Here is a 230,686-nt window from a genome sequence, read left to right as displayed (position 1 = left end):
GGTAGTGTTTCCTTGGACAAGCGCTTCTTCTTTGCCGTAAACCATCTCCCCTAGCTTCTCATTCATCAAATGTTTGAAAACATCATTAGTAAAAGTCAAAACCTCACCACGCGAGCGAAAATTTTCTTTTAAGCGAATAAGTTGATTAGGATTTTGAGCTTCATTATAAGTTTTATATTTTTCTAAAAACAAGCCCGGATCAGCCAGACGAAAGCCATAAATTGACTGTTTAATATCACCTACCATAAATAGATTATATCCGTTAGAAAGTAACTCCAACATCCGTTCTTGTGTATGGCTTGTATCTTGATACTCATCAATCATAATTTCGTTATAGTGCTCGCGTAAATTTTCTCGAATATCTGGATTTTCTTCCAAAATTTCAATCGCAAAATGAGCAATATCCGAGTATTCGAAAGCATTTTCGAGACGTTTTCGCTCTAAGTAAGTCTTATAAAACTGAATAACAAATTTCTGTAAGTTTTTTGCAACTTCTAAAGCTTGATTTTGATATTTTTCAATCACTTGTCCATGTTTAACTTTATTGACAAATTGACGAATTTCTCCTGGTTTACTTTTAGAACCTACTAGTTCTTGCTTTTGAGCTGAAAATTCTTTTTTCAATGCTGAAATCGTTTCGTCTTTTGATGAACCTACACGGATATCCGTATCTAATGTCAAAAAAAGTTCAGAGAAACTTGTAAAATTTTTCGTGCTTAGTGCTTCTAAAAGCTCTTTTTTATTATCTAAGATAATATTTGCCTTATCTCGACCTGCTCCTTTTTTAGCAATAACATCATTAGTTAGAGAACGCTCTAGAAGTTCAAAAAAATCCAATAAATTTTCTTTACCGTTTTCTGTAAAACTTGGTGATAAATCACTCAAGGAGCGATAAGTTTCAAAACCTTTCAAGAACTGATTTTCTAACCATTTTAACGGATTTTCTGTCGCCGATGCAAATCTGTAAACACTGTACACTACATCTTGAAACCCTGAAATGTTGCGATCTTTAGAGAAGTTCTTAATCAACTGCTCAAATGATTTTTTATCGATGTTTACTTCTTCTGAATTAGACAAATATTCTTCAACTAAAGTCTCAAATACTTCCTGCTTAATCAAATCACTTTCGGTTTGATCCGCTAAAATTCGAAAATTTGGATCAATATTGACACGGTTAAAATGCATTTTGGTAAGTTTTTGAGTAAAACTGTCCATTGTTCCGATGTCTGCATTTGACAAATTCTGTAAAGCAAGTGTCAATTTATAACGCTCTTCGTTGTCAAAACTGTTTTTTCTAGCCTTTTTCAAATCTCTTTCTAGACGCATTCGCAGCTCACTCGCTGCTTTTTTTGTAAAGGTTGAGATGAAAAGCCGATCAATTTCAACTCCTTTTTTTACCTTCTCAACAATTCTCTGCGCCATGACAAAGGTTTTTCCTGATCCTGCACTGGCGGAAACTAAAATATTTTTCCCAGAACTATAAATTGCCTCTTCTTGTTCTGGTGTTAGTTTGATTTCACTCATCTCCCTTATCCCCTTTTAGTTCTGCTAAAATTTCTGCATGTGATTTTTGACCGATTTCACGGCTGTAGTCGTTCATGTGTACATTTGCTTCAAAACGACAAATTGATTTTAGTGGACAATAGCGACAGCCTTTTACATTTCCTGATTTATCAATCCCATCGGAGCGCTTCATGACCGGATTGATGGCAATTTTTCCCGATTTTAGTCGCTCGCCTGCTGAGCGATAATGATGGGCGTTCATCTGTAAAAGTGCTTCAAATTCATCTTCGGCATAAATATCGTTTTTCTTGACGGCAATGCTATCAATTGATTTAATTTCATCAACTGCCTCTGACAAAAGCAAACCTTCATAGCGCATCGATTGATTTAAAAGATTTGAAATTTCTGAAAGTTGGTTGATTTCACTTAAATTGATTGGTTGATTTTTGAATTGTAAATAGAGCGCACCCCATATTTTTTGTTGGGGAAAAGCCTGTTTGAGAACGTCCAGATAAGTCAAAAATTGCAAACTTAATCCGTCATAAGCGTCTTGTAATTTAAAAGCATGAGCACTAGACTTGTAATCAACTGCTCCTAAGCGCTCAGAAACAAGCTGATCAACTCGGTCAATTTGGCCTCGTAAGTAGATATCATCTACTGAAAAATTTCCTAGCTCACTTTGAGGAAGTCCAAAACTACTTTCCGTCAATAAAGTTTTTATTTTATTGGTGGAAACTGTTTTTTTCAACATAATTGCTGTTTGTTTAACAATTTCTTCAAGATTACTCCAAGTGAAGCGAGCTGTTGCATCTTGAGTGAAATAGCGAGCATAGTTTTTGTCAACCTCGTGTAAAACATCTGTCAACTTTTTATCAAAGTTTTCTGCTGATATTTCTGGTGCTTGCATGATTTTTTCAAAGACTTCATGGAAGAAATTTCCAACAATTTTTGAGTTAATATCAATGTTTTCAAAAGTTTCAAGGCCTAAGGTATTTTCTAAGAAATATTGATATTCGCAGTTATAAAAACGCTCAAAACTGCTGACAGAGGCATAGATTTTATCTTCATAAACGTGCTTTAAAGTTTCTTTAGAAAGCCCAACCGTTTCAATATCTTTATCCAAATCCATAAGGATTTTTTGAAAATCTGGGTTATTTTTGACAAGTAAACGAAAAAGACTAGACCAAAAAGTACGCTTGTCCTCATCTTCAGACTCGTTTTCTGCAAGTTCTCGTTCAATTTTTCCAATCATAGAAATGACCGCACGACTATTTCCAACGTGTTCTAAACTTTCTTGAGCATTCGCGCTGCGAACTTTTTTGAGAATTTTTTCATCAGAATGACTGGTAAAAAGTTGGAAAATTGGTGAAAGTTCGCCTTGTTCATTTCCCATAATCTGTGGCATAGATAAGACTAATGATTTTGTTGCAGAATTGATGAGTGAAAGGACTGTAAACATATTTTTATGATAGTTGACAACATTGAGCTGCTCAATAAATTGATGTTCAGAAGTTTTTTCATTGATTTCTAACCGCTCAGCATCTGACAAAAGTGTTGAATTCTTTTTGATACGTGGAAAATTGGTTTGACTCAATCCAATGGCGTAAATATATTGATTAGTTTGAGGTTCGACGAGTTCGTAGTCTTTAACATTTACGACGTCAACATTCGCTGGAATTTGACGATATTTTGCTGCTTTCATTCCTGCTAATAGAATGTCCAAAAATTCAAGAACTTTCATTTTTTCGTCCGAAAATACTGACGTAAATTCTGTCAACACCGATAGAAGCATTTTCCAAACTTGTTCATGTTGGTCAGCAATTTTATGGTTTCCTTCTTGCTCCGCTTCTGAAAAATAACGATTCATATTCGTCATTATATTTCCATTTTCAAGAAGAATTTTTAAATCAGAAACCCATTTTTTTCCTGTTTTTTGTACATTTTTGGTTAAGAATTCTTGTAAAGGGGAGTTGTTTCCTAATAAATTTTCCCGCAAATTATTTACAGAATCAAGCTGTGAAAACTCCTCTTCAATAAAAGTTTCAGTAAATTTTTTTCGACCTGATATTTTAAATCTTTGCACATAATATTCAAAGTAATCAATAGTTTCATCAGCAAAGTTTACATCAGTGTAAACCTTACTTTTCAATAAATTCACCACATCATCTGTGCGATAGTTACTTTTTTTTATTGCGTAGACACTCTCAAAAAAGACGATTAATGGATGCTGACTCATTGCCTCTTCTTGGGCGTAGAAAAATGGAATTTCATAAAGATTGAAGATTTCTTTCAAAGTAATCTCATATGCTTTAGTATCACCAACTAACACTGTGAAATCTTTAAAGTGAACTCCTTGGCTGATTTTTTGTCGAATTTCTTTGGCTACTCGTTCAATCTCAGCGGTTTGATTCTCCGCTTCCCATATTTGAAAATTTTTTTCCTCATGGTCTTCTAGTTTTATTGGCTGATCACTCAATACAAAACGTGTATCTTGATCAATCAATTGTGTCAACTTGTTGTAAACTTCGTTGACAAACCCGTCAGTGAATTTTACAATTTTTGCACCAAATTTTTCTTTAAATCTTGCAATCATCTGCGCAGCATTAGCATAAATGCTTTCTGATAAGCCCGTCAGTGAATTTTCGTCAGCGTAAGTTCCAATAACTAGGCGTCCCACACGCTTTTGCACAACTGAAATGAACAATTCTTCCTCTGCTGAAAAACGCGTATAACCATCAATAATGATAACCGCCTCTTTGAGCTGCTCATCAAATTCTCCTTGCTCAACTCGTGTTGTAAAATCACCGAACTCTGAAAAATTTGCATAGTCAGCAGATAGATATTCTTCAAATCTTGAAAATATCTTTTTTAATTCTTGATTTTTAGGGTTATTTGGTAAATCTTCTGCGCTCAAATTGGCAGTCAACAATTCTGCTCGCAGTTGAATCAACATTTCTAAAAATCCCGCAGAATTTTGTTGGGCAAAATAAAGAGGGAGTTCTTCTTTGGAAAAACTTCTCAAAATCCGACGAAAAAGCATAGCAAGTCCGACAGAGCCCAACTCAACCTTTTCTGTTGCTTTTTCTCTCTTGTCAAAATAATAGGGGAGCTGTTTGAACCTTGTCACAAGCAAGTCAAAAACAGCCGTGTCCTGACCGGCACCAATCCGTTCTAAAATTTCTTTTTCCTTTTCAAAAGACATTGATGAAGGAACAATATAATAGATTTTTCGCTTCGCAGCAAGTTCTTCCAGCACAATCTCTAAAAGTCCTGCTGTCAAATCTTGTGTGATTTCAGTATATAAAATTTCCATAAAAAATAGACCTAACTTTCGTTAAGTCCATTATATCAAAATCTTATTTTTTAGTTCATTAGTAAATTCGTCAGTAAAATCTCTCACTGACCAACTTTTCGTCAGTAATTTCTCAATTTGTACGTACTGGCGTAATCAATTGCACAAAGCCAATTTCTTCATTACGAGGTTGCAAAGTAAAAGGACGCACATTAGAAATAAAGCGCACGCGCACTTCAGGCGCTTTGATTACTTTTAAAGCATCAATCAAATACTCAGGGTTGAAACTAATTGATAAATCACTACCTTCTTTTGACAAAGCTGTCAATTCTTCATGAACAGAACCAACCTCTGGTGAATTAGCTGTTGTTACCACAGAATCACCAGAAACAGTCAATTTAACCGTTCCGTTCGTTGTCATCACGGTCAAGAGGCGTGCACGATCCATTGTATGACGCAACTCTGCAGCATCAAAAACTAGATCCAAAGTATAATCTGTTTCTTTAGGAATCAACCGATTGGTATCAGGGTAAGCTCCTTCAATCAAGCGGCTATAATAACTAATTGTTTCATTTTGGAACAACATTTGGCTTCCGCTAATGAAAATTTCAATTTCTTGTTCGTCATTAGTGAAAACATTTTTAAAACTATTGATTGATTTGCTTGGCAAAATCACATCAAATTTCAAGTCTGTCGGATTTTCTAATGCAAGCAAGCGTTGGCTCATTCGATGTGAGTCCGTTGCAACAGCTTTTAATTCACCTGTTGCCAAAGTTTCCAAATGAACCCCTGTAAAAATCGGACGATTTTCCTGAGTACTTACCGCAAAGACAGTCTCTGTAAAAATTTCCTTGAGTGCCTTAACTTTCATTTTTAAAGAAGCGCCTTGCGAAATTTCTTGCAAGTGCGGATACATTTCAGAATCCAAACCTTTCAAAGTAATTTCAGACTTGCCAGAAGTCAAAAGCACTTGTTTTTGTTCTTTTTCAATAAATTCCAAAGTGACCTCTGGTAATTGGCTAACAACATTCTCAAAGAATCCAGCTTCCAATAAGACAGAACCAGTGCCAGAAATAAGCATGCTCGCATCTTTATTATCAGCAGGTAAAAAGTTCTTTATTGAAATTTGACCATTTGAACCAATTAAAGTAATTCCTTTTTCTTCAACTTCAATTTTTAGCTTTGTCAAAGCAGGAATAGTCACTTTTGTTCCAATAGCTTGTTTTGTAATTCTTAAAGCATTTTGAAAAGCATTTTTATTAATTGAAAATTTAATCATGAGTCTCCTTTATTATTTCTTTTTATAAATATAATAGTAATAGTAGTAGGTCCTGTGGATAATCTGCATAAGACAAATCAACCCAGAAACACAAGGTTTTTCCCTGTGGATAATTAAAGAATAAAGCTTTTATAAGTCCTGTACTTTTCCACAAGTTTAAAATTTACGTTTAATGCTATCAATGTCTTTTTGGACATCCATATCATTTTTCATTTTATCTGAAATTTGTCTGTAAGCATACATCACGGTTGTATGATCACGACCTCCAAAGGCATTTCCAATTGCAGGCAAACTTGTCCCTAAGAGTTCCCGGACGAGATACATTGCAATTTGTCGTGGGAAGGCAATTTCCTTAGGACGTTTAGGTCCCACCAAGTCAGAAAATGAAATGTGATAATAGTTTGCTACTTCATCTTGAATTTTTTTAATGGTCAAGTTAGATAAAGACTGTTGCACCGCATTTTTCAAAGAACGTAAAGCTTGACTGGCTGTTTCAATATCGACTACTGCAATTCCATTAGCACGAGCAACAAATTCAACTCGATTTAAAGCCCCTTCGAGCTCACGGACGTTAGAATCAATTTGCCCAGCAATATAAGAGAGGGTTTCACTTGGAAATTCTAAGTTACTTGACTCAGATTTTATCAAAAGAATGGCCATCCGTGTTTCATAGTCAGGAGCTGTAATATCAGTGGTTAAGCCCCAAGAGAAACGTGAAACCAGCCGATCTTCCAGATTATTCAATTCCTGCGGGATACGGTCAGAAGTCAAAACAATCTGTGAACCTTTGTCATAGAGCGCGTTGAAGGTATTGAAAAACTCATTTTTAGTTCCTTCTTTATCACTAAAAAATTGAACATCATCCAATAGAAGCAAATCCAAATTTCGATAAGTGTTTTCGAAATTCTCCATCTGGTTTTTACGGGTTGCATTGACGTAGTCATTAACAAAGTTTTCAGATGAGACATATTTGATTCGCGCTGTTGGATTATCCGTCAAAATTTGATTACCAATCGCGTGCATCAAGTGAGTTTTACCTAAACCGGCGCCACCATAGATAAACAAAGGATTGTAGGTATCACCAGGTTTATCAGCTACCGCAATCGCAGCAGCTAAAGTCCAACGGTTACCAGGACCTTGCACAAAATTTTCGAAATTATATTTTTCGTTAAGACCGCTCACTAAAGGAGAAGCAGCTTTATTTTTAGTAACGGGTTCTTCAGTTGGTGCTTGATTATTCAAACGTCGAAGCTCAAGTTCTGTTAATTCATCATTAGCGTAAAGCTCATAATCAACCAACCGTCCAAAAACCTCAAATCCCGCTGTTGTAATTAAATCAGATTGTTTCTTCCAATAATCTTTTTTCATTCCACTGTCAAGCAAGATATTAGCAGTGTCTTGTTCGACGGACATCAATTGAGCGGGTTCAATAAAAAAATCATAAGCTTGTTTGCCAATACTCTGTTTGGCGAGTTCTGTTACCCGAGCCCAAAATTTTTGATTTTCATTAAGGGATGCCATGTTACTCCTTTGCTTTTAGTTTGTTGATAACTCATTATATCATTTCAACTCATATTTTTCCACAGTCTGTTAAAATTACATAAAGAAAGTTTTCCACCGCTTTAAAAAGTTACTAACATTTCTGTGGAAAGTGTGAACAATTATATTTATCCACAAGAATCAACGAGGTAAAACAGGTGATTTCGAGCTTATCCACAACAAAGAAAAACGAAGAAAAATGGCAAAAAATCCTGTGGATAAAAAATAATTGGTGAAAAAAGCATCACAGCTTTTAGACAGAATTTTCAAGGATTGTGAACAATAAATAAAAATTAAAATTAAAAAGCTAAACACCGCCGAATGGATTACTAGATTTTTTTTGAAAAATTATTAGTTTCTACTATATAAATGCGAGAATAAAAGTATTTTTTGATTGAAATAGTTTTTTCATATCATTAGTAAAAAAGAAAATAAGGTTATATAATGAAAGAACAAAAAGTGAGGTAAACAAATAGGAGTTGAAAGGACAACTAATATGAGAAAACCTTTGGCGCAACAGAGACTCCATTTGTCTAATGTAAGAAAAACCTCACATCCACCATCCTGCTTTATTTTTATGATGTCAAATTAAAAATAAAGATTAGGAGACTTAAAATATGGAAAACGATGAAATTTTTGTAAAACTATTTGAAGAAGTAAAACCAATCATTTTTAAGCAAATGAAGCAGCTTCGTGTAAGTGCTTGGGAATATGAAGATTATTTTCAAGAAGGAATGATTACCCTATATGAGTTGCTTCAAAAATTGGAGAATCTCGAAAAAATTCATTTAAAGTTCAAGGTTCAATATCATCAGCGCCTAATTGATGAAATCCGTCATTCCCGTGCTAAAAAAAGAGGATTTGATCGCTTTGAGGGCTTGGATATTTATGAATGCTCAGATTGGATTGCCTCTACAGAGGAAACACCTGAAGGGGAACTAGTCTTCAATCACCTACTTAGTGAAGTATATGAGAAACTTACTCCTCATTACCAGGAACTTTTACTTCGTCAAATGCGCGGAGAGGAACTTACACGCATGGAACGCTATCGTTTGAGAGAAAAAATCAAGAGTATCTTATTTGATGATGAAGACTAAAAGGAAATAGAAAAGCTTTTCCCTTGTTTTGGGAAAAGTTTTTTTATACCTCCTAAATAGTATGATAACTGAGTCATGGTAAGGAAGAAAAGGGATACAGGCGAGGTTAAAAAGCGAACAAAACTAAAAAAAAGTGAGAAGGAATACAGTTAATCCTTGACAAAGGGAGGGGGGTTTGATAGAATATAATAGTTGTCGCAAGAGACGAGGGTCTTGAAGCGAGCTAGACCATTGAAAACTGAATAAAGAAGAATGACTCATGTGATGTCGAAAGACATCAAAAAATCTGTCAATCAATAATGAAAGACAAGCCAGTCACATTAGTGTGACTTAAATACTTTATTTGAGAGTTTGATCCTGGCTCAGGACGAACGCTGGCGGCGTGCCTAATACATGCAAGTTGAGCGATGCGGTTTGGTGCTTGCACTAAACCAAAGAGCAGCGAACGGGTGAGTAACGCGTGGGAAATCTGCCTTTGAGCGGGGGACAACATTTGGAAACGAATGCTAATACCGCATAACAGCTAGGGACACATGTTCTAAGCTTGAAAGAAACAATTGTTTCACTCAAAGATGATCCCGCGTTGTATTAGCTAGTTGGTGAGGTAAAGGCTCACCAAGGCGATGATACATAGCCGACCTGAGAGGGTGATCGGCCACATTGGGACTGAGACACGGCCCAAACTCCTACGGGAGGCAGCAGTAGGGAATCTTCGGCAATGGACGAAAGTCTGACCGAGCAACGCCGCGTGAGTGAAGAAGGTTTTCGGATCGTAAAACTCTGTTGTGAGAGAAGAACGACGAGGAGAGTGGAAAGCTCCTCGTGTGACGGTATCTCACCAGAAAGGGACGGCTAACTACGTGCCAGCAGCCGCGGTAATACGTAGGTCCCGAGCGTTGTCCGGATTTATTGGGCGTAAAGCGAGCGCAGGTGGTTTATTAAGTCTGGTGTAAAAGGCAGTGGCTCAACCATTGTATGCATTGGAAACTGGTAGACTTGAGTGCAGGAGAGGAGAGTGGAATTCCATGTGTAGCGGTGAAATGCGTAGATATATGGAGGAACACCGGTGGCGAAAGCGGCTCTCTGGCCTGTAACTGACACTGAGGCTCGAAAGCGTGGGGAGCAAACAGGATTAGATACCCTGGTAGTCCACGCCGTAAACGATGAGTGCTAGATGTAGGGAGCTATAAGTTCTCTGTATCGCAGCTAACGCAATAAGCACTCCGCCTGGGGAGTACGACCGCAAGGTTGAAACTCAAAGGAATTGACGGGGGCCCGCACAAGCGGTGGAGCATGTGGTTTAATTCGAAGCAACGCGAAGAACCTTACCAGGTCTTGACATACTCGTGCTATTCCTAGAGATAGGAAGTTCCTTCGGGACACGGGATACAGGTGGTGCATGGTTGTCGTCAGCTCGTGTCGTGAGATGTTGGGTTAAGTCCCGCAACGAGCGCAACCCCTATTGTTAGTTGCCATCATTAAGTTGGGCACTCTAACGAGACTGCCGGTGATAAACCGGAGGAAGGTGGGGATGACGTCAAATCATCATGCCCCTTATGACCTGGGCTACACACGTGCTACAATGGATGGTACAACGAGTCGCGAGACAGTGATGTTTAGCTAATCTCTTAAAACCATTCTCAGTTCGGATTGTAGGCTGCAACTCGCCTACATGAAGTCGGAATCGCTAGTAATCGCGGATCAGCACGCCGCGGTGAATACGTTCCCGGGCCTTGTACACACCGCCCGTCACACCACGGGAGTTGGGAGTACCCGAAGTTGGTTGCCTAACCGCAAGGAGGGCGCTACCTAAGGTAAGACCGATGACTGGGGTGAAGTCGTAACAAGGTAGCCGTATCGGAAGGTGCGGCTGGATCACCTCCTTTCTAAGGAATATATACAAAGACGTGAGCATTCAACTTTATTCAGTTTTGAGGGGTTTAGTAGAAAACCTATACAAGAATCAATTTCTTGATTGTGGGGCCTTAGCTCAGCTGGGAGAGCGCCTGCTTTGCACGCAGGAGGTCAGCGGTTCGATCCCGCTAGGCTCCATTGTCAGACAAGACGTTAAAATCACTTGAACATTGAAAACTAAATAACAATATCTAATAACGATAAAATAAACCAAAAGCTGTGAATTTTAAAGAATTTACAAACTTATACTTGAAAAAAGATGATTAAATTCATCATGGCAAAGTTAATAAGGGCGCACGGTGGATGCCTTGGCACTAAGAGCCGAAGAAGGACGTGACTAACGACGATATTCGAGGGGGAGCAGTAAGTACGCATTGATCCCTCGGTCTCCGAATGGGGAAACCCAGCTGCTACTAGCAGTTATCCGTAAGTGAATACATAGCTTACGTGAAGGTAACGCAGAGAACTGAAACATCTAAGTACCTGCAGGAAGAGAAAGTAAAAACGATTTCGTAAGTAGCGGCGAGCGAACGCGAAGAAGGGCAAACCAAGAAGCTTGCTTCTTGGGGTTGTAGGACTGCAACGTGGACTTAAGCATTATAGTCGAATAACCTGGGAAGGTTAATCAAAGAGGGTAATAATCCCGTAGACGAAATAGCGCTTATACCTAGCAGTATCCTGAGTAGGGCTGGACACGCGAAATCCAGTTTGAATCCGGGAGGACCATCTCCCAACCCTAAATACTCCTTAGTGACCGATAGTGAACCAGTACCGTGAGGGAAAGGTGAAAAGAACCCCGTGAGGGGAGTGAAATAGCACCTGAAACCGTGTGCCTACAAGAAGTTCGAGCCCGTTAATGGGTGAGAGCGTGCCTTTTGTAGAATGAACCGGCGAGTTATGTTATGATGCGAGGTTAAGTTGAAGAGACGGAGCCGTAGCGAAAGCGAGTCTGAATAGGGCGCTTTAGTATCATGATGTAGACCCGAAACCTAGTGACCTATCCATGAGCAGGGTGAAGGTGTGGTAAGACACACTGGAGGCCCGAACCAGGACACGTTGAAAAGTGTTTGGATGACTTGTGGATAGCGGAGAAATTCCAAACGAACTGGGAGATAGCTGGTTCTCTCCGAAATAGCTTTAGGGCTAGCGTCGAAATGTAAGTGTATTGGAGGTAGAGCACTGTTTGGGTGAGGGGTCCATCTCGGATTACCAATCTCAGATAAACTCCGAATGCTAATACACATGTTCGGCAGTCAGACTGCGAGTGCTAAGATCCGTAGTCGAAAGGGAAACAGCCCAGACCAACAGCTAAGGTCCCAAAATATATGTTAAGTGGAAAAGGATGTGGGGTTGCACAGACAACTAGGATGTTAGCTCAGAAGCAGCTATCATTCAAAGAGTGCGTAATAGCTCACTAGTCGAGTGACCCTGCGCCGAAAATGTACCGGGGCTAAACATATTACCGAAGCTTTGGATTGATTTTAAATCAATGGTAGGAGAGCGTTCTTAACCGCGATGAAGGTATACCGTGAGGAGTGCTGGAGCGTTAAGAAGTGAGAATGCCGGTATGAGTAGCGCAAGATAAGTGAGAATCTTATCCACCGTAAGACTAAGGTTTCCAGGGGAAGGCTCGTCCGCCCTGGGTTAGTCGGGACCTAAGGCGAGGCCGAAAGGCGTAGTCGATGGACAACTGGTTGATATTCCAGTACTAGATATGATCGTGATGGAGGGACGCAGTAGGCTAACGGATGCCAGTTAATGGATTCTGGTCTAAGCAGTGAGGTGTGAGATGTGTCAAATGCATGTTTCTCTAACATTGAGCTGTGATGGGGAAGCAACTACGGTTGCGAACTCCGTGATGTCACACTGCCAAGAAAAGCTTCTAGCGTAAAGTCATATCTACCCGTACCGCAAACCGACACAGGTAGTCGAGGCGAGTAGCCTCAGGTGATCGAGAGAACTCTCGTTAAGGAACTCGGCAAAATAGCCCCGTAACTTCGGGAGAAGGGGTGCTGGTGTAACAGCCAGCCGCAGTGAATAGGCCCAAGCAACTGTTTATCAAAAACACAGCTCTCTGCTAAACCGCAAGGTGATGTATAGGGGGTGACGCCTGCCCGGTGCTGGAAGGTTAAGAGGAGGTGTTAGCGTAAGCGAAGCACTGAATTGAAGCCCCAGTAAACGGCGGCCGTAACTATAACGGTCCTAAGGTAGCGAAATTCCTTGTCGGGTAAGTTCCGACCCGCACGAAAGGCGTAATGATTTGGGCACTGTCTCAACGAGAGACTCGGTGAAATTTTAGTACCTGTGAAGATGCAGGTTACCCGCGACAGGACGGAAAGACCCCATGGAGCTTTACTGTAGTTTGATATTGAGTACCTGTAAGTCATGTACAGGATAGGTAGGAGCCATTGAAATCAGGACGCTAGTTTTGATTGAGGCGCTGTTGGGATACTACCCTTGACTTATGGTTACTCTAACCCGCTGGCATAATCGGCCAGGGAGACAGTGTCTGACGGACAGTTTGACTGGGGCGGTCGCCTCCTAAAGAGTAACGGAGGCGCTCAAAGGTTGGCTCAGATTGGTTGGAAATCAATCGTAGAGTGTAAAGGTAAAAGCCAGCTTGACTGCGAGAGCTACAACTCGAGCAGGTAGGAAACTAGGACTTAGTGATCCGGTGGTACCGCATGGAAGGGCCATCGCTCAACGGATAAAAGCTACCCTGGGGATAACAGGCTTATCTCCCCCAAGAGTTCACATCGACGGGGAGGTTTGGCACCTCGATGTCGGCTCGTCGCATCCTGGGGCTGTAGTCGGTCCCAAGGGTTGGGCTGTTCGCCCATTAAAGCGGCACGCGAGCTGGGTTCAGAACGTCGTGAGACAGTTCGGTCCCTATCCGTCGCGGGCGTAGGTAATTTGAGAGGATCTGTCCTTAGTACGAGAGGACCGGGATGGACTTACCGCTGGTGTACCAGTTGTCTCGCCAGAGGCACGGCTGGATAGCTATGTAGGGAAGGGATAAGCGCTGAAAGCATCTAAGTGCGAAGCCCACCTCAAGATGAGATTACCCATTCGTAAGAATTAAGAGCCCAGAGAGATGATCTGGTAGATAGGCTGGAAGTGGAAGCCCTGTGAGGGGTGTAGCGGACCAGTACTAATCGCTCGAGGACTTTACCAAAAGAGTCAAATATAAAAAGCTTAAGGTTAAGCGTTAGAAGAAGTGTTATTTAGTTTTGAATGTTCAAAGTAACATTTAAAGATTTGGTCATCATAGTGATGGAGATACACCTGTTCCCATGTCGAACACAGCAGTTAAGTCCATCTACGGCGGAAGTACTTGGGGGTTGCCCCCTGGGAGATAGGCTCGTGGCCAAGTTGAAATAAGTATGGTCCGTTGGTCAAGGGGTTAAGACACCGCCTTTTCACGGCGGTAACACGGGTTCGAATCCCGTACGGACTATATTATTAAAACTCGGGAAACCGGGTTTTATGTTATTGCGGATTAGCTCAGTTGGTAGTAGCGCATGACTGTTAATCATGATGTCGTCAGTTCGAGTCTGACATCCGCAGCTTTTTAGGGGACTAGAGGTCTCCTTTTTTGTTATAATTGATTTATATTTTTGACTTGAGGGATAGAATGCAAAAAAGATATACGACGTGGAATGAGTATCTGCGTAAAAATTTTGGTGAAAAGATTTTTAAAGTTCCAATTGATGCGGGCTTTGATTGTCCCAATCGGGATGGGACGGTGGCACATGGAGGCTGTACATTTTGCACGGTTTCTGGTTCTGGGGACATGATTTTGGAGCCAGAGGCGCCAATTGCAGATCAATTTGCTGCTGAAGTTGCGCAATTTCATAAGAAATGGCCTGGGGTTCAGAAGTATATTGTTTATTTCCAAAATTTTACTAATACACATGGCCCTGTGGAGCTGCTGCGTGAGCGTTTTGAGCAGGCGGTGAACCAGCCAGATGTGGTCGGAATTTCAATCGGGACGCGACCGGATTGTTTGCCGCCAGATGTGGTGGATTATTTGGCGGAATTGAATGAACGCATGGAGGTTTGGATTGATTTGGGCTTGCAGACGACTTTTGAGGAAACTTCGGATTTAATCAATCGCGCGCATGATTATCAGACTTATGTCGATGCAGTGAAGCGTCTGCGGGTTCATGGCATCAATGTTTGTACGCATTTAATTAATGGTCTGCCTGGGGAAACGCCAGAGATGATGTTGGAAAATGTAAGGCGTATGGTTTTGGACTCGGATATTCAAGGTGTGAAGTTACATTTGTTACATTTGATGAAACAGACACGTTTGCAGCGGGATTATCACGAGGGACGCTTGCAGTTGATGTCGCAGGAGAATTATGTGCAAGTGATCTGTGATCAGCTGGAGATGATTCCTAAAGAAATTGTAATCCATCGATTGACGGGTGATGCGCCACGGGACTTGATTATTGGTCCGATGTGGTCGCTGAAAAAATGGGAAGTTTTAAATGCGATTGATGCAGAAATGGAACGACGAGGTTCTATTCAAGGCTGTCGTGATGTCCGTCAAAGTGAAAGTGTTACTTTTTAAGTGAAATAAAGGCGGATTTTTATTCGTCTTTTTTGTTGGGTATTTTTGGTGTATAATAAGAAGAAAATGAATGAGAGTTGAACTTTATGAGAAATGCAAAAGAATTGGTTTTGGAGCGAGAAGAATTATTAAAAGCGCTTTTGACGAATTTTTCAACTCATTCTGATGTTTTGGGAACTTTTCTCGGCGGGTCTCTAGCAGCTGAAAATGCTGACGAATTTTCAGATATTGATTTGCGACTGGTACTTGCTGATGTTTGTCCTAAAAGTGAGTTTTTAAAGGAGCTGATAAATCTACCAGGTGTTTTATTTGTGGAAACCTTGGCGGAATCTTATGTGGTTTTGCATTTTGATTGCTTTGTTAAGGTGGACATTTTTGTTTATTATAAGCGAGAATTGGCTCCGTCTGTGTGGCTGAAAAAGATAAGAATTTTCAAAGATGATGGTTTTTTAGCGAGAATTTATGAGCAGTCAAAGCTTTTGATTTATCATTTGCATCAGGAAGAATTTAATTTTTTCTTAATGAAATTTTATGCATATTTGCATGAATTTTATCGGCGCAATCAGCGAGGGGAACGAAATTATCGGGATGAGTGTGGTATTTTTTTGAAAAATTGTTTGGTTGCTTTTTGGTACATGGAGCTGGGGGAACAGCCGAATGGTTTAGGGGATTGGTCAAAATATGAGGGAAAACGTTCCAAATTGACGACTTATCAGCAAAATTGGTTGAGAAAATATGACATTTTTACTGACGGAAATGTATTTTTACGAGAGATTTCACTGACGGTTTGGTTAGTGCTTCAAAAAATTAGTCAGCATTATCAATTAGAATTTGATGAAGAAAAATTTAAGAAAGTGGTGGAAAAAATCAAGTGTTGAAAGTTTTAGATATGGCACATTCTTTGTTGGCACAAGTGATTGAGCCGGGGGATGTTGTGGTGGATGCGACAATGGGGAATGGCTATGATACGCTGTTTTTAGCGAATTTGGCTGCGGAAGTTTTTGCTTTTGATGTGCAAGAGGCGGCACTGTCGGCCACGGAAAAAAGGGTGCTTGCAGCAGGGAAATCAGTGACGAAAATACTGACGGAAGCAGAGAATTTACTGACGCAATCTAATCAAGGTCTGACGGATTCAGAGAAAATGCTGACGGATTTGTCAGTGAAATTGATCTTGTCTGGACATGAAAATGTGGCAAAATTTGTGCAAAAACCGATCAAAGCGGCGATTTTTAATCTGGGTTATTTGCCAAAAGCAGATAAAAATGTGATCACTAAAGGGGAGACGACGCTGGCTGCCTTGACGGCATTGACCGAAAAACTGGTGATTGGCGGGCGAATTGCGATAATGATTTATTATGGGCATGAGGGGGGAGAAAGTGAGAAAAATGCGGTGTTAAGCTGGGTTTCTGCTTTAGCTCAAAAACAATGGAATGTTTTTTCTTTCGCTGCTTTAAATCAGATTCATCAGCCCCCTATTTTGGTGGTGCTGGAAAAACGGTGCTGAGCTGCTTGAAGCTTGTCATCTATTGTCCTCTTGATTTTTCCAAAAAATAGTGTAAAATAGAGAAATGCTTGCTTTTTGGCAAGATTAAAAAATAAAAGAGGGAGATAGTAGATATGCAAGGAGTTTTACTTGCGCTTGTTCCAATGTTTGCTTGGGGTTCAATCGGATTTGTAGCTAATAAATTCGGTGGAGATGCCAAACAACAAACGCTTGGAATGACATTAGGCGCTTTTGTTTTCGCACTTATCGTTTTCTTATTCCGGATGCCCCATTTGACTTGGCAGATTTTCTTGATTGGTTTTATCGGCGGCTTGATTTGGTCAGTGGGTCAATTTGGTCAATTTAATTCAATGAAGTATATGGGTGTTTCAGTGGCAAGTCCGCTTTCTTCAGGAACACAGCTCGTTCTTGGTGGTTTGATTGGTGTTTTTGCCTTTCATGAATGGACAAAACAAATCCAATTTATTCTTGGTTTCATTGCCATGATTATCTTGGTAGTCGGTTTCTATTTCTCATCAAAACGTGACCCTGAAAATACGGTTGTTGCTGGAAATTACAACTATGCTAAAGGCTTGACAGCATTGACTTACTCTACTTTGGGTTATGTGGCTTATGTCATTTTGTTCAATAATTTGTCAGCACTTTGGTTTAATATTCATTTTGATACATTGACGATTATCTTGCCGATGTCGGTCGGAATGATTGTTGGAGCGCTGGTTATGGGTCGCTTTCAAATCAAAATGGAAAAATATGTTTTCCAAAATATGCTGGTTGGTATCATGTGGGGAATTGGTAATATCTTCATGTTGATGGCGGCGAGTGCAGCTGGAAATGCGATTGCCTTCTCATTTTCACAGTTGGGTATCATTATTTCAACCATTGGTGGGATTCTCTTTCTTGGCGAAAAGAAAACCAAAAAAGAAATGGTTTATGTGCTTATCGGGATTGTTTTGTTCATTGTCGGTGCGATTTTGCTGGCGATTGTCAAATCAAAAGGTTAATAAAAAAACGCTGTCAGCTGACAGTGTTTTTTGTTAGAGAAAATGCTGACGGAATTGAATTTGGTCAGAGAAATCACTGACGCAACCCAATTTCACCAGAGAAAATACTGACGAAAATAAATTGACAAAAAAACTGACGGCAAAAAGTTTCCGTCAGCATTTTTCTTACAATTTTTCATTGACAAAAGTGACAAAGTGATTCCACATCACTTTGAGAGGATTGCTGCGCGCCACAGCACTCTTGGCGACGAGCGGGAAATGTTCGCCGCTGCATTGTGGCAGATAGCCAAGTTTATCTTTGACCGAGATAGATAATTCCACCAGTTTTTTGCCTTTGGCGACAGGTGCCTCGACAACACTTGATTTTTTATCACTAAATTTCAACTTTATCCCTTTGACATCCGCACTGCCATCACTGGCATAAGGAACAACGGGAGAAATTGTTTTTCCTGCTACCAGCTGAGTGGCGTTTGCTCGACCATCACGCACAGAAAGCTTAGGAAATTCAGGAAAAACATGATTTTTTTGAGCCAAAGTTGTCGTCCGCCAGTGGCCATAAACGTAGTTCATCAGCTGATTGGTCAATGTAAAAGGAGTAGAATTATCCGTTGCAGGATTTTCTGCTTCTAAAACAACGGTGATAATTCTAAAACCATTTTGTTGCGTCGTTCCAGCAAAACAGTCAATTTGAAAGCTCGTTGATCCTGTTTTCAGACCATCCACACCCTTACGTGAAGTCGCAAAACCATCCAACATCTGATTTGTATTGGTCAAAGTCATCTGCGACTTTCCTCCTTCATCAAAAGGAAGACTTGTTTTTTTCGTAATTTTTAAAATTTCAGGATAGTCTTTGAGCAAATGATAAGAAAGCACAGCGACGGCTTTAGCGCTCATCGTATTTGTCGCTGTTTGCGCTGATCCAGGATAAATATGACCATTTAAATCATCATTAGGCAAGCCCGAAGCATTAACCAAATGCGTGTCTGTAATTCCCCAAGCTTTCATTTGTGCCGTCATCATATCTACAAATTTTGGCTCAGAACCCGCAATTTTTTCAGCTAAAGCCACTGCCGCCGAATTTGCTGACGGAAGCAAAAGTGCGTTGACCAAATCTTTGACCGTGTATTTTTCTGTTTGCGCCAGTGGAATGTTGCTGGCATTAGAATTTTGCGTCAATTCATAAGCATAATCAGACAAGCCAACTTTGGTATCCCAAGTTAATTTTCCGTCAGCCACATTTTTATAAACCAAATAAGCCGTCAGCAATTTAGTAATTGAAGCAATAGCCGTACTCGAATCATCAGCATTTTGGGCATACAAAATCTTTCCGCTCGAAGCATCGATAGCAATGGAAGATTTTGCCGCCACTGAAAAATCAGCTGCCGCCGAAGTCGTATCCGCCTTTGCTGAAAATCCAGCAAACAAAGGCAAACTTATCAATAAAATACAAAAAACAATTCCAATTTTTTTCATGATTTGATTATACCAAAAAAAGCGCAAAAGCCCAAGGTAAGTGAAAAATTAAGAGGTAAAAAACCAACAAAAAAAGATTGACAAAAAAAAGAAAACATGATATTATATTAGACGGTACTTTTTACTTTGGACTCCCAGGAGAACTTGTATAAGTTGCTAAACTTCTTGTCAGAACTTGGCTTAAGCGACCATATACTGACTAAAAAATTGGCGATTCGCCATCCAATAAAAAGAAAGGAATGCTTTTGTATTTCTCATCGCTTCGCAGATAATGTGGAAAAATATAAAAAGCAGACAGTAAAATGCCTACAATTAACCAATTGGTACGCAAACCACGTCAAGCTCAAGTGTCTAAATCTAAGTCACCAGCTATGAACGTTGGCTACAACAGCCGTAAAAAAGTACAAACTAAACTTGCCAGCCCACAAAAACGTGGAGTAGCAACACGTGTTGGTACTATGACACCTAAAAAACCTAACTCAGCGCTCCGTAAATTCGCGCGTGTACGTCTTTCAAACCTTATGGAAGTAACAGCGTACATCCCAGGTATCGGACACAACCTCCAAGAACACAGTGTTGTACTTCTTCGTGGTGGACGTGTAAAAGACCTTCCAGGGGTACGTTACCATATCGTTCGTGGTGCACTTGATACAGCAGGTGTATCTGACCGTAAACAAAGCCGTTCTAAATACGGTGCTAAAAAACCAAAAGCTTAAGAAGGGAGATAAGTAAGAATGCGTAAAAATCGTGCCCCAAAACGTGAAGTTTTGGCAGATCCAATGTACAACTCAGTCGTAGTAACTCGTCTTATCAACCGCGTAATGCTTGATGGTAAACGCGGAGTTGCTGCTCAAATCGTTTACGGAGCCTTCAAACAACTTGAAGAAGCTACTGGAAACAACCCACTCGAAGTCTTCGAAACTGCTATGGAAAACATCATGCCAGTTCTTGAAGTTCGCGCTCGTCGTGTTGGTGGTTCTAACTATCAAGTCCCAGTTGAAGTTCGTCCAGAACGTCGTACAACTCTCGGACTTCGTTGGTTGGTAACAATCGCTCGTAACCGTGGTGAACACACTATGCAAGATCGTCTTGCAAAAGAAATCTTGGATGCAGCTAACAACACAGGTGCAGCAGTCAAAAAACGTGAAGACACTCACAAAATGGCTGAAGCTAACCGTGCGTTCGCTCACTTCCGCTGGTAAAATCCAATTTGCGTCGCAGCTTCTTCGTCAAGAGAACCCTCGCGTACCTCTGTACGCTTCGGAACCTCTTTCCTCGAATCTGCTTAGCAAATCGAATTTTACAATCGAAAAGATTGTAAATCATCAAATTGGTGATAAAAACGAACATTACCGGGCTTGGGCTCCTCGCCTGCTCGGTTTTGTTTTAATTTTTAAACAAAAATTTGGTACAATAAACTTAATGAGAAACTCTCATTATTAAAATCAAATAGGAGAACAACATGGCTCGCGAATTTTCACTTGCTAATACACGTAATATCGGTATCATGGCCCACGTCGATGCTGGTAAAACAACAACAACAGAACGTGTTCTTTATTACACTGGTAAAATCCACAAAATCGGTGAAACCCACGAAGGTGCTTCACAAATGGACTGGATGGAACAAGAACAAGAACGTGGTATCACAATCACTTCCGCTGCGACTACTGCGCAATGGAAAGGTAACCGCGTCAACATCATCGACACACCAGGTCACGTTGACTTCACAATCGAAGTACAACGTTCACTCCGCGTTCTTGATGGTGCTGTAACCGTTCTTGATGCTCAATCAGGTGTTGAACCTCAAACTGAAACAGTTTGGCGTCAAGCAACTGAATACGGTGTTCCACGTATCGTTTTTGCTAACAAAATGGACAAAATCGGTGCTGATTTCTACTACTCACTTTCTACATTGGGCGATCGTTTGGGTGCAAATGCACATCCAATCCAAATCCCAATCGGTGCTGAAGACGACTTCATCGGTATCATTGACTTGGTAACAATGAAATCTGAAATCTACACAAATGACCTTGGTACAGATATCAAAGAAACAGTTGTAGGATCAGACGAATTCAACGCTGAATTGGCATCATTGAACTTCAATGCTGAAGAATACACAGAATTAGCTAACGAATGGCGTGAAAAACTCATCGAAGCAATCGCTGATTTCGATGAAGATATCATGGAAAAATACTTCGCTGGTGAAGAAATTACAGAAGCTGAACTCAAAGCTGCTATCCGTAAAGCAACAATCAACGTTGATTTCTACCCAATGCTTGCTGGTTCTGCCTTCAAAAACAAAGGTGTTCAAATGATGCTTGATGCAGTCATCGACTACCTCCCAAGCCCACTTGATATCCCTGCAATCAAAGGTGTAAACCCAGATACAGACGAAGAAGACGACCGTCCAGCTTCAGACGAAGCACCATTTGCAGCGCTTGCCTTCAAGATCATGACTGACCCATTTGTTGGACGTCTTTCATTCTTCCGTGTTTACTCAGGAACACTTGATGCTGGTTCATACGTTTTGAATACTTCAAAAGGTAAACGTGAACGTATCGGACGTATTCTTCAAATGCACGCTAACACTCGTAAAGAAATCCAAACAGTTTACGCTGGGGATATCGCTGCTGCTGTTGGTTTGAAAAATACAACAACTGGTGACTCATTGACAGATGAAAAAGCTAAAATCATCCTTGAATCAATCGAAGTTCCAGAACCAGTTATCCAATTGATGGTTGAACCTAAGACTAAAGCTGACCAAGATAAAATGGGTGTTGCCCTTCAAAAATTGGCAGAAGAAGATCCAACTTTCCGTGTTGAAACTAACCCAGAAACTGGTGAAACAGTTATCTCTGGTATGGGAGAACTTCACTTGGATGTCCTCGTTGACCGTATGCGTCGTGAGTTCAAAGTTGAAGCTAACGTAGGTGCACCTCAAGTTGCTTACCGTGAAACATTCCGCGCTGGAACTTCAGCACGTGGATTCTTCAAACGTCAATCAGGTGGTAAAGGTCAATACGGTGACGTATGGATCGAATTCACACCAAACGAAGAAGGCGCTGGATTTGAATTTGAAAATGCTATCGTCGGTGGTGTCGTTCCTCGTGAATTCGTACCAGCCGTTGAAAAAGGTTTGGTAGAAACTATGGCTAACGGTGTCCTCGCTGGTTACCCAATGGTTGACATCAAAGCTAAACTTTACGATGGTTCATACCACGATGTCGATTCATCAGAAACAGCCTTCAAGGTTGCCGCATCTCTTGCAATGAAAGAAGCTGCTAAAACTGCTAAACCAGCTATCCTTGAACCAATGATGAAAGTTACAATCACTGTTCCTGAAGAAAACCTTGGAGATATCATGGGTCACGTGACTGCTCGTCGTGGTCAAGTTAACTCAATGGAAGCTCACGGTAAATCACAAATCGTTAATGCTTTCGTTCCACTTGCTGAAATGTTCGGTTACGCAACAACTCTCCGTTCATCTACACAAGGACGCGGTACCTTCATGATGGTATTTGACCACTATTCAGACGTACCTAAATCAGTACAAGAAGAAATTATCGCTAAAAACGGCCGTAACGCTGACTAAGCTTTAATTTTAACAAAATATTGAGCCTGTCATTATTGACAGGCTCTTTCAGTAATTTTTTTATCTCAAAAAATCTAGTAGTGTCATTATCATAAGATTACTAGTACTTGAAGGCGGGGGTTAATGTGGAGAATTTAGGACAAATTTTAACAGATAATTTTTTTGTAGTTGGTGTTTTGGTTGTGATTGTTCAGCTCATCATTTTGTTGATTGGCTATTTTATTATTGATAGTGTATGTGAATATCGTTTGGAGCATCCTTTTATCACTTTTATAATGTTATTTTTCTTTGGACTTGTAGGTTTTTTTGTGGAACTTCTTAGAAATTCTGCGGTGGATAATGCAAAGCGAATTGTTGATAGTCAAATACAAGATTTTTGATTTGTATGGAAAAGAAACCTCAAAAAGAAAATCCAATCATTTTGCTTAGTTTAATTTTAGGTCTGATTATTATTCTTTTGTTGATTGTGATTACTGCTTTTCCGACAATTCCAATAGTGGTCCAGAATAATCAAGGTGAGCCTTATCGTTCCAATTCCGCTACTCTTTCAATCAAAGATAAAAATTTAAATTCAAAAGTGGATTTGAGTAAGTGGTTGAGATCTTATGAGTTTTATGCTGCAAAAAGTTCTGACCATCAAATGAGCTTGGTTTTCAATAAAAATGGAAATGTTACTCAAACCCAAGATAAGACAGACGGACGGATTTTTAAAGGGCAGTCGAAGATTTCAAGCTCAAATCAGTTGGTGTTTACTTATGGGAGTGTTCAAAATACTGCAACTAGTCCCATAATAACTAAGAAAATTGCTCAAGTGAAAATCCATGTTGTCTGGGATTGTGGGGGGGAAATCAAGATTACTTTGGTTATCAGCTAGAAAATGGGCAGTTAGTTCTGACGGATAATATGATGCGTGCTGGTGGAGTTGACGAAGTATGGCTGGAAAAATCAGGCAGTTCAAAAATGAATTTAGAGGAAATTATATCTGGCGATTATTCGTCAATCAATGGTACTTGGCGAAATTCCCGGGGAGATTTATTAGTTTTTGATAATGGGAATTGCTCATCTAATGCTTGGAGTTGGTCTGGAAATTTAATAGTAGGTGGAAGCGTGCCTAAAATGTTTTATGACAATATTGCTTGGGCTTCGGGAAATCCAGCCCCTCAACCAGATGGCATTGGTTTCATGTTTGCTCCCGCAGGCATATCACCCCAAAATATTGGAGGAGTAGATAAGACGGACACTTCTAAAGATAGGATTGTCGTTGCGAATAACGGTGGACAAACGAATTTTGCTGTATCAGATTGTGCTTACTACAAGATAAAATAAATGCTGACGAAATTTTTCGTCAGCATTTTAGATTCATTTTATCTTGAATTAAAGAAGAATTAAGCAAGAGTCGTTATAATATATTTATTCCAATAAAATTTTTCATAAAGTTTACTCCTAATCAAAAAACAGCGGCTGGTTACCGCTGTTTTTTGCTGGTTATTTCAGAATAAAATGAACCCGTCTTGTTTCCCGTGAAACTTGAATGTTCGGAAATGCAGTGTTATAATGTAACTATCAAAAAAAGAACGGGTAAAGCAATGAAAAGAAACGAACGATTAGTTGATTTTACGAATTTTTTAATCAATCATCCCAATCAAATGTTAAATTTGAATGAATTGAGTAAACACTATGAAGTAGCGAAGTCATCCATTTCAGAAGATTTGGTTTTTATCAAGCGCGTTTTTGAACATCAAGGTGTTGGCTTAATTGAAACTTTTCCAGGAAGTCTTGGTGGGGTGCGCTTTACTCCTTATATTACAGATGAACGCTCGCGGGAGATGAGCGAAGAAATTGCTGAGCTACTGCGTGAGGAAAACCGAATTCTTCCCGGCGGATACATTTACCTTTCGGATATTCTTGGGACGCCGGTTAATCTTCGAAAAATTGGGCAAATCATTGCGCACGAATACCACGGAAAGCAGGTTGATGTGGTGATGACCATTGCCACCAAAGGAATTCCAATCGCTCAGTCCGTAGCAGAAATCCTTGATGTTCCCTTTGTTATTGTGCGTCGTGACCCAAAAGTAACGGAAGGCGCAACACTCAATGTTAACTATATGTCTGGATCAAGTTCACGCGTAGAAAACATGACCCTCTCTAAGCGCAGCCTTTCCATCGGTCAAAATGTACTGATCGTTGATGACTTCATGAAAGGTGCAGGCACAATAAACGGAATGAGAAGTCTTGTTCATGAATTTGATTGTTTCCTCGCAGGCGTTGCTGTGTTCCTTGAAGGGCCTTTCAAAGGTGAACGACTCGTTGATGAGTATAAATCTATCCTAAAAGTTGATCGTATTGATATTGCCAACCGCTCAATAGATGTTAAATTAGGAAATATTTTTGACGAAGAATAAAAAAATAAGAGAAAATACTGACGAAATCAATCCGTCAGTATTTTTTCTCATTTCATCCGTAAATTATTCAAGCAAACCAATTTTATTGAGTGGCCAAACCCTGACCTTTGCTTCTCCTACAATTGCTGAGCGATTAAACGTCCCCACTGCTCGGCTATCTTGAGAAACAACCCGATTATCTCCCATCAAATAATACTGACCTTTAGGGATAATAGCTGTGAAAGTTGGATTCCCTGTACTATCCGTAGTAAAAGCGCGTGTATTCTCTGCTAAACTGACGAAATAGTCGCGATTTTGTGAAGTAAGCTCATTTGTCAGTGGATAAGCACCATAAGTTTTAGCCAAGGTTTTATTAGAAAATTGATTTTGGAAATCTTTTAAATAAGCTTCAGGATAAACTTTATTATTGATTGTCAATTGATCATTGTTAAATTTAACAACATCACCAGGCATCCCGATAACACGTTTCACAATATCCTTTGTTCCCCCAGAGCCAGTCCCCTCTTTGGCAACAACAATATCAAATCGATTGATCTTAGAAATTTTGGTGATGATTAAACGCTCTTTATCAGCCAAAGTTGGATCCATTGAATGACCATCGACAATGACAAGTGACCAGACGAAAATACGAGAGAGAAGAACGGTAGCGATTACCAAGATGAATAATCCCCACTCTTTTAAAAATTTGAGCATATTGTTGACTTTCTATTTTTGAGCAATTTTGAGTGCTTTTTCAGTGTTCGCAAAGTGTAATTTAGCCAAAGAACGCAGCGCATCGACGCCATGAACTTTGATAATTTGTGAGGCGGTTTTATCCGATAAACTTCCGGCACCACTAGGTAAAATAAAACCAGATTCCTGAGAAAGCTTTTTGAGATTTTCTAAAAAGAGAAACCGAGAAATGATCGAACTCACTGCAACAGCTAAAAACTGATCCTCAGCCTTTGTCAGTAAAGTAACCTTGGATAGAGGATGATTTTTCTCCTTCATCACATATTTCTGATAATTAGCCTCAGTTGTAAAAGCATCAATGACTACATTATCTGGTAAAGCTACAAGTTGTTTTTCCAACAAAAAGATTGCCTGATTATGTAAAGCAACCTTTATACTAACCGCATTATAACCAGATTCAATGACTTCATTATACTTAGTGGGTTCAACTACCAAAGCGATATGTGGAATTTTTTCCATCAAGAGTGGCGCAATTTGACAAATTTTTTCATCCGTCAATTTTTTAGAATCAGCGACCCCAATATTTTTTAAAAAATCAAGATCTTTTTCATCGATGAAACTAGCAGTGACAATCAAACCACCGAAATAAGAACCATTTCCTACCTCGTCAGTTCCGATTAAATTAGTCTGCTGCTTAGGGACTTTCTGTGCAATATATCCAAAATCACTCGCCAGTTTTTCAGCATCGCTTCCTTGAAAAACCACTTTTCCAGAATGATAAACTGAAATAGAAGTTTTCCCTACTTTAGCAAAGAAAGAAATATAAGGATTCTTTGACGTAAGTTGATAGGAGCTGTATTTAGCACAGAGTTTTTTAAGTTCAGTGGCGTTTAATTTCAGGACAATATTCATAAGAATATTTTACCATAAAATATCCAATTCATATTTTTTACAAATCAATTACTTATACATACTCTATTATACCAGATATAAAACAAAATAGAGCTTTTTTTCCAAAAAAAATCTCATATGTTAGAAGATAGAGGTAAATACAATAATTAAAACTTCTCTTTTTCTGTCAAACGACCATCTTCCATCACATAAACACGGTCACAAAACTCCACTAAACGCAAATCATGAGTCACCATAATTGTCGCTTTATTTTTTTCCTTTGCCTCTTTAGCCAGTATTTTAACAACTTCATAAGCTTTTTCAGTATCAAGGCTCGCCGTTGGTTCATCAGCTAGAATAATAGTTGGATCATTATAAAGTGCTCGAACAATCGCTACCCGTTGTCGTTCACCACCAGATAGTTCATCAGGATACTTGTTAACTAAACCATCCACGCCAAGTTGTTCAAGTAGGGAATACTCAGTTCTAGAATGTTTTTTAGAAATTTTATCCACCAATTGCAATTGTTTTTTCACCGTCAAAAAAGGCACGAGATTAGAACTTTGCAAGATAAATCCAATCTCATCAAAACGTAATTTTGCGCGTTCTTTTTCCTTTTTTTCACTAAAAGACAGCCCATTGATTAATACCTCTCCATCAGATGGACTCTGCAGACCACCAACGATTGTCAATAAGGTGCTCTTTCCTGAGCCAGAAGGCCCAATAATTGCTACAAATTCACCGTTCTCTACAGAAAAATCAGTAGCTTTCAACGCTTCAATCGTTTCATCACCATCTTTAAAAAATTTTGATACTTGCTTTAATTCAATTGCTTTCATCATTCCCCCCTAACCAATCGCCTTCAAAGGATCAATCTTAACAATTGTTCCCACAGAGAATAAAGCTCCTACAATAGCTACAAAAATCATGGCTACTCCCATTGTCGTGAAAAATAATAAGTTATTTTGGAAAGGTACTGCCACAGGCAAGACCAGCGCAGAACCAAGAGTAGCTAAAAATCCAATCATTACACCAGTAAAAGCCAAAAGAAATGTTTGGGCAATGACTGAACGGGCAATATAAGTACTAGAAATCCCTTGGGCTTTCATCACACCAAAAATCGCAATTTTTTGCATTGTTAACACGTAAATGAAAATCCCAATCACTACGGCTGCAATAACTACAAGAAATCCAATCATAAAACCAAAAGTGAGAACCTGAGCATTATAACCAGGAAGTTTATTGATAAATTTTCCGATTGACAATTCTTGTAACCCTGCGACCTTCTCAGAAACCTTCCCTCTAACAACAATCGCATTAACAGAAGAAAGGGAGCCCTTTTGCTGGTTGGCCATCATCCCTCCATAGCGAATCATTTGAAAGGTATCCAAGGAGCCATAAAGCACAGGAGCTACACTGAATTTCGCCTTGGCTGTAAACCCGACAATCTTGAGTTTCTCATTATTGGTAGACAGCTTAAGTTGATCACCAATTTTATAACCGTATCGTTTTTTCAAACTCATATCAGCGACAACATCCCCTTGCTCAGAAAAAATTTTTCCCTCAACAATATTAGGCTTCAAAAATTGTTGTGCATCAATTCCAAAAAAACTCACATTTTGCTTATTGCTACTATCCTTAGCAGCATAAACAATTCCTGGAGTTTGCGCCAAAACAGCCTTATCTTTTGCTTTTACCTGATCAATCAAAGCTGGATCAATCGAAGACATTGAAAGTGTATTATTAGCTTTGGTTGATAAGAGAATTTCCGTTGCCTTCCACTTATCAACCGCCATTCTATTTTCTTGAGCCAGACCATAAGCCAGTCCAGATAAAAAGAACACGAGATAAGCAATTAGAAACATCACTCCAACCACCAATGCATACCTTAATTTTGAGTGTCGAATCTCATTGATTGCTAAAAACATTTTTTCTCCTCACAAAACATTCATTTCTTAAATTTAAAGATCTTTCTTTCCTACAAATGGGAAAAATTTTGAAGTTTTTCTAGCATAAACCTGAAAATCTTCGCGTTCACGATATTTTTTTTCCAGTAAAGGTACCCCAGAAACAAAGAGTAACAATAAAGTGATGACGAGCGGACTGAGTACTAGCCAAAAATCACCCCACTGCCCTAAACTAACTAAAAAGATACCCCACCAACAAGTTGCCTCACCAAAATAATTGGGATGTCTCGTCGTTGACCATAGACCAGAAGTTAATAATTTTCCCTTATTCATTGGATTTTTCTTGAACTTTTCAAGTTGCCAATCTCCGATAACTTCAAATACAAAACCAATTATCCAAACTAAAATTCCCCAAAATTGCCACCACGAAAAATTGACATTTCTCACTGCAAAACTATGACTAATTGGCAGAGCAATGATAAAGAGCAGAACTCCTTGTAAAAAGAAAACATTTAGAAAAGCTTTCAAATAGACGAATTTCGTCCCCCAGCGCTTCCTTAACTTAATATACCGATAATCCTCAGGTTTATTCCAATTTCTCCGTCCTAAATGCCACAGAAGCCGCAGCCCCCAGATTGAAACCAGACTCAAAATCACCAGCTGCTGCCAAGTGGCATGAAGTGTGCTCAAAAAGCCTACCCATGCCACAAGAACAAATCCGCCACCCCAAGCAATATCAACTAAAGCATATTTATTCCTAACCACTGAGATGATAAACCAAACGACAAAGTAAATCAATAAACTAATCGCTACAAATGTATAAATCATTTAGCTTTCTCCTCCTTTATTCCAGCAATGGCAACACTACCCATTCCAGCACTAATTGCAATTGCAGCTGAGCTATCAACGATATAACTCACTTTATTGACCCCAGAACCTAGTTCCTCGTACCACTGGTGCGCAGTATCAGGTACACAAACATGACCAATTGCAAGTGAATCAATTTGCTTTTGTTCAATAAGGCGCGTGATTTTCTTTCGAATCTTGGTCATACTCTGCCTTTGACTAAAAGCCAAACCGCTCAAACGTGCCTTTCCAGCCGCATCTAAACTCACAATAGGGTGCAAAGATAATTTTTGAGCAATTCTTCCTAAAAATTTTGGAATCCTACCAGAATTAGTCATCGCAGAGAGATCTGCTACTGCAACATAAATAAATGTGCGGTTAATAATTTTTTCAATCTCATAAACCAAACTTTCGAATGCGTATCCCCGCTCAATCAGTTGGATAGCTTGCTGAATAACTAAGCCTTGTCCTACCGAATTTAATCGAGAATCAATCACTCGAATCCATTCCGGCGAAAGATTTTTCTCTTGAATCCGCTGATTGATAAGTTGATAAGTTCCACTCAACTTGGAGGACACTGTGATGACAAGGACATATTCATACTTATTTTCCAAAAATGAAAGCAAGGCATCTACCGCTTGTATACTTGGTTGAGCAGTACTCATTTTTGTGTCTTGCACTAATTTTAATCCCATGGTGGCTGAATCAATCGTCAATTTATCCAAAAAATTCTTGTCACCAACCATAATATTCATTGGTAAAAGCTGTACCTGATGCTCCAATAAGAACTCAGCAGGCAAATCTGCCACAGAGTCAGTGATAAGGGCAATCGGTGATCGTCGATTTTTAGAAATCTCATATTGGAGTCGCATATCATCAACTTTCTGATAGATAATTGTCCCCTTATCTTCCAAAATTTGTAAAACCTGCTGGGGCTGGTTAGTATGGATGTGAATTTTAAGCTGTCGCTCGTTGCCCGCAATTACTAGCGAGTCCCCATGTTGGACCAAAAGCGCACGCACAAATTCTAAACCCTCTTGTAAATCCGTCACCATAAACTCCGAACAAAAGCGATAAAGGGGTTCTTTTGTTTCAAAATGCTCTGAGATGATAAATTCTGGTTGAAAGCTAGCAGGCTTTGAGAGCATTTCATGCTCCTCTGTTGAACAATAGGCCCTTGTCAAACCACTAATAAAATAATAAAACCCCTTAGCTCCAGAATCTACTAATCGATTTTTTTTGAGTACGCTAAGTTGAAATTGAGTGTCACTCAAAGCCTGCTGAGCCACAATTTCTGCCTCAATAAGTGCTTTAGAAAAAGACTCCTCTTGCTCGAAAGAATGAGCAAGGGACTCTGACCAAGCACTCATCACTGATAAAATCGTTCCTTCACGCGGTTCAAGAAGTGCAGCATAAGCTTTTTTCACAGCTTTGGGAAAAGATTGAATCAAACCTTTTGGTGAATCTTCACTTTGTGCATAATTATCTGCCACAGCGTTCAGATATTGGGCAAAAATTAAACCAGAATTACCTCGAGCGCCAACCAAAGAAGCAAAAGCTACTTGATCCAATAACTCCTTTACTGAATAATCTTTTGGAACAAGCTGATTGATGATGGACTGCATTAAAGCTGCTAGATTACTTCCTGTATCCCCATCAGCTACGGGGAAAACATTAATCCGATTTAATTCTTCTTTTTTGAGAATGACTTCATTTGCACCACCTAAAATACTGTAAAATAACTTTTGGCTTTCTATTTTCTGGCTCATTTGCCTCCACCTCCTAAAAAGTGAAGATTAATAAGGAAACCAAGCGCAGAAGTTGCACATGAAACAAAACTTCCCCACATCAAATCAATAATAGTCATCTGCAATGGCCAACCCTTCAAGGTAGATAAGTTAGTTAAATCATAAGTGGCATAACAAATTAGCCCAAATAAAGCACCAGCTAAAATAGCGTAAATCAAACTATTTTTATCAATAGCCACCAGCAAGACAAAGAAAACTAATCCAGCAGTATAAAGTAAATAAAAGACAATTGCTGGCAAAAGACGAACTTCACCCATTAGGTGTCCAATATAATGCTGGTATATCTTTTTAGAAACAACCAGCAACCAGAACAGATCAAAAACAAGAAAAATCGCAGCACTTAGTAGAAAAAGCTTAAAAAATTGAAGCATAATGTTCCCCTCTCTTTTGAAAAATGAATAAAGATAAATATAGAAGTCTTCTAATGTATGTTAAAGTGTATGTTAAAGACTACCCTTTAAAGAAAGTTTATCACACTTCAAACAAAAGTCCTAAGGGATTGCTTGAACGTAAGTAAGAGTGCATAAAATTAAACTAATAGCTCCATTTTATAAAAAACAAGATAAAATTCTCTATATCGTCAGATGATAAGAGAATAAAAGTCAAAAAAAGCTTGACAAAGCAAGGGTTAATGTGATATGATGATAAACGGTATTGTTTACCCCATTTTTGTGGCCCCGGAAACCCAAAAATAACTCGCAGGACTCTTACACCTGCCGTAAACAAATTCTAGTAAAAGGAAAATAACCAAAATGATGAAAACTACATTCATGGCTAACGCTCAAAACGTTGACCGTAAATGGTACGTCGTCGATGCAACTGATGTTCCTCTTGGACGTCTTTCTGCAGTTGTCGCAAGCGTACTCCGCGGAAAAAACAAACCAACATACACACCACACACTGATACAGGTGACTTCGTAATCGTCGTTAACGCTGAAAAAATCAAATTGACTGGTAAAAAAGCAACTGATAAAGTTTACTACTCACACTCACTTCACCCAGGTGGACTGAAATCAGTTACTGCTGGTGAACTCCGTGAAAAAAATGCTGTTCGTTTGATTGAAAAATCAGTAAAAGGTATGCTTCCACACAATACACTTGGACGTGCTCAAGGCATGAAACTTAAAGTATTTGTAGGTGCAGAACACACACACACAGCTCAAAAACCAGAAGTCCTTGACATCTCAGGTTTGATCTAATCAGGAAGGAACGAACATAATGGCACAAGTACAATATGCCGGCACAGGCCGTCGTAAAAATGCAGTAGCACGCGTACGTCTCGTACCTGGTACTGGTAAAATCACAGTTAACGGACGTGAAGTAGAAAGCTACATTCCACACGCAGATATGCGTCTTGTTATCAACCAACCATTTGCAGCTACACAAACAGAAGGTAGCTACGATACACTCGTAAACGTAAACGGTGGTGGTGTATCAGGTCAAGCAGGAGCTATCCGTCACGGTATCGCTCGTGCATTGCTCCAAGTAGACCCAGATTTCCGTGGTGCGTTGAAACGCGCTGGACTTCTTACACGTGACGCTCGTATGGTTGAACGTAAAAAAGCAGGTCTTAAGAAAGCACGTAAAGCTTCACAATTCTCAAAACGTTAATCAGAATTTCTCTGGTTCAACATTTACAAGTACTGTTGGGCGCATCTGGTGGAAATTGCATTGCAATATCAGCTGGATCAGGGCTTAAAAACAGATACTTTAATTTGATAAAGACTCAATAACGAAGCACCAACATTTTGTTGGTGCTTTTTTTGTGCCTACGAGCCAATAATTCTTGTGGTTGTCTTTTAAAATAACCTATAAACTTAATTATCACGTATTAACGTGATTTTTTGACATTTAAGGATAGGGCACTTTGTTGGTTCTCTTTTTCGTCAAGTGTCAAAAGTACTACATGAAAACATTTGGAACTTGGTGCCCTCCCTTTTTTTACCAGTATTTTTGCACTATTAAGTCTATTTATTCCAAATATTACGGAATGAAAATGTCAAAACAATGAAATAAAAATTAAAAATAGATAAAAAGTACACGCAATAACAAGGTTTAAAGCTGGTGGTAGAGTGATTCTTATAAAATGAGTTTTCTAATATTTGATTATTTTGTAATATATTTGATAAAAAGATATTGAATTACGTCATAAAAAATGTTAAAGTAACAAGTGTGAAAAACAAAAAACACGGGCGCTTAACATTTCGGAAAAGGGAACCCTTTTCCTTGTTACTAAGTAACAAGGAAAAGGGAACCCTTTTCCTTGTTACTAAGTAACAAGGAACATTAAATGAGTTGTTTTTTATCAGTGGAAGCGCTAAAAAATGGAGGAACCCAAATGAAAAAATTACTGCTCGTTGCAGCGTTGATTTTTCTCATAGCTCCACCCGCACGCGCACAAGCGGATACGTCAAGCTATGGTACGAAAGATAACGTAGGTTTTACTGGAGAATGGACAACACCGTCCTCAACCAATCCAGAAAGCAACAGGCCTACGCCTACGCCATCACCAGGTGGCAATCAAACCACCTTACCCAAAACGGGTGATGACACTTTAAGTGACGCCTTTGGTCTACTTTCTGGAGTAACTATACTTGGATTGGCTACAATTTTAGTTAAACGCCAAAGTCACTGATGACGCATATTTTTATTTTGTTTATGGTTCATCTACGAATGAATGATAATAAATATTTCCCAAAAAGGAGAACTAAATGAAATCACCACTTCTTAAATCATCAGCTTTGCTGACAGCACTACTTATCGCAGGTACTGGCGTTGCACAAGTCGCAAGCGCCGCTACTTCTGTCGACTATAGCTCTGATGCTCAAGTTACATTGACACCAGGCGATGGCACAAACCCAGTCGACCCAACAGACCCAACAAAACCTGTGGTACCAGAAAATCCAGATCCAAGTGTCCCTACAAATCCAGGTACAGGCGGAAGTTTGTCAATTGACTTTGCGTCATCTTTGGCTTTTGGTACTCAAAAGATTTCGGGACAAGCACAAACATTCTATGCTCATGCGCAAGCTTTGAGTGATGGTACTACACGTCCTGACTACGTCCAAGTTTCTGACTTGCGTGGTACAGCAGCTGGCTGGACTTTGACAGTTACAGAAGATGCAGCGGGATTTGTCGGAGCTTCTGGTGAAGCATTGACAGGCGCAACGCTTGGTTATACAGGCGCTTATACAGCAGGTTTGACAACAGCGCCATCATTCGTCCAAGCTTCTGGCGAATTAACACCAGGACAAGCGCAAAAAGTTATGGCAGCTAACGCTAACGAAGGTACAGGGACTTGGGTTCTCGGTGCTGGCGCTGGGGTAAGTGGTACAGATAACTCAACACTTGCAGCAAATAATGCTGCTTACCAAGAAAATGGTGGAGCAAAACTTGACTTGACAGCCGTATCAACAAAATCTCCAATCACATTGAAAGTTCCAGCTGGTGTAGGTGCAGTAGACACTTACAAGACAAACTTGACTTGGACGCTGAATGACACCCCTGCGAACTAAGGGTTCTTACTAAAAAAGGAGGCTTTCGTGAAAAAAACATTTTTGCTTAGCGTGCCTCTTTTCTTGATGATTCTGGGAGCAACTGTACAGACAGATGCGGACACAGTAGCCTATCAATCAGATGCTAAGATTGGCTTTACCGCCGGATCAGGAACAACTCCGCCTGTGGATCCCAATCAGCCCGATCCGACTGATCCAGTTAGTCCAGAAAATCCAGACGGGAGCAAGCCTGCTCCAGGTGGAAACGGAACCTTAACCATTGATTTTGCTTCAAGTTTTGATTTTGGCACGCACAGTATTTCGCATGATGATCAGACCTACCTTGCCAAAGCTCAGAAGTATTTCCAATCAAATACAGTAACACCAGATTATGTTCAAGTTACTGACTTACGTGGTACAGCAGCAGGATGGACGCTCAAAGTTATTGAAGAATCGCAATTTAAAGAACAGAGTTCAGGCCCTAACAAATATCCGGAACTCAAAGGTGCTTCAATCTCCTTGAAAAATCCAACACCTGCCTCAGATACTAATCAAAACGCACCAGCTACCCAAGAGGTTCTGAACCTCTTACCCAACACCGAGACAACCGTGGCACATGCTACGAGTGGACAAGGCGCGGGGACGTGGGTTATCCGCTGGGGCGACCAGTCAAGCCTACAAACACAAGATGGCACAACTTTCACACCTAATGTTACTTTGTTTGTTCCAGGTTCATCACCCAAGGACGCAGCAGCCTATACAACATCACTAAGGTGGCTCTTATCAGACCTACCTGCCAATAAGTAAACTTATAAAAAGTGTTACTAAGTAACACCAATGCACATGAAAAATAGTAAAAAAGGAAGTAACTCAATATGACTAAAACAACAGTAAAACTTGTTTCATTTGCCACGCTTGGACTTCTCGCTGCATCAGTTGCAGCTCCTCTCGCTCATGCTGATGAAACAGTTGATTATGGCTCAACAGCAAAAGTAGCCTTTGAAAAAGGGAACGGTCCGGTATCACCAGTTGACCCATCTAACCCAGAAACTCCAGTGACACCAGTTGACCCTAATGCTCCTGACGGTAAACCACAGCCAGGTACAGACGGTGACTTAACCATTGACTTTGCTTCAAGTTTTGACTTTGGAACACATGCTATCGCACAAGGCACTCAAACTTACTATGCTGCGTCTCAAAAGCTTAGTGATGGTACTGCGCGTGATAACTACGTCCAAGTAACTGACTTGCGTGGTACTGCAGAAGGTTGGTCACTGAATGTTAAGCTTGGTGCTTTCGCCGGTGCAGCAGGTACATTGCCTGGTTCAACTGTCAAACTTGATAATGGTGCAATCCAATCAGCTTCAGCTAATCCAGCTGATACGTCAGCAACTACTACAGTTCTTACACCAGGTGTTGTTTCTGGTACAATCCTTGGTGCAACGGCAGGTACAGGGACAGGTACTAACTTGCTCAACTTTGGTAGCAAAGACGGCGTGACAAATGACGATTCATCAGTTTCTATCACTGTTCCAAACGTTGCGGATAACGTAATGGCTGGTAGTTCAACTGCTGATTTGACTTGGACACTGGCGGATACACCAGCCAACTAATATCGGCTAAATTTAACTGGAGGTAATATGAAACAAAGAACAATTAAATACTTCTCATTATTGGCAACTATTACCCTCCTTCCCTTTGCCAATTTTGGCTCAGTTTATCAAGTCTTCACCAGTGGTAAGGTTACGCCAACAAGTCTGAAACAGGCAGCAAGTAAGATTTCCGCTTTACCTTCTGCGTTGGCAGATACTGCAACATCAACTGACACCACAACCCCAAGCACTTTTGCGGGAAAGTCGGTTAGTGCGCCAACAAGACCCAGCCTTCCAACGAAGGCTATAACAGACGCAAAGTCTAACTTTGGCTATCAAGCGAGCATCAGTGGATTGCCTAGTGTCACATCTGGGAGCGTCGCAGTGATTGCAGGCGGGAATACTGTCTTCAATGCTACAAGTGTTTCAGACGCTAATGTTCAAGCGGCACTGAAATATATCACTGGCAATGGTTCAAACGCAACAGACTATGTACTTTTCGTAGGAGGTAACGTCACACTATCAGCGACAACGACAGCAAATTCTGGTGCAGCAGGAAGTTTTTCGGGATTGGCGGGTCACGCTCAATCTCTGACGATTGTTTCTGCACCGACAGATAGTTTATCAAGTCCTGCAGGTAGTGCAGCGACAGGTGCCTCAACAATCACAACACCTACGAATGTCTACTTTGGAGTACCGACTGTTTTTCGTAACGTCACATTTGCAGCAGGAGGAGATAACTTCTATGCTCAAGGGAATGCTTTTGCAACGGTAGGTGGCTCATGGATAACAGGTGCTCCGAGTATCTATGGTGGCTCTGACACAGCTGACATCTCTGGTGATACCAATGTTTATATTGGTGCGACAGGAAACACAGCTGGATGGAATATCTATGGTGGAAACTCTACTAGTGGTACAATCTCAGGAAGTACTCACGTGACAGTTAAGCAAGCTTCGTCTACGATTGCAAGTATTTCTGGAGGAAGTGCAGCAGGGGCAACAATCAATGGTGATACCAACCTTGATATTAACGGTGACATCGCAGCACAAGTAACAAATATCTATGGTGCGGGTGTAGGTACATCTACCAAACCAGTTACTCTAAAAGGAAGTGCCATAACCTATATCAATTCGACCAACGGTAGTGCGCGTTATCAGCTTTACCAAGGCGGAGCTGTTTATGGCAATATTTCAGGCTCTATCTATAATACCTTCAAAGGTTCTGGTGGTTGGACAGGTTCGACAAGTAATATCAATGGTTCGACAGGCCCTGCATCAACTTATAATGGCGGAAGTTTTCAGGGGAATACTGGTACGCAAGGCGCTGGCAATGTCATCTCAAATAGCTATGATACTTCTGGTTTCACGACAGGTCAAGCGCTTTTTACAGGGAATCAAGCAGGAACGTCAGCTAGTTATAGCACGGCACAAAATACTTCAACAGCAGCAGGTGGCGTAACCTATGCTAATATTACGAACTATGTGAAATCGGCCTTCTCGACAGGCACTGCAGGCGCGGTCTATGGTATCGTTGGAGGAAATGGTCACGACTCAATGAAGATTTCTCCAAGTCAACAAGGCTTAGGGGCTTCGACAGATACGAACTATGGGCCGAATGCATCGACAGCGCAACAATGGGGACAGGTTGCTTCGAATACCGTGGTTGCTGCTGCACAACAAATTACTACAAACGCCATCTACGGTAACATCTATACTTGGTTACAATCAGGGGTTATGTCTACAACTTCTGGTGGTGGCGCAAATGACTGGGATGGCTACGCTTATGGTGCCAGCTCAAACGGTTACCTCCAAGGACAATCTGTTCTTGAAGCGGGAACTTCAAATAATGATAATTCTGTCGGTGGAGCTGGAGTGGTTTATTGTACTGCGATGACAGGCACAGCTGAAAGCACACTTGCTGCTAAAGGGACGGTAGCTTACGGAACTTCAGATGTTAACTCAGCTAATAGTTCTGGTTGGGATCTCTGGGGTGGTGGTGGTACGGTCTGGACTTACCGTTCTGCCTTCTTACAAAATGGGGATTCATATGTCGTCCACAACAATGATATGGCGCGTTGGACTTACGGGGGACAGTCAAATGGGAATCAAGTCGGAAACTCCTATAATATTTTGAATGGTGGAATCGTTGATACACTAGAAGGTGCTGGCTACACAGCAACAACAAAGTGGGGTTCAAGCTCTGCACAAGTCAATATGGGACAGGTAAACTGGTTCTTATCTGGCGGTTGCTGGGGTGATTTATACCAGACAGGTAATGCAGAAGTTAACGTTTATGACGGTTACATCAATGCAATTGCAGGAGGTAACTATGGGGCGGCAGGAATTGAGGTTATTTCAGGAAACTCGACGGTTAATGTCTACGGTGGAAACTTCTCAGGAAGTCCACGAACAGGAACGAAACAATTGTCGGGTGGCCCTTTCTATAATGGGAATTCTAAAATCCTTGGCAACACAACACTGAACCTTGACCTTACAGGGCCGACAGGAAGTACCTTCCAATTTCCATCTGGAAACACTGCGCTGTCAGCTACAACAGGATACGGAAATTCCTATGGCACTGTTGGGGCAGATAGCTCTAACGCTGTAAATCTTATCATTAAAGCCAACGCCACCACAGCGTCAAAACTGGCATCAGCTACGATTTATGGTGATGGTTCAGGACGTGCAACAGTTAATGCTGGAACGATTAATATCACGATTGATGCACCTGGTGCTAGGGTCGGTAATGTTTACGCGTCTAATCAAAGCATGATTTCCTCAAGCAAGATTACAAAAAATATCAATACAAAAATTGGTGAAGGTTCAACCATTGTGGGGGACGTTTATAACTCGGCTTCTGGTGATGATTATACCTCGGCAGTAGCGACCGCTTCGACCAATAAATCAACACTTACTCTGGGAGATGGCTCAGCTGCAGCTAACCAACCAATCACAATCACAGGTAGAGTCGCAAACTTTACGGATGCAACTGTTAATGCAGGGATTACTGCTATAGTTACTGGAGGTTTGCTCAATGGGGCAAAAGCTACAGCGGCTAATCATGCCGGAACTTATGCTAAGAGTGGCACGTTGACACTAAACGACAAATCAACGCTTGGCGTTACCTCAACAAATTCAGTAATCTCAGCTTCAAAACTGACCGTTAATGGAAATGTCAATATTACCTCACCCTACACTAATACAGTAGGTTTGATGAACTTTTCTGATTTGGTAATGAACGGACAGTTGACTTGGCTTCCAACGGGTACTCCGATTGCACCAACAAACAGTTATACTGGCGCATACTGGGGCACTCAAAAAGGTTATCCAGTTCTGACCCTTAACGGTGGCGATAGTACGACTTATTCTGGTGCTAAGTCTATTAGTAATATTAACCTTTTCAAGGGGATTGATGAAGTTAATAACTATGCTTTTTTAGGTGACTACACAACAAGTTCGCAATCATCACCAACTAATCCAACTTGGATTGCATACGTTGTACCAGGTAATATTCGAGAGTTTACGATTGATGATCCGGAAGCAACGATGGTTGGACAGTGGTGGCATAACTTAGCGAATGTTTCAAACGACGCGACGCCAGGGGTTGCCAGAAGTGCTTACTCTAATTTTGGGGCGGGCCAAGGTTCGGTTCCTGGCTCAGTACTAACAATAATGTATACTCAAAATTATCAACCAACCTTTACGACTGGAAATGCTAAAGCTTTTGGTTTTGATTGTGATGATACTTTTACAGGTGGTACCTACGTGAAATCTCGTGTGGTAACAAAATACGATGGTAGCGTGCAAGATAACTATCCTGAGTATTCGCCTGATTATGACTTTAGCACAGGGCAAACTTCTGGTGCTGTTCAGAAATTTGACACAAGTGACTACTTTACAGGCAGTAATAAAGATGGTTCTTACCCTTCTGGTGCTGTATCAGGCTCCTATCTGTTAACGACAATTACGGAAACTAGTGATGGTTGGGTATCTCAGGCATCCAACGTAATCATCCATGACTCTACTTACGAAAGTTTGACTGAAGAACAGCTTGATAAGTTAGTAGGTCTTAAAGGGACAGGTCTTGTGCCAACTCCGGTAGATGAAAATTACCAACCAGCGGTTGATGGTTCTCAAGATGGTTTATCTGATGGTGAGCAGTACAGAGCGATTCAACTTAACTGGGGAGGGGTTAAATCTACTTTGGTAGTTGTCCCAGATCATGCGAATATCGCAACTGATGGTCAAAACGCATTGGATGCTTATGATGCTGGCTTGACCTATGACCAAGCCAAGAACATGAAGAACGATACTAACACGGACGGAACAGGTATCAATCAGTACACTTATGCTTTGGCTATTGACTCAAGTGGTCAGACTTACACACCAAGTTTGACTAACCTGAGTACGTTAATTCCTGATTTGAACACGGTGATCACTGCGACACAATTCCCAGCGAACTATACCTTTACAGGAACAAGTGGAAATGGTCAAGTTTTGAAGATGGATGTCGCGCTCACAGTCCCTGCGGCAGGTTCGTTATCGTTTGTCAGCGCGCCAGAACTAATGGATTTTGGTACTTTAAAAATCAAAAATGGTAATTTGACCAAATTCTCAACCAATAGCAATAGTTCTGGAACAGGCTCGACCTTAGTTGTAGAAGATACCCGTTCTGGTAGTGAACGTACGGGTTGGAATGTGACGGCTTCGCTTGATAATGGGAGTTTGTCAAACGGTAGTAACAATTTAGGCAAAGACTTATACTTTAGTAAGGATGGTTCAAGCAGTGTAGCGTTGAACTCGCAGGCAGTAGTTATTGCCTCAAGCTCTGATTATAGCGAATACTCAAAGGATATCTCTCAAAGAGACCAAACCTACACATTGGATTCAAACTGGGGCGCAAGCTCTAAAAAAGGGGTATATCTCAATATCCCAACCAGCGACCAAATGGCTGGAAATTACAAAGGGACAGTGACTTGGACGTTAAATGATACTCCGGGTAACTAATCCTTTATTTTGGAAATCAAGTGAGCTTGCATCTCGCTTGATTTCCACGGTATTATTCTATATATTTGAGTTAGATTTAGTTTTATAATTTTTCTGAAATTGAGATTTTAGACGAAAACCTTATGACAAATAGGGTTTGCCTCTTTGAAAAAAGCAGTCGAACTCACATCTTGAGAAAGGAAAAAAGATGAAAAAATTTAGTAAATGGTTTGCTTTGGGAGTGGTCACGCTTGGCCTAATTGGCTTTGGAAAAACGACTTTTGCCAATGAATTTAATTTTAGTGTGGATCCCGCAATTCCAAGTAATCAGGTAGGAAAGTCTTCTTATTTTGATTTGCTTTTGAAACCAGGACAGACTCAGGATTTGACAGTGGTTTTGGGAAATTCAACGGATAAAACGGTCACGGTCGAGCAGTCTGTTGCTAGTGCGACAACGAACATCAATGGTGTTGTAGAATATTCGCCAAATGCCATTAAACCAGATACAACGTTAAAATATAATTTAGTAGACTATGTCAAGGCGCCAAAAGAGATTGTCTTAAAGCCCAAGTCAACTCAGGCAGTGACTGTGCAAGTGACAATGCCGAACGAGTCATTCTCTGGTGTGATTGCTGGTGGATTGACTTATGCGGAAAAAGATAGTGACTCTGCTAACTCTGCTAAAAACAAAGGCATCAGCATCAAAAATAAATATGCTTTTGTGGTAGGTCTTTTGATGCAACAAGGGGCAACAAAAGTGGCACCAGACTTGAAGTTGTTGAAAGTTGCACCTGGATTGGTTAATTATCGTAACGTTATCAACGTAGGCTTACAAAATCCAAAAGCAGGCTATCTCAATCAGATGTATGTCAACGCTGAGATTAAAGGTCTGACGAACAAATCCTTGGATTATAAAGTTAACAAAGAAAGTATGCAAATGGCGCCCAACTCTAACTTTAATTATCCGTTAGCGATTGGTGAAGGCAAGAAATTAGAGGCTGGGAAGTACCGTCTGACTATGACAGTTTATGGTCAAAAAGATGCGGAAAAGGGACAGTATTCGATGAAAGATAGTACTGGAGCTTTGCAGAAATTTGATTATCGTTGGCAATTTACACAAGACTTTACGATTACGGCAGCTAAAGCCAAAGCTTTGAATGCTAAGGATGTGACAATCAAGCACGAGAAAGTCTTCCCTTGGATGTTGGTTATTGGATTGTTAATTTTATTACTTGCTTTATTCTTGCTGTTCTTCATTTTGTGGAAACGTCGCAATACACGCGAATGTCCAGAATGTGAAGCAAAGGTATCTAAGAAAGATAAATTCTGCCAAAAATGTGGAGCAGAACTTCCAGATGATTTGTGGAAGAAGTAGGAAAATAGGTCAAAAGGTATTATAAGAAAGAATAGAAAGGGGTGTTTTGATTCTTTCTGCTATCTTATTAATATAAGGAACAGCAGCGCCTGATGGTGCTGCTTTTAGAATTTAGAATATTAATATTGGTACAAGCACATTGTACATTGCACAAGTAGTAAAATGGTTTGCTCCTGAATATTTTTTGGTGGTGTATCGCTTTTAATAAAGCGTATAAGGCGCACTATGACAGCAAAAAAAGGAAGAAGCTCAAAAAAATTGTAGAAATTCACATTTAATCCTTGACAAAGGGAGGGGGGTTTGATAGAATATAATAGTTGTCGCAAGAGACGAGGGTCTTGAAGCGAGCTAGACCATTGAAAACTGAATAAAGAAGAATGACTCATGTGATGTCGAAAGACATCAAAAAATCTGTCAATCAATAATGAAAGACAAGCCAGTCACATTAGTGTGACTTAAATACTTTATTTGAGAGTTTGATCCTGGCTCAGGACGAACGCTGGCGGCGTGCCTAATACATGCAAGTTGAGCGATGCGGTTTGGTGCTTGCACTAAACCAAAGAGCAGCGAACGGGTGAGTAACGCGTGGGAAATCTGCCTTTGAGCGGGGGACAACATTTGGAAACGAATGCTAATACCGCATAACAGCTAGGGACACATGTTCTAAGCTTGAAAGAAACAATTGTTTCACTCAAAGATGATCCCGCGTTGTATTAGCTAGTTGGTGAGGTAAAGGCTCACCAAGGCGATGATACATAGCCGACCTGAGAGGGTGATCGGCCACATTGGGACTGAGACACGGCCCAAACTCCTACGGGAGGCAGCAGTAGGGAATCTTCGGCAATGGACGAAAGTCTGACCGAGCAACGCCGCGTGAGTGAAGAAGGTTTTCGGATCGTAAAACTCTGTTGTGAGAGAAGAACGACGAGGAGAGTGGAAAGCTCCTCGTGTGACGGTATCTCACCAGAAAGGGACGGCTAACTACGTGCCAGCAGCCGCGGTAATACGTAGGTCCCGAGCGTTGTCCGGATTTATTGGGCGTAAAGCGAGCGCAGGTGGTTTATTAAGTCTGGTGTAAAAGGCAGTGGCTCAACCATTGTATGCATTGGAAACTGGTAGACTTGAGTGCAGGAGAGGAGAGTGGAATTCCATGTGTAGCGGTGAAATGCGTAGATATATGGAGGAACACCGGTGGCGAAAGCGGCTCTCTGGCCTGTAACTGACACTGAGGCTCGAAAGCGTGGGGAGCAAACAGGATTAGATACCCTGGTAGTCCACGCCGTAAACGATGAGTGCTAGATGTAGGGAGCTATAAGTTCTCTGTATCGCAGCTAACGCAATAAGCACTCCGCCTGGGGAGTACGACCGCAAGGTTGAAACTCAAAGGAATTGACGGGGGCCCGCACAAGCGGTGGAGCATGTGGTTTAATTCGAAGCAACGCGAAGAACCTTACCAGGTCTTGACATACTCGTGCTATTCCTAGAGATAGGAAGTTCCTTCGGGACACGGGATACAGGTGGTGCATGGTTGTCGTCAGCTCGTGTCGTGAGATGTTGGGTTAAGTCCCGCAACGAGCGCAACCCCTATTGTTAGTTGCCATCATTAAGTTGGGCACTCTAACGAGACTGCCGGTGATAAACCGGAGGAAGGTGGGGATGACGTCAAATCATCATGCCCCTTATGACCTGGGCTACACACGTGCTACAATGGATGGTACAACGAGTCGCGAGACAGTGATGTTTAGCTAATCTCTTAAAACCATTCTCAGTTCGGATTGTAGGCTGCAACTCGCCTACATGAAGTCGGAATCGCTAGTAATCGCGGATCAGCACGCCGCGGTGAATACGTTCCCGGGCCTTGTACACACCGCCCGTCACACCACGGGAGTTGGGAGTACCCGAAGTTGGTTGCCTAACCGCAAGGAGGGCGCTACCTAAGGTAAGACCGATGACTGGGGTGAAGTCGTAACAAGGTAGCCGTATCGGAAGGTGCGGCTGGATCACCTCCTTTCTAAGGAATATATACAAAGACGTGAGCATTCAACTTTATTCAGTTTTGAGGGGTTTAGTAGAAAACCTATACAAGAATCAATTTCTTGATTGTGGGGCCTTAGCTCAGCTGGGAGAGCGCCTGCTTTGCACGCAGGAGGTCAGCGGTTCGATCCCGCTAGGCTCCATTGTCAGACAAGACGTTAAAATCACTTGAACATTGAAAACTAAATAACAATATCTAATAACGATAAAATAAACCAAAAGCTGTGAATTTTAAAGAATTTACAAACTTATACTTGAAAAAAGATGATTAAATTCATCATGGCAAAGTTAATAAGGGCGCACGGTGGATGCCTTGGCACTAAGAGCCGAAGAAGGACGTGACTAACGACGATATTCGAGGGGGAGCAGTAAGTACGCATTGATCCCTCGGTCTCCGAATGGGGAAACCCAGCTGCTACTAGCAGTTATCCGTAAGTGAATACATAGCTTACGTGAAGGTAACGCAGAGAACTGAAACATCTAAGTACCTGCAGGAAGAGAAAGTAAAAACGATTTCGTAAGTAGCGGCGAGCGAACGCGAAGAAGGGCAAACCAAGAAGCTTGCTTCTTGGGGTTGTAGGACTGCAACGTGGACTTAAGCATTATAGTCGAATAACCTGGGAAGGTTAATCAAAGAGGGTAATAATCCCGTAGACGAAATAGCGCTTATACCTAGCAGTATCCTGAGTAGGGCTGGACACGCGAAATCCAGTTTGAATCCGGGAGGACCATCTCCCAACCCTAAATACTCCTTAGTGACCGATAGTGAACCAGTACCGTGAGGGAAAGGTGAAAAGAACCCCGTGAGGGGAGTGAAATAGCACCTGAAACCGTGTGCCTACAAGAAGTTCGAGCCCGTTAATGGGTGAGAGCGTGCCTTTTGTAGAATGAACCGGCGAGTTATGTTATGATGCGAGGTTAAGTTGAAGAGACGGAGCCGTAGCGAAAGCGAGTCTGAATAGGGCGCTTTAGTATCATGATGTAGACCCGAAACCTAGTGACCTATCCATGAGCAGGGTGAAGGTGTGGTAAGACACACTGGAGGCCCGAACCAGGACACGTTGAAAAGTGTTTGGATGACTTGTGGATAGCGGAGAAATTCCAAACGAACTGGGAGATAGCTGGTTCTCTCCGAAATAGCTTTAGGGCTAGCGTCGAAATGTAAGTGTATTGGAGGTAGAGCACTGTTTGGGTGAGGGGTCCATCTCGGATTACCAATCTCAGATAAACTCCGAATGCTAATACACATGTTCGGCAGTCAGACTGCGAGTGCTAAGATCCGTAGTCGAAAGGGAAACAGCCCAGACCAACAGCTAAGGTCCCAAAATATATGTTAAGTGGAAAAGGATGTGGGGTTGCACAGACAACTAGGATGTTAGCTCAGAAGCAGCTATCATTCAAAGAGTGCGTAATAGCTCACTAGTCGAGTGACCCTGCGCCGAAAATGTACCGGGGCTAAACATATTACCGAAGCTTTGGATTGATTTTAAATCAATGGTAGGAGAGCGTTCTTAACCGCGATGAAGGTATACCGTGAGGAGTGCTGGAGCGTTAAGAAGTGAGAATGCCGGTATGAGTAGCGCAAGATAAGTGAGAATCTTATCCACCGTAAGACTAAGGTTTCCAGGGGAAGGCTCGTCCGCCCTGGGTTAGTCGGGACCTAAGGCGAGGCCGAAAGGCGTAGTCGATGGACAACTGGTTGATATTCCAGTACTAGATATGATCGTGATGGAGGGACGCAGTAGGCTAACGGATGCCAGTTAATGGATTCTGGTCTAAGCAGTGAGGTGTGAGATGTGTCAAATGCATGTTTCTCTAACATTGAGCTGTGATGGGGAAGCAACTACGGTTGCGAACTCCGTGATGTCACACTGCCAAGAAAAGCTTCTAGCGTAAAGTCATATCTACCCGTACCGCAAACCGACACAGGTAGTCGAGGCGAGTAGCCTCAGGTGATCGAGAGAACTCTCGTTAAGGAACTCGGCAAAATAGCCCCGTAACTTCGGGAGAAGGGGTGCTGGTGTAACAGCCAGCCGCAGTGAATAGGCCCAAGCAACTGTTTATCAAAAACACAGCTCTCTGCTAAACCGCAAGGTGATGTATAGGGGGTGACGCCTGCCCGGTGCTGGAAGGTTAAGAGGAGGTGTTAGCGTAAGCGAAGCACTGAATTGAAGCCCCAGTAAACGGCGGCCGTAACTATAACGGTCCTAAGGTAGCGAAATTCCTTGTCGGGTAAGTTCCGACCCGCACGAAAGGCGTAATGATTTGGGCACTGTCTCAACGAGAGACTCGGTGAAATTTTAGTACCTGTGAAGATGCAGGTTACCCGCGACAGGACGGAAAGACCCCATGGAGCTTTACTGTAGTTTGATATTGAGTACCTGTAAGTCATGTACAGGATAGGTAGGAGCCATTGAAATCAGGACGCTAGTTTTGATTGAGGCGCTGTTGGGATACTACCCTTGACTTATGGTTACTCTAACCCGCTGGCATAATCGGCCAGGGAGACAGTGTCTGACGGACAGTTTGACTGGGGCGGTCGCCTCCTAAAGAGTAACGGAGGCGCTCAAAGGTTGGCTCAGATTGGTTGGAAATCAATCGTAGAGTGTAAAGGTAAAAGCCAGCTTGACTGCGAGAGCTACAACTCGAGCAGGTAGGAAACTAGGACTTAGTGATCCGGTGGTACCGCATGGAAGGGCCATCGCTCAACGGATAAAAGCTACCCTGGGGATAACAGGCTTATCTCCCCCAAGAGTTCACATCGACGGGGAGGTTTGGCACCTCGATGTCGGCTCGTCGCATCCTGGGGCTGTAGTCGGTCCCAAGGGTTGGGCTGTTCGCCCATTAAAGCGGCACGCGAGCTGGGTTCAGAACGTCGTGAGACAGTTCGGTCCCTATCCGTCGCGGGCGTAGGTAATTTGAGAGGATCTGTCCTTAGTACGAGAGGACCGGGATGGACTTACCGCTGGTGTACCAGTTGTCTCGCCAGAGGCACGGCTGGATAGCTATGTAGGGAAGGGATAAGCGCTGAAAGCATCTAAGTGCGAAGCCCACCTCAAGATGAGATTACCCATTCGTAAGAATTAAGAGCCCAGAGAGATGATCTGGTAGATAGGCTGGAAGTGGAAGCCCTGTGAGGGGTGTAGCGGACCAGTACTAATCGCTCGAGGACTTTACCAAAAGAGTCAAATATAAAAAGCTTAAGGTTAAGCGTTAGAAGAAGTGTTATTTAGTTTTGAATGTTCAAAGTAACATTTAAAGATTTGGTCATCATAGTGATGGAGATACACCTGTTCCCATGTCGAACACAGCAGTTAAGTCCATCTACGGTGGAAGTACTTGGGGGTTGCCCCCTGGGAGATAGGCTCGTGGCCAAGTTTATGGGAGTTTAGCTCAGCTGGGAGAGCATCTGCCTTACAAGCAGAGGGTCAGCGGTTCGATCCCGTTAACTCCCATAGGTTGTTTCAGCCTTTAAGTGAAAAAAAGCGTTGGAAGGGTAGCGAAGAGGCTAAACGCGGCGGACTGTAAATCCGCTCCTTCGGGTTCGGGGGTTCGAATCCCTCCCCTTCCATAAGTTGTACGGGCATCGTATAAAGGTAGTACAAAGGTCTCCAAAACCTTTAGTGTGGGTTCAATTCCTGCTGCCCGTGTTTTAAATTATGGCGGATGTGGTGAAGTGGTTAACACACCGGCTTGTGGCGCCGGCACTCGCGAGTTCGATCCTCGTCATCCGCCTATTTAATGGGGTATAGCCAAGCGGTAAGGCAAGGGACTTTGACTCCCTCATGCGTTGGTTCGAATCCAGCTACCCCAGTTGCTATGTTCGCCGAAGTGGCGGAATAGGCAGACGCGCCAGACTCAAAATCTGGTTCCTTCACGGGAGTGCCGGTTCGACCCCGGCCTTCGGCATAGTAAATAAAGCTAACTGCCTATAGTTAGCTTTTTTTGTTACTTGATAGTTATGGATCTGCTTGTCTATCTATCATTATTTTTGGGGGAAATTTTGTGTGATTCATAGGTTTGATTTGTAATGAAATGACGATATTAAAAAAACAATCAAAAATTATTTTTGATTGTTTTTTTTGTTTTATCCGATAAATTTTTTGCCTTGTTTATTAAGGATAAACTTAGTTGTTTCAATAGTTAATGTAGTCGCCAATGCTAAACCAATTGCAATGAGCCAATGGGTAATAGAGAGGGGGCTTACTTCCAAAACATTCATCAAGATTGGAATATTCATGAAAAGAATGGTGAGGCCAAGTGAAAGAAGGGTTGTACCAAAAATCATCTTGTTACTCGTTAATCCAACACGTAAGATAGATTGGTTGCTTCGGGCATTATATACGTTTATTGTAGAGGCAAGGGTCAAGGTAATGAAGGCCATAGTTTGACCTAGTTGGTGACTTGGAGTGAGGCCAGCAATTTCAACAAAGCGGCCAAGATAGAATCCTACAAGGGCAGTTATGATGAAAGCTGTTGAACAGATGGCGATACGCCAATTGACTCCGCGTGAGAAGAGACTTTCTTTGACTCCAACGGGATCTTGGTTCATGAGGTGACTGTCCGCTTTTTCGCGGGATAGTCCAAAACCGGGGATACCATCGGCCAAGACATTGATATAGAGTAACTGAATCCCTGTGAAGGGTAATCCCCAACCAATGATTGCCCCAATCAGCATTGTAAGAATTTCAGCGACATTAGCTGAGAGGAGGTAGTAAATTGTTTTCTTGATATTGGTGTAGACACGCCGTCCTTCGCGAATAGCAGCAACAATTGTGGCGAAGTTATCATCGGCTAAGACAATATCTGAGGCTGATTTTGCAACCTCTGTACCAGCGATTCCCATTGCAGTACCGACATCGGCGGCCCGTAAGCTGGGTGCATCATTAACACCGTCACCAGTCATGGCTACAATTTGTCCTTTGGCTTGCCAACTTTTTACAATACGTAGTTTGTCTTCAGGACTGACTCGAGCGTAGACAGATATTTTTTCTATATCTGCGCTGAGTTCGGCATCGGTCATGTTGGACAGGGTCAAACCGTCCACGACAAGATCGCCTTCCCGGAAGATGTCTATTTCTTTGGCAATGGCTTTGGCAGTTAGAGCATGGTCACCAGTAATCATGATGGGTTTGATCCCTGCGGTACGGGCTTCTTGGACGGCTGCTTTGGATTCTGCTCGTGGGGGGTCAATCATTCCAATCATACCTAGAAAGTTCAGGTTTTCTTCTAAATCAGAGAGTTTTGAGGGAATTTCATCAATAACCTTATAAGACAGAGAAAGTACTCGAAGGGCGTTATCAGCAAACTCATCATGGACTTGCTGGGCTTCGGCAAGGAGGGCTTCTTCGGGATCGGGTTGAAGGGCAGTTGTACCATCAATGTTGAGAATGTGCGGATGATGGGTGAGATGTTGGCTAGTTGGAGCTAGGCGGTCAAAGGCTCCTTTGGTTAACACCATGTAGCGTCCTTTGTACTGAGGATGGGCAATGACTACGGACATCTTTTTGCGCGAGCTATCAAAGGGAAACTCAGCTAGGCGCTTGGGCGCTTTTTCGGGGTGATAGAGATTATGGGTGATCAAGAAGCGGATAATGGCTGCTTCGGTGGGATCGCCGTGAACTTCCCATTCTCCATTTTTTAATTGAGCTGTGGCGTTTGAGGCATAGGCGAAGTTTTGCATAAGGGTAACTTCGTGGTCTGACAGGTGTCCGCCTGACCAGATGTCCTTACCTGAAAGCCAGAGCTTTTGAATGGTCATCTGGTTTTGAGTTAGTGTACCAGTCTTATCAGAGGCGATGACTGTGGCATTACCAAGAGTCTCAACGGCGGGTATATTTCGGATAATGGCTTGTTTTTGCGCCATGTTTTCGACACCGTAAATCAAACTTAACGTGACGATAACGGGAAGTGTTTCGGGAACAGCGGCAACTCCGAGGACGACTGCGGTCATCAGGTTATCAACAAGTGGAACGTTTCCATAGAGAAGATTGATGATGAAAATGAGCACACCTGCGCCAAAGGCAATGATTGCTAAACGTTTTGCGAGTTTATCAATACGTTTTTGGAGGGGTGTTTTCCCCTTGATCTGCTCGCCAATGAGGGTGGCAATTTGTCCCATTTGTGACTGATTGCCGACGGCAACGACGATACCACGAGCAGTTCCGTTCAGAACATTGGTTCCTGAGAAGACCATATTGAGTTGGTCTCCAAGAGGGACTTCAGTGGTGATTTCGAGATTGGCGTTTTTATCAATGGGTTCGGATTCTCCAGTTAGGGAAGATTCGTCAACCTGCAGAGAATTGCTACTGAGCAAGCGAATGTCTGCACCAATTTGGACACCCGCGGTGAGTTCTATGAAATCACCACAAACGAGTTCACGTGAGGCGATGGTTTGACGCTGGCCGTTTCGTATGACTGTTGAGGTGGGAGAGGAGAGTTTCTTGAGCGCAGAAAGAGCAGCTTCTGCTCGGCTTTCTTGCAGGGTAGAGACAATGACATTGATGATGACAATGAGAAGAACAACGATGGTTTTGGTGTAATTTCCATTGCCAATGAAGGCTAAATAGGTGGCGAGTACGGCAACAAGAAGGAGGATAATATTCATTATTTCCAAAAGGTGATGGAGAATTTTTTGGAAGAGGTTGGGCCCTTTTTGGGTGGAGAATTCGTTGTTACCATATTTTGTGCGATGGTTTTCGACTTGGTCGGGACTTAAGCCTTTTTCTAAGTCGAGTTCGTAGTGAGTTTCTAAGTTTTTGATATTTTCTGTTCTATAATTCATTTTCTGTCCTTTCTATGGGGGTATTATAATTTAATTATAATATATTTCTCATAAATATTAGAGTGATATGTAAATATTTTTGTGATAAAAAGTTGTATAAATCGCGGAAAATATGGTATTATGGATGGTATGGAAACTAAAACAGTAAGTGAGTTGGCAGAGCTTTTTGGGGTAACACGTCAGGCGATGAATAAACGTGTGAAATCGCTCGATGCTCAATTTGTCGAAAAAAACGAGAAAAATGTAACGGTGGTGAATTCGCAAGGCATTCATGAGTTGGAACATTTATATGGTAAAGTAGTGACGGCTAAGGCTGAGGTTTTGGAAGAGTCTGGCAAAAAGGGCGTTGAACTTGCGGTCAAAACTGAGGATGCTGCCTCAGCTGCTTATGAAATGATTGGTGCATTGATGAAGGACAAAAACGCTGAGATTGAGCGTTTAAACACTCAGCTTTTGTCTAAGGATCAGCAGTTAACGGTTAAAGATGAGCAAATTGCCCAAAAAGATGCGCAGATTAAAAAACAGCAAGAACTGATGGAAAAAGCGCTGACAGATCAAAACCAATTTTTTGTGGAGTTGCAAGAACAAATTAAAGCAACTGATGCTACAGAAACTAAAGGTTTTTGGGGTCGTTTATTCAATAAGAAGTAAAAAACTTACTGATCTCTTTATCAGTGAGTTTTTTTTGTAGAGATTTTACTGACGAAAAGGAGGTTCTCTAGAGAAAATACTGACGGATTTAAGGATAGAAGAAAAAATGCTGACGGAATGCTCTGGGCTTATAATATTAAACGCTTTCACGACTTTTATGCCTTCGTTGCTTTTGTAGAGCGCTTTCTAAGGGAGTTTATGTTTGCAAATTTTTAAAAAAGTGATAAAATAAAAGAGTAAGTTAAATTGTTAACTTAGTCAATTTAAAAGGCTCGCCTTTTATAAAATCTAATCCCTATAAGGAGGAAACTACTAATGGTAGTTAAAGTTGGTATTAACGGTTTCGGTCGTATCGGTCGTCTTGCTTTCCGTCGTATTCAAAATGTTGAAGGTGTTGAAGTTGTTGCAATTAACGACCTTACAGATCCAGCAATGCTTGCTCACTTGTTGAAATATGATTCAACTCAAGGTAAATTTGATGGTACAGTTGAAGTTAAAGATGGTGGTTTTGAAGTTAACGGTAAATTCGTTAAAGTAACTGCTGAAGCTAACCCAGCTAACATCAACTGGGCTGAAGTTGGTGCTGAAATCGTTCTTGAAGCAACTGGTTTCTTCGCAACTAAAGAAAAAGCTGAACAACACTTGCACGCTAACGGTGCTAAAAAAGTTGTTATCACTGCACCTGGTGGAAATGACGTTAAAACTGTTGTTTTCAACACTAACCACGACATCCTTGATGGTACAGAAACAGTAATTTCTGGTGCTTCATGTACTACAAACTGTCTTGCTCCAATGGCTGACGCTTTGAACAAATCATTCGGCGTTGAAGTTGGTACAATGACTACAATCCACAGCTACACTGGTGACCAAATGCTTCTTGATGGCCCACACCGTGGTGGAGACTTCCGTCGCGCTCGTGCTGCTGCTGAAAACATCGTTCCTAACTCAACTGGTGCTGCTAAAGCAATCGGTCTTGTTATCCCTGAATTGAACGGTAAACTTCAAGGTCATGCACAACGTGTACCATCACCAACAGGTTCATTGACTGAATTGGTTTCAATTCTTTCTAAATCAGTTACTGTTGACGAAGTAAATGCTGCTATGAAAGCTGCTGAAAACGAATCATTCGGTTACAACGCTGACCAAATCGTTTCACGCGACATCATCGGTGATTCACACGGTTCAATCTTCGACCCAACTCAAACTGAAGTTACAACAGTTGGCGACAAACAACTCGTTAAAACAGTTGCTTGGTATGATAACGAAATGTCATACACTGCACAACTTGTTCGTACTCTTGAATACTTCGCTAAAATCGCTAAATAAGCCATTGATTCTTACGGCTTGAGCTGTTTAGAAGCAAGGTTCGCGAGCGAACATCAAAAAACCGTCTTTTGACGGTTTTTTGTTAGTTTTATGGAGGAAAAATGGAAACACCAAAATGCATTCATTGTTCGAGTGAATATACTTATGAATTATCAGATACAACATTTGGTTGTTCGGAATGTGGCAATGAATTTACGGCAGATGAACTTGAAGCGGCTGGAAAATTTATTGTCCTTGATAGTCTCGGTAATCCGCTTGAAACGGGTGATGATGTGGTTATTGTGCAAGATTTACCAGTTAAGGGGATGCCAAAACCGATTAAACAAGGAACCAAGGTCAAAAATATTCGAATCAATCCAGATGGCAAAAATGAACATTTTATTGATTCAAAAATTACTGGATTTGGTGCGATTGGTCTGAAAGGATCTGTCGTTAAGAAAGCCTAAAGATTACCGCTGGATGTGATTTAATCACTTTGGCGGTTTTTTTGTGTAAATTCGTAAAACTTGCCTAAAGAGGATAAAAAAGTGGTGTTTTTACTGCGTTAGGTCGTCATCTGTGGAGGTTCGCTTGTAGGGTATGCTATAATGAAAGCATGAAACTTACAGATTCCGTCCAATTTTTGAAAGGAGTGGGGCCAAAATCCGTAGAAAATTTCCATAAATTGGGGATTTTTACAGTGCAGGATTTACTCCTTTATTTTCCATTTCGTTATGAAGATTTCGCTGGCCGATCGGTACTTGAATTACTTGATGGGGAGAAGGCAACGATCATCGGTAAGGTGGTTACCCCAGCAAATGTACAGTATTATGGATTCAAGCGTAATCGTCTTTCTTTTAAAATCAAACAAGATGAAGCTGTGGTCGCCGTCAGCTTTTTCAATCAGCCTTATTTGGCTGACAAGGTAGAAGTGGGTCAAGAGATTGCTGTTTATGGCAAATGGGAACGGGCTAAACAGCAACTTTTAGGGGTGAAGGTGGTTGGACAATTGGATCCGGCTGTCGATGCAACTTCTAGCGCACGTTTGGAGCCAGTTTATCATTTGACGGCTGGAATGAAGCAAAGTACCCTTGTTAAAGTGATTCAGCAAGTTTTTGATTCGGGACTTTTGGCAGAGTTGTCGGAAAATTTGCCAGAGTTTTTGCTGACGAAATATCGACTGATGGGCCGGCAAGAAGCAGTGCGGGCCATGCATTTTCCTGAGGACATGGCGGCACACAAACAGGCCTTACGCCGGGTGAAATTTGAAGAACTTTTCATGTTTCAACTTAAGCTTCAGGCATTGAAACATAAAGAAAAATCTGGTCGAGCTGGTCTACAAGTGGAGTTTGATGAGCGAGAAGTGGAAGATAAGATTTTTGAGTTGCCTTTTGAACTGACCGGAGCGCAAAAACGGGCTTTGGATGAAATTTTGGTGGATATGAAGTCGTCTTATCACATGAATCGTTTGCTCCAAGGGGATGTGGGTTCGGGGAAAACGGTGGTGGCTTCTTTAGCGATGTATGCTGCTTGTTTGGCTAATTTTCAGGCAGCAATCATGGTTCCTACTGAAATTTTAGCGAGGCAGCACTATGCCAACTTGCGGCAACTTTTTCCAGAGCTGAAGATTTCACTTTTGGTTTCTGGTTTGAAGGCGGCTCAACGGCGAGATATTTTGGCGGATTTGGCGAGTGGCCATACGCACATGGTGGTTGGGACGCACGCTTTGATTCAGGATGGGGTTGATTTTTATAATCTTGGTCTTGTGATTACGGATGAGCAGCACCGCTTTGGGGTCAATCAGCGGAAGATTTTGCGGGAAAAAGGGCAAAATCCAGATGTACTGATGATGACGGCGACACCGATTCCACGAACGCTTGCGATTACAGCTTTTGGCGATATGGATGTCTCTATTATTGATGAATTGCCGAAGGGACGTCAGCCCATCACGACGCGCTGGGTTAAACATGAACAGTTTTCCGAGGTATTGGCATGGATCAAAAAGGAATTGAGTCAGGGCGCTCAAGATGATTCAACACCACAGGTTTATTTTGTGTCGCCCTTAATCGAGGAATCGGAAGCGTTGGATCTAAAAAATGCGGAAGCACTTTATAGTGAATTGACGGATTATTTTGGTCTATTTGCTCAAATTGGTCTTTTGCATGGAAAGATGAAAAATGACGAAAAAGATCAAATTATGCAGGATTTCAAGGCGAAAAAACTGGATATTCTGGTCTCAACAACAGTTATTGAAGTTGGAGTCGATGTGCCCAATGCCACAATCATGGTTATTATGGATGCTGATCGCTTTGGCTTGTCCCAGTTGCATCAGTTGCGGGGCCGCGTGGGACGTGGAAGTAAGAAGTCCTATACCATTTTGGTGGCAAATCCTAAATCGGACAGTGGGAAGCAGCGGATGAAAATCATGTGTGAAACACAAAATGGTTTTGTTTTGGCTGAAGAAGATTTGAAGATGCGGGGTTCTGGTGAAATCTTTGGTGTTCGTCAATCAGGCTTACCAGAATTTATTGCGGCAGATTTGGTCAATGATTATAATATTTTGGAAGTGGCAAGACAAGAAGCCGTCGAAATTTTTAAGCACGCTGATGACTTTAAGGCACTGATTGCTCAGGTCAGTGTGGATGGTGGTTTTGATTGATTTTCAATCAGAGAAAATGCTGACGTAAGTTTAAATTTATTTCCGTCAGTAATTTCTCTTAGAAAAAAAGCGCTCGTTAGAACGCTTTTTATTTTCCAAGACAAAATTGTGAAAAAAGTTGGGTAATGAGCTCATCAGGAGCGGCTTCACCAGTGATTTCGCCCAGAAGTTGCCAACAGCGCGTGATGTCTACTTGGACTAAGTCGACAGGCAATCCTAATGCCAACGCATTGTTGGCTTCTTTGAGCGCCTCCAGTGCTTGTTCAACGAGGCCGATATGGCGAGCGTTGGAGAGGACGGTCGCATCTTTGGCTTCAATCTCGCCGGCAAAGAAGATACTATTGATTTTTTGCTCAACGGCTTCCAGATTTTCATTTTTCAGGGCTGAAATCCGAATGAAATCGCTCGAAAGTTGAGTGACATCAAGTTGTTCAGGGAGGTCTGTTTTATTGAGCAAGATGATGCGGTTGGAATTTTTGGAGAGTTCTAAAAGCTCCATATCTTTTGCTGTCAAGCCGTTAGAGGCATCGAGGACGAGAAGGACTAAATCAGCCTCAGCCAGTGCTTTTTTGGAACGCTCCACACCGATAGATTCAACCAAATCATCAGTTTCGCGAATACCGGCTGTATCAATCAATTCCAGAGGGACGCCACCGATATTGGCAAATTCAGTGATGGTGTCGCGCGTAGTACCCGCAATATCTGTGACAATCGCTTTTTCTTCTCGTAAAAGTTGGTTTAAAAGACTGGATTTTCCGACGTTTGGTCGTCCGATAATGGCTGTTTTCAAGCCTTCACGGAGAATTTTTCCTCTTTTGGCAGTGGCGAGCAAAGTTTCTAAAAGTTGCTCAAAATGGCTTGTTTTCTCTAACAACATCTGTGAAGTCATTGTTTCCACGTCATCGTATTCGGGATAGTCAATATTGACCTCAACTTGGGCTAAGCTCTCAAGGATTTCTTGACGGATGTTGTTAATCATGTGGGACAAGGAGCCATCAAGCTGTTTGACGGCAATGTGTGCGGCTTTGTCTGTTTTTGCCCGGATTAAATCCATGACAGATTCGGCTTGGGCCAAGTCAATACGGCCATTCAAAAAGGCCCGTTTAGTAAATTCACCAGGTTCGGCCAGACGTGCGCCAGAGCGCAACAAAAGTTGCAAGATTTCTTGCGTCACAGCAATCCCACCGTGGGTGTTAATCTCGACAATATCTTCGCGTGTAAACGTTTTGGGTGCGCGCATGACCGAAACCATGACCTCGTCAACCAAGCGTTCTGCTTCAAAAATGTGGCCATAATTGATGGTATGACTGGCAACTTTTGCCAAATCTTTTCCTTTAAAAACGCTTTGCGCAATTTTTAGCGCATCCGTTCCAGACAGGCGAACGATAGCAATAGCTCCTTCGCCAAGCGGCGTTGAAATCGCCGCGATTGTATCAAATTCTTGTGTTAAACTCATAAAGACTATTTTAACGCAAAAAGCTTGATTTTCCTAGTCGATACGCCTAAATTTATCAATTAAGTGCTGATTTTTTTCTGATAAGAGAAATTGCTGTACCAAAGGCAGGACATAAACGAAGTATCGTCGCTTTGTCAAATGAAATTTATTTGTAAAATTTACTATAAATAAAATTTATAGATACTATAAAAATTATATAATCGCAATATATTGTTTTTTCAGAATTATAGCAGTATAATGACTCTTGTAATGAATATCCATGGTCTTTCATTACTCTATCTATCAAAGAAAGAGGTGGCATTATGCTTAAAAAAGAAACCATGAAATCAAGTGTTGCCGGTTTAGTACTTGAAGGTTAAGGTTCGAGCGATATTAACATCACTCTAGGACAATTTAATGAAAGTCTGCTTTGCAGACTTTTTCTTTGAAAGTGAAGGAAAATTTATGGATATAAATAAAGTGAAGCCTAAAATGAAAAAAGCGTATCCTGTTGTGTTTATGAAGAAAAAGGTCTATGTTGGTGGATTTGGAGAAATCACAAAATATGATGATAGTGATGGAGCAATTAGTCGTCTGATAAAGTTGCTTGATGGGAGGTTAACGGTAGAGGAAATTGCAAAGCAAATCTCATTAGATTTTCCTCAATATTCTAAAAAAGATGTCAGAGAAGCCATTGATAGCATAAGTAAAGATGGTTTTATAGAAGATGTGAACTTAATTGGTTCAGATATTTTAACTCCTTATGAATTAGAAAGATATCATAGAAATATTAATTTCTTCTCTTCATTTTCAACACTATCAGATAATAAATTTTTAGCCCAAAAGAAAATATGCAACGCTAAAATTGGAATTATAGGTCTCGGAGGGCTGGGTTCTCATATTGTTTATGACCTAGCGGGGCTTGGATTTGGAACAATAAAGGCTGTAGAATTTGATAAGGTTGATATTTCTAATCTTAATCGACAAATTCTTTATAATTTTGAAGATATCGGTAAGAGTAAAGCAAAATTGGCACAAAAAAGGATTGCGGCATTTAATCCTGAGGTCAATTTTGAAGTTACAGAGAAAAAAATTGGAAGCGCTAGGGATATTGAAGAAGAATTTAAAGGATTTGATGCTCTTATTTTAGTCGCAGATCGCCCTAAAATGTTACTGGCAGGGTGGGTAAATGAAGCGATTCTAAAGCTAAATGTTCCTCTATTTTGTGCGGGACTTGAGGCGCAAAGGGCAATGCACTATACAATTATTCCTCATCAAACAGGTTGTATTGAATGTTGGAAAAATAGTGTGAAAGATGAAAATCCTGTTTCTTACGCTATTTTAGAAGAAAGACGACGCCTTGATTTAACTGGAGATAATACCGCCTTGGTACCACTTGTATCCACAATTACAGGATTTTTATGTGTGGAATTAGTTAAGTATATCACTGGAATTGGAGAATTAACAGCACTTGGAAAATTAAAATCGATTAACTTCAATACGATGGAAACAAGTATAGCTGAGACTTGGGGACTGGATAAAAACTGTAAGGTGTGTGGAGGTGGACATGGATAAAGCCTATTATTTTTTGCTTTCTGCTTTTGGGATTTCAGCAATTGGTAATTGGTTACAGCAAATCGCAGTCCCTGTAATCATTTTTAATAAAACAGGCTCCGCCTATCAAATGGCGACATTGTATGGTGTAACTTTTATTCCTTGGATTATTTTCACAATTTATGGTGGGGTTCTTGCAGATAAAATGAGAAAAACAAAAATTATTTATTGGGGATACTTTGCTTCACTCTTTTTTTCATTTTTTCTTATTTTTGAACTTAGCCAATCTCAAATCCATATGATTCTTGTTTATATGGCATCTTTTCTACTCTCATCCGTTGAACCTTTAACGCACCCCGCATTTAATAGTTTAATTCCTCAAGTTGTCGAGGAAAAGAAACTCTCCCAGGTTAATTCATGGATTGAAGGTGTTGATAATACACTAAGTTTAGTTGGGCCTATGATTGCAGGAACTTTAATCTTGATTGTGTCGCCTATCTACCTTTTATGGTTTAACGCACTTAGTTTTTTGTTGGCAGGTTTACTGGCACTCAGAATTCCAGATCAATCAGTTATTACTAAAAAATCAAACTCAATTTGGAAAGATATTTCAACAGGATTTTCAGCTGCTCGAAAAAATAAAGTGGTTTGGACAGGTTCTCTCCTCTTCTTGATTACAAATTTTGCAATTAATCTTTATCAAGCGAATCTTGCTTTTTTTGTTTTACACACCCTTCATGGAAGCTCAGCTACCTATGGTTTAATTATAAGTAGTATAGGGTTAGGAGCATTAGTGGGTGTGCTGATTGCACCAAGAGTTATTTCGCGCATTTCTGCTGGAAAAATTATTGCAAATGCCACTTTACTTGCAGGGTTGGCAACGATTGGCATTTATTTCACAACAAACTTTACTATTATTGCTACTTTTCTGGCTCTGACTGGAGTTTTTGGTAATTTGAATGTTGTCGCTTATTTTACCTTACGTCAAAGGGTAGTGGAAAAAAATTTATTAGGACGAGTTGTTAGTGTGACACGAACTATTTCATATGTTAGTATTCCAATCGGAGCATTTTTAGGAGGCTTTTTAGTTGAAAAAAATATTTCGCTTTTTGTGATTATTTTAATTGCAGGCTTGCTACGAGTTTTTGCGGGAATAATCGGCTACTGTTCGCCGCTAAATCGAGAACAACACGCTATTAAAAATAAATGATTTAGAAATTTATAATCTAATTAACTTTGATTAAGTGTTGATTTTTTTCTGACAAGAGGAATTACTGTACCAAAGGCAGGACATAAACGAAGTATCGTCGCTTTGTCAAATGTGTTATAATAGCTCTATGACTTATCAAGTAAAAATTATTTATCCTAAAGAAGAAGCTGCTGAAAATAACAAGCTGACTGAGCGCACATTTAATGAATTTATTGACGGACTTGAACTCGAAGAGGTGGTGAGCCAGTACGAACAACTGCTCACACGCGGATATTCGATTGGGGTCAATTTTGCGCCCCCTGCCCTTGATGACAAGGGTGCAGAGGCTGATCCTTTTGCGATTGCTGGACGTTTTGAGTTGGCGGGGATTCCTTATAAAGCAACCCTTAAACTTAAGGCTGCTGGAAATTATGAGGCCATGGTCAAAATTGCCAAACTCATTGAGCAACAAGGCTTTGATTATGACATTTCAGCGAAACTGCAAATTCGGGAAAATTCGTCAGTTGATTTTGAAAAAGAAGGTTCTTGGTTTGATGAAGATTACGCCAAATACACTGTTTTGCCCAAAGCAAGCAGTCAAGATATTGCTGATTTGCGTTCAATTTACGACCAACTGGTCGAAGAACATCAAAAAGTGACCATTACACTCAAAGCAAAAGTCAAAAAAGATGATGACGACACTTTTGCCAATCAACTTTCGGCTTATCCACCAGAAACTTTAGTGATTTTCAAACTGAGTGATGCTGATGTTTACGGTGAATGATAGAAAAAATGCTGACGTAAATTTTCGTCAGCATTTTTTCTGTTTTTAATCAATCCGTCAGTAAATTTTCTGCTTATCCAAAGAGAGAAAACAAAAGTGTAGAGCCAGCAGCGCCAGTTTCTAGCGCTTTGAGCGCTGAGCGGTTATTGTAGAGCTTGCTGTAAAAACTCTTCATTTCGGGAGACATTTTTAAGCCGACAGCAGCAAGCATAAGCTCGTTCAATAAATCATTGACTACTTTTGCCACACTGGTTTTTTGCTCCAGTGCTTTTTTGGCAGTTGTCAAGGCTGCACGCTCATCTTTGGTTGTTTCAGGATTTAAAATTAAGTTGATGAGTTGCTCGAGTAGTGCAGTTTCGCCAACATTGAAATTGGCTGCGCTTGGACTAAAAATTCCCATTGAAAATTCCTCTTTCATTTAATACTGAACTCATTATATCAGAAAGTTTTGTCAGATACTGCCTTAAAAATGAATGATGTATATCCAAAGAAAGTTGTTCCCGTAAAGCATTGTTTTCTTTGATTAAATCTGAAGTTTTCATAAATTTCTCCTTTACCAACCAGATAAATGAAAGAGCAGTGAGTTGAGGGTCATGCAGATGACAAACCAGATTAAATAGAAAAAGTAGCGCCATTTTCTTCTGATTTTTTGCGGGTGGCGGTTAAAAATTTGAGGATTAAAATAATTGATGGCAGCAATGCCTACACCAAAAATCCAGAAGGTCAAATATTGCCAGTCTTTTTGTGTGATTGTGAAGAAAATGCCAACGAGTAAGGCAATAAAAATAATGATCAGTTGGACTTTTTGTACCCTTTTTGATGTATCTTTGACCATAGTGAGGGCAAGTTCATTTGCAGAAAGGCCAAAATGAGAGTGTGCGGAAATCCCATTTTGTTGAGCTTGCCAGATTTCATTCAAAATTTTTCGAGGAAGCTTATCGTGTTGCAGTCCTCTCTTGGTATTGCCAAAGGTCGCTTGGCTGGCATAAGAGCCGAGAAATTCTTGGTAGTAGCTTTTGTTTTCAGGACTAAGGGCATTCAGGTGGAAGTTGTCTGATTGAAAGGCTGCTTTTCTTTCTTTGCGGTTTTGAGAAATTTTCATAAGATTCCTTTCTAGCAATGATTATTTTTTACCAATTAAAAGATAAAGTCCACCGATAAGGAGGAGGACGACTAGAATCTGAATCGCAAAAGTAGTATTTCTCCTTACTTTTTGCGATTTTTCAATCAATAATCGGCTAATCCAAATCCGAAGAAAGCTGTTTACAAATGTTCCTAAGATAACAAAAAGGACAAAGCTCCAATAATCGCTTGATTTGAGGTTGCTTCTGAAAAGGAGCAAGCTTATTAAGCTAAAGGCAATGAAATTCAGAAGTCCAGAGATAATTATTGTTTTCCAGATGTTTTTATTAGGTAATTCTTTAACCATTTGTTCAGCTAATTCTTTGGCACTTATCCCAAAGAATTTTTCGGCGTTCAAATTATTTTTTTGCGCTTCAATAATATCGGAATAGATAGTGAGCTCACGGTCGTCTTTACACAATTCATCTGCTTTTTGTGTTGAAAATCGGATAAAATCGGTCAAGTATTTCTGGTTATCTTTATTGAGTTGGGAAAAAATAGATTTGTTTTCTTGGTGTTCTCTGATTCCATTTTTCAATTCACGATAAACTTTCATTTGGAAACCTCCTTGATGAGATTTTGCATAGCTTGCGTCAATGCTTGCCAGTCCGCTAAAAAGGTTTTGAGTCGATTTTGACCGGCGGTTGTGATGGTAAAATATTTACGTTTGGGGCCTTCTTGTGATTTTCGCATCTCACCTTGGATCATTTTTTCACGTTCTAATTTTTGTAAAATCGGATAAATCGTTCCTGCGGCAATGGAGAGAAAACCTAACTGCTCTAACTTTTCAGTAATTTCATAACCGTAGGTTTCACTCTGCGAAATGACAAGCAAAAGAGCACCGTCAAGGGGTCCTTTGAGCAATTGTGGACTTATTTCAGTCATTTAAAATACTTACCTCTCCACTACTATATAATGTCAACTAGCTGTTGTGACAAATATAGCACTAATATTCCGCAATGTCAACTCCTAAAATTTTTTGATATAATGAAATCATGAGATTAGACAAATTTTTAGCGCAAGCAGGACTTGGCAGCCGCAGTGAAGTCAAGGTTTTACTGAAAAAAGGGCGCGTGACGGTGGCTGGAACAGTCCAGCGTGACGGTCGTTTTCAGGTCGACAAAAATTCACGCGAAGTCGCTTTTGATGGGGAAGTTTTGAGCTATCAAGAGTTTTATTATTACTTGCTCAACAAGCCACAGGGTGTGGTTTCGGCGACTAAAGATAATCTTTTTAAGACAGTAGTGCAGCTTTTGGAGGACAAAGATTTTCGCAGCGATATTTTTCCTGTTGGAAGATTGGACAAAAACACCGAAGGTTTGCTCATTTTGACCAATGATGGAGCGCTCGGTCATGATTTGACCCAGCCAAAAAAACACGTTGAAAAAGAATATTTTGCTAAAATTGACGGTCAAGTAACGGCGGAAATCATTCGCCAATTTGCTGCAGGTTTGACCCTGAAAAATGGCGAAAAAGCCCGCCCAGGTGAACTTTTTGTGGAAAAAAGTTATGAAAGTGACAGCCAATCAGGCTGGGTGAGTGAAATTCGCGTCATTATCCATGAAGGAAAATTTCATCAAGTCAAAAGAATGTTTGAAGCTGTCGAGATGTACGTGCTCTACCTCAAGCGCATTCGCATGGGGGAGCTTGCACTGGATGAAACGCTGGAACTAGGGGCTTATCGCCCCTTGCATTTGTCAGAAATCGAAATGTTGAAAAAGCAGTGAGTCATTGATCAAAAAAAATCCCTTCGGGGATTTTTTATTTAGAGAAATTACTGACGAAAATTCCGTCAGCAAATTCTCTCTTAATTTTCGCGGTTAATATTGACCCCAAGCACGGTCAAATGACCATTGGAAATCAATTTGATAATCAAATGTGCATAATTTTTCGCAGACATTTTTTTAGAAGAAGTGACCCACCAATCGAGTGTTCCCACCAAAATGGAACTGATGTAAGCAATCACAAAATCATTTGGCACAATCACATCTTTTTCACGCACTTCAAGCTTGGTAAAGAGCTCTGTGTAGCGCTCAGACAAGATTTCCAAAAACCGATCCAGCAAATTTTGGTCGTGCGCTCGGTCGGTAATCACCTGCGCCACCTCTGGATTTTCACGCACAAAATCGTAAAAACGCGTCAGCACTCCTTCAATTTCCTTGACATGAAGGTTGTTGCCATCCACCAAATTTTGAGCATCCAAAATGTCTGTAAAATTCGCCAAAAACTGGTCAATCAAACTGTCATAAAGATCCTGTTTGTCCGCATAATGCGCATAAAAAGTCGCCCGATTGATCATCGCCGAATCGGCAATTTCTTGAATGGAAATCTTTTCAAAATTTTTCTTGCGTAGAAGGGCGAAAAAAGCTTGATTGATTAACTTTTTCGTTCGTTTGACACGCAAATCATCGGTTTTAACCATAGCATTATTCTTTTCTAATCTTGTGAAACTTGCCTGTGGCGCTTTACCAAATTTTACAACAGGCCTTTAGTACTATTATAGACGAAAAAAAGACTAAAGTCATTTGCGAATGAAGTCAAAACTATTTGTCATTTGATGTCAAACAACTTTAACATAATCAACAGCTCTCGGAAAACTGTCGTTTATGTGACAACCACGCCTTTTTTGCTGGTTGAAAATATTTTCAGACATGATAAAATAAACATAAGATAAGATAAGCAACATCCTGTCAGAAAACATTTTGGCAAAGCACCAAGAGCTGATAAAATAGAAAAAGACAGCATCAACGAGCTTTCCCCAATTTTGGCGTCCAAAAGATAAATTTGCTGCTAAACAAACTGCAAATTTGCCGAAAAAAAGGGTCAAATTCGTCAAAAATATGTCACTTATCATTCCGCAATTTTCGTCAGCAGAGAAATTACTGACGAAAATCATTTCATACTTTCCGTCAGCAAATTCTCTTGCTCGAGCGGACACAGCAGATTTTTCTCACATAACTAGGAGACATCTATCATGCCAAATTTTACATATAAAGCCGGTATCGACGTCGGTTCGACCACGGTCAAACTCGTCGTTTTTGATACTGAAAGTCTATCAGAGAACCCTTCACTCTCCGCAGACGAGCAGTCACCCCAGCTCATTTTTTCTCGTTACGAGCGCCATTTTTCCGATGTCAAAGCCGCCACAATCAAAGTTTTAAAAGACTTCATTGAAGAACATGGTAATCTCCCCTTGGCGCTTGCCATTACAGGTTCAGGCGGTATGGGACTTGCTGAAGTCATTGGCGTTCCGTTCGTTCAAGAAGTGATTGCAAGTAGCATCACCATTGAAAAATTTATCCCCCAAACCGACGTTATGATTGAGCTGGGTGGCGAAGATGCCAAGATGACATTCTTTGACAATGGCACCCAAGAATTGCGCATGAACGGCACTTGTGCTGGCGGGACAGGGGCATTCATTGACCAAATGGCTGCCCTCCTCAAAGTTGATGCTAACGGAGTTAACGAACTGGCCAAAGGCTATGAAAAACTCTATCCCATCGCCTCACGTTGTGGCGTATTTGCTAAGACCGACGTTCAACCCTTGCTCAATGAAGGCGTCCGCCGTGAAGACATTGCAGCCAGTATCTTCCAAGCCGTAGTCAATCAAACCATTGCTGGACTGGCATCAGGCCGTAAAGTCAAAGGGAACATCGCTTTTCTTGGAGGCCCGCTCTTTTTCATGAGCGAACTGCGCAAACGTTTCATCGAAACGCTCAATCTCACGCCAGAGCAAGTCATTTTTCCTGAAAATCCACAACTTTTTGTCGCAATGGGTGCTGCTCTCTACGACGAAACCACCCAAAAAACAGCAGCCGAATTGATTCATAGTCTTGAAAATGACCATTCTGATAGCCTCATTCCGCAAGACACCATGGATAAACTCTTTGAAAATCAAGCTGAACTTGACGAATTTCGTGCTCGTCATGCCAAAGCCACCGCTCATTATAAAAATTTAGCCGAACACTCTGGCGCAGCTTTTTTAGGCATAGATGCAGGTTCAACAACCACAAAAATTGTCCTCATTGATGATGAAGGAAATATTCTTTACGACCACTATGGCTCCAACAACGGTGAACCACTGGAGTCAGTCATTACTGTCCTCAAAGACCTTTATGGTAAAATGCCCGCAGAAGTCTACATCGCTAAATCAACCGTGACAGGTTACGGCGAACACTTGATTAAAGCAGGACTTCATGTGGACTACGGTGAAGTAGAAACAATGGCGCACTACAAAGCCGCTGATTATTTCAACCCAGGAGTTGATTTTATCCTTGATATTGGTGGGCAAGATATGAAAGCCATGCGGATAAACGATGGTGCGCTTAGCTCGATTTCCCTTAACGAAGCTTGCTCGTCAGGTTGCGGCTCTTTTATCGAAACTTTTGCCAATTCGCTCAAGCACGATGTCCGTGATTTTGCCAGCAAAGCCTTGCTTGCTGAACATCCAGTCAATCTTGGCTCGCGTTGTACCGTTTTTATGAATTCAAAAGTCAAGCAAGTTCAAAAAGAAGGTGCCACAGTAGGTGATATTTCTGCTGGCCTGTCTTATTCGGTCATCAAAAACGCCCTCTACAAAGTCATCAAAGTCAAACGTCCCGAAGAATTAGGTGAAAAAATCGTCGTTCAAGGTGGAACGTTCTACAACGAAGCCGTTTTGCGTGCCTTTGAAAAAATTTCTGAACGCCAAGTTGTCCGTCCTTCCATCGCAGGACTCATGGGCGCTTACGGCTGTGCTTTGATTTCTTTGGATAATGAAGAAGTCGGCAAATCCTCAGAATTACTCACTCTTGATGAGCTTGAAAGCTTTCAAACACACAAAGAATTTATGGTCTGTGGACTTTGTGAAAACAACTGTAAAATGACCTTAACAGTTTTCAATGACGGGAGTAAATTTGTCACAGGAAATCGCTGTGAACGTGGTGCAGAAAAAGCAACCAAGGTAAAAATCGATCGCCAAGATAAGAAAATAAACCTTGTTGATTACAAATACAAAAAACTTTTCCGTTACCACAGCTTATCCAAGAAAAAACAAACACAGGGCGAAATTGGTATTCCACGCGTACTTAATATGTACGAAAATTATCCCCTTTGGCACACCATGTTTACCGACCTTGGTTTTCGTGTTGTACTCAGTCCTCGCTCAGACAAGGAACTCTTTGAAGGAGGCATTGAAACCATTCCTTCCGACACCGTTTGTTATCCAGCAAAAATGGCGCACGGACATATCATGGCGCTGATTAAACAAGAAGTGCCTAACATTTTCTATCCAGCAGTTCTCTATGAACAAGAAGAACAAAAAAATGCTCAAAATCATTATAATTGTCCAATCGTTCAATCTTATCCAGAAGTCATCAAAAATAATATTGACGAAATTCGTGAAGGGCAAGTCAACTATCTACACCCTTACCTCAACCTTGCCAATCGCACAAGCGTAGTCAATAATATCTATAAAGCGCTGAAAGAACAAGGCTTTGAATTTGACAAAGCGAAGGTGGAGCAAGCCATCAATCATGGATTTGAAGAATTGGAAGCTTTCAAAAATGACCTTCGTGAAAAAGCTGAAGACCTGCTGGTTAAGATCAACCTGAATAAAGAAAAAGCGATTGTTTTAGCTGGTCGCCCCTATCATTTGGATCCTGAGATTAATCATGGTATCGCTGATATCATCACTCAAGAAGGATTTCATGTCCTGACCGAAGACTCTATTTCGCATCTTGAAGAAGTCAACGGGCTGCGCGTTGTTAACCAATGGGTTTACCACTCTCGCCTTTATGCAGCTGCTCAAGTTGTTTGTAAAAATAAAAATCTTGAACTCGTTCAGCTCAACAGTTTTGGTTGTGGACTCGATGCGGTGACAACCGACCAGGTAGAAGAAGTCATGCGCGCGCATAACAAACTCTATACCGTCCTCAAAATCGATGAAGGAAGTAATATGGGAGCGGTTCGTATTCGTTTGCGCAGTTTAAAAGCAGCTGTTTTAGAACGCACTCGTCACAATATCGAAGCAACCGATGGGGCTGAAATCAAAGAAATTGCACCGCAAGCACCGATTTTTGACAGTAAGACGATGAAAAAACATACCCTCTTAATGCCAATGCTTAGTCCAATTCATCAAGAAGGCTTGCTTGACACTGCCTTTGCAGCCTCAGGCTATCATGTGGTTTGTTTACCCGAGACGCAAAGCTCAGTCAACAACGGTCTAAAATTTGTTAATAATGACTCTTGTTACCCAGCCATTATTACCATTGGTCAGCTCATTGAAGCCCTCCAATCTGGTGAATACGATGTCAATAACACCTCGGTTATGATGACCCAGACTGGTGGAGGTTGCCGGGCAACAAACTATATTCCTCTCTTGCGAAAAGCGTTGGTTGATGCTGGCTTCCCTCAAGTACCAGTCGTTTCACTCTCTATGGGTAATCAAGGAACGGAAAAAGGCTTTAAGTTCACCGTACCGCTCTTGACACGTTTTATGATTGCCGTGCTTTATGGCGATTTGTTCGAGCGCGTGGTTTATCGGACACGTCCTTACGAGGCAATTGAAGGTTCAGTCAATGCTTTACACGCCAAATGGCTAGAAAAAGCACAGCATAATGTTAAAACAGCCTCAATTTTTGAATTTAACCGAAACATGAAACAAATTATTCGTGAATTTGATCAAATTCCTCTATTGAAGATTCAAAAACCCCGTGTTGGAGTCGTCGGTGAAATCCTTGTGAAATACAGCAAAACAGCCAATAACGATATTGTGTCAATCATCGAAGAAGAAGGAGGCGAAGCGGTTGTCCTTGACTTGATTGGCTTTATGAACTACAGCCTCTACAATCAAATCTGGAAAACAGACGAATTAGAATTTGCTAAGAAAAATAAACTCATGGCCAAAACACTCTTAGGCATCATCAACATGATGGAAAAACCGATGGATAAGGCCCTGCGTGCTTCAGAACGATTTGATGGCATTGAGAGTATTTATGAAATTGCGGCAAATACTGAAGAAATCATCTCCGTGGGCAATCATACGGGAGAAGGGTGGTTTTTAACTGGGGAGATGATTGAGCTTTTGCAAAAGAAAGTGATGAATATTGTCTGCCTTCAACCTTTTGGCTGCTTGCCTAACCATATTGTAGGTAAGGGAATGCTTAAAGAGTTGCGTCGTCAATATCCAGGAGCTAATTTAGCACCTATTGATTACGATCCAGGAGTTTCTGCGGTCAACCAGCTTAACCGCATTCGTTTGATGATGGCAACGGCCAAGAAACGCCAAAATAAAGAACAAGAAAGTATCGAAATCCTCCCTATGGGTGCGCACGGATACTGATAGTGAAAATGAAAAATACTGACTCAACAGGTCAGTATTTTTTAATTACATTAATAGTAACAAATGTTATCAAAAATTGTTATCAAAATTTGGTATCAAAAATTGTTAGCGCAAGACGTTGAACTTTTGTTTAGAATAAGTGAGTAAGTTTTAAACATTGGACAACAAAGACTTGCTGCCAATATCAAAAAATCTCAATCAGAAAGGAATTTCAAGATGAAATTCGAATTTAAAGGACTCTCTTCATACGAAGAAGACTCAATGCCTAATTATGTAGGTGACGTAAAAATCCGCAGTGTCGTTCAAGACTTTGCTGATATGGATGAAGCTATTGAGTATGTTTCTCATCAACACGGCTTTGTTAAAACAGAGGACGGCAAATTTGCTTTTGAAGTAAGAAATATTTCAGCAGTTGGCTAAGTCGGCACGAGGTTTCTCTTGTGCCTTTTATACAGGAACAAAATTATGGAAAATAAATATTCAAGAATCTTAGTCGGAATGGACGGTTCAGCGGAATCTCTCAAAGCGTTTGATGAAGCTGTTAGAATTGCAAAACGCAATGATGCCGAACTTATTTTGGCAAATGTCATTGAGCAACGTTCATTTTTAGCGGTCAATACTTATGATACGTTGGCGGAAGAACGCCATGAAAAAGGGACAAAGATACTGCTTAAACAATTTGCTGAAGAAGCCAAAGTTGCAGGAGTAGCTAAAGTTCGCACAGTGCTAGAGTACGGTTCACCAAAAATTATGATGGCAACAAAAATTCCTAAAGAAGAAAAAATAGATTTGATTGTCGTAGGTGCCACAGGAATTAGTTATATTGAACGTGTTATCGTTGGGTCAGTTGCTTCTTATATTGTCACTCATGCCGCTTGCAACACGCTTATTGTCAGAAAATAGTTGCTTAGACTACAAAAAAACGGCCCAGAGTCGTTAATATAGAAATGGAAAGAATCATGAAAAAAGAAAGTATCTTTACCCCTACTTTCATCATCAACACACTTATTAGTTTTTTATTTTATATCGTATTTTATGTTTTAACTTCATCAATTGGGACTTATGCGCTTCAACAATTACATCAATCTACCGTTGTCAGCCTTTCTTTATCAAGTGTCTTTGTTATTGGGGCTTTGATTGGTCGAGTATGGACAGGGATTAATATCACTAAGCTTGGAATGAAAAAACTGCTTTATATTGGCGGCTTAATCTTTCTTATTTTGACTTTGGGTTATTATGTGACGACTAATATCCCTTTACTTTTTATTATTCGAATTATTCAAGGGGCAGGATTTGGGATTGGTGCAACAGCATCAGGAACTATTGCGGGTCACGTTGTCCCAGCTTCACGTCGTGGTGAAGGAATTGGTTACTACGCTTTATCTGTTACTCTTGCTGCTGCGGTTGGACCAGCGCTCTCAATCATGATTTATTCATCGTTTGGTTTTGGATCGCTTTTGGGATTAGCACTTATTTTATTGGTCTTGACTTTCGTGATGATTTTCTTTGTTCGTGTGAAAGAATTTTCAGCAGAAGAACGGGCAACTGCGCTGGCTCATCAGCCTAAAGGAATCGAACGCTACATCGAAAAATCAGCCCTTCCAATCTCAATCATTGCTTTTCTGGCGGGCTTTATCGACTCTGCTATCTTGACAGGAATGGGTTCATTCTCAACGGATCTTAATATTCCACTGGCTGGTTCACTTTTCTTCACAATGTATGCTATTTTTATCTTCCTTTCACGTCCGTTTACAGGTCGTTTGTTTGATACCAAAGGGGATAACTGGATTTTTAATCCAACATTTGTCTTCTTTGCTGTGGCGATGTTGCTTGTTGGGATTGCTGGCTTCTTCAACTCAGGAACTGGCTTTGTTGTTTTATTGATTGCTGGTGGTGCTTTTGGACTTGGCTATGGTGGCGTTGCTCCATTTGGGCAAGCTGTGGCTATTCGGGATTCAAGTAAAGACCGGATTGGTGTGGCGACTTCAACATTCTTTGGTTTCCTTGACCTTGGTGTTGGTGGCGGACCGATTGTTTTGGGAGCGATTATCCCAATGCTTGGTAAAGGAATGCTTGGTTTCCGTAACCTCTATCTTTATAGTGCTCCAGCGGTCATTGTTGTGTGGATTATTTATTACTTGATTCATGGGAAATATCAAAAAATGAGTACAAAAGTTTAAAAAAAATGGTATATCTGCTCAGAGGATGTTATAATGAAAGATAGCTTTCATCTTTATCATGAAGGCAAAGAAAATGAAATATAAATTTTAGTAAGTGATGAATTATAGCAAAATGAAAGAAATGGCAAACGCGAATATTGACTATTTGATAGAAATCCTTGAAAAAAATCATGTGAGTGTCGTAACGCGTAAGAAACATAGTTATATCATGTATCAAGGAATTGAATCTGAATATATCTATGTTCTTAAAGAGGGCGTTGCAAAGATTAGCAATATTTTGAGAGATGGCCGTGAGTTTAATATCGCTTATGTTGCAGAACCTGATTTTGTGTCGCTCCTAGAAGAAAAACAAAATGATGGGATTTCAGCCCTATTTAATGTCAGAATTGAAACAGATACGGCGAGTTTTTACAAAATTTCACGTAATGATTTTTGGACTTGGGTAAAAAATGATTTAAGTTTATTCAAGGTCGTCGATGATTTTTATAAGCGAAGATTAGCGCTCAATCTTGAAATTCTTCAAAAAATGACAATCAATGGGAAAAAGGGAGCGGTTTGCGCTTGTATTAACACACTGATTGACGATTTTGGTATTCGTAAAAAAGAAGGAATTTTAATTGATTTTCCAGTGACGAATGAAGATATAGCAGGTTTTTGTGGTATCTCAACTCGAAATAGTGTCAATCGGATTCTTCACGATTTGAAAGAAGAACAGGTGATTGATGTGGTGGACAATAAAATCATGGTTTATAATCCACAATACCTGGAAGATTACGTCAGTTAATCGTGGCAAAATAAAAAAAGGAGCAGTTTCATGCTCCTTTTTTACTTTCGTAATTCTCGTTTGAATGGCTTGCATTCTCTTAGCCAAAATCCTAAGGAATTTTGCTATAATAAGAGCAAGATTCACGCGAGGAGAAAAAATGGAAAATCTGAAAAAACAAGTTGGAATAAAAGCGGCTGAATTTGTGAAATCAGGAATGATTGTTGGCTTGGGAACGGGTTCAACGGCTGCTTTTTTTGTCGAAGAACTTGGGCGCAGGGTTCGTGAAGAAAAACTAGAAATTATTGGAGTGACAACTTCAAATGTGACCAGCGAGCAGGCTAAGGCTTTGGGAATTCCATTACGCTCGATTGACGAGGTAGACCATGTTGATTTGACTGTGGATGGAGCTGACGAAATTGACGCCCAGTTGAATGGGATTAAAGGGGGCGGTGCCGCATTACTGATGGAAAAAATTGTGGCGACCTATTCAAAAGATTATATCTGGATTGTTGATGAGAGTAAATTATCCGAAAAGCTTGGTTCTTTCATGGTGCCTGTGGAAGTGATTCCCTATGGAGCGGAACAAATTTTTCGTAAGTTTGAGGCGGCGGGATATGCTCCGACTTGGCGCCTGACGGATACCGCAGAGAAATTACTGACGGATATGCATCATTGGATTATTGACCTTCACATCAGTAAAATCTCTGAGCCAGAGGAACTTGCAAGAACGCTTGATTTGACCGTTGGTGTGGTCGAACATGGTCTTTTTAATAATATGGTAAAAAAAGTTATTGTTGCTGGTGCTGACGGAATCAAAATAATCGAAAAATAATTTCGTCAGTAAATTGGACAGAAAAAAAGCAGTCAGAAATACTGACGGCTTTAGGTAAGATCATTGTCAGTCCATTGATGATGATTTTTGCTTTTTCAACCATGCACGGAGGCCCCATTGATGTGAGCCGCGTTTGAGTTTAGCTAGGGCTTCATCGGGGCTGCACCAGAAGATATTATTGAAATCTTCCAAAGGAGCGGAGTCAAAGTGGACATCAGTGATTTCATAAATATAAGCAGGATTATAAAAATATTTATCCCGATGCGAGCTATAAAAGTATTCATCAGCCTGTCCCAAAAAATCACCAATTTGAGCAGTTGCTCCCAGCTCTTCAATGAGTTCACGTTTGAGGGCGACTTCATGATTTTCGCCAACTTCAATCTCACCACCAGGTAGCAAAAAAGCGCCGTTTGGTGCTTGTACCAAGCAAACCTCGGTCAAACTTTTTGCCACAATAGCATACACACCATATCTTGCTTGATAATTTTTTCCTTCGATTTTTTCACCAAAAACGGGAATATCAGTCATAAAAAAAGTTCCTCCTCATTTCGTCAGTAAAAAAGGAGCCAAAAAATCCACTGATACTGACGAAAATCGCTTACAAAAATTTCTTATCACTATTCTATCAAAATTCTGTCAAATTTGATAAAATAAGGTACGAGTACGAAGAGTTTATCACATGATTTATTGGAAAATTTCATATTTATAATGAATAAAGTAAGACTGCTCTTGTGATAAGTCAAAAGACTGCAGACACTTACTCATCGTCATTCTCAAGTTTCAGACCAGAGCTTGAAGCAGCATTACCGAAGGGAACAAGAACATTGAAAAAATTTAACTTAAGTAAACTGATTATTATCGCCCTTATTATCATTATCGCAGCGATGTCAGCAATTGTCATTTCAGCCAAAAATTTTAAATCAGATCGCGAGCCGTCAGCAATGACTCAAACAATTAATGACGGGACGGGCTTTGTTGACCGAGTACTTGCTGCTCCCATCCATTTTGTTCAAGACCGAGCAAATCAAGTTGGAAATTTACTGGCAACTTATAAACAAAATGCCAGCCTAAAAACACAACTTTCCCAATCCAAAGATGACGCCAATAAAGTCAAGGGACTTGAATCAGAAAATGCAGAGTTGAAAAAAGCGCTCAAACTTCAAGAAACACTGACGGATTATCAAACTGTCGCTGCCAATGTTATCACAAGGAATCCGACTTCTTGGAATGACACCTTAGTGATTGATCGTGGAAGTAATGATGGCTTAAAAACAGGCATGCTTGTCATGGCCAATGGTGGTGTTATTGGTCGAGTGACACAAGCTAATAAAAATAGCTCCAAAGTTTCATTATTAAGCTCTTCTAAAGGAATTGAAGATAAAATCCCTGTAAGATTAGGAAATGGAGATGCAGATGAAGCCACATACGGAATTCTTGCAGGCTATGATAGCCAACAAAAAGCTTATATCATTAGTCAGTTAACCACACAAGATAAATTTGCCAAAGGAAGTCAAGTCTTTACGAGTGGACTCGGAAGCGGAGAAAGTCCTCGTGATCTATTGATTGGTACAGTTCTTGGTGAAAAAGAAGATGAACAAGGTTTGAATCGCCAAATCTATGTGAAACCTGCCAGCAATCTTTATGACGTTCGTTTCGTTTTTGTTATCCAACGCATGATTGGGGGCAACTGATGAGCCGCTTTAGTTTCCAGTTTGCATCGCCGATTATTCTATTTGTTCTTCTTATATTAGATGGACAAATAACCCATATCTTGACCAGTTTTAGTGCAGGGATTTGGACACCGGTCAGTCATTTATTTTTAATTTTCCTTTTGTATAGCGTGACTCAACATCGACCAAGCTATATCTTGATTCTGGCTGCCTTTTTGGGCATCATTTATGATAGTTATTATCTAGGAATTTACGGAATCGCAACCTTATTGTTTCCGCTTATCGCCCTTTTCGTTTATAATATACAAAGTACTATATTTACAAATCGTTGGACCCGACTTTTCACAGTCATTATCATTGTAAGTGCTTTTGAAGTTTTCAGCGCGGCTATCACCGCAGCTTTCGGGTTTTCAAAACTTGATTTTGTTAATTTCGTGGTCTACCAATTAGCGCCAACACTTTTTCTTAATATTGTTCTTGCAGTCATCCTGCAATTTCCACTAGAAACTTTCTACAAGTTAAAGAAAAGTCACTAAAAAACACAAACGGAAACTGCATTGTAACAAAAGAGAAACAGTAAGCGCCATTAAGAATAGTATAATATAGTCATTCAACCGAACTCTATCAGGAGGAGAAGTAAAAATTATAGTTATGAAAAAAAGGATTATATCAGCAATCTTACTGTCAACAGTAGTATTAACTGCTGCAGCAGCTCCGGTATCAAACGTATTTGCAGATACTGACTCAGATATTGCAGCACAAGATGCGACGATTTCAAGCGCTCAATCAGCAAAGGCCCAAGCCCAAGCACAAGTTGATAGCTTGCAAGCAAAAGTTAACAGTTTACAACAAAAACAAGCGAGTACAAAAGCTGAAATCACTAAGATTGAAAATGAAGCTAAAGCACTCAATGCTCAAATTCAAGCATTGACAGAGAGCATTGCACAACGGACAAAAACCTTGGAAGCTCAAGCACGTAGCGCCCAAGTGAACAGTTCAGCAACAAACTATTTGGACGCAGTGGTCAACTCAAAATCTTTGACTGACGTTATTCAAAAAGTAACAGCTATCGCTACTGTTTCAAGCGCTAACAAACAAATGCTTGAACAACAAGAACAAGAGCAAAAAGAACTCAAACAAAAATCAGAAACGGTTAAAAAGAACTACAACCAGTTCGTAGCCCTCTCACAAAGTTTGAACTCACAAGCTCAAGAATTGACTTCACAACAAGCTGAACTTAAAGTAGCAACTTTGAACTATCAAGCAACAATTGCGACAGCTCAAGATAAGAAAGATTCATTGTTGGCGGAAAAAGCAGCAGCTCAAAAAGCAGCTCAAGAAGCAGCAGCGAAACAAGCAGCTTATGAAGCACAACAAAAGCAAGCTGCTCAAGCTCAAGCGGCATCAACAGCTGCGACCACTAAGGCAGTTGAACAAGCTACAAGCAGCTCAAGCTCAAGCAGCAACTCTTCTAGCTCAAGCTCAAACAGCAGTAGTTCATCAAGTTCAAGCAGCAATAGCTCATCAAGCTCAAATTCTAATTCTAATTCAAACAACAACAACAATAACAATACAACTGTTGTAACGCCTCCATCATCTGGTGGAAGCTCAGGAATCAATAGTACTCCTATCGGTAACCCTTATGCTGGTGGTGGATGTACAGACTACGTATGGCAACATTTTGCTGCCCAAGGTATCTATATCCGCAACATCATGCCTGGTAATGGTGGACAATGGGCTAGCAATGGACCTGCACAAGGAGTTCTCCACGTTGTAGGAGCTGCCCCTGGTGTTATTGCTTCAGGATTCTCTACTGACTTTGTTGGTTATGCTGGCTCACCATATGGTCACGTTGCTATCGTAACTGGTGTTAACTCTGATGGAACAATCAACGTCATCGAAGGCGGCTCTGGATTTGGATGGGGTCACACTCGTTCACACGTAAGTGCAGCTGGTGTTACTTTCTTGATGCCAAACTAGGCTACAATTTTCAAAATAAAAAATAGTGATTTGGTAAAGGGGACAATTTTTCCTTTTATCAAATCATTTTTTATTATTATGGTATAATAATAAGGAAAAATCATAAGGGGATACAATAAATGTGTGGAATTGTCGGCTTTATTGACCGAATGGAACAAACTGATAAATCAAAAACTTTGAAGGAAATGATGGATACTATTATTCACCGTGGACCAAGTAGTTCAGGTGAATTTGTAGATCAAGGTGCTGCGATTGGTTTTCGTCGTTTGAGTATCATTGACCTTGAAGGTGGCGATCAGCCCATTTTTAATGAAGATAAAACAAAACTGATTACTTTTAACGGTGAAATTTATAATTTCCGTGAATTGCGTGAAGATTTGTTGGCTAAAGGTCACGAATTTACAACGCACGCTGATACGGAAGTGCTTTTACATGGCTACGAAGAATATGGTGTTGAACTCCTGCAAAAACTACGTGGGATGTTTGCTTTCGTTATTTGGGATAGAGAAAAACAAGAACTGTTTGGTGCTCGTGACCATTTTGGCATCAAACCACTTTACTATGCTCAAATGAATGGGACTTTCATGTATGGCTCAGAAATTAAGAGCTTTTTGAAGCACCCCAATTTCAAAAAAGAGCTGAATAAGGAAGCGCTCAAACCTTACATGACTTTCCAATATTCAGCCTTGGATGAAACGTTCTTTAAAGGTGTTTTCCGCATTAAAGAAGGGCATTACTTTACCTACAAAGATGGCGTTTTAGACATTCAACCTTATTGGGATATGAAGGTGGATGAAAAAAATATTAGCTTAGATCAATCTATTGATTTGATTGACAAGACTGTTGTAGGCTCTGTTGAGGCTCATAAGTTTGCTGATGTGGAAGTCGGGGCATTTGTATCAAGTGGGGTGGACTCAAGCTACGTGGCTTCTACATTGCGTCCAGAACACACTTACTCGATTGGTTTTGGTCAAGGGACTTTCAATGAATCAAAACAAGCTAAACAATTGACAGACATGATTGGTTTGAATAATACTTCTCGTGAAATTCATGGGGATGAGGCCTTCAGACATTTTCCACAAATTCAATATTATTTGGATGAGCCAGATTCAAATCCATCTTGTGTCCCTTTGTTCTTCCTTGCAGAACTTGCAGCGCGTGATGTACGCGTGGTGATGTCTGGTGAAGGTGCAGATGAACTTTTTGCGGGCTATGAGTCATACGGATTCAGTACAAATTCTCGTGCTGTCCGGGTTCTTGCTGAAGGCTTGAAAAAATTACCTAAAGCCATGCGTTTTTCAATTGCTCGTGGGATTGAACATAAACATTTTAAAGGTCAAAAACATCTGTACGAATCTCTAGCGCCTGCGGAAGATTTCTTCATTGGACAAGCTAAAGTTTTTGATGAAGCTGAATCTGTTCAACTTTTAAAAGACGAATTCAAATCTGCACCAACAGTGAAAGAGATTGTTGGTAAAACTTATAAAAATGCCCCAGAAGGCTCTGAGTTGCGTAAAATGCAGTATCTTGATATGCACCAATGGATGCCGGGAGATATTTTGCTCAAAGCAGATAAGATGTCAATGGCTCACTCGCTGGAATTGCGTGTGCCACTCTTGGATATTGAGTTGATGCATACGGCGGAGCAAATTCCTTCAAAATATCTATTGAATGAACATAATACGAAATATGCTTTCCGTCAAGCTGCCCGTCGTCATTTGCCTGAAGAATGGTCAAACCGTAAAAAACTTGGCTTCCCAGTACCAATCAAAGATTGGTTGAGAGAAGAAAAGTATTATAAAGTAGTTCGTCAATTATTTGAACAAGAATTCGTGTCTGAGTTCTTTGAACAAGATAAAATCTTGAAAATGTTGGACGATAATTTTGCGGGCAAAAATGATGCCCGTCGCCACCTTTGGACCATTTATTCATTTTTGACGTGGTATGATGTTTACTTTATCCATAATGGCGAGAAACCTGCAGTAGTTAATTTTTAGAGGAGTTTTTTGTGTCTCACAATATAGAGTTTCAACCGATTTTACTAGGATCTGATATCAACGTTTATGGAATGGCGCGGTCATTTCATGAAGAATTTGGTGTCACTTCGATTGCTTTGAGTGCTTCTGAGTTGGCACCCACTAAATTTTCAAAAATTGTTGCTGTGCAAAGTCATCCGCATTTTGATCAAGAGGAAACTTTTATTAAAGTGTTGCGTGATTTTGCGGCGAGTCATCAAAATGATAAGACAAAATATCTTTTGGTTGCTTGTGGCGATGGCTATGCTTTGATGACTTCCAAACATCGGGAAGAATTATCTGAGTTTTTTGAAGTCCCATACATTGACTATTCACTTTACCGAAAATTAGAAAATAAACCTGATTTTTACGAGATTTGTGAACAGTATCATCTGCCTTATCCTAAAACAGTTTTGGTCACTCCTGAGTCAGAAATTGATGTTTTAGTTGATGGATTAACTTTTTCTTACCCAATGATTTTGAAACCAGGAAATTCAATTTCTTATTTGGAAGTGCAGTTTGAAGGGCAAAAGAAAGCTTTCACGATTGCGGACAGTGATGAAATGAAGCTCATGCTTCATCGTTGTTATGAAGCGGGTTACCCTGATGAGATGATTATTCAGGACTTTATCCCTGGTGGCGATGAAAATATGCGCGTGCTCAATGCTTATGTGGATAAAAATCACAAGGTGCGGATGATGTGTCTGGGACATCCTTTGCTGGAAGACCCAAGTCCTAAGTCTATTGGGAATTACGTGGCGATTTTGCCGGACTATAATGAAGCTGTTTATCAACAAATTCAAGATTTTTTGGAAAAGATTGAATATACTGGCTTTGCTAATTTTGACATGAAATATGACCCGCGTGATGGTTCTTATAAGCTATTTGAAATCAACTTGCGCCAAGGACGAAGCTCGTTTTATGTGACTTTGAACGGTTATAATCTGACACGTTATTTGGTGGCGGATCGTATCTTCAATGAACCTTTCACAGAGACAATTTATGGTAAAGGTTCAAAACTTTGGCTAGGTGTGCCAAAAAAAGTATTACTTAAATATGTTAACCCTGATTTTAAAGCTGAAATTCGTCGCTTTATCCGGACAGGTAATCATGGGACGACCTTATTTTACAGTAAGGATAACTCGCCTAAGCGTTATCTTTTGATGAAATATGCTTTTCATCGCTATATTGGGGCTTTTAAGGAATATTTTCGTAAATAATAAAAAATAAAAAGATGAGAAGAGGGAAGCCTGATGGAAAATTTCTTTACAATCTTGGGAGGAATGGGGACTCTTGCAACAGAGAGTTTTGTTCATACGTTAAATCGACGAACGGATGCTCATCGGGATCAGGATTATTTGAATTATATTGTCGTTAATCATGCGACGATTCCTGATCGGACGGAATTTATCAAGAATCCTTCTTTGGAAAATCCAGAAGAGAAGTTGATTGAGGATATTAAGATTCATAGCCAATTGGCTCCGGAATTCTTTGTGATTCCTTGTAATACGGCTCATTATTATTTTGAGGAGATGCAAAAGTCAACAAAGATTCCGATTTTGCATATGCCAAGAATTGCAGTGGAAGCAATTGGGGAGAATTTTCCAACGGCTAAGCGAATTGCTGTATTAGCAACTGAAGGAACGATTTTGACGGGTGTTTATCGTGAAGAATTGGAAGCTCAGGGCTATGAGGGGGTCATTCCTGATGAGGCATTGCAAGAAAAAGTGAATCGCTTGATTTATCAAGAGGTAAAAGAAAATAAAAACTTGAATTTTGAGCTTTATCATGAAATTTTGGCCGATGTAGCGTTGAAAATGGACTGTGAAGTAACAATTTTAGGGTGTACAGAGTTGTCAGTCTTGTATGAAACTTATGATTTGGCAGGGGAGTTTAATATTATTGATGCGCAGGCTGAAACGGTGCATCGTACCTTGTTGATGATGGGGAAAGAAGATTTACTAGATGAGCACAAATAAGAAAAAACGTTTAAAGAAAAAGTATAGTCTCATTCTTTTATTTATCGGTTTTCTTGCGGTTTTTATCGTATTAGAATTTGTTTTTAATCCTAAAAATGATGGGAATGATAAGACAACAATAGCTTCAAAAACTTTCACTAAGACGGATAATTCGGGAAAATGTGATTATGTTTTGATGAAAACGGGAAATATCAATCAGATAAAGATTGGGGCTTATCAGGCTTGTGAGACGGTTTCTCTTTATAATGCACTCGTTTACTTCGGGAAAACTCAGGGGCAATCTGCGGAGGATTTAATCAATGATTTGCCTTTAGTTGGCTGGGGTGGAGATCCGGATAGTGGTTATGCGGGAGATCCGTGGACGGCTAATGAGGATATTCCTGATGGTGGATTTCCTACGATTTGGCCGGAGGCATTGATGGCTTTTGCGCAATCTAAAGGGCTTACGGTTGCTAATCTTTCGGGGCAAAGTTTGGATGTGATTAAGGCGAGCGTCTTGAAGGAACATATCGTTGAGATGTGGGTCACAATTGATTTTGCAACGCCAGCTATTACTTATACGGATTATTATGGGCATGAGGTTGTAGCGAATACGCACGCGGTGCTTTTGGATGGCTATGATGTCAAGAAAAAAGAATTTCATGTGACAGATCCGATTAAGGGAAAATATTGGTTGGATGAAGCGACTGTGGGTGCGATTTATGGTTCTGTTGCAAAGTTTGAAATTTTAAAATAACGTTTCTGCCCCGTGTTCCTCTTAAGCTGTTATTCCCATTAAAATTTTTATTTCAGTAGAGACCGAAAAGCCGAAGAGCGTTCCATTTCTTCGGTTCTTTTTGTATATTCCTCGAATGGTCTCCATGCCCTTAATCGTGGTTGAGGCAGTCCGGAGACTTCGATAAAATTTATTGCGACGTTTGACTGGTCTATGATCTTGCTCAATTAAGTTATTGAGATATTTCACGGTTCGATGCTCTGTTTTGGTGTATAACCCATTTCTCTGTAACTTTCTAAATGCAGAGCCAATAGAGGGTGCTTTATCAGTTACGATGACTCTAGGTTGTCCAAACTGTTTATGGAGCCTTTTTAAGAAAGCATACGCCGCCTGCGTGTCTCGTTTCTTTCGTAACCAGATATCTAAGGTTAAACCGTCCGCATCAATTGCTCGATAGAGATAATGCCAACGACCTTTGATTTTAATATAGGTTTCATCCATTTTCCACGAATAGAAGGACTGTCTATTTTTCTTTTTCCAGAGATGATAGAGCACTTTACTGTATTCTTGAACCCAACGATAAATCGTAGTGTGACAAACATTTATTCCACGGTCATAAAGCAATTCCTGAACTTCACGATAGCTCAGATTGTAACGGAGGTAGTAACCTACTGCGACAATAATCACATCTTTTTGGAATTGTTTGCCCTTAAAATGATTCATTTGGAACCCCTCGCTCTCTTTTCCCTTCCATTTTATAATAAATCTAGAAAACTTGGAAACTTCGCAACAGAACCCGATTTATCAAGGGACAAATCAGTTTGCACTTGAGTTTTTAGGATGAAATTAGCACTCTTGTAAAAAGAGTGCTAATTTTTTTGCTAAAAGGGAAAAAACGTGGTAAAATAGTGCTATTGAAAAATTGATTGTGTAAAGGAAGTGAGGAATTTAGAAATGAATAATACTGAATATTATGAACGTCTGGGCGTTGACAAAAATGCGAGCCAAGATGAAATTAAAAAAGCCTATCGTAAAATGTCCAAAAAGTATCACCCTGATTTGAATAAGGATGCGGGGGCTGAGGATAAATATAAAGAGGTTCAAGAAGCTTACGAAACGCTATCTGATGAGCAAAAACGGGCGGCTTATGACCAATATGGCGAAGCTGGAGCCAATGGTGGCTTTGGCGGCGGCGGTTTCGGTGGGGGCAGTGGATTTTCTGGCTTCGGCGGAGCTGGTGGTTTTGGTGGCTTTGAGGATATTTTCTCAAGCTTCTTTGGCGGTGGTGGCGCACAGGTCAATCCGAATGCTCCACGGCAGGGGGATGATTTGCAATATCGCATCAATCTGAAGTTTGAAGAAGCTATTTTTGGTGTGGAAAAACAAGTGAAATACACTCGTGAAGAATTGTGTCACACTTGTGCGGGATCTGGTGCCAAGGCGGGTACTCATGCTGAAACTTGTCACAAATGTGGCGGCCGTGGCCAAATTAATATTGTCCGTGATACACCTTTGGGTCGGATGCAAACACAAGCGGTTTGTGATGTCTGCCAAGGAACTGGTAAAGAAATTAAGGAAAAATGTACAACTTGTCATGGATCTGGTCATGAAAAAGTGGCGCACACAGTTAAGGTGACAGTGCCTGCTGGTGTGGAAACTGGACAAAAAATGCGTCTGCAAGGTCAAGGTGATGCAGGGGTTAATGGTGGCCCTTACGGTGATTTGTATGTGGTCTTCCAAGTGGAAGCTTCGGATAAATTTGAGCGTGATGGCTCAGAAATTTACTACAAGATGCCGATGGACTTTGTGCAAGCGGCGCTTGGTGATGAAGTGGAAGTACCAACGGTACATGGCAATGTCAAACTGAAAATTCCTGCTGGTACGCAAACTGGGGCTAATTTCCGTTTGAAAGGTAAAGGAGCACCAAAATTGCGTGGTTCTGGCAATGGCGACCAATATGTTATCATCAATATTGTGACGCCTAAGAGCTTGAATACAGCGCAAAAAGAGGCTTTGCAAGCTTTCGCCAAGGCTAGCGGAATTGAAGTCGCTGGTTCAGGTAAAAAAGGATTCTTTGATAAATTCAAATAAGTAAAAAGTCGCTTTGGCGGCTTTTTTTGCTGACAATGTTGGTTACGTCAGCAAATTCTCTGAGCATTTTTGTTTGTCTGGGGCAAAATTGATTTACGTCAGTAAATTCTCCCAAGAGAAAATGCTGACGGAATGCTCTGCTGAGGTTTTAAGGAAAAAAACAGGTTTTTTGCTGATATTTTGGTATAATAAGGGCATGAAAATTGATAATTATAAGCCTGATTTTTTGGTAGAAGCTGTCTATCAATTACATCCACAGCGTTTGAAAGATTTAGGGATTCGTACGGTAATGGTGGATTTGGACAATACTTTGATTGCTTGGAATAATCCAGATGGCACGCCAGAACTTTTGGCTTGGCTTTCTGAGATGCGCGAAAATGGTTTAAAAGTGATTGTGGTATCTAATAATAAGCGGGAGCGTGTGGCACGCGCTGTGGAAAAGTTTGGTGTGGAGTACATCTGGCGCGCCCTGAAGCCTTTTTCTTGGGGCATCAAAAAAGCGCTCAAACGGTTTGATGAACGTCCTGAAAATGCAGTCATGGTCGGGGATCAGCTGATGACGGATGTTCGTGCGGCTCATCGTGCGGGTGTGCGCAGCATTTTGGTGAAGCCTTTGGTTGAATCCGATGCTTGGAGTACGCAAGTCAATCGTTGGCGTGAGCGGCGGGTGTGGAAAAAAATAATCGCACGTGATGGAGCCCCAATCTGGAAAAAAGGGCTGTAAAATCAACTAAGTCTCCATAGGAGGCTTTTTTTGTTAGAGAAAATGCTGACGGAATGTTAGCGCGGTTTACGTCAGTAAATTCTCCACTGTGGAAAAACTAATTCACAGCAAAATGCTTGAATTTATCGGGATCGTCCTGATTTTTTTGCAAAGTTTTCCACAAAACCAGCAGTCCTTTCCACAAATTTGTGGAAAACTGTGTAAAAGTCTGGGGAAAACTTAAGTGAAAATAAAAAAACTGACTCCAAAAGTCAGCTTTTCCATCTTATTTTTCGTAATAGCCTCGTTCGCGATACCACAAATCAGGCTGCCACGCCCATTTGCGACCGTCTTTGGCGAGTAAATCGAAGGCGGCATCAGGCCCCATAGTACGCGCAGCATAAGTTGGCAAAGGCGCATTGTCCTCATCCCAAGCGTTGCGAATCACGTCAATCAATTCCCACGCACGAGCGGCTTCTTCCCAGTGGGAGAAGTTTGTCCCGTCACCATTGAGAACATCAAGGAAAAGTTTCTCATAAGCTTCTGGAGAATTTCCTAAAAATTCGCTATCGTGGCGGAAACTTAGGCGCAAAGGCTCTAAGTGGAAACCTTGTCCTGCGGCTTTACCATTGACTGAAAGAGAGAAGCCTTCGGTCGGTTGAATGTAAATGGTCAGAACATTTTGAGCAGGCTCATCGTCGCAATTGCCAGCGAATAAATTTTCTGAATCTTGTTTAAACACAATGTTGATGCGCGTGCCCTTTTCCGTCATTCGTTTGCCAGAACGCACGTAAAAAGGGACGCCAGACCAGCGTTCGTTGTCAATCAAGAACTTTCCAGCAGCGAAAGTTTCTGTCCGACTATCTACCGCCACAGAATCTTCAGCCCGGTAAGCGGCGTAAGCTTCACCGTCAAAATTTCCAGCGACATATTGACCACGCACAAAATTTTCCAAGGCTTCTTCTGGAGAATATTGACGCATTGCCTTGAGTGCTTTGACTTTTTCAGTGACAATATGATTTTCGTCAAATTTTTCAGGTTTTTCCATGGCAATCAAACTTAGCACTTGCAGCACGTGGTTTTGAATCATGTCTTTCAAAGCACCAGAAGTTTCGTAGTAGCCACCCCGATCTTCTACGCCGATAAATTCAGCAAAGGTAATCTGCACATTATCAATATGTTGATTATTCCACAGCGATTCAAAAATTGGATTAGCAAAGCGCACGGCAGAAACAGCCTGAATCATTTCCTTACCTAAATAATGGTCAATTCGGAAAATTTGTTCTTCACTGAAGACCTTGGCCAAACTGTCATTGAGTGCTTTAGCACTGTCAAAGCTTGTCCCAAAAGGTTTCTCGATGACAATACGTTCGAAACCTTCGCCAGTTAAGATGTCTTGACTCTTAAGATGCTCAGCAATTGTTCCAAAAAATTGAGGGGCCATCGCCAAAAAGAAAACCTGATTTCCCGCAGTCTTATACTGCTGACGCAATTTTTCGCCCAAATTTTTCAAATTGATATAGTGCGAGCTGTCGCCCACATCGTGACTTTGATAATAAAAATGATTGGCAAAATCCTGCGCTTGCGTTTTTGAACTCATCAAATCTTTGATGGAATCAAAAACGACTTCCCGATAAAATTCATCTGTCCAGGGTCTTCTGGCAGTACCAATCACCGCAAAATTTTCAGCCAATTCGCCCTTTTTGAAAAGACGAAAAAGAGAAGGATAGAGCTTACGTTTTGCCAAATCACCAGTTGCTCCAAAAATGGTGAAAAGGACTTGTTTTTGTTCGGTCATTTATTTTTCCTGATTCTAAAAAATTTTGGAAGCAGAGAATTTACTGACGAAATGCTGACGATCTGCCAAAAAATTTTCGTCAGCAAATTCTCTAGCCGTTGGCGTTACTTTCATTGACATAATCATGAGCGTACTGCTCAATGTCAGCTTGAAGTTGAGCTTTCATCTCTTGAAATTCAGCTTCGCTATAATCACGCTCTGCAATTTTAGCATTATAAAAAGGAATCGCTAATTCACTACGCAGACGTTGTTCAAGTTCTTGTCTATTCATTTTTTTCCTCCGTAAAAATGCTTCGTAAATTTTTGTGAAACATCAATCTTTAGTAAAATTATATCATAAAATCCGGGCGGATAAAGAAGAGAACCTCCAAGACTTAATCAAAGGAGAGTGCAGCATTGAGCAGAATTTGGTAAAATAGAGGAAGATTGGAGAAATTATTATGTCTTTATTAGCTTTTACGCTCTCTATGTTGCTTTTGGGCTTCGTAGCAGGGACATTTGGCTCTATTTTGGGGCTTGGCGGTGGAATTATTATCACGCCGATTATTACGACCTTCTTTGGCGTTGACATCAAATATGCAATTGGCGCAAGTATTGTCGCTGTGATTGCGACAAGTTCGGGGGCTGCGATTTCTTATCTGAAAGACGATATGATTAACGTTCGTGCAGCCATGTTTTTGGAAATTTTCACGACCGTTGGAGGATTGATTGGCGCTGTGCTGGCTGGATTTTTTGACGGTACCGTTTTAAACGTCTTATTTGGCTGTCTCCTGATTTTCCAAGGCTACAATATGTGGAAAAAACTGCATAAAGGTGAGGAAGTCCTTCAGAATGCCCAGGCTGACAAAATCTCAGAAAAACTCAAGCTCAATTCGAGTTACTACGACAAACAGTTGAACAAAGAGATTCCCTATCAAGTCGAAAAAGTACCCGGTGGTGCAGCAATCATGCTCGGAGCGGGCGTTGCTTCAGGACTTTTGGGTATCGGCTCAGGAGCTTTCAAAGTTTTGGCCATGGATTCAATGATGAAAATGCCACTCAAAGCTTCCACAGCAACCTCAAACCTGATGATTGGCGTCACTGCAGCTGCCTCCGCCACGGTTTATTTTTTCAATGGCTACGTTAATCCCAGCTTAGCTGGCCCTCTTGCCATCGGAATCGTTGCTGGTGCTGCGGTTGGCTCAAAAATTATGCCCAAATTACCTGCTAAAACCATTCGAATCATCTTTATTCCTGTGATTTTGATTATGGCTATTCAAATGTTACTCAAAGGATTGGGGGTTTCGCTTTAAATGAAAAATAAAGAAATGACCAAAGAAGAACTGCTCCAAATTGAGCGAAATATCGGAAAAATTCTCCGCGTAGGTGTTTTTATCAGTGCCGTTGTCATTATTATCGGTATCCTTATGTTTGTTGTGAGCGGCCACTCTGGTTACCCAGAAGGCATCTGGCCGGACAAATTTAACGAAATTTTGACTGGTTTAGTCGAATTTAGAGCGTTAGCTTGGCTGATGGCTGGTCTCTTTTTACTCATTCTAACACCAGTCTTGCGGGTTGTTGCCTCGATCATTTCCTTTACTAAAGAAGGAGATAAACTTTATGTCATCATCACAAGCTTGGTACTCATCATCTTAATCATCGCCATGATTATCGGTCACGGTGGTGCATAAAAAAAGAACTGACGAATTGTCAGTTTTTTTATCACCTAAATCTCTAAATATTGAGAAAAAAACCAGAGGCAAAAGCCTACTTTGAAACTTGCAATTTTAGCATGAAACTGTTATCATAGAAAAAGATTAGCTAAGCACCATTAAAATTTTTGTTTGGCTGAGTGCAGCATGGGGAAGTGGTGGAATGGCAGACACGCATGCTTCAGGTGCATGTGCGAGAAATCGCGTGAGGGTTCAAATCCCTTCTTCCCCATAACGAATAAATAAAAGGGCGGTTGGCAGGTTGCTAGTCGTTTTTTGTATTTTTTAAAAGCAATGGAGAGATAATGACGAGATTAACAAAAGATGAATTACAAAAAATGATTGATGAAAATCCATTACAATCTTTATCAAGTATTGGCGAGGCAACAGGAAATTCTCGAGTTGCCATTGAAAAATTATTAAAAACCTATCAATTGGACGCTTACCGCAATCAAAAAATCAAACGATTACGGGGTGAAAAAGCTCGAAAGCGTCGAGATTACCAAAACTAATTTCTATCAGCAAGCGAGCTTTCCACTAAAATCACAAATTAAGGAGACAAAGATGTCTAAAATTGCATTTATCGGAACAGGGGTTATGGGTGCTGCTATGGCAGGACACTTGTTAGACGCAGGTCACGAATTGACCGTTTATAATCGTACAAAATCAAAAACTGACGCATTAGTTGCGCGTGGCGCAGTGTATGCTGAAACGCCACAAGCAGCGGCAACAGCGGCTGATTTTGTCATTACCATTGTCGGCTATCCCAAAGATGTCCGCGAAGTCTATTTTGGTGAGGTCGGCATCTTCCAAAATGACCTTTCTGGCAAAATATTGATCGATATGACGACGACAGAGCCAACATTGGCCAAAGAAATTTATGAAAAAGCTCAAAAAGTTGGTGCACAAGCGCTTGACGCCCCGGTATCTGGTGGGGATTTGGGAGCAAAAAATGGTACGCTGACTATTATGGTTGGTGGAGATGACGCTGCTTTCCAAAAAGCTCTCCCTTTATTTGAAAAAATGGGTAAAACCATTATGCTACAAGGTTCTGCTGGCTCCGGTCAACACACCAAAATGGCCAATCAAATCGGGATTGCAGGCACCATGACAGCAATGTCTGAGCTGATGGTCTATGCTGATAAAGCGGGACTCGATATGGAAAAAGTCCTCGTTACCCTTGGCGGAGGTGGCGCATCAACTTGGTCGCTGACGAACTATGCACCACGGATTTTGAAAGAAGATTATAGCCCAGGATTTTTCGTCAAGCACTTTATCAAAGATTTAGGAATTGCTCTTGCAGAAGCTGAAAAAATGGGATTAGAGTTGCCCGCAACAGCTGGTGCTAAAAAACTCTATGATCAACTTGCTGATAAGGGCTTTGAGAATGATGGCACCCAAGCACTTATTAAACTTTGGTGGCAAGACGGTGCGCGTCCTAAATAAAAAGAAGTAAAGAAAGTTACTGGTAACTCCATCAGTCATTTTCAATAATAAAAAACGTAGCCCTAGAGCTACGTTTTTTTATCTTATTGGATTTCAATTCGACGATTATTTTCGGATTGTACTGTTTTTGGCAGGTTGAGCGTCAAAACACCACCGTCATATTTAGCTGTAATATTATCGCGTTCAACATTTGGTAAGTGGTAAGAACGACTGTAAGAGCCATAGTAACGTTCGCTGTGAATGATTTCACCCGCATCGTTTTTTTCTTCGGTCGCTTGTTCTTGTTTACCTGAAACACTCAACATTCCATTTTCATATTCAATGTTGATATTTTCTTTTTTCAAACCAGGCAAATCAATTTTCACGCTGTAAGCCGTATCTGATTCGGAAACATCAGTTTTCATCGTCATTTGACGGTTAGAAGCAGGAAAATCAAAGCCATGTTTGAAGAGATTTCGACCGAAATGATTAAAGAAATCATCTCCAAAATCCATCAAGTTGTTTTGATTGTTCATCAAATCGTTTGACATTGTAATACCTCCTCTAATTTTAAGATGAGCCTGATTGCTTTAAACTTAGAAATTGAGAAAATTGTAGCTCCAAACAAAAAGTGAAGCTTTCAATTGACTTTGTTTCCTTGCTTTGAGGCGAACAAACTCAAATTATCTTTTGGGTTTTCTTATCTCAACCCTACATTATCTATTATAGTCAGTATTGGTCAGAGTGTCAAAAGAAAAGCTCAAAAAATTAGCACTCTGACTAAAAGAGTGCTAATTTGATTATGAGTTTCTAGAAAATTTGAAAGTTAGCTTGATTTTAGGGTCAACAGCCTTGAAAATCGTAGTATAATATTTTTGAGCTGCGCTATCTAGGGAAGAGGTATACTGTTTAAGATATCTTTCCTGTTTACTAGTCGACAAAGCCTTCGTTACAAGTGCACCAGTATCAATGTTTTGGGTTGAATAACTAAGGAGTTCACCACTCGAATCATAAAGATTGTAAGGGTGCTTTTTGTCTAACTTAGTACCGATAAAGGAGTACCTTGGAATTGTAATTTCATAGCTCGTTTTACCAGTGGATTTAATTTTTGCCGGTGAACTAATCCCTAACTTTGCTTCATAGTTTAAAATGATGATTGCCTTTTTTTCGGTCAGAGGGACTCCAATTTCGGTCCAAGGAATTTTTGTATTATTTTTTTGAGTTTCAACATTTTGAATACCAACAGCAAGAAAAACTGTTTCATCTTCTTGTTTGATGTATTTTACCGTAGAATATGAGGCATTTTGTGACTCATTTTTTGTTGTGGTGCGACCAACCCAATAGGCAGCGACACCACCCATAAAGATGAGGATGACAATCCAGAGGTAAACTCGCAAGGACAAAAATTTAAACAAGGGTAATTTTTTCATAGGATCTCCGTTTTACTTTCAAATGTTGGTTGCTAGACTTCATTTTATTTTCCTCATTCCTATAAATGCTATAATTCCAACGACTATAGCTAAAATAGGATTTAGGAATAAAAGTCCTATCATAATCAAAATTGCAATGATTAGCAAAATATTTTTCACATTAATTCTCCTAGAAAATAAATTTAGTAACAGATTTTATTGTAACCTAAACTATTTTTCTAGTCAAACGGGAGCTTGTGAACTACTGCAAAGGAACTTTATACGTATCAACCGTTTGAAAATCTCTTTGCAACTGTATAGCAACAGGGTCACTTGTATTTTCGAGTTCAAAAGGATAATAGCCAGAAATTGTGCCATTGGGATTGATATTATCTTGCAGGTGATTTTCAGGGGCGTCAAGTGACATCATGGCGAAGTCCAAATCGTTAGAGGTATTTGTTGAGAGTTGTTGAACGCGTGCTAATTGCTGAAAGAGAATTTGAGAAACTGCAGTGTCATCGCCCTTGTTAGTCAATGTGAAGTAGACGCAAAAAGCAGGTTTTCCATTGTAATCATTAGTGATTTCGGTTTTGTCAATTTTCAATATACCGTCATCACTTGTGAAGGTATGTGTCGAATCATCCCAGCCACTATCACTAGATAAGCTGTCTGTACCCGAATCATCATAATTTGTATCTCGTGATAAAAAATTAATAGATTGACAGATTTTTGCGAAATCAGACTGATAATTTTTGTAAGTATTGTTTGGCGTAGCTATCATAAAGCTTAGTAGACCTTCAGCGACATCGGCTACAACAAGTTCGCCTTGATAATCTTTCTCGTCCATTGTGAAAGAAATATTCCAAGCATAGTTATTATCAGAAGACTTGTTTTCACCTGTAGCCTTGAAGTTTTTAAAATCAGGGGTGGATTTCAAACCAGAAATATAGGCTTCACGTGAGCTTTGGTCCATAATAGTTTCATCAGTTTTTGCGAATCGAGTTAACATCATGCCTTCTTTTGGATAGAAGTATTTTACGGCGCTACCATCTTTTCCGTCTTTTTCTTTCCAAGAAGCTGGAACTTTAAAGTCTGTATTGTGTAAAGTATAATTTTTAGTCTTTTCCACGGCACTAGTCTTGTAAGAACTAGATTTCACAGTGTTTTTTGATGAAGTATTTCCGCAAGCGACAAGTAAACTTAGCGATAGCAGTGTTGTGCCAACTAGTAAAAATTTTTTCATTTTATTCTCCTTGAAATTGTTATTCAACTTTGCCATTCATGAGATAAATCCCGAGTACATCTGCAGCTTTACTTTTAACTTTAATCGTTACCGTATCGCCTTTTTGGATACCTTTAATATCAGTTTTACTGATGTAGAAAGCGATATCATCTCCTGCACGGACTGAGTAAAATCCAGAAGCAGCTGAAACATCAGTTACTTTAAAACGGACGGTTTTTCCTGTGAGGTTTTCGTTGTCATCTAGGGCTTTTTGAAAGGTCTCTACAGAAGGGTAATCGGTATGGTGGCTGAGAGCGGTCATGCTATACGCTAGGGGAACGGATAAAAACGAGATAATAAGAGCTAGAATCAACAGAGTTTTCCCACCTTGCTTATTTTTTGTTATAAAGATAATCGCTAGAAGAACACCGATTATCCCAAGTGGTAAAGAAAGGGCACGGATGCCGTCGAAAAAGCTGAGAATCATCGATGAGATACCGATTACTAAGCAAAGATAGTTCATATTGAGTTTTTTCATAAAATTTTCTCCAAATTTAATTTTGTATCTACTTTCATTATATTTTAAATCAAGGTTAAAATCAAGTTCAGGGCAACTGTTTAACTAAAAGGCAACTTTTCTTTGTTACTCTTAATAAAAAAGGAGTGAAAAAATGGGAATGGAGTATTTTGGCGATAAGCTGCGGGCTTTACGCATGGAAAAAAAGATGACTCAAAACGAGTTGGCGACTTTGTTGGGCGTGGTTGGTGCTTCGGTTTCTTCTTATGAGATCAGCCGAAAATATCCGTCTATTGAGATTTTGATTAAAATCTGTCAGATTTTTGATGTTTCTGCTGACTATTTGTTGGGTTTTTCGGATGATAAAGCTTTTAATACGGCGACTTTGACGGATGAACAACTTCAGATTGTCTTGCGCTTAGTTGGTGAATTTGAACAATTGAATGCTTTAAGAGAAAACACTGACGAATAGATAAATAAAAGAGAGAAAATGCTGACGTAATAGTCCCAGTTGATTGATAGGTTGCGTCAGCATTTTTTCTATATGGAAACCGCAAGTTTTACAACTCCTATGATGAAAGGAGCTTTCATCATGAAAAAATCTATTGACGTAAGTGGGCTTACAGTCTCACAAGTGGCACTGATTGAACAAATTATTGCGGCATTTAAAGAAAAGAAACAAGAAAAATGAAAAACAGGAATCTGAAACACTCAGGTTCCTTTTTGGTGCAAAGTGAATCTTGGACTGAAAAGTGATATAATATGAGCTAGAATATGCGAAAATGGGGACTCTTATGACCTATGATGAAACGGTTGAACAGCTTGTTAAAAAAATTGAAAGTCTAGATTATGTTCAAGATTTTCAAAAGGCGGAGTCAGCTTTGAGAGCTGAAAGTTCACTTTTTGAGGCTCAAGAGGAAATGAAGAAACTGCAAAAAGAGGCGGTTTTGTATCAAAAAATCGGGAAAATGGAAGCTTATAAAGCAACTTCCCAAGCGGCTCAAAAAATTGAAAAGCAGCTGAAGCAGCATCCGTTGGTAGAAAATTACGTCAGTAAATTAGAAAATGTGAATGATTTGATTCAGCATATTACTGGTGAAATTGAGCAAAAAGTAAATGCTTTGTTGGAAAGCAATAAATAAATTTACTGACGAATTTATTCGTCAGTAAAAATAAGGAAAAGAAGAGAGAAAAAATGGCTGAAAAAATATCACCGGGAATGCAACAGTATTTGGACATCAAAAAAGATTATCCAGATGCCTTCTTGCTCTTTCGGATGGGCGATTTTTATGAACTTTTCTATGAAGATGCGGTGAATGCAGCGCAGATTTTAGAGCTGACATTAACTTCGCGTAATAAAAATTCGGAACATCCTATTCCAATGGCGGGCGTGCCTCATCATGCGGCGGCAGACTATATTGATAAGTTAGTTGATTTGGGCTACAAGGTCGCCGTTGCTGAGCAAATGGAAGATCCTAAAAAAGCAGTCGGTATTGTCAAACGGGCGGTGACCCAAGTCATCACACCAGGAACAACGATTGATCATTCAAATTCAGTGGATAATAATTTCTTGGTAGCTATTGATTGTGCTAAAAATCAATTTACCCTGGCTTATATGGACTTGTCAACGGGTGAGTTTAGAGTGACTGAGTTGCCTGATTTTTCTGCGGTTGTAGGTGAGATTGCATCGCTTAAAGCGCGTGAAATCGTGGTCGGATTTGAGCTAGAGGAAAATCAAGCCAAGATTCTCGAAAAGCAGATGAATCTTTTGCTTTCTAAACAGTATGATTTTCCGGAAAATTTACTCATTGATTTGTCCGTACTGACAGGGCTTGAAAATCAAGTTGCTTCAAAATTGTTAGCCTATGTCAAGCGCACACAGATGCGAGATTTGAGTCATTTACAAGAAGTTGAGCATTATGAAATCAAAGATTTTTTGCAAATGGATTTTGCGACAAAATCCTCGCTCGAACTCACGACAAACAAGCGTGAAAATAAGAAACATGGGACGCTTTATTGGCTTTTAGATGCGACAAAGACAGCGATGGGCACGCGTATGCTGCGCTCTTGGATTGAGCGTCCACTCGTTTCTGCGCAGGCCATTGAAAAACGCATGACCATTGTGCAAATTTTCTTGGATCATTTCTTTGAACGCTCGGATTTGATTGAGGCTCTAAAAGGGGTTTATGACTTGGAACGTCTGGCTTCCCGAGTATCATTTGGCAAGGCTGTACCTGTTGATTTTTTGCAACTGGCGAATTCCTTGAGTAATGTACCTGCCATCAAAAATATTTTGGGACTCCTCGGCGATCAGCAGCTCTTAGATCTAGAAAAACGCTTGGATCATCTTCCAGAGCTTGCTCAACTTATCAATCAAGCCATTAGTGATACTGCATCGCGGACAATCACTGAGGGGGGCATTATCAAAGCTGGTTTTGATGAGCAGCTTGATAAATATCGTGAAGCTTTGCAAAATGGTGCGTCTTGGATTGCGAAATTAGAAGCAGACGAGAAAGCTAAAACAGGAATTTCTACACTGCGCATTGATTATAATCGCAAAGATGGTTATTTTTTCCATGTCACACAAAGTCAGCTAGAAAGCGTTCCAGACTATTTTTATCGTAAAGCAACTTTAAAAAATTCTGAACGTTTTGGCTCGAAAGAATTGACTGAAATCGAAGAAATTATGTTAGAAGCGCGTGAAAAATCAAGCTTGTTAGAATATGATTTGTTCATGACTGTTCGTGCACAGACAGAGCAGTATATTGCTCGTTTACAGGCGCTTGCAAAAACGATTGCGGAAATTGACTGCTTGCAAAGTTTGGCTGTGGTGGCTGAAAAATATGGCTATGTTCGGCCGAAGCTTACGGAAAATTCACGAAATGTGACAATTAAGCAAGGGCGTCATGCCGTGGTAGAAGCGGTAATGGGCGCTCAAGAATATGTTCCTAATGACATTGAATTACCAGAAGAGACAGACATTCAGCTGATTACAGGGCCGAATATGTCAGGTAAATCAACCTATATGCGCCAACTTGCCTTGACGGTCATCATGGCTCAGGTAGGCTCTTTCGTTCCAGCTCAGAGTGCTGGACTTCCTATTTTTGATGCGATTTTTACGCGTATTGGCGCGAGTGATAATTTGATTTCTGGTGAATCAACTTTTATGGTTGAAATGTCTGAGGCCAACCATGCCATCCAAAAAGCAACACGCCGAAGTTTGATTGTTTTCGATGAATTGGGCCGTGGTACGGCGACTTATGATGGGATGGCCCTTGCGCAAGCGATTGTTGAGTACGTCCATGAACGTATCGGGGCAAAAACACTTTTTGCAACGCATTACCATGAGTTGACGAATTTAGAGCAAGAATTAGAGGGTTTGACCAATGTTCATGTGGCCACACTTGAGCAAAATGGCAACGTGACCTTCTTACATAAGATTACACCAGGCCCAGCAGATAAGTCTTACGGGATTCATGTGGCCAAAATTGCTGGATTACCTGCGGATTTATTGGAACGGGCAGATTTGATTTTGCAGAAGTTGGAAAATAAACCAGTGCCTGCCAAGAAAACAGAAGCGCCAGAAGAGCAATTAAGTTTGTTTGATTTTGATGAAAATTACTCAGAAGTCATTGAATTACTCAAAGGGCAAAATGTCGATAATATGACGGCCAGAGAAGCTTTGAATTTCTTGTGGCAACTGAAAGATTTACTTTGAGGACAATTTTTTTGGTAATGATTTTGAATCTTTGAGTTGAATTGTTAAAATTAAAAGAGAAAAAACGCTATAATAATGAGAAAGAAGCCAAAAAACTTTGCTTGTGAGAGGTGAAGTTTCAAGTAAGAAGGAGGAATCCAATGGAAAAAGGAAATGATTTTCAAGAGCAGGAAGTGCCAAAAGAAACGCCAGCGACTGAGCCTACCACAGCACCTGAAACACCTGCGCCAGAACCGACTTTAGTTCCGGTGCCTGAAGCACCAGAGCAACCTGAGCCTAAACTTACTCCGGAAGTCCCAGAACCTCCGAAGATTCCAGAAATTCAGCCCAACCCCTTTCCAGAAGAGCCAGCGACTAAAAATCCTGATGTTGTTGAGCCATTGATTTTTGAGAAGGCTCCTTCTGAAGCAGAGGGAGAGGCTGCGCAGACTGGTGAGCCAAGGCTTGCCCCCCTTTCAAAAATGAGCTATGCGGATGCTCCTGAGCGGACAGTGGCTGAACATCAATCTGAGATTAAAACCAAATGGAATTGGGGAGCTTTCTCCTTTACTATGTGGTTCGGGATTGCACATCGTGCTTATCTGGGCTTATTGATCCTCTTGGGGTTGATTCCTTGGATTGGTTGGATTTTTGCGCTTGTTTGGATGATTATTTTCGGGTTAAACGGGGAAAAATGGGCTTTGGAAAACACGGCGAACCATTATCGAGATGAGGAAGAATTTCGAAAAATTATGGATGGCTGGAATCGTGCCGGCTTGATTGCTTTCATTGTGGGAATTGTTGCTTTTGTCTTGCTTGCATTTTTACTCGTTGCTTTCGTGATTTTTATGGTTAATTCAATTCATATGAGAGAAAATTATCTGAATTTCAATAATTTTTGATGAAAAGTAGAAAAGCGGGCAACCGCTTTTTATGCTATAATTAAAGGGAATTTCTAGGAGAAGAAAGCGAGGTTATTGTGGGGAAAATTATTGAATTAAACGAGGCGCTCGCTAATCAAATTGCTGCTGGAGAGGTGGTTGAGCGACCGGCTAGTGTGGTAAAAGAACTGGTTGAAAATGCGATTGATGCTGGAAGTCATAAAATTGTTGTTCGCATTGTTGATTCAGGTTTGAGTTTGATTGAAGTGACAGATGATGGCTCGGGGATAGAAAAAGAAGATGTGACGGTGGCATTGCGCCGGCACGCTACGAGCAAAATCAAATCTTCAGAAGATTTATTCCGGATTCGGACGTTAGGTTTTCGTGGAGAGGCCCTGCCTTCGATTGCTTCAGTGAGTGAATTGACCATTGAAACGAGTGTCGCGAAGGAAGAGTCAGGGACAAAATTGATAGCCAAAGGTGGAAAAATCACAAGTCTTGAACCTTTGGCAAAGCGATTGGGAACGAAGATCTCGGTAGCTAATCTTTTTTATAATACACCAGCCCGACTCAAGTACATCAAATCTTTACAGGCGGAGCTGTCGCACATCACGGATATTATCAATCGTCTGAGTCTGGCGCATCCTGAGATTTCTTTTACGCTCATCAATGAAGGGCGGACTTTTTTGCAAACGGCCGGCAATGGCGATTTGCGGCAGGTTATTGCGGCGATTTATGGGATTTCATCTGCGAAAAAGATGCGTGAGATTAAGGCTTTTGATTTGGACTTTGAAGTGAGTGGTTATGTGAGCCTGCCAGAATTGACGCGTGCAAACCGAAATTACATTACGCTTCTCATCAATGGGCGATTTATCAAAAATTTTGCGCTAAACCGAGCAATTCTGGAAGCTTATGGTAACCGGATTATGGTGGGACGTTTTCCGCTAGCGGTTATTTCGATCAAGATTGACCCTCATTTAGCAGATGTCAATGTTCATCCAACCAAGCAAGAAGTGCGCCTGTCAAAGGAAGCAGAATTGATGGCTTTGATTAGAAAAGCGGTGAACAGCACACTTTCAGAAGGTGTTTTGATTCCAGAAGCTTTGGAAAATTTGCAAGGAAGAAAGCAAGAAAAAGTGAAGGAGGCTGTTCAAACGGAACTACCGTTGCAGAATTTTCCTTTGTACTACGACAAGGTTCGTCAGGATTTCTTTGTCAATGAAGAGGTGCCAACAGGCAAAATGTCGCCACCGAGCCAGCCATCAGCGCCGAAAATACTGACGGATTCAGTGGACGGCAGAGAAAATGCTGACGTCATTCAAATCATCAGAGAAAATACTGACGCCAATGAAAATCACAGAAAAAATGCTGACGGAAAGTCCGATATGGTTTGCGCGAGCAATTTTTTTGGCCAGCTGGAATATTTAGCCCAGCTTCATGCGACTTATTTGCTGTGCCAAGCGCCAGATGGATTGTATCTGGTGGATCAACACGCCGCACAGGAGCGTGTCAACTACGAATATTGGAAGGACAAAATTGGTGAGGTCAGCATGGAGCAACAAATTTTGCTGGCGCCCTATCTTTTTACTCTGCCGAAAAATGATTTCTTGATTTTGGCTGAGAAGAAAGCACTGCTCCATGAAGCGGGCGTTTTTTTAGAAGAATATGGAGAAAATCAATTTATTCTGAGAGAACATCCCATTTGGTTAAAAGAAAATGAAATTGAGTCCTCAATCAATGAGATGATTGACATTATTCTCTCATCAAAAGAATTTTCTTTGAAGCAATATCGGCATGATTTGGCGGCAATGGTGGCTTGCAAATCTGCGATTAAGGCTAATCATCCCTTGGATGCGGAGTCTGCGAGAGCCTTGCTCAAAGAACTTGCGACCTGCGAAAATCCATACAGTTGTGCGCATGGACGACCAACGATTGTTCATTTTTCAGGCGAAGACATTCAGAAAATGTTCCGCAGAATCCAAGAAACTCATCGTTCCAAAGCGGCAACTTGGAAAAATTTTGATTAAAAAGCCAGAGAAAATGCTGACGCAATTGTCCAGCGCATAAAATTTCCAGAGAAAATGCTGACGTAATTATCCAGCACAAATTTAGAATAGAAAAGTAAAAAATGTTTGAATATCTTACTGGGAAATTGGTCAAAATTTCCCCAACCAATATCGTCCTTGATGTCGCAGGAATCGGCTATCTCATCAGCGTTGCCAACCCTTATGCGTGGTCAACTTTACTCAATAACGAAGCGAAAATTTTTGTTCACCAAGTGATTCGAGAAGACGCCCACACGCTCTATGGCTTTATTAACGAGGCTGAAAAAGCCTTATTCTTGCGTCTGATCAGCGTCTCAGGAATCGGCCCAAAATCAGCTTTGGCCATCATTGCGGCGGCTGACAATGAAGGCTTAATCACTGCTATTGACAACAATGACATCAAATATCTGACGAAATTTCCAGGCGTCGGCAAAAAAACGGCGATGCAAATGGTGCTTGACTTGGCAGGCAAATTCGATGCGGCTGGCACAGTCGGCATCTCGCTCTTGGATAACATGGCCCCTGCGGGAAATCTGGCATTGGAAGAAGCCCTAGAAGCCCTCCAAGCCTTAGGCTACAAAGCAACCGAATTAAAGAAAATCGAGAAAAAATTAGCCCAAGAAACAGGGTTGACCAGCGAGGCTTACATCAAAGCAGCCCTAAAACTCATGATGAAATAAACGTCAAAAAAGAGACCAAAAGAAAAAGCGGGAGACCGCTTTTTTATATTTCTGTCGTACCGTTGTAACTTTACGTAAAAAGTTGTATAATCTAAGAAAACTCAGCGAAAGGGATTTGCAATGATTAACCAATACTACGGATTGAAATTACAAGAGCTCTGTCGAGCTAAAGAGATCAAAACTATTGACATCATCAAAAATACAGGCGTTCCCAAGACTAGCCTCACCCGCTTTTTCAATGGTGAAGGCTACCTGACCCTTGATCAACTCGATACAGTTTTGGAGTATATCCACGTTGAACTTTCTGAGTATGACTACTACCTCAACGCATTTAAACATGGCTTTTATGAGATGTGCTTTGGCAAGATTGAGCAGGCAGCCATGGCAAACGACAGCCAAGCACTTCAAGAAATCCAAGAACAATGCGACGCGGCTGGTGAGCATTTCCTTGCACTTTGTGCCAAATCGCACTTCACCCAACTCACAGAAAAGGATATTTTTGAGCTGAGTGATTTTATCTTTGGAATTGAAATCTTTAGTTTTTATGAGCTGGTCATTCTCTCAGATACCATTCGCTACTTTTCACCAGCCATGATAAAAAGTGTCGTTCAAGACTTGAAACATCACCACAAAATCCTAGCCAATCGCTCCCGCTATCGCAGAATCATCTGCCAGATTGCCTGTCGTGGCGCTACTGCGTGCGTTCAGCAAGAAAGTCAAAAAGAAGCACTAGAGTGCCTAACGCTCGCCGAAAACTACTGCCATGAAAAAGACAGTTACTCCAGACTAATCTACCGCTTTGCAAAAGGTTATTACGACATCTATTATGGTCAAGGAGGAGAGCGCCGTGAAGGACTAGAAACTATGCGAAAAGTCATTGCGATTTTTGATTGGGAAGGCAGTAAAAATCTTGCTAGACGCTACCAAAAATTCTATGACAAATACATCACCAACCACGAATTTCCCCTATGGTTGAGCGATTTATTGAAAAAAGGTTCAAATTGAACCTTTTTTTTGACTTCTAAAAATCGGTGCTATAATAAAATTAAATCAAACAAAAAGAAACACGAGGTAGAACCAATGGAAAACCACGCAAGCTACTGAGCGCAGCAGGAAAAAATCAAAAAACGAAAGGAAATCTCAAAAATGAGAAGACAATCATCAGCCTAAGTCAGAACGCTTCTTTCTGACTTAGGAGAAAGAGGTATATCATGAAAACAACAAAATTAAATTTAAAAAATCAACTATTGTTAGCTGCCGCAGGAATTTCCTGCTTTGGACTTGCCGCATTAGCCAATCCACCAAAAGCCTCTGCAGTTGCACAGGGCTATGTTAATACACGTCATGTCAAAGCAGAGGCTCTGCATAATGGAGTCGGACCTAATTGGGATATTATCAGTAATTATTGGGATACTCCTCAATTGGCAAATGCTGGGTACACTCTTGTTTTCCTTAAAACAACTCAATCCAACGCGACACCATTATCCGTGATAATTTATGATTGGTACGTTCTTCGCTAAGAGTACAAAAAATATCAGAAAGGTAGAGTTCTTTAATGAAAAATTACTTCTTTGAATTAAAAAAATTCATCATTAACAAAAGAAATGCTTCGCTTTGTGTTGCTCTGACCTTTCTCTTGCTTTCGAGCTTATATTTCGTAAATTTTCAAGGCGGATATAAAAGAGAAAACCTTGTTAATCAAAAGATATCTATGGTAGAGCAGAGAATATCTTCTTCAAAGGAAGCGGAGAGCGCAAGTAAAAATCCAGACAAAGCTTATTACACAAGGGAAAATGAATTACTTCAAAACCAACTGAATGCCTTAAAGCAAAATAATGTAAATTCTTATTTCAACTACGTTTTAAAAATGAACAAGTTAGATTTGGCAAAACAAGAAAAAAATCCTGAGTTTCTTGGCGTAGAACTTTCAGAAATCTTAAAAACTGAAAATCAATACATTCAACTCGTCCAAAAAAGAAAAATAGACTTTGAAATTGAACCCGAAATACAGTTTTTTGCTTTCGGAAACTTCGTTGATTTTACTTTAAAGCAAAATCTCTTCACCAACCTTTACCTCATTGGTTTCATTCTCTTAGTCTCGACTAGCCTAGCTTACTTTTATGAAAATCGCGAGGATAATTATTTCCGCTTTGCAGCGATTTCTCCAGCGAAAAACGTTATCTCCAAAGTATTTTCCGCCGTGACGGCAGTCATGGTCTGGCTTATAGGTATTTCGGCTTTCAACATCATCGTCATCGGTATAAAAAACGGCTTTGGCTCTTGGCGCTACCCCTCTTATTTGGTTAATTATTGGGGGACAGACCAAACGAATACGACACCGACCAACATGGGCATTCCGGTAGGAGAAACTATCTTGATTTCGTTCTTCTACATCTTCATCATGTTAGTCTTTTTCGCCAGTATCGGTGCGTTCCTATCCGTTCTGCTCAAAAAGAGTATGGTGGTCATCGGGATTTTGTCGGTTTCAGTGGTTGGTTGGCTCATGGTCATCAACAACCCTAATCTCCAAAGCGTCAGAAAGTTTGTACCCATGAGTTATTTCAACCCCATTGAGCTTTTGTGTAAACCGAACTATCTCTTTGGCGCAAATTCTCTGTTGGTTGGAATAATTTATCTTGCGGGCTTAAGCATTCTATTTATGGCACTAGCTAGCTTGCTTTTAAGCAAGAGCAAAGTAAGGAGGATATAATGGTCTTAAAAGTGCAAAATATAAAATTACCCGATATTCCTCCCTTTGACTTTGAGCTGAAGGATAATGGACTTTATGGTCTTATTGGGCGAAATGGGATTGGAAAAAGTACCCTCTTTGGAGTACTGGCAGGAGGAGTGGGCAGTTCAACTGCACAAATCATTAGCGGTCGCGTGGCCTATCTCCCTGACGTTGAATCTTTTGATGAGAATCTGAAAATGAAAGACTATTTCAGCATTCTAACTCCCGTAGAACGCAAAAAAGCGCAAGAATTACTCACTACTTTCGGCGCAGACAAGTTCCAAAAGAAACGCATCGGACAATTTTCTCTCGGTATGAAAGAACTCTTTGCCACAATCCTCTCTTTTTCGATTGAGTGTGATGTCCTCATCATTGACGAGTTATTCAGTGGGCTTGATGTTTCCAAGAAAGCCTTAGTTTATAAAGAAATAGAAAAAGTAGCTCGGGAAAAAACCGTGCTTTTGACCTCACACAATCTCAAAGAAATTGAGCATTTTTGTGATAAAACTTACCTTTTGTCAGAAGGAGGTTTGAGTTTAGTCACAGATTTTGATGCCGCAGCTCAAGAAATTGGTTACATGGATATCTTTTTTTGAAAGGAGAAATTATGGTCGTTATTACCCCTGCCCCTCAACCCAAGAGCGATATTTTTAGAGAAGTCGAACAAATGCAAAAGGCTTTAAAAAATAATACCAGTAGCGCGTGGATTGATACCAACAAAGATTACAAAAAATTAAAAGAAAAAAAGAACAAAGCTCAGCAGAAAGATTGAGTTAAGGGTAAAAAAATAGAAAAGACTACTGGTCTTTTCTTTTGATTTTCTGTTATAATTAAACTTAAGATGAACGATATTTTAAATAAAGAGCCAATGGAAGAGGAATACAGCATTGAGAAATCACTGCGCCCACAATTTTTCAATCAATATATTGGCCAAGATAAAGTCAAAGAACAATTAGAAATTTTTATTAAAGCGGCAAAAATGCGTGAAGAAGTATTGGATCATGTTTTGCTTTTTGGGCCTCCGGGGCTTGGAAAAACGACGATGGCCTTCGTTATTGCCAACGAATTAGGGGTTCACATCAAACAAACCGCGGGGCCAGCTATTGAAAAGCCTGGTGATTTAGTGGCGATTTTGAATGAGCTTGAGCCGGGCGATGTGCTTTTTATTGATGAAATCCACCGTTTGCCGATGCAGGTTGAGGAAATCTTGTATAGTGCGATGGAGGATTTTTACATCGATATTATGCTGGGGGCTGGTGATGGGTCGCGCTCTGTGCATTTGGATCTGCCGCCGTTCACTTTGGTTGGGGCGACGACACGAGCAGGGATGTTGTCCAATCCTTTACGGGCGCGTTTTGGTATCTCTAGCCATATGGAATATTACAAAGAGCGAGATTTGGAGGAGATTGTCAATCGGACAGCGGATATTTTTGATGTGGAAGTGGTTGATGATGCGGCGCTAGAGATTGCTTTGCGCAGTCGGGGAACGCCTCGGATTGCCAACCGTCTGCTCAAGCGCGTGCGTGATTTTGCTCAAATCATGGGAGACGGCAGAGTGGACAAAGTCATCACGGACAAGGCTTTGACTATCCTTGATGTGGACAATGCTGGTTTGGATTATATTGACCAAAAAATCTTGAAAACGATGATTGAGATGTATCAAGGGGGCCTGTCGGTATTGGTACTTTGGCGGTTAATATTGCTGAAGATCGTGAGACGGTTGAAGATATGTATGAGCCTTATCTGATTCAAAAAGGTTTTTTGATTCGGACGAAACAAGGGCGTAAAGCAACACGTCAAGCCTATGAACATCTGGGCTATTCGTTTGATGAGGAATAATAGTTAAAGAAGAGCTATGATGTAGAGGCGACGATGAAAATAATCAATATCAATGGGCCGATAAATTCGGGCAAGACCACAATTTCCAAAATTATCGCTGAAAATTTACCTAATAGTTTATTTGTTGAGGTTGATGAGTTGACGACGGATGAAGAAAATGAACGTTATTTTCCGAATTTTGAAGCACGTATTGCGGAACGATTGCGTCGTTTATTTGAAAAGATTGAGACTGCACTTTCTGAGCAGCAAGTCGATTTCTTAATTTTCGCCTATCCGATGTATCCGCAGCTTTATTCTAAAATTACGGAGAGGATTTGTAAGCGGGCAAGTTTTTTCGTGATTACACTCTGCCCCCCCCTTGGAAGTTTGTTTGACGAACCGCGGGAATCGAGTGTTAGATGCTTGGGAACGCCAGCGGATTAGTGAGATGTATAAAGAGGGTGTGCCTACATTTGAAAAATCATTAGCGTTTGTGGATAATTCTGTAAAAACTAGTATAGAAACGGCGACAGAAATTTTAGATTTATTGATGAATAATAGTTAAAGAACGGCAAATGAGCCGTTTTTTTCTTATGTCGGAGGTGAAAACGTGAGGCTTTATGGATGAAACTTGCGTGGAAAAATTTTTATGGTGACCAGTAGAGGAGGCGCTCGGAATTATTGGATAAAATAAGGTATAATAGAAGCAATGGAATCTAAAGAATTTTATCTGTAGCTCAATTTGTGGGGGACAAGTGGGAAATAGGGTTTGGTGGTGCACAAGCTAGAGTGAGCCACCACGTTTTTTTGGATTAAATGTTCGGTATTTTCCGAACAATACAAATAGATGTGAGGAAATCTCACATTAACTCTTGACTTTGCTAAAAACAAGGTCTATAATAAAAAATATGGAGGCGAGATTTAGTGAAAGAACGTGAATTAAGACGCTCAATGGCAGTACTTCCGATTGGAACTGTCATGAAACTCACTGACCTAAGCGCTCGGCAGATTCGTTACTACGAGGAGCAAGAGCTGATTTTTCCAGAGCGAAACGACGGGAATCGTCGAATGTATTCGCTCAATGACATTGATGTCCTTTTCGATATTTTCGATTTGTTGCAAGAAGGCAATAATATTGCAGATATCAGGGAGATTTATGCCAAAAGGGATGCTAAAAAAGCTCAAACTCTTTCAATTAGTGAAGTGCATCATGCACTCGAACGTGAATTTGCTCAGCAAGGCCGTTTTGGAACTTCCAGCCCAACTCATTTTACCCAACCACGAATGTAAATCTGGTTTACACTTAGTGTCAAATAGGTTTACAGCGTGCATTTAACTAGGAGAGCAAAGTATGACAATTACAGCAGCGGACATTCGTCGTGACGTCAAAGAAAAAGACATCAAGTTCTTGCGTTTGATGTTCACAGACATTCTCGGAACTTTGAAAAATGTTGAAGTTCCAGCAACTGATGAACAATTGGACAAATTGTTTGAAAACAAAATGATGTTTGATGGTTCATCAATCGAAGGTTTTGTACGGATCAATGAATCAGATATGTACCTTTATCCAGATCTTGACACTTGGATTGTTTTTCCTTGGGGAGATGAGTATGGTAAAGTTGCAGGTGTGATTTGTGATGTTTACACGCCAGAAGGAGAACCGTTTGCCGGTGACCCACGTGGTGTCTTGAAACGTAATTTGAAAAAAATGGAACGTTTGGGTTATAAGAGCTTCAACCTTGGGCCAGAACCTGAATTTTTCCTTTTCAAACTCAATGAAAATGATGAACCAACGCTTGAAGTGAACGACAAAGGTGGCTATTTTGACCTTGCGCCTACTGACCTTGCGGGCAATACGCGTCGTGAAATTGTCAATGTTTTGACTGATCTTGGTTTTGAAGTGGAAGCTTCTCACCACGAAGTTGCTATTGGTCAACATGAAATTGACTTCAAATACGCTAATGCTTTGAAGGCTTGTGATAATATCCAAATTTTCAAACTTGTGGTTAAGACGATTGCTCGTAAGCATGGCTTGCACGCGACATTCATGGCGAAACCTGTTCACGGCATTAACGGTTCTGGAATGCACTGCAATATGTCACTTTTCACTGAAGATGGCAAAAATGCGTTTGCTGACCCAGCGGGTGATATGGGACTTTCTGATGTGGCACACAGCTTCATCGCTGGTTTGTTGAAACACGCGTATAACTTTACAGCGATTACAAATCCAACAGTAAACTCATACAAACGTTTGGTGCCTGGTTATGAAGCACCCGTTTACGTGGCTTGGGCTGGACGTAACCGTTCACCTTTGATTCGTGTACCTGCTTCACGTGGCTTGTCAACTCGTGTGGAACTTCGCGCCGTTGACCCAACTGCCAATCCATATCTTGCTTTAGCTGTCCTCTTGGCTGCTGGTCTTGATGGGGTGGAAAATAAATTGGAAGCGCCAGAAGCGATTGAGTCAAACATCTATGTGATGACTGAAGAAGAACGTAAAGCGCATGGTATCACTGATTTGCCTTCTACTTTGCACAATGCTGTGAAAGCTTTGCGTGAGGACAAGGTGGTAACTGAGGCACTTGGAGAACACGTTTTGGTTAACTTTGTCGAAGCTAAACGTATCGAGTGGGCAAGTTATGCACAATACGTTTCACAATGGGAAATTGATAACTATTTGGAACTTTACTAAGAAAATAGTGGAAATATAAAGAGAAAATGCTGACGCAAATTTACGTCAGCATTTTTTCTGGAATTTTACTTATTATTAATTAATTTCACTGATGGTCAAAACGTTGAAGGCTGATTTTCCGTCTTCGGAAAGGAGAAACCCTTTGTGTGCAGCAACGTAATCAATGGCAGATTCAAAGCTGTCAAATTCTTTGACGAGTGAAAAATCGCGGTTTGCACCAATATAATTGTTTTCAGTTTCCTCGTAGGCGGCAATTCCTTTGAATTTAAATTTCATAATGAGATTTCCTTTCATTTTGTTCTCTTTTCATTATAACAAAGCTAAAATATTTTATAAAATTAAATGATTCGGCAGTTGAGATTTCACAAAAATAACCAGATTTTTTGAAAAATTCACAAAGTCAGTGTAAACTGGAGATAGGACTTGACAAAAGGAGGCAAAATGGAACTTAATGATTGGAAAATTTCGCTGAAAAGTTTGAAATATGGTGAAATTGCGACGGTTGCAATGGTTGATCGTGGGGCTTATGCAGAGTCCGAGGAAGATGTGACAGATCAAGCGGTTGGTAGTGTGCCGGCTGGTTCAAAAAAAGGGGCCGAAATTCTAAAAAGTCTGGCAATGGCGGATAAAAAAGAAAATGAAGATTTGACGGTTGTGGATCGGATTGATATTGATGTGGCGCTTGAACAAGCCGATTTTGAGCGGTTCATTGATCAGCTCCAAGCCGAAAAGCATATCATTTTTGTCGAATGTTTGTATCTGGGGACGACGGAAATTAAAGGTTTTTTGAATACCTTGAAAAATCGAGATGTTTTGGGAACGAGCAAACTGATTTTGCTAGATTTGCCGCAATTAGAATACATGATGCTCAAAGATAGCCTTGCTGGTGTGGTTGATTTGTAGAGAAATTACTGACGGATTTTGCGTCAGAAGAGAAAATGCTGACGCAAAAGATAGGGGCTGTTCAATAGTCAGAGAAAATGCTGACGTAATGAAAAAAAGTTACTGACAAAAAATGCAGTAACTTTTTTTCATTTTTCTCGAGCTTCTTTTTGATAAAGGCGAGAATTTTTCATGATGTCTTTGTAAGTGTTAACGATGGTTTCTTGATAGGCGGGATTTTTCACATTTTGTCGCGCTTGGTTCAAAACGGTTTCTTCTCGGGAAGAATCAAGAATTGTGATTTGTTGGGCTTGTTTTGCTTGACCGATTTTTTGGACAATATTCATTCGTTCTTCCAGTAGACGAACGATTTCTTGATCGACTTGGTCAATTTCTTTGCGAAGTTCTGTAAGGTTCATGGTTTTTATTATATCAAAACTAATCGAAAAAATGCCTTTAAAAATGATATAATTATAATATCTTATTTTTGAGGAGAGCGCGATGACAAAAGAAGAGAAAATCGAAGCTTATGAAATGTTAAATTTACAACTTAAAGGACTATTGAGCGAGCAAAATTACACCATTTCTAACTTGGCAAATGCAAGTAGTTTGCTTTGGAATACCTTGCCAGAGCAGGTTTACACCGGCTTTTATCTTTACAACGGGGAAAAATTGATTCTAGGGCCGTTTCAAGGTTCAGTTTCGTGTGTGGAAATCATCATGGGCAAGGGTGTTTGTGGTGAATCTGCTGAAAAACGTGAAACTTTGATTGTAGAAAATGTCAAAGAGCATAAAAATTATATTTCTTGTGACGGTCGGGCCATGTCAGAAATTGTTGTGCCGCTCGTCAAAGACGGCAAACTCGTTGGTGTACTTGATTTGGACAGCTCAGAAATCGGTGCTTACGATGAAATTGACCAGAAATATCTGGAAGAATTTGCGGAAATTTTGTGCGAAATGACGGACTTTAAGTTCTTTGAAATTGGATAATGAGAAATTGAAAAAGTATTGGAGAAAAAATGAGCGAAATAATTAAAAATTTTATCAATGAAAAATTCACCAATCCAGTCGGACAAGCGGTTAATCCTGGAAATATCGGGGAGACGCATGAATTTGCCCGCCAATTAGGCAATTTTTTCTATCAGTTACATCGTTTGCAAACGACAGATGCACCAAAACCAAGTCTGGACAATGCTTTTGCTGGCTCGGATCTGATTGTTTTTGAAGCCGAAATCTTGGAGCTTTTGGCGCAATATAAACAACTTGTTCCAGCGGATTTGTTGGAAGAAAAATTTGAAAAAGCGGCGAAAACCAAGTGGGAAAAAGCACCAGTTTGGGTACTTGGAAATCTCGCTGCTCGTCAGTTGCTCGTTTCAGATGGAAAATTACAAGCGGTTGAAGGAACGCAAAATGCAGTCATTGGTGATCCCGCTTGTGACTTGGCGCTTGCTTGGATTCTTTTTGATGAAAAGGCCCGGAAAATCTTTTTTGCAGCGGCAGAAGCGGACGCCTCAACCATTGATCGGGCAAGATTTTTTGCCTTGCGGACTGCTTTGAAAAATTACCAATCTGCAGATATTGACGAATTGATTCAGTCGCGCGACGCTTCGACAGAGATTCTCAAAGATTTCAACTACACAGTGGCTCAGGATATGTATTAAATTTTCAGCAAAACGCACAGTGAAGAGCAAGTCAGGCCACGCGTGCTTTAGCCTCGTAGCTTACGATATCGAAAAATAAAATACCGCAGCCAAAGACTTGAAACAGCTGTCTTTTTGCACCGAAATATAGTGAAGGTTGCAAATCAGCAAGTATTCAAAAAAGAGAAAGAAAATATGGCATACCAAGCATTATATAGAAAATACCGCAGCCAAAGATTTGATGAAATGGTTGGGCAAGAGGTGGTAGCGACAACGTTGAAGAATGCGATTGTCAATCAGCAAATCTCACACGCCTATCTCTTTTCAGGCCCACGGGGGACAGGAAAAACCTCGGCAGCTAAAATATTTGCCAAAGCAATCAACTGCCCTAATCAAGTAGACGGAGAGCCGTGTAACAATTGTTTTATTTGTGATTCCATCACCAAGGGTAGCCTTGATGACGTGATTGAACTTGATGCAGCCTCCAATAATGGTGTTGATGAAATTCGCGAAATTCGTGATAAATCCACCTATGCCGCCAGTCAAGCGACCTATAAAGTCTACATCATCGACGAGGTGCATATGCTGAGTACGGGTGCTTTTAATGCGCTCTTGAAAACGCTCGAAGAACCCACAGAAAATGTTGTTTTTGTTCTCGCAACGACAGAGCTGCAAAAAATCCCAGCGACGATTATCTCGCGGGTGCAACGTTTTGCATTCAAATCAATCACGACGGCAGATATTCGAGGCTATTTAGCAAAAGTTTTAGCCGATGAACAGGTTGATTTTGAAGGAAAAGCCCTTGATGTAATCGCCAAGTCGGCTGAGGGGGGGATGCGCGATGCGCTCTCGCTTTTAGATCAAGCTCTCTCTTTTTCAGCAGGTCAATTGCAAGAAGAAGATGCCTTGTTGGTGACGGGGTCAATTGCGGCTGACGCCTTGGTGACTTATGTCCAAGCCCTTGCTGCACATGATGAAAACGAAGCTTTGCTTGAACTGGATAAAATTTTTGCTGAGGGTAAAAATATGCTTCGTTTCACGGAGGATTTACTGGCTTATTTCCGTGATTTGCTTTTGGATACAGCTACTTCGTTTGACCGCAATCAGATTTTTAAATGGATTGATATTGCCATTGAAAGTTTGAAAACAATCAAAGAAACGACGCAGACCAAAATTGCGGCAGATGTAATGACCATGCGCCTTGCACAGGAAGCTCCACTACAAGCTGCTCGTTCAGCAGAAATTCCAGCGCAATTGAGCGCAGAAATTGCGCAGTTGAAAGCAGAAATCGCCCAACTCAAAGCTCAAGTCACTTCAAATCAGTCGCAAACACTGACGCAACCAGAGAAAATGCTGACGCAAACTCCAAAAACGCTGACGAAAATTTCCGTCAGCAAAAAATCAGTGTTTAATAAAGATTTGATTTACAAAGCGCTTGCTGAAGCGACCAATGACGCTCGAAAAGCAGTCCTTAGTGCTTGGCCAGAGCTTGTCGCATCCGTCAGTAAACCTGCAGACCGCGCGCTGCTCAATAATACAGCACCAGTGGCTGCCTCAGAAAATTTTGTTGTCGTCACTTTCCCACACGAAAATCTGGCCAAAAGAGTCAGTGAAAATGCAGATTTGCAACTCTTTTGTGGCAATCTCCTCAGCTCTATTGTTGGCTTTAGCCCTGAAATCATTGCTTTGGCAGAGCCGGATTGGCAAGAGGTACGTAGTGAATATGTCACCAGCCTAAAAGCAGAAAAACCTCAAGAAGAGGAAAAACCAGCAGAAGCAGCTGATGAAAGTATCAATCTAGCCAAGGAACTCTTTGGAGAAAAAGTGATTGAAATAAACGATTAAAAACTCAAGATTAAAGTAATAAAAATGCAATTTTATGTTGCATTTTTATTTTTGGAGTGCTATAATAATCCCAGAAAAAGAAAACGCTAACTTGTCAGAAAAATCAGTCTATTGAGAAAGGTAGAGCAATCATGTTTAAATTCTCTCTCTTATTTCTTCTTATCGCTATTGTCAGCTTATTTTTCTTCTTTTTTGCGCTTTTCTTGCTGTTTAACATTCAAAAAAAGTTTGCTCCGCTTTATGATTACCTAGGCAAATTTGCCACTCGCTTTTTGGGTCTCTACCTCCTTGAAAGTAGCTTTATTCTCTTCAAAGGCGCTTTTTTCCATCTGGGAATCAGTCTTCTTGCGATTGCTTTTTGCTGCATTATGGCTTTCGGGGTCATTTGGTTTACTATGACTCCGCCAAATCGTAAGGATGGTAGCAGCTCCAGATGGAGGAGATATAACGGCCTGACAGGCACGTTTTTTGGTAAAATGTTTGGGGGATTCTGGGCATTCGCTGTTTTGTGGGGATTATTAGCAGGTTTTAATTAAGAAATATGGATTTTCATGAAAGGAAAACAACAAAATGAAAGCAAAATTAGGGGACACAATCGTTAATTACTGGCAAATTTCCACTGAGAAGCCCGAAAACGAACCTTGGGTTTTAGAAGCATTTGAACATGAACAACTCTCATGGAGTGGTAAGCTAGTCATGGAATTGGCCCAAAGAGTCAAGTTGCGCAAGGAGGGGATGGCAGCGAAGCCTAGCACGGTGACTTACGATGAGGACAAGACAAATGTCGAAAACCTCATCACAAATCCAGCGACATCTTGGCTCTTTCTTTATACGGCACCAGATAATTTTACTAAAGCCTATCCTTACAATATCTATCTCTTTGTCAACCAAGCTCGGGTACCAGCAGTAGGGCAAATTGGCGAATATCTTGTCCTTTCACCCCTAGGAGTTCTTGAGGTTTATTCGGAAAAGAAATTCAAACGTGATTTAAAAATCGAAAAATAAAAAAGCTGCTCAGAGAGCAGTTTTTTTATTTTATTTATTGTAAGTGCGATCCAAATCAACCTCTTCGAGTGGGATGAGTTTTGAATGTTTGACCAGTTTATAGCCAAAATACAAGATGAGAAAGAGTGGGACAGCGAGGTAAGTTGTGATAATGGCTGTCCAGTTCCAATGAGCGATAGTGCCATGGAAGTTTGTAGTACCATAACTTTGTCCAAGCATGATAAGGATTGACATAACGAGAGCAATGATTGGGCCAACTGGGAACCAACGTGCTTTGTACCCGAGTTCGTCAATGTGATGTCCCTGTTTGACAAAAGCACGACGGAAACGGAAGTGGGCGATGGCAATGCCGACCCAAGCAAGGAAACCAGAAAGTCCAGAAGCGGCAACGAGGTAGAGGTATACTTCAGGGCCAAAGAAACTTGTGATAAAGGCAGCCAGTCCGAGGATAGCCGTAACTAAAACAGCGGCCGTAGGAATACCATTTCCTTTATGCGTTTTACCAAAGACTTTTGGTGCGAAGCCTTCAAGAGAGAGGCTGTAAAGCATACGTGATGCAGAGTAGAGCCAAGAGTTACCTGCTGAGATAACAGAAGTTAAGATTACGGCGTTCATGACAGAGGCGGCAGCGGCAAGTCCTGCGTCACGGAAAACTAAAGTGAATGGAGAAACAGCGATGTTTTCAGTAGAAGCAGCGAGCAAGTTTGGATCTTTATACCAAATCAATGCACCGATGATGAAAATTGTTGCAAAGTAGAAGATGAGGATACGCCAGAAAACGGATTTGATGGCTTGGGGAACAGTTTTTTCTGGATTTTCAGCTTCACCAGCTGTCACACCAACGATTTCTGTTCCTTGGAAAGAAAATCCTGCAATCATGAGAACGGCAAGCATTCCACCTGCACCACCAACGAAACCATTGTTTCCGCCGGCTGAAAGGTTGTGAGCCACGTTAAGGTGTGGTTGGTGGAAGAAAATGCCAAGAATTGTAAGGACACCAATGGCAAGAAAGACAATGACGGTCACGACTTTAACAAGTGCCATCCAAAATTCCCATTCGCCATAAGCGCGGGCTGAGGTCAAGTTGATGGCAAGAATAAGAGTGAAGACAATTGCTGACCAGATCCAAGTAGGAACAGAAGGCAACCAGAATTTCATGACGACACCAACGGTGGCGATTTCGACGGCAACGGTAATGGCACAGTTGAACCAATAGTTCCACCCCATTGCAAAACCAAAGGCTTTGTCAACATAACGGCTAGCAAATGTGGCAAATGAGCCAGAGATTGGCAAGTAGCTTGCCATTTCACCAAGGGAAGTCATCAAGAAATAAACCATAATCCCAATCGCGGCGTAAGCGACGAGTGAACCAAATGGCCCTGCTTGTGAAATCGTTGCTCCAGAAGCAACGAACAGTCCTGTACCAATCGTCCCTCCAAGCGCAATCATTGAGAGATGGCGCTGTTTCAAGCTACGTTTAACTTGAGTATTTTCTGTTTGTGGAGAATTTTCCAATTTCTCACTCCTTAAATTTTATTCAACACCGATTGTTTCTTGAAAAATAATTCCGCAAAAAACAAAAAAAGCAATCTTATCAGTAGATTGCTAAACGCACGAAAAATTTAAGATTTTCCTGAACGAATAGCCCCCCGCATAGTATAATCCTTTGCGACAGTCTAGTGAGTCTTCCTCACTAGCCCAAGAATTTTGCTGAGCAACAAAACCCTTTCGGCAACCTCTCCTCCCCAAGTACGCGTCTGTGTTTTGCTCAAACTCAGCGTAGGTTCATATTGGTTGCGACCTCTATCGATGTGTTAATTGCAATTTTAGCGCAAAAATATAAAGATGTCAAGAATAAAAATGCAGATTTTCCTAATAATTCAGGCTTTTTTAGAGCTTTATTCGATGATTTTTTATGATATACTTATAAAAGAACGACAAAATATCAACAGGATGGTGTCATGGTTTTGATGCTTTTACTGGAAATTTCGAGGAGTAACTAATGGATTTTATTCGTGCAATTATTTTAGGTATCATTGAAGGAATTACAGAGTGGCTGCCGATTTCGTCAACGGGGCATTTGATTATCGCTGAAGAATTTATCAAGCTCAATCAATCGCAAGCTTTCAAGGATATGTTCAATGTGGTGATTCAGCTGGGGGCGATTTTGTCTGTGGTGGTGCTGTATTTCCACAAATTGAATCCTTTTAATAAGTTAAATCCAGCCAATAAACAAAAAACACCACGAGAAATTCAGTTAACTTGGCGCTTGTGGGTCAAGGTTTTGATTGCTTGTTTGCCTGCGGCAATCATTGGTTTGCCTTTGAATAATTGGTTGGAGGCACATTTTCAACAGTTTGTACCGGTAGCGGTAATGTTGATTATTTATGGGGTGGCTTTCATTGTCATCGAACGCAAATGGGTGCCAAATCACGAACTTTCAATTACGAATATTGATCGCTTGCCTTATAAAATGGCGCTGTATATTGGACTTTTCCAAGTCTTGTCGCTGATTCCTGGGACGTCACGGTCTGGAGCGACGATTGTTGGGGCGCTTTTGATTGGGGTAAGTCGGGCTGTTGCGGCTGAGTTTACTTTCTTCCTTGGAATTCCGATTATGTTTGGAGCGAGTTTCATCAAGCTGGTTCATTTCTTTAAAGATGGGAATGGTTTGAATTTTGGTCAGTTTGGGATTTTGCTTGTCGCTTTTGTGGTGGCCTTTCTCGTGTCCATGCTGGCTATTCGCTGGTTGATGGATTATGTCAAAAAACATGATTTTACTTTCTTTGGGAAATATCGGATTGTTCTGGGCGCGCTTTTGCTCGTCTATGCGGCAATCAAAGCGATTTTCTAAGCGTGAGATAAGAAAAAGTACTGACGAAAAGTTTGGTACTTTTTTCATTACAGAGAAAATGCTGACGGAAATTTTCGTCAGTAAATTCTCTTGCTAAAAATGAAAAAAAGTGATAGAATATAACTCTGTGGGAAAAACTCACAACTTACGCAGGGCTCGACCTGCGTCATTAGTCCAAAAGGAGGAAAAATCAATGACAAAATACGAAATTCTTTACATTATTCGTCCAAACATTGAAGAAGAAGCAAAAGCTGCCCTCGTTGAACGTTTCGATGCAATCTTGACTGACAACGGTGCTGTAAATCTTGAGTCTAAAGACTGGGAAAAACGTAAACTCGCTTACGAAATCAACGATTTCCGCGAAGGTTTGTACCACATCGCTACTTTTGAAGCTGAAACAACTTCAGAAGCTTTGAGCGAATTTGACCGTCTTGCTAAGATCAATCTTGACATTCTTCGTCACATGATCGTTAAAGTTGAAGCTTAATAGCTTTTAGGAGAAGTTCATTATGATAAACAATGTTGTGTTAGTGGGACGCATTACTCGCGATCCTGAACTTCGTTATACCCCTCAAAATCAAGCTGTCGCTACGTTTTCTTTGGCGGTTAACCGTCAATTTAAAAATGCGAACGGTGAGCGTGAGGCTGATTTCATTAACTGTGTGATTTGGCGCCAACAAGCTGAAAATTTGGCAAATTGGGCTAAAAAAGGAGCGTTGGTAGGAATTACTGGGCGTATTCAAACGCGGAACTATGAAAATCAACAAGGTCAACGTGTTTATGTGACTGAGGTTGTGGCTGAGAGTTTCCAAATGTTGGAAAGTCGGTCTGCTCGTGACGGTATGAGTGGTGGAGCAGCGACTGGTTCATATTCTGCACCAAGTCAATCTGCAAACAATTCACGTCCGCAGGCGAACACTAACGCAGCACCGAATAATTTTGGGCGTGATGCTGACCCATTTGGCAGCTCACCAATGGAAATTTCGGATGATGATCTTCCATTCTAATACGTACTTGTAATTGACCCTAAAGCGCCTAATTACAAGATGGCAAAATTCTTTGGAACTTTTGCCTAACGTCTTACTCGCTTTTTAAGAAAAGCAAAATTGGCTTTTCGACAAAGCGTCGTATCCTAGAAAACTTTAATTGATAGGACATCTAAAAAATAATATAAGGAGAAATAAAATGGCACAACAACGTCGTGGCGGCTTCAAACGCCGTAAAAAAGTTGACTTCATCGCTGCAAACAAAATCGAAGTCGTTGACTACAAAGACACTGAACTTTTGAAACGTTTCATCTCAGAACGTGGTAAAATCTTGCCACGTCGCGTGACTGGTACATCTGCTAAAAACCAACGTAAAGTGGTTAACGCAATCAAACGCGCGCGCGTAATGGCTTTGCTTCCATTCGTAGCTGAAGACCAAAACTAAAAACCACTAGTCGTTAGTGCTTCGGCGCTTACGGTAGGGTTCATAAGCGAATATAAAAAAACCGCCTAGGCGGTTTTTTCTTTTGCTCTATTCGTTGGTGAGCTGGTCTTGTTTTGCACGAGTTTGAGGGGTGGTTTTTTGTAGAGAAATTACTGACGCGTTTTTTTCAGTGGTAAGCGTAAGGGTTTGTTGATTTGTTGAGTCCGGAGCGATTCGTCAGTGAAAAAGATGTTTTTGTCAGTAAATTTATGTTAAAATGGACAGATGATTGGATTGATGATAGGAGCAATCGGTTTGATTTTGCTGATGTATGGCATTTTTGTCGAGCCGCATTTGATGAAAGTGCGTCGAGTCAAAATAACCGCTCAGCAAGGTCTGAAAATTGCTCATTTTACAGATACACATTTTACTTGGCACACGACTTATCGTCGTTTTAAAAAATTTGCCAAAAATATGACGCTAGAAAAGCCAGACATCATCGTGTTTTCTGGTGATTTGTTTGACAAGGTGGCTTGGGCGAAGGGAAAAAATTGGGAGAAATTACTGACGCAATTGTCAGCATTAGACGCTCCGCTGGGCAAGTTTGCGGTCGTGGGCAATCATGATTTTGACGAAGAAAAATCGGCAGCTTTTGTCGAAGAATTTTTGCAAAAAGCAGGCTTTGTCGTCTTGAAAAATAGCAGCGTTTTGCTGGAACTTCCTCAAGGCAAAATCACGCTTTCGGGCGTGGATGACTGGCGAGAAGGTCAGCCCAATTTTGAACTTGCACCCGAAGTATCAGATTTTTCAATCTTGTTGATCCATGAGCCGGACACCGTTTTGGACATGAAAACCGTCAGCAAATTTGATTTGATTTTATCTGGTCATAGTCATGGTGGTCAGATTCGTTTGGGTAATTGGCGCCTGCACAATAATGGTTCAAGCAGCGCTGACAAAGGCATTTATCAGCTCAATGAGCGGACGCGACTTTACGTGAATTGTGGCATTGGTCTGACCTTTTTGCCTATTCGTTTTGGCGTTCCACCAGAAATTGTTTATTATGACCTTTAAAAAAGTCCGTCAAAATTACTGACGGACTTTTTTTATTGACTTTTTTACTGACGAAAATTTACGTCAGCATTTTCTCTGGCAAAAATCACATTTCGCGTGCCGTCATGATTGTTTCGCGGCCCATATTGTCCACCGCCCGATAGGCACTTGGCCATTTTGGGTTGAAAGGATAATCAAAATCAACGACAATCTTTGTTGGACTATTACCTTGAGAAAATTGAATCGAGAGCAAGCCCTGAGCATTGATAAGATCAAAATTGATCACAGGCTCCAACAAAAATACCCCTTTGAGATGATAATCAATAATAAACCAAAAGGCATCAATGACCTCTCCGGGAATCGACGCTACCGTGTCAAAACTCGCATAACGTCGCCGTGTATTAGAAAAAGCCATAACATCACATCCTTTCTTTCATCAAATAAAGGTCAAGAAATTCGAGAATTGCGAATTACTTTTCGGATTTCGCTCAATGTTTCCTCCGAACCGTCTTTCATTTTCATGCCATACATCATGAACAAGGCATCCAATAAACTGATTTGTGAAACCGTTGAAGCCACCGCTTCGGGCCGGAAAGAAATTTCCTCTGAAATCGAAATAAGCGCCACATCAGCCGCCTTAGCCAAAGCCGAGCTGGCAAAAGAAGTAATCGCAATAATCGGAACATCACGACTTTTCAAAATTTCCACTAAACGCATGGTGTCCTTGTTATTTCCAGTGTGTGAAATCACAAACGCACAATCTTTGCTCGTCAATTTTGCTGCCTGCATCTGCTGAAAATGAAAATCTTGATGATAAACGCAGTGCAAAGGCATCCGTAAAAACTTGTGAAAAGCAATCAAGGCCACGGCATTTGAGCCGCCAAGCCCGAAAAATCCACAGGTTTGCGCCGCCAACAAAAGTTTCATGCTCTGATTGAGCTGTTTTTCACTGACGAGATTCAAAGTGGAGGACAGCGAAGAGATATTACCATTAAAATTTTTCGTCAAAATTTCTTTATAATTATCCGTCGGTGAAAGTTCGCTGAAAAATTCATCCGTTGCTCTGGCGTCCGTCGCATGAATCGCCAATTTCAGCTCTTGAAAAGAATTAAAACCAATCTTTTTAGAAAATCTGGAAATCGTTGCCGTCGAAACATGAATTTCTTGAGCAAACTCTTGAATTGAAAGCAAAGCTGCACTATCAATATTGGCAATCAAATAATCAGAAATGGCCTGATCTGATTTGCTAAGGTTATCATAGTAACTCCGAATACGGCTAATAAGCGTCCGCGCCATACCAAGCCTCCTTCTAATTTGATTACATTATACCACAAAAACGACCCTCCGCTTCGCACAATCCTTTAGAAATAAAACAAAAAACAAGAAAAAGATTTACAAAAAATATTATTGACAATTGAAAATAAATTACGTATAATAGAATTAACAAAAATGAAAACGATAACATAAAGGAGAAACCAATGAAATTTGGAATGATTGGCCTAGGAAAAATGGGCATGAATCTCGTAAAAAACGCTGTCGACCATGATATCGAAGTCGTTGCCTACGATGTCGATCAAACGGCCTTAGCTCGCGTCAAAAATTATTCCGAGAAGATTACAGCAGTAGATAATCTAGAGAAATTACTGACGGAATTAAATCCGTCAGCAAATTCTCTCGGCCAATCGAGAATAATCTGGGTCATGGTGCCAGCGGGTGAGCCAACAAATTCAATCATTGAAACACTCAGTGAAAAAATGTCAGCAGGAGACATTTTGATTGACGGAGGCAATTCCAATTACAAAGACAACCTCAAACAAAATGAGATATTAAAAGCCAAAGGCATCAAATTCTTTGATGCAGGCACATCGGGCGGCACATCAGGCGCTCGCCAAGGCGGAAATTTCATGATTGGTGGTGACGATGAGCCAGCATGGCAACTTATCGAACCTCTATTTCAAGCCATTTCTCAAGAAAATGGTTACCTCTACACAGGGCGACTCGGAAGTGGTCATTACTTGAAAATGATTCATAACGGCATTGAGTACGGCATGATGCAGGCCATCGCAGAAGGATTTGAAATTTTGGAACACTCCCCTTTTGACTATGACTATGAAGCCGTCGCAAAACTCTGGAATCATGGCTCCGTCATTCGCAGTTGGCTCATGGAACTCGCTGAAGCACAATTCGCCAAAGATCCAAAACTAGAGCAAATTTTAGGACGCGTCCAAGCTTCAGGCGAAGGAAAGTGGACGGTTGAAGAAAGTTTGGACTTAAATGTCCCTGCCCCTATCATTGCGCTCTCACTCATGATGCGCAATCGCTCTTTGCAAGACGACACGATGACAGGTAAAGTGGTCGCAGCTCTGCGCAATGGCTTTGGTGGACACGAAATAGAACACAAATAGATAATATTATAGAAGAAAAGGAGAAAAAATGGACTATTTGATTGGCGTTGATTTAGGAACAACGGCGACAAAAGCAGTATTGTTTGAAAAAAATGGCAAGATTATCGCAAGCAGTAGCCAAGCCTACCCCCTTTATCGTGATGCAAGTGGTATGGCAGAAGAAGCACTAGAAGATATCTTTGAAGCCGTCCTAAGCGCAATCCGGGAAGTTGCCATCATTATAGAAGAAAACGATGAACTTTTAGCTATTTCTTTTAGCACACAAATGCACTCGCTTATCGCTTTTGATGAGAACTGGCAGCCCCTCACACGCCTTATCACTTGGGCGGATACCCGCGCCGTCAAATACACCGAGCAGCTCAAAGCCTCGAAAGTGGGATCAGAAATCTACCGCCGCACAGGCACACCCCTTCATCCAATGGCCCCTCTCTCCAAACTCATCTGGTTAAAAAATGACCGCCCAGACATCTACGAAAAAGCAGCCCACTATCTAGAACTCAAAGGTTATATCTTTTATCGCCTGTTTGCTGTTAATAAGATTGATTTATCAACAGCGACAGGAACAGGAATTTTCAATATTTTTGATCTTCAGTGGGACAAAGCAGCACTGGAAATCACAGGAGTAACCCCTGAGCAACTCCCCCAAGTCGTTGAACCCTACGAAATTGAGCAAAATCTTTCCGAAGATTTCGCCAAGCAAATGGGAATCCAGAGAAAAACAAAATTCGTTTGGGGAGCAGCCGATGGGCCTCTGTCAAACCTAGGCGTCAACGCTATCGCTCCCGGCGTTGCCGCAATAACCATCGGGACGTCTGGCGCTATTCGAGTTGTCACCGACAAACCTAAAACAGATGAAAAAGGTCGCACCTTCACTTATGCTTTGGATAGAGAGCATTGGGTAGTAGGAGGGCCCGTTAACTCTGGCGGAGACGTTTTTCGTTGGGTTCGAGACCAGATTTTTGAAGGAGAAATGAGCTTTGAAGAAGTGACAGCACTCGCCACAAAAGTTTCAGCGGGAGCTGACGGGCTACTTTTTCATCCCTATCTTGGAGGAGAACGTGCTCCGATTTGGGACGCCAATGCTCGAGGGTCATTTTTTGGCCTAAATTATGGACACAATCGAAACCACATGGCTCGCAGTGTACTTGAAGGAATCGTCTTCAATCTCTACACAGTTGCTCTAAGCCTTGTTGAAGTTGTCGGTGATTTAAACATGATTCAAGCCACGGGAGGCTTTACAAGTTCCAAGCTCTGGACGCAGATTATGGCAGATATTTTTGAACAACCCATCAACGTTTCGGAAAGCCGAGAAGCAGGTTGTTTAGCCGCAGTAGTGATGGCTGAAAAAGCATTGGGCATGATCGACGACTTAGGAGAAATAAGCACAATGATTGGAAATAATCAAACCTATCTACCCAATCCAGAAAATGTTGCGCGCTATCGCGAACTAAGTCCGATTTTCATTCGCCTCTCGCATACCTTAGGCTTAGAATATGAAAATATCTCTGACTTCCAACGCCGATTTAAAGCCAATAAATAAATTTCCAAAAGGCTCAACGACAGCTTAAAAAATAACGTTGAGCTAAATTTAAAAATCAGAATGTAAGCGCAAGCATACAATCTGCTAGATGGTTTGAAAGGAAAAATAAATGCTTGATTTACTCGTCTTATTTGGCGGAGTCTTGATTCTTTTATTGATGATTATCAAATTTAAGATTAACACCTTTGTCTCATTAATTGTCGTTTCGGTTTTAATTGGTTTGGGCTTAGGAATGCCACTGGGGCAAATCCCTGTTTCTATTCAAAACGGAATAGGCAGCTCTTTAGGAGAGCTGGCCATCGTCTTTGGTTTTGGAGCGATGCTTGGCCGTCTAATTGCCGATGCTGGTGGCGCCTACCGGATTGCCAGAACATTGATTGACTATTTTGGGAAAAAGAGAATTCAATGGGCAATCATGGTTGCCAGCTTTATCATTGGGGTTGCTTTGTTCTTTGAAGTAGGAATGGTTTTGCTTATTCCCATCGTTTTCGCGGTAGCATTGGAAGCCTCAGTTCCTCTGATTTATCTCGGAATTCCAATGACTGCTGGCTTGTCCGTAACACATGGATTTTTACCACCTCACCCAGCACCTACGGCAATTGCAGGTGTTTTAGGGGCAAATCCAGGAACTGTCCTGCTTTACGGGATTGTTGCGGCTGTTCCTACCGTTATCATTGCAGGCCCTGTCTTTACAAAAATTGCTAAAAAATGGGTTCCTGAAGCTTTTGTTGTCAAAAGTAAGTTGTCTGCCTTCGGTGAAATTAAAAAATGGAAATTAGAAGAAACACCAGGTTTTGGAATTTCCATTTTGACAGCACTGATGCCGGTAATTTTGATGGCAATTAGTACAATATACTCCATTGTAACCAATGATGGTAAACCCTATACGGCCATTACAAGTAGTAGTATCAAAGCTGGTAAAGTTGTGACGATCACCAAATATCCGGAGCATTTAATCGAAAATATAATGATGTTCATAGGCAATCCAGTTTCAGCGATGATTCTCTCATTATTATTTGCTTTATTTACAATGGGATGGCTCCAACGCAAGGATCACTCTGAAATCGCCAACTCCATTGCAGATTCCATAAAATCAATTTCCATGCTTCTTTTAGTCATCGGAGGTGGCGCAGCGCTAAAACAAGTCCTTATTGACGGAGGGATATCCTCCCAAATTGCAAGTATGTTTAAAGATTCATCACTTTCACCATTGCTCCTTGCTTGGATAATCGCCGTTATTTTGAGAATTTCATTAGGATCAGCAACTGTTGCTGCATTGACCGCGGCAGGTTTAGTTCAGCCTATGCTTGCTACTGCATCTCCAAATACAGCAGCTCTAATGGTTCTCGCGATTGGAGCAGGATCAATTGCTGCTTCTCATGTCAACGGTGCAGGATTTTGGATGTTTAAAGAATACTTTGATTTAGATGTGAAACAAACATTGAAAACATGGACAGTCTTGGAAACAATTATCGCAGTAGTAGGTTTAGGAATGGTTATGTTGATGAATATCTGGATTCACTAAAAAACAAGTCAATTTTGACTTGTTTTTTTAATTTCACAAACTGAGTCAGGGTAAGGAAGAAAAGGGATACAGGAGCGGGTAAAAAGCGAACGAAACTAAAAAAAGTGAGAAGGAATACATTTAATCCTTGACAAAGGGAGGGGGGTTTGATAGAATATAATAGTTGTCGCAAGAGACGAGGGTCTTGAAGCGAGCTAGACCATTGAAAACTGAATAAAGAAGAATGACTCATGTGATGTCGAAAGACATCAAAAAATCTGTCAATCAATAATGAAAGACAAGCCAGTCACATTAGTGTGACTTAAATACTTTATTTGAGAGTTTGATCCTGGCTCAGGACGAACGCTGGCGGCGTGCCTAATACATGCAAGTTGAGCGATGCGGTTTGGTGCTTGCACTAAACCAAAGAGCAGCGAACGGGTGAGTAACGCGTGGGAAATCTGCCTTTGAGCGGGGACAACATTTGGAAACGAATGCTAATACCGCATAACAGCTAGGGACACATGTTCTAAGCTTGAAAGAAACAATTGTTTCACTCAAAGATGATCCCGCGTTGTATTAGCTAGTTGGTGAGGTAAAGGCTCACCAAGGCGATGATACATAGCCGACCTGAGAGGGTGATCGGCCACATTGGGACTGAGACACGGCCCAAACTCCTACGGGAGGCAGCAGTAGGGAATCTTCGGCAATGGACGAAAGTCTGACCGAGCAACGCCGCGTGAGTGAAGAAGGTTTTCGGATCGTAAAACTCTGTTGTGAGAGAAGAACGACGAGGAGAGTGGAAAGCTCCTCGTGTGACGGTATCTCACCAGAAAGGGACGGCTAACTACGTGCCAGCAGCCGCGGTAATACGTAGGTCCCGAGCGTTGTCCGGATTTATTGGGCGTAAAGCGAGCGCAGGTGGTTTATTAAGTCTGGTGTAAAAGGCAGTGGCTCAACCATTGTATGCATTGGAAACTGGTAGACTTGAGTGCAGGAGAGGAGAGTGGAATTCCATGTGTAGCGGTGAAATGCGTAGATATATGGAGGAACACCGGTGGCGAAAGCGGCTCTCTGGCCTGTAACTGACACTGAGGCTCGAAAGCGTGGGGAGCAAACAGGATTAGATACCCTGGTAGTCCACGCCGTAAACGATGAGTGCTAGATGTAGGGAGCTATAAGTTCTCTGTATCGCAGCTAACGCAATAAGCACTCCGCCTGGGGAGTACGACCGCAAGGTTGAAACTCAAAGGAATTGACGGGGGCCCGCACAAGCGGTGGAGCATGTGGTTTAATTCGAAGCAACGCGAAGAACCTTACCAGGTCTTGACATACTCGTGCTATTCCTAGAGATAGGAAGTTCCTTCGGGACACGGGATACAGGTGGTGCATGGTTGTCGTCAGCTCGTGTCGTGAGATGTTGGGTTAAGTCCCGCAACGAGCGCAACCCCTATTGTTAGTTGCCATCATTAAGTTGGGCACTCTAACGAGACTGCCGGTGATAAACCGGAGGAAGGTGGGGATGACGTCAAATCATCATGCCCCTTATGACCTGGGCTACACACGTGCTACAATGGATGGTACAACGAGTCGCGAGACAGTGATGTTTAGCTAATCTCTTAAAACCATTCTCAGTTCGGATTGTAGGCTGCAACTCGCCTACATGAAGTCGGAATCGCTAGTAATCGCGGATCAGCACGCCGCGGTGAATACGTTCCCGGGCCTTGTACACACCGCCCGTCACACCACGGGAGTTGGGAGTACCCGAAGTTGGTTGCCTAACCGCAAGGAGGGCGCTACCTAAGGTAAGACCGATGACTGGGGTGAAGTCGTAACAAGGTAGCCGTATCGGAAGGTGCGGCTGGATCACCTCCTTTCTAAGGAATATATACAAAGACGTGAGCATTCAACTTTATTCAGTTTTGAGGGGTTTAGTAGAAAACCTATACAAGAATCAATTTCTTGATTGTGGGGCCTTAGCTCAGCTGGGAGAGCGCCTGCTTTGCACGCAGGAGGTCAGCGGTTCGATCCCGCTAGGCTCCATTGTCAGACAAGACGTTAAAATCACTTGAACATTGAAAACTAAATAACAATATCTAATAACGATAAAATAAACCAAAAGCTGTGAATTTTAAAGAATTTACAAACTTATACTTGAAAAAAGATGATTAAATTCATCATGGCAAAGTTAATAAGGGCGCACGGTGGATGCCTTGGCACTAAGAGCCGAAGAAGGACGTGACTAACGACGATATTCGAGGGGGAGCAGTAAGTACGCATTGATCCCTCGGTCTCCGAATGGGGAAACCCAGCTGCTACTAGCAGTTATCCGTAAGTGAATACATAGCTTACGTGAAGGTAACGCAGAGAACTGAAACATCTAAGTACCTGCAGGAAGAGAAAGTAAAAACGATTTCGTAAGTAGCGGCGAGCGAACGCGAAGAAGGGCAAACCAAGAAGCTTGCTTCTTGGGGTTGTAGGACTGCAACGTGGACTTAAGCATTATAGTCGAATAACCTGGGAAGGTTAATCAAAGAGGGTAATAATCCCGTAGACGAAATAGCGCTTATACCTAGCAGTATCCTGAGTAGGGCTGGACACGCGAAATCCAGTTTGAATCCGGGAGGACCATCTCCCAACCCTAAATACTCCTTAGTGACCGATAGTGAACCAGTACCGTGAGGGAAAGGTGAAAAGAACCCCGTGAGGGGAGTGAAATAGCACCTGAAACCGTGTGCCTACAAGAAGTTCGAGCCCGTTAATGGGTGAGAGCGTGCCTTTTGTAGAATGAACCGGCGAGTTATGTTATGATGCGAGGTTAAGTTGAAGAGACGGAGCCGTAGCGAAAGCGAGTCTGAATAGGGCGCTTTAGTATCATGATGTAGACCCGAAACCTAGTGACCTATCCATGAGCAGGGTGAAGGTGTGGTAAGACACACTGGAGGCCCGAACCAGGACACGTTGAAAAGTGTTTGGATGACTTGTGGATAGCGGAGAAATTCCAAACGAACTGGGAGATAGCTGGTTCTCTCCGAAATAGCTTTAGGGCTAGCGTCGAAATGTAAGTGTATTGGAGGTAGAGCACTGTTTGGGTGAGGGGTCCATCTCGGATTACCAATCTCAGATAAACTCCGAATGCTAATACACATGTTCGGCAGTCAGACTGCGAGTGCTAAGATCCGTAGTCGAAAGGGAAACAGCCCAGACCAACAGCTAAGGTCCCAAAATATATGTTAAGTGGAAAAGGATGTGGGGTTGCACAGACAACTAGGATGTTAGCTCAGAAGCAGCTATCATTCAAAGAGTGCGTAATAGCTCACTAGTCGAGTGACCCTGCGCCGAAAATGTACCGGGGCTAAACATATTACCGAAGCTTTGGATTGATTTTAAATCAATGGTAGGAGAGCGTTCTTAACCGCGATGAAGGTATACCGTGAGGAGTGCTGGAGCGTTAAGAAGTGAGAATGCCGGTATGAGTAGCGCAAGATAAGTGAGAATCTTATCCACCGTAAGACTAAGGTTTCCAGGGGAAGGCTCGTCCGCCCTGGGTTAGTCGGGACCTAAGGCGAGGCCGAAAGGCGTAGTCGATGGACAACTGGTTGATATTCCAGTACTAGATATGATCGTGATGGAGGGACGCAGTAGGCTAACGGATGCCAGTTAATGGATTCTGGTCTAAGCAGTGAGGTGTGAGATGTGTCAAATGCATGTTTCTCTAACATTGAGCTGTGATGGGGAAGCAACTACGGTTGCGAACTCCGTGATGTCACACTGCCAAGAAAAGCTTCTAGCGTAAAGTCATATCTACCCGTACCGCAAACCGACACAGGTAGTCGAGGCGAGTAGCCTCAGGTGATCGAGAGAACTCTCGTTAAGGAACTCGGCAAAATAGCCCCGTAACTTCGGGAGAAGGGGTGCTGGTGTAACAGCCAGCCGCAGTGAATAGGCCCAAGCAACTGTTTATCAAAAACACAGCTCTCTGCTAAACCGCAAGGTGATGTATAGGGGGTGACGCCTGCCCGGTGCTGGAAGGTTAAGAGGAGGTGTTAGCGTAAGCGAAGCACTGAATTGAAGCCCCAGTAAACGGCGGCCGTAACTATAACGGTCCTAAGGTAGCGAAATTCCTTGTCGGGTAAGTTCCGACCCGCACGAAAGGCGTAATGATTTGGGCACTGTCTCAACGAGAGACTCGGTGAAATTTTAGTACCTGTGAAGATGCAGGTTACCCGCGACAGGACGGAAAGACCCCATGGAGCTTTACTGTAGTTTGATATTGAGTACCTGTAAGTCATGTACAGGATAGGTAGGAGCCATTGAAATCAGGACGCTAGTTTTGATTGAGGCGCTGTTGGGATACTACCCTTGACTTATGGTTACTCTAACCCGCTGGCATAATCGGCCAGGGAGACAGTGTCTGACGGACAGTTTGACTGGGGCGGTCGCCTCCTAAAGAGTAACGGAGGCGCTCAAAGGTTGGCTCAGATTGGTTGGAAATCAATCGTAGAGTGTAAAGGTAAAAGCCAGCTTGACTGCGAGAGCTACAACTCGAGCAGGTAGGAAACTAGGACTTAGTGATCCGGTGGTACCGCATGGAAGGGCCATCGCTCAACGGATAAAAGCTACCCTGGGGATAACAGGCTTATCTCCCCCAAGAGTTCACATCGACGGGGAGGTTTGGCACCTCGATGTCGGCTCGTCGCATCCTGGGGCTGTAGTCGGTCCCAAGGGTTGGGCTGTTCGCCCATTAAAGCGGCACGCGAGCTGGGTTCAGAACGTCGTGAGACAGTTCGGTCCCTATCCGTCGCGGGCGTAGGTAATTTGAGAGGATCTGTCCTTAGTACGAGAGGACCGGGATGGACTTACCGCTGGTGTACCAGTTGTCTCGCCAGAGGCACGGCTGGATAGCTATGTAGGGAAGGGATAAGCGCTGAAAGCATCTAAGTGCGAAGCCCACCTCAAGATGAGATTACCCATTCGTAAGAATTAAGAGCCCAGAGAGATGATCTGGTAGATAGGCTGGAAGTGGAAGCCCTGTGAGGGGTGTAGCGGACCAGTACTAATCGCTCGAGGACTTTACCAAAAGAGTCAAATATAAAAAGCTTAAGGTTAAGCGTTAGAAGAAGTGTTATTTAGTTTTGAATGTTCAAAGTAACATTTAAAGATTTGGTCATCATAGTGATGGAGATACACCTGTTCCCATGTCGAACACAGCAGTTAAGTCCATCTACGGCGGAAGTACTTGGGGGTTGCCCCCTGGGAGATAGGCTCGTGGCCAAGTTAAGTGAAGAAGCTAAGGCTTCTTTTTTTATTGCCTTCAAAAAACCCTAGCAGAGGGCTAGGGTTCAAATGTATAGTCGCGCAGTGCCGAATTGATGTCGTCGTAGTCGAATCCTTTTCTTGCAAGTGCTTGGGTGATTTTTTGTTTTCTTTCATATCCGTCGTAACTGCGGCTGTAGCGCTTGGCGACTTTGTCTAGCTCTGTATAGAGAAGTTCTGTTTCATTTTCTTCATCGGCAGTTAGGGCAAGAGAATCAAGGGAGATGCTACTGATTGAGTAGGAAAAACCTTTATTCATCAGGCTTTGGAGGATTTTTTGTTTGAGTTGATTGAGGGTGAGGCGATGAGCGGAGCTACGGACGAGTTTTTCTGCTAATTTGTAGGCCACTTCGATTTGTTCTTCTTCGTTATAAAATTCATCTAAGGCTTGGGTGATGAGGTTATTGTCAATGCCTTTAGTTAAAAGTTTTTGTTTAATTTGATAAGGTCCTGAACTTGCCATCGAAATTTTTCCTTGGATGAAATTTTCGGCATAGGATAAGTCATTGATGAGGTTATTTTCGATGAGTACGGCAATGATTTGCTCAATTTGTTCGGAAGGGATGTCGTGTTCTTGAAGGTATTTTTTGACTTCTGTGCTGGTGCGCATCTTGAATGAAATGTAGTAGAGGGCTAATGATTTTCCTTGAGCAAAGTGATCAAAAGTGGTGATTTCGGTAAGTTCTTCTTGGCTGAGGCTTTTGTCAACATTGAGAAAGAAATGAACGATGGTGTCTTCACAGACATAAATTTTTTCTTGTTCAAGGTCGCAAAGGTCAATTCGGTAGAGGCGTTTTAATTTTTTAATTGCTGTAATTTTTCCCATATCACTATTATATACGAAAAAATGACTGAATGGTCATGGCTTGCTTTATTTGCAAAAATTTATCTGTAAAATTAGAATGAGAGGGCTAAAAACGGCGGTTTTTATGGTATAATCAGAGAATGGTAAATTTAAAAATTGGACAAAAAATTCAAGTCGAAATTGAACGAATGGGGATCAATGGTGAGGGAATTGGCGTTATTTCAGGACGTTTGGTTTTCATTCCTTACGCACTCCCAGGCGAAGAAGTACTTGTAGAAATCACAGAAAATGCTCGTAATTTTAGTCGGGCTAAGCTTGTGAAAATTATTGAGAAATCACCTAATCGGGTGAAACCGCAGGATCGGGCTTATCATGAGATGAGTCAATCGCATATTATGCATTTGTCTTATCCGATGCAACTGGAGTTTAAGCGCGATGTTTTGCGTCAGGCTTTGGAAAAATATAAACCAGCGGGTTGGCAAAACTATGATTTGCGGGCGACTTTAGGGATGAAAAACACGCTCGGTTATCGGAATAAATTACAATTTCAAGTGCGTCGCTTGAATGATGGGACGGTGATTGCTGGACTTTATCAAGAAGGCACGCATCATTTGGTGAATTTGGAAAATTGTTTGGTGCAGGATCCAAAAACGCAAGAAATTATCAATTTTATTTGTCGTTTGATTGAAAAATTTGATCTCCCTGTTTATGATGAGCGCAAGATTGGTGGGATTCGTACGGTGATGGTACGTCGTTCTCAAAAAACGGGTGAGGTACAAATTATCTTTGTGTCGTCAACGCCGATTATTTTGGATGGACAGGTTTGGCCTGAACTGCGTGAAGAGGCATCAAAACGTCAGAAAAATTCGTTTGTAAAATTTGATAAATTGCTTTCAGCATTGACGGATCAATTTGAAGAAATTGTGACGGTTGCGGTCAATTTCCACCCACGAAAGAGCAGTGAAATTTATGGGGAACAGACGCAAATCTTGTTCAACGAAAAGGAAACCATCACGGAAGGTGTGCTGGATTATGAGTTTGAGCTTAGTCCACGTGCCTTTTATCAGCTGAACTGTGAGCAAGCGAGTGTGCTTTATGCTGAAGCTGTGAAGGCGCTGAGTCCTAAAAAAGATGATCGTGTGATTGATGCTTATTGTGGTGTGGGAACGATTGGTTTTGCCGTGGCTAAAAAAGTGAAATCGGTTCATGGGATGGATATTACGCCAGAATCAATTTTTGACGCGCGCGAAAATGCAAAACGCTTGGGACTGAAAAATTGTCATTATGAGATTGGTAAAGCTGAGCGGATTATTCCAAACTGGAACAAGTCTGGGCACCGAGCAACAGCGATGATTGTTGACCCGCCACGTACTGGTCTTGATGATGCACTGCTTGAAACCATCACGAAATATCCACCAGAAAAAATTGCTTATGTCAGCTGTAATGTATCGACTTTGGCTAAAGATTTGGTGGTTTTGGCGAATTATTACAAGGTGGAGTATATCCAATCTGTTGATATGTTCCCACATACAGCGCGGACGGAGGCTGTGGTTAAGCTGACGAAACGTGATGTGCCTTTACGTATTGTTAAATTTGAACATTTGGAAGAAGAACGTAAGGCGGAAAAACGTGCTGCGGCAACCAAAGGAAAAAATCGCGGTCGTGGTCGTCGTCAGCAAAAATATGGAAAATATTAAAAATTTGAATTCCGTCAGTGAATTTTCTGAGAGAAAATGCTGACGGAATTGATTTGAAGGAGAGAATTTACTGACGGAATTGATTTGAAGGAGAGAATTTACTGACGGATTTGTCAGTAAATTTTTAAACCCTTTTTAGGAGACAAAAAATGAAAAAATTTGTTGTGGAATCAGAATTTTGGGAGCTTTTCCCTGAAACGCAAATCGGAATTGTTCTTGCCAAAAATATTGACAACAGCATGGAATCATCTGCTGAAATCAAAAAATTACTGGATGAAGCCAATGATAATGCGGAACAGTTCTTGGATGCTGCGGTCTTTAGCGAGAATCCTGTGATTGCGGTTTGGCGCAAGGCTTATCAAAAATTTAAGACGAAAAAAGGCGCACGTAGCTCAATCGAAGCTTTGCTCAAACGGGTGGATAAAGGGCGCGCGGTTGGCTCTATTAACCCACTTGTTGACCTTTACAATAGCATCAGCTTGAACTACGGTTTGCCAGCTGGTGGTGAAGATATTGACACTTTTGTGGGCGACTTGCGCTTGACGAAAGCAGTTGGTGGGGAGTATTTCTTGGCTTTGGGCGATGAAGAAGCGGATAATGCTTTGCCTGGCGAAATTTGTTATTTGGACGATGAAGGTGCGGTTTGCCGTTCGTGGAACTGGCGTGATGGTCAACGGACGATGTTGACTGAGCAAACGAAAAATGCTTTCTTGATTATCGAATGTGTAGATCCAGAACGCATGGACACTTTGCAAGCAGCCACAGCAAAATTGGCTGAGTTGAGTGAAAAATATTTGGGTGGAACAGCAGAAGTTATTCTTGTGAACAAAGAAAATCCAGAAATGGTGCTGACGCAAGATTAAACAACGAGAGAAAATGCTGACGGAACTGAATTTCATCAGAAAAAATGCTGACGGAATGATTCAGGACTGTTCCAGTGTAAAATAAGTGCCGTCAGCTTTGCTGGCGGTTTTAATCATGAAGCTTTTTGTGATAAAATAGAATCAGCGATTCAAAGGAGTGAAAAATGATTTATTTGCGTAAGGCGGAGCCAAAGGATTTGGCTGAAATTATGAGAATTATTCAGCAAGCGCGGGCTTTTCTGGCTGCTGCCGGGAGTGATCAGTGGCAAGCTGCTTATCCAGCGACGGCGGATATTGAACGCGATTTTGCCAAAGCACAGGCTTATGTGCTTGTGGTTGATGGAAAAATCGGGGGCTATTGTGCGCTGGTTGTGGGCGAAGAGCCAGCTTACACTCGGATTCGCGAGGGAGCATGGACTAATGAAAACTTGGATTATGTGACGGTGCATCGGATTGCTTTGTCGGACGAATTTCGTGGGCAATCCTTGACTAAACAGCTTTTTTCAAATCTTTTTAGTCTGATGTATGCAGCTGGATATCGGGATTTTCGTGTGGACACGCACCCTGTAAACAAAGTCATGCAGCGCGTTTTTGAACGTGAAGGCTTTGTCAAACGCGGGCTGGTTCAGTTTGAAGGTGACCGCATTGCTTATCAGCTGGAGTTGCCATGAACAAGCAGGAACTGATTGATTTTTGCCTGTCACTCGGGGCGACTTTTGCTGATCAACCCTTTGTGAAAATGGAGAAAGCAAGGCCGACAACAGTCATCAGACATCTTAAAAATAAAAAATGTTTTGCTTACATTTCAGAGCGTTCAGGCGATTTGATTGTCGCGGTGAAGCAAAATCCGGAAGTTTCCGTAGAACTTCGAGAGTTTTTCAAGGACATCAGCCCTGCTTTTCATATGAACAAGGTGCATTGGAACGATCTGCGTTTGGGTGGTGACGTGGCTGATGAACAAATTTGCAAAATGATTGAAACCAGTTACGATTTAACACTAAAATAAAAGGAGAACCAATGAACTACGAACAAGAATTTTTGAAAGATTTTCAAGAATGGGTGAACCAACAAGTACAGATTTCCGAACTAGCCATGAAAGCTGCGGAAAAAATTGCTCATGAAGATGGAAAAAAAGAAGCCGCTGAAGCCGCAATTCGCTACGAAAGTCGCTTGGATGCTTATCATTTTCTCCAAGGAAAATTTGAAAATTACAAAAATGGAAAAAATTTCCATGAAATTCCAGATCTTGGAACAAAAACTTACTAAAAAAATCTAAAGGAGCTTCATATGAATTTAGAAAATATGGTTGGTAATCAAGTGCGAGTAATAGCTCTCGCTTAGATTGCCGCAGAGCCTTGTTTCTTTGCGGATGAAATATCACTTAAATTTCGGGCAGCGCCCGACGCAACTTAAAGGAATAAGAAAATGTTAAAACCACACGAATACAATCGCATCAAATACCTCACTTTTGACTTGGTGAATGTTTATCATTCTGTCAATGATAAATCCACAGTTAATGCGGTTTACGCCCAAGTCGCCAGCGAAATTTTACAGCTTGGAGAAAATGCTGACGGAAATTTTTCGTCAGTAAATCAGCTGCCAGACAATTCGTCAGTAAAATCGGCACTTGAAAACTATTTGAAAGCACTAGAAAATCCAAGTTTTTCCAGAGAGCAAGCAGAGAAAATGCTGATGGAATTAAAAAATTGGGTCGAACCCTTCCATTTGCCCACCGAAGCGCAGATGAAAAAAGCCTTCAAAAAAGTGAAAAAATTGAAACTGCCAGCACTGAGCCAATGGGACTTACGTGAGGTCACTTATTTGGCTTGGAACGAAGTTTCTAGCAACCGAAAATACATTTTGACCGCCGACGGTCGAGGATTTTACGGGACAATTTCTGGAAACATAAAAAATATTTGTGCCATTTGTCAAAAAACAAGCGTCGTGACTCAATTTTTAGCAACGACTAAGACAGGCGCAGACGGCACTTATACAAAGAACGGCACCTATATTTGCTTAGACTCAGACCTTTGCAATCAGCAGGTTCAGTCCGCACAAGGGCTCGATAAATTTTTGGAAATCATTAAAGAAAAATAAGCCCAAAAAGCCTTGTAAAAACCCTAAAAATCTGATAAAATGAAATAACTTGGCGAGGAGTAATAAAGCAAGATTTGAAGAGAGAGCGCGGCAGGTGAGAGCGCTCAGTCGAACTTTATGAAGGTTGCGTCATTTCAGGAGAAATTGCTGACGAAAAAATCCGTCAGTGATTTGGAATATAAAATGAGTGCCGTCAGTTGACGGAAATCAGGTGGTACCGTGCGGAAGCACCCTGGAGAATAATCAGGGTGCTTTTTTGCGCCCAAAGGAGAACAACGATGACAAACGAATTATCAACAAAATTCAACCCCACCGAAGTTGAAGCAGGACGCTACGAAAAATGGCTTGAAGCTGATGTTTTCAAACCTTCTGGAAATCCCGATGCAGAGCCTTATAGCATCGTTATTCCACCACCAAATGTGACAGGAAAACTCCACTTGGGTCATGCTTGGGATACAACTTTGCAAGACATCATCATCCGTCAAAAACGGATGCAAGGTTTTGATACGCTTTGGTTGCCAGGAATGGACCATGCGGGGATTGCCACTCAAGCAAAAGTTGCTGCCCGCCTTGCTGAAGATGGTATTTTACCACAAGACCTTGGACGTGAAAAATTCCTTGATAAAGTTTGGGAGTGGAAAGATGAATATGCCACAACAATCAAGGAACAATGGGGTAAAATGGGGATTTCAGTGGATTATTCTCGTGAACGTTTTACTCTCGATGAAGGGCTTAATAAAGCTGTTCGTAAGGTTTTTGTGTCCCTTTACAAAAAGGGCTGGATTTACCGTGGTGAAAAACTCATCAACTGGGATCCAAAAGCGATGACTGCTTTGTCAGACATTGAAGTCATTCACAAAGAAATTGATGGGGCTTTTTACCACATCACTTACCAAATTGAAGGAAGTGATGAGTTTGTTGAAATCGCCACAACACGTCCAGAAACTTTCCTTGGTGATACAGCTGTTATCGTCAATGAAAAAGATGAACGCTATAAACATTTAGTGGGCAAAAATGTTATCCTCCCAATCATTAATCGGGTCATTCCGATTTTGACAGACGACCATGCTGATATGGAAAAAGGAACTGGGGTTGTAAAAATTACACCTGCTCATGATCCTAATGACTTTGAAGTTGCGATGCGTCATGATTTGCCAATGATTAACATGATGAACAATGACGGAACCATCAATGAAAATGGTGGAAAATATGAAGGACTTGACCGTTTTGAAGCCCGCAAACAAATTGTTGCTGACCTCAAGGAATTGGGGCAGTTGGTTGATATAAAACCAGTCCGCCATGAAGTTGGGCACTCAGAGCGAACAGGAGTGGTTGTTGAACCACGTTTATCAACACAATGGTTCGTCAAAATGGACGAATTAGCTAAAAATGCAATTGCTAATCAAGCAACAGAAGATGCCGTAGAATTTTATCCGCCACGTTTCAATGATACGTTCATGCAATGGATGGAAAATGTTCATGATTGGGTTATTTCACGTCAACTTTGGTGGGGACATCAAATTCCAGCTTGGTATAACGAAGCGGGTGAAATGTATGTTGGTGAAGAAGCACCTGAGGGAGAAGGTTGGACACAAGATGCTGATGTACTTGATACTTGGTTTAGTTCAGCTTTGTGGCCATTTTCAACAATGGGTTGGCCAGATGAAAACTCAGCAGACTTCAAACGTTATTTCCCAACAAGTACCCTTGTCACAGGTTATGATATTATCTTCTTCTGGGTTTCACGCATGATTTTCCAATCTTTAGAATTCACTGGCAAAGCACCATTTCACAATGTTTTGATTCATGGTTTGATACGTGACGAAGAAGGACGTAAAATGTCTAAATCACTCGGTAACGGAATTGACCCAATGGATGTGATTGAAAAATACGGTGCTGATGCACTCCGTTGGTTCCTATCAAATGGTTCTGCACCAGGACAAGATGTACGTTTTTCTTATGATAAAATGGATGCCGCTTGGAATTTCATCAATAAAATTTGGAATGTTTCACGTTATATTTTGATGAATGCAGAAGATGTCAGCGCTGATGCTGTTTCTTCGGCTTTGACAAAAGTTGCAAATCAAACTGCTGGTAATGTCACTGACCGTTGGATTTTGACACGTTTGAATGATACGGTTGAGCGCGTGACTGAACAAATGGATAAATTTGAATTTGGTGTCGCTGGTCATATCCTTTACAATTTCATTTGGGATGAGTTTGCAAACTGGTATTTGGAATTAACCAAAGAAGTCATGTTTGGTGAGGATGAAGCTGAAAAAGACATTACACGTGCAGTATTGCTCCATGTTTTAGATCAAGTTTTACGTCTATTACACCCAATTATGCCTTTCTTCACTGAAGAAATCTTTGAAAAATTACCAAACACTTCTGGTTCAATTGTTGTTGCCGAATATCCAAAAGTACGTCCAGAATTTAATGATGACAAAGCAAGCGAAGGGGTGGCGATGTTAATCGAATTAATTACAGCCGTTCGTAATATTCGTGCTGAGGTTAATACTCCATTGTCTAAACAAGTGCCAATCTTCATCAAATCTGAACAAGCGGAATTCTTGAACTCTGTGGCGCCTTATATCGCACGCTTTGCCAACCCGTCAGAGCTTGTCATTGCAGAAGAAGTCGTGCTTGATGAGCAAGCGATGACTGCTGTTATCACAGGGGCTGAGCTCTTCTTACCACTCAAAGGTCTGATTAACATCGAAGAAGAAATTGCTCGACTTGAAAAAGAACTTGCTAAATGGCAAAAAGAGTTAGATTTAGTGAATAAAAAATTGGGTAATGAACGTTTTGTTGCGAATGCTAAAGCAGAAGTTGTCCAAAAAGAAAAAGATAAATTAGCCGATTATCAAGAAAAATTCGATACGGTGAACGCTCGTATTGCAGAATTGAAAGAAAACTAAGTAAAAAAATCACTGACCAGTTCGTCAGTGATTTTTTCTTTATGAATTTCACTGACAAATCTGTCAGTAACTTTTAAGCTTTGCTGATTTCTTTTTTATAAAGATTTCCCCAAGCTGCCATCGTATCATGGATGGGTTTGAGGGTTCTTCCAAGCTCTGTCAGGGAATATTCAACACGAGGGGGCACTTCTGCATATACTTCACGATGAACCAGCCCGCTTTCTTCGAGGGCACGTAAATGTTGGGTCAAAACTTTTTGGGAAATATGTCCAACTGAACGTTGAAGTTCGCCAAAGCGCATGGTTCGCTCTAATAAGTCACGGACTATGAGCATTTTCCAACGGTCGCCCATCAAAACAAGTGCTGTTTCAACAGGACAATCTGGAAGTTCAGAAATTTTTTTCATTTTTTTATCACCTCTAATCGTTGGTATTATACAATAGTATCTAAAAGGGGAGTATCTAACTTTAAAGTGCTTACTTTACAGATAAGCAGTACAATGTTATTATACATTTATAGAGCAGAAAAAGCAAACTGCTTGGAAATTTTAAAACAAAATAATGGAGGATTTAACATGAAATATTTAGTAACAGGTGCGACAGGTGGATACGGTACTTATGCCCTCGGATTTTTGAAAGAATTGGTTCCAATTTCTGATATTGCGGTTTTGGCTCGTACAGAAGAAAAAGCAGCTCCACTCAAAGCGGCAGGCTACGATGTACGTTTGGCAGATTATTCAGATCTAACTGCTTTAGAACAAGCCTTCACAGGAATTGACCGTTTGCTTTTTGTTTCAGGAGCGCCGGGAAATCGTCAAGTTGAGCACCAAAATGTGGTTGATGCAGCCAAAAGTGCTGGCATTTCTTATATTGCTTATACAAGTTTTCCTCAAGCAGAAAGGGCAACAAGTGACTTAGCTGCTGACCACATCTATACTGAAAAGGCGATTGAAAAATCAGGAATTGCTCACACATTTTTACGTAATAACTGGTACTTTGAAAATGAAATGCCAATTATTGCAGCCGCACTTTCAACTGGGAAATTTGTTTACAATGCACCAACAGGTAAAGTGGGTTGGGCTTTGAAACGTGAATACGCAGAAGTTGGGGCAAAAGCACTTGCTGGAGCAGATTTTCCAGAAATTTTGGAGCTTTCAGGAAAAAGATTGACTTACGCAGAACTTGCTCAAGTCCTCAAATCAGTTTCTGATAAGGATTTTGAAGTGATTGTAGCTGATGACAAAACTTTTGTCAGTCATTTAGTTGAAACTGGACTTCCAGATTTTGTAGGGGAACTTTTCCTTGGCTTCCAAAAAGATATTGAAGCAAAAGATTTGGATGTGGAATCTAAAGATTTTGAAAAAGCCTTGGGACATTCACTGACGGATACAAAAGAAGCTTTGAAAGAACTTTTGGTCTAATAAAAAATGCTGACGTAAATTTTCGTCAGCATTTTTTCTATCTTTTTTCTGCTGCTCCTTTCAAATTAGCCTCATTTGCTCTAATATTTTGAAAATGGTTTGATTGGCTATATTTAAAACAGCGGTGCTAAGATAATAAAGAGTTCCAGAAGCACTCCTATCCCAAAGATTATAAGTAATGTGATAATCATCCTTCTATCTCTTCTTATAATAGGCCATATGCTTGGCGCAGCAAAGAGATTGCCATCTTTTTCTAGTGCAATAGCGGTACGTCCAGTAATTATAAACTCTTGACCATTGACTGAAATCCGTTGGTCATCAAGCACTTCAACCGTTACGGGTTGTTTGTATGGATTAAAAACTCCAACTCTGTACTTTCCAACATGGTAGAGTTCAGATTTTTTCATATTGTTTTCCTCCTCTTCATTACATTAGATTTAATATCAATCCCCTGGTGGCTCTTTGACATTATCTTTCTCTGTTACTTGAAGAACGAAAGAGTAGTTGGAACCATGAGATTTTTCAAATGGAACTAAAGGTTCTGCGCTAATTACCTCTTTACTCGTTTGGTGGGGGTTAATGGTCTTATTTGCTAACTTGCCTAAATTTAACATCATAGGAATAGCATCTTGCCTTTGCGTTTGTCCTATACCTAAAACAATCGAAAGCAAAACCGTTGTTCCCCAGATAAAATATTTATTACGCTTTTCCATAAAATTTGACTATCCTGCTTATTCTTTATTGTTCCTCGTTTCTATCGCTTTTTCAATTTGAGCCATACTAGCAGAGTTGGGGTCAGTCTGCGTATGGTAGTAGGTTACCTTATCTCCTTCTTGGAGTTCTACCAAATCACTTTTATTTGAAAGAGAACCTAATATTCCACCATGAGGAAGTACTAATAAATGCTTTGAACGGTCTGGATAATCCTTCAAGTTATAAATTTCCCTGAAAGAAGCTACCGTTGGAAAACGCTTAACACAATATTCAATCGTTCGGTTTTTTCTATTTTTTTGTTGATGCATAGAGACAGAAAACCTAGCCACTGGTTTACTGAGATAGGAGTAAGCTCCTATACCAATTCCTGCTCCAAGCAGGAGAAACACGAGGGCACTTATAATTTTTTGATTTTTCATGTTCTTCCTTCGTATCGTAATTCTTTTGTTTTTCTTACCTTTATTATATAATTAACTAAGATGATATGTTGCTTGGAGATGACCTTGATTTCAATAAGATATTGAAGCTGTAATCTTCAGTCATTATACTTATAGCCATTGTATCTATTGACTTTTATCATATTTTCCTATTAGATGTAAAAATCAATATATTGAATAAAAGGTAAAAAAATTATGACTTCAAAAGTTTCCCACCCTAATTATTTCGGAGAAGTCTATCGACTTTTTCGTAAATCTAAAAATTTTACTCAAAAAGAAGCTGCGGGAAACGATATTTCTCCTAATGAGCTATCAAATTTTGAAAATGGCAAAGCAATGTTAGGTGCAGATAAATTTTTTCAAATTTTGCAGAATATCAATGTTAATTCTTTTGAATTTCAATACACCTACAACAGCTATTTAGAGGCCAGAGATTTGCTCCTCTTTGATGTCGAAGTTACTGATGCTTATCGACACAATAATATCTCTAAATTAAAATCAATATTAAAAAAACTGACTCAGCTCAGTTCACAAAATCCTCAAAAGAAAAAATATTTATTAGATAGAATCAATGTGCAAGCTGTTTTATCCATACTCTCCCCAGATTTTCCTATGCCACTAGCAGATAGGCGCTATATCCAAAATTATCTGCTTCAAATTGATGAGTGGGGACTTTATGATATTATTTTGCTAGGGCGTTGCGCTTCAATTTTTGACCTGAAAACACTCTACGAAATGGTAAATCAGATGATTAGTCCTACGCAGATGAGTACAAAAATTCATTACATTCAACGAGAGATGATTCGCACCGTTCTCAACGTTCTCAGTATCTTTATTGAAAATGACCAGTATCATCTTGCTAATCAACTGGTTAATTATCTTGACGAAAATAAGATTCATGAATATCACTTGTTTGAAAAATTGACTTTCATTTATGACAAAGCAACTCTTGATTATAAAAAAGGCAATAAAAATGCACTGTCCACGATGAAGCAGTGCTTAGAAATCCTAGAGTTTTGTGAATGTTTTAGTACAGCGAATGCTGTAGCTGACGAAATCAATCAAATAAAGTCGCATAATTGAAGCTGTTTGCCCGTATAAGCCTAATAAAAAATACTGACGAAAATTTTCGTCAGTATTTTTTCTATCCCCTGAGAACAAAAATCAGATTCGTCAGTATTTTCTCTGTTCCGTCAGTCCAAACGTTTCTGCATTTTCTCAACAAATTCATAAGCAGCAGGGCAATAAAGCGTGTTTTTGATGGTCAACTTGTTGATTTGATAAATCTTTTTACGGTCAGTATGCGGAAATTCACGGCAAGCTTTCGGACGAACTTCATAAATGCTACACAGATTATCACTTCCCAAAAAAGGACAAGGCATGGTCTGAAAAACTTTATCACCATCTTCGTCAGTGCGTAAATATTTGGCTTCAAAGTCACTAACTTTCAGACGCATAAATTTTGCGACACGCTCAATATCTGCTTCCGTCCACAAGGGGCCTAAAATTTTACAACAATTCGCACATTTGGTGCAGTCAATCTCAGAAAAAACCTCTTCATGGACTTCTTTAGTGATTTTATCCAGTTGTTTTGGTGGTTTTTTCGCTAAATTTGCTAGAAATTTTTTGTGTACTTTTTGCTTTTGTTGAGCAAGATTTTTATAACGTTCAATATCCATTGCCTATATTTTATCAAAAAGTAGGAAAAATAAAAGGAATAAAGCAGAACAGCACTATCATATCTTGTAAAAAATGGTAAAAAGTGATAAAATTAACTAGAAATTTGAAGAAAGATTCAGATAAAATAACCCTTCTTCAATAGCTAAATTCTTGTAAAAGCAAGACATTGAAAGGAATCAAAATGGCTCACATTAAATTTGACTACTCAAAACTCGCTCCATTTGTAGCTGAAAATGAATTGGATGAAATCCAATGGCAAATCGACGGAGCAGCAAAATTGCTTCACGAAGGAAAAGGCGCTGGTAGCGACTATATTGGTTGGATTGATTTGCCAGAAGACTACGACAAAGAAGAATTTGCTCGTATTCAAAAAGCAGCTAAAAAAATTCAATCTGATTCAGAAGTGCTTGTTGTTATCGGTATCGGTGGTTCATACCTCGGTGCGCGTGCGGCAATTGACTTCTTGAACAACAGCTTCGTAAACTTGCAAACTGCTGACGAACGTAAAGCACCACAAATCCTTTACGCTGGAAACTCAATTTCATCATCATACTTGGCTGACCTTGTAGATTACGTTGCTGATAAAGATTTCTCTGTCAATGTCATCTCTAAATCAGGTACAACTACAGAACCAGCAATTGCTTTCCGTGTCTTCGAAGAAATGCTCGTTAAAAAATACGGTCGTGAAGAAGCAAACAAACGTATTTACGCAACTACTGACAAAGAAAAAGGTGCTGTAAAAGTTAATGCTGACGCAAACAACTGGGAAACTTTCGTTGTTCCAGATTCAGTTGGTGGACGCTTCTCTGTATTGACAGCTGTTGGACTTTTGCCAATCGCCGCTTCAGGTGCTGATATCACTGCTTTGATGGAAGGTGCTAACGCTGCGCGTAAAGAATACACTTCTACAGACGTTCGTGAAAACGACGCTTACGCCTACGCTGCCCTCCGCAACATCCTTTACCGTAAAGGTAAATTCTCAGAAATCTTGATCAATTACGAACCAAGCCTTCAATATTTCTCAGAATGGTGGAAACAATTAGCTGGTGAATCAGAAGGGAAAGACCAAAAAGGAATTTACCCAACTTCAGCTAACTTCTCAACAGACCTCCACTCATTAGGTCAATGGATTCAAGAAGGAACACGTACTGTTTTTGAAACAGCAATCCGTATTGAAAAACCACGTAAAAACATCAACATTCCTGAACTTGAAGCTGACCTTGATGGACTTGGCTACTTGCAAGGTAAAGATGTGGACTTCGTTAACAAAAAAGCTGCTGACGGCGTGCTTCTTGCTCACACTGACGGAAATGTGCCAAACATGATCGTGACATTGCCTGAACAAGACGAATTCACACTTGGCTATGCGATTTACTTCTTTGAACTTGCTATCGGTGTTTCTGGTTACTTGAACGGTATCAACCCATTCAACCAACCAGGTGTTGAAGCTTACAAGAAAAATATGTTCGCGCTTCTTGGTAAACCAGGATTTGAAGAACTCAGCAAAGAATTGAACGACCGCCTTTAATCTTTGATAAAAAATTAAACGAAAACTTATTGACCTTTTTGTCGATAAGTTTTTTTAGTTTCAGTCACTGGAGAAATTTTTTCGGAAATCACCTAGTTTTTAAAATTGATTTATGCTACAATTGTAGATAAATTAAGAAAATTTGAAAATTTAAAAGAATTTAAGGTAATTTATGAAAGAATTTTGGAACTTAGATAAAAATTTACAACTTCGTTTAGGAATTGTATTTTTAGGTGCCTTTTCTTACGGCACCGTTTTTTCTTCAATGACCATTTATTATAATCTCCATTTAGGAAGTGGAATAACGGGAATTTTATTGGCCCTATCGGCGGTGGCTACCTTTATTGCGGGGCTTTTGGCTGGTTACTTTGCCGATCGAAAGGGACGTAAACCGGTGATGGTGATGGGAACAATGATTCAACTCTTGGGGAGTTTAGTTGCTATTGGCTCGAATTTACCACACCATGTCAATCCTTGGACGACTTTTATTGCCTTTTTGCTGATTAGTTTTGGTTATAATTTTGTGATTACAGCTGGAAATGCCATGATTATTGATGCTTCATCAGCTCATAACCGAAAAGTGGTTTTCATGTTGGATTATTGGGCTCAAAACCTCTCCGTTATTTTAGGGGCAGCTTTAGGAGCATGGTTGTTCAAACCCGCTTTTGAGGCCCTTTTGGTGATTTTGCTCCTGACAGTCTTAGTTTCCTTTGGGTTGACGACTTTTGTGATGACCGAAACCTTCACGCCTTCTTTAGACGAAGATACTCCGAAAGAAAATATTTTTCAAGCTTATAAGACGGTTGTCCGAGATAAGACTTATATGATTTTTATGGCGGCAAATATTGGAACGACCTTTATTATCATGCAGTTTGACAATTTTTTGCCGGTGCATCTGTCCAATAGTTTTCAGACGGTGACTTTTTTTGGGCTTGAGATTTATGGGCAGCGGATGTTGACGATTTACCTGATTTTAGCTTGTGTTTTGGTCGTGGTTTTGATGACTAGCTTGAATCATTTGACGCGTAATTGGTCACACCGCAAGGGATTTATTTGGGGGAGTGTGTTTATGGCCTTGGGGATGATTTTCTCCTTTTTGACGACAACTTTCACTCCTATTTTTATTGCTGGGGTTGTTTACACCTTGGGGGAAATTGTTTATACACCAAGTGTTCAGACTTTGGGTGCAGATTTAATGGATCCAGAGAAAATTGGTTCTTATAATGGGATGGGAGCAATCAGGACACCCATTGCATCAATTTTGGCGGGACTTTTGGTTTCGATTTCGCCAATCATCAAAGCAACAGGCGTTTCAGCAGTTCTTGCGCTTGTGGAAATTATGGCAATTGTGCTGGTCAGTATCGCCGTTGCCCGTCATAAAAAAGAAGGACTGAGAATTTGAGATAGAAGAAAGAAAACCAACTTTTTCTTGTTTTTTCAACAATTTTCTCTTTATTCAACTGAGGGGAAGAAAGCTAAAGAAGCGGTGCTAGAGCTGGTTTGGATTGAAAAATGAGTGATTTTTTTAAGTTAGATCGAAATATTAAACTGCGAATTTTGATGACCTTTATTGGTGTTTTAACCTATTTTACGATTGGTAGCAGTATGACCATTTATTATAATCAACATCTGGGGGCTGGAATTACAGGAATTTTGCTGATTGTTAGCTCTGTGGTCAGTTTTCTGGTCGGAATGTGGTCGGGGCATTTTTCGGATGTTCAGGGGCGCAAGCCGACGATGTTGATTGGAATGATTACTTCGGCTTTGGGAGCGGCTTTAGCGGCTGTGGCAAATTCTCCATTTTTGGTGAATCCGTGGTTGACTTTTTTGGGTTTGATGTTGGCGAGTTTTGGTTTTGGATTTTTTAATTCGGGTGCGAGTGCTATGCTGGTTGATATAACGACATCAGAAAGTCGCAAATTGGTTTTCTCGCTGAATTACTGGACGTTGAATCTAGCTGCTGCGCTGGGAAGTGGGATTTCAGGTTGGCTATTTCGGGAGCATTTGTTTTTGCTCTTGTTGCTGTGTTTGCTTGGTGATGTGCTGAATCTTTTGATTGTTGTTTTTTTAATTCGAGAAACTTTTGTGCCGAGTGAACATCTACAAACACATGAAAATAATATTTTTAAAGCTTATCTTCGAGTTTCTAAGGATAAAACCTTTGTCTTGTATCTTGTGGCCTCCTTATTTGTGGCGATGATTTTTGCTCAAGTGGATTTTTTCATTCCTGTGCATTTGACGAATGATTTTAGGGTGAGTCATCTGTGGGGGTTGGAAATTTATGGGCAAAGAATGTTGGCGATTATGGCTTTGCTTAATTCGGCATTGGTTATTTTGTTTTTATCAACGGTGCGTCGTTGGACAAACCATTGGTCAAATAAGGTCGGATTTGTGGTTGGTGCAGCTTTGATGGGATTAGGCTGGGTTATCGCCGTGAGTAGCCATCAATTTATTTGGGAATTATTGGCAGCTTTAATCAATGTCTTGGGAGAGTTGATTTTGGTTCCTTTTGAGCAGGCCTTGCGTGCGGACATGATGAATCCGGAGCAAGTGGGGGCTTACACCGGTGCCTTCTCAGCAATTGGGCCGATTGCACAGGTAATCAGTGGCTTGCTGGTTTCTGCTTCACCATTTTTAAAGAGTGGTGGAATGGGGATTGTACTGGCTTTAGTGACAGTTTTTGCAATTGTTCCAGCGGTACTTTCGATTAACCGCTTTGAACGTGGGTCAACTTAGTGTTGAAATTTAAATTATTTAGGAAGAAATGGGAATGAAAGATTTTTTTGGACTAAATCGAACGATTAAGATTCGATTGATTATGAACTTTTTGGGCTCTCTGTGCTTTAGTACGGTAGGGGGTTCGATGACGATTTATTATAATAAATATATGGGAGCGGGCATCACGGGGATGCTTTTGATTGTCAGCTCGGTCATGGTTTTTTTGATTGGGCTTTATGCGGGTCATCTGACGGATATTCAGGGGCGTAAACCGGTTATGGTTTTTTCTACTGCAGTGACGAGTGTTGGGGCAGCTCTCGCGACTTTTGCCAACTCAAGTTTTTATTTTAATCCTTGGGTGACCTTCTTTGGATTTTTGATTGTCAACTTTGGTTTTGGTTTTTTTAATACGGCGAGTCAGGCGATGATTGTTGATTTGACGACGAGCGAGAATCGGCGGGTTGTTTATAGTATTCAATACTGGATCATCAATTTTGCGATTATGATTGGTTCGGGGCTATCGGGCTGGTTTTTCCGAGATCATTTGGTTTGGCTTTTACTTGTGATTACGCTTGAGGAAATTCTGAGTTGTTTGGTGGTTATTTTTTGGATTGATGAATCTTTTGATCCTAAGGCAGAGCATCGTAAGCCGGAAACGAATATTATCAAGGCTTATTTTACGGTGGCTAAGGATAAAGTTTTCATGTATTATCTTTTTGCTTCGGTTTTCATTGCGATGATTTTTAGTCAGATTGATTACTATTTGCCGGTGCATTTGAGTGATAGTTTTCGCACGACTCGACTTTTGGGCATTGAAATCTACGGGCAGCGGATGTTGACGGTATTTTTGATGGTCAATACCCTGATTATTGTTTTATTTATGGGGCGTGTCAATCGCTGGACGAAAAATTGGTCACGAAGTCATGGAATTTTCTGGGGTGTTTTGCTGGAGGGGCTAGGTTTTATCATTGCCTTTCTGGGGCGGGATTTGACGTGGGAAATTATCGCGGTGATTATCGCTTCCATTGGGGAGATGATTTTAGTTCCTGTCTCACAAGCTTTGCGGGCGGATTTGATGGAAGGCGATCAAGTGGGAACTTACACGGGGGCCTTTTCGGTGACACAGCCGATTGCCTCAGTCTTGTCGGGGATTTTGGTTTCTCTATCGGGTCTTTATGGCAATGTCGGCATGGCAATTTTTATGTTTCTCATCATTGTTTTGAGTGTTTTTCCATCCTTGCGGGCGATTCGGATGCACGAAAAAGTTTAGAAAAAATGCTGACGGATTTGTGGCTCAAAATTTTTGCTTTACGTCAGCAAATTCTCTTGTGAAATAGCGCTCATTTGCGCTATTTTTTTCTTTGAAAAAGGAAGTTGTTTAAAAAATACAGAGAAAATGCTGACGTAATCTGTAAATCAGAAATTTTGCTTTACGTCAGTAAATTCTCTTGTAAAATCGCGGCTGAAAGGGTTGACGAATCTGTCTGTAAAATTTTGTGATATAATTGTTTTCATGAGAGTAGTTTCAGGAAATTATGGCGGTAGACCGCTGAAAACATTGGCAGGCAAGACGACACGACCAACGACCGACAAGGTGAAGGGCGCAATTTTTAATATGATTGGGCCTTATTTTGAAGGTGGACGGGTGTTAGACTTGTTTGCGGGATCAGGCGGCCTCGCCATCGAAGCGATTTCGCGAGGCATGGATGAGGCGGTGTTGATTGAGAAAGATCGCGCAGCACAGGCAGTGATTTTGGAAAATATCAAAATGACCAAAGAAACTGAAAAATTTCAGCTTCTGAAAATGCCAGCAGAACGTGCGCTGAGCCATTTGACAGGTCAATTTGACTTGATTTTGCTCGACCCTCCCTATGCCAAAGAGCAGATTGTCCAAAATCTCACTTTTTTGCAAGAGCAAAATTTGCTGACGCAGGCCGTTACCGTTGTTTGTGAGACAGATAAATCCGTTGAGCTTCCTGAACAAATTGGTAGTTTAGTGCTGACGAAACAAAAAATCTACGGCATTTCCAAAATTTCAATTTACGAATTTTAAAAAAATCAGCTCAGCGCTAAGCCCAGCATTTCGTCAGTAAAAATTCTGTTAGAAAAAATGCTGACGGATTTTCCTAGCAAAATTTTATCAGAAAAAATGCTGACGAAATTGCCCAACAAAATTTCCAAGAAGGAGAAAGTAATGACAGCAAAAATTGGACTTTTCACAGGGACTTTTGACCCGCTGACCAATGGTCATTTGGACATTATTGAGCGCGCCAGCCAACATTTTGACCAGCTTTACGTTGGTATTTTTAAAAATGATCAGAAAAATCCCCTTTTTTCGACGGACAAACGACTGAAAATGATTGAAGAAGCAGTGAACACATTGCCACAAGCAAGTACCATTAAAGTCATTCAACACGACCGTGATTTGACCGTTAATATTGCCAAAAAGCTTGGTGTGACAGCATTAGTTCGTTCGTTGCGAAATGCGCAAGACTTAGAATACGAAAAAAATATGTTCTATTTCAACATGGAAATGACCGGCATTGAGACCGTGTTTTTCCTAGCAAAACCCGCATTAGAACCCATAAATTCAACCCGAATGCGAGAACTCCACGCTTTTGGCCAAGACGTTAGCCAGTGGCTACCCGAAAACGTCGCTCACGAACTGAGGAAATTATATGAAAAAAAATAAGCACAAAAAGAGCCGTAAATTCAAATGGCTTCTCTCCCTTGCCCTTGTTTTTATTAGCATCATTGCTTTGATTTACCCCACAAGCTATTATGTAGAAATGCCTGGAACGACCGAACCACTAGGCAAAATGGTGCAAGTCGCAGGGAAAAAAGATGAACACAAAGGCGACTTTTTCCTCACAACCGTCCAAATTGCGCGCGCAAATCTGGCTACCATGATTTACAGTCACTTTAACTCTTTTACAACGATTTACAGTGAGCAACAGATGACAGGCGGTCTGAACAATAAGCAGTTTAATTTAGTGAACCAATACTATATGCAAACGGCGCAGAATACAGCCATTTATCAAGCCTTTAAACAAGCTAATAAACCCTATACAATCAGCTATAAAGGGGTTTATGTCTTGCAAATTTCTAAAAATTCAACCTTTAAAAACAAATTGCAACTCGCAGACACCATTACTGCAGTCGATGGTCAAAATTTCAAATCAAGTGCTGAGATGATTGACTACGTTTCCAAGCAAAAAGTAGGCGATACAGTCACAATTGAATACACCAGAATTGATGGCAGCAAGCACAAATCTACTGGGAAATACATCAAAATCGCCAATGGCAAAACAGGAATCGGTATCAGTTTAGTTGATCACACTGAAGTCGTCACAGACCCAAAAGTCGAGATTAACGCAGGTGCAATCGGTGGCCCCTCTGCCGGCATGATGTTCACTTTGGAAATTTACAGTCAGTTGACAGGTAAAGATTTGCGAAGTGGTCGCGAAATCGCAGGTACTGGTACAATCGAAGAAGATGGCACAATCGGACAAATCGGTGGAGTCGATAAGAAAGTGGCTACGGCCAGTAAAGAAGGCGCTGAAGTTTTCCTCGTCCCTGACTCAGGAACCAAGAAAAACAGCACCAATAATTACCTTGAGGCCAAAGCAGCCGCTCAAAAACTCAATACCAAGATGAAAATCATCCCCGTCAAGACCATTCAAGACGCTTTGGATTATCTAGAAAAATAAAAAATGCTCTGATTACTTATCAGAGCATTTTTATTTTAGTGACATTTAACGCTTAATATTGATCAAGCAAGAGTTGTTTGATTTCATCAATACGTGGTTGACGTGGGTTAGCAGGAGTACATTGGTCATCGTAAACCAAGTCAGCAAGTTTGTCGAGTTCACGTTCGAGATGGGCTTTATCAACACCATTTCCAGAAAGAGTGATGTTAATATCAATGCTATCAGTCAATTTCTTGAGTTCAGCAACCAAAGCTTGTACAGCTTGTTCGTCAGAATCATTTTTACCAGCAAATCCCATGAAGCGCGAGATTTCAGCGTAGTCTTCTTGCGCACGGTAAGTTTCATAGCGTGGGTAAGGTGTCCGTTTAACGTTTCCTGTTACAGCGTTGAAGTTGATAACGTGTGGCATAGCAATGGCAATAGCAAGACCGTGAGGCAATCCAAATTCACCACCAATTTTGTGTGCAAGTGAGTGGTTAATACCAAGGAAGGCATTGGCGAAAGCCATACCAGCAAGCGTTGCAGCATTGTGCATATTTTCGCGAGCTTTTTGTCCTTCTTTAGTTGGATGAGCTGGGTCGTAGTGGTAAGACGCAGTCAAGTTTTCAAAAATCAATTTAATGGCTTGAAGTGAGATTGGTTTTGTATAGTCAGAAGCCATAACAGAAACGTAAGATTCAAGCGCGTGACTCATAGCGTCGATACCAGACCAAGAAACGGTACGTTTTGGCACAGTCATAACGAACTCAGGGTCAACAATCGCTACTTGTGGTGTCAATTGATAGTCAGCAAGTGGGTATTTCACGTGAGTTTCATCGTCAGTGATAACGGCAAATGGTGTCACTTCAGAACCAGTACCAGAAGTAGTAGGGATAGCGACCATTTGTGCTTTATGTGGGTGGTAGAATTTGATGATCCGTTTACGAATATCCACGAATTTTTGAGCCAATTCTTGGAAGAGTTCTTTGAGGCTAGCATCATCAGAAAGGTCAGCTTCACCACGCGCATCATATTCATAAATCAAACGACCGATTTTACCAGCGTCAAGAGCAGAACCACCACCAAGACAGATGACAGTATCTGGTTCAAATTGTTTCATTTGACGGGCAATCGCAATCGCTTCGCTCAAAGTTGGGTCAGGTTGAACAGAACCATAGATGCTTGTTTCGACTTGTTTTGGACGAACAGCAAGTTGTTCCAAAACTTTGTCAACAAAGCCAAACTTAACCATACCAGGGTCAGCAACGATGAAAGCTTTGTGGACGTGTGGCAATTCTTGCAAGTAAGAGATTGCATTTTTTTCGTAGTAGATTTCTTTTGGCAAACGAACCCATTGTGGGCGATTACGACGTTTAGCCACAGTTTTAACATTCAAAAGATCATATGTACTCAAATTGTGTGAAAGTGAATTTTTCCCCCATGAACCAGTTCCAAGTGTAAGTGATGGACGCATTGCATCTGTATAGATATCGCCGACACCACCGATTGAGTCAGGTTGGTTGACGAGGATACGAGAAGCTTCGACTTTTTCACCGTATTCTTTAACGAATGGATCATCCATTGCACCGATTTGGATTGCGGCATTGTGACCAGCTCCTTGATAAGCAAGGAGGGCGCGGACGATTTCGATTCCTTCTTCACGTGTTTCTGATTTGTAGATTGAAAGCAATGGAGAAAGTTTTTCAGAAGAGAGCGCTTCGCCAATGTTTTTCTTGTCAAGTTCAAACAAGAGAACATCTTTGTCTTTAGGGACGTTTACGCCAGCTTGCTCAGCAATCCATTGACCAGAGCGACCAGCTACAGGCCCTGTAACACCAAAGCCTTCGCCAGCGCGTTCCACGAATACAAAGCTTTCGATGGCTTTATAGTCTTCTTTAGGCACCATGTAAGCACCTTGCGCTTGCATTTTAGCAACAAATTCATCATAGATAGAAGCGTCGATAACAGCTGAATTTTCAGTAGCGCAAATCATTCCGTTATCAAAACGTTTTGAAAGCAATAAATCTTCAACGGCACGTTCAATGTTTGCAGTAGCATCAACGTAAACTGCACCATTACCGGCACCAACACCGAGTGAAGGGTTACCAGATTTGAGGGCAGCATTGACCATACCAGGTCCACCTGTTGCGAGGATTGTTGCAATTCCGTGATTTTGAATCAACGCAGTCGTCATATCAAGACTTGGTGCTTCAATCCATTGGATAAAGTTTTCAGGTGCGCCAGCTTCAACGGCTGCATCATACACGATTTTAGCTGCGTGTGAAGAACATTTTTGCGCTTGTGGGTGGAAAGCAAAGACAATCGCATTGCGTGTTTTTGCTGTCAAGAGTGATTTGAAAATTGCTGTAGAAGTTGGGTTTGTTGTTGGCACAATACCAGCAAGAACACCGAGTGGGCTTGCGATTTCAACAGAGCCAGCGACTTTATTTTCAGCAATCACGCCAACAGTTTTATCGTTTTTGATGGCGTTATAAACAGATTCTGAGGCGAAATGGTTTTTTGTATCTTTATCTTCAACAACGCCACGACCTGTTTCGTTAACTGCTTCGTGAGCGAGTTCAAGTGAGTGTTTACTTGCGGCAAGTGCCATAGCGGCAACAATTGTATCAACTTGCGCTTGAGTGTAACCTTCAAACTTAAGAACAGCATCGTGCGCTTTCTTGACCAAATTATCAGTATAAGCGACAGCTTCTTGGAATTTTGCGGCTTTTTCTTCAGCGGTTAAAGGTTTTTTAGCGGCTGGAGCAGCTTTTTTAGTTGCCATGTTTATATTTTTCTCCTTTGTGATAACATTCACTTAATAGTACGTGAATAGTTTAACAAACATTTTTCGGAATGTCAAGTGATATTGTGAGTGATTTTACAATCTAAAGAATACGGCTGTTCAGGACAGTGTCTATACCAATGCTTTGAGCAAAAAAATATTGTCAAATAAATTTTATTTGACAATAAAATTAGTTTTCATTTCCCAAAATGCTGACGAAAAATCCGTCAGTAATTTAGTAAGGCAAAACGCAAGTTATTTCAGGGGCATAAACGTCTTTTTGTTCCAAAGTGAGTTGACCTGTTGATTTATCACGAGAAAAGAGGGTCAGATTGTCAGAATTTTGATGAGCGACGATCACAAAATCTTCACTTTTATTAAAATTGAAATCGCGAGGAATGTTGCCTTCGGTAGCTACCCAACCAACCAACTCAAGTTTTGTTCCGAGTGGGCTTACTTTGTAAGTCACCAAAGAATCATGTCCACGATTGGAAGTATAGAGGAATTTTCCGTCATCAGAAAGACGGATAGCAGCGACACCATTAAATTCGGTATAGTCACTAGGAAGAGTTGAAATCGTTTGGATGCGGGCAAAACGACCTTTTTCGCTGTTATAGCTCAAGACTTCGATGGTTGAATTAAGTTCGCCAACGAGATAAGCCACTTTTTCATTAGGGTGGAAAGTCAGATGGCGAGCGCCCATGCCTTTTTCAGCGCGGTAAATCGCAGCAATATTAAGTTTTCCGTCACCCAGGACATCATAAACGGTCACTTCGTCACTTCCCAAATCGCAAGTTACTAATCGACCGTCGGGAGTCAAATCAGCATAATGAACATGAGCGCTACTTTGCTCAGGTCGGGGACCAGAACCTTCATGTTTGACTGTATCGGTCAATTTGAGTGAACCATCAGTTTGAATCTTGTAGACACGGACTTCACCAAGATGGTAATTCGCACCATAAACTAATTGGCGTGCTTCATCGACAGCAACATAGCAAAGTGGCGCGCCAGTGCTTGTTACATTTCCAAGAGGAGTTGCCGTCTCACCATTGAAAGCAAAAGCTGCCACTCCACCACCATTGCCATCAGCGGCACAGGTGTAGAGATGTCCTGCTTTATCAACGGCGATGTAGGTCGGATTTTGTACCGCCGCCACCTCGCTCAAAGTTGTTAATTCTTTATTTTTAGAATCTAAAAGAACGCTGTAAACTCCTTTAGATTTGCGTTTAGTGTAGCCACCCAACAAGATTTTTTCTTTCATTTTATTCTCTCCTTTTTTTAATTTAAAAATACTTATATTATTATTTTATCATAAAAAAGCGTTTTCAGCGAAAATATTCATTTTTTTCTTAGAAAAATTACTGACGAAACTCATCCAGCAAATCCGTCAGCATTTTCTCTCAGAGAAATTACTGACGGAAACATCAAAAAAACTTGCAAAAACGAAGAAAACAGTGTATAATGAGAAAGTTGCTATGTGTGCGAAATCATAATTAAAAAAGGCAACCATTTCACATTTTATCTTGACAAGGTCGTAGTGTACGCAAGTATTGCGGCTGCGGAAGACAGATAAAAGAGGAAAAACTATTTTAAAAGGAGACATATCCATGTCAGTTATTTCAATGAAACAACTCCTCGAAGCTGGTGTACACTTTGGTCACCAAACGCGTCGTTGGAACCCAAAAATGAAACCATACATCTTCACAGAACGTAATGGTATCCACGTTATCGACCTTCAAAAAACTGTAAAACTTGTTGACGATGCTTACAACTATGTAAAAAACGCTTCACAAGAAGGTGCAGTAGTACTCTTTGTTGGGACTAAAAAACAAGCCGCTGAAGCAGTTAAAGAAGAAGCCCTTCGTGCTGGTCAATACTACGTTAACCACCGTTGGTTGGGTGGTATGCTCACTAACTGGAACACTATCCAAACACGTGTAGCTCGTCTTAAAGAAATCAACAAAATGGAAGAAGAAGGAACTTTCGAAGTTCTTCCTAAAAAAGAAGTTGTACTCTTGAACAAAGAACGCGAACGTCTTGAAAAATTCATCGGTGGTATCGCTGATATGCCTCGTATCCCAGATGTAATGTACATCGTTGACCCACATGCTGAACAAATCGCAGTTAAAGAAGCTAAAACTTTGGGAATCCCAGTTGTAGCGATGGTTGATACAAACGCAGATCCAGAACCAATCGACGTTGTTATCCCTGCAAACGATGACGCTATCCGCGCCGTTAAACTCATCACAGCTAAAATGGCAGATGCAATCATCGAAGGCCGTCAAGGTGAAGATGCAGCAGAAGACTTCGTAGCCGAAGAAGCAGCTTCAGAAGAATCTCTTGAAGAACTTGCTGAAATCGTTGAAGGTAAATAATTTTAACTTCAACTTATACTAATTAAGTAACTACAACAGGCGAGGCCTTACGCCTCACCTGTTTTTTTAAATAAAACTACTGTCAATACTGACAGAAAAAAACACATAGGAGATTTACAAAATGGCAGTAACAGCAGCTCAAGTAAAAGAATTACGCGAAAAAACTGGCGCAGGAATCATGGACGCTAAACGTGCGCTCGTAGAAACTGACGGAAACATGGAAGCAGCAGCAGAACTCCTCCGTGAAAAAGGAATTGCAAAAGCAGCTAAAAAAGCTGACCGTGTAGCCGCTGAAGGTCTTACAGGCATCGCTGTAAGCGGGAATGTTGCAGCCCTTGTTGAATTGAACTCAGAAACAGACTTCGTTGCGAAAAACGAACAATTTGTTGCTTTGGTAAAAGAAACAGCAGAACTCCTTGCAGCAAACAAACCAGCAAACAACGAAGAAGCATTGGCACTTACAACAGCTTCAGGTGTTTCTCTTGAGCAAGAACTCGTTCAAGCAACAGCAACAATCGGAGAAAAAATCACTTTCCGTCGTTTTGTTGTTATCGAAAAAACAGACGCACAACACTTCGGTGCTTACCAACATAATGGTGGTAAAATCGGTGTTATCTCTGTTATCGAAGGCGCTGACGAAGCACTCGCAAAACAAGTATCAATGCACATCGCTGCCATGAACCCAACAGTTCTTTCAGCTGACGAACTTGACGAAGAGTTTGTTAAAGCAGAATTGGCACAAATGAACCACAAAATTGACGAAGACAATGCTAGCCGTGTACTCGTTAACAAACCAGAACTTCCACACCACGAATATGGTTCTAAGAGCCAATTGACAGAAGAAGTTCTTGCAGCCGCTAAAGCTTCATTTGAAGAAGAACTCAAAGCTGAAGGTAAACCAGAACAAATTTGGGACAAAATCATTCCAGGTAAAATGTCTAAATTCATCGTTGACAACACAAAAGTTGACCAACAATTTGCGCTTCTTGCACAACTTTACATCATGGATGACAGCAAAACAGTTGAAGCATTCCTTGAGTCAAAAGCAGCAAAAGCAATCAGCTTCACACGTTTTGAAGTTGGTGAAGGAATTGAAAAAGTTGAAACAGACTTTGCCGCTGAAGTTGAAGCAGCAAAAGCAGGACTTTAATTCAGAAAAAAGAACAGCTCAAAAAGCTGTTTTTTTCTTTTAGCGACACACAAAATGATTTTTTAACACCAATCTGAAAAAATAGTGTATTTATTTGCATCAGTATGCTATAATTATATTTGAGATTTTCTATCTAAATAACCTATAACCCAAGTAATTAAATCATTTTATGGAGTAAAGCATGTCAAGTACTGTAATTATCCTTATTGTTGCCCTCGTTGTTATCATCATCGCCTTCTATGTTTTTGCCATTTTGATGCGCAAAAAAACAGAAGATCGCATTTTGGAAATGGAAGAGCGAAAAGAAACCCTTTTTGATCTTCCCGTTCAAGAAGAAATCGATTCTGTGAAGAAGATGCACCTTGTCGGCCAATCACAAACGATTTTCCGCGAATGGAACCAAAAATGGATTGACTTGTCGTCAAACTCTTTTGCCGATCTTGAAAATCATATTTTTGAAGCTGAACAACTGAATGACTCATTTCATTTTTTCCGCGCCCGTGAATCTGTAGCAGATAGTGAAGCACAAATTGCTCTCATGGAAGAAGATGTCCAAGGAATTCGTGACGGTGTTGCTCAATTGATTGAGCAAGAAAAACGTAATTCCAATAAAATTCAAGAGTCCTTAGACTTGTACGATAATCTTCGAAACGACATCACAGATAATGCTGACATTTATGGCAATGTCATCGGTGAGCTTGAAAAGCACTTAGCAAATATTGAGACGGAGTTTTCACAATTTGTTACCCTGAACTCAACAGGTGATCCGATTGAAGCTGCTGAAGTATTGGAAACTGCCGAAGAACATACCATTGCTTTACGAGCAATTACAGAGCAGATTCCAGCATTTACACAGAAAATTGAAAAAGACGTTCCTAAACAATTTGCAGATCTACGTGAAGCAGCCGATAAGTTCATCGAAGAAGAATATATTCTTCCGGAAAGTGTCAATGTTGATGAAAGAATGGCAGAACTCCAAGATCTTCTTGATGAAAGCGGTGCGTTGTTAGAACAATTTGAACTCGATCACGTTGAAGCAGAACTTGCTGTAATTCAAGACAAAGTCTCAGCTCTTTATGCTATTTTCGAAAAAGAATATGCTGCTCGTCGAAATGTTGAAAAGCGTTCAGTAGTTCTTAGAGATTATATTGAACACATTCGAAATAACAATAAAAACTTGCTCCTCGAAATTGATCATGTGACACAAGCCTACGTTTTATCAGGAAATGAAAAAGGTTATGTCCGTGGTTATCAAGAACACCTTGAAACCTTAGACGCTGATGTTGCTGAGATTATGTCAAGCATCGAAAGTAAAAAATTACCTTACTCTATTCTTTCACACCGAATCAATGCGATTGTTGGTGCTCTGGAAGATATGGAAAAGAATCAAATCAAAATTAGCAACACACTCACAGGGCTCAAAGATGAAGAACGCGCAGCCCAAGAGATTGCGGAACGTTTTGATTCAGAACTACGTATTATCAAACGTTATGTTGAAAAAAGAAATCTTCCAGGACTTCCGAAAGATTATCTCGATTTATTCTTCATGACAGGAGACCGTGTTCAAAATCTCTTTAAAGAATTAGGACGAGTGAGAATTAATATTGACACGATTAACCATCTTGTTGACGTAAGTACTGAAGATATGCACGTCCTTAAAGAAACAACAACCAATATGACGGATCACGCCGTATTGGCAGAACAATTGATTCAATATGCCAACCGGTATAAAGCTACGAATGAGCAAGTTGCACAAGGTATCTCTCGGGCTCTTCAATTATTTGAACGTGAACGAGATTATGATGCTTCATTTGATGAAATTTCAAAAGTTTTGGAGCTTGCTGAACCAGGAGCTGCAGCTCGGATTTCTGGAGTTTATTTCAAGACAAAAACCACCCCAGATTATTTATAATAGATCCACAAAAGATAAAATTACTAAGATTTTATCTTTTTTTATACCTAAAAATAAAAAAATTTAAAAGTATGATAACTGAGTCAGGGTAAGGAAGAAAAGGGATACAGGAGCGGGTAAAAAGCGAACGAAACTAAAAAAAGTGAGAAGGAATACATTTAATCCTTGACAAAGGGAGGGGGGTTTGATAGAATATAATAGTTGTCGCAAGAGACGAGGGTCTTGAAGCGAGCTAGACCATTGAAAACTGAATAAAGAAGAATGACTCATGTGATGTCGAAAGACATCAAAAAATCTGTCAATCAATAATGAAAGACAAGCCAGTCACATTAGTGTGACTTAAATACTTTATTTGAGAGTTTGATCCTGGCTCAGGACGAACGCTGGCGGCGTGCCTAATACATGCAAGTTGAGCGATGCGGTTTGGTGCTTGCACTAAACCAAAGAGCAGCGAACGGGTGAGTAACGCGTGGGAAATCTGCCTTTGAGCGGGGGACAACATTTGGAAACGAATGCTAATACCGCATAACAGCTAGGGACACATGTTCTAAGCTTGAAAGAAACAATTGTTTCACTCAAAGATGATCCCGCGTTGTATTAGCTAGTTGGTGAGGTAAAGGCTCACCAAGGCGATGATACATAGCCGACCTGAGAGGGTGATCGGCCACATTGGGACTGAGACACGGCCCAAACTCCTACGGGAGGCAGCAGTAGGGAATCTTCGGCAATGGACGAAAGTCTGACCGAGCAACGCCGCGTGAGTGAAGAAGGTTTTCGGATCGTAAAACTCTGTTGTGAGAGAAGAACGACGAGGAGAGTGGAAAGCTCCTCGTGTGACGGTATCTCACCAGAAAGGGACGGCTAACTACGTGCCAGCAGCCGCGGTAATACGTAGGTCCCGAGCGTTGTCCGGATTTATTGGGCGTAAAGCGAGCGCAGGTGGTTTATTAAGTCTGGTGTAAAAGGCAGTGGCTCAACCATTGTATGCATTGGAAACTGGTAGACTTGAGTGCAGGAGAGGAGAGTGGAATTCCATGTGTAGCGGTGAAATGCGTAGATATATGGAGGAACACCGGTGGCGAAAGCGGCTCTCTGGCCTGTAACTGACACTGAGGCTCGAAAGCGTGGGGAGCAAACAGGATTAGATACCCTGGTAGTCCACGCCGTAAACGATGAGTGCTAGATGTAGGGAGCTATAAGTTCTCTGTATCGCAGCTAACGCAATAAGCACTCCGCCTGGGGAGTACGACCGCAAGGTTGAAACTCAAAGGAATTGACGGGGGCCCGCACAAGCGGTGGAGCATGTGGTTTAATTCGAAGCAACGCGAAGAACCTTACCAGGTCTTGACATACTCGTGCTATTCCTAGAGATAGGAAGTTCCTTCGGGACACGGGATACAGGTGGTGCATGGTTGTCGTCAGCTCGTGTCGTGAGATGTTGGGTTAAGTCCCGCAACGAGCGCAACCCCTATTGTTAGTTGCCATCATTAAGTTGGGCACTCTAACGAGACTGCCGGTGATAAACCGGAGGAAGGTGGGGATGACGTCAAATCATCATGCCCCTTATGACCTGGGCTACACACGTGCTACAATGGATGGTACAACGAGTCGCGAGACAGTGATGTTTAGCTAATCTCTTAAAACCATTCTCAGTTCGGATTGTAGGCTGCAACTCGCCTACATGAAGTCGGAATCGCTAGTAATCGCGGATCAGCACGCCGCGGTGAATACGTTCCCGGGCCTTGTACACACCGCCCGTCACACCACGGGAGTTGGGAGTACCCGAAGTTGGTTGCCTAACCGCAAGGAGGGCGCTACCTAAGGTAAGACCGATGACTGGGGTGAAGTCGTAACAAGGTAGCCGTATCGGAAGGTGCGGCTGGATCACCTCCTTTCTAAGGAATATATACAAAGACGTGAGCATTCAACTTTATTCAGTTTTGAGGGGTTTAGTAGAAAACCTATACAAGAATCAATTTCTTGATTGTGGGGCCTTAGCTCAGCTGGGAGAGCGCCTGCTTTGCACGCAGGAGGTCAGCGGTTCGATCCCGCTAGGCTCCATTGTCAGACAAGACGTTAAAATCACTTGAACATTGAAAACTAAATAACAATATCTAATAACGATAAAATAAACCAAAAGCTGTGAATTTTAAAGAATTTACAAACTTATACTTGAAAAAAGATGATTAAATTCATCATGGCAAAGTTAATAAGGGCGCACGGTGGATGCCTTGGCACTAAGAGCCGAAGAAGGACGTGACTAACGACGATATTCGAGGGGGAGCAGTAAGTACGCATTGATCCCTCGGTCTCCGAATGGGGAAACCCAGCTGCTACTAGCAGTTATCCGTAAGTGAATACATAGCTTACGTGAAGGTAACGCAGAGAACTGAAACATCTAAGTACCTGCAGGAAGAGAAAGTAAAAACGATTTCGTAAGTAGCGGCGAGCGAACGCGAAGAAGGGCAAACCAAGAAGCTTGCTTCTTGGGGTTGTAGGACTGCAACGTGGACTTAAGCATTATAGTCGAATAACCTGGGAAGGTTAATCAAAGAGGGTAATAATCCCGTAGACGAAATAGCGCTTATACCTAGCAGTATCCTGAGTAGGGCTGGACACGCGAAATCCAGTTTGAATCCGGGAGGACCATCTCCCAACCCTAAATACTCCTTAGTGACCGATAGTGAACCAGTACCGTGAGGGAAAGGTGAAAAGAACCCCGTGAGGGGAGTGAAATAGCACCTGAAACCGTGTGCCTACAAGAAGTTCGAGCCCGTTAATGGGTGAGAGCGTGCCTTTTGTAGAATGAACCGGCGAGTTATGTTATGATGCGAGGTTAAGTTGAAGAGACGGAGCCGTAGCGAAAGCGAGTCTGAATAGGGCGCTTTAGTATCATGATGTAGACCCGAAACCTAGTGACCTATCCATGAGCAGGGTGAAGGTGTGGTAAGACACACTGGAGGCCCGAACCAGGACACGTTGAAAAGTGTTTGGATGACTTGTGGATAGCGGAGAAATTCCAAACGAACTGGGAGATAGCTGGTTCTCTCCGAAATAGCTTTAGGGCTAGCGTCGAAATGTAAGTGTATTGGAGGTAGAGCACTGTTTGGGTGAGGGGTCCATCTCGGATTACCAATCTCAGATAAACTCCGAATGCTAATACACATGTTCGGCAGTCAGACTGCGAGTGCTAAGATCCGTAGTCGAAAGGGAAACAGCCCAGACCAACAGCTAAGGTCCCAAAATATATGTTAAGTGGAAAAGGATGTGGGGTTGCACAGACAACTAGGATGTTAGCTCAGAAGCAGCTATCATTCAAAGAGTGCGTAATAGCTCACTAGTCGAGTGACCCTGCGCCGAAAATGTACCGGGGCTAAACATATTACCGAAGCTTTGGATTGATTTTAAATCAATGGTAGGAGAGCGTTCTTAACCGCGATGAAGGTATACCGTGAGGAGTGCTGGAGCGTTAAGAAGTGAGAATGCCGGTATGAGTAGCGCAAGATAAGTGAGAATCTTATCCACCGTAAGACTAAGGTTTCCAGGGGAAGGCTCGTCCGCCCTGGGTTAGTCGGGACCTAAGGCGAGGCCGAAAGGCGTAGTCGATGGACAACTGGTTGATATTCCAGTACTAGATATGATCGTGATGGAGGGACGCAGTAGGCTAACGGATGCCAGTTAATGGATTCTGGTCTAAGCAGTGAGGTGTGAGATGTGTCAAATGCATGTTTCTCTAACATTGAGCTGTGATGGGGAAGCAACTACGGTTGCGAACTCCGTGATGTCACACTGCCAAGAAAAGCTTCTAGCGTAAAGTCATATCTACCCGTACCGCAAACCGACACAGGTAGTCGAGGCGAGTAGCCTCAGGTGATCGAGAGAACTCTCGTTAAGGAACTCGGCAAAATAGCCCCGTAACTTCGGGAGAAGGGGTGCTGGTGTAACAGCCAGCCGCAGTGAATAGGCCCAAGCAACTGTTTATCAAAAACACAGCTCTCTGCTAAACCGCAAGGTGATGTATAGGGGGTGACGCCTGCCCGGTGCTGGAAGGTTAAGAGGAGGTGTTAGCGTAAGCGAAGCACTGAATTGAAGCCCCAGTAAACGGCGGCCGTAACTATAACGGTCCTAAGGTAGCGAAATTCCTTGTCGGGTAAGTTCCGACCCGCACGAAAGGCGTAATGATTTGGGCACTGTCTCAACGAGAGACTCGGTGAAATTTTAGTACCTGTGAAGATGCAGGTTACCCGCGACAGGACGGAAAGACCCCATGGAGCTTTACTGTAGTTTGATATTGAGTACCTGTAAGTCATGTACAGGATAGGTAGGAGCCATTGAAATCAGGACGCTAGTTTTGATTGAGGCGCTGTTGGGATACTACCCTTGACTTATGGTTACTCTAACCCGCTGGCATAATCGGCCAGGGAGACAGTGTCTGACGGACAGTTTGACTGGGGCGGTCGCCTCCTAAAGAGTAACGGAGGCGCTCAAAGGTTGGCTCAGATTGGTTGGAAATCAATCGTAGAGTGTAAAGGTAAAAGCCAGCTTGACTGCGAGAGCTACAACTCGAGCAGGTAGGAAACTAGGACTTAGTGATCCGGTGGTACCGCATGGAAGGGCCATCGCTCAACGGATAAAAGCTACCCTGGGGATAACAGGCTTATCTCCCCAAGAGTTCACATCGACGGGGAGGTTTGGCACCTCGATGTCGGCTCGTCGCATCCTGGGGCTGTAGTCGGTCCCAAGGGTTGGGCTGTTCGCCCATTAAAGCGGCACGCGAGCTGGGTTCAGAACGTCGTGAGACAGTTCGGTCCCTATCCGTCGCGGGCGTAGGTAATTTGAGAGGATCTGTCCTTAGTACGAGAGGACCGGGATGGACTTACCGCTGGTGTACCAGTTGTCTCGCCAGAGGCACGGCTGGATAGCTATGTAGGGAAGGGATAAGCGCTGAAAGCATCTAAGTGCGAAGCCCACCTCAAGATGAGATTACCCATTCGTAAGAATTAAGAGCCCAGAGAGATGATCTGGTAGATAGGCTGGAAGTGGAAGCCCTGTGAGGGGTGTAGCGGACCAGTACTAATCGCTCGAGGACTTTACCAAAAGAGTCAAATATAAAAAGCTTAAGGTTAAGCGTTAGAAGAAGTGTTATTTAGTTTTGAATGTTCAAAGTAACATTTAAAGATTTGGTCATCATAGTGATGGAGATACACCTGTTCCCATGTCGAACACAGCAGTTAAGTCCATCTACGGCGGAAGTACTTGGGGGTTGCCCCCTGGGAGATAGGCTCGTGGCCAAGTTGAGTGAAGAAGCTAAGGCTTCTTTTTTTGTTGTTTCAAAAAACCCTAGCTTTTGCGCTTAGGGTTATCGATCAATGATGAATTCTGACTCAATGAATGTTTGTTTGATTTCTTTTGAAATGGCGATGTCAAAGGCTGAACGTCCAACTTGAAGGAAGTGGTTATCTACGGTCGGAAGGTTTAACAGTTGTCCTGAAACTAGATTTTCTTGGCCGATAATCAGAGGTTTTGGGATTTTTTGGTCTTCAAACCAGCGCCATACGTTTGCAGCGATATCGTCTGAGTTGGCAAAAATACTATCAAATTTTGTGAGTTTGGGTGCGAGTCTGTAACCATCGAGAGAAGAAACGGCACCTGTGGTAATCTGTTCGGATTGGGCAGGAAGTTTATAGGTTTCTTTGTAGGTCTGCAGGGTAACAGATGTGGTGGGACTTTGAGCACGAGAAAATAGGAAGCCAGTATTTGAATAGCTCTGTGATTTTAACCATTGGAATGCTTTGCGATAACCCGTTTTTCTTTCGGCATAGCTGGCAGAAATATTTTTACTCTTGGGTTTGTGGCAGAGGACGATCGAGCCATACTTTTGATAGTTAAGGACTGTTTCTTCTGAGACTTCCCGTGAGGTAAAAATAAGCGCTTCAAATGCCTTTTTACGGAGTTGTTCTAAATATTGAATTTCGAGGTTTTGATTATAATTTGAGGGAAGAATAACGATTTTATAACCTGTTTCAAAACTTTTATCAAGGATTCCTTCGAGAATTTGGCTGAAGAAGGGGTGTTTGACATAGGGAAGGACGACACCAATGTTTTTGGTTGTCCCTGCGGATAGTTCTTGAGCAATGGCGTTGGTCGTATAGTCGAGTTGATTGGCAAGATCGAGGATGAGTTCTCTAGCTTCTTTTGAAACATATCCATTTCCTGAAAGAGCCCGAGATACGGTTGCTTTGGAGTAACCGCTCAGTTTTGATAGGGTGGTTAAAGAGGTCATTGGTTCACCTGTTCATTTAGTTCGCTGATAACTGATATTGCTTCAGCTACACCGTGGTTCGTATTTTTTGCTACAATCATTTTAACATGTTTTTTGACTTCGGGGCTAGCATTATCTACGGCGATGCCAAGTCCTGCTGCTTTTAAAAGGGGGATATCAGTGGAGCTATCACCGATGGCGGCGATTTCTTCGAAAGCTAAGTTTTCGCTGTTAAGGATGGTGCTCACGGCATCAGCTTTTGTATTTTGGCTAGAGGTGATTTCAAGGTGCCATTGTCCACTTTGTTTGATTGAAATGTTAGGAATTTTTAAAGCATTGAGTGCTGCTTCGATTTTTTGAAGTTCAGCTGGATTAAAGACAATCATCATTATTTTGTAAATTTCGGAATTGCCATCATAGGCTTTGAGTCTTGGTTCAATTCCTGTGATGGCTTTTTGAAGAAAGGTTCCTTTGTCTTGTTTTTTGATGTACCAGTGGGTAAGACTATACCAGCTAAGGCTGATTTTAGGAAAATGGTTTGAAATGTAGTCTAAGAGTTGGATGACACTTTCTTTAGTGAGGGTGTTTTTTTCTATAATTTGAAGGCCAAATTGATTTTGAGTGAAAATGAGGTTTCCGTTAAATGCAATTTGGGGAGCAGTGAGCTGTAATTTGTCAATAGTGGTGCTCATTTCCAGTGGACTACGCGCGGAAACAAGGGTGAGTGGCAGGTTACTGTAGTAAATTGACCAAAGGTTGGTATCTGAGAGTGTGCCGTTAGAATTGAGCAGGGTGCCGTCCATGTCTGTGAAGATGTGTTTGATTTTCATATGTAAATCTCCTTTGAATCCGAGTTTTATTGCTTTTGAAAAGCGTGAACTCGGTTGTTTTATTTTGATAATCATATTTTAAACTGTGGAACGCGTTCCATGTCAAGCATAATTATCGTAAATTTTATAAAAAAGCGGGCAATTCCAAAAGGAGTGATGAAATGGTATAATTTAGTAAAGTTCATTTGTGAAATTGGATGAGATGACTAAAAGTTTTGTAAGAAATATTGAATTAAGATAGGAATAAAATGGAAGATAAGAATAGACTTTTGTTGATTGATGGTTCGTCGGTGGCTTTTCGGGCTTTCTTTGCTTTGTATAATCAGTTGGATCGTTTTAAGGCGCCAAATGGCTTACATACGAATGCGATTTATGCTTTTAATACCATGCTTGCTTCATTGATGGAGCGGGTTCAGCCAACGCACGTATTGATTGCTTTTGATGCGGGTAAGACGACTTTTCGTACAGAAATGTTTGCGGAATACAAGGGAGGGCGTTCAAAGACACCCGATGAGTTTCGTGAACAGTTGCCTTTTATCAAGGAGATGATTGAAAAGTTAGGGATTCGTCATTATGAATTGGCGAATTATGAGGCGGATGATATCATTGGAACTTTGGATAAAATGGCTGAAGCGCCTGGAGTGAATTTTGATGTGACCATTGTAACGGGTGATAAGGATATGATCCAGCTGGTTGATGCAAATACACGGGTGGAGATTTCTAAAAAGGGTGTTGCTGAGTTTGAGGAATATACGACGGATTATTTGCAGGAAAAAATGGGGCTGACGGCGCATCAATTTATTGATTTGAAGGCTTTGATGGGCGATAGCTCGGATAATTATCCTGGAGTGACGAAGGTCGGAGAAAAGACTGCCTTGAAGTTACTGCAAGAATGGGGCTCGTTGGATAATTTGTATGCCAATGTGGACTCGCTCAAGGCAAGTAAGATGAAAGAAAATCTGATTGCTGATAAAGAAATGGCTTATTTGTCGCAACGCTTGGCGACCATCAATACAACGGCGCCGCTTGAAATCAGTCTTGATGATACAAGATTGCAGGAAAAGAATGTCGCAGAGCTGGGGCGTTTTTATGACGAAATGGGCTTTGTGCAGTTTAAAAATAAATTGTTGGCGGAAAATGCGGGAGAAAATGCTGACGAATTTGCTGCTAAAGAGGAAATTGTGTTTGAAGTGGTGACGGATAATTTCGTCAGTGATTTGGTCAAACCAGATGACTTTTTCTATCTGGAAACTTTGGCTGAAAACTACCATCGGGAGGATGTTGTTGCTTTTGCTTGGGGAAATGCTGACAAGATTTATGTTTCTAAGAATTTGGCGCTTTTGTCAGAGATGGAATTTCCAGAAAATACTTATGATTTCAAGAAAAACCGCGTCCTTCTGAGTCATTTTGGGCGGGAGCTTAAGTTGAGCAAATTTGATGCGATGTTAGCTAAATACTTGATTTCAACGACGGAAGATAATAAAATTTCGACGATTGCACGTTTGTTTGAGGCGGGACATTTGGCTTTGGACGAGGAGATTTTCGGAAAAGGGACGAAGTTGGCCCTGCCTGAGGACAATGTCTTGTTCGAGCATTTGGCGCGCAAAATTAAAGTTTTAGTGGCCTCAAAAGAAAAAATGCTTACGGAACTTGTGGAAAATGAACAAGAGCATTTGCTTTCGGACATGGAGTTGCCTTTGGCAGAAGTTCTTGCCAAAATGGAAATTGCGGGAATTTCGGTCAGCCAAGAAACCCTTGAAAAAATCGGTGCGGAAAATGAAGAAAAATTGGCACTCTTGACCAGAGAAATCTACGAGTTGGCTGGTGAGGAATTTAATATCAATTCGCCAAAACAGCTTGGGGTGATTTTGTTTGAAAAATTGCAACTGCCCGCAGGTAAAAAGACAAAGACGGGTTATTCAACAGCTGTGGATGTGCTGGAAGATTTGGCTCTGGTGTCGCCTTTAGTTGCAAAAATTCTCGAATATCGTCAGATTAACAAGGTTCAATCGACCTATGTCAAGGGCTTAATTCCACAGATTGCAGCTGATGGAAAAATTCACACGCGCTATGTGCAGGATTTGACGCAGACGGGACGTTTATCTTCAGTTGATCCGAATTTACAAAATATTCCTGTGCGTTTGGAGGAAGGACGCAAGATTCGCAAAGCTTTTGTGCCGAGTAGCGACAGTGTTTTGCTGAGTTCCGACTATTCGCAAATTGAGCTACGGGTTTTGGCGCATATCTCGGGCGACGAGCATCTGATTGAGGCTTTCAAACACGGGGCGGACATTCATACCTCAACGGCGATGCGCGTTTTCGGGATTGAAAAACCTGAGGATGTGACGGCGAATGACCGACGCAAAGCTAAGGCAGTTAATTTTGGTGTAGTTTATGGCATTTCCGATTTTGGACTGGCACGTAATCTTGGGATTACGAGAAAAGAAGCTAAAAACTACATTGATACTTATTTTGAGCGTTATCCAGGGATTAAAAACTACATGGAAAACATTGTTCGTGAGGCGAGAGATAAAGGATTTGTGGAAACAATGAGTCATCGCCGCCGCAAAATTCCAGAAATTAATGCTCGGAACTTCAACGTGCGTGGCTTTGCAGAACGGACGGCAATCAATTCACCAATTCAAGGATCAGCGGCTGATATTTTAAAAATCGCAATGATCAATTTGGACAAAGCCTTAAATGCGCAACAGTTCAAAGCCAAAATGTTGTTGCAAGTACACGATGAAATTATCCTTGATGTACCCAAAGAGGAATTACCGCAAATTCGTCAATTGGTGCAAGAAACAATGGAAGCTGCCATCACACTTGCTGTACCACTGAAAGTAGATGAGAATGCTGGAAATACGTGGTATGAAGCCAAATAATATCTAAAAAAACTGACGTAAAATCAGTTTTTTTATTTTGCAACAGAGAATTTGCTGACGAAAATCAAATTCATCAGAGAAAATGCTGACGAAATTGATTTTTTAAGAAAAAAGTGTTCAAAAAATCCGTCAGTAAAATTTCTGAACATCAACAGCAAAATAAGGCAATCTTTAAGGCATGACGCGAGGGTGTGCTATAATAGATTTATGGAAAATATCGAATTACAAGTGGATGAACGAATTGATGAAATTGCAAACAGCGGCGTGAAAATTATTCAGAGCCGTGCGGTTTTTTCTTTTAGCATTGATGCCATTTTACTGGCGCGTTTTCCACGTTTGCCCAAGAAAAAGCAGGCCCAAATTATCGATATGTGTGCGGGAAATGGCGCGGTGGGATTATTTGCCAGCTCGAAAACGTCAGCAAAAATTATTGAGTTGGAACTGCAAGAACGCTTAGCAGATATGGCGCAACGCTCCATTTTGCTCAATGGACTTGGCGAGCAGATGTCCGTCATCAATGACAACCTCAATCAAGCGCTGAACCATTTGCATACCTCCAGCACCGATTTGATTTTTTGTAATCCGCCTTATTTTAAAGTCGATTCCAGCGACAGTCACCTCAACGAAAGCCAGCATTACACACTCGCGCGCCACGAATTAACAACAAATCTCGATGAGATTTTTTCAATCAGCAAAAAACTCCTCAAATCAAACGGTCATATTGCGATGGTGCATCGCCCAGAACGTTTTTTGGAAATTGTGGACAAGATGCGTGCTAATAATTTACAGCCCAAATGGATTCAATTTGTCTATCCCAAAGCTGATCAGCCAGCCAATATCCTGCTGATTGATGCCATAAAAGATGGCAAAGCTGGCGGTGAAATTTTCTTACCTCCACTGATTGTGCATAATGATGACGGCACTTATACTGACGAAATCAATAGGATTTATTACGGAAAAAACGAATAAAAAAAGGCTGCTGGCAAAACGTCAGTAACCTTTTTTATTTTAATAAGCCAGTCCCGATTGACTTTGCAGTTTAGACATCACTGCTTTTTGTAAATCGGCTAAAGTTTCTGTTTCAGTGCTGGCAGGCTCAGTCAATGCAGCTTTGAGCTTGCTACGACTAGCGTCCATAGACATTTTGAAAGCAAGACCAGAGTTATTTTGGCTATCTTGGACTTTTCCTGAAAAATCACTATCCATCGTGTGAGCTTTTTCGTCAATCACTATTTTTACAGATAAATGATCAATCTTGATGTCTTTAGTTGCCTTTTTAAAGAGATCAAGTTGATTTTTAGAAAGATTGGCAAAGCTTGAATAATTTTTCAGAACGTCAGCTAAAGAGCCACCTTGTCCAGAAATTTTTGCAGTAATCTTGTCACCGGATTTTGTAAAATCAGTATTTGGGGCATCTTTAAGTACTTTTTCCAAATCAGATTTTTTCAAAGCTGTACTTTGAGCAAAGGCTTTGTCAACAGTTGAAGCCCACGTTTCGCCAGTAGAAGCAGCCATTGAATCAAACGTCGCAGCATCCATAACAAAATATGGCTTTGTCAGGCTATCTACCATACTGCCATAAATCAAAGCGACCTGATTGTCTGATTTGGAGATATTTTTCTTGTTACTGTTGTAGAGGGCTTTGATGTCACTACTGTTGATGTACATCCCGTTTTCTGAAAGGAGCGCATCGAGTTTATAAGCTTTTGAGTCAATGTTTGCAGTAGCCGCATAGGCCATAATTTTCTTATCCTTATCAATCCCCGTTGAGATATCAAAAGTAGCACCTTCGAGAGCTTTGCTAGGAGAAGTAGCACCCTCTCCACTTGCTTTGAAGGAGTCAATCTTTAGATTAACATTCTGCCCGTTATAAACTTTGGTATCATTGAGTGCTATGACATCAGAAACAAAAGCTTTTTTAGCAGCGTCAGAATTTTTAGCTGAACAAGCCGATAAGGTTAGGACACTCGCAAAAAGCGCTCCTGCGGTAAACAGTTTCCATGTTCTCATGTTAAATCCTCCTTTAGGATAGAAATGAATTATTTTGCACATAGTATACTACTATTTCCTAATAATGTCAATTGTTTCTTTAGCGGAAATAAAAGAAAATTTATGAAAACAAAGCAGAAACAAAAAAGCTACTAACAAATTTGTCAGTAACTTTTTTAGACTTAGCGTCTTCTTAATAAATAATATCGTAAATTTCAATCGCAACAAGGTCGATATCGTCAAACAAAGAAGCATCTTTTTGTTTAGGATAACGCAGTGAAAAAGCTTGTTCCTCAGGGCTATAGCTGACAGTAAGCATTACTTCGCCTTCACGTTCAAAATTATAAGTTTCCTTTGGATCACCGCCTTCAACCAAACGATTCAAGCGATTCATGATTGCCAATAAGTGTGATTTCATTTTGTAAATATTCCTTTCGATGTTTTGCCAAGCAAAACTCTGTATTATCAAATTGCTCTTTTGGTTGCAATTTCCCATTTAAATGAGCCGGCTGAGCTTTCTCTGCTCAAGCTACTCTTTATCCTTATCTATTTTAACATAACTTTGCAGATTTTTGGCAAGTTTACTGGCTTTTCGGGCAAAATATTTTGCTCGAATCTGCTCTCTTTTAAGCGAGCGCTTCACTGTAATTGGCATTTGGCGAATTGTATCCTCCATTTTCATAGGGAAACGCTCCGCTTCCAGCGTTTTGAGCTGATCATACTGAATAATAGTATCCAAATAGAATAAATAAACCTGTTTGGCAAAATTTTCTGCAGAAATCTCATAGAGTTTCTGTTCAAACTTATCGGTATCAATCGGGTGTAAATCACGTAGGGCAGCGATGGTCACCTCTGCCAAATCGTCATCACCCTCAAAAAGTCGTCCAAATTCTAAATCATTGATTAAACTTGATAAATAAGGATTTTTTGCCGCCAAAACGCGCGTCCCCGCCGCCATCGCTTCTAGGTAAGTTAAGCCTTGCGTTTCTGAAGTTGAAGCCGAAATGAAAAAATCGGCTGCCTTATAATAATAAGCTGTTTGCTCATTTTCCACTCGACCTGTGAAAATCACAAACTCCTCCAAATCAAGCTCCGCAACGAGGCTTTTGAGTCGCTCCGCGTAAGGGCCGTGTCCGACTACGACAAGTTTCACGGGAAACTCTGCCAAAATATCGGGCAAGGCCTGAATGACCGCTTGAATATTTTTCTCTGCCGCAATCCGTGAAAGACTCAGCAGCATGATTTCACCAGCTTTAAGCCCTAAGCTTTCTCGCAAATCCGCTGTTTGCTGGGGTGTAATATCCTCACGCTTGAACCGATCAATTTCAATCCCTGTCGGAATCACACGTTTGGGTAGATCTACCCCATAATTATTGACTGTTTCCAGTACCATTTCGCTCGGACAAATGATGGCCTCTGTTCCTCGCAAGAAATTACGAATCACATATTTTACCATGCTCGGCCGAATCAGATGCCCTCTGGCGATATAATAAACATAGTCTTCATATTTAGTGTGCAGGGTATGAATGACAGGAATCCGTAGCTGAGCCGCTACCATTTTACCTAAAATTCCCATCCCAAACTCTGTTTGAGTATGAATAATATCCAAATGATAGTCTTTGGCAATCAAGTAAGCTGCAAAAACTCCCTTGAGGACAATTTTGCGCTCAGCTAAACTCACAAAAGGAATCGACTGCAAGCGAATAATATTGTGTTCATGGTCAACATCAGCTCGTGGATCCGTCGTCGTAAAAATAAAAACTTCATGACCAGATTTTTCCAATTCTAAAGCTAAAGTGTGAATACTCGTAGCCACTCCACTAATCTGTGGATAATAACTATCTGTAAAAAGTCCAATTCTCATAAATATTTCCCAATCAATCTTCTAATCTTTTGTTACTATTGACTCGGACAAGTCAATGTTAAAGCTCCAAGGTCTGTTGATAAGCCACTACTAATTGCTCGGCGACTTTTTCAATGGTTCGTTGCTTAGCAACTTGATAACCCGCTTGTGTTTTATCAACATTTCCAGCTAAAATGTCATCCAAAGCGCTGACAAATCCATCCACGTCACGCGCCGTACTCACTTCGTGATCGCTCAACCATCCTTCATAAACAGGGATGTCTCGCACCAAAGCTTTTTGTCGACTCGCCAAAGCTTCCAAGACTACGATTCCTTCTGTTTCCTCACGTGATGGGAAAAAGAAGCAGTCTGCTGCAGTCATGGCCCCTTCAAAAACATCGCCTTTGATGTAACCAGGGAAAAGCAAGTTCTTTGGATGATTTTTTTTGACAATCCGGCGTACCCAGCCAGGAATCGTCCATAAATTTTGATAGCCAAACCAGATGAAAGTCACCTCTGGCATTTTTTGAGCGACTTTGACAAAATCATCAATGCCTTTGCGCTTAAAATAGAGGGCTGCTGTTACGACGACTTTTTGGTCAATGGACAAGCCGAAATGTTCGCGAAAAGCTAATTCTTTAGCCTCATTTCGTGAATATTTCGCCAAATCAATTCCATTTGAAATTGGTAAAATCGGGCATTTTATTCCGTATGAGCGAATCAATCGTGCAGAATAGTCGGTTGGTGTGATGACCAAGTCTGCTGCTCGGTAAAAATGGAGGAGGTAACGTTTAAAAAAAGGTGCAATGATGTTTGAACCAAGGAATGAATCTTGGAAGTCTTCTTTGGTCGAATGACCGTGGAAAATGACTTTTTTTCCAGCTTTCTTGGCTTGACGCAACATTTTCCAGCTGCTAAATCCATAAGTATTGAGGTGAAGGATATCATAATCCTCAGTTGGATCTTTTGTCCAATCTACCCCCATTAAATCTAGTGCTCTTTGTTGATGTTTCATCGCTCGACCAATTCCTGAATGACTCAGAAATTCCTCGGCTTCTAGGTAAAGTAAAATTTTCATGCTTAAGTCTTATTTTACCATAAAATAATCAAAGAAAAACAGAAATCTGCCGTTTTCTGAAAATTTCAGTCTTTAGACTGAAAAAACCTCCCAAGTGGGAGGCTATTTTTTAAGAAAGGGTTAGTCAGGTGAGCTTGAGCTACTTGTTGATAAATCGCTTGTTGTTTTGTCAAGCTTGATATTTGCTGTATGAGATTTGCCGTCACGGTAGTAAGTTACACTAATCGTATCTCCAATGCTGTGTGAATAGAGCGCACTTTGGAGGTCAGTTGAAGAAGTGAGTGATGTTTTACCAATCGCTGTAATGACGTCGCCAGCTTTTAGACCTGCGGCTGCGGCTGGCATTCCAGCTTGAGCAGAATAAATGACAACTCCGCCCGTCACGCTATTTGGTAAGTTCAATTGTGAGCGATCACTGGTTGACAGGTTAGACAAATCAACCATTTGGATGCCGAGGGCTGGACGAGTGACTTTACCGTCCGTTTCAAGTTTATTGATGATATTTACGACGTCGTTTGAAGGGATAGCAAAGCCTAAACCTTCAACTGATGTGCTGCTGTCTTCGGTTGTTGTAATCTTACTTTGAGTAATCCCGATAACTTGACCGTCAATGTTAATCAAAGCACCACCAGAGTTACCTGGATTGATTGCGGCATCTGTTTGGAGGGCATTGATACTTGTGGTTTGGCCATTTTCTTGAGTGAGGGTCACTTGGCGATTTTTAGCAGACAAAATCCCCTGAGTCGCAGTGTTTGCGTATTGGCTACCCAACGGTGAACCAACGGCAATGGTTGGCTCACCAATGGTTAATTTGCTTGAATCTGCAAAAGTGGCCACTGATTTTACGTATTGTGAGCTGATTTTGAGAACGGCAAGGTCGGTGAATTCGTCATAGCCGACTACGGTAGCTTTGACTTTTTGGCCTCCAGAAAGAAGCACATCCAAAGACGAGTTGCCAGCGATGACGTGATAGTTGGTTACGACATAAGCTTCATTGCCAGATTTTTTGTAAATGACTCCAGAACCTTCACTGGCGAGTTGGGGACTGGTACTCTCTGAGCTAGAATTATTGCCAAAAATAGAACTAAAATCATCACCACTACTTTGTTTTTGATAGTTCATCACTGAAACAACAGAAGTGGAAACTTTTTTGATGGCGTCAGTGACGTCGCTGTTGACATTGACTGAAACGTTGCTGACTTTTGTACTTGTTGTATTACTTGCTGAATTTGTTGAGCTAGGGTTTACTGTATTTTGATAGACTGCGTTACCGCCGAGGGCGATTGCGCCGCCAACTACACCTGTTAATAATAATTTTCCAAAATTGCCTTTTGCCATAAATAATTCCTTTCATCTTTTCCTATAATATAATGCGATTATAGCTATCTATACTTAACAATACCATAATCGTTACTAAAATGAAAATTATATAATACTTTTCCACAGTTTTGTGGAAAAAGAGGAAACTTGTGGGAATAAGTGGATATTTTTTTGCGGTTTTCCACACAAAAGTGGAAAAAATTAAAAAAATGTTGATAAATCATGCTTTCATCTTGTTTTCAGCGGGGGAAAAGAGTAAAATTATAGGGATAAATTTAATAATTGTTCTCTTTTTTTCAGATTTCAATAAGAAATGATAGAAAAATTGGGGAAAATTTCAGTATTTTAGAAGAGAAAAAACGAATGAAAATAAAACTAATTGTGGTGGGAAAACTCAAAGAAAAATATCTCAAAGAGGGCATCGCTGAATATGTTAAACGAATGAGTACGATGTTGCCGCTAGAGATTATTGAGCTTGCTGATGAGAAAATTCCTGAAAATGCTTCGGCAAAAGAGCAAGAAGCGGTCAAGGAGAGCGAAGCTAAGAAAATTTTGGCGCGTGTTCAGGAGGGCGACAAGTTGGCCATTCTCGCGATTCAGGGGAAACTGATGTCGTCAGAGGATTTGGCAGCCACAGTCAAAAATGCAGAAGTTTATGGCACGCGCAATTTGGTCTTTGTGATTGGTGGCTCGCTTGGTCTTGCGGATGTGGTGTATAAACGCAGTGATATTCAAATCTCATTTGGACGGATGACCTTGCCTCATCAGTTGATGCGACTGGTTTTGGTGGAACAAATCTATCGGGCACAGATGATCAATCGCGGCTCGGCTTATCATAAGTAGATTGGAGGAATAAAATGATTGACATTGTGGAAAAATTTCGCGCGCAAGCAAATCCACAAACTGCGGCTGCTCAAGCGGCTTATATGCGCAATCAATTTGAATTTATTGGCTTGAAAACACCGGAACGTCGGGAATTATCGAAAAATTTTTTGAGTGAAAAAAGTCGCTCAAATCAGGTTGATTGGCCAATGGTTTGGGCTTTGTGGTATTTACCAGAGCGAGATTTTCAATATTTGGCGTGTGACTATTTGGTGAAAATGAAAAAATACCTGCAGTTTTCGGATATGGAAAAAATCAAGAAGCTGGCAGTCACGAAGTCTTGGTGGGACACGGTGGATAACTTGGATAAGCTAGTCAGTGCGCTTTTGCTGCCTAAAAAGGACAAAAAAGCCAGAGAAATTACTGACGAAAACTTTTCTGAGCAGGGGCAACGCGAAAAAATACTGACGGAAATTAAAAATTGGGCATCAGATGAGAATTTTTGGGTACGGCGCTTGGCGATTGATTGTCAGCTCACTTTTAAGGAAAAAACGGACACGGAACTTCTAAAATTTGTCATTGAGCAAAATTTGGTCGGTTCCCAATTTGCTGACGAATTTTTCATTAATAAGGCCATTGGTTGGGCCTTGCGTGATTTTTCTAAAAGTAATCCTGTGTGGGTCAAAAATTTTCTGCATGAACATGAAGAAAAAATGGCAAAACTTTCACTTCGTGAAGCCAGTAAATATCTGAAATAGCTTGATTTGACAGAGCTTTCAAACTGTGATAGAATAAAAGCAATGTTCAAAAATGAACTTGTATTTGAATAAAAACACAAAAGGAGACAGAAATGTCAGGATTTTCTCTTATTTTCATCGTTATCGTTATGGGTGGGATGATGTTCTTCATGAACCGCCAACAAAAGAAACAACAAGCAAAACGTCAAGAACAGTTGGATGCGATGCAACCAGGTTCAGAAATTGTTACAATCGGTGGTTTGCACGGCACACTCGTGAGTGTGGATTCAGCTAAAGGGACAATTGAGTTGGACTGTGAAGGTATCATTTTGACTTTTGACCGCGCGGCTGTCAAAACAGTGAAAAGTGGTGTGACACCATCAACTGTTGAAACAGAAGAAACAACTGTTGAAAGCCCAATTGAAGAAAACTAAGCGGATCAAACCCTTTATAACAGCAAAAAGAAGAGTCGTCAGTGAACTGACGGCTTTTTTGCTGAGAGAAAATGCTGACGAAAACGAAAAAGCAAATTCGTCAGCATTTTCTCTGCTTACTTTGGAGGCGAAAGCGTAATCAGGCAAGTTGAGCTACTAATCTAACTCAAAATGTGGTAAAATAGAATCGTTAATACTGTCTTTTATTAAAAAAAGACAAGTAAAATCGCCAAAAGTCTTTGGATTGAATCAGAATAAGTTTTATTTTGTAAGCAATCATTGATTTTAGCGAAACTTTGAAAATTTCCATGTGAGGAATTATGTTTAATAACTTGAAAAATAAAGCGCAAGAAGAAATTCTTCCGCAGCACATCGGCGTTATCATGGATGGAAATGGTCGGTGGGCGAAAGCCAAAGGTAAACCGCGAATTTTTGGGCATAAAGCAGGCATGGACGCACTGAAAAAAGTTGCTGTTCACGGTGCTAGACGAGGCATCAAAGTCATGACCGTTTACGCTTTTTCCACAGAAAATTGGGCAAGACCCGTTGATGAAGTGAAATTTATCATGAGCTTGCCGATTGATTTTTATGGTAAATATATGCCGACTTTAAAGGCTGAAAATATTCAAATTCGGATGATTGGTGAACGCGAAGGCTTGCCTAAAGCAACTCTGGCTTCAATTGATCGTGCAGCGGCCGAAACCGCTGAAAACACGGGAATGATTTTGAATTTTGCGATGAATTATGGCGGACGGCGCGATATTATTTTGGCGGTGCAAAAATTGGCTCAAACAGGTCAAGATTTGACGACAGTAACCGAAGAAGAGTTGGCAACGGCTTTGCAAACTGCGATTTTGCCTGAGGAAGTGCGTGAACCAGATCTCATTGTTCGGACATCAGGTGAGCAACGGATGTCAAATTTCTTGACTTGGCAAGCTGCTTACAGTGAATTATATTTTACAGACACGGCGTGGCCAGATTTTGATGAGGCACAGCTTGATCAAGCGATTTTAGCCTTCCAAAAACGCGATCGCCGATATGGAGGATTGAAATAATGATGCAACGAATCATCACCGGAGTCATTGCTGGCGCACTATTTCTGGGAATTTTAGTGTTGGGTGGCGTTTATTTCCAAATTTTGGTGGCGCTACTCGTCATTGTGGCGATGCAAGAACTTTTCCGAATGTATAAGCTACAATTACTTTCATTTGAAGGAATTTTAGCCACTTTGGCGGCACTCTCATTGGCTTTGCCTGTGGGCACACATTGGCTGGGCCTGAATATGGACGGCGGTGTCATGCTGTTTACTCTTTTTGTCTTTGCGATGCTGGTCGGCATGGTTTTCTCAGATGGTAAATATTCTTTTGTAGATGTGGGCTTTCCATTTCTTTCAGCCTTTTATGTCGGGATTGGTTTTCAAAACCTTTTGACTGCTCGTCAAAGCAGCATCTATATTGTCTTTTTAGCACTTTTTATTGTGTGGGCGACCGACATCGGTGCCTATGCTTTTGGTCGGAGCTTAAAAGAAAAATTTCCACAAAAACTGCTGCCTTCTGTCTCGCCAAATAAAACCGTAATCGGTTCAGTCGGCGGGATCGCCTCAGCAGTTGTAGTCGCTTTGGTCATGTATTTCCTCTTTACTAAAGAAATGCCACAGATTGGCTATATGAAGCTGATTATCTTTTCAATCATCTTCTCAATCGTTGGACAAATGGGCGACTTGGTTGAATCAAGTATCAAACGACATTTTGGTGTGAAAGATTCAGGTAAAATTCTGCCAGGACATGGTGGAATCCTTGATCGCTTTGATAACCTTATCTTCGTTTTCCCAATCATGCACCTACTTGGTTTATTTTAATCGCTTTTCATTTTGAGCCAACCATTGAAACGATTCAATGTATTTAAAGGTAAAATCTAAAAATAGTGCGCCCTGCACAAATCAAAAGGAGGAAGTTATTTGATTGAATCATTGATAACCTTTGTCATCATTTTTGGAATCATCGTTGCAATTCACGAATATGGACATCTCTGGTGGGCAAAACGCTCAGGAATTTTAGTCCGTGAATATGCCGTGGGAATGGGCCCTAAAATTTTTGCCCACCAAGCAAAAGATGGCACTCTTTACACCATTCGGATTTTGCCACTTGGCGGCTATGTTCGTTTGGCCGGCTGGGGCGATGACAAAACAGAAATTAAAAAAGGACAAGCGGCAAGTTTGGTGGTCAGCCAAGAGAAAATGCTGACGCAAACCAAAACAGCTGGAGAAAATGCTGACATAAATGAAAATCAGCCCGTCAGTGAAATCATTCGCCGCATCAACCTCTCCGAACACGTCGAACTAGACAATGCTTTGCCGATGCTCATCACAGCTTATGATTTTGAAGAAGAATTGTTTATCGAAGGTGAAGTTTTCGGTGAACTCAAACGCTACAAAGTCGATCATGATGCAACAATCATCGAAGAAGATGGCACAGAAGTACGTATTGCCCCGCTTGATGTCCAATATCAATCAGCCAATGTTATCCACAAAATGCTGACGAACTTTGGTGGGCCTTTGAATAATTTCATTTTGGGACTGGTCGCTTTTATCGTCTTGACCTTTGTGCAAGGAGGCGTCGCCTCAAATGCCAATATCATTGGACAAGTCGAAAAAGGAACCCCTGCTTATAACGTTGGTCTAAAAGCGGGCGACAAAATCAACCAAGTCAACGGGACTAAGACAGCCACTTGGCCTAAAGTTGTCCAAGAAATTACAGATTCAGACGGTGAAACATTAAAGTTAGCCATCGAACGTCAAGGCCGTGTAAAAACAATTGAAGTGCGTCCCAAAAAGATTGACGGAAACTACCGTGTTGGGATTATGCAAAGTATCAAAACAGGCTTTTGGGATAAAGTGACGGGTGGATTCGTCCAAGCAGCCCAAGCAACCACTATGATTTTCAGAGCCTTGGGTAGTCTTATTGTGCAACCAAGCCTTGATAAATTAGGAGGGCCAGTTGCGATTTATCAACTCAGCAATGAAGCCAGACAAGCAGGTCTTCCCGCGATTATCTCACTTCTTGCCATGTTGTCAATCAATCTGGGAATTGTCAATCTCTTTCCTATCCCCGTGCTTGACGGTGGTAAAATCGTCTTAAATCTCATCGAAGCAATTCGAGGAAAAGCCTTGTCAGCAGAAAAAGAATCCGTGATTACACTCATTGGTGTAGCCTTTATGGTGCTCCTCTTTATCGCAGTCACATGGAATGATATTCTGCGCCTCATTCAATAAAAACAACAGTCATTCAGACTAAAAAAAGGAAAATTTTAATCATGAAACAATCAAAAATGCTTATCCCAACGCTACGGGAAATGCCTTCTGATGCTCAAGTCATCAGTCATGCGCTTCTGATGCGCGCCGGCTATGTTCGCCAAATTTCTGCTGGTGTTTACGCTTATCTTCCACTGGCAAATCGTGTGCTTGAAAAATTGAAAAACATCATGCGTGAAGAATTTGAAGAAATCGGTGCTGTTGAGCTTCTCGCTCCGACTTTGCTTACGGCGGATCTTTGGCGTGAATCAGGTCGTTACGAAACTTACGGTGAAGATTTGTACAAATTGAAAAACCGTGACAGTTCAGACTTTATCTTAGGCCCAACACATGAAGAAACAATGACGGCTTTGGTTCGTGATGAAATCACTTCATACAAAAAATTACCCCTCAACGTTTATCAGATTGCGACCAAATATCGTGATGAAAAACGCCCACGTTATGGCCTCTTGCGCGGTCGTGAGTTTATCATGAAAGATGGATACAGCTTCCACGCTGACCAAGATTCACTTGATGAAACTTACCTTGATTACAAAAAAGCTTATGAAAAAATCTTTGAACGCGCTGGTTTGAATTTCAAACCAATCATCGCCGATGCTGGGGCAATGGGTGGTAAAGATAGCCAAGAATTTATTGCGATTACAGATGATCGTATCAATCTTGAAAAATGGTTGGTTTTGAGCAAAAATATTGCCTCAATCGAAGAAATTCCTGAGTCTGTTTTGGAAGATATCAAAACTGAACTTGGCAAATGGTTGGTCGCTGGTGAAGACACAATTGTTTACGCTGAAGGCGGAGACTACGCAGCCAACATCGAAATGGCCAGCAGCCAATTTGAGCCAGCTGTTGCTTATACTGAAGAGCTTGAGCTTGAAAAAGTAGCCACACCGGACGTTAAAACAATTGATGAAGTGGCAGCTTTCCTTGAGATTGATCCAGCGCACACGATTAAAACAATGGTTTATCGGGCTGATGAAGAACTCGTTGTCATCTTACTTCGTGGAAATGACCAACTCAATGAAGTAAAATTAACCAATCATCTGGGGGCATCATTCCTTGAGGCTGCAAGCGAAGCAGATGTTGAAGCAGCTTTTGGTGCACATTTTGGTTCTCTTGGTCCAGTTGGTATGAAAGAAGTTAAAATTATCGCTGACCGCGAAGTTGAACCAATCAAAAATGCGGTGGTTGGTGCAAATGAAGATGGCTTCCACTACATCAATGCTAACATTGGTCGTGATTTTGAAGTTTCAGAATTTGTTGATTTGCGTACAGTCAATGAAGGTGAAATTTCACCAGATGGTCGTGGCACGTTGAAATTTGCCCGAGGCATTGAAATCGGTCATATTTTCAAATTGGGAACACGTTATAGCGAAGCAATGAATGCGAATGTTCTTGACGCCAATGGTCGAGCAATTCCAATGATTATGGGTTGTTATGGAATCGGTGTGAGCCGTTTGCTCTCTGCGATTTTGGAACAATTTGCACGCATCTACGTGGAAAAAACACCAAAAGAAGAATACAAATTCTCATGGTCAATCAATTTCCCAACTGAATTGGCACCATTTGATATTCACCTTGTTCCGGTGAACACAAAAGATGAAGCAGCCATGGAATTAACAGCGGAACTTGAAAGTAAATTGCGCGCTAAAGGTTATCAAGTTTTAGTGGATGATCGTAATGAACGTGCAGGGGTTAAATTTGCAGATAGCGACTTGATTGGTTTGCCAGTCCGCGTCACAATTGGTAAAAAAGCTGCCGAGGGTATTGTTGAAGTAAAAATTCGTGCGACAGGTGAAGTTGTTGAAATTAACAAAGATGAACTTGTGAACACGATTGAAATATTGGGGCAGAATTAAAAGATGTGAAAAATGTTGTTGACAGCATTTTTCCCGTCAGAGAAAATGCTGACGGAATTATAAAATGAGTTTTTAAGCTAGAAAAATTACTGACGAATTGATCAGTAATTTTTCTTGTCAAAAAAAGCGGAGTCTAGGGCTTTTTTTATGCTATAATGGGAAATGAGTTCTATCTGAGGATAGAAAAAAATCAAGAAAAGGGCAACGAATTTCATGGAAAATCTTTTTGAAAAATTGATGGATCAGATTAAAATGCCACCGAATATGCGGTCAGCAAAGTTTTTCGCACAAGCTGAGATTGAAAATGTTGAGGTGCATACGGCAAGTAAACGCTGGCGTTTTCAGTTGATTTTTGATGAAATTTTGCCGATTGAAACTTACACATTACTGACGGATTTGACGGCCACTGCTTTTGCTAACATTGCAAAAACAGAACTTTCAATCAGCGTTCGTCAGCCAGATTTTACGGCTGAGCAGCTCAATGCTTATTATCAATATGCGCTGACTTTACCAGAACTTTCGGATCCAGCATTTTCCAGCATTTTTAAAAAATATCAGCTGGAGCTGCGAGGTGTCCAAGTCAATTTGTTGGTCGAGGATAATCCACGCATTGACTGGTTCGTCAAAAAATATTTTCCAGTTTTGGAAGAAAAATTTGTGGAGTTTGGCTTTGGCCAACTCAAAATTCGTCCGGTTGTTGATCAGCAATTGACCGAGCAACAAGCAGCCGCCCACGCTGAAAAAGTTGCGGCAAAATTAGCGGCACAAACCGCTGAACAAGCCCAAGTTTCAGAGAAGAAAAAACAGCGGACGCAAGAAAATGAAAGCAAAAATGTTCGAGAACCAAAGCCTGAATTTGTAGAAACCGCCCTGTCTGACGGAATTGCATTTGGACGAAAAATCAGTGGACAAAGTCCCGTCACGAGCATGGCTTTCATTGCTGGCGAAGGGTCTGGCGTAATTTTTGAAGGCCTTGTTTTTGAAGCCATCCACCGTGAATTTACAGGAAAAGAATCCGGTAAAACCAATCATATCCTTGAGTTGAAAATGGCAGACGAAACCTCAACCTTCATGATTACAAAATGGGGACGCAAGGAGGAAGAAATTGCACAATTTGACAAAATTGTGGCCGCCGTCAAAACTCAAAACGAAAAAATGTTTACAGATGAATCCGTCAGCATTTCCGATTTACTGACGGAAGGGCTTTGGTTGCGAACCCAAGGAAACATTGAGCATGACAAATACAAAGATGACCTCGTCATGACCGCTAACGCAATCGTTGAAATTAAAGCTAAAGAGACCGTGGACAAAGTCGCCCTCCAAATTCAAGCCGTCAAATCTGATAAGCTTCAGCTAGGTCGAGAAATCAAAAACAATGAACCCATCACCCCGATGCGTTCCGTCAGCGAATTCTCTACAAATGGGCCAGTAGTTTTTGAAGGCTATGTCTTCAAAGGCGAGCTGCGGGAAATCAAATCCCGTAAAACAGGCAACGTCAGCTACCTGCTGGAATTTGAAATGACCGACTACACTTCCAGTTTTTACGTGCAAAAATGGGTGCGCGGCGAAGAAGAAATCAATCTGGCTAAACAGATTAAAGCAGGCCTATGGTGCCGGGTGCGTGGAACCGTTCAGCGCGATACATTCAAAAATGACTTGGTCTTGCAGTTGAGCGATTTGATTGAAATTCCAACGCAAAATGTTCGCGAAGACAAATCCGATGAAAAACGGGTGGAATTTCACGCTCATACCAACATGAGCCAAATGGATGCCATTCCTTCAGCTTCAAGCTTAGTGGCGCAGGCAGCCAAATGGGGTCACAAGGCTATTGCCATTACTGACCACGGTGGACTGCAATCTTTCCCCGAAGCCCACTCGGCGGGCAAAAAGAACGGGGTCAAGATTATCTACGGCGTAGAGGCCAATCTGGTCGAAGACAAGATTCCCATTGTTTACAACGAAGCCGACGTGGATATGTACGAATCCACCTATGTGGTCTTTGACGTGGAAACCACGGGACTTTCAGCGGTTAACAACGACTTGATTCAGATTGCCGCCACCAAGATGCACAAGGGTAATCCCATCGAAGAATTTGACGAATTCATCAACCCAGGCTATCGCCTGAGCGAATTCACCACTGAGCTGACGGGGATTACCGATGACCATGTCAAAAATGCCAAACCCCTCTATGAAGTGTTGACAGCTTTCCAAAAATTCTGCGAAGGGACAATCCTCGTCGCCCACAACGCAACCTTTGACGTGGGCTTTATGAACATGAATTATGGTCGCAATGGACTGCCTATCATCACCCAACCTGTGGTCGATACGCTGGAATTTGCCCGCAATCTTTACCCTGAAATGAAACGTTTTGGTCTAGGGCAACTGACCAAGAAATTCCAAATTGGTCTGGAGCACCACCACATGGCCAACTTTGACGCAGAAGCCACAGGCCGTTTACTCTTTGTCTTCTTGGAAGAATTGCGCACACGAAACACAGGCTGGCGCAGCCTTTTAGAACTCAATGACAAGTTGGTCAGTGAGGATTCTTACAAAAAAGTCCGTCCAAAACACGTGACTCTCTATGCCAAAACACAAGAAGGTCTGAAAAATCTTTTCAAACTGGTTAGCTATGGTAATGTCCGCTATTACTCAGGTATTCCACGGATTCCACGTTCTGTCTTGCAGGAAAATCGGGCTGGACTTTTGGTTGGCTCAAGCTGTGAAGTAGGCGAAGTGTTTGATGCGATCATCAACAAAACATTTGAAGAAACTGTCGAAATCGCCAAGTTCTATGATTTCATCGAAGTCTTCCCCCCTGCGCTCTACCGGGCTTTGCTTGTCGGCGGTTCTTTCAAATCCGAGAAAGAATTAGAACAAACCCTCAAAAATTTGATCAAAGTCGGAAAGACCCTAGGCAAACCCGTTCTTGCAACAGGCAATCTCCATTATCTGAACCCCGAAGATGCCATTTACCGCGAAATCATTGTCCGTTCCCTCGGACTAGGAGCGGAAATCAACTGGACCCAAGGTCACGGTGAACACGCCAAACCCTTACCTCTACCAGAAGCACATTTTCGTACGACTGATGAAATGTTAGAAGCGTTCAGCTTTTTGGGCGAAAAAACAGCGCATGAAATTGTTATTGAAAACACCAATAAATTAGCAGATGAATTTGATACCCTAACGCCTGTACGTGAGGATCTCTACACACCAAAAATGGTCTTTGATGGCGGCGAAACATCTGAAGAACGGATTGTACGCTTGACTTATGAAAAAGCGCACGAGTGGTACGGCAATCCTCTGCCAGACATTATTGATGCTAGATTAGAAAAAGAGCTGCGCTCGATTTTGGGAAATGGTTTCTCAGTAGTCTATATCATTTCTCAAGAGCTTGTAAAACGTTCCAACGACCGTGGTTATATCGTTGGCTCTCGGGGATCTGTCGGCTCTAGCTTGGTTGCGACCATGATTGGGATTACGGAGGTCAATCCTTTAGCACCGCACTATCGCTGTCCAGAATGTCAATATTTTGAATGCTACGATGACGGTTCTTACGGTTCAGGCTATGATATGCCTGATAAAGATTGTCCAAAATGCGCGCACAAGCTCATTAAAGACGGTCATGATATTCCGTTTGAAACCTTTCTTGGTTTCAAAGGCGACAAGGTACCCGATATTGACTTGAACTTCTCAGGTGATGATCAACCCTTTGCTCACTTAGATGTGCGTGATATTTTCGGAGAAGATTATGCTTTTAGAGCAGGAACTATTGGTACGGTTGCCGAAAAGACGGCTTTTGGCTTCGTTAAAGGCTACGAACGTGATTATGACCAGTTCTATGGCAATGCGGAGATTGACCGTCTGGCGGCTGGCTCGACCGGGGTTAAACGGACAACGGGTCAGCACCCGGGTGGGATTATCGTTATTCCAAACTATATGGACGTTTATGATTTTTCACCAGTCCAATTTCCAGCCGACGATGTCAATGCCGAATGGCAAACCACTCACTTTGATTTCCATGCCATTCATGATAATATCTTGAAACTCGATATTCTCGGACACGATGATCCGACCATGATTCGAAAACTCCAAAGTTTATCAGGAATCGTTCCACAGGATATTCCGATGGATGATGCAGGAGTTATGAAGCTTTTCAGCGGAACAGAATCACTTGGTGTGACCGAAGAACAACTTGGAGTAAAACTTGGAACATTAGGAATTCCTGAAATGGGAACCTTTACCTCAATGAACATGATTGCTGAAGCAAAACCAAAAACTTTTGCTGATTTGCTCCAAATTTCTGGACTCTCACATGGTACAGACGTTTGGTCAGGAAATGCCCAAGAGTTGATTCGTTCAGGAATTGCTGACTTGTCAAGTGTTATTGGCTGTCGAGATGATATCATGGTTTACCTGATTCACGCAGGACTTAATGAGTCAATGGCTTTCAATATTATGGAACGAGTGCGTAAAGGAATGTGGAGTAAGATTTCTGCCGAAGAACGTGAAAAATATGTCGAAGAAATGCGTGCCCACGATGTTCCTGAGTGGTATATCGAATCTTGTTCAAAGATTAAATATATGTTCCCTAAAGCCCATGCGGCAGCCTATATCATGATGGCTCTGCGTGTTGCTTATTTCAAAGTGCATTATCCCATTTACTATTATTGTGCTTGGTTCTCCATTCGGGCAACGGCCTTTGACATTGGGGTCATGGGTGCTGGACTTGAAGCAGTCAAAGCCAAGATGAAAGAAATCAAAGACAAAGGGTTTGATGCTACCAATGTCGAAAGCAATCTTTACACCACTTTGGAACTTTGTAATGAGATGTTAGAGCGTGGTTTCACTTTTGGGAAAATTGACCTGTATCGCTCAGATGCTACAGAATTTGTTATTGACGGAGATACGTTGATTCCACCTTTTGTCACAATGGATGGTCTTGGCGAAAACGTGGCCAAACAAATCGTCGCAGCGCGTGCCGAAGGCGAATTTTTAAGTAAAATGGAACTTAGAAAACGCGGAGGAGTTTCGCAAACAATTGTTGAAAACATGACCAATATGGGTGTCTTGCAAGGGATGCCTGATGACAATCAACTTAGCTTGTTTGAAGATTTCTTCTAAAATAAAAAAATCGAAAATTGATATTTTCGATTTTTTTTATTATTGGGTGTTACATTTACGACTTTTTTGCGTATAGTTGGGTATGATTCAAAAAAAAGCAGAAGAAATGATTCAAAAAGCAATTGATGCAGCTGCCTATGATATCTACATCGTCCCGTCTAGTAAAGGCTATCGGATATATTTTCATCAACTGAGCGCAAGGCGATTTTTGTTTGAAGAACTAGATGAAGCGCAAGGCTTAGCCCTTCTTGCCCATTTTAAATTTTTGTCTGGAATGAATACCGGAGAGCGTCGGCGTGTGCAATTGGGGGCTTGTTGGTATGATTTATCTACTGGCTCTAGTCGCCGGTTGCGCTTGTCTACAGTGGGAGACTTTGAAGCGCGTGAGTCGTTAGTGATACGAATTTTACATGATGACCAGCAAAAACTAAAATTTTGGTTTGATGATGAACAAAGTATCCAAAAGGCACATTATGGGCGAGGGTTACATTTATTTGCTGGACCAGTCGGTTCTGGAAAAACTTCCTTGATGATTGAGCTTGCTCGTCGTCAGTTCTCTGGCCGCCAAGTGATTACGATTGAAGATCCCGTGGAGCTGGTTGAGCCTGATTTCATCCAGTTACAGGTTAATGAGATTATTGGAAATAGCTATGATGAACTGATTAAGTTATCCTTGCGACATCGTCCAGATTTATTAATCGTTGGCGAGATACGTGATCAAAAAACAGCCCGAGCGGTCTTGCGAGCAAGTCTGACAGGCTATACGGTGTTCTCAACAGTCCACGCACGCTCAGTTGCTGGCGTCTGGCAACGACTTTTGGAACTCGGTTTAAGTAGATGGGAGTTGGAAAATAGTCTGAAAACTGTTGTTTATCAACGTTTGATTGGTGGGAAAGGAGTCGTTGATGTCGCCCAAGAAAAATTTGAAAGCTGGTCAACAATCGGCTGGAATGCAAAGCTTAATCAGCTTTTTACAAATGGATCTCTCACAGCTGATGAACTCGCAACGGAAAAAATTGAGTCTAGCTAAGCAGGCAAAGTTGATTCAACTCATGGGAAATTTATTGAATAGCGGGTTTCATCTGGTCGAAGTTATTCAGTTTCTTTCCTTGTCCCATTTGGTCGAAGCAGAGTTTGTAAGTCAAATGCAAGAAGGATTAGCTGATGGTCAAAGCCTTGCAGAGTTGTTAGGGCAACTGCATTTTTCTAAAAATGTTGTTACTCAAATAGCACTAGTCGAATTTCATGGCGATTTGGCAGGAACCATGCACTTGGTCGAAAGTCACTTGAAAAAACAACTTAAAGTGAAGCAAAAATTGATTGAAGTTGCCACTTATCCTCTGATTTTGCTCCTCTTTTTGGTTGGTATCATTTGGGGATTGAAAAATTATCTACTTCCTCAGCTTGGTCAAGGCAATAATATGGCAGATTTATTGATTGAACATTTACCACTGGTATTTTTTGGGATTTTAAGCAGTTTTCTTTTATTAGTCGGGTTGGTAGGGATCATTTTTAAAAAGAAAACGACCCTTTGGAAGGTTCGCTCACTCGTGAAACTACCCTTGGTGAGTCAACTGATTCGTCTTTATTTGAGTGCCTATTTTGCACGAGAATGGGGAAATTTGATTGCACAAGGTGTGGAATTGCGACAAGTGGTTCAACTCATGGAAACTCAAAAAAGTCGTATTTTTTCTGAAGTTGGACAAAATCTGACAAAAAACTTTCAAGCGGGTCAAACTTTTGAAACATCTGTAGAAAAATTAGAGATTTTTTTACCAGAGCTTACTTTGATGATTAAATATGGGGCGCTAAAAGATAAATTGGGTTTGGAGCTTTTAGTCTATGCGGATGAATGTTGGGAGCAGTTTTTTAGTAAGATTGATCGATTGATGCAGTTGATTCAACCTCTGGTTTTTATTTTTGTGGCTTTGATGATTGTATTATTGTATGCAGCAATGCTACTCCCTATTTACTCAAATATGGGTGTCGGAATGTAGATTTTTAAGAGGAAAAATAATGAAAAAAGAAATTAAAGCGTTCACGTTAATTGAGATGTTAGTTGTTCTGGCTATTATTAGTATTTTGATTTTACTTTTTGTACCAAATTTGTTGAAAGAAAAAGCGCAGGTGCAGTCAACGGGTGAAGCAGCAGTTGTCAAGGTTGTTGAGAGTCAAGCGCAACTTTATGAATTAGACCATGACGACAAGCAGCCAAGTTTGACTGATTTGGTTGCAGCTGACATGATTACGCCAAAGCAGGTCGCATCGTATGAAAATTATTATAAAGAAAACAAATCAGAAACGCCGGAGTTGGCGAACTGATGCTTTTACCTTATTGGAGTCTTTGCTTGTCTTATCTCTCATTTCTTTTCTAACTCTGGTATTTTCAGCTCAGTTGATCCAAACGTTGCATTTGGTCAAAGGAGAGCTCTTTGTGCTAAAGTTTGAAGAACTTTATAAGCGAACCCAAGAGGATGCAGCTTTAGAAGCAAGTGTGGAATATTTAGGAGCTAAAAATGGAAATTTATTAGCTGGTCAAGAAAAAGTGACACTTCCTAAAGAGGTTAAAATTACAGATTTTACAGTAAAATTTGACGCAAAAGGTGAGAATTCTAGTTTACAAAAAATCAAAATTTATCTGCCTTATGAAAGTAAAGCAATCACGTATCAAATGGAGATGGGGAGTGGAAAATATAAAAAACAGATCAATTAGAGCTTATTTACTCTTGGAGAGTTTGATTACACTAGCGCTTTTAAGTGTTTTGGTAGGAACTGTTTTGACTGAAATTACACGTAGTCGAACGCAAGAAAATATTGAAAACCAGCAAATTGAGGCTTTAAGTGTTGCTCGAATGGCTGTTGATAGTCAGATGAGTAGTTTATCATTAAATGGTGCAACGATAAAAGTTGTTCATAGTCCTACAAAAATTTTTATCAGTAATCATGGAGAGGAGTTGCTTGAACTTGAAAGAGAGGATTAAGGCGTTTACTTTGTTGGAATGCTTAGTGGCTTTATTGGCAATCTCTGGCTCAGTATTAGTTATTTCAGGACTCACCAACTTAATAGTTAAACAAATCCAAGCCACTAAGGATGACCAAACGAAAGATTGGCAAATTTTTTGTGAGCAGATGCGGTCAGAGTTAGCTGGCTCAAAGTTTGAAAAAGTAGAAGAAAACTTTCTTTACATTGATAAGGACAAGGGCGTTCGGTTCGGTTTGGTTGGCTCAGATTTTCGTAAAACGTCTGAAAGTGGGCAAGGCTATCAACCAATGCTTTATCATTTGAAAAATGTAAAGATAACTGAAACTGGCGGGATAGTGAGTATGCAAATAGATTTTAATACGGGAGGTGAGCGGACATTCATTTATCGATTTTTAGACGTCCAGTGAGGGCAGGAATTTTACTTTATGCGCTCGTTTTATCTGTGATTTTTGGCTTATTTTTACAGTTTTCTTTGGAAAAGCAAGTGGCAGATGAGCGGCAGATGCTTAGAGAAAAGAATCGTTTAACAGCGGAGTTAATGGTTTCTTTGAGTATGGAAAATCCACTTAAAGAGCAAGGAGAGCTTCATTTTAATCAGGGCTGGCTGACTTATCATTCACTTGGGCAGGAGGTTGTTCCACCAGCAAGTAGAGAAAATACTGACGAAAATTGCGTCAGTAAAAAAGATTATATTTTTAACGTCTATTTGACTGACGGAAGTAGTTTTCAAATAAAAAATTAAAATATAACGTTAACCAGTTGACATTATTTTTCCTTTGAGATATAATTAACCAGTAAACTAATCATGGAGGAAAAAGAGATGAGTTTAGCAGACCAAATCGATCAATTTCTTGGAACAGTGATGCAATTTGCTGAAAATAAACACGAGATATTGTTGGGAGAATGCGAGAGCCAATACAAATTAACTAGCACCCAAGAACATATTTTGATGCTTTTGTCAGCAGAGGTTTCAACAAATGCACGAATTGCTGAAAAGCTCAGAATTTCGCCAGCAGCGGTGACCAAAGCCTTGAAGAAGTTGCAAGAGCAAGACTTGATTCAATCAAGTCGAGCGCCCAAGGATGAACGCGTCATCCTGTGGAGTTTGACTGAACTGGCACTCCCTGTCGCTAATGAGCACGCCGCGCATCACAAAAAAACGCTGGCAGCCTACCAAGAATTAGGAAATAAATTTACGGAAGAGGAACAAGAAGTCATTGTGCGCTTCTTGTCAAAATTATCGGAGGAGTTTCAATGAAAAAAACGTTAGCCCTACTTGTAATCCCAGCCCTTTTGGTGCTCGGTGGCTGCCAAAAATCAGCTAGTAAACCTGAGGTAGTTACCACTTTTGAGCCAATTTATGAATTCACAAAAGCAGTTGTTGGCGATAAAATTGAAGTAGAGAATATCGTACCATCTAATCAGGAAGTCCATGAATTTGAGCCAAGTGCGAAACAAGTCGCAACAATGACCAATTCATCAGCCCTAATTTATAACTCAGATAATTTGGAACATTGGGTTTCAAAAATCAAAAATAAAGGGGTTAAAATTGAGGCGAGTCAAGATGTTGACAAAATTAAAGGGGATCCACACACTTGGGTTAGTCCAAAACAAGCGATTGTTGAAGTGAACACAATTACTGAACAATTGAGCAAAAAATTTCCGAAATATAAAACAACTTTCAACAAAAATGCGGTTGCTTACACGGCAAAATTAAAAAAATTAGATGCTGAATTTGACACATTGAAAATGGCAAATCAAAAAACCTTTATTACACAGCACGAGGCATTTTCGTATTTAGCTCGTGACTATGGACTCAATCAAATTGCGATTGCTGGAATTGATCCAGAGGTGGAACCTTCTGCGGCAACACTTACGAAATTGAAATCTGAAATGGAAAAATCTGGTTTGACAGTTGTTTATTCAGAAGAAAACGCAACGAGCAAATTAGCAGAAACCTTAGCAAAATCAACAGGGGCTAAAGTGATGCAAATCAATACAGTTGAAGGGTTGACCAATCAACAGAAAAAAGATGGAGCCAGTTACCTGACTTTGATGGAAGAAAATTTGACTGCTTTAAGAAAAACAATCAAGTAGTTTAAGGATAGGTTAAGACGATAGGCTTATAATTAAGTCCTTCCTAAAAATCTTTTCATAAAACTCCTTGAAACTCTCGTTCATTATGAACGGGAGTTTCGCTTTTCCTTCTGAGAAAACCAAGAAAAAATACTGACGTACTTGCTCAAAGCGAGAAAAAATGCTGACGAAATTTCCGTCAGTAAAAAAGACATTAGAAAAAATTTCGTCAGTAAATTAAGACATAAAAAAGAGAAAAAATGAGATATATCGACGTTGAAAACCTGACTTTCTATTATGATCGGGAGCCAGTATTAGAAGAAATCAGCTATCATGTGGATTCGGGGGAATTTGTGACCCTGACGGGCGAAAATGGTGCAGCAAAATCGACACTGATCAAAACGACATTGGGAATTTTACACCCTAAAAAAGGTAAAGTGGTGATTTCATCAAAAAATAATCGTGGAAAAAAACTCAGAATTGCTTATCTTCCCCAGCAAGTGGCGAGTTTCAACGCTGGTTTTCCAAGCTCTGTTCATGAGTTTGTTATGAGCGGACGTTATCCACGAAGTGGTTGGTTCAAAAAAATGGGCGCTCATGACATTGAACACGTTCAAACCGCTCTTGAGGCAGTTGGAATGTGGGACTATCGGAATAAAAGAATTGGAGAACTTTCGGGCGGACAAAAGCAAAGAGTCGCCATCGCTAGAATGTTTGCCAGTGACCCCGATTTATTTATCCTTGATGAGCCAACCACTGGAATGGATGATATTTCCAGTAGTGATTTTTACGAACTGATGCACCATGCCGCTCATACTCATGGTAAAGCGGTTCTTATGGTGACGCATGATCCTGAAGAAGTCAAAGATTTTGCTGACCGTAATATTCATCTGCTTAAAGATAGAAATGGGAAATTTGCTTGTTTTGATTTGCACAGTGAACGAGAAAATTTAGAAATATCTGAACCAACTGAGCAAGAAAACGATGAAAAAACGAGTGAGGAGAATGCTTATGTTTGAGTTATTGCAGTATGATTTTATGCGTAATGCGCTTCTCGCAGCCACGGCGATTTCTATTTTTTCTCCGCTCTTGGGTGTCTTTCTTGTTTTACGCCGTCAAAGTTTGATGTCAGATACTTTATCCCACGTGTCCCTAGCGGGGGTTGCCTTCGGCGTTCTCTTGGGTTGGAGTCCCACATTGACAACTTTAATCATAGTAGCCCTTGCGGCCATTTTTCTGGAGTATCTCAGAAGGCTTTATCGCAACTATATGGAAATTGCAACGGCTATTTTGATGTCTGCGGGTCTGGCGGTTGCCTTGTTGATTCTTAACACTTCCAAAGGTGCAACGACTGTGAGTTTGGAACAATATTTATTTGGCTCGATTATCACGATTTCGCTGACCCAAGTCATCATGCTATTTATTTTGGCTGCATTTGTTTTGCTTGGTTTTATTTTCTTCTTGCGCCCGCTTTACGTGATGACTTTTGATGAAGATACCGCTCATGTTGATGGTTTACCTGTTCGATGGATTTCTATTGCCTTCAATGTTGTCACAGGGATTGCCATTGCTTTGATGATTCCTGCGGCCGGAGCCTTGTTGGTATCGGCAATTATGGTGCTGCCTGCTTCTATCGCGATGCGTTTAGGAAAATCTTTTAAATCTGTCTTGATTATTTCAGTATTTGTGAGTTTTATTGGCTTAAATACGGGCTTGATTGCTTCTTATTATATGAATGCACCAGCTTCAGCAGCGATTACACTGATTTTTATTGTTCTATTTTTATTGACCAGCAGTGTGAAAAGTCTTGCTCGGCGCTGACTCTTGTGAAAATGTAATCTAAAAATGATAAAATAAAAAGGAAATAGTTTTCTATTTCCTTTTTATTTTATCGCTTGAATAATTTGTTCAAAATGAGGACTTGGTGCTGAAACTTCTATTTTTTCGCTGGTGAACGGCTCGCGCAATAGGATTTTATAGGCATGGAGCATCATGCGCTGTTTATTGGCTTTACCGTACAACATATCCCCGACAATCGGATAACCATTAGCAGATAAATGAACACGAATTTGGTGGGTACGTCCAGTCTCTAGGCGGCATTTGACCAAACTTGTCGTCGAAAATTGTTTAATAAGCTCAACGTGAGTTATTGCTGAAAGTCCAGTTGGAGTAACTAAATATTTTCGTTTGTCATGGCGATTACGGCCGATGGCTTGCTTAATGGTGAAGTGGTCTTTTTTAACTTTTCCGTCAACCAAAGCCAAGTACTCACGGTGAATTTCATTTTGCTCAAACATCTTTCCCAAAATAGGTAAGACAAATTGATTTTTAGCAAATAAAACGGCACCTGACGTTGCTTCGTCTAGTCGATGAACGACGAAAACAGGCTGTTTGAGAGCGGCAGCGACGTGATTTTGTAGGGCGATTTCGCCAGGAGAATTACCGTGAGTTTTCATTCCTTCTGGCTTGTTGGCAATGACGAGATGCTCATCTTCGTAGAGAATGTCGGCAAGTTGAGCTTGACCAAACTGAACGTTCAAAGGTGAAAAATCGTCAGCATCAAAAATGAGTGTAATTTTATCGCCATGAACCAGCAGTTGCTCATCAGTAGCGAGCGTGTTATTCACCAAAATGTGTTTTTTCATCCGCAAAAAATGACGCTGTTTTCGGGGGATGAGCCATGTTTTTTCGAGGAGATGCGAAACGCTTTGTTCTGTAAAATTTTCTGGTAAAATGAAGTTAAATTCCATATTTACATTGTAACACAATAGGATTTTTGATAAAATAGGCAGAACTGAGTATAGAAAAATCACAAAACTTACAAGTTTGTAAGTTAAAAGGTACGAGCTTTGTTGTAAAATAAGCTGTTGCTACCTTCATCAGTCTAAAAAATAAAAATTTGAGGGAAAAACATATGTCTGAAAATCAAAATTTCAGTCGGCGTAATAAAAAGGGTACGGAGAAAAAAAGTCTAAAAATCCCCAAATTGCGTCCGAAAAAAGAAAAAACAACGGAAGAAGAAGTTGAAAAACAGGCCACAACTCGCTTTGCTAAGATAATGCGACCAATTAAGCGTTTCTGGAAACGGTATAATTTGACAAAAATCACAATCATCGTGGTTTTGCTCACAATTGTGGCGACGGGTTCTTACTTATTTTACTTGGCAAAAACGGCAAATGTTAAGGTTTTACAAAGTTCCATAAGTGCTCAAACAACGATTTATGACAAAGATGGCGATGTTGCGGGAAATCTTTATGGACAAAAAGGAACGCCGGTGAAGATTGACCAAGTGTCCACGAATATCAAAAATGCAGTAGTCGCCACAGAAGATCGAACTTTTTATACGAATCATGGCGTAAATTTAAAACGATTCACTTTAGCGATTGTGACCTTGGGACGTTTCGGAGGTGGCTCAACTATTACGCAGCAGTTGGCTAAAAATGCTTACTTGACGCAGGAACAAACGATTGACCGTAAGGCGCGTGAATTTTTCTTGGCGCTTGAAATCAATAAGCATTACAGTAAAGATGAGATTTTGGATATGTATCTGAATAATTCTTATTTTGGTAATGGCGTTTGGGGGATTCAAGATGCTGCGCTCAAATATTTCGGAGTGCCAGCGAGCGATGTAACTGTTGATGAAGCGGCGAGCCTTGCTGGGATGCTCAAAGGCCCTGAAATTTATAATCCGCTATATGAAAAAGGCAAATATGCGACAGATCGTCGAAATACTGTTTTGGAAAATATGGTCAATGCAGGCTATCTTAAACAAGACGAGGCTGATAATTACATGAAAGTCGACTTGCAAGCGAAGCTCAACGATAATTATCAGTCAGAATCCATGTCTTATAAATATCCAAGCTATTATAATGCCGTGATTTCGGAAGCAGAGAGCAAGTATGGTTTGAGTTTGCAAGAAATCATGAACAATGGCTATAAGATTTACACAGGAATGGATCAAAATATGCAGGCAGGTCTGCAAAAAACTTATGATGACCCTAATTTCTTCCCTCAAGCGGCTGACGGTACTTACGCGCAGTCCGCTTCGGTTGCAATTGATCCTAAAACAGGCGCTGTTTCTGCCTTGGTCGGAAATGTGGATACGCAAGGGTCAAATAGCTTTACAGATTTCAACTATGCGACCATGTCCAAACGTTCTCCTGGGTCGGTCATCAAACCTTTGATTGTCTATGCTCCAGCGATTGAGGCTGGCTGGGCAATTGATAAGCTGGTTGATGATTCGCCAGCGGATTATAATGGGTGGAAACCGACAGACTTTGATAATCAGTGGCGAGGTGAAATTCCAATGTATAATGCCTTGGCAAATTCTTATAATATTCCAGCCATTAACACTTATCAAACGATTGGACCAAAAGTTGGGAATGCTTTGGGCCGTGAATTTGGCCTGAAGTTAACAAGCAAAAATGATGTTCTGCCCACAGCACTTGGTGCGGGGGTTGAGACGAATCCGTGGCAGATTGCCCAAGCCTATCAAGCTTTTGCAAATAATGGAACGATGTATAGTGCTCATCTCATTAGTAAGATTGAGAATGCCAAAGGTCAAGTGATTAAGCGAGCAAAAGTGACTAAAAAACAAGTCATCAGTAAAGAAACAGCTCAAAAAATGACACAAATGATGCTTGGGACTTATAGCAATGGTTCGGCTTGGAAAGCTGCGCCAGATACTTACACCTTAGCTGGGAAAACGGGAACCAATGAGGATCAAGACCAATGGGTCGTGGGTTATACACCTGATCTTGTGATGGCGCTTTGGGTCGGTTATGCTGATGGCAAAAATACATTGACAGGTTCTTCTGAGGGGCAAACATCAGTGATTTTCCGTCAGGAAGCCAGTTATATGTTGCCTTACACGAAAGGGACATCTTTCACAGAGAAGAATCCTTATGAAGAAGCAGGAATTGCTGCTTTGCAACCTTATTGGACGCAACAGCGACAATTTCAAGATAATATTGTTGCTCAAGAACAAGCACAAGCCAATACGACTGGAAATACGCCGCAAAGTAGTAGCAGTACGGAATCCTCTTCTTCAGATAATGAGGGCGGTTTTGATTTAGGAAAAACGGTGAAAAATGTGGGGGATGCAGCGAAAAAACTTTGGGATAAATTGACCCACGTTTTTGGTAACTAGTTCCCAAAAAAGTTATTGATTTATGGTAGAATTAAGAAAGAGACGCAGAGAAATTACTGACGGATTTAAAAAGTGATTTTCGTCAGTAAAAAGGGAGCGTACAAAAGAGATTTGAGGAAAAATGAAGCGATACATCACAGGATTTAATGGTTTACGGACAATTGGTGTACTAACAGTTATTCTTTATCACCTCTGGCCAAAGGTCATTCAGGGTGGTTTTCTTGGTGTCGTTTTGTTCTTCGTGCTTTCGGGTTATTTGGTGACGGATTCGCTCTTGCGAGAGTACGAAAAAACAAAGCGCATCAATATTTTGGGATTTTGGGGGCGGCGGCTTAAAAGGTTGTACCCGTTGATGATTGTTGTTTTCTTGGTGGTCACCCCCTATATTTTGTTCTTTCAGCCGAACTTGTGGCAAGGTTTGCGTTCGGAATTTATGTCGGCGGTACTGTCGGTGCAAAACTGGTGGCAGATTTCGCAGGGAAGTTCTTATTTTGCCAATATTGCGGGGGCTTCGCCCTTTAAACACATCTATTATTTGTCAATTGAGGGACAGTTCTTTCTCGTTTGGCCAATTCTGCTCTTGTTTTTGATCAAGTTTTTACGTAAGCGTCAGCTGATTTTTGCCTTGACGATGGTGATTATGTTTGCTTCGGCCATTTGGATGGCAATTCTCTTTGTTCCGGGTGCGGATCCAACGCGAGTTTACTATGGGACAGATACGCGTTTGTTCAGTTTGATGATGGGGGCAAGTTTGGCCTTGATTTGGCCTTTGAATAAATTGCCCAAAAAAGTCAAACCTGATGAGGTCAAAAAAGGAACACAGGCGACGGTTTTTGTTTCATTGTTGCTTCTTGTCGCTTATATTTTTATGCCCGCACAAAGTGCGATCACTTATTATGGCGGACTTTGGTTAGTGAGCTTGTTGAGTTTGATTCTGGTGGCTTTAGTTGCTCATCCAGCACTAACTGCTAATAAATTTTTCAGTAATCGCTTGTTTGACTACATTGGGTCGCGTTCATATGGTATCTATCTGTGGCAACTGCCTGTTTTTGCACTGGCTGAGGCCAAGGTGCTTGAGCCGACGGCTTGGTATAATTTGATTTGGCAATTGGCTCTGATTTTGATTTTGACCGAATTGTCTTATCGTTTCATTGAACAACCTGCGCAAAAATTTGATTACAGCAATATTTTGGAGATTATCCAAACTTTCATTCGTCAAAAAGGCTGGAAATTAACCAAAAATATTTTGCCAATGGCCTTGAGCGCAGTGATTGTTGTGATTTTAGGCTTCATTATCTTCTCGCCTGATTCGCCACATGATCAACAAGTGATTGAAAAAAGAATTATGGCGCAACAAGCTGCTTTGCAAAAGAAACAACTGCAAGAGGCCAATAACAAAGTGCCAGTTTCTTTAAAAACAGTGGCTTCCAAATATAAAATTCAACCAGTAGTGGCTGAAAAAGCAAGTAAGATGAAAGTGTTGGCGCTTGGGGATTCAGTGATGGTCGCAGGTTCAACGAATCTTCAAGAAGTTTTTCCGCAAATGTTTATTGATGCGGCTGTTGGACGACAAGCTGACGCGGTCACAACCGAATTGAATAATTTGAAAGCGAAAGTTCCGAATCCAGATGCTTTCTTGATTGGCTTGGGAACGAATGGAACCATTAAGCCAGAAAATGTGGACGCAGTGATGGATGCCGCAGACACGAAGCCGGTTTATTGGCTGAATGTTCACGCAGATCGTGTTTGGGAAAAACCCAATAATGCTCTGCTTAAAAAGATGGCTAAAAAATACAAAAATTTAAAGATTATCGACTGGAATAAAGCCGCGACAGGTCACAAGGCCTGGTTTTACAGTGACAGCATTCACCCTAAGGGTGAGGGGGCGATAGAATATGCAGCCCTGATTGCAAAGCATCTCGCTGCTGTTACAGAGTAGTTGCGTTTCACGATAAAATTTGATAGAATAAGAGATAATATGTTAAAAAAAGCAGGATTAGCGTGTACCATTTGTGGTTCACGAAATTACACACTTAACCTTTCGTCAGTAGCGAAAGAAAAACGCGTTGAAGTCAAAAAGTTTTGCCGGACTTGTGGCAAACACACTTTGCACAAAGAAACGCGTTAATGATAAAGGGCAATTTTGCATCAGTGATTGTCGAATTTACTGACGGATTTGTCGGTAAAACTTTTAAAAAAAGAAATGGAATCTGTCAGTAAAAAAGTTGACAGGGTAGGAAAGTGCTATGTTTAAATTTATTGGTAGTATCATTACGGAAATGAAATTGACCACTTGGCCAACAGGAAAACAATCAATTCGTGACTTTTTCATGGTAATTGAATATACAATCTTTTTCTTGATTTTCTTGATGATTTTCGACTGGATTACGCAAAACGGAATTACTTTCAGTGTGCAACATTTGCTTCCTTTGCTCAAATAAAACACTGACGAAATTTTCGTCAGTAAAAAAGACAGTTTCTGTATCAATTTTTTTGATGAGGAGCTGTTTTTAATTTTAAAAAAAGAAAATGAGGTTGATTATGGAACTTTTTTTGGCGATTTGTATCGTGTTGATTGCGCTGGAGCATCTCTTTATCGGGCTGTTGGAAATGTTTGGTAAAAAGGAAAGCCAAGCGAAAGCTTTTGGTTTTCCAGGCGCAGAATTAGAGAATCAACATTTGCGGTTGGCGCTGTCAAATCAGGGCATTTACAATCTGGCTTTTGGCTTGGTGATGATTGGACTTTTGGTAAATCATGCGGGCTTTATCGTTTGGGCGTATTTACTGGGCTTTGTGGTGTGCGTGGGCCTTTATGGCGGCGCAACGGTGTCGAAAAAAATATGGCTGATTCAAGCAATGCCTGCGGCGATTGTGCTGGTACTTTTGATTTTGACCCGATGATTTTTTAGCATTTTCACTAAAAAAATGCTTTCAATTCGTAAGAAATGTGATATAATAGGGGATAAGATGAGGGCGTGGCCCTTTTTCTTGTACCAAATTTACTGACGAAAGTTTGAAAATAAATCCGTCAGCAAATTCTCTGATAAAAAATGAATTTTAAAAAATAAAAAAATAGAAAAATTGAGGTGCAACAAAATGGCAGAAGAAAATTTGGTAAGTTTTGACCAAGGTTGGTTCGTTATCCAAACTTACTCAGGCTACGAACGTAAAGTAAAAGAAGATTTGCTTGATCGTGCTGAACTTTACAACATGGCAGACAAGATTTTGCGCGTGGAAATTCCCACAGAAACCATCCGTACAGAAGTTAACGGCAAGATGAAAGATGTTGAAGAAAATCTCTTTCCAGGTTATGTGTTAGTTGAAATGAACATGACTGATGAGGCGTGGTTTATCGTCCGTAATACGCCAAACGTTACTGGATTCGTGGGCTCACACGGTAACCGTTCAAAACCAACTCCACTTTTCGAACAAGAAATTCAAGATATTTTGGTTGGCATGGGCAAAGTTGTTCGTGAAATTGACTTTGAAGTTTTCGTTGGCAAACGCGTGCGTATTGTGGACGGCGCCTTCTCTGGCTTTGAAGCTCCAATTACAGAAATTCACGGTGATAAATTGACCTTGACTGTTGATATGTTTGGTCGTGCAACACCAGTTGAGTTGGATATGCACCAAATCGAAGAAATCAAAGCATAAGACCCAACTAAAACCACGAGCAATCGTGGTTTTTTTGACAAATTCACCAAAAGTTCAGAGAAAATGCTGACGAAAGTTCAAAAATAATGACGTCAGCAAATTCTCTTTGCGAGTTTACAGAATATTTGGTATAATTATAAAAAATATAACAGAGGACAAAACTATGGCCATTTTCTACCAATCAACACGAGATAAATCAAATCAAAAAACAGCATCTCAAGCAATTTTGCAGGGACTTGCCGAAGATGGCGGGCTTTTTGTCCCAGTTGACTTCCCTAAACTGGCCCTTGATTTTGAGCAACTCAAAAATGCGACCTATCAAGAAATTGCTGAATTAGTCTTGCAAACCTTTTTTGACGATTTTTCTAAGGCGGAAATTCATGACATGGTCAAAGCAGCCTATGGTGACAACTTTGACGACCCAGAAATTGCCCCAGTCAAACAAGTTGGTCAGCATTACCTACTCGAGCTTTTTCATGGCGAAACGATCGCTTTTAAAGACATGGCCTTGTCTATCTTGCCTTATTTAATGACGCAAGCTGCCAAGAAAAATGGCGTTACCAATGAAATTGTCATCTTGACAGCCACATCAGGAGATACAGGAAAAGCAGCAATGGCAGGCTTTGCCGACGTTGAACAGACCAAAATCATCGTTTTCTATCCCAAAAATGGTGTCAGCCCCATTCAAGAGCGTCAAATGGTGACCCAACAAGGCGATAATGTCCATGTTGTTGCCATTGACGGCAACTTTGACCAAGCGCAAACAGCAGTAAAAGCCATGTTTAATGAAGCTGATTTACGAGATAAAATGGCTAAAAATGGCAAACAATTTTCGTCAGCAAATTCGATGAATATTGGTAGATTGATTCCGCAGGTCGCCTACTACATCTACGCTTACGCCCAATTGGTCAAGAAAAATCAGATTGAAAATGGTGAAAGTGTGAACTTTTCTGTCCCCACAGGAAACTTTGGCAATATTTTAGCAGCTTATTACGCCAAAAAATTAGGCCTGCCCATCCGCAAATTGATTTGTGCCTCAAACAAGAACAATGTGTTGACTGACTTTTTTAAAACAGGTCGCTATGACAAAAATCGTGAATTTTTTGTGACTAGCTCGCCTTCAATGGACATTCTCGTGTCTTCAAATCTTGAACGTTTAATCTTCGAACTCACTGACGAAAATGACCAAACCACAGGGCAATTACTGACGGCACTCTCAACTGAAGGTCAGTACCAATTAACTGAAAAAATGCTCGAAAAATTAACTGATTTCATCGCAGATTGGGCTGACGAATCAGAAATCTCCAAAGAAATCCAAGAAACTTTTAGCAAAAATCACTATGTCCTTGACCCACACACCGCAGTAGCAAGTTCTGTTTACCACAAGCTCGCTCCTGAAGGAAAAACAGTCGTGGTCAGCACAGCTAGCCCATACAAATTTCCCCAAGTCGTGTTGAACGCCTTGAGCAGCACTGCCGTAGCGTCAGACGATTTTGCAGCCGTTAAAGCCTTAGAAGAGCTCAGCGAAACACCTTTGCCACGAGCCGTCAAAAGTATCGAAAAAGCAGAAGTTTTGCATCAAACCACCGTTGAAGTCAGCCAAATGCAAAGCGAAGTTGAGCGCTACCTCGGACTGAAATGAAAAGCAATAAAGCAATAATCAAATTTGCTCTCCCAGCAATCATTGAGAATTTTCTACAGATGCTTGTTGGGATAAGCGACACCATGATTGTCGCTCATCTGAGCCTTTCTGCCGTGGCAGCTGTCTCTTTGGCCAACAACCTCATTACCGTTTACCAAGCGATTTTTATCGCTTTAGGCACGATTGTTTCTAGCCTTTTCGCTAAAAAACTGGCCACTAAAATGACACAAAAAATCGCTCAGCAACAGTTGATTGATGCTGCTGTTAAGCTGACCTTAATCATTGGCTTGCTCTTAGGCGCGTTTTCTGTTCTATTTGCACACCCAGTTTTGCGGATTTTTGGGGCAAGTGGGTCAGTACTCGAACTTTCTACCATTTATCTGAGTTTAGTGGGAGGCTTGATTTTTCTGCTCGGCTTGATGACGACTTTTGGCGCTTTTCTGCGAGCTTCTGGCAATACGAAAACACCCATGTGGGCCAGTCTTTTGGCAAATATTTTAAATTTGATTTTTTCGGCAACTCTGATTTTTGGATTTCATCTGGGCGTATTGGGAACAGCCCTAGGCGCTGTCCTTGCTCGTTTGATTGGCACAATCTTTCTCTACCAAAAATTAAAAGAAAAACGTCCGAGCCACCACTTTTACAGAGCAAAAATAAATTCCGAACTCATCAAATTAAGCCTACCAGCCGCGGCAGAACGCTTATCCATGCGACTTGGTGATTTACTCATCATGATGATTATTGTCAGGCTTGGCGAGCGTGTCTTTGCTGGAAATGCCATTGGTGAAAGCATTACGCAGTTTAATTATATGCCCGTCTTTGGTATGAATACGGTCACCGTTATCCTTGTGGCACAAGCTTTCGCCCAACCAGACCGCCAAAGTATCAAATCTTATGTCAAAAGGACTTACTGGCTATCAACAGCCATGATGGCGGTCATTGGATTTTCGATTTTGCTCGCCTCGAATGTCTTAAATGCACTTTTCACAGCTGACCCAGTTGCTATGCAGGCAAGTAGTGTAGTCCTTTTATTCTCGTTTTTGGGAACATTTTTTGTAACAGGTACAACTACCTATACCGCAGCTTTTCAAGGGATGGGTAACACCAACCTCCCCTTTTATGCCACGACCGTAGGAATGTTCGGCATACGATTGCTTCTTGGCGCAATCTTGGCACTCCCTCTAAAAATGGGTCTAGAAGGAGTTTGGTTGGCCGTTTTACTGGATAATTTTTTCCGTTTTATTTTTTTGAAAATAAAATTTGACAGACAACTAAAAATACTGTAAAAAATTACTGACGGAGCTGTCAGTAAAATTGAAAGAAGAATTTATGGAAAATGAGAGCTGGGGTAGTGTTTTTCGGCAAATTCGTCAGATGAAAAATTTATCACTGGCGCAGGTAGCAGGCACTGACAAAAATGCGTCGCGCTACATCATGTCAAAACAGCAGGTTTCGCGCTTCGAGCTGGGTCAATCCGACATTAGCCTGACCAAAATCGCTGATTTGCTGGACAATCTGGACGTGTCTTTTGAAGAATACCTCTACCACGTCCGCAATTATCAGCTACCCAGCGGCCGCGCCCTCTTTGAAAAGCTGGGTCAGCTCCAAGAAAAGAGCGATTTAGCCCAAATTGAGCAGATCTACCAGCAGCTGCAAGAGCGCTATGCCCAAAGTCAGAAGCCTTCCGACCTCTGGTCAGCCTTGGAATACAAGGCGCATCTGGCGCGCAAGTCCTACAAAGATTACGCGATTAGCCAAGCAGAGCTGCAAGACATCAGCGACCAACTCTTCAGCATTTTGGAATGGAGCCAAGTCGAGCTTTATCTTTTCGCCGAGCTGTACGACTTTCTGGCCGACAATCTGGTCTATGAATTTGCCATTGAGCTGGTCAAGCGCACCGAGTTTTACCGACAAATCCCAGAAAATAAGGCTTTGGTCGTTATCATCATTCGCGACTGCACGCATTTATTCATCGAAAAAGGGCAAGTGGAGCGTGCCCAGCAACTTTTGAAAAGCTACGAGCGCTTGATTGCTAGCCCCGTTGTCGATGTTTACAATCGCAAAGAATTTCTTTTTGTTAAGGCAAAATATTTGCGCTTGGTTGGCGAAGAAGAAGCCGCAGCGCAGATTTTCAAGGATTTGGCGACAGTCTATGAAAAACTAGATTATCCTGAAACAGCGCAATTTGTCAAATCTCAAATTAAAAAGCGTCACAAATAAGTGACGTTTTTTTGTTTAGAGATTTTCGGTGGTAAAGTAGAGCAATAACAACAAATCGGAGCAGGCTCATCATGAAACTCATCACAAAAAACACCACCTTTCGCTCACTTTTCCTCTGCAACATTTTCAACACGCTAGGCGGAAATCTCTTTACACTGGCCTTCCTAGTCTATACCTCAACTTTCCCAAACAGCCAGTTTTACCTGTCTTTATCGGCTTTTCTAATGGTGCTGCCGACACTTTTAAACGCTTTTTTGGGCAGTTTGGCGGATTGGACGAAGGACAAAAGACGGGCTTTATTTCTGACATCCTGGCTGCAAACGGTGCTCTTTGTGTTAGTGGCAATTCTGATTGAACAACGCACGCTGACCGTGTTTTTGGTCTGTGTCTTGATCAATCTGCTTGATGAGTTGCTGACTCTTTATAAAAGCGGCTTAGAGTTACCTATTTTACAGGCGCGACTGCAAGAAAATGAAATCCAGCCCGCTTTTGGACTTTTTCAAGGGAGCAATTCTTTGATTGAAATCGTCGGAAAACCTGTTGGGTTGGCTTTGCTTGGCCTTTTAAGCAATTCCTTTGCCAATCTTGCTTTGATTAACGCGGCTTTGTATTTTCTGTCTGGCTTGGTTTTGCTGGAAAGTCGTAAATTTTTGGCTATCCCAATTCTGCCGAAAAAATTTCATTTTTCAGTTAAAGAAGTGTTAGGTCAAATTGCACAAGTTTTCAAAAGTGAGCAAAATTCTGCTCTGGTTTTGATATTAAACGTACTGCTGATTAACTTCGCGCTCAATGGCATTTTGGCGCTGATTGAACTGGCTATGATAAAATTCAATCCTTTCGGGCATAATTATGGTTTTGCGATTACAGCCTTCAACCTCGCTTTTTCGTTTGGCGTTTTGCTGTCGTCGCTTTTGATGAAAGACTTTTTCCGCAAGAAAAGTTTGAGTTTTATGCTAAGCCTTCTGGGAATCATGCTGGCGATTTTTTCAGTCAGCTTGCTCAAATTTGGGTTACTGGCTCTGATCTTGCTTTTTGCGGCAGGCTACTGTTTTGCCAAAATCAATCCCAAATTAACCAGCCTAGTTTTTGAAAATGCCCCCAAAGAAGAACTGGCAGCCATTCGTGGTGGCATTTCCACCTTCTTTTCTAGTGCCAGCGCTCTGGGCGTGCTGACTTTCGTGGCTTTAGCAAATATAATTGGGGTAGAAAACACTTTTTATCTCATTGCTATGATTTCATTGATAACGCTCTTGCCAATTTTGTTTCTAAAAGTCAAAAAAATTTACTGACAGAGCTGTCAGCTGAACGCGATTGAAGTGAGTGTTCAAGTTGCGGATAAGAAAAATTACTGACGAACTTGTCAGTAATTTTTACATCTTATTTCTTCAGTAAGTCACGAATCTCACGTAAAGTTTCCAGTTCTTCATCGACTTTCTCCTCGACAACCTCTTCCTTTTTGGGAAAGAGTTTGTTGATAGACTTAATAAGAATGAAAATGACAAAAGCAGTAATAACAAAGTTAATGACATCATTCAAAAAAGCACCATAAGTAAATTTAGTTTTACCAATAGTCACAGAAAGATGTGCCAGTGCAGTGCTTTGTACAAACATTCCGATCAAGGGATTGATTAGATTATCCACTAAAGATTTGACCAGAGCAGTAAAAGCTGCACCAATAATTACCCCAACAGCCAAGTCTAAGACGTTCCCACGCAGAATAAAGCTCTTAAATTCTTTTAACATAAAACCTCCATAAAGTATTCTATAAAAATTATAGCAAAAACTCAAAGAATAACAAAGGAAGCTTTCTTATTAAAATGACATTAGCAATAAAATTTGGCTAGGAGTAAAAATAATGAAATTTTTTTCAAAAATTGCTTGACAAGGCGACATTCCTTTGATAGAATAGACAAGTGCTGTTAAAAACAGTATGTAGCGATGAAACGAGAGGTTGCGACACACCCGAAGGTATTGCCATACCTAACGTGTCGGTTTTCCCGTTGAGCTAGCCTATTGAATACAATAGACGAGAGGAGAAAAAATGGCAACTAAAAAAATTCGCATTCGCTTGAAAGCTTACGAACATCGTATCCTTGACGCAGCTGCTGAAAAAATCGTAGAAACTGCTAAACGTACAAACGCAGAAGTAAGTGGTCCAATTCCACTTCCAACTGACCGTAGCGTCTACACTGTTATCCGCGCGACTCACAAATACAAAGACTCACGCGAACAATTCGAAATGCGTACACACAAACGCTTGATCGACATCATCGAACCAACACAAAAAACTGTTGATTCATTGATGAAACTCGATTTGCCAAGTGGTGTAAACATCGAAATTAAACTCTAATTAAGAAAGGTAATTCTCATGTCAAAAGGAATCTTAGGGAAAAAAGTGGGAATGACTCAAATCTTCACTGAAAACGGCGAACTTATCCCCGTAACAGTGATCGAAGCGACTCCTAACACAGTTCTTCAAGTTAAAACTGTTGAAACAGACGGTTATGAAGCAACTCAAGTTGGTTTCGATACACTTCGTGAAGTTTTGACTAACAAACCTGCCAAAGGTCATGCTGCTAAAGCTAATACGACTCCTAAGCGCTTCGTTCGTGAATTCAAAGGACTCGAAGGCGCTGAAGTAGGAGCAGAAATTACTGTTGATACATTTGCAGCTGGAGATGTTGTTGATGTTACCGGAACTTCTAAAGGTAAAGGTTTCCAAGGCCCAATCAAACGTCATGGTCAATCACGTGGTCCTATGGCCCACGGTTCACGTTACCACCGTCGTCCTGGTTCAATGGGTCCTGTTGCAGCTAACAAAGTTCCAAAAGGTAAAAAACTTGCTGGACGTATGGGTAACAAACGCGTTACTGTACAAAACCTTGTTATTGCACAAGTACTTCCTGAAAAGAATGTTATCCTTGTAAAAGGTAACATCCCAGGAGCTAAGAAATCATTGATCGTTGTTAAATCAGCAATCAAAGCTAAATAAGAAGGAAAGGAGATAGAAATCTATAATGGCAAAAGTATCATTATTTAAACAAGATGGTTCACAAGCTGGTGAAGTTACACTTAACGACTCAGTATTTGGTATCGAACCAAACGAATCAGTCGTATTCGACGTTGTAATCTCACAACGCGCTAGCCTTCGCCAAGGTACACACGCACACAAAACTCGTGCAATGGTATCAGGTGGTGGTAAAAAACCATGGCGTCAAAAAGGTACAGGTCGTGCTCGTCAAGGTTCTACCCGCTCTCCACAATGGCGTGGTGGTGGTACTGTCTTCGGACCGAACCCACGTAGCTACGCTTACAAACTCCCACAAAAAGTTCGTCAATTGGCGCTTAAATCAGTTTACTCAACAAAAGTTGCTGATGGCAAATTGATCGCTGTTGACGCACTTGACTTTGCAGCTCCAAAAACTGCTGAATTTGCAAAAGTAATTTCAGCACTTTCAATCGAACGCAAAGTACTCGTGGTTCTTCCAAACGAAGGTAACGAATTCGCAGAACTTTCTGCACGTAACCTCGCAAACGTGAAAGTTACAACTGCTAACTCAGCATCTGTACTTGACATCGTTTCTGCTGACAAACTCCTTGTGGTTCAATCAGCATTGACACAAATTGAGGAGGTTCTTGCATAATGTCACTTTATGATATCATCCGTAAACCTATCATTACTGAAGCTTCTATGGCTGCAATGGATCAAAAGAAATACACTTTCGAAGTTGATTCACGTGCGCATAAACTTCTCATCAAACAAGCCGTTGAAGCTGTTTTTGGTGTAAAAGTTGCCTCAGTAAATACGATCAGCGTAAAACCAAAAACTAAACGTGTTGGTAAATACACTGGTACTAAATCAGGCTACAAAAAAGCTATCGTTACTTTGACTGAAGATTCAAAAGCTATTGAAATCTTCGGCGAAGACGCAGAATAATAGAGGAGGAAAATCGTGGGAATTAAAGTTTACAAACCTACCACAAACGGTCGTCGTAACATGACTGGTAGCGACTTTGCTGAAATCACTACAAGTACTCCTGAAAAGAGCTTGCTTGTAAGCATGAGCAAAACTGCTGGTCGTAACAACACTGGTCGTATCACAGTTCGTCATCACGGTGGCGGTCACAAACGTAAATACCGTTTGATCGACTTCAAACGTAATACTGACAATGTTGTTGCTAAAGTAGCTACAATCGAATACGATCCAAACCGTACAGCAAATATCGCTTTGATCGTTTACACTAACGGTGTTAAATCATACATCTTGGCTCCTAAAGGCCTTGAAGTTGGTATGACAGTTGTTTCAGGTGCTGATGCCGATATCAAAGTTGGTAACGCATTGCCACTTGCTAACATTCCAGTTGGTACATTGATCCACAACATCGAGTTGAAACCAGGAAAAGGCGGACAATTGGTTCGTGCTGCTGGAGCTTCAGCTCAAGTACTTGGTACTGAAGGTAAATACACACTTATCCGTCTTCAATCAGGCGAAGTTCGTATGATTCTTTCAACTTGCCGCGCTACTATTGGTGTTGTAGGTAACGAACAACAAAACCTTATCAACCTTGGTAAAGCAGGACGTACACGTCACATGGGTATCCGCCCAACAGTTCGTGGTTCTGTAATGAACCCTAACGATCACCCACACGGTGGTGGTGAAGGTCGCCAACCAGTTGGTCGCAAGTCACCAATGACTCCATGGGGCAAACCAGCTCTTGGTCTCAAGACTCGCAACAAGAAAGCAAAATCAAGCAAACTTATTGTACGTCGTATCAACGACGGAAAATAATTCGCTTATTTTCGCAAGAAGCCTTCTCGGCGTCTTGTTAAATTTGATAAAACTTATCAAATTTAATGAGATGTCGAAAGTGCATCTATAAATTCCGCCAACTCCGCCTTAGTAGCGGCAGTGGTACAAAATTTTAAAGGAGAAACTCACAAAATGGGTCGTAGTCTTAAAAAAGGACCTTTCGTCGATGAGCATTTGATGAAAAAAGTCGAAGCTCAAGTTATCGCCGAAAGAAAATCTGTGATCAAAACTTGGTCACGCCGTTCTACAATTTTCCCTAACTTTGTAGGACTTACAATTGCCGTTTACGACGGTCGCAAACACGTACCAGTTTACGTTCAAGAAGATATGGTTGGACACAAACTCGGTGAATTTGCACCAACTCGTACATACCGTGGTCACGCTGCTGACGACAAGAAAACACGTCGCTAATAGGAGGAGAATAAAATGGCAGAAATTACTTCAGCTAAAGCAACTGCAAAAACAGTTCGCGTTTCACCTCGTAAGACTCGTCTTGTTATCGATCTTATCCGCGGGAAACGTGTTGCAGATGCAATTGCAATCTTGAAATTTACACCGACTAAAGCTGCTGTAGAAGTTGAAAAAGTACTTAATAGTGCTATCGCTAATGCAGAAAATAACTTTGGTCTTGAAAAAGCTAACTTGGTAGTAAGCGAAACATTTATTAACGAAGGACCAACAATGAAACGTTTCCGTCCACGTGCCAAAGGTTCAGCTTCACCAATTAACAAACGTACAGCTCACATCACTGTAGTTGTAGCTGAGAAAGAATAAGGAGGTAAAAACGTGGGTCAAAAAGTACATCCAATTGGTATGCGTGTTGGCGTTATTCGCGATTGGGATGCCAAATGGTATGCTGAAAAAGAATATGCGGATTACCTTCACGAAGACTTGGCAATTCGTCAACTTATCCAAACTAAACTTGCTGATGCTTCAGTATCATTGATTGAAACTGAACGCGCAATCAACAAAGTTATCGTAACTTTGCACACAGCAAAACCTGGTATGGTTATTGGTAAATCAGGAGCTAACGTTGATGCACTCCGTGCAGAACTCAACAAACTCACTGGTAAACAAGTTCACATCAACATCGTTGAAATCAAAAAACCTGATTTGGACGCTCATCTTGTTGGTGAAGGAATTGCTAAACAACTCGAAGCACGTATCGCTTTCCGTCGTGCTCAAAAACAAGCTATCCAACGTGCAATGCGCGCTGGTGCTAAAGGGATCAAAACTCAAGTTTCTGGTCGTTTGAATGGTGCTGATATTGCCCGTGCTGAAGGATATTCAGAAGGTACAGTTCCACTCCACACACTCCGTGCGGACATCGACTACGCTTGGGAAGAAGCAGACACAACTTACGGTAAACTCGGCGTTAAAGTTTGGATTTACCGTGGTGAAGTTCTCCCTACTAAAAAATCTGTGAAAGGAGAAAAATAATCCATGTTAGTACCAAAACGTGTAAAACACCGTCGTGAATTCCGCGGTAAAATGCGTGGTTATGCTAAAGGTGGCGATACAGTATCATTCGGTGAATTTGGTCTTCAAGCGACTACTTCACACTGGATCACTAACCGTCAAATCGAAGCAGCCCGTATTGCTATGACTCGTTACATGAAACGTAACGGTCAAGTTTGGATTAAAATCTTCCCTCACAAATCATACACAGCCAAAGCTATTGGTGTGCGTATGGGTTCAGGGAAAGGTGCTCCTGAAGGATGGGTTGCTCCAGTTAAACGTGGCGTTGTCATGTTTGAATTGGGCGGCGTAAGTGAAGAAGTGGCACGCGAAGCGTTGCGTCTTGCTTCACACAAACTTCCTGTAAAAACTAAATTTGTGAAACGAGGTGAAGCGTAATGAAATTGAGCGAAACTAAATCACTTCTTAAAGACTTGCGCGCTTTGTCAGTTGAAGAATTGACAGCTCGTGAAGCAGAATTGAAAAAAGAATTGTTTGATCTTCGTTTCCAAGCAGCAGCTGGTCGTCTCGAAAACACAGCAAAGCTTGACGAAGTTAAGAAAACTATTGCACGCGTAAAAACTGTGCAAGCTGAATTGAACAAATAATAGGTCAGGAGAAACTATAAATGGAACGCAATCAACGTAAAGTTTATCAAGGCCGCGTGGTTTCAGACAAAATGGATAAAACTATCACAGTTGTCGTAGAAACTAAACGTAACCACCCTGTCTATGGTAAACGTATCAATTATTCTAAAAAATATAAAGCTCACGACGAAAATAACTCTGCAAAAACTGGCGATATCGTTCGCATCATGGAAACTCGTCCTTTGTCTAAAGACAAACATTTCCGTCTTGTAGAAATCGTTGAAGAAGCAGTTATTATCTAAGCAAAAACTAGGAGGAATATAGCATGATTCAAACAGAATCTCGTTTGAAAGTTGCAGATAACTCAGGTGCTAAAGAACTTTTGACTATCCGTGTTCTCGGTGGTTCATCACGTAAGTTCGCTGGTATCGGTGATATCATTGTAGCTACAGTAAAATCAGCTGCCCCTGGTGGAGCAGTTAAAAAAGGTGATGTTGTGAAAGCAGTTATCGTTCGTACTAAATCTGGTGCGAAACGTGCTGATGGTTCATACATCAAATTTGACGAAAATGCAGCAGTACTTATCCGTGATGACAAAACTCCTCGCGGAACACGTATCTTTGGCCCTGTCGCTCGCGAACTTCGCGAAGAAGGCTACATGAAGATCGTGTCACTTGCTCCAGAAGTACTCTAATCAAGCATCATAGAATATGATTTTGGCAAGTGATTATCTTGACAGAATCATATTTTACTGTTACTATTAACAGCATAGTCCCCTGAACTCGAAGGGTTCAGGGTGCCCGTATGGGCGTAAGAAAGGAATCAAATATGTTTGTAAAAACTGGTGATACAGTTAAAGTTATCGCAGGTAAAGACCGCGGTACAACTGGTAAAGTAATCAAAGCTTTGCCAAAAGTGAATAAAGTCATTGTTGAAGGTGTTGCTATCATGAAGAAACACCAAAAACCAAATGCAGAAAACCCAAATGGCGCGATTCTTGAAATCGAAGCACCTATCCACGTTTCTAACGTTCAAGTGCTTGACAAAAATGGTGTTGCTGGTCGCGTAGGTTACAAATTTGTTGACGACAAAAAAGTTCGTTTCAACAAAAAATCTGGCGAAATTTTAGACTAAGGCGGAAAGGAGAAATAATATGACTAATCGTTTGAAAGAAAAATATACTAACGAAGTAGTATCAGCATTGACTGAAAAATTCAACTACACTTCAATCATGGCTGTGCCAAAAGTTGATAAAATCGTTATCAACATGGGTGTTGGAGATGCTGTAAACAACTCTAAAAACCTTGATAAAGCTGTTGCTGAATTGGCTTTGATCTCTGGTCAAAAACCATTGATTACTAAAGCTAAAAAATCAGTCGCTGCTTTCCGTCTTCGTGAAGGTATGGCTATCGGTGCGAAAGTTACACTTCGTGGCGAACGCATGTACGAATTCTTGGACAAATTGGTTACTGTTTCACTCCCACGTGTACGTGACTTCCACGGTGTATCAAACAAAGCGTTTGACGGTCGCGGTAACTACACACTTGGTGTGAAAGAACAATTGATTTTCCCAGAAATCAACTATGATGATGTTGATAAAGTTCGTGGTATGGATATTGTTATCGTAACAACTGCTAACACTGACGAAGAATCACGTGAATTGCTTGCTAAACTTGGCATGCCGTTCGCTAAATAAGGTAGGGAGAATACATAAATGGCTAAGAAATCTATGGTTGTTAAAAACCAACGCCCTGCAAAATTCTCAACACAAGCTTATACTCGTTGCGAACGTTGCGGACGTCCACATTCAGTTTACCGCAAATTCAAACTTTGCCGTATCTGTCTTCGCGAATTGGCTTACAAAGGTCAATTGCCAGGCGTTAAAAAAGCTTCATGGTAATTTGTTAATTATCGTGTAACGAATAAAAATTACTGACAGAATTTCTGTCAGTAATTTTTTTGTATCTAGAATTCTTATGATAGAGAAAACGTTTTCTAGGGTGTGGAATAAAAGTAATAATTTGCTATAATGGCTGAAGAATAGGAGAAATTTATGGAAAAGAAATTTGTTAAAATCAAAAAATATGTAACAGTTTCTGTAATTTTTTTAGGCGCTTTAGCGACTTTAACAGCTTGTAGTAGTGGGAGTAAAGAAAGTAAAAAAACTGAGCATTCTAGTTCGTCACAAAGTACAAAAAGTAAGGGAAGTCTCCCAAGCAGTAGTTCACAATCTTCAAGTATAAGTACGAGTTCAAGTTCAACTAGTCAGTATGAGGTTGCTAATAGTTCACAAATTCTTGCAGGTAACTATTCTTCCTTAAACGGAACATGGCAGACTACTGACGGAAGTGGCAAAGCTGTTCTGAAAAATGGTACCATCATTTTTAGTTCAGAATATCAAAGAGTTATATCTGGGCCACAATCAAAGAATGGGATTATTATTGCCGGTGCTGTGAATCTTGGGAAATACATGGGGTTCATGTTTGCTGCGGCTAACAGCTCGCCAACTTTTGCAAACTCTTCACAAACGGATAAAACAGATAGGACAAAAGATAGATTTGCAATAACTTCAGATGATGAGGGTTTGGAAATATTTGATACTAACCCAATGTCATTTTTTTACAAGATAAGTAATGATACAACAAGTCCGAATTCGTAAGCTAGGATGAAAGTTGCTGACAGAAATTCTGTCAGTATTTTTTTATAGAAAAAGCCATGACACACCCGAAAACATTGTAAAGAAAAGTGTTGACATGGCGCGGAAGTTTTGCTATACTAATTAAGTTCGGTCTTTTTATGAAAAGACCTCATTAATTTGAAAGTGGGATTTGAACAAGCCCAAACTACAAATAAGGAGAAATTATCACTATGGTAATGACTGACCCAATCGCAGACTTCTTGACTCGTATTCGTAACGCTAATATGCGTAAATTCGATGTTGTTGAAGCACCTGCATCAAAAATCAAACGTCAAATCGCTGAAATCCTCAAAGCTGAAGGTTACGTGAAAGACGTTGAATACGTTGAAGATAACAAACAAGGCGTTATCCGCGTTTTCCTTAAATACGGCAAAAACGGCGAAAAAGTTATCACTAACTTGAAACGTATCTCAAAACCAGGTCTTCGCGTTTACGTGAAATCTGACGATGTTCCTAAAGTTCTTAACGGACTTGGTACAGCAATCATCTCAACATCTACTGGTGTCGTAACTGATAAAGTTGCTCGTCAAACAAATGTTGGTGGTGAAGTAATTGCTTACATCTGGTAAAAAGATATTTTCTTAATGCTTTAGCATTTAGAGGATTCTTTCGTAAGAGCGCGCAAGCGTTCTGGTGTACCAAAATCCACTGACAGAAATGGCAGTGGATTTAGAACAAACTTTTTAAGTCAAAATTGATTTAAAACCCGTGAAAACGGATTGCTTAGCAATCTGATAATCTAACAGGAGAAAAAACATGTCACGTATTGGTAACAAAGTCGTTGTTATCCCAGCTGGTGTTACAGTTGAACAAAACGGCGCTACAGTAACTGTTAAAGGTCCTAAAGGTGAATTGACACGTACTTTCAACGAAAACATCACGTTGAACATTGAAGGTACTGAAGCAACTTTCACTCGTCCTAACGACAGCAAAGAAATGAAAACAATCCACGGAACTACTCGTGCCCTTTTCAATAACATGGTTGTTGGTGTTTCTGAAGGCTTCTCAAAAGCTCTCGAAATGATCGGGGTTGGGTACCGTGCACAATTGCAAGGTTCAAAACTTGTCCTTTCAGTTGGTAAATCACATCCAGACGAAATCGAAGCTCCAGAAGGCATCAAATTCGTTGTTGCTAACCCAACATCTATCGTTGTTGAGGGTGTCAGCAAAGAAGCTGTTGGTCAAATGGCTGCTTACGTTCGTTCACGTCGTGCTCCAGAACCTTATAAAGGTAAAGGGATTCGTTACGTTGGCGAATTTGTACGTCGCAAAGAAGGTAAAACTGGTAAATAATCTGTTTAAGATTATAATCCGTAATTGGTGGTTTGACGTTGATCAAACTGCCAGTATTTTGTCAATGCTAACTTTGTTAGATAGACAAAAACTCCCCGCTTACTGGCACTTAGGTCAGTAAGAAAATCGATGGCAAAAACTATCGAAATTTAAAATATTATAGAGGTAGAATTGTGATTTCTAAACCAGATAAAAACAAACTCCGCCAAAAACGCCACACACGCGTTCGCGGAAAAATTTCAGGTACATCTGAAACTCCACGTTTGAACGTTTTCCGTTCAAACACAAACATTTATGCACAAGTTATTGATGACGTTGCGGGCAGCACACTTGCATCAGCTTCATCACTCAAATTGACTGGTACTAAAACTGAACAAGCCGCAGAAGTTGGTAAACTCGTTGCTGAAGCTGCTAAAGCTAAAGGCGTTGAAGAAGTTGTCTTCGACCGCGGTGGTTACCTCTATCACGGACGTGTTGCAGCACTCGCTACAGCAGCTCGTGAAGCTGGATTGAAATTCTAAGGAAAGGGGTAATTAAACATGGCAGAAAACAGAAGAAATGATCGCGAACAAAGCGAATTTGAAGAACGCGTAGTTTCAATTAACCGCGTTACTAAAGTTGTTAAAGGTGGACGTCGTCTTCGCTTTGCAGCACTTGTTGTTGTTGGTGACCGTAACGGTCGCGTAGGTTTCGGTACTGGTAAAGCTCAAGAAGTTCCTGAAGCTATCCGTAAAGCAATCGAAGCAGCTAAGAAAAACCTTATTACAGTTCCTATGGTAGGTACTACACTTCCTCACGAAGCACTTGGTGTCTTCGGTGGTGGTAAAATCCTCCTTAAACCAGCTGTAGAAGGTGCTGGAGTTGCCGCAGGTGGTGCCGTTCGTGCCGTCCTCGAACTCGCTGGTGTTGCTGACGTAACATCAAAATCACTCGGTTCAAACACACCAATCAACGTTGTTCGTGCAACTGTTGACGGATTGAACCAATTGAAACGTGCAGAAGAAGTTGCCGCATTGCGTGGTAAATCTGTATCAGATTTCGCCTAAGGAGGACAAAATGGCTCAAATTAAAATTACATTGGTAAACTCACCAATCGGCCGTATCCCTGCTCAACGCAAAACTGTAAAAGCACTCGGTCTTGGTAAACTCAACAGCTCAGTAGTAAAAGAAGGAACACCTGCTATTCTTGGTATGGTTAACTCTATTTCTCACTTGGTTAAAGTTGAAACAGAAGCATAATTAGTTATAAGAAAAATCTGTCAGTATTGACAGATTTTTTTTAATAACAGTTGCTATTTCAGCCTGAATTTAGTAAAATAGGAGAGTCTGTAAAGACAAAAATTTAATATGAAGTATCGGCGAGTTTATTTTTCACGTTCCTTACATGGAAAATAGGCGACAAGCAAGGTACAAAATAAGGAGAAAAAAATGGAACTTCATTCATTGAAAGCTGCTGAAGGCAGCCGTAAAGTACGTAATCGTGTAGGTCGTGGTACATCATCAGGTAACGGTAAAACATCTGGTCGTGGACAAAAAGGTCAAAAATCTCGTTCAGGTGGCGGAGTTCGCCCTGGTTTTGAAGGTGGACAAACTCCATTGTTCCGTCGTATGCCAAAACGTGGTTTCTTGAATGTTAACCGTAAAGAATACGCAATCGTTAACCTCGAAACTTTGAACCGTCTTGAAGATGGCGCTACTGTTTCAGCTGAAACTCTTGTAGCTGCTAAAATCGTTAAAGATGTTAAATCAGGTATCAAAGTGCTTGCTAACGGCGAATTGACAGTTAAAAACTTGAAAGTTAAAGTTGCTAAAGTATCTGCTGCTGCTAAAGCTGCAATCGAAGCTGCTGGCGGTTCTGTAGAAGAAGCATAATTTTTTCACATTTCAATTAGCGGTTGAGGATTCAGCCGCTTATTGTCTATTTTATAAGTAAAACGCTTTAAGGAGGTTTTATGTTCTTTAAAACACTTTGGGAAGCACTTAAGATAAAGGATGTTCGCGCAAGAATTTTCTTTACGATTTTTATTCTTTTTGTTTTCCGACTTGGAGCCCATGTCACTGTACCTGGGGTTAATGTTCAAAACTTAGCTGCGGTAAGCGATTTGCCATTCTTGAACATGATGAACTTGGTTTCTGGTAATGCGATGCAAAACTATTCGCTATTTGCGATGGGGGTTTCGCCTTACATCACAGCATCAATCATTGTGCAGCTTTTACAAATGGACATCTTGCCAGTTTTTGTGGAATGGTCAAAACAAGGGGAAATTGGTCGTCGTAAATCAAATCAAGCGACACGCTATATCACTTTAGTACTTGCCATGGCGCAATCTATCGGGATTACCGCTGGTTTCCAAGCAATGAGTACGTTGAACATTGTTCAAAATCCAAATTGGCAAAGTTATTTGATGATTGGTGCACTTTTAACCACTGGATCAATGATTGTTACTTGGATGGGTGAGCAAATTAATGAAAAAGGTTTTGGTTCTGGGGTATCAGTTATCATCTTTGCTGGGATTGTTTCAGGAATTCCTTCAGCAGTCAAATCTGTTTATGATGAAAAATTCTTGAATGTTCGTCCTTCAGAAATTCCAATGTCTTGGGTATTTGTTATCGGTTTAATTTTGGCAGCAATTATCATCATTTATGTCACAACCTACGTGCAACAAGCAGAACGTAAAGTGCCTGTTCAATATACCAAGTTGACTCAAGGGGCGCCAACAAGCTCTTATTTGCCACTTCGTGTCAATCCAGCTGGGGTTATCCCTGTTATCTTTGCTGGATCAATCACAACTGCTCCGGCGACTATTTTGCAATTCTTGCAACGCTCGCAAGGCAACAATGTGGGTTGGCTTGCTGATTTGCAAAATGCACTCTCTTATACTACTTGGACAGGAATGCTTTTTTATGCCCTGCTAATCATTCTCTTTACTTTCTTCTATTCGTTCGTTCAGGTCAATCCTGAGAAGATGGCTGAAAATCTGCAAAAGCAAGGTTCTTACATTCCATCTGTTCGTCCAGGGAAAGGAACTGAAAAGTATGTTTCACGGCTTTTGATGCGTTTAGCCACAGTTGGTGCGCTTTTCCTTGGTTTGATTTCAATCATTCCTATTGCGGCACAAAATATTTGGGGACTCCCTAAAATTGTCGCTCTTGGGGGAACATCACTCCTGATTTTGATTCAGGTTGCGATTCAAGCGGTAAAACAACTTGAAGGATATTTGCTCAAACGTAAATATACAGGATTTATGGATAATCCACTTGAAACAAAATAAAATCTTGCCTTTGGCAAGGTTTTTCTTTATTTTTTGACAAAAATAAGCTAAAATGGTTAAGTAAAACACAGAGAATTTGCTGACGAAAACTGATAATAAATCCGTCAGTAAATTAGTAGAGTAAAATCAGGAGAAAACAAAATGAATTTGTTAATTATGGGACTTCCAGGTGCTGGTAAAGGAACACAAGCAGAATTTATCGTTAAAAATTATGGTGTAAACCATATTTCAACAGGTGATATGTTCCGCGCAGCGATGAAAAATGAAACAGAAATGGGCAAACTTGCTAAATCTTTCATTGACAAAGGTGAGCTTGTTCCTGACGAAGTGACAAATGGTATTGTTAAAGAACGTTTGGCTCAAGATGACATCAAAGCACATGGTTTCTTGCTTGATGGCTACCCACGTACGATTGATCAAGCCTATGCTCTTGACAAAATGCTTGGTGAGCTTGAGATTAAACTTGATGCAGTAGTTAATATTAAAGTTAATCCAGACATTTTGGTTGACCGCTTGAGTGGCCGTTATATCTGCCGCAATTGTGGGGCGACATATCATAAAATTTTCAATCCAACGAAAGTTGAAGGCACTTGTGATGTTTGTGGTAGCCATGATCTTTACCAACGTGCTGACGATGTTCCAGAAACAGTAAAAAATCGTCTTGACGTCAACATCAAAGAATCTGCACCAATCATTGCACATTATACTGAACTTGGATTGGTTAAAGATATTGAAGGTGAGCAAGAAATTAGTAAAGTCACTGAAGATATTAAAAAAGTATTGGGTTAAGCTGATAAATTGTCCTCCATAGGAGGACTTTTTTGCTGACGGATTGCATTTATAGAAATCCGTCAGTAAATTAGAAAGCATGAAACACCCGAAAACATTGCCATGAACGCTTTTATAAGCTTGTTCATGCAAAAAATGGAAGAAAGCTAGAAAAATAAAGGCTTTTTTGATAGAAAGACTTGCATTTATGGTCAAAAAGTGCTAAAATACATAAGTCCGACTTTTTAGATATATTGATATCTTTCGGGAAACTTTTAAGGAGGTACTTTTGCTTGGCAAAAGATGATGTAATTGAAGTAGACGGCAAAGTCGTTGATACAATGCCGAATGCTATGTTCACTGTTGAACTCGAAAATGGTCACCAAGTCTTGGCGACGATTTCAGGAAAAATTCGTAAGAATTATATCCGTATCTTGCCTGGGGACAAGGTTCAAGTTGAACTCTCACCATACGATTTGACACGAGGACGCATTACTTACCGCTTTAAGTAATTCGGACGTTCATTGAGTGCGTATGCACAGTAACCATTAGAAAGGAAGACACAATGAAAGTAAGACCATCAGTTAAACCAATCTGCGAATACTGTAAAGTAATTCGTCGTAACGGTCGTGTAATGGTAATTTGCCCTGTAAATCCAAAACACAAACAACGTCAGGGATAGAAAGGAAATAGAAAAATATGGCTCGTTTTGCTGGAGTTGATATTCCAAACGAAAAACGCATTGTTATTTCATTGACATACGTTTACGGTGTTGGACTTCAAACATCTAAAAAAGTACTTGCAGCTGCAAGTGTTTCAGAAGATATTCGTACAAAAGATTTGACATCTGATCAAGAAGATGCGATTCGTCGTGAACTTGATGGACTCAAACTTGAAGGAGATCTTCGTCGCGAAGTGTCACTTAACATCAAACGTTTGATGGAAATTGGTTCTTACCGTGGTATGCGTCACCGTCGTGGACTTCCTACACGTGGACAAAACACTAAGAACAACGCTCGTACACGTAAAGGTCCTGCTAAATCAATCGCAGGCAAGAAAAAATAATTAGATAGAAAGGAGTTAAAATGCCAAAAATTACACGTAAACGTCGTGTTAAAAAGAATATTGAATCAGGTATCGTTCATATCCAATCAACATTCAACAACACAATCGTTATGATCACAGACGTTCATGGTAACGCCCTTGCATGGTCTTCAGCCGGTGCACTTGGTTTCAAAGGTTCTAAAAAATCTACACCATTCGCCGCTCAAATGGCTTCAGAAGCTGCTGCTAAAGCTGCTCAAGAGCAAGGTTTGAAAACTGTATCAGTTACTGTTAAAGGTCCTGGTTCAGGTCGTGAATCAGCTATTCGCGCACTCGCAGCAGCTGGTCTTAATGTAACATCTATCAGTGATGTGACTCCTGTACCTCACAATGGTGCACGTCCTCCAAAACGTCGTCGTGTATAATTAGTCACTCTTGTCACTAATCACTTTTCGCTTTAGAGGAGAATATACATGATTGAGTTTGAAAAACCAAAAATTACTAAATTTGACGAATCAGAAAATTACGGTAAATTCGTTGTTGAACCACTTGAACGTGGTTATGGTACAACTTTAGGTAACTCTCTGCGTCGCGTCCTTTTGTCATCACTTCCTGGTGCTGCTGTGACTTCAATTCAAATTGAAGGTGTTCAACACGAATTCGCAACAATCCCTGGCGTACGTGAAGATGTCATCCAAATCGTTCTTGCGGTTAAAGGAATTGCCATCAAATCATACGTAGAGTCTGAAAAACAAATTGAACTTGACGTAACTGGCCCTATGGATGTTACTGCTGGTGATATCTTAACGGATAGCGACATTGAAATTGTCAACAAAGACCATTACTTGTTCTCTATTGCTGAAGGTCACTCAATGCGTGCTGTAATGACTGTTAAAAAAGGATACGGCTATGTTCCAGCCGACGAAAATAAAGTCGATGGAGCGCCTATTGGCACAATTGCTGTAGACTCACTTTACACACCAGTAAGCAAAGTGAATTATCAAGTAGAACCTGCCCGTGTTGGTGGAGATTCTAGCTACGATAAATTAACACTTGAAATTACTACAAACGGTACTATCGTTGCTGATGATGCTTTGTCACTCTCTGCAAAAATCTTGACAGACCACTTAGGCTTGTTTGTTGATTTATCAGAAGTTGCTGCTGAAGCTGAAACACTCGTTGTTAAAGACGAAGTGAAAACAGAACGTGTGCTCGATAAAATTATTGAAGAAATGGACTTCTCAGTTCGTGCCTACAATGGTTTGAAACGTGCAGGTATCAACACTGTTGCTGATATTGTTGAAATGAGCGAAGCTGACATGATTAAAGTCAAAAACCTCGGTCACAAATCAGTAGAAGAAGTCAAAGTTAAATTGACTGAATTGGGACTTTCCCTTAAAAAAAGAAAATAATACAGGAGGAAACAAATGAGCAATCGTAAACTTGGACGTACATCTTCACAACGTAAAGCTATGCTTCGTGATTTGACTACTGACTTGATTATCAACGAAACAATCGTTACAACTGAAGCTCGTGCTAAAGAAGTTCGTCGTACAGTAGAAAAAATGATTACGCTTGGTAAAAAAGGTGATCTTTCAGCTCGTCGTGCAGCAGCAGCTTACGTACGTAACGAAATCGCAATCAAAGATTTCAACGAAGAAACTGAAACTTTCCCAACTGCGCTTCAAAAATTGTTCAGCGATCTTGCTAAACGCTATGAAGGACGTAACGGTGGTTACACTCGTATCCTTAAAGTAGAACCACGTCGTGGTGATGCAGCGCCTATGGCAATCATTGAATTGGTTTAATCTAATTAAATCTTGAAGTAAAATCTAAATTGAGTGTTATGATGTTGGCGGGGGTTCTGTGGACGTATGTGTTGAGTTGTAATGGACTCTCTTTCGCGTCAGCCTTGCTTATAGTCTAGCTCTGTCGATTAGACTGACTATTCCTTAATCAGCCTAATCAGACCACTCAATTTAAACCGCCGTTGTAGCTCAGTCGGTAGAGCAGCACCATGGTAAGGTGAAGGTCGACAGTTCGATTCTGTTCAATGGCATCAATAAACAAAAAAGTGAAATCAGCCAAAAGGCTTTTTTCTTTGCCGAAATTTCATTGATTTTCCAGAGAATTTGCTGACGAAATGAGAAAAAATGCTGACGGAAGTGCAAAATGAAATCCGTCAGCATTTTCTCTGATAAAATTAAAATTTTCCAGCCCCAAACAAGATTTTATCAGAAAAAAAGCATATAATAAGAGAGAAAAGGCTTACAAGTGGAGGTTGACGCAATGAAAATCCAAACGCTGAAAAAATTGATTGATGGAGCAATGGAAAGCGGAAAAGCAGAGTATCAGGCTTGGCGAATTGATTTTAGAAATAATGAGTTACTGATTTCCCATAATGGCGGGCCTTGTGCGCATTTTGTGATTCAAGGCTACGAGAAGGGCTATATGGTTTACGATGGCACCTGCTCAGCGACAGAAAGTTTAGTCTTAGATCAGATTGATCTTTATATGCTTGGCGAATTGCACTGATTTTTTCTCTTGTGCTAGGCGACAGCGGGATTTTTGTTGCGCTAAAAATTAGCAAGAGGAGCCCTTTTTTACTGATGAATGATTAGTCAACCCCAAAATAAAATTCCGTCAGCATTTTCTCTCTGACCAAAATACTGACGAAAAAATAAGCAGGACAATCCGGCAAAAATATGATAAAATGAGAGAGCAAAACATCCTTTATCGTAATTATTACAGCGGATTATCCGCTTTTTTGTTACATTTGAATAAAATTTACGTACTAGTATATGGAGGGAAAATGGCAAAGAAAAAATCATCCTTTATTTGTCAAAATTGTGACTATAAATCAGCCTCATATCTCGGACGCTGTCCAAACTGTGGAGAGTGGTCTTCCTTCGTTGAGGAAGTGGAAGTTCAAGAAGTGAAGAACCAACGCATCTCAATGACCGGAGAACGCTCAAAACCCATGAAACTGGACGAAGTCGAACTTTTTGACACACCCAGAATCGAAACAGACCTTGACGAATTCAATCGCGTATTAGGTGGTGGTGTTGTCCCAGGCTCCCTTGTTTTAATTGGAGGTGATCCAGGTATTGGTAAATCCACCTTGCTCTTGCAAGTATCCACCCAGCTTGCCTCACGAGGTCGTGTGCTTTATGTGTCTGGTGAAGAATCTGCCCAACAAATCAAGCTCCGCGCAGAACGTTTAGGCGATATTGACCGCGACTTTTACCTTTATGCTGAAACCAATATGCAGTCCATCCGCGCAGAAGTCGAACGGTTGAAACCCAATTTCTTGATTATTGACTCAATTCAAACCATTATGACGCCAGAAATCCAGTCCACACAAGGTTCAGTCAGTCAAGTGCGCGAGGTAACTGGTGAATTAATGCAAATTGCCAAAACAAATAATATTGCCACGTTCATCGTAGGTCACGTAACCAAAGAAGGTCAACTTGCTGGCCCTCGGATGCTAGAACATATGGTGGATACTGTTCTTTATTTTGAAGGAGAGCGAAACAATACTTTCCGAATCTTGCGAGCCGTCAAAAATCGTTTTGGTTCAACAAATGAAATTGGGATTTTTGAGATGCAAGGGCATGGACTAGTCGAAGTAACCAACCCCTCAGAAGTGTTTTTAGAGGAGCGCCTAGAAGGTTCAACCGGTTCAGCTATCGTTTGTGCACTAGAAGGCACACGACCTATCTTGGTTGAAATTCAAGCCTTGACAACTCCGACAATGTTTGGAAATGCCAAAAGGACTACTTCCGGTCTCGATTTCAACCGAGTGAGCTTGATTATGGCTGTTCTTGAAAAAAGAGCAGGCTTATTGCTGCAAAATCAAGATGCCTATCTCAAATCTGCGGGAGGCGTCAAATTAGACGAACCAGCAATCGATCTTGCTGTCGCCGTTGCCGTTGCCTCAAGCTACAAAGAACTCCCGACAGATGCGCGTGAGTGTTTTATCGGAGAGATTGGCTTGACTGGCGAAATTCGGCGGGTCACTCGTATTGAACAGCGTTTAAACGAAGCAGCAAAATTAGGCTTTAAAAAAGTCTATGCCCCTAAAAATTCCATATCAGGAATTGAAATTCCTGAAAATCTTGTAGTGATTGGTGTAACAACCCTAACAGAGTGTTTAAAAAAAGTTTTTGGCTAATTCTGATAAAGAGAAGCTCATGACGGAATATTACGACACGTTTTATAAAATACTTTCACTTTTTACAAAACTTAAAATACAGTGATAATCAAGGTTGAGGCTTGTTTGTCGAGTGATGATGTGATAAAATTGTAAAGCTTATAAAGCGATTTTTAGAGCACAGAAGTATAAGCTGGGAGAATGAAAAGATGGAATTGAAAAAACTTTATATCGTATCATGCGTAGCAGGGGCGCTTTTAAGTGTTGGATTAGGAGCAAAAGTTTTTGCAGATAACTATTGGCAAGGGCATGGAGAAGTTGAAGCGATTAACGAAGATATCGACACACTATCAACAAGACTCCACAGTCGAGATAGTGAAATCGTTCAATTAAATTCTAATCTATCAGTTGCTAAAAATTCAGCTCAATCGTTCAGTTCACAAGTAACAAATTTACAACAACAACTGACTCAATCAGAACAAGCAAGTCAGGCAAAAGAAAATGAAAATCAACGTAAACTTACGGAGAGCAATCAGCATCTTGCCGTACTCAATCAACAACTGGTGACAGTTAGTCAGCAGCTTGAAGTCGCCAATCAAAAATCTGCAAGCGATGATCAGACCATCGCTGCAAATGCTCAAGCACTAGCTGATAAGCAAAATGAATTAGACACAGCCAACCAAACAATTATTTCAGATGCTCAAGCTCTGTCAAGTAAACAAAGTGAAGTAGATACAGCCAACCAAACAATTGCTAATCTCCAACAACAAATCAAAGATTTACAACAAGTAGCAACCCAAGCACAGCAACCAGCATCACAAACAACTCCAACACCCCAAGCACAAGAACCAGTAGTACAAACAACTCCAACAACTTCAGAATACCCAGCATGGAATCCTAAACAAACATATAATGGTGGGGGAAATGATCGTCGAAATGGAGATAAGGTAACTTATGAAGGAAAAACTTACATTGCCAATTGGACTGTAACAGGAGGAGCAACACCAGATAAAGTTGGCCCTTATGGTGCATGGTCGCTTCTGGCAAACTAATTTAAGGAATAATAGGTACTCCAATGAGAGTAAGATTAAATTCTCTCATGTTTATATAAGTAATATTAAAGCTCCTTGTGTTATAATTAACACAGGGCTTTTTTGTAAGCCCAATCATTCTTAAATAGGAGGAAACAGATGCGTCGTTGGATTATTCATCTAGTTATGGCTGTTATTGGAGCATCATTAGGCATCACTGTTGTACCATCCATTCTAAAAATGTTTAGTTGGGACAAGGGGATTCTACAATACGAAGTTGTTGACGGTATCATTGGTGCAATTATTTTTATTATTCTTTCATTTGTGTTTGCTGGCTCAATACTTAAAGGACTGAGACAGATCGACTCTAAAATCTCTAAAATGAATATGTCGAAAATGGTTTTCAATATCATTGGGATTGTTTTGGGACTTTTAGTAGGGGTTATCGGAAGTATCCCATTAAGATTTTTAAACGTTCCAATTTTGGGGAACATCATCTCATTTTTATTTGTTTTGGTCATGATTTATCTCGGCTACGTCCTGTTTGACCGACGCGGTGATGAGATTGCAAAAGTTTTCTTTCGTAAACGCCGAGAAGTGTTGGCCACTGAGGCACCAGCAACTCCGGATCAGCCAGTGAATGAAATAAAGACAGAAAAAAGTGTTCTATTAGATACAAGTTCAATTATTGATGGACGAATTTTAGATGTCCTCAAAACAGGATTTATTTCTGACAAGGTAATTGTTCCTAACTTTGTGATTTTAGAATTGCAGCTTATCTCAGACAGCTCAGATCCCCTTAAAAGAGCAAAAGGGCGCCGTGGCCTTGATTTAGTGAATGAGTTGACCAATTTTGAACAAGTAGAAATCTCACAAGTGGATTTCACAGATGTTCGAGAAGTTGATACAAAGTTGCTCAAATATGCCAGCAGTACAGGAGCGAAATTAGTCACTAATGATTTCAACCTCAACAAAGTTGCAGAAATTCAAGGCGTCCAAGTTTTAAACATCAACGACTTGGCAAATGCAGTTAAAACCCAGCTTGTTGTCGGCGAACACATCAATGTTCAAATTATCCGTGCAGGATCAGAGCGCCAACAAGGTGTTGCCTATCTGCCAGATGGTACAATGATTGTCATCGAAGATGCAGCGAAATTGACCGAAAAAACCGTCACGGTAGAAGTGGCAAAAGTCTTGCAAACCAGTGCAGGTCGCATGATTTTTGCTGACTTGGTCAAAAAATAAGCTATCTATGAAAGCCGACTCTTTGTCGGTTTTTATGCTAAAATGAAGACAATAAAATTTGATTTGGAGGTTATCATGTACTTTAAACGCTTTGCACAGTTGTTTATTATTTTTTTAATCGCCCTTGCAGCTTTTACTGTGATTTTAGAGACAAATTTTGGTAATTTTTGGCTACGATTTTTTCTCGGAGTGCTGGTGGCTTACATCGTTCTTACTCTTCCCCTAGTGTTATTGACGATTGCTAAAGCAAATAAAAAAGCAAATGCCGTGGGAGTAGCTAGTCCAAAGAGCGAATTTTCTCTTATTTTAAAAGATTTTCCAGGTTACCTTGCTTTGAGTGTGTCTAGTGGTCAAGGTAAAAGTTCAACAACAATTATGAGCTTTATTCAAGCTCATAATGCAGAAAACCAGCTCTATATGGTAGCAGAAAAGACTACTACCAAAGTGCAAAATCTTAAGCAAAATTCCGCAGTAAGTTTTACAACTTGGTTTGACAATTTAGAAAAAGGTGGTCGTCTTTCCTCGAACCGTGTCACTGCCGAAATTCTAGAAGACGTCGAGGCTAAAGCAATCGTCAAAATCGAACCTTTGATTTTATCCCTCCATGAAAATGCGGGGAATATGTCCATTATTCGTTTGAATATCCACTCCGCTCTCTATGAAAATTTCAAAGGACAACTGACCGTTATCAATTTTGAGAAAGAAAGAACTACCAAAAACAGGTAGTTTTTTTCTGATAAAAAAGCTTGACAAGTTCACTACTTAGTAGTATTATATAGCCGTAATAAGTATCACAGACTACTAAAGGAGAAAAAATGAACCAAATCACAGAAATGCTCAAAGGAGTTTTGGAAGGAAGTGTTCTTGAAATCATTGGGCAAGGCGAAACGTACGGTTATGAAATCACTCAGAAACTAAAGACACTTGGTTTTGAAGATGTGGTTGAAGGAACGGTCTATACTATTACTATGAGACTTGAAAAAAAGCAGCTCGTTGAGATTGAAAAAAAGCCTTCAACAATGGGGCCATCTAGAAAATGGTATCGCTTGAGTCCGGCAGGAGAAATCGAGCGCCAAAAGTTTTGGAAAAAATGGAGTTTTATCGCAGAACGTTTAGAAGTCTTACGCAAGCAAGAAAATTTGGAGGGAAATCATGACTGAGCAAAGAAATATTTTTGACAGAATGCTTGGCTTAGAAGAAAAACGGACTTTTCGTGAATTTGAAGTCCGTGCCAAAGCACTGGGAGCTGATTATTATGAAGATTATGTTCAGCTTAAAGATTATATTTGGCTTTCTGGAGCGACAAGATGGAAAGATTTCAAATTTATTTTCGATCAAATCTTGGACTTACTTGAAGAATGTGCCGTACAAAAACGTCAGTTGACCGATTTGATAGGGGCGGACGTAGCTGCTTTTATTGACCAAATGATTGAAAGTAAAAGTTGGGAAGATAAGCAAAGAAGAAAATTAAATAAGGCGGTGAAAAAATGACAACTTTTGAAAAAATCTTTGGCGCTTTGGAAGAGAAAAAAGAGTGGCGACAACTCCAAGCGCGTGCCAAAGCCTTGCCACCCGAATTTTTCAGCGCCTACAAAGCCCTTACAAAATATCTTTTTAATATGGGCTTGTCAGATTGGCACATTTTTGGCGACATTTTGGATTTATTTGAAAATGCTGTGGCAAATGAGCGGACAGTAGTAGAAGTTTTAGGTGCAGATATCGCCACATTTGCTGACGAATTGCTACTTGATAATAAAAATGACTGGCGAGAAAAACACCGTCAAAAACTTAATGCTTATTTTGCTAACAAATGAACTGACCATTACGTCAGTAAAAAATTAAATCAAAAAAGTTACTGACACAGCCGCCAGTAACTTTTTTTGTTATCAAAATTCCATCACCATGTTATACCAAGTTTCGCCACCGAGCTGGGACTCTGAGAGCCCCTCATTAGTAAAACCATGCTTTTCATAATAAGGAATCAAATAATCATGGCAAGTCAAACTAATCCCTAAACGTCCTTTAGAACGGGCTTCTTTTTCGAGCAAAAGTAAAAGCTTCGTTGCAATCCCTAGTTTTTGATAATCAGGATTAACAGTCAGGCTAATCACCTTTTGAAAACCAGAAGAAAAAGGATTTGGGTCGGTATGTTCAAAGCAATCATCACTCAAATAGCGATTTTCAGTGACTGGCCCAACGATGTAGCCTACAAGTCGTCCTTCGCTGTTTCGAGCTACAATGAAAGTATCTGGAATTTGATTGATTCGTTCAATCATTGATTCTAAAGTGAGTGCTTCATTTTCTGAGAAAGTTAATCGTTCAATCTCCATAACATCATCTATATCATTTAGAGTAATTTGATTGTAAGTAATTTCAGTCATATTCTCATTCTAACATAAATAATATGAAAAAAAGAATACAACATTTCTCTTCAGTGTAATCTAAAGAAATCAATATCACGATAAATTCACTTAAGTTATTCAAGTTAAACCTATTGTAACACCTGATATAAAAGTGTATAATAGTTATACTAAAACAAATAGACAATTTAACAAATGTAAATACTAAGCATGGAGAGATTTAATGAATCCGAGTTTGACAAAAAAAGAAAATAAAAACAGACGACGGGCGAAAATTTTTGTCGGTTTTTTAGTCAGCACGAGTATTCTTGGAGGGATTAGTCTAGTTCCCATTTATGATGGAAAAAATATTGTCTTTGCCGCCAGCCAAATAGGCTCAGAACTTCCAACTTTGCAAACAGGTGAAAAAATTGATAGTGCAACGCATGATTACAATTCTGCAGATATTTCAAACGGCGACTCTTGGACAACAGCGGGTACAGCTTCCCCAACTTCTCCTAATCAGCTTTTTTCGACAACTTTGGTTAATAATAGTCTATCTTCTGCAGGCTTTGCTCTGTTTAAAGGAACGCTAGATATGACAAAGCCCGTCAGTTTTTCGGGTAATTTTCAGATTCAAGGGACAAGCTTAGAAGTTGGGGATTCTCTCGGTTTCATTTTGACACCACTTGACGTGAGTAGTATTCAAACTGGTCAAACAGGGTCAAGACTTGGTCTGGGTGGTCTAGCTAATTCAACTTTTTTAGGGCGTGATTTATATTATAACACAGGAGGGAGTGGCGACATTTTCGATGAAAACCCAACAAATGCGTGGTTTTCTGGTGCATCAAATGCCGTAGTCATTCGTTCGACCGACAGCACAGGCAATCTGGAATATTCCGATGGTAAGACAGGCTCGTACCCTGTTGCTTCGGCACCAGACAAAGGTGTAGATGGGAATATCAATGAGACGATGGGCTTTGAGTGGACACCGACAGCAACAGATTCTTCAGGTGTTACAGGAATTTTGAAATATACATTAATTCCAGCAGATGGTAGCCCCTCTGTCAGCCTTGAAAAAACAATGACTGTTGCGTCCTCACTGTCACTAGGGGTTATTGGAGCAACGGGTGGCAATACAGGTGTTCTAACCTACAGCAATAATGGAAGTACCTTTACCGCATCAAAAGGAACGGCTGAAGTTACTGTTAATTATTTGGACAAAAATACTGGAGATAAACTAGCTGAACCATCTACCATTGTGGCAAATGTTGGGGATACTGTAAATATTTTAAATTCTTCAAGTCAAATAACTACAACTTCTAATTATGACGAAAATTATGGAGCGCCAAAGATTAGTGGATATGATTATGTAAGTGCTACGCCACTTGAAGTCGCTAATAATAGCTCTAATAATGTAATCAATATTTATTATCAAACTCAAAAATATACAACAGTCAATAAGGACGACCACGGCAACACCTTAAGCTCAACTGACGGTTACAAACTGATTTCAACAACACAAAACTCAAGCTCAGAAATCGTGGATAATGTTTCTGTGACCAATAACATCACTACGAATATTTGGCATAAACCCGTCAACACGATAGTCAACCAAGATGACACAGGCACCCCCCTGACTGACACCAGTGGTTTAAAATTAATGAGCAGTACAACAAGTACGCCAGATGCGACCACTGGAGATACCACGACGACAGTTATTTGGCATAAACCCGTCACAATCAACGCTAGCAAGATAGTAAATCTTGATGAGAACGGCAATGAATTGACAGATACTGAAGGTTATGTTCACTCAGAACAAATAAGAACTCCCATGGTAACTTCAAGTGTTGCCCTAAACGGAGATATCACAAACCTTACAACAAATTATTTGATTTGGCATAAAGTAGTGACAAAAACTGTTAATGTGATTCGAAACATTGATGAGAATGGGAAAGAGCTTTTGAATACGAAAGGTTATGATAAAGTTTCTCAATCAGAAAAGAGTGCCCACTCTACTGCTGAAAACGGGGATATTACAGTCACCAAAACATTAACGATTCAGTGGAATAAACAAAATTTACCACAAAAAATTACTCAATCCATTGATAAAAAAGTAGAAATACCATCGTCAGAAGCTCAACCTGCACAGCAAACACCAGCTTCATCAAGCACGCAAACAGTAGGAGCAGGCCCACAAAAATCCGTAAAAAAGACAAGTCAGTCTACCAAGAGTTCAAAAGCAAATAGCACACAAAAAAGAACAACACCAAAAAGTTCAGAGCCAAGCTCAGCAGTAAAAGTTGAAAAACAAACCAAAGTTCAAAAGGTCAAAAACTCCGCTCATCTCAATTCAAAGCCAGAAATGACAGAGCATCAAAAGTTGATGAAAGTGCTTAAAGTTGAGAGTGCAGGCG

General features: G+C 40.9%; 215 protein-coding genes, 14 tRNA genes, 12 rRNA genes, 1 pseudogene and 1 riboswitch (2 of these 243 running past the window's edge). Of the genes and pseudogenes, 191 read left to right on the top strand and 51 right to left on the bottom strand.

Features of this window, described 5'->3' with window-relative positions; translation table 11 throughout:
- The 4 genes from addA to dnaA all read right to left on the bottom strand — a co-directional run.
- A protein-coding gene (addA, locus tag EQJ87_RS08275) for a helicase-exonuclease AddAB subunit AddA (RefSeq protein ID WP_130124150.1) crosses the window boundary here: on the bottom strand, positions 1 to 1,524 show its 5' portion. Its footprint begins 2,085 nt before the window's first position; the window shows 1,524 of its 3,609 coding nt (coding positions 1-1,524); it begins with the start codon at positions 1,522 to 1,524; its stop codon lies beyond the left edge, outside the window.
- Positions 1,517 to 4,816, bottom strand: a complete 3,300-nt coding sequence (gene rexB, locus EQJ87_RS08270; RefSeq protein ID WP_130124149.1) for an ATP-dependent nuclease subunit B — start codon at positions 4,814 to 4,816, stop codon at positions 1,517 to 1,519. Before rexB ends, addA begins: the two co-directional genes overlap by 8 nt.
- A gap of 112 nt (positions 4,817 to 4,928) precedes the next feature.
- A complete protein-coding gene (gene dnaN / locus EQJ87_RS08265) occupies positions 4,929 to 6,074 on the bottom strand; it encodes a DNA polymerase III subunit beta (RefSeq protein WP_130124148.1) in 1,146 nt (381 codons plus the stop codon).
- 156 nt (positions 6,075 to 6,230) lie between these two features.
- Complete coding sequence (gene dnaA, locus EQJ87_RS08260; RefSeq protein WP_130124147.1) at positions 6,231 to 7,595, bottom strand: chromosomal replication initiator protein DnaA; 1,365 nt, start codon at positions 7,593 to 7,595, stop codon at positions 6,231 to 6,233.
- Between the two features lie 635 nt (positions 7,596 to 8,230).
- Between dnaA and EQJ87_RS08255 the strand changes: the two genes are divergently transcribed.
- The 11 genes from EQJ87_RS08255 to EQJ87_RS08205 all read left to right on the top strand — a co-directional run bounded on the left by EQJ87_RS08255 (position 8,231) and on the right by EQJ87_RS08205 (position 17,705).
- On the top strand, positions 8,231 to 8,710 hold the full coding sequence (locus EQJ87_RS08255; RefSeq protein WP_130124146.1) for a sigma-70 RNA polymerase sigma factor region 4 domain-containing protein: 480 nt from the start codon (positions 8,231 to 8,233) through the stop codon (positions 8,708 to 8,710).
- A 339-nt stretch (positions 8,711 to 9,049) separates the two neighbouring features.
- A 16S ribosomal RNA gene (locus EQJ87_RS08250) occupies positions 9,050 to 10,596 on the top strand.
- A 93-nt stretch (positions 10,597 to 10,689) separates the two neighbouring features.
- Positions 10,690 to 10,762, top strand: a tRNA-Ala gene (locus EQJ87_RS08245).
- Positions 10,763 to 10,900: 138 nt separating this feature from the next.
- Positions 10,901 to 13,799: ribosomal RNA gene (locus tag EQJ87_RS08240) — 23S ribosomal RNA — on the top strand.
- Between the two features lie 82 nt (positions 13,800 to 13,881).
- Positions 13,882 to 13,997 (top strand): 5S ribosomal RNA (gene rrf / locus EQJ87_RS08235).
- Together the 16S, 23S and 5S rRNA genes with 3 tRNA genes alongside form the textbook arrangement of a ribosomal RNA operon.
- 12 nt (positions 13,998 to 14,009) lie before the next feature.
- Positions 14,010 to 14,081 (top strand) — tRNA-Glu (locus EQJ87_RS08230).
- Between the two features lie 36 nt (positions 14,082 to 14,117).
- Positions 14,118 to 14,191: transfer RNA gene (locus EQJ87_RS08225), tRNA-Asn, on the top strand.
- Between the two features lie 67 nt (positions 14,192 to 14,258).
- Positions 14,259 to 15,200, top strand: coding sequence for a TIGR01212 family radical SAM protein (locus tag EQJ87_RS08220; RefSeq protein WP_130124145.1), 942 nt, complete (start codon positions 14,259 to 14,261; stop codon positions 15,198 to 15,200).
- A gap of 86 nt (positions 15,201 to 15,286) precedes the next feature.
- Complete coding sequence (locus EQJ87_RS08215; protein ID WP_130124144.1) at positions 15,287 to 16,078, top strand: nucleotidyltransferase domain-containing protein; 792 nt, start codon at positions 15,287 to 15,289, stop codon at positions 16,076 to 16,078.
- A complete protein-coding gene (locus EQJ87_RS08210; protein WP_130124143.1) occupies positions 16,072 to 16,704 on the top strand; it encodes a class I SAM-dependent methyltransferase in 633 nt (210 codons plus the stop codon). The genes EQJ87_RS08215 and EQJ87_RS08210 overlap by 7 nt, the downstream gene beginning before the upstream one ends.
- A gap of 113 nt (positions 16,705 to 16,817) precedes the next feature.
- On the top strand, positions 16,818 to 17,705 hold the full coding sequence (locus EQJ87_RS08205; RefSeq protein WP_130124142.1) for a GRP family sugar transporter: 888 nt from the start codon (positions 16,818 to 16,820) through the stop codon (positions 17,703 to 17,705).
- 165 nt (positions 17,706 to 17,870) lie between these two features.
- On the opposite strand, the gene EQJ87_RS08200 is transcribed toward EQJ87_RS08205, so the two are convergent.
- Positions 17,871 to 19,178 carry a serine hydrolase gene (locus EQJ87_RS08200; RefSeq protein ID WP_130124141.1) on the bottom strand — a complete coding sequence of 436 codons (1,308 nt, stop codon included), beginning with the start codon at positions 19,176 to 19,178 and terminating at the stop codon, positions 17,871 to 17,873.
- 302 nt (positions 19,179 to 19,480) lie between these two features.
- Between EQJ87_RS08200 and rpsL the strand changes: the two genes are divergently transcribed.
- The 7 genes from rpsL (at position 19,481) to purR (ending at position 25,172) form a co-directional block, all read left to right on the top strand.
- Positions 19,481 to 19,894 carry a 30S ribosomal protein S12 gene (gene rpsL / locus EQJ87_RS08195; RefSeq protein ID WP_130124140.1) on the top strand — a complete coding sequence of 138 codons (414 nt, stop codon included), beginning with the start codon at positions 19,481 to 19,483 and terminating at the stop codon, positions 19,892 to 19,894.
- Positions 19,895 to 19,912: 18 nt separating this feature from the next.
- Entirely contained in the window at positions 19,913 to 20,380 is a 468-nt protein-coding gene (gene rpsG / locus EQJ87_RS08190) for a 30S ribosomal protein S7 (RefSeq protein ID WP_130124139.1), read from the top strand.
- Positions 20,381 to 20,640: 260 nt separating this feature from the next.
- Positions 20,641 to 22,770, top strand: coding sequence for an elongation factor G (fusA, locus tag EQJ87_RS08185; RefSeq protein ID WP_130124138.1), 2,130 nt, complete (start codon positions 20,641 to 20,643; stop codon positions 22,768 to 22,770).
- A gap of 125 nt (positions 22,771 to 22,895) precedes the next feature.
- Positions 22,896 to 23,150 (top strand): prenylated Rab acceptor, encoded by a 255-nt coding sequence (locus EQJ87_RS08180; protein WP_130124137.1) that lies wholly within the window; start codon positions 22,896 to 22,898, stop codon positions 23,148 to 23,150.
- 5 nt (positions 23,151 to 23,155) lie between these two features.
- Positions 23,156 to 23,644 carry a hypothetical protein gene (locus EQJ87_RS08175; protein WP_130124136.1) on the top strand — a complete coding sequence of 163 codons (489 nt, stop codon included), beginning with the start codon at positions 23,156 to 23,158 and terminating at the stop codon, positions 23,642 to 23,644.
- Positions 23,605 to 24,096 carry a DUF6287 domain-containing protein gene (locus EQJ87_RS08170; RefSeq protein ID WP_223804524.1) on the top strand — a complete coding sequence of 164 codons (492 nt, stop codon included), beginning with the start codon at positions 23,605 to 23,607 and terminating at the stop codon, positions 24,094 to 24,096. Before EQJ87_RS08175 ends, EQJ87_RS08170 begins: the two co-directional genes overlap by 40 nt.
- Before the next feature lie 260 nt (positions 24,097 to 24,356).
- On the top strand, positions 24,357 to 25,172 hold the full coding sequence (gene purR / locus EQJ87_RS08165) for a pur operon repressor (protein WP_130124135.1): 816 nt from the start codon (positions 24,357 to 24,359) through the stop codon (positions 25,170 to 25,172).
- A gap of 63 nt (positions 25,173 to 25,235) precedes the next feature.
- Here purR and lepB read toward each other — a convergent pair whose 3' ends face one another.
- The 7 genes from lepB to EQJ87_RS08130 form a co-directional block, all read right to left on the bottom strand.
- On the bottom strand, positions 25,236 to 25,865 hold the full coding sequence (gene lepB, locus EQJ87_RS08160; RefSeq protein ID WP_130124134.1) for a signal peptidase I: 630 nt from the start codon (positions 25,863 to 25,865) through the stop codon (positions 25,236 to 25,238).
- Between the two features lie 12 nt (positions 25,866 to 25,877).
- A complete protein-coding gene (gene rnhC, locus EQJ87_RS08155; protein ID WP_130124133.1) occupies positions 25,878 to 26,756 on the bottom strand; it encodes a ribonuclease HIII in 879 nt (292 codons plus the stop codon).
- Between the two features lie 146 nt (positions 26,757 to 26,902).
- On the bottom strand, positions 26,903 to 27,574 hold the full coding sequence (locus tag EQJ87_RS08150; protein WP_130124623.1) for an ABC transporter ATP-binding protein: 672 nt from the start codon (positions 27,572 to 27,574) through the stop codon (positions 26,903 to 26,905).
- A gap of 9 nt (positions 27,575 to 27,583) precedes the next feature.
- Positions 27,584 to 28,663 (bottom strand): ABC transporter permease, encoded by a 1,080-nt coding sequence (locus tag EQJ87_RS08145; protein WP_130124132.1) that lies wholly within the window; start codon positions 28,661 to 28,663, stop codon positions 27,584 to 27,586.
- 33 nt (positions 28,664 to 28,696) lie between these two features.
- Positions 28,697 to 29,470: a DUF1295 domain-containing protein gene (locus EQJ87_RS08140; protein ID WP_130124131.1), complete on the bottom strand. Its 774-nt coding sequence runs from the start codon at positions 29,468 to 29,470 to the stop codon at positions 28,697 to 28,699.
- Positions 29,467 to 31,257: a DAK2 domain-containing protein gene (locus EQJ87_RS08135; RefSeq protein WP_130124130.1), complete on the bottom strand. Its 1,791-nt coding sequence runs from the start codon at positions 31,255 to 31,257 to the stop codon at positions 29,467 to 29,469. Before EQJ87_RS08135 ends, EQJ87_RS08140 begins: the two co-directional genes overlap by 4 nt.
- A complete protein-coding gene (locus tag EQJ87_RS08130; protein WP_130124129.1) occupies positions 31,254 to 31,667 on the bottom strand; it encodes a DUF2177 family protein in 414 nt (137 codons plus the stop codon). The genes EQJ87_RS08135 and EQJ87_RS08130 overlap by 4 nt, the downstream gene beginning before the upstream one ends.
- 381 nt (positions 31,668 to 32,048) lie before the next feature.
- Between EQJ87_RS08130 and rplM the strand changes: the two genes are divergently transcribed.
- The 18 genes from rplM to EQJ87_RS08040 all read left to right on the top strand — a co-directional run bounded on the left by rplM (position 32,049) and on the right by EQJ87_RS08040 (position 48,686).
- Entirely contained in the window at positions 32,049 to 32,495 is a 447-nt protein-coding gene (rplM, locus tag EQJ87_RS08125) for a 50S ribosomal protein L13 (RefSeq protein ID WP_130124128.1), read from the top strand.
- Between the two features lie 19 nt (positions 32,496 to 32,514).
- Positions 32,515 to 32,907 carry a 30S ribosomal protein S9 gene (gene rpsI / locus EQJ87_RS08120; RefSeq protein ID WP_130124127.1) on the top strand — a complete coding sequence of 131 codons (393 nt, stop codon included), beginning with the start codon at positions 32,515 to 32,517 and terminating at the stop codon, positions 32,905 to 32,907.
- Positions 32,908 to 33,634: 727 nt separating this feature from the next.
- Positions 33,635 to 33,931 (top strand): LPXTG cell wall anchor domain-containing protein, encoded by a 297-nt coding sequence (locus EQJ87_RS08115; protein ID WP_190289064.1) that lies wholly within the window; start codon positions 33,635 to 33,637, stop codon positions 33,929 to 33,931.
- Positions 33,932 to 34,007: 76 nt separating this feature from the next.
- Positions 34,008 to 34,811, top strand: coding sequence for a WxL domain-containing protein (locus tag EQJ87_RS08110; RefSeq protein ID WP_130124125.1), 804 nt, complete (start codon positions 34,008 to 34,010; stop codon positions 34,809 to 34,811).
- Positions 34,812 to 34,838: 27 nt separating this feature from the next.
- Positions 34,839 to 35,597, top strand: a complete 759-nt coding sequence (locus tag EQJ87_RS08105) for a WxL domain-containing protein (RefSeq protein WP_130124124.1) — start codon at positions 34,839 to 34,841, stop codon at positions 35,595 to 35,597.
- Positions 35,598 to 35,665: 68 nt separating this feature from the next.
- Positions 35,666 to 36,403 carry a WxL domain-containing protein gene (locus EQJ87_RS08100; RefSeq protein WP_130124123.1) on the top strand — a complete coding sequence of 246 codons (738 nt, stop codon included), beginning with the start codon at positions 35,666 to 35,668 and terminating at the stop codon, positions 36,401 to 36,403.
- 27 nt (positions 36,404 to 36,430) lie between these two features.
- Positions 36,431 to 41,389, top strand: coding sequence for a beta strand repeat-containing protein (locus EQJ87_RS08095; RefSeq protein WP_130124122.1), 4,959 nt, complete (start codon positions 36,431 to 36,433; stop codon positions 41,387 to 41,389).
- 187 nt (positions 41,390 to 41,576) lie between these two features.
- Positions 41,577 to 42,743 carry a WxL protein host-binding domain-containing protein gene (locus EQJ87_RS08090; protein ID WP_130124121.1) on the top strand — a complete coding sequence of 389 codons (1,167 nt, stop codon included), beginning with the start codon at positions 41,577 to 41,579 and terminating at the stop codon, positions 42,741 to 42,743.
- Between the two features lie 464 nt (positions 42,744 to 43,207).
- Positions 43,208 to 44,754, top strand: a 16S ribosomal RNA gene (locus EQJ87_RS08085).
- Positions 44,755 to 44,847: 93 nt separating this feature from the next.
- Positions 44,848 to 44,920: transfer RNA gene (locus EQJ87_RS08080), tRNA-Ala, on the top strand.
- Positions 44,921 to 45,058: 138 nt separating this feature from the next.
- Positions 45,059 to 47,957 (top strand): 23S ribosomal RNA (locus tag EQJ87_RS08075).
- Between the two features lie 82 nt (positions 47,958 to 48,039).
- Positions 48,040 to 48,155, top strand: a 5S ribosomal RNA gene (rrf, locus tag EQJ87_RS08070).
- 4 nt (positions 48,156 to 48,159) lie between these two features.
- A tRNA-Val gene (locus tag EQJ87_RS08065) sits at positions 48,160 to 48,232 on the top strand.
- Between the two features lie 35 nt (positions 48,233 to 48,267).
- A tRNA-Tyr gene (locus EQJ87_RS08060) sits at positions 48,268 to 48,348 on the top strand.
- 8 nt (positions 48,349 to 48,356) lie between these two features.
- Positions 48,357 to 48,427 (top strand) — tRNA-Trp (locus tag EQJ87_RS08055).
- A 12-nt stretch (positions 48,428 to 48,439) separates the two neighbouring features.
- Positions 48,440 to 48,512: transfer RNA gene (locus tag EQJ87_RS08050), tRNA-His, on the top strand.
- A 7-nt stretch (positions 48,513 to 48,519) separates the two neighbouring features.
- Positions 48,520 to 48,591 (top strand) — tRNA-Gln (locus EQJ87_RS08045).
- 11 nt (positions 48,592 to 48,602) lie between these two features.
- Positions 48,603 to 48,686: transfer RNA gene (locus EQJ87_RS08040), tRNA-Leu, on the top strand.
- Positions 48,687 to 48,864: 178 nt separating this feature from the next.
- Here the strand turns inward: EQJ87_RS08040 and EQJ87_RS08035 are convergent.
- On the bottom strand, positions 48,865 to 51,561 hold the full coding sequence (locus tag EQJ87_RS08035; protein WP_130124120.1) for a cation-translocating P-type ATPase: 2,697 nt from the start codon (positions 51,559 to 51,561) through the stop codon (positions 48,865 to 48,867).
- A 120-nt stretch (positions 51,562 to 51,681) separates the two neighbouring features.
- On the opposite strand from EQJ87_RS08035, the gene EQJ87_RS08030 reads away from it, so the two are divergent.
- The 4 genes from EQJ87_RS08030 (at position 51,682) to recG (ending at position 56,176) form a co-directional block, all read left to right on the top strand.
- Entirely contained in the window at positions 51,682 to 52,212 is a 531-nt protein-coding gene (locus EQJ87_RS08030; protein ID WP_130124119.1) for a DUF536 domain-containing protein, read from the top strand.
- 315 nt (positions 52,213 to 52,527) lie between these two features.
- Positions 52,528 to 53,538, top strand: a complete 1,011-nt coding sequence (gene gap / locus EQJ87_RS08025; protein ID WP_130124118.1) for a type I glyceraldehyde-3-phosphate dehydrogenase — start codon at positions 52,528 to 52,530, stop codon at positions 53,536 to 53,538.
- A 101-nt stretch (positions 53,539 to 53,639) separates the two neighbouring features.
- Positions 53,640 to 53,984 carry a zinc ribbon domain-containing protein YjdM gene (locus EQJ87_RS08020; RefSeq protein WP_130124117.1) on the top strand — a complete coding sequence of 115 codons (345 nt, stop codon included), beginning with the start codon at positions 53,640 to 53,642 and terminating at the stop codon, positions 53,982 to 53,984.
- A gap of 149 nt (positions 53,985 to 54,133) precedes the next feature.
- Positions 54,134 to 56,176 carry an ATP-dependent DNA helicase RecG gene (gene recG / locus EQJ87_RS08015; protein WP_130124116.1) on the top strand — a complete coding sequence of 681 codons (2,043 nt, stop codon included), beginning with the start codon at positions 54,134 to 54,136 and terminating at the stop codon, positions 56,174 to 56,176.
- Positions 56,177 to 56,264: 88 nt separating this feature from the next.
- Here recG and mnmE read toward each other — a convergent pair whose 3' ends face one another.
- Positions 56,265 to 57,632: a tRNA uridine-5-carboxymethylaminomethyl(34) synthesis GTPase MnmE gene (mnmE, locus tag EQJ87_RS08010; RefSeq protein WP_130124115.1), complete on the bottom strand. Its 1,368-nt coding sequence runs from the start codon at positions 57,630 to 57,632 to the stop codon at positions 56,265 to 56,267.
- A 396-nt stretch (positions 57,633 to 58,028) separates the two neighbouring features.
- Here mnmE and EQJ87_RS08005 point away from each other — a divergent pair, with 396 nt between their 5' ends.
- The 3 genes from EQJ87_RS08005 to EQJ87_RS07995 all read left to right on the top strand — a co-directional run bounded on the left by EQJ87_RS08005 (position 58,029) and on the right by EQJ87_RS07995 (position 61,138).
- Positions 58,029 to 59,186 carry a HesA/MoeB/ThiF family protein gene (locus EQJ87_RS08005; protein WP_223804522.1) on the top strand — a complete coding sequence of 386 codons (1,158 nt, stop codon included), beginning with the start codon at positions 58,029 to 58,031 and terminating at the stop codon, positions 59,184 to 59,186.
- Positions 59,179 to 60,375, top strand: coding sequence for an MFS transporter (locus EQJ87_RS08000; RefSeq protein ID WP_130124114.1), 1,197 nt, complete (start codon positions 59,179 to 59,181; stop codon positions 60,373 to 60,375). The genes EQJ87_RS08005 and EQJ87_RS08000 overlap by 8 nt, the downstream gene beginning before the upstream one ends.
- 127 nt (positions 60,376 to 60,502) lie before the next feature.
- Complete coding sequence (locus EQJ87_RS07995; RefSeq protein WP_130124113.1) at positions 60,503 to 61,138, top strand: hypothetical protein; 636 nt, start codon at positions 60,503 to 60,505, stop codon at positions 61,136 to 61,138.
- Positions 61,139 to 61,211: 73 nt separating this feature from the next.
- On the opposite strand, the gene EQJ87_RS07990 is transcribed toward EQJ87_RS07995, so the two are convergent.
- The 5 genes from EQJ87_RS07990 to EQJ87_RS07975 are packed head-to-tail and all read right to left on the bottom strand — an operon-like array spanning position 61,212 to position 63,145.
- Positions 61,212 to 61,538: a bacteriocin immunity protein gene (locus tag EQJ87_RS07990; RefSeq protein WP_190289063.1), complete on the bottom strand. Its 327-nt coding sequence runs from the start codon at positions 61,536 to 61,538 to the stop codon at positions 61,212 to 61,214.
- On the bottom strand, positions 61,525 to 61,680 hold the full coding sequence (locus tag EQJ87_RS11565; protein WP_190289062.1) for a hypothetical protein: 156 nt from the start codon (positions 61,678 to 61,680) through the stop codon (positions 61,525 to 61,527). Before EQJ87_RS11565 ends, EQJ87_RS07990 begins: the two co-directional genes overlap by 14 nt.
- 11 nt (positions 61,681 to 61,691) lie before the next feature.
- On the bottom strand, positions 61,692 to 62,240 hold the full coding sequence (locus EQJ87_RS07985) for a hypothetical protein (protein ID WP_130124111.1): 549 nt from the start codon (positions 62,238 to 62,240) through the stop codon (positions 61,692 to 61,694).
- Positions 62,241 to 62,261: 21 nt separating this feature from the next.
- On the bottom strand, positions 62,262 to 62,816 hold the full coding sequence (locus tag EQJ87_RS07980; RefSeq protein WP_130124110.1) for a DUF1129 domain-containing protein: 555 nt from the start codon (positions 62,814 to 62,816) through the stop codon (positions 62,262 to 62,264).
- A complete protein-coding gene (locus tag EQJ87_RS07975; RefSeq protein ID WP_130124109.1) occupies positions 62,813 to 63,145 on the bottom strand; it encodes a PadR family transcriptional regulator in 333 nt (110 codons plus the stop codon). The genes EQJ87_RS07980 and EQJ87_RS07975 overlap by 4 nt, the downstream gene beginning before the upstream one ends.
- Positions 63,146 to 63,255: 110 nt before the next feature.
- Between EQJ87_RS07975 and EQJ87_RS07970 the strand changes: the two genes are divergently transcribed.
- Positions 63,256 to 63,987, top strand: coding sequence for a pseudouridine synthase (locus tag EQJ87_RS07970; RefSeq protein ID WP_130124108.1), 732 nt, complete (start codon positions 63,256 to 63,258; stop codon positions 63,985 to 63,987).
- Between the two features lie 80 nt (positions 63,988 to 64,067).
- Here EQJ87_RS07970 and EQJ87_RS07965 read toward each other — a convergent pair whose 3' ends face one another.
- Positions 64,068 to 64,682 (bottom strand): TetR/AcrR family transcriptional regulator, encoded by a 615-nt coding sequence (locus EQJ87_RS07965; protein WP_130124107.1) that lies wholly within the window; start codon positions 64,680 to 64,682, stop codon positions 64,068 to 64,070.
- A gap of 552 nt (positions 64,683 to 65,234) precedes the next feature.
- On the opposite strand from EQJ87_RS07965, the gene EQJ87_RS07960 reads away from it, so the two are divergent.
- From EQJ87_RS07960 to rpiA, 6 genes are all read left to right on the top strand, one after another.
- Positions 65,235 to 69,581, top strand: a complete 4,347-nt coding sequence (locus tag EQJ87_RS07960) for a 2-hydroxyacyl-CoA dehydratase (protein ID WP_130124106.1) — start codon at positions 65,235 to 65,237, stop codon at positions 69,579 to 69,581.
- Positions 69,582 to 69,797: 216 nt separating this feature from the next.
- Positions 69,798 to 70,001 (top strand): hypothetical protein, encoded by a 204-nt coding sequence (locus EQJ87_RS07955; RefSeq protein ID WP_130124105.1) that lies wholly within the window; start codon positions 69,798 to 69,800, stop codon positions 69,999 to 70,001.
- Positions 70,002 to 70,046: 45 nt separating this feature from the next.
- The gene (locus tag EQJ87_RS07950) at positions 70,047 to 70,484 is read left to right on the top strand and encodes a universal stress protein (RefSeq protein ID WP_130124104.1); all 438 of its coding nucleotides are present in this window, start codon (positions 70,047 to 70,049) and stop codon (positions 70,482 to 70,484) included.
- Positions 70,485 to 70,540: 56 nt separating this feature from the next.
- Positions 70,541 to 71,761 (top strand): MFS transporter, encoded by a 1,221-nt coding sequence (locus EQJ87_RS07945; protein WP_130124103.1) that lies wholly within the window; start codon positions 70,541 to 70,543, stop codon positions 71,759 to 71,761.
- Between the two features lie 112 nt (positions 71,762 to 71,873).
- Positions 71,874 to 72,545, top strand: a complete 672-nt coding sequence (locus EQJ87_RS07940) for a Crp/Fnr family transcriptional regulator (RefSeq protein ID WP_370449779.1) — start codon at positions 71,874 to 71,876, stop codon at positions 72,543 to 72,545.
- Positions 72,546 to 72,684: 139 nt separating this feature from the next.
- Positions 72,685 to 73,359 (top strand): ribose-5-phosphate isomerase RpiA, encoded by a 675-nt coding sequence (gene rpiA / locus EQJ87_RS07935; protein WP_130124101.1) that lies wholly within the window; start codon positions 72,685 to 72,687, stop codon positions 73,357 to 73,359.
- Positions 73,360 to 73,425: 66 nt separating this feature from the next.
- Here rpiA and EQJ87_RS07930 read toward each other — a convergent pair whose 3' ends face one another.
- On the bottom strand, positions 73,426 to 73,887 hold the full coding sequence (locus EQJ87_RS07930) for an NUDIX hydrolase (RefSeq protein WP_130124100.1): 462 nt from the start codon (positions 73,885 to 73,887) through the stop codon (positions 73,426 to 73,428).
- A gap of 296 nt (positions 73,888 to 74,183) precedes the next feature.
- Here EQJ87_RS07930 and mreC point away from each other — a divergent pair, with 296 nt between their 5' ends.
- The 7 genes from mreC to EQJ87_RS07895 all read left to right on the top strand — a co-directional run bounded on the left by mreC (position 74,184) and on the right by EQJ87_RS07895 (position 81,739).
- Positions 74,184 to 75,050 carry a rod shape-determining protein MreC gene (gene mreC / locus EQJ87_RS07925; RefSeq protein WP_130124621.1) on the top strand — a complete coding sequence of 289 codons (867 nt, stop codon included), beginning with the start codon at positions 74,184 to 74,186 and terminating at the stop codon, positions 75,048 to 75,050.
- Complete coding sequence (gene mreD, locus EQJ87_RS07920; RefSeq protein WP_130124099.1) at positions 75,050 to 75,565, top strand: rod shape-determining protein MreD; 516 nt, start codon at positions 75,050 to 75,052, stop codon at positions 75,563 to 75,565. Before mreC ends, mreD begins: the two co-directional genes overlap by 1 nt.
- A 115-nt stretch (positions 75,566 to 75,680) precedes the next feature.
- On the top strand, positions 75,681 to 77,009 hold the full coding sequence (locus EQJ87_RS07915) for a CHAP domain-containing protein (RefSeq protein ID WP_130124098.1): 1,329 nt from the start codon (positions 75,681 to 75,683) through the stop codon (positions 77,007 to 77,009).
- 119 nt (positions 77,010 to 77,128) lie between these two features.
- Positions 77,129 to 79,006, top strand: a complete 1,878-nt coding sequence (gene asnB, locus EQJ87_RS07910) for an asparagine synthase (glutamine-hydrolyzing) (RefSeq protein ID WP_130124097.1) — start codon at positions 77,129 to 77,131, stop codon at positions 79,004 to 79,006.
- Between the two features lie 11 nt (positions 79,007 to 79,017).
- Entirely contained in the window at positions 79,018 to 80,244 is a 1,227-nt protein-coding gene (locus EQJ87_RS07905; RefSeq protein ID WP_130124096.1) for a carboxylate--amine ligase, read from the top strand.
- 33 nt (positions 80,245 to 80,277) lie between these two features.
- Entirely contained in the window at positions 80,278 to 81,003 is a 726-nt protein-coding gene (locus tag EQJ87_RS07900; RefSeq protein ID WP_130124095.1) for an aspartate/glutamate racemase family protein, read from the top strand.
- Positions 80,990 to 81,739 carry a C39 family peptidase gene (locus EQJ87_RS07895; RefSeq protein ID WP_130124094.1) on the top strand — a complete coding sequence of 250 codons (750 nt, stop codon included), beginning with the start codon at positions 80,990 to 80,992 and terminating at the stop codon, positions 81,737 to 81,739. The genes EQJ87_RS07900 and EQJ87_RS07895 overlap by 14 nt, the downstream gene beginning before the upstream one ends.
- A 21-nt stretch (positions 81,740 to 81,760) precedes the next feature.
- On the opposite strand, the gene EQJ87_RS07890 is transcribed toward EQJ87_RS07895, so the two are convergent.
- Positions 81,761 to 82,441: an IS6 family transposase gene (locus tag EQJ87_RS07890; protein WP_130122782.1), complete on the bottom strand. Its 681-nt coding sequence runs from the start codon at positions 82,439 to 82,441 to the stop codon at positions 81,761 to 81,763.
- A 231-nt stretch (positions 82,442 to 82,672) separates the two neighbouring features.
- Between EQJ87_RS07890 and dnaJ the strand changes: the two genes are divergently transcribed.
- Positions 82,673 to 83,809 (top strand): molecular chaperone DnaJ, encoded by a 1,137-nt coding sequence (gene dnaJ, locus EQJ87_RS07885; protein WP_130124093.1) that lies wholly within the window; start codon positions 82,673 to 82,675, stop codon positions 83,807 to 83,809.
- Positions 83,810 to 84,005: 196 nt separating this feature from the next.
- The gene (locus EQJ87_RS07880; protein WP_130124620.1) at positions 84,006 to 84,533 is read left to right on the top strand and encodes a YqeG family HAD IIIA-type phosphatase; all 528 of its coding nucleotides are present in this window, start codon (positions 84,006 to 84,008) and stop codon (positions 84,531 to 84,533) included.
- A 265-nt stretch (positions 84,534 to 84,798) separates the two neighbouring features.
- Here EQJ87_RS07880 and zwf read toward each other — a convergent pair whose 3' ends face one another.
- Positions 84,799 to 86,310, bottom strand: a complete 1,512-nt coding sequence (gene zwf, locus EQJ87_RS07875) for a glucose-6-phosphate dehydrogenase (protein ID WP_130124092.1) — start codon at positions 86,308 to 86,310, stop codon at positions 84,799 to 84,801.
- A gap of 91 nt (positions 86,311 to 86,401) precedes the next feature.
- Positions 86,402 to 86,581, bottom strand: coding sequence for a hypothetical protein (locus EQJ87_RS07870; RefSeq protein WP_130124091.1), 180 nt, complete (start codon positions 86,579 to 86,581; stop codon positions 86,402 to 86,404).
- Between the two features lie 169 nt (positions 86,582 to 86,750).
- On the opposite strand from EQJ87_RS07870, the gene EQJ87_RS07865 reads away from it, so the two are divergent.
- The 5 genes from EQJ87_RS07865 (at position 86,751) to EQJ87_RS07845 (ending at position 89,447) form a co-directional block, all read left to right on the top strand.
- Positions 86,751 to 87,602 carry a sulfite exporter TauE/SafE family protein gene (locus EQJ87_RS07865; protein WP_130124090.1) on the top strand — a complete coding sequence of 284 codons (852 nt, stop codon included), beginning with the start codon at positions 86,751 to 86,753 and terminating at the stop codon, positions 87,600 to 87,602.
- Entirely contained in the window at positions 87,603 to 87,980 is a 378-nt protein-coding gene (locus tag EQJ87_RS07860; RefSeq protein WP_130124089.1) for a DUF1634 domain-containing protein, read from the top strand.
- 170 nt (positions 87,981 to 88,150) lie between these two features.
- Positions 88,151 to 88,233, top strand: a tRNA-Leu gene (locus EQJ87_RS07855).
- Between the two features lie 73 nt (positions 88,234 to 88,306).
- Positions 88,307 to 88,513 (top strand): hypothetical protein, encoded by a 207-nt coding sequence (locus EQJ87_RS07850; RefSeq protein ID WP_130124088.1) that lies wholly within the window; start codon positions 88,307 to 88,309, stop codon positions 88,511 to 88,513.
- Between the two features lie 37 nt (positions 88,514 to 88,550).
- Complete coding sequence (locus EQJ87_RS07845) at positions 88,551 to 89,447, top strand: NAD(P)-dependent oxidoreductase (protein WP_255411633.1); 897 nt, start codon at positions 88,551 to 88,553, stop codon at positions 89,445 to 89,447.
- A gap of 83 nt (positions 89,448 to 89,530) precedes the next feature.
- Here EQJ87_RS07845 and EQJ87_RS07840 read toward each other — a convergent pair whose 3' ends face one another.
- The 4 genes from EQJ87_RS07840 to EQJ87_RS07825 all read right to left on the bottom strand — a co-directional run bounded on the left by EQJ87_RS07840 (position 89,531) and on the right by EQJ87_RS07825 (position 92,595).
- Entirely contained in the window at positions 89,531 to 89,977 is a 447-nt protein-coding gene (locus EQJ87_RS07840; protein ID WP_130124086.1) for an Hsp20/alpha crystallin family protein, read from the bottom strand.
- Between the two features lie 249 nt (positions 89,978 to 90,226).
- The gene (locus EQJ87_RS07835; RefSeq protein ID WP_130124085.1) at positions 90,227 to 90,856 is read right to left on the bottom strand and encodes a DUF4230 domain-containing protein; all 630 of its coding nucleotides are present in this window, start codon (positions 90,854 to 90,856) and stop codon (positions 90,227 to 90,229) included.
- A gap of 241 nt (positions 90,857 to 91,097) precedes the next feature.
- A complete protein-coding gene (locus tag EQJ87_RS07830; RefSeq protein WP_190289061.1) occupies positions 91,098 to 92,078 on the bottom strand; it encodes a DUF5067 domain-containing protein in 981 nt (326 codons plus the stop codon).
- A 19-nt stretch (positions 92,079 to 92,097) separates the two neighbouring features.
- Positions 92,098 to 92,595 carry a hypothetical protein gene (locus EQJ87_RS07825; RefSeq protein WP_130124083.1) on the bottom strand — a complete coding sequence of 166 codons (498 nt, stop codon included), beginning with the start codon at positions 92,593 to 92,595 and terminating at the stop codon, positions 92,098 to 92,100.
- Between the two features lie 133 nt (positions 92,596 to 92,728).
- On the opposite strand from EQJ87_RS07825, the gene EQJ87_RS07820 reads away from it, so the two are divergent.
- From EQJ87_RS07820 to glnA, 15 genes and pseudogenes are all read left to right on the top strand, one after another.
- A complete protein-coding gene (locus EQJ87_RS07820) occupies positions 92,729 to 93,046 on the top strand; it encodes a helix-turn-helix domain-containing protein (RefSeq protein ID WP_130124082.1) in 318 nt (105 codons plus the stop codon).
- 322 nt (positions 93,047 to 93,368) lie between these two features.
- Positions 93,369 to 93,716, top strand: coding sequence for a YlbF family regulator (locus tag EQJ87_RS07815; protein ID WP_130124081.1), 348 nt, complete (start codon positions 93,369 to 93,371; stop codon positions 93,714 to 93,716).
- A gap of 53 nt (positions 93,717 to 93,769) precedes the next feature.
- Positions 93,770 to 96,292, top strand: a complete 2,523-nt coding sequence (gene mutS, locus EQJ87_RS07810) for a DNA mismatch repair protein MutS (protein ID WP_130124080.1) — start codon at positions 93,770 to 93,772, stop codon at positions 96,290 to 96,292.
- 140 nt (positions 96,293 to 96,432) lie between these two features.
- A complete protein-coding gene (locus EQJ87_RS07805) occupies positions 96,433 to 97,173 on the top strand; it encodes a hypothetical protein (RefSeq protein WP_130124079.1) in 741 nt (246 codons plus the stop codon).
- Positions 97,174 to 97,250: 77 nt separating this feature from the next.
- A complete protein-coding gene (gene mutL / locus EQJ87_RS07800) occupies positions 97,251 to 99,179 on the top strand; it encodes a DNA mismatch repair endonuclease MutL (protein ID WP_130124078.1) in 1,929 nt (642 codons plus the stop codon).
- A gap of 101 nt (positions 99,180 to 99,280) precedes the next feature.
- Positions 99,281 to 99,877, top strand: a complete 597-nt coding sequence (gene ruvA / locus EQJ87_RS07795) for a Holliday junction branch migration protein RuvA (RefSeq protein ID WP_130124077.1) — start codon at positions 99,281 to 99,283, stop codon at positions 99,875 to 99,877.
- Positions 99,878 to 99,997: 120 nt separating this feature from the next.
- A complete protein-coding gene (locus EQJ87_RS07790) occupies positions 99,998 to 100,882 on the top strand; it encodes an Rgg family transcriptional regulator (protein WP_130124076.1) in 885 nt (294 codons plus the stop codon).
- Positions 100,883 to 101,088: 206 nt separating this feature from the next.
- Complete coding sequence (locus EQJ87_RS07785) at positions 101,089 to 101,397, top strand: hypothetical protein (RefSeq protein ID WP_130124075.1); 309 nt, start codon at positions 101,089 to 101,091, stop codon at positions 101,395 to 101,397.
- A 35-nt stretch (positions 101,398 to 101,432) separates the two neighbouring features.
- On the top strand, positions 101,433 to 102,587 hold the full coding sequence (locus EQJ87_RS07780; RefSeq protein ID WP_130124074.1) for a hypothetical protein: 1,155 nt from the start codon (positions 101,433 to 101,435) through the stop codon (positions 102,585 to 102,587).
- A complete protein-coding gene (locus tag EQJ87_RS07775) occupies positions 102,587 to 103,204 on the top strand; it encodes an AAA family ATPase (protein WP_130124073.1) in 618 nt (205 codons plus the stop codon). The genes EQJ87_RS07780 and EQJ87_RS07775 overlap by 1 nt, the downstream gene beginning before the upstream one ends.
- 11 nt (positions 103,205 to 103,215) lie before the next feature.
- On the top strand, positions 103,216 to 103,380 hold the full coding sequence (locus tag EQJ87_RS11560; RefSeq protein WP_190289059.1) for a hypothetical protein: 165 nt from the start codon (positions 103,216 to 103,218) through the stop codon (positions 103,378 to 103,380).
- Positions 103,381 to 103,449: 69 nt separating this feature from the next.
- A pseudogene (ruvB, locus tag EQJ87_RS07770) lies at positions 103,450 to 104,447 on the top strand (Holliday junction branch migration DNA helicase RuvB).
- A 33-nt stretch (positions 104,448 to 104,480) separates the two neighbouring features.
- Entirely contained in the window at positions 104,481 to 104,870 is a 390-nt protein-coding gene (locus EQJ87_RS07765) for a nucleoside/nucleotide kinase family protein (RefSeq protein ID WP_130124072.1), read from the top strand.
- 480 nt (positions 104,871 to 105,350) lie between these two features.
- Positions 105,351 to 105,716, top strand: coding sequence for a MerR family transcriptional regulator (locus EQJ87_RS07760; RefSeq protein ID WP_130124071.1), 366 nt, complete (start codon positions 105,351 to 105,353; stop codon positions 105,714 to 105,716).
- Between the two features lie 61 nt (positions 105,717 to 105,777).
- A complete protein-coding gene (gene glnA / locus EQJ87_RS07755) occupies positions 105,778 to 107,118 on the top strand; it encodes a type I glutamate--ammonia ligase (RefSeq protein WP_130124070.1) in 1,341 nt (446 codons plus the stop codon).
- A 75-nt stretch (positions 107,119 to 107,193) separates the two neighbouring features.
- On the opposite strand, the gene EQJ87_RS07750 is transcribed toward glnA, so the two are convergent.
- The gene (locus EQJ87_RS07750) at positions 107,194 to 107,394 is read right to left on the bottom strand and encodes a hypothetical protein (protein WP_130124069.1); all 201 of its coding nucleotides are present in this window, start codon (positions 107,392 to 107,394) and stop codon (positions 107,194 to 107,196) included.
- Between the two features lie 165 nt (positions 107,395 to 107,559).
- Between EQJ87_RS07750 and EQJ87_RS07745 the strand changes: the two genes are divergently transcribed.
- Complete coding sequence (locus tag EQJ87_RS07745) at positions 107,560 to 108,021, top strand: hypothetical protein (RefSeq protein WP_130124068.1); 462 nt, start codon at positions 107,560 to 107,562, stop codon at positions 108,019 to 108,021.
- A gap of 128 nt (positions 108,022 to 108,149) precedes the next feature.
- Here the strand turns inward: EQJ87_RS07745 and EQJ87_RS07740 are convergent, their stop codons facing one another.
- The gene (locus EQJ87_RS07740; RefSeq protein ID WP_130124067.1) at positions 108,150 to 108,419 is read right to left on the bottom strand and encodes a chorismate mutase; all 270 of its coding nucleotides are present in this window, start codon (positions 108,417 to 108,419) and stop codon (positions 108,150 to 108,152) included.
- Positions 108,420 to 108,501: 82 nt separating this feature from the next.
- Between EQJ87_RS07740 and EQJ87_RS07735 the strand changes: the two genes are divergently transcribed.
- The 5 genes from EQJ87_RS07735 (at position 108,502) to EQJ87_RS07715 (ending at position 112,490) form a co-directional block, all read left to right on the top strand.
- A complete protein-coding gene (locus tag EQJ87_RS07735; RefSeq protein WP_130124066.1) occupies positions 108,502 to 108,990 on the top strand; it encodes a GAF domain-containing protein in 489 nt (162 codons plus the stop codon).
- A 29-nt stretch (positions 108,991 to 109,019) separates the two neighbouring features.
- Positions 109,020 to 109,661, top strand: coding sequence for a phosphotransferase (locus EQJ87_RS07730; RefSeq protein ID WP_130124065.1), 642 nt, complete (start codon positions 109,020 to 109,022; stop codon positions 109,659 to 109,661).
- A gap of 174 nt (positions 109,662 to 109,835) precedes the next feature.
- Positions 109,836 to 111,485: a DNA polymerase III subunit gamma/tau gene (gene dnaX, locus EQJ87_RS07725; protein ID WP_130124064.1), complete on the top strand. Its 1,650-nt coding sequence runs from the start codon at positions 109,836 to 109,838 to the stop codon at positions 111,483 to 111,485.
- A 131-nt stretch (positions 111,486 to 111,616) separates the two neighbouring features.
- A complete protein-coding gene (locus EQJ87_RS07720; RefSeq protein WP_130124063.1) occupies positions 111,617 to 112,021 on the top strand; it encodes a hypothetical protein in 405 nt (134 codons plus the stop codon).
- A 34-nt stretch (positions 112,022 to 112,055) separates the two neighbouring features.
- Positions 112,056 to 112,490 carry a hypothetical protein gene (locus EQJ87_RS07715; protein WP_130124062.1) on the top strand — a complete coding sequence of 145 codons (435 nt, stop codon included), beginning with the start codon at positions 112,056 to 112,058 and terminating at the stop codon, positions 112,488 to 112,490.
- A gap of 30 nt (positions 112,491 to 112,520) precedes the next feature.
- Here EQJ87_RS07715 and EQJ87_RS07710 read toward each other — a convergent pair whose 3' ends face one another.
- Positions 112,521 to 113,939, bottom strand: a complete 1,419-nt coding sequence (locus EQJ87_RS07710; protein WP_130124619.1) for an amino acid permease — start codon at positions 113,937 to 113,939, stop codon at positions 112,521 to 112,523.
- A 185-nt stretch (positions 113,940 to 114,124) separates the two neighbouring features.
- Positions 114,125 to 114,304: riboswitch (Lysine riboswitch) on the bottom strand.
- 188 nt (positions 114,305 to 114,492) lie between these two features.
- Between EQJ87_RS07710 and EQJ87_RS07705 the strand changes: the two genes are divergently transcribed.
- The 5 genes from EQJ87_RS07705 to EQJ87_RS07685 all read left to right on the top strand — a co-directional run bounded on the left by EQJ87_RS07705 (position 114,493) and on the right by EQJ87_RS07685 (position 117,825).
- Positions 114,493 to 115,344, top strand: a complete 852-nt coding sequence (locus tag EQJ87_RS07705) for an undecaprenyl-diphosphate phosphatase (protein WP_130124061.1) — start codon at positions 114,493 to 114,495, stop codon at positions 115,342 to 115,344.
- A 193-nt stretch (positions 115,345 to 115,537) separates the two neighbouring features.
- Entirely contained in the window at positions 115,538 to 115,831 is a 294-nt protein-coding gene (gene rpsF, locus EQJ87_RS07700; RefSeq protein ID WP_130124060.1) for a 30S ribosomal protein S6, read from the top strand.
- A 22-nt stretch (positions 115,832 to 115,853) separates the two neighbouring features.
- Positions 115,854 to 116,351: a single-stranded DNA-binding protein gene (locus EQJ87_RS07695; protein WP_130124059.1), complete on the top strand. Its 498-nt coding sequence runs from the start codon at positions 115,854 to 115,856 to the stop codon at positions 116,349 to 116,351.
- Positions 116,352 to 116,529: 178 nt separating this feature from the next.
- On the top strand, positions 116,530 to 116,775 hold the full coding sequence (gene rpsR / locus EQJ87_RS07690) for a 30S ribosomal protein S18 (RefSeq protein WP_003131952.1): 246 nt from the start codon (positions 116,530 to 116,532) through the stop codon (positions 116,773 to 116,775).
- Positions 116,776 to 117,039: 264 nt separating this feature from the next.
- Positions 117,040 to 117,825: a metallophosphoesterase gene (locus EQJ87_RS07685; RefSeq protein ID WP_130124058.1), complete on the top strand. Its 786-nt coding sequence runs from the start codon at positions 117,040 to 117,042 to the stop codon at positions 117,823 to 117,825.
- A gap of 85 nt (positions 117,826 to 117,910) precedes the next feature.
- Here EQJ87_RS07685 and EQJ87_RS07680 read toward each other — a convergent pair whose 3' ends face one another.
- Both EQJ87_RS07680 and EQJ87_RS07675 read right to left on the bottom strand, forming a co-directional pair.
- Complete coding sequence (locus EQJ87_RS07680) at positions 117,911 to 118,219, bottom strand: DUF960 domain-containing protein (RefSeq protein ID WP_130124057.1); 309 nt, start codon at positions 118,217 to 118,219, stop codon at positions 117,911 to 117,913.
- Between the two features lie 32 nt (positions 118,220 to 118,251).
- The gene (locus EQJ87_RS07675; RefSeq protein WP_130124056.1) at positions 118,252 to 119,100 is read right to left on the bottom strand and encodes a MurR/RpiR family transcriptional regulator; all 849 of its coding nucleotides are present in this window, start codon (positions 119,098 to 119,100) and stop codon (positions 118,252 to 118,254) included.
- Positions 119,101 to 119,282: 182 nt separating this feature from the next.
- Between EQJ87_RS07675 and gnd the strand changes: the two genes are divergently transcribed.
- The 7 genes from gnd (at position 119,283) to rrf (EQJ87_RS07640) (ending at position 128,531) form a co-directional block, all read left to right on the top strand.
- A complete protein-coding gene (gene gnd / locus EQJ87_RS07670; protein ID WP_130124055.1) occupies positions 119,283 to 120,209 on the top strand; it encodes a phosphogluconate dehydrogenase (NAD(+)-dependent, decarboxylating) in 927 nt (308 codons plus the stop codon).
- Between the two features lie 28 nt (positions 120,210 to 120,237).
- A complete protein-coding gene (gene gntK / locus EQJ87_RS07665; RefSeq protein WP_130124054.1) occupies positions 120,238 to 121,749 on the top strand; it encodes a gluconokinase in 1,512 nt (503 codons plus the stop codon).
- A 109-nt stretch (positions 121,750 to 121,858) separates the two neighbouring features.
- Positions 121,859 to 123,274: a gluconate:H+ symporter gene (locus tag EQJ87_RS07660; RefSeq protein ID WP_130124053.1), complete on the top strand. Its 1,416-nt coding sequence runs from the start codon at positions 121,859 to 121,861 to the stop codon at positions 123,272 to 123,274.
- A gap of 310 nt (positions 123,275 to 123,584) precedes the next feature.
- Positions 123,585 to 125,130, top strand: a 16S ribosomal RNA gene (locus EQJ87_RS07655).
- Positions 125,131 to 125,223: 93 nt separating this feature from the next.
- Positions 125,224 to 125,296: transfer RNA gene (locus EQJ87_RS07650), tRNA-Ala, on the top strand.
- A 138-nt stretch (positions 125,297 to 125,434) separates the two neighbouring features.
- Positions 125,435 to 128,333 (top strand): 23S ribosomal RNA (locus tag EQJ87_RS07645).
- Positions 128,334 to 128,415: 82 nt separating this feature from the next.
- Positions 128,416 to 128,531, top strand: a 5S ribosomal RNA gene (gene rrf, locus EQJ87_RS07640).
- Between the two features lie 57 nt (positions 128,532 to 128,588).
- Here rrf (EQJ87_RS07640) and recX read toward each other — a convergent pair.
- Positions 128,589 to 129,395, bottom strand: coding sequence for a recombination regulator RecX (recX, locus tag EQJ87_RS07635; RefSeq protein ID WP_130124052.1), 807 nt, complete (start codon positions 129,393 to 129,395; stop codon positions 128,589 to 128,591).
- A 119-nt stretch (positions 129,396 to 129,514) separates the two neighbouring features.
- Here recX and rlmD point away from each other — a divergent pair, with 119 nt between their 5' ends.
- The 7 genes from rlmD (at position 129,515) to EQJ87_RS07600 (ending at position 136,952) form a co-directional block, all read left to right on the top strand.
- Complete coding sequence (gene rlmD / locus EQJ87_RS07630) at positions 129,515 to 131,071, top strand: 23S rRNA (uracil(1939)-C(5))-methyltransferase RlmD (protein WP_130124051.1); 1,557 nt, start codon at positions 129,515 to 129,517, stop codon at positions 131,069 to 131,071.
- A gap of 149 nt (positions 131,072 to 131,220) precedes the next feature.
- Positions 131,221 to 131,934 (top strand): B3/B4 domain-containing protein, encoded by a 714-nt coding sequence (locus EQJ87_RS07625; protein WP_130124050.1) that lies wholly within the window; start codon positions 131,221 to 131,223, stop codon positions 131,932 to 131,934.
- A gap of 164 nt (positions 131,935 to 132,098) precedes the next feature.
- A complete protein-coding gene (locus tag EQJ87_RS07620) occupies positions 132,099 to 132,605 on the top strand; it encodes a GNAT family N-acetyltransferase (protein ID WP_130124049.1) in 507 nt (168 codons plus the stop codon).
- Complete coding sequence (locus tag EQJ87_RS07615) at positions 132,602 to 132,940, top strand: MmcQ/YjbR family DNA-binding protein (RefSeq protein ID WP_130124048.1); 339 nt, start codon at positions 132,602 to 132,604, stop codon at positions 132,938 to 132,940. The genes EQJ87_RS07620 and EQJ87_RS07615 overlap by 4 nt, the downstream gene beginning before the upstream one ends.
- Positions 132,941 to 132,951: 11 nt before the next feature.
- Positions 132,952 to 133,200 carry a DUF1912 family protein gene (locus EQJ87_RS07610; RefSeq protein ID WP_130124047.1) on the top strand — a complete coding sequence of 83 codons (249 nt, stop codon included), beginning with the start codon at positions 132,952 to 132,954 and terminating at the stop codon, positions 133,198 to 133,200.
- Between the two features lie 159 nt (positions 133,201 to 133,359).
- Entirely contained in the window at positions 133,360 to 134,031 is a 672-nt protein-coding gene (locus tag EQJ87_RS07605; protein ID WP_130124046.1) for a FusB/FusC family EF-G-binding protein, read from the top strand.
- A gap of 278 nt (positions 134,032 to 134,309) precedes the next feature.
- The gene (locus EQJ87_RS07600) at positions 134,310 to 136,952 is read left to right on the top strand and encodes a valine--tRNA ligase (RefSeq protein WP_130124045.1); all 2,643 of its coding nucleotides are present in this window, start codon (positions 134,310 to 134,312) and stop codon (positions 136,950 to 136,952) included.
- Between the two features lie 73 nt (positions 136,953 to 137,025).
- Here the strand turns inward: EQJ87_RS07600 and EQJ87_RS07595 are convergent, their stop codons facing one another.
- Positions 137,026 to 137,358 carry a winged helix-turn-helix transcriptional regulator gene (locus tag EQJ87_RS07595; RefSeq protein WP_023164672.1) on the bottom strand — a complete coding sequence of 111 codons (333 nt, stop codon included), beginning with the start codon at positions 137,356 to 137,358 and terminating at the stop codon, positions 137,026 to 137,028.
- Between the two features lie 168 nt (positions 137,359 to 137,526).
- Here EQJ87_RS07595 and EQJ87_RS07590 point away from each other — a divergent pair, with 168 nt between their 5' ends.
- Positions 137,527 to 138,372 (top strand): NAD(P)H-binding protein, encoded by an 846-nt coding sequence (locus EQJ87_RS07590; RefSeq protein WP_130124044.1) that lies wholly within the window; start codon positions 137,527 to 137,529, stop codon positions 138,370 to 138,372.
- Between the two features lie 113 nt (positions 138,373 to 138,485).
- On the opposite strand, the gene EQJ87_RS07585 is transcribed toward EQJ87_RS07590, so the two are convergent.
- The 3 genes from EQJ87_RS07585 to EQJ87_RS07575 are packed head-to-tail and all read right to left on the bottom strand — an operon-like array spanning position 138,486 to position 139,505.
- Positions 138,486 to 138,779 (bottom strand): hypothetical protein, encoded by a 294-nt coding sequence (locus EQJ87_RS07585; RefSeq protein WP_130124043.1) that lies wholly within the window; start codon positions 138,777 to 138,779, stop codon positions 138,486 to 138,488.
- Between the two features lie 36 nt (positions 138,780 to 138,815).
- Positions 138,816 to 139,085, bottom strand: a complete 270-nt coding sequence (locus EQJ87_RS07580) for a hypothetical protein (RefSeq protein WP_130124042.1) — start codon at positions 139,083 to 139,085, stop codon at positions 138,816 to 138,818.
- Between the two features lie 18 nt (positions 139,086 to 139,103).
- Positions 139,104 to 139,505: a hypothetical protein gene (locus tag EQJ87_RS07575; RefSeq protein WP_130124041.1), complete on the bottom strand. Its 402-nt coding sequence runs from the start codon at positions 139,503 to 139,505 to the stop codon at positions 139,104 to 139,106.
- 213 nt (positions 139,506 to 139,718) lie between these two features.
- Between EQJ87_RS07575 and EQJ87_RS07570 the strand changes: the two genes are divergently transcribed.
- The gene (locus EQJ87_RS07570; RefSeq protein WP_130124040.1) at positions 139,719 to 140,606 is read left to right on the top strand and encodes an Rgg/GadR/MutR family transcriptional regulator; all 888 of its coding nucleotides are present in this window, start codon (positions 139,719 to 139,721) and stop codon (positions 140,604 to 140,606) included.
- Between the two features lie 110 nt (positions 140,607 to 140,716).
- Here the strand turns inward: EQJ87_RS07570 and EQJ87_RS07565 are convergent, their stop codons facing one another.
- Positions 140,717 to 141,202 (bottom strand): YkgJ family cysteine cluster protein, encoded by a 486-nt coding sequence (locus EQJ87_RS07565; protein ID WP_130124039.1) that lies wholly within the window; start codon positions 141,200 to 141,202, stop codon positions 140,717 to 140,719.
- A gap of 182 nt (positions 141,203 to 141,384) precedes the next feature.
- On the opposite strand from EQJ87_RS07565, the gene EQJ87_RS07560 reads away from it, so the two are divergent.
- The 7 genes from EQJ87_RS07560 (at position 141,385) to EQJ87_RS07530 (ending at position 149,159) form a co-directional block, all read left to right on the top strand.
- Positions 141,385 to 142,731 (top strand): glucose-6-phosphate isomerase, encoded by a 1,347-nt coding sequence (locus EQJ87_RS07560; protein ID WP_130124038.1) that lies wholly within the window; start codon positions 141,385 to 141,387, stop codon positions 142,729 to 142,731.
- Positions 142,732 to 142,903: 172 nt separating this feature from the next.
- Complete coding sequence (locus EQJ87_RS07555; RefSeq protein WP_130124037.1) at positions 142,904 to 144,133, top strand: MDR family MFS transporter; 1,230 nt, start codon at positions 142,904 to 142,906, stop codon at positions 144,131 to 144,133.
- A 110-nt stretch (positions 144,134 to 144,243) separates the two neighbouring features.
- Positions 144,244 to 145,467, top strand: a complete 1,224-nt coding sequence (locus tag EQJ87_RS07550) for an MDR family MFS transporter (protein ID WP_130124036.1) — start codon at positions 144,244 to 144,246, stop codon at positions 145,465 to 145,467.
- Positions 145,468 to 145,501: 34 nt separating this feature from the next.
- Positions 145,502 to 146,719: an MDR family MFS transporter gene (locus EQJ87_RS07545; protein WP_130124035.1), complete on the top strand. Its 1,218-nt coding sequence runs from the start codon at positions 145,502 to 145,504 to the stop codon at positions 146,717 to 146,719.
- 243 nt (positions 146,720 to 146,962) lie between these two features.
- Positions 146,963 to 147,502: a 16S rRNA (guanine(966)-N(2))-methyltransferase RsmD gene (rsmD, locus tag EQJ87_RS07540; RefSeq protein WP_130124034.1), complete on the top strand. Its 540-nt coding sequence runs from the start codon at positions 146,963 to 146,965 to the stop codon at positions 147,500 to 147,502.
- 141 nt (positions 147,503 to 147,643) lie between these two features.
- Positions 147,644 to 148,141: a pantetheine-phosphate adenylyltransferase gene (coaD, locus tag EQJ87_RS07535; RefSeq protein ID WP_130124033.1), complete on the top strand. Its 498-nt coding sequence runs from the start codon at positions 147,644 to 147,646 to the stop codon at positions 148,139 to 148,141.
- Positions 148,128 to 149,159 carry a SepM family pheromone-processing serine protease gene (locus EQJ87_RS07530; RefSeq protein WP_130124032.1) on the top strand — a complete coding sequence of 344 codons (1,032 nt, stop codon included), beginning with the start codon at positions 148,128 to 148,130 and terminating at the stop codon, positions 149,157 to 149,159. The genes coaD and EQJ87_RS07530 overlap by 14 nt, the downstream gene beginning before the upstream one ends.
- A gap of 52 nt (positions 149,160 to 149,211) precedes the next feature.
- Here the strand turns inward: EQJ87_RS07530 and adhE are convergent, their stop codons facing one another.
- Together adhE and EQJ87_RS07520 are read right to left on the bottom strand one after the other, a co-directional pair.
- Positions 149,212 to 151,923, bottom strand: coding sequence for a bifunctional acetaldehyde-CoA/alcohol dehydrogenase (gene adhE, locus EQJ87_RS07525; protein WP_130124031.1), 2,712 nt, complete (start codon positions 151,921 to 151,923; stop codon positions 149,212 to 149,214).
- 235 nt (positions 151,924 to 152,158) lie between these two features.
- Positions 152,159 to 153,184, bottom strand: coding sequence for a lactonase family protein (locus tag EQJ87_RS07520; RefSeq protein ID WP_130124030.1), 1,026 nt, complete (start codon positions 153,182 to 153,184; stop codon positions 152,159 to 152,161).
- A gap of 346 nt (positions 153,185 to 153,530) precedes the next feature.
- Between EQJ87_RS07520 and rpsB the strand changes: the two genes are divergently transcribed.
- The 7 genes from rpsB (at position 153,531) to rrf (EQJ87_RS07485) (ending at position 162,655) form a co-directional block, all read left to right on the top strand.
- The gene (gene rpsB / locus EQJ87_RS07515; RefSeq protein WP_075526251.1) at positions 153,531 to 154,298 is read left to right on the top strand and encodes a 30S ribosomal protein S2; all 768 of its coding nucleotides are present in this window, start codon (positions 153,531 to 153,533) and stop codon (positions 154,296 to 154,298) included.
- A gap of 121 nt (positions 154,299 to 154,419) precedes the next feature.
- Positions 154,420 to 155,448, top strand: coding sequence for a translation elongation factor Ts (tsf, locus tag EQJ87_RS07510; protein ID WP_130124029.1), 1,029 nt, complete (start codon positions 154,420 to 154,422; stop codon positions 155,446 to 155,448).
- A gap of 181 nt (positions 155,449 to 155,629) precedes the next feature.
- Positions 155,630 to 157,360: a septation ring formation regulator EzrA gene (ezrA, locus tag EQJ87_RS07505; RefSeq protein WP_130124028.1), complete on the top strand. Its 1,731-nt coding sequence runs from the start codon at positions 155,630 to 155,632 to the stop codon at positions 157,358 to 157,360.
- 348 nt (positions 157,361 to 157,708) lie between these two features.
- Positions 157,709 to 159,255, top strand: a 16S ribosomal RNA gene (locus tag EQJ87_RS07500).
- A gap of 93 nt (positions 159,256 to 159,348) precedes the next feature.
- A tRNA-Ala gene (locus EQJ87_RS07495) sits at positions 159,349 to 159,421 on the top strand.
- Between the two features lie 138 nt (positions 159,422 to 159,559).
- Positions 159,560 to 162,457 (top strand): 23S ribosomal RNA (locus EQJ87_RS07490).
- Between the two features lie 82 nt (positions 162,458 to 162,539).
- Positions 162,540 to 162,655, top strand: a 5S ribosomal RNA gene (gene rrf, locus EQJ87_RS07485).
- Positions 162,656 to 162,719: 64 nt separating this feature from the next.
- Here the strand turns inward: rrf (EQJ87_RS07485) and EQJ87_RS07480 are convergent.
- Both EQJ87_RS07480 and EQJ87_RS07475 read right to left on the bottom strand, forming a co-directional pair.
- Positions 162,720 to 163,643 (bottom strand): LacI family DNA-binding transcriptional regulator, encoded by a 924-nt coding sequence (locus EQJ87_RS07480; protein ID WP_130124027.1) that lies wholly within the window; start codon positions 163,641 to 163,643, stop codon positions 162,720 to 162,722.
- Complete coding sequence (locus EQJ87_RS07475) at positions 163,640 to 164,452, bottom strand: HAD family hydrolase (protein WP_130124026.1); 813 nt, start codon at positions 164,450 to 164,452, stop codon at positions 163,640 to 163,642. The genes EQJ87_RS07480 and EQJ87_RS07475 overlap by 4 nt, the downstream gene beginning before the upstream one ends.
- 248 nt (positions 164,453 to 164,700) lie before the next feature.
- Here EQJ87_RS07475 and polA point away from each other — a divergent pair, with 248 nt between their 5' ends.
- Positions 164,701 to 167,337, top strand: a complete 2,637-nt coding sequence (gene polA / locus EQJ87_RS07470; RefSeq protein WP_130124025.1) for a DNA polymerase I — start codon at positions 164,701 to 164,703, stop codon at positions 167,335 to 167,337.
- Positions 167,338 to 167,544: 207 nt separating this feature from the next.
- Complete coding sequence (locus tag EQJ87_RS07465) at positions 167,545 to 168,306, top strand: tRNA1(Val) (adenine(37)-N6)-methyltransferase (protein WP_130124024.1); 762 nt, start codon at positions 167,545 to 167,547, stop codon at positions 168,304 to 168,306.
- A 39-nt stretch (positions 168,307 to 168,345) separates the two neighbouring features.
- Here the strand turns inward: EQJ87_RS07465 and EQJ87_RS07460 are convergent, their stop codons facing one another.
- The 5 genes from EQJ87_RS07460 to EQJ87_RS07440 form a co-directional block, all read right to left on the bottom strand.
- The gene (locus tag EQJ87_RS07460; protein ID WP_130124023.1) at positions 168,346 to 169,347 is read right to left on the bottom strand and encodes a hypothetical protein; all 1,002 of its coding nucleotides are present in this window, start codon (positions 169,345 to 169,347) and stop codon (positions 168,346 to 168,348) included.
- A 172-nt stretch (positions 169,348 to 169,519) separates the two neighbouring features.
- Positions 169,520 to 169,744 (bottom strand): YkuJ family protein, encoded by a 225-nt coding sequence (locus EQJ87_RS07455; RefSeq protein ID WP_130124022.1) that lies wholly within the window; start codon positions 169,742 to 169,744, stop codon positions 169,520 to 169,522.
- Positions 169,745 to 169,855: 111 nt separating this feature from the next.
- The gene (locus EQJ87_RS07450) at positions 169,856 to 171,190 is read right to left on the bottom strand and encodes a glycosyltransferase family 4 protein (protein WP_130124021.1); all 1,335 of its coding nucleotides are present in this window, start codon (positions 171,188 to 171,190) and stop codon (positions 169,856 to 169,858) included.
- 58 nt (positions 171,191 to 171,248) lie between these two features.
- Positions 171,249 to 172,247 (bottom strand): glycosyltransferase family 4 protein, encoded by a 999-nt coding sequence (locus EQJ87_RS07445; protein WP_130124020.1) that lies wholly within the window; start codon positions 172,245 to 172,247, stop codon positions 171,249 to 171,251.
- 120 nt (positions 172,248 to 172,367) lie between these two features.
- Positions 172,368 to 173,585, bottom strand: a complete 1,218-nt coding sequence (locus EQJ87_RS07440) for a S1C family serine protease (protein ID WP_130124019.1) — start codon at positions 173,583 to 173,585, stop codon at positions 172,368 to 172,370.
- Between the two features lie 345 nt (positions 173,586 to 173,930).
- On the opposite strand from EQJ87_RS07440, the gene rlmH reads away from it, so the two are divergent.
- From rlmH to EQJ87_RS07345, 19 genes are all read left to right on the top strand, one after another.
- Complete coding sequence (rlmH, locus tag EQJ87_RS07435) at positions 173,931 to 174,410, top strand: 23S rRNA (pseudouridine(1915)-N(3))-methyltransferase RlmH (protein WP_130124018.1); 480 nt, start codon at positions 173,931 to 173,933, stop codon at positions 174,408 to 174,410.
- 14 nt (positions 174,411 to 174,424) lie between these two features.
- On the top strand, positions 174,425 to 175,147 hold the full coding sequence (locus EQJ87_RS07430; protein ID WP_190289058.1) for a DNA alkylation repair protein: 723 nt from the start codon (positions 174,425 to 174,427) through the stop codon (positions 175,145 to 175,147).
- A 92-nt stretch (positions 175,148 to 175,239) separates the two neighbouring features.
- The gene (gene yajC / locus EQJ87_RS07425) at positions 175,240 to 175,560 is read left to right on the top strand and encodes a preprotein translocase subunit YajC (protein ID WP_130124017.1); all 321 of its coding nucleotides are present in this window, start codon (positions 175,240 to 175,242) and stop codon (positions 175,558 to 175,560) included.
- Positions 175,561 to 175,880: 320 nt separating this feature from the next.
- Positions 175,881 to 176,615 (top strand): isoprenyl transferase, encoded by a 735-nt coding sequence (locus EQJ87_RS07420; protein WP_130124016.1) that lies wholly within the window; start codon positions 175,881 to 175,883, stop codon positions 176,613 to 176,615.
- Positions 176,615 to 177,418 (top strand): phosphatidate cytidylyltransferase, encoded by an 804-nt coding sequence (locus EQJ87_RS07415; RefSeq protein ID WP_130124015.1) that lies wholly within the window; start codon positions 176,615 to 176,617, stop codon positions 177,416 to 177,418. Before EQJ87_RS07420 ends, EQJ87_RS07415 begins: the two co-directional genes overlap by 1 nt.
- Positions 177,419 to 177,517: 99 nt before the next feature.
- Positions 177,518 to 178,831 (top strand): RIP metalloprotease RseP, encoded by a 1,314-nt coding sequence (rseP, locus tag EQJ87_RS07410; RefSeq protein ID WP_130124014.1) that lies wholly within the window; start codon positions 177,518 to 177,520, stop codon positions 178,829 to 178,831.
- A gap of 41 nt (positions 178,832 to 178,872) precedes the next feature.
- Positions 178,873 to 180,726, top strand: coding sequence for a proline--tRNA ligase (locus EQJ87_RS07405; RefSeq protein ID WP_130124013.1), 1,854 nt, complete (start codon positions 178,873 to 178,875; stop codon positions 180,724 to 180,726).
- 213 nt (positions 180,727 to 180,939) lie between these two features.
- Positions 180,940 to 185,847, top strand: a complete 4,908-nt coding sequence (locus tag EQJ87_RS07400) for a PolC-type DNA polymerase III (protein ID WP_130124012.1) — start codon at positions 180,940 to 180,942, stop codon at positions 185,845 to 185,847.
- Positions 185,848 to 185,929: 82 nt separating this feature from the next.
- The gene (gene comGA, locus EQJ87_RS07395) at positions 185,930 to 186,877 is read left to right on the top strand and encodes a competence type IV pilus ATPase ComGA (RefSeq protein ID WP_130124011.1); all 948 of its coding nucleotides are present in this window, start codon (positions 185,930 to 185,932) and stop codon (positions 186,875 to 186,877) included.
- Positions 186,798 to 187,844: a competence type IV pilus assembly protein ComGB gene (gene comGB / locus EQJ87_RS07390; protein ID WP_255411632.1), complete on the top strand. Its 1,047-nt coding sequence runs from the start codon at positions 186,798 to 186,800 to the stop codon at positions 187,842 to 187,844. The genes comGA and comGB overlap by 80 nt, the downstream gene beginning before the upstream one ends.
- 19 nt (positions 187,845 to 187,863) lie before the next feature.
- Complete coding sequence (comGC, locus tag EQJ87_RS07385) at positions 187,864 to 188,169, top strand: competence type IV pilus major pilin ComGC (RefSeq protein ID WP_130124009.1); 306 nt, start codon at positions 187,864 to 187,866, stop codon at positions 188,167 to 188,169.
- Positions 188,117 to 188,560 carry a competence type IV pilus minor pilin ComGD gene (comGD, locus tag EQJ87_RS07380; RefSeq protein ID WP_130124008.1) on the top strand — a complete coding sequence of 148 codons (444 nt, stop codon included), beginning with the start codon at positions 188,117 to 188,119 and terminating at the stop codon, positions 188,558 to 188,560. The genes comGC and comGD overlap by 53 nt, the downstream gene beginning before the upstream one ends.
- Complete coding sequence (gene comGE, locus EQJ87_RS07375) at positions 188,532 to 188,828, top strand: competence type IV pilus minor pilin ComGE (RefSeq protein ID WP_223804520.1); 297 nt, start codon at positions 188,532 to 188,534, stop codon at positions 188,826 to 188,828. Before comGD ends, comGE begins: the two co-directional genes overlap by 29 nt.
- Positions 188,812 to 189,237: a competence type IV pilus minor pilin ComGF gene (gene comGF, locus EQJ87_RS07370; protein WP_190289057.1), complete on the top strand. Its 426-nt coding sequence runs from the start codon at positions 188,812 to 188,814 to the stop codon at positions 189,235 to 189,237. The genes comGE and comGF overlap by 17 nt, the downstream gene beginning before the upstream one ends.
- Entirely contained in the window at positions 189,234 to 189,572 is a 339-nt protein-coding gene (comGG, locus tag EQJ87_RS07365) for a competence type IV pilus minor pilin ComGG (RefSeq protein ID WP_223804519.1), read from the top strand. The genes comGF and comGG overlap by 4 nt, the downstream gene beginning before the upstream one ends.
- Positions 189,573 to 189,650: 78 nt before the next feature.
- Complete coding sequence (locus EQJ87_RS07360) at positions 189,651 to 190,088, top strand: zinc-dependent MarR family transcriptional regulator (protein ID WP_130124005.1); 438 nt, start codon at positions 189,651 to 189,653, stop codon at positions 190,086 to 190,088.
- Positions 190,085 to 190,927, top strand: coding sequence for a metal ABC transporter solute-binding protein, Zn/Mn family (locus EQJ87_RS07355; protein WP_130124004.1), 843 nt, complete (start codon positions 190,085 to 190,087; stop codon positions 190,925 to 190,927). The genes EQJ87_RS07360 and EQJ87_RS07355 overlap by 4 nt, the downstream gene beginning before the upstream one ends.
- A 239-nt stretch (positions 190,928 to 191,166) precedes the next feature.
- The gene (locus EQJ87_RS07350) at positions 191,167 to 191,925 is read left to right on the top strand and encodes a metal ABC transporter ATP-binding protein (protein ID WP_130124003.1); all 759 of its coding nucleotides are present in this window, start codon (positions 191,167 to 191,169) and stop codon (positions 191,923 to 191,925) included.
- Positions 191,918 to 192,727 (top strand): metal ABC transporter permease, encoded by an 810-nt coding sequence (locus EQJ87_RS07345; RefSeq protein ID WP_130124002.1) that lies wholly within the window; start codon positions 191,918 to 191,920, stop codon positions 192,725 to 192,727. The genes EQJ87_RS07350 and EQJ87_RS07345 overlap by 8 nt, the downstream gene beginning before the upstream one ends.
- Before the next feature lie 62 nt (positions 192,728 to 192,789).
- Here the strand turns inward: EQJ87_RS07345 and EQJ87_RS07340 are convergent, their stop codons facing one another.
- A complete protein-coding gene (locus tag EQJ87_RS07340; protein WP_130124001.1) occupies positions 192,790 to 193,656 on the bottom strand; it encodes an RluA family pseudouridine synthase in 867 nt (288 codons plus the stop codon).
- 164 nt (positions 193,657 to 193,820) lie between these two features.
- Here EQJ87_RS07340 and EQJ87_RS07335 point away from each other — a divergent pair, with 164 nt between their 5' ends.
- The 10 genes from EQJ87_RS07335 (at position 193,821) to EQJ87_RS07290 (ending at position 204,860) form a co-directional block, all read left to right on the top strand.
- Complete coding sequence (locus tag EQJ87_RS07335; RefSeq protein ID WP_130124000.1) at positions 193,821 to 196,055, top strand: PBP1A family penicillin-binding protein; 2,235 nt, start codon at positions 193,821 to 193,823, stop codon at positions 196,053 to 196,055.
- A 121-nt stretch (positions 196,056 to 196,176) separates the two neighbouring features.
- Positions 196,177 to 197,994 (top strand): acyltransferase family protein, encoded by a 1,818-nt coding sequence (locus tag EQJ87_RS07330; RefSeq protein ID WP_130123999.1) that lies wholly within the window; start codon positions 196,177 to 196,179, stop codon positions 197,992 to 197,994.
- A gap of 39 nt (positions 197,995 to 198,033) precedes the next feature.
- On the top strand, positions 198,034 to 198,183 hold the full coding sequence (rpmG, locus tag EQJ87_RS07325) for a 50S ribosomal protein L33 (protein WP_058213298.1): 150 nt from the start codon (positions 198,034 to 198,036) through the stop codon (positions 198,181 to 198,183).
- Between the two features lie 118 nt (positions 198,184 to 198,301).
- The gene (gene secE / locus EQJ87_RS07320; protein WP_130123998.1) at positions 198,302 to 198,496 is read left to right on the top strand and encodes a preprotein translocase subunit SecE; all 195 of its coding nucleotides are present in this window, start codon (positions 198,302 to 198,304) and stop codon (positions 198,494 to 198,496) included.
- A gap of 100 nt (positions 198,497 to 198,596) precedes the next feature.
- Positions 198,597 to 198,956 (top strand): DUF1304 domain-containing protein, encoded by a 360-nt coding sequence (locus tag EQJ87_RS07315; RefSeq protein WP_130123997.1) that lies wholly within the window; start codon positions 198,597 to 198,599, stop codon positions 198,954 to 198,956.
- A 195-nt stretch (positions 198,957 to 199,151) separates the two neighbouring features.
- Positions 199,152 to 199,709: a transcription termination/antitermination protein NusG gene (gene nusG / locus EQJ87_RS07310; RefSeq protein ID WP_130123996.1), complete on the top strand. Its 558-nt coding sequence runs from the start codon at positions 199,152 to 199,154 to the stop codon at positions 199,707 to 199,709.
- 163 nt (positions 199,710 to 199,872) lie between these two features.
- The gene (gene thrC / locus EQJ87_RS07305; RefSeq protein ID WP_130123995.1) at positions 199,873 to 201,351 is read left to right on the top strand and encodes a threonine synthase; all 1,479 of its coding nucleotides are present in this window, start codon (positions 199,873 to 199,875) and stop codon (positions 201,349 to 201,351) included.
- Complete coding sequence (locus EQJ87_RS07300; protein WP_130123994.1) at positions 201,348 to 202,637, top strand: MATE family efflux transporter; 1,290 nt, start codon at positions 201,348 to 201,350, stop codon at positions 202,635 to 202,637. Before thrC ends, EQJ87_RS07300 begins: the two co-directional genes overlap by 4 nt.
- 43 nt (positions 202,638 to 202,680) lie before the next feature.
- Positions 202,681 to 203,571 (top strand): Rgg/GadR/MutR family transcriptional regulator, encoded by an 891-nt coding sequence (locus EQJ87_RS07295; protein WP_130124616.1) that lies wholly within the window; start codon positions 202,681 to 202,683, stop codon positions 203,569 to 203,571.
- Positions 203,572 to 203,642: 71 nt separating this feature from the next.
- A complete protein-coding gene (locus EQJ87_RS07290; RefSeq protein WP_130123993.1) occupies positions 203,643 to 204,860 on the top strand; it encodes an MFS transporter in 1,218 nt (405 codons plus the stop codon).
- Positions 204,861 to 204,948: 88 nt separating this feature from the next.
- On the opposite strand, the gene mscL is transcribed toward EQJ87_RS07290, so the two are convergent.
- Positions 204,949 to 205,314: a large-conductance mechanosensitive channel protein MscL gene (gene mscL / locus EQJ87_RS07285; RefSeq protein WP_130123992.1), complete on the bottom strand. Its 366-nt coding sequence runs from the start codon at positions 205,312 to 205,314 to the stop codon at positions 204,949 to 204,951.
- Positions 205,315 to 205,612: 298 nt separating this feature from the next.
- On the opposite strand from mscL, the gene rpsJ reads away from it, so the two are divergent.
- The 39 genes from rpsJ to EQJ87_RS07090 all read left to right on the top strand — a co-directional run bounded on the left by rpsJ (position 205,613) and on the right by EQJ87_RS07090 (position 227,744).
- Entirely contained in the window at positions 205,613 to 205,921 is a 309-nt protein-coding gene (gene rpsJ / locus EQJ87_RS07280) for a 30S ribosomal protein S10 (RefSeq protein WP_003129973.1), read from the top strand.
- 18 nt (positions 205,922 to 205,939) lie between these two features.
- Entirely contained in the window at positions 205,940 to 206,563 is a 624-nt protein-coding gene (gene rplC / locus EQJ87_RS07275) for a 50S ribosomal protein L3 (protein ID WP_130123991.1), read from the top strand.
- Positions 206,564 to 206,588: 25 nt separating this feature from the next.
- Complete coding sequence (gene rplD / locus EQJ87_RS07270) at positions 206,589 to 207,215, top strand: 50S ribosomal protein L4 (protein ID WP_130123990.1); 627 nt, start codon at positions 206,589 to 206,591, stop codon at positions 207,213 to 207,215.
- A complete protein-coding gene (locus EQJ87_RS07265; RefSeq protein ID WP_130123989.1) occupies positions 207,215 to 207,508 on the top strand; it encodes a 50S ribosomal protein L23 in 294 nt (97 codons plus the stop codon). Before rplD ends, EQJ87_RS07265 begins: the two co-directional genes overlap by 1 nt.
- Positions 207,509 to 207,523: 15 nt before the next feature.
- Positions 207,524 to 208,360: a 50S ribosomal protein L2 gene (rplB, locus tag EQJ87_RS07260; protein WP_130123988.1), complete on the top strand. Its 837-nt coding sequence runs from the start codon at positions 207,524 to 207,526 to the stop codon at positions 208,358 to 208,360.
- 153 nt (positions 208,361 to 208,513) lie between these two features.
- Entirely contained in the window at positions 208,514 to 208,792 is a 279-nt protein-coding gene (rpsS, locus tag EQJ87_RS07255) for a 30S ribosomal protein S19 (RefSeq protein WP_130123987.1), read from the top strand.
- A gap of 15 nt (positions 208,793 to 208,807) precedes the next feature.
- Positions 208,808 to 209,155 (top strand): 50S ribosomal protein L22, encoded by a 348-nt coding sequence (gene rplV, locus EQJ87_RS07250; RefSeq protein WP_130123986.1) that lies wholly within the window; start codon positions 208,808 to 208,810, stop codon positions 209,153 to 209,155.
- A 12-nt stretch (positions 209,156 to 209,167) separates the two neighbouring features.
- A complete protein-coding gene (rpsC, locus tag EQJ87_RS07245) occupies positions 209,168 to 209,821 on the top strand; it encodes a 30S ribosomal protein S3 (RefSeq protein WP_003129960.1) in 654 nt (217 codons plus the stop codon).
- 3 nt (positions 209,822 to 209,824) lie between these two features.
- Positions 209,825 to 210,238: a 50S ribosomal protein L16 gene (rplP, locus tag EQJ87_RS07240; protein ID WP_120772557.1), complete on the top strand. Its 414-nt coding sequence runs from the start codon at positions 209,825 to 209,827 to the stop codon at positions 210,236 to 210,238.
- Positions 210,238 to 210,447 carry a 50S ribosomal protein L29 gene (gene rpmC / locus EQJ87_RS07235; RefSeq protein ID WP_075525614.1) on the top strand — a complete coding sequence of 70 codons (210 nt, stop codon included), beginning with the start codon at positions 210,238 to 210,240 and terminating at the stop codon, positions 210,445 to 210,447. Before rplP ends, rpmC begins: the two co-directional genes overlap by 1 nt.
- 20 nt (positions 210,448 to 210,467) lie before the next feature.
- Positions 210,468 to 210,728, top strand: a complete 261-nt coding sequence (gene rpsQ / locus EQJ87_RS07230; protein ID WP_120772555.1) for a 30S ribosomal protein S17 — start codon at positions 210,468 to 210,470, stop codon at positions 210,726 to 210,728.
- Positions 210,729 to 210,751: 23 nt separating this feature from the next.
- Positions 210,752 to 211,120, top strand: coding sequence for a 50S ribosomal protein L14 (gene rplN / locus EQJ87_RS07225; RefSeq protein WP_130123985.1), 369 nt, complete (start codon positions 210,752 to 210,754; stop codon positions 211,118 to 211,120).
- Between the two features lie 134 nt (positions 211,121 to 211,254).
- Complete coding sequence (rplX, locus tag EQJ87_RS07220; protein WP_130124615.1) at positions 211,255 to 211,560, top strand: 50S ribosomal protein L24; 306 nt, start codon at positions 211,255 to 211,257, stop codon at positions 211,558 to 211,560.
- A 19-nt stretch (positions 211,561 to 211,579) separates the two neighbouring features.
- The gene (rplE, locus tag EQJ87_RS07215; RefSeq protein WP_130123984.1) at positions 211,580 to 212,122 is read left to right on the top strand and encodes a 50S ribosomal protein L5; all 543 of its coding nucleotides are present in this window, start codon (positions 211,580 to 211,582) and stop codon (positions 212,120 to 212,122) included.
- Between the two features lie 18 nt (positions 212,123 to 212,140).
- Complete coding sequence (locus EQJ87_RS07210) at positions 212,141 to 212,326, top strand: type Z 30S ribosomal protein S14 (protein ID WP_003129946.1); 186 nt, start codon at positions 212,141 to 212,143, stop codon at positions 212,324 to 212,326.
- A gap of 153 nt (positions 212,327 to 212,479) precedes the next feature.
- Complete coding sequence (locus EQJ87_RS07205) at positions 212,480 to 213,085, top strand: DUF6287 domain-containing protein (RefSeq protein ID WP_130123983.1); 606 nt, start codon at positions 212,480 to 212,482, stop codon at positions 213,083 to 213,085.
- Between the two features lie 209 nt (positions 213,086 to 213,294).
- On the top strand, positions 213,295 to 213,693 hold the full coding sequence (gene rpsH / locus EQJ87_RS07200; RefSeq protein ID WP_120772498.1) for a 30S ribosomal protein S8: 399 nt from the start codon (positions 213,295 to 213,297) through the stop codon (positions 213,691 to 213,693).
- A 187-nt stretch (positions 213,694 to 213,880) separates the two neighbouring features.
- Positions 213,881 to 214,417 (top strand): 50S ribosomal protein L6, encoded by a 537-nt coding sequence (rplF, locus tag EQJ87_RS07195; protein ID WP_130123982.1) that lies wholly within the window; start codon positions 213,881 to 213,883, stop codon positions 214,415 to 214,417.
- Between the two features lie 173 nt (positions 214,418 to 214,590).
- A complete protein-coding gene (gene rplR / locus EQJ87_RS07190; RefSeq protein WP_130123981.1) occupies positions 214,591 to 214,938 on the top strand; it encodes a 50S ribosomal protein L18 in 348 nt (115 codons plus the stop codon).
- Positions 214,939 to 214,956: 18 nt separating this feature from the next.
- Positions 214,957 to 215,463, top strand: coding sequence for a 30S ribosomal protein S5 (gene rpsE / locus EQJ87_RS07185; RefSeq protein ID WP_003129922.1), 507 nt, complete (start codon positions 214,957 to 214,959; stop codon positions 215,461 to 215,463).
- 10 nt (positions 215,464 to 215,473) lie between these two features.
- Positions 215,474 to 215,656: a 50S ribosomal protein L30 gene (gene rpmD / locus EQJ87_RS07180; RefSeq protein WP_130123980.1), complete on the top strand. Its 183-nt coding sequence runs from the start codon at positions 215,474 to 215,476 to the stop codon at positions 215,654 to 215,656.
- A gap of 189 nt (positions 215,657 to 215,845) precedes the next feature.
- On the top strand, positions 215,846 to 216,289 hold the full coding sequence (gene rplO, locus EQJ87_RS07175; protein ID WP_130123979.1) for a 50S ribosomal protein L15: 444 nt from the start codon (positions 215,846 to 215,848) through the stop codon (positions 216,287 to 216,289).
- Positions 216,290 to 216,369: 80 nt separating this feature from the next.
- A complete protein-coding gene (secY, locus tag EQJ87_RS07170) occupies positions 216,370 to 217,689 on the top strand; it encodes a preprotein translocase subunit SecY (RefSeq protein ID WP_130123978.1) in 1,320 nt (439 codons plus the stop codon).
- A 141-nt stretch (positions 217,690 to 217,830) separates the two neighbouring features.
- The gene (locus EQJ87_RS07165; RefSeq protein ID WP_130123977.1) at positions 217,831 to 218,478 is read left to right on the top strand and encodes an adenylate kinase; all 648 of its coding nucleotides are present in this window, start codon (positions 217,831 to 217,833) and stop codon (positions 218,476 to 218,478) included.
- A 272-nt stretch (positions 218,479 to 218,750) separates the two neighbouring features.
- Positions 218,751 to 218,969, top strand: a complete 219-nt coding sequence (gene infA / locus EQJ87_RS07160; protein ID WP_003130554.1) for a translation initiation factor IF-1 — start codon at positions 218,751 to 218,753, stop codon at positions 218,967 to 218,969.
- 53 nt (positions 218,970 to 219,022) lie between these two features.
- Positions 219,023 to 219,139 carry a 50S ribosomal protein L36 gene (gene rpmJ / locus EQJ87_RS07155; RefSeq protein ID WP_014024193.1) on the top strand — a complete coding sequence of 39 codons (117 nt, stop codon included), beginning with the start codon at positions 219,023 to 219,025 and terminating at the stop codon, positions 219,137 to 219,139.
- 17 nt (positions 219,140 to 219,156) lie between these two features.
- Positions 219,157 to 219,522, top strand: a complete 366-nt coding sequence (gene rpsM, locus EQJ87_RS07150; protein ID WP_130123976.1) for a 30S ribosomal protein S13 — start codon at positions 219,157 to 219,159, stop codon at positions 219,520 to 219,522.
- Positions 219,523 to 219,542: 20 nt separating this feature from the next.
- Positions 219,543 to 219,926: a 30S ribosomal protein S11 gene (gene rpsK / locus EQJ87_RS07145; protein WP_075525626.1), complete on the top strand. Its 384-nt coding sequence runs from the start codon at positions 219,543 to 219,545 to the stop codon at positions 219,924 to 219,926.
- Between the two features lie 48 nt (positions 219,927 to 219,974).
- On the top strand, positions 219,975 to 220,913 hold the full coding sequence (locus EQJ87_RS07140; protein WP_130123975.1) for a DNA-directed RNA polymerase subunit alpha: 939 nt from the start codon (positions 219,975 to 219,977) through the stop codon (positions 220,911 to 220,913).
- 15 nt (positions 220,914 to 220,928) lie between these two features.
- Positions 220,929 to 221,309: a 50S ribosomal protein L17 gene (gene rplQ / locus EQJ87_RS07135; RefSeq protein ID WP_130123974.1), complete on the top strand. Its 381-nt coding sequence runs from the start codon at positions 220,929 to 220,931 to the stop codon at positions 221,307 to 221,309.
- Positions 221,310 to 221,487: 178 nt separating this feature from the next.
- A tRNA-Thr gene (locus EQJ87_RS07130) sits at positions 221,488 to 221,560 on the top strand.
- 230 nt (positions 221,561 to 221,790) lie between these two features.
- Entirely contained in the window at positions 221,791 to 222,036 is a 246-nt protein-coding gene (locus EQJ87_RS07125) for a hypothetical protein (protein WP_130123973.1), read from the top strand.
- Positions 222,037 to 222,313: 277 nt separating this feature from the next.
- Complete coding sequence (gene radA, locus EQJ87_RS07120; RefSeq protein ID WP_130123972.1) at positions 222,314 to 223,675, top strand: DNA repair protein RadA; 1,362 nt, start codon at positions 222,314 to 222,316, stop codon at positions 223,673 to 223,675.
- Positions 223,676 to 223,863: 188 nt separating this feature from the next.
- Positions 223,864 to 224,706 (top strand): hypothetical protein, encoded by an 843-nt coding sequence (locus tag EQJ87_RS07115; RefSeq protein ID WP_130123971.1) that lies wholly within the window; start codon positions 223,864 to 223,866, stop codon positions 224,704 to 224,706.
- 138 nt (positions 224,707 to 224,844) lie between these two features.
- Positions 224,845 to 225,930 (top strand): PIN/TRAM domain-containing protein, encoded by a 1,086-nt coding sequence (locus EQJ87_RS07110; protein WP_130123970.1) that lies wholly within the window; start codon positions 224,845 to 224,847, stop codon positions 225,928 to 225,930.
- A 75-nt stretch (positions 225,931 to 226,005) separates the two neighbouring features.
- Positions 226,006 to 226,656, top strand: coding sequence for a pyridoxamine 5'-phosphate oxidase family protein (locus EQJ87_RS07105; protein WP_130123969.1), 651 nt, complete (start codon positions 226,006 to 226,008; stop codon positions 226,654 to 226,656).
- 89 nt (positions 226,657 to 226,745) lie between these two features.
- Positions 226,746 to 227,090 carry a PadR family transcriptional regulator gene (locus EQJ87_RS07100; protein WP_130123968.1) on the top strand — a complete coding sequence of 115 codons (345 nt, stop codon included), beginning with the start codon at positions 226,746 to 226,748 and terminating at the stop codon, positions 227,088 to 227,090.
- Complete coding sequence (locus EQJ87_RS07095; RefSeq protein ID WP_130123967.1) at positions 227,083 to 227,421, top strand: DUF1048 domain-containing protein; 339 nt, start codon at positions 227,083 to 227,085, stop codon at positions 227,419 to 227,421. Before EQJ87_RS07100 ends, EQJ87_RS07095 begins: the two co-directional genes overlap by 8 nt.
- A complete protein-coding gene (locus EQJ87_RS07090) occupies positions 227,418 to 227,744 on the top strand; it encodes a DUF1048 domain-containing protein (RefSeq protein WP_130123966.1) in 327 nt (108 codons plus the stop codon). The genes EQJ87_RS07095 and EQJ87_RS07090 overlap by 4 nt, the downstream gene beginning before the upstream one ends.
- Before the next feature lie 72 nt (positions 227,745 to 227,816).
- Here the strand turns inward: EQJ87_RS07090 and EQJ87_RS07085 are convergent, their stop codons facing one another.
- Positions 227,817 to 228,311, bottom strand: a complete 495-nt coding sequence (locus EQJ87_RS07085) for a GNAT family N-acetyltransferase (protein ID WP_130123965.1) — start codon at positions 228,309 to 228,311, stop codon at positions 227,817 to 227,819.
- A gap of 202 nt (positions 228,312 to 228,513) precedes the next feature.
- On the opposite strand from EQJ87_RS07085, the gene EQJ87_RS07080 reads away from it, so the two are divergent.
- Positions 228,514 to 230,686 carry the 5' portion of a lectin-like domain-containing protein gene (locus tag EQJ87_RS07080; RefSeq protein WP_130123964.1) on the top strand. The gene runs 134 nt beyond the window's last position, so the window shows 2,173 of its 2,307 coding nt (coding positions 1-2,173); it begins with the start codon at positions 228,514 to 228,516; its stop codon lies off the right edge, out of view.

The sequence above is a fragment of the Lactococcus sp. S-13 genome (assembly GCF_004210295.1).
GTDB lineage: Bacteria > Bacillota > Bacilli > Lactobacillales > Streptococcaceae > Lactococcus.
The sequence above is the reverse complement of the archived record's forward strand: the minus strand, read 5'-3'. Positions and strand labels throughout refer to the sequence as shown.

Bases quoted from the DNA above. Each gene is read 5' to 3' on its own strand.
- EQJ87_RS08205 (WP_130124142.1), top strand. From the start codon at position 16,818: ATGCAAGGAGTTTTACTTGCGCTTGTTCCAATGTTTGCTTGGGGTTCA.
- EQJ87_RS07345 (WP_130124002.1), top strand. From the start codon at position 191,918: ATGTTTGAGTTATTGCAGTATGATTTTATGCGTAATGCGCTTCTCGCA.
- EQJ87_RS07430 (WP_190289058.1), top strand. From the start codon at position 174,425: ATGATTGACATTGTGGAAAAATTTCGCGCGCAAGCAAATCCACAAACT.
- rpmC (WP_075525614.1), top strand. From the start codon at position 210,238: ATGAAATTGAGCGAAACTAAATCACTTCTTAAAGACTTGCGCGCTTTG.
- EQJ87_RS07820 (WP_130124082.1), top strand. From the start codon at position 92,729: ATGGGAATGGAGTATTTTGGCGATAAGCTGCGGGCTTTACGCATGGAA.
- EQJ87_RS07455 (WP_130124022.1), bottom strand. From the start codon at position 169,744: ATGAAATCACACTTATTGGCAATCATGAATCGCTTGAATCGTTTGGTT.
- EQJ87_RS07465 (WP_130124024.1), top strand. From the start codon at position 167,545: ATGGAAAATATCGAATTACAAGTGGATGAACGAATTGATGAAATTGCA.
- EQJ87_RS08090 (WP_130124121.1), top strand. From the start codon at position 41,577: ATGAAAAAATTTAGTAAATGGTTTGCTTTGGGAGTGGTCACGCTTGGC.
- rpsS (WP_130123987.1), top strand. From the start codon at position 208,514: ATGGGTCGTAGTCTTAAAAAAGGACCTTTCGTCGATGAGCATTTGATG.
- EQJ87_RS07290 (WP_130123993.1), top strand. From the start codon at position 203,643: ATGAAACTCATCACAAAAAACACCACCTTTCGCTCACTTTTCCTCTGC.
- glnA (WP_130124070.1), top strand. From the start codon at position 105,778: ATGACAATTACAGCAGCGGACATTCGTCGTGACGTCAAAGAAAAAGAC.
- EQJ87_RS07830 (WP_190289061.1), bottom strand. From the start codon at position 92,078: ATGAAAAAATTTTTACTAGTTGGCACAACACTGCTATCGCTAAGTTTA.
- EQJ87_RS07970 (WP_130124108.1), top strand. From the start codon at position 63,256: ATGAGATTAGACAAATTTTTAGCGCAAGCAGGACTTGGCAGCCGCAGT.
- EQJ87_RS08200 (WP_130124141.1), bottom strand. From the start codon at position 19,178: ATGAAAAAAATTGGAATTGTTTTTTGTATTTTATTGATAAGTTTGCCT.
- mscL (WP_130123992.1), bottom strand. From the start codon at position 205,314: ATGTTAAAAGAATTTAAGAGCTTTATTCTGCGTGGGAACGTCTTAGAC.
- EQJ87_RS07450 (WP_130124021.1), bottom strand. From the start codon at position 171,190: ATGAGAATTGGACTTTTTACAGATAGTTATTATCCACAGATTAGTGGA.
- EQJ87_RS08035 (WP_130124120.1), bottom strand. From the start codon at position 51,561: ATGAATTATAGAACAGAAAATATCAAAAACTTAGAAACTCACTACGAA.
- fusA (WP_130124138.1), top strand. From the start codon at position 20,641: ATGGCTCGCGAATTTTCACTTGCTAATACACGTAATATCGGTATCATG.
- rlmD (WP_130124051.1), top strand. From the start codon at position 129,515: ATGGTAAATTTAAAAATTGGACAAAAAATTCAAGTCGAAATTGAACGA.
- EQJ87_RS07400 (WP_130124012.1), top strand. From the start codon at position 180,940: ATGGAAAATCTTTTTGAAAAATTGATGGATCAGATTAAAATGCCACCG.
- rplN (WP_130123985.1), top strand. From the start codon at position 210,752: ATGATTCAAACAGAATCTCGTTTGAAAGTTGCAGATAACTCAGGTGCT.
- mreD (WP_130124099.1), top strand. From the start codon at position 75,050: ATGAGCCGCTTTAGTTTCCAGTTTGCATCGCCGATTATTCTATTTGTT.
- EQJ87_RS07980 (WP_130124110.1), bottom strand. From the start codon at position 62,816: ATGAAAGTTTATCGTGAATTGAAAAATGGAATCAGAGAACACCAAGAA.
- recG (WP_130124116.1), top strand. From the start codon at position 54,134: ATGAAACTTACAGATTCCGTCCAATTTTTGAAAGGAGTGGGGCCAAAA.
- rplO (WP_130123979.1), top strand. From the start codon at position 215,846: ATGGAACTTCATTCATTGAAAGCTGCTGAAGGCAGCCGTAAAGTACGT.
- rpsG (WP_130124139.1), top strand. From the start codon at position 19,913: ATGCGTAAAAATCGTGCCCCAAAACGTGAAGTTTTGGCAGATCCAATG.
- EQJ87_RS08100 (WP_130124123.1), top strand. From the start codon at position 35,666: ATGACTAAAACAACAGTAAAACTTGTTTCATTTGCCACGCTTGGACTT.
- EQJ87_RS07960 (WP_130124106.1), top strand. From the start codon at position 65,235: ATGCCAAATTTTACATATAAAGCCGGTATCGACGTCGGTTCGACCACG.
- EQJ87_RS07985 (WP_130124111.1), bottom strand. From the start codon at position 62,240: ATGAAAATTTCTCAAAACCGCAAAGAAAGAAAAGCAGCCTTTCAATCA.
- EQJ87_RS07945 (WP_130124103.1), top strand. From the start codon at position 70,541: ATGAAAAAAGAAAGTATCTTTACCCCTACTTTCATCATCAACACACTT.
- EQJ87_RS07915 (WP_130124098.1), top strand. From the start codon at position 75,681: ATGAAAAAAAGGATTATATCAGCAATCTTACTGTCAACAGTAGTATTA.
- EQJ87_RS07415 (WP_130124015.1), top strand. From the start codon at position 176,615: ATGATGCAACGAATCATCACCGGAGTCATTGCTGGCGCACTATTTCTG.
- EQJ87_RS07775 (WP_130124073.1), top strand. From the start codon at position 102,587: ATGGTCTTAAAAGTGCAAAATATAAAATTACCCGATATTCCTCCCTTT.
- rpsJ (WP_003129973.1), top strand. From the start codon at position 205,613: ATGGCAACTAAAAAAATTCGCATTCGCTTGAAAGCTTACGAACATCGT.
- dnaN (WP_130124148.1), bottom strand. From the start codon at position 6,074: ATGATTAAATTTTCAATTAATAAAAATGCTTTTCAAAATGCTTTAAGA.
- EQJ87_RS07930 (WP_130124100.1), bottom strand. From the start codon at position 73,887: ATGACTGATATTCCCGTTTTTGGTGAAAAAATCGAAGGAAAAAATTAT.
- EQJ87_RS07115 (WP_130123971.1), top strand. From the start codon at position 223,864: ATGGAATTGAAAAAACTTTATATCGTATCATGCGTAGCAGGGGCGCTT.
- EQJ87_RS07205 (WP_130123983.1), top strand. From the start codon at position 212,480: ATGGAAAAGAAATTTGTTAAAATCAAAAAATATGTAACAGTTTCTGTA.
- EQJ87_RS07100 (WP_130123968.1), top strand. From the start codon at position 226,746: ATGAACCAAATCACAGAAATGCTCAAAGGAGTTTTGGAAGGAAGTGTT.
- comGD (WP_130124008.1), top strand. From the start codon at position 188,117: ATGAAAATTATTATAAAGAAAACAAATCAGAAACGCCGGAGTTGGCGA.
- EQJ87_RS07340 (WP_130124001.1), bottom strand. From the start codon at position 193,656: ATGGAATTTAACTTCATTTTACCAGAAAATTTTACAGAACAAAGCGTT.
- EQJ87_RS07615 (WP_130124048.1), top strand. From the start codon at position 132,602: ATGAACAAGCAGGAACTGATTGATTTTTGCCTGTCACTCGGGGCGACT.
- EQJ87_RS07105 (WP_130123969.1), top strand. From the start codon at position 226,006: ATGTACTTTAAACGCTTTGCACAGTTGTTTATTATTTTTTTAATCGCC.
- EQJ87_RS07445 (WP_130124020.1), bottom strand. From the start codon at position 172,247: ATGAAAATTTTACTTTACCTAGAAGCCGAGGAATTTCTGAGTCATTCA.
- adhE (WP_130124031.1), bottom strand. From the start codon at position 151,923: ATGGCAACTAAAAAAGCTGCTCCAGCCGCTAAAAAACCTTTAACCGCT.
- rplF (WP_130123982.1), top strand. From the start codon at position 213,881: ATGTCACGTATTGGTAACAAAGTCGTTGTTATCCCAGCTGGTGTTACA.
- EQJ87_RS08255 (WP_130124146.1), top strand. From the start codon at position 8,231: ATGGAAAACGATGAAATTTTTGTAAAACTATTTGAAGAAGTAAAACCA.
- EQJ87_RS07460 (WP_130124023.1), bottom strand. From the start codon at position 169,347: ATGAGAACATGGAAACTGTTTACCGCAGGAGCGCTTTTTGCGAGTGTC.
- zwf (WP_130124092.1), bottom strand. From the start codon at position 86,310: ATGACCGAACAAAAACAAGTCCTTTTCACCATTTTTGGAGCAACTGGT.
- rplC (WP_130123991.1), top strand. From the start codon at position 205,940: ATGTCAAAAGGAATCTTAGGGAAAAAAGTGGGAATGACTCAAATCTTC.
- EQJ87_RS07575 (WP_130124041.1), bottom strand. From the start codon at position 139,505: ATGAAAAATCAAAAAATTATAAGTGCCCTCGTGTTTCTCCTGCTTGGA.
- EQJ87_RS07805 (WP_130124079.1), top strand. From the start codon at position 96,433: ATGGAAAAAGGAAATGATTTTCAAGAGCAGGAAGTGCCAAAAGAAACG.
- mutS (WP_130124080.1), top strand. From the start codon at position 93,770: ATGGCTGAAAAAATATCACCGGGAATGCAACAGTATTTGGACATCAAA.
- rpmD (WP_130123980.1), top strand. From the start codon at position 215,474: ATGGCTCAAATTAAAATTACATTGGTAAACTCACCAATCGGCCGTATC.
- EQJ87_RS07710 (WP_130124619.1), bottom strand. From the start codon at position 113,939: ATGATTGCGCTTGGAGGGACGATTGGTACAGGACTGTTCGTTGCTTCT.
- gntK (WP_130124054.1), top strand. From the start codon at position 120,238: ATGGACTATTTGATTGGCGTTGATTTAGGAACAACGGCGACAAAAGCA.
- EQJ87_RS07675 (WP_130124056.1), bottom strand. From the start codon at position 119,100: ATGGCGCGGACGCTTATTAGCCGTATTCGGAGTTACTATGATAACCTT.
- EQJ87_RS07620 (WP_130124049.1), top strand. From the start codon at position 132,099: ATGATTTATTTGCGTAAGGCGGAGCCAAAGGATTTGGCTGAAATTATG.
- EQJ87_RS07890 (WP_130122782.1), bottom strand. From the start codon at position 82,441: ATGAATCATTTTAAGGGCAAACAATTCCAAAAAGATGTGATTATTGTC.
- EQJ87_RS07570 (WP_130124040.1), top strand. From the start codon at position 139,719: ATGACTTCAAAAGTTTCCCACCCTAATTATTTCGGAGAAGTCTATCGA.
- radA (WP_130123972.1), top strand. From the start codon at position 222,314: ATGGCAAAGAAAAAATCATCCTTTATTTGTCAAAATTGTGACTATAAA.
- EQJ87_RS07730 (WP_130124065.1), top strand. From the start codon at position 109,020: ATGAGCGAAATAATTAAAAATTTTATCAATGAAAAATTCACCAATCCA.
- EQJ87_RS07360 (WP_130124005.1), top strand. From the start codon at position 189,651: ATGAGTTTAGCAGACCAAATCGATCAATTTCTTGGAACAGTGATGCAA.
- EQJ87_RS08095 (WP_130124122.1), top strand. From the start codon at position 36,431: ATGAAACAAAGAACAATTAAATACTTCTCATTATTGGCAACTATTACC.
- EQJ87_RS07685 (WP_130124058.1), top strand. From the start codon at position 117,040: ATGATTGGATTGATGATAGGAGCAATCGGTTTGATTTTGCTGATGTAT.
- EQJ87_RS07695 (WP_130124059.1), top strand. From the start codon at position 115,854: ATGATAAACAATGTTGTGTTAGTGGGACGCATTACTCGCGATCCTGAA.
- EQJ87_RS07335 (WP_130124000.1), top strand. From the start codon at position 193,821: ATGTCTGAAAATCAAAATTTCAGTCGGCGTAATAAAAAGGGTACGGAG.
- ruvA (WP_130124077.1), top strand. From the start codon at position 99,281: ATGTTTGAATATCTTACTGGGAAATTGGTCAAAATTTCCCCAACCAAT.
- EQJ87_RS07475 (WP_130124026.1), bottom strand. From the start codon at position 164,452: ATGAAAATCAAACACATCTTCACAGACATGGACGGCACCCTGCTCAAT.
- lepB (WP_130124134.1), bottom strand. From the start codon at position 25,865: ATGCTCAAATTTTTAAAAGAGTGGGGATTATTCATCTTGGTAATCGCT.
- EQJ87_RS08130 (WP_130124129.1), bottom strand. From the start codon at position 31,667: ATGCTTCAATTTTTTAAGCTTTTTCTACTAAGTGCTGCGATTTTTCTT.
- rpsE (WP_003129922.1), top strand. From the start codon at position 214,957: ATGGCAGAAAACAGAAGAAATGATCGCGAACAAAGCGAATTTGAAGAA.
- rpsR (WP_003131952.1), top strand. From the start codon at position 116,530: ATGGCACAACAACGTCGTGGCGGCTTCAAACGCCGTAAAAAAGTTGAC.
- dnaA (WP_130124147.1), bottom strand. From the start codon at position 7,595: ATGGCATCCCTTAATGAAAATCAAAAATTTTGGGCTCGGGTAACAGAA.
- EQJ87_RS07355 (WP_130124004.1), top strand. From the start codon at position 190,085: ATGAAAAAAACGTTAGCCCTACTTGTAATCCCAGCCCTTTTGGTGCTC.
- EQJ87_RS08030 (WP_130124119.1), top strand. From the start codon at position 51,682: ATGGATGGTATGGAAACTAAAACAGTAAGTGAGTTGGCAGAGCTTTTT.
- EQJ87_RS07895 (WP_130124094.1), top strand. From the start codon at position 80,990: ATGAGCACAAATAAGAAAAAACGTTTAAAGAAAAAGTATAGTCTCATT.
- EQJ87_RS07870 (WP_130124091.1), bottom strand. From the start codon at position 86,581: ATGAATAGACAAGAACTTGAACAACGTCTGCGTAGTGAATTAGCGATT.
- rexB (WP_130124149.1), bottom strand. From the start codon at position 4,816: ATGGAAATTTTATATACTGAAATCACACAAGATTTGACAGCAGGACTT.
- EQJ87_RS07940 (WP_370449779.1), top strand. From the start codon at position 71,874: ATGAAAGAAATGGCAAACGCGAATATTGACTATTTGATAGAAATCCTT.
- EQJ87_RS07825 (WP_130124083.1), bottom strand. From the start codon at position 92,595: ATGAAAAAACTCAATATGAACTATCTTTGCTTAGTAATCGGTATCTCA.
- EQJ87_RS07865 (WP_130124090.1), top strand. From the start codon at position 86,751: ATGTCTTTATTAGCTTTTACGCTCTCTATGTTGCTTTTGGGCTTCGTA.
- EQJ87_RS08175 (WP_130124136.1), top strand. From the start codon at position 23,156: ATGGAAAAGAAACCTCAAAAAGAAAATCCAATCATTTTGCTTAGTTTA.
- rnhC (WP_130124133.1), bottom strand. From the start codon at position 26,756: ATGAATATTGTCCTGAAATTAAACGCCACTGAACTTAAAAAACTCTGT.
- EQJ87_RS07165 (WP_130123977.1), top strand. From the start codon at position 217,831: ATGAATTTGTTAATTATGGGACTTCCAGGTGCTGGTAAAGGAACACAA.
- EQJ87_RS07420 (WP_130124016.1), top strand. From the start codon at position 175,881: ATGTTTAATAACTTGAAAAATAAAGCGCAAGAAGAAATTCTTCCGCAG.
- rpsQ (WP_120772555.1), top strand. From the start codon at position 210,468: ATGGAACGCAATCAACGTAAAGTTTATCAAGGCCGCGTGGTTTCAGAC.
- EQJ87_RS08145 (WP_130124132.1), bottom strand. From the start codon at position 28,663: ATGTTTTTAGCAATCAATGAGATTCGACACTCAAAATTAAGGTATGCA.
- rpsI (WP_130124127.1), top strand. From the start codon at position 32,515: ATGGCACAAGTACAATATGCCGGCACAGGCCGTCGTAAAAATGCAGTA.
- EQJ87_RS07585 (WP_130124043.1), bottom strand. From the start codon at position 138,779: ATGAAAAAATCTGAACTCTACCATGTTGGAAAGTACAGAGTTGGAGTT.
- EQJ87_RS07090 (WP_130123966.1), top strand. From the start codon at position 227,418: ATGACAACTTTTGAAAAAATCTTTGGCGCTTTGGAAGAGAAAAAAGAG.
- rplP (WP_120772557.1), top strand. From the start codon at position 209,825: ATGTTAGTACCAAAACGTGTAAAACACCGTCGTGAATTCCGCGGTAAA.
- EQJ87_RS07295 (WP_130124616.1), top strand. From the start codon at position 202,681: ATGGAAAATGAGAGCTGGGGTAGTGTTTTTCGGCAAATTCGTCAGATG.
- EQJ87_RS07745 (WP_130124068.1), top strand. From the start codon at position 107,560: ATGGAACTTAATGATTGGAAAATTTCGCTGAAAAGTTTGAAATATGGT.
- rplE (WP_130123984.1), top strand. From the start codon at position 211,580: ATGACTAATCGTTTGAAAGAAAAATATACTAACGAAGTAGTATCAGCA.
- recX (WP_130124052.1), bottom strand. From the start codon at position 129,395: ATGGGAAAAATTACAGCAATTAAAAAATTAAAACGCCTCTACCGAATT.
- EQJ87_RS07405 (WP_130124013.1), top strand. From the start codon at position 178,873: ATGAAACAATCAAAAATGCTTATCCCAACGCTACGGGAAATGCCTTCT.
- EQJ87_RS07600 (WP_130124045.1), top strand. From the start codon at position 134,310: ATGACAAACGAATTATCAACAAAATTCAACCCCACCGAAGTTGAAGCA.
- EQJ87_RS07095 (WP_130123967.1), top strand. From the start codon at position 227,083: ATGACTGAGCAAAGAAATATTTTTGACAGAATGCTTGGCTTAGAAGAA.
- EQJ87_RS07705 (WP_130124061.1), top strand. From the start codon at position 114,493: ATGGATTTTATTCGTGCAATTATTTTAGGTATCATTGAAGGAATTACA.
- EQJ87_RS07850 (WP_130124088.1), top strand. From the start codon at position 88,307: ATGACGAGATTAACAAAAGATGAATTACAAAAAATGATTGATGAAAAT.
- EQJ87_RS07085 (WP_130123965.1), bottom strand. From the start codon at position 228,311: ATGACTGAAATTACTTACAATCAAATTACTCTAAATGATATAGATGAT.
- EQJ87_RS07720 (WP_130124063.1), top strand. From the start codon at position 111,617: ATGTTTAAATTCTCTCTCTTATTTCTTCTTATCGCTATTGTCAGCTTA.
- rpsB (WP_075526251.1), top strand. From the start codon at position 153,531: ATGTCAGTTATTTCAATGAAACAACTCCTCGAAGCTGGTGTACACTTT.
- EQJ87_RS07815 (WP_130124081.1), top strand. From the start codon at position 93,369: ATGACCTATGATGAAACGGTTGAACAGCTTGTTAAAAAAATTGAAAGT.
- EQJ87_RS07950 (WP_130124104.1), top strand. From the start codon at position 70,047: ATGGAAAATAAATATTCAAGAATCTTAGTCGGAATGGACGGTTCAGCG.
- EQJ87_RS08215 (WP_130124144.1), top strand. From the start codon at position 15,287: ATGAGAAATGCAAAAGAATTGGTTTTGGAGCGAGAAGAATTATTAAAA.
- rlmH (WP_130124018.1), top strand. From the start codon at position 173,931: ATGAAAATAAAACTAATTGTGGTGGGAAAACTCAAAGAAAAATATCTC.
- EQJ87_RS08115 (WP_190289064.1), top strand. From the start codon at position 33,635: ATGAAAAAATTACTGCTCGTTGCAGCGTTGATTTTTCTCATAGCTCCA.
- EQJ87_RS07300 (WP_130123994.1), top strand. From the start codon at position 201,348: ATGAAAAGCAATAAAGCAATAATCAAATTTGCTCTCCCAGCAATCATT.
- EQJ87_RS07900 (WP_130124095.1), top strand. From the start codon at position 80,278: ATGGAAAATTTCTTTACAATCTTGGGAGGAATGGGGACTCTTGCAACA.
- EQJ87_RS07955 (WP_130124105.1), top strand. From the start codon at position 69,798: ATGAAATTCGAATTTAAAGGACTCTCTTCATACGAAGAAGACTCAATG.
- EQJ87_RS07750 (WP_130124069.1), bottom strand. From the start codon at position 107,394: ATGAAATTTAAATTCAAAGGAATTGCCGCCTACGAGGAAACTGAAAAC.
- nusG (WP_130123996.1), top strand. From the start codon at position 199,152: ATGGCAGAAGAAAATTTGGTAAGTTTTGACCAAGGTTGGTTCGTTATC.
- EQJ87_RS07560 (WP_130124038.1), top strand. From the start codon at position 141,385: ATGGCTCACATTAAATTTGACTACTCAAAACTCGCTCCATTTGTAGCT.
- EQJ87_RS07610 (WP_130124047.1), top strand. From the start codon at position 132,952: ATGAACTACGAACAAGAATTTTTGAAAGATTTTCAAGAATGGGTGAAC.
- EQJ87_RS07790 (WP_130124076.1), top strand. From the start codon at position 99,998: ATGATTAACCAATACTACGGATTGAAATTACAAGAGCTCTGTCGAGCT.
- EQJ87_RS07530 (WP_130124032.1), top strand. From the start codon at position 148,128: ATGAAAAAAAATAAGCACAAAAAGAGCCGTAAATTCAAATGGCTTCTC.
- EQJ87_RS08005 (WP_223804522.1), top strand. From the start codon at position 58,029: ATGAAAGTCTGCTTTGCAGACTTTTTCTTTGAAAGTGAAGGAAAATTT.
- EQJ87_RS07590 (WP_130124044.1), top strand. From the start codon at position 137,527: ATGAAATATTTAGTAACAGGTGCGACAGGTGGATACGGTACTTATGCC.
- rpsK (WP_075525626.1), top strand. From the start codon at position 219,543: ATGCCAAAAATTACACGTAAACGTCGTGTTAAAAAGAATATTGAATCA.
- EQJ87_RS07265 (WP_130123989.1), top strand. From the start codon at position 207,215: ATGTCACTTTATGATATCATCCGTAAACCTATCATTACTGAAGCTTCT.
- EQJ87_RS07210 (WP_003129946.1), top strand. From the start codon at position 212,141: ATGGCTAAGAAATCTATGGTTGTTAAAAACCAACGCCCTGCAAAATTC.
- EQJ87_RS08150 (WP_130124623.1), bottom strand. From the start codon at position 27,574: ATGAAAGCAATTGAATTAAAGCAAGTATCAAAATTTTTTAAAGATGGT.
- comGC (WP_130124009.1), top strand. From the start codon at position 187,864: ATGAAAAAAGAAATTAAAGCGTTCACGTTAATTGAGATGTTAGTTGTT.
- EQJ87_RS07965 (WP_130124107.1), bottom strand. From the start codon at position 64,682: ATGGTTAAAACCGATGATTTGCGTGTCAAACGAACGAAAAAGTTAATC.
- secY (WP_130123978.1), top strand. From the start codon at position 216,370: ATGTTCTTTAAAACACTTTGGGAAGCACTTAAGATAAAGGATGTTCGC.
- EQJ87_RS07740 (WP_130124067.1), bottom strand. From the start codon at position 108,419: ATGAACCTTACAGAACTTCGCAAAGAAATTGACCAAGTCGATCAAGAA.
- gap (WP_130124118.1), top strand. From the start codon at position 52,528: ATGGTAGTTAAAGTTGGTATTAACGGTTTCGGTCGTATCGGTCGTCTT.
- EQJ87_RS07545 (WP_130124035.1), top strand. From the start codon at position 145,502: ATGAAAGATTTTTTTGGACTAAATCGAACGATTAAGATTCGATTGATT.
- EQJ87_RS08140 (WP_130124131.1), bottom strand. From the start codon at position 29,470: ATGATTTATACATTTGTAGCGATTAGTTTATTGATTTACTTTGTCGTT.
- EQJ87_RS07995 (WP_130124113.1), top strand. From the start codon at position 60,503: ATGACTTATCAAGTAAAAATTATTTATCCTAAAGAAGAAGCTGCTGAA.
- EQJ87_RS07330 (WP_130123999.1), top strand. From the start codon at position 196,177: ATGAAGCGATACATCACAGGATTTAATGGTTTACGGACAATTGGTGTA.
- EQJ87_RS11565 (WP_190289062.1), bottom strand. From the start codon at position 61,680: ATGAAAACTTCAGATTTAATCAAAGAAAACAATGCTTTACGGGAACAA.
- polA (WP_130124025.1), top strand. From the start codon at position 164,701: ATGGAAGATAAGAATAGACTTTTGTTGATTGATGGTTCGTCGGTGGCT.
- EQJ87_RS07840 (WP_130124086.1), bottom strand. From the start codon at position 89,977: ATGTCAAACGATTTGATGAACAATCAAAACAACTTGATGGATTTTGGA.
- EQJ87_RS08110 (WP_130124125.1), top strand. From the start codon at position 34,008: ATGAAATCACCACTTCTTAAATCATCAGCTTTGCTGACAGCACTACTT.
- EQJ87_RS07835 (WP_130124085.1), bottom strand. From the start codon at position 90,856: ATGAAAAAATTACCCTTGTTTAAATTTTTGTCCTTGCGAGTTTACCTC.
- EQJ87_RS07715 (WP_130124062.1), top strand. From the start codon at position 112,056: ATGAAAGCAAAATTAGGGGACACAATCGTTAATTACTGGCAAATTTCC.
- EQJ87_RS07440 (WP_130124019.1), bottom strand. From the start codon at position 173,585: ATGGCAAAAGGCAATTTTGGAAAATTATTATTAACAGGTGTAGTTGGC.
- EQJ87_RS08020 (WP_130124117.1), top strand. From the start codon at position 53,640: ATGGAAACACCAAAATGCATTCATTGTTCGAGTGAATATACTTATGAA.
- EQJ87_RS11560 (WP_190289059.1), top strand. From the start codon at position 103,216: ATGGTCGTTATTACCCCTGCCCCTCAACCCAAGAGCGATATTTTTAGA.
- comGA (WP_130124011.1), top strand. From the start codon at position 185,930: ATGATTCAAAAAAAAGCAGAAGAAATGATTCAAAAAGCAATTGATGCA.
- EQJ87_RS07315 (WP_130123997.1), top strand. From the start codon at position 198,597: ATGGAACTTTTTTTGGCGATTTGTATCGTGTTGATTGCGCTGGAGCAT.
- EQJ87_RS07110 (WP_130123970.1), top strand. From the start codon at position 224,845: ATGCGTCGTTGGATTATTCATCTAGTTATGGCTGTTATTGGAGCATCA.
- EQJ87_RS07565 (WP_130124039.1), bottom strand. From the start codon at position 141,202: ATGGATATTGAACGTTATAAAAATCTTGCTCAACAAAAGCAAAAAGTA.
- EQJ87_RS07765 (WP_130124072.1), top strand. From the start codon at position 104,481: ATGAAAATAATCAATATCAATGGGCCGATAAATTCGGGCAAGACCACA.
- rplM (WP_130124128.1), top strand. From the start codon at position 32,049: ATGATGAAAACTACATTCATGGCTAACGCTCAAAACGTTGACCGTAAA.
- rplX (WP_130124615.1), top strand. From the start codon at position 211,255: ATGTTTGTAAAAACTGGTGATACAGTTAAAGTTATCGCAGGTAAAGAC.
- gnd (WP_130124055.1), top strand. From the start codon at position 119,283: ATGAAATTTGGAATGATTGGCCTAGGAAAAATGGGCATGAATCTCGTA.
- EQJ87_RS07660 (WP_130124053.1), top strand. From the start codon at position 121,859: ATGCTTGATTTACTCGTCTTATTTGGCGGAGTCTTGATTCTTTTATTG.
- rpsF (WP_130124060.1), top strand. From the start codon at position 115,538: ATGACAAAATACGAAATTCTTTACATTATTCGTCCAAACATTGAAGAA.
- asnB (WP_130124097.1), top strand. From the start codon at position 77,129: ATGTGTGGAATTGTCGGCTTTATTGACCGAATGGAACAAACTGATAAA.
- EQJ87_RS08220 (WP_130124145.1), top strand. From the start codon at position 14,259: ATGCAAAAAAGATATACGACGTGGAATGAGTATCTGCGTAAAAATTTT.
- EQJ87_RS07860 (WP_130124089.1), top strand. From the start codon at position 87,603: ATGAAAAATAAAGAAATGACCAAAGAAGAACTGCTCCAAATTGAGCGA.
- yajC (WP_130124017.1), top strand. From the start codon at position 175,240: ATGTCAGGATTTTCTCTTATTTTCATCGTTATCGTTATGGGTGGGATG.
- rpsM (WP_130123976.1), top strand. From the start codon at position 219,157: ATGGCTCGTTTTGCTGGAGTTGATATTCCAAACGAAAAACGCATTGTT.
- dnaJ (WP_130124093.1), top strand. From the start codon at position 82,673: ATGAATAATACTGAATATTATGAACGTCTGGGCGTTGACAAAAATGCG.
- EQJ87_RS07735 (WP_130124066.1), top strand. From the start codon at position 108,502: ATGACAAAAGAAGAGAAAATCGAAGCTTATGAAATGTTAAATTTACAA.
- rpsL (WP_130124140.1), top strand. From the start codon at position 19,481: ATGCCTACAATTAACCAATTGGTACGCAAACCACGTCAAGCTCAAGTG.
- rplV (WP_130123986.1), top strand. From the start codon at position 208,808: ATGGCAGAAATTACTTCAGCTAAAGCAACTGCAAAAACAGTTCGCGTT.
- EQJ87_RS07350 (WP_130124003.1), top strand. From the start codon at position 191,167: ATGAGATATATCGACGTTGAAAACCTGACTTTCTATTATGATCGGGAG.
- EQJ87_RS07550 (WP_130124036.1), top strand. From the start codon at position 144,244: ATGAGTGATTTTTTTAAGTTAGATCGAAATATTAAACTGCGAATTTTG.
- rpsH (WP_120772498.1), top strand. From the start codon at position 213,295: ATGGTAATGACTGACCCAATCGCAGACTTCTTGACTCGTATTCGTAAC.
- rpiA (WP_130124101.1), top strand. From the start codon at position 72,685: ATGGAAAATCTGAAAAAACAAGTTGGAATAAAAGCGGCTGAATTTGTG.
- thrC (WP_130123995.1), top strand. From the start codon at position 199,873: ATGGCCATTTTCTACCAATCAACACGAGATAAATCAAATCAAAAAACA.
- EQJ87_RS07625 (WP_130124050.1), top strand. From the start codon at position 131,221: ATGAAAAAATTTGTTGTGGAATCAGAATTTTGGGAGCTTTTCCCTGAA.
- EQJ87_RS07125 (WP_130123973.1), top strand. From the start codon at position 221,791: ATGAAAATCCAAACGCTGAAAAAATTGATTGATGGAGCAATGGAAAGC.
- EQJ87_RS08000 (WP_130124114.1), top strand. From the start codon at position 59,179: ATGGATAAAGCCTATTATTTTTTGCTTTCTGCTTTTGGGATTTCAGCA.
- purR (WP_130124135.1), top strand. From the start codon at position 24,357: ATGAAAAGAAACGAACGATTAGTTGATTTTACGAATTTTTTAATCAAT.
- mnmE (WP_130124115.1), bottom strand. From the start codon at position 57,632: ATGAGTTTAACACAAGAATTTGATACAATCGCGGCGATTTCAACGCCG.
- comGB (WP_255411632.1), top strand. From the start codon at position 186,798: ATGCAAAGCTTAATCAGCTTTTTACAAATGGATCTCTCACAGCTGATG.
- EQJ87_RS07880 (WP_130124620.1), top strand. From the start codon at position 84,006: ATGAAAATTGATAATTATAAGCCTGATTTTTTGGTAGAAGCTGTCTAT.
- ezrA (WP_130124028.1), top strand. From the start codon at position 155,630: ATGTCAAGTACTGTAATTATCCTTATTGTTGCCCTCGTTGTTATCATC.
- secE (WP_130123998.1), top strand. From the start codon at position 198,302: ATGTTTAAATTTATTGGTAGTATCATTACGGAAATGAAATTGACCACT.
- EQJ87_RS07780 (WP_130124074.1), top strand. From the start codon at position 101,433: ATGAAAAATTACTTCTTTGAATTAAAAAAATTCATCATTAACAAAAGA.
- coaD (WP_130124033.1), top strand. From the start codon at position 147,644: ATGACAGCAAAAATTGGACTTTTCACAGGGACTTTTGACCCGCTGACC.
- rpmG (WP_058213298.1), top strand. From the start codon at position 198,034: ATGTTAAAAAAAGCAGGATTAGCGTGTACCATTTGTGGTTCACGAAAT.
- EQJ87_RS07605 (WP_130124046.1), top strand. From the start codon at position 133,360: ATGTTAAAACCACACGAATACAATCGCATCAAATACCTCACTTTTGAC.
- EQJ87_RS08135 (WP_130124130.1), bottom strand. From the start codon at position 31,257: ATGAGCCAGAAAATAGAAAGCCAAAAGTTATTTTACAGTATTTTAGGT.
- rplQ (WP_130123974.1), top strand. From the start codon at position 220,929: ATGAGCAATCGTAAACTTGGACGTACATCTTCACAACGTAAAGCTATG.
- dnaX (WP_130124064.1), top strand. From the start codon at position 109,836: ATGGCATACCAAGCATTATATAGAAAATACCGCAGCCAAAGATTTGAT.
- EQJ87_RS07580 (WP_130124042.1), bottom strand. From the start codon at position 139,085: ATGGAAAAGCGTAATAAATATTTTATCTGGGGAACAACGGTTTTGCTT.
- EQJ87_RS07140 (WP_130123975.1), top strand. From the start codon at position 219,975: ATGATTGAGTTTGAAAAACCAAAAATTACTAAATTTGACGAATCAGAA.
- tsf (WP_130124029.1), top strand. From the start codon at position 154,420: ATGGCAGTAACAGCAGCTCAAGTAAAAGAATTACGCGAAAAAACTGGC.
- EQJ87_RS07555 (WP_130124037.1), top strand. From the start codon at position 142,904: ATGAAAGAATTTTGGAACTTAGATAAAAATTTACAACTTCGTTTAGGA.
- EQJ87_RS07680 (WP_130124057.1), bottom strand. From the start codon at position 118,219: ATGGCTTTTTCTAATACACGGCGACGTTATGCGAGTTTTGACACGGTA.
- rpmJ (WP_014024193.1), top strand. From the start codon at position 219,023: ATGAAAGTAAGACCATCAGTTAAACCAATCTGCGAATACTGTAAAGTA.
- EQJ87_RS07990 (WP_190289063.1), bottom strand. From the start codon at position 61,538: ATGGGAATTTTTAGTCCAAGCGCAGCCAATTTCAATGTTGGCGAAACT.
- EQJ87_RS07520 (WP_130124030.1), bottom strand. From the start codon at position 153,184: ATGAAAGAAAAAATCTTGTTGGGTGGCTACACTAAACGCAAATCTAAA.
- rsmD (WP_130124034.1), top strand. From the start codon at position 146,963: ATGAGAGTAGTTTCAGGAAATTATGGCGGTAGACCGCTGAAAACATTG.
- EQJ87_RS07480 (WP_130124027.1), bottom strand. From the start codon at position 163,643: ATGACCTCTTTAACCACCCTATCAAAACTGAGCGGTTACTCCAAAGCA.
- EQJ87_RS07975 (WP_130124109.1), bottom strand. From the start codon at position 63,145: ATGACTGAAATAAGTCCACAATTGCTCAAAGGACCCCTTGACGGTGCT.
- EQJ87_RS07595 (WP_023164672.1), bottom strand. From the start codon at position 137,358: ATGAAAAAAATTTCTGAACTTCCAGATTGTCCTGTTGAAACAGCACTT.
- rplD (WP_130123990.1), top strand. From the start codon at position 206,589: ATGGCAAAAGTATCATTATTTAAACAAGATGGTTCACAAGCTGGTGAA.
- EQJ87_RS07785 (WP_130124075.1), top strand. From the start codon at position 101,089: ATGAAAACAACAAAATTAAATTTAAAAAATCAACTATTGTTAGCTGCC.